This window comes from Bradyrhizobium sp. 172 (assembly GCF_023101065.1).
GTDB classification, from domain to species: domain Bacteria; phylum Pseudomonadota; class Alphaproteobacteria; order Rhizobiales; family Xanthobacteraceae; genus Bradyrhizobium; species Bradyrhizobium canariense_D.
The window spans coordinates 5,703,803-5,929,579 of record NZ_CP064701.1; the positions used below are offsets into that span (position 1 = coordinate 5,703,803).

The 225,777-nt window shown below is 63.3% G+C and carries 220 protein-coding genes, 2 tRNA genes, 4 pseudogenes and 1 riboswitch (2 of these 227 only partly in view); of the genes and pseudogenes, 110 read left to right on the top strand and 116 right to left on the bottom strand.

The window, feature by feature from the left end; translation table 11 throughout:
- Positions 1-344, top strand: the final stretch of a protein-coding gene (locus IVB07_RS27435; protein ID WP_018457161.1) for a sugar ABC transporter permease. It extends 595 nt beyond the left edge of the window; the window shows 344 of its 939 coding nt (coding positions 596-939); its start codon lies beyond the left edge, outside the window; the stop codon is at positions 342-344.
- Positions 341-1,165, top strand: coding sequence for a carbohydrate ABC transporter permease (locus IVB07_RS27440; RefSeq protein ID WP_018457162.1), 825 nt, complete (start codon positions 341-343; stop codon positions 1,163-1,165). Before IVB07_RS27435 ends, IVB07_RS27440 begins: the two co-directional genes overlap by 4 nt.
- On the opposite strand, the gene IVB07_RS27445 is transcribed toward IVB07_RS27440, so the two are convergent.
- The 3 genes from IVB07_RS27445 to IVB07_RS27455 all read right to left on the bottom strand — a co-directional run bounded on the left by IVB07_RS27445 (position 1,166) and on the right by IVB07_RS27455 (position 4,707).
- Positions 1,166-2,821 carry a xanthine/uracil/vitamin C permease gene (locus IVB07_RS27445; RefSeq protein ID WP_018457163.1) on the bottom strand — a complete coding sequence of 552 codons (1,656 nt, stop codon included), beginning with the start codon at positions 2,819-2,821 and terminating at the stop codon, positions 1,166-1,168.
- 10 nt (positions 2,822-2,831) lie between these two features.
- Complete coding sequence (locus tag IVB07_RS27450; RefSeq protein ID WP_018457164.1) at positions 2,832-3,533, bottom strand: isochorismatase family cysteine hydrolase; 702 nt, start codon at positions 3,531-3,533, stop codon at positions 2,832-2,834.
- A gap of 205 nt (positions 3,534-3,738) precedes the next feature.
- A complete protein-coding gene (locus tag IVB07_RS27455; protein WP_026233316.1) occupies positions 3,739-4,707 on the bottom strand; it encodes a hypothetical protein in 969 nt (322 codons plus the stop codon).
- A 176-nt stretch (positions 4,708-4,883) separates the two neighbouring features.
- On the opposite strand from IVB07_RS27455, the gene IVB07_RS27460 reads away from it, so the two are divergent.
- A complete protein-coding gene (locus IVB07_RS27460) occupies positions 4,884-8,360 on the top strand; it encodes an indolepyruvate ferredoxin oxidoreductase family protein (protein WP_247363501.1) in 3,477 nt (1,158 codons plus the stop codon).
- Positions 8,361-8,565: 205 nt separating this feature from the next.
- Here the strand turns inward: IVB07_RS27460 and IVB07_RS27465 are convergent, their stop codons facing one another.
- The 4 genes from IVB07_RS27465 to IVB07_RS27480 all read right to left on the bottom strand — a co-directional run bounded on the left by IVB07_RS27465 (position 8,566) and on the right by IVB07_RS27480 (position 13,516).
- Positions 8,566-10,290, bottom strand: coding sequence for an FAD-dependent oxidoreductase (locus IVB07_RS27465; RefSeq protein ID WP_018457167.1), 1,725 nt, complete (start codon positions 10,288-10,290; stop codon positions 8,566-8,568).
- Between the two features lie 59 nt (positions 10,291-10,349).
- Positions 10,350-11,369 (bottom strand): trypsin-like peptidase domain-containing protein, encoded by a 1,020-nt coding sequence (locus tag IVB07_RS27470; RefSeq protein ID WP_018457168.1) that lies wholly within the window; start codon positions 11,367-11,369, stop codon positions 10,350-10,352.
- A gap of 91 nt (positions 11,370-11,460) precedes the next feature.
- Entirely contained in the window at positions 11,461-11,910 is a 450-nt protein-coding gene (locus tag IVB07_RS27475) for a hypothetical protein (protein ID WP_018457169.1), read from the bottom strand.
- 7 nt (positions 11,911-11,917) lie between these two features.
- Positions 11,918-13,516, bottom strand: coding sequence for a GMC family oxidoreductase (locus IVB07_RS27480; RefSeq protein WP_247363502.1), 1,599 nt, complete (start codon positions 13,514-13,516; stop codon positions 11,918-11,920).
- A gap of 196 nt (positions 13,517-13,712) precedes the next feature.
- On the opposite strand from IVB07_RS27480, the gene IVB07_RS27485 reads away from it, so the two are divergent.
- Positions 13,713-14,501 (top strand): thermonuclease family protein, encoded by a 789-nt coding sequence (locus IVB07_RS27485; RefSeq protein ID WP_018457171.1) that lies wholly within the window; start codon positions 13,713-13,715, stop codon positions 14,499-14,501.
- A 219-nt stretch (positions 14,502-14,720) separates the two neighbouring features.
- Here IVB07_RS27485 and cyoD read toward each other — a convergent pair whose 3' ends face one another.
- From cyoD to IVB07_RS27505, 4 genes are read right to left on the bottom strand one after another with little or no spacing between them, the layout of a single operon-like run.
- Entirely contained in the window at positions 14,721-15,110 is a 390-nt protein-coding gene (gene cyoD / locus IVB07_RS27490) for a cytochrome o ubiquinol oxidase subunit IV (RefSeq protein WP_018457172.1), read from the bottom strand.
- Positions 15,107-15,748 carry a cytochrome (ubi)quinol oxidase subunit III gene (locus IVB07_RS27495; protein WP_247766768.1) on the bottom strand — a complete coding sequence of 214 codons (642 nt, stop codon included), beginning with the start codon at positions 15,746-15,748 and terminating at the stop codon, positions 15,107-15,109. Before IVB07_RS27495 ends, cyoD begins: the two co-directional genes overlap by 4 nt.
- The gene (gene cyoB, locus IVB07_RS27500; RefSeq protein WP_085362444.1) at positions 15,748-17,748 is read right to left on the bottom strand and encodes a cytochrome o ubiquinol oxidase subunit I; all 2,001 of its coding nucleotides are present in this window, start codon (positions 17,746-17,748) and stop codon (positions 15,748-15,750) included. Before cyoB ends, IVB07_RS27495 begins: the two co-directional genes overlap by 1 nt.
- Positions 17,738-18,571, bottom strand: a complete 834-nt coding sequence (locus IVB07_RS27505) for a ubiquinol oxidase polypeptide II (RefSeq protein ID WP_018457175.1) — start codon at positions 18,569-18,571, stop codon at positions 17,738-17,740. Before IVB07_RS27505 ends, cyoB begins: the two co-directional genes overlap by 11 nt.
- A gap of 231 nt (positions 18,572-18,802) precedes the next feature.
- Between IVB07_RS27505 and IVB07_RS27510 the strand changes: the two genes are divergently transcribed.
- From IVB07_RS27510 to IVB07_RS27520, 3 genes are read left to right on the top strand one after another with little or no spacing between them, the layout of a single operon-like run.
- Positions 18,803-19,615: an SDR family oxidoreductase gene (locus IVB07_RS27510; RefSeq protein WP_018457176.1), complete on the top strand. Its 813-nt coding sequence runs from the start codon at positions 18,803-18,805 to the stop codon at positions 19,613-19,615.
- A 14-nt stretch (positions 19,616-19,629) separates the two neighbouring features.
- A complete protein-coding gene (locus tag IVB07_RS27515; protein ID WP_018457177.1) occupies positions 19,630-20,184 on the top strand; it encodes a carboxymuconolactone decarboxylase family protein in 555 nt (184 codons plus the stop codon).
- Position 20,185: 1 nt separating this feature from the next.
- A complete protein-coding gene (locus IVB07_RS27520; protein WP_018457178.1) occupies positions 20,186-20,986 on the top strand; it encodes an SDR family NAD(P)-dependent oxidoreductase in 801 nt (266 codons plus the stop codon).
- A 168-nt stretch (positions 20,987-21,154) separates the two neighbouring features.
- Here IVB07_RS27520 and IVB07_RS27525 read toward each other — a convergent pair whose 3' ends face one another.
- Entirely contained in the window at positions 21,155-22,495 is a 1,341-nt protein-coding gene (locus IVB07_RS27525; protein ID WP_026233318.1) for a sorbosone dehydrogenase family protein, read from the bottom strand.
- A 235-nt stretch (positions 22,496-22,730) separates the two neighbouring features.
- Between IVB07_RS27525 and IVB07_RS27530 the strand changes: the two genes are divergently transcribed.
- Together IVB07_RS27530 and IVB07_RS27535 are read left to right on the top strand one after the other, a co-directional pair.
- Positions 22,731-23,921 (top strand): urate hydroxylase PuuD, encoded by a 1,191-nt coding sequence (locus tag IVB07_RS27530; RefSeq protein ID WP_026233319.1) that lies wholly within the window; start codon positions 22,731-22,733, stop codon positions 23,919-23,921.
- A 147-nt stretch (positions 23,922-24,068) separates the two neighbouring features.
- Positions 24,069-24,926, top strand: a complete 858-nt coding sequence (locus IVB07_RS27535) for a VOC family protein (protein WP_018457181.1) — start codon at positions 24,069-24,071, stop codon at positions 24,924-24,926.
- Between the two features lie 346 nt (positions 24,927-25,272).
- Here IVB07_RS27535 and IVB07_RS27540 read toward each other — a convergent pair whose 3' ends face one another.
- Positions 25,273-26,307 (bottom strand): L,D-transpeptidase family protein, encoded by a 1,035-nt coding sequence (locus tag IVB07_RS27540; protein WP_247766769.1) that lies wholly within the window; start codon positions 26,305-26,307, stop codon positions 25,273-25,275.
- A 183-nt stretch (positions 26,308-26,490) separates the two neighbouring features.
- Between IVB07_RS27540 and IVB07_RS27545 the strand changes: the two genes are divergently transcribed.
- Positions 26,491-27,447 (top strand): lytic transglycosylase domain-containing protein, encoded by a 957-nt coding sequence (locus tag IVB07_RS27545; RefSeq protein WP_018457183.1) that lies wholly within the window; start codon positions 26,491-26,493, stop codon positions 27,445-27,447.
- 49 nt (positions 27,448-27,496) lie between these two features.
- On the opposite strand, the gene IVB07_RS27550 is transcribed toward IVB07_RS27545, so the two are convergent.
- Entirely contained in the window at positions 27,497-28,621 is a 1,125-nt protein-coding gene (locus IVB07_RS27550) for a DUF1236 domain-containing protein (protein WP_018457184.1), read from the bottom strand.
- Positions 28,622-28,723: 102 nt separating this feature from the next.
- On the opposite strand from IVB07_RS27550, the gene IVB07_RS27555 reads away from it, so the two are divergent.
- A complete protein-coding gene (locus IVB07_RS27555) occupies positions 28,724-29,206 on the top strand; it encodes an NUDIX domain-containing protein (RefSeq protein ID WP_018457185.1) in 483 nt (160 codons plus the stop codon).
- On the opposite strand, the gene IVB07_RS27560 is transcribed toward IVB07_RS27555, so the two are convergent.
- On the bottom strand, positions 29,193-30,167 hold the full coding sequence (locus IVB07_RS27560) for a tripartite tricarboxylate transporter substrate binding protein (protein ID WP_026233321.1): 975 nt from the start codon (positions 30,165-30,167) through the stop codon (positions 29,193-29,195). The two genes, IVB07_RS27555 and IVB07_RS27560, sit on opposite strands and share 14 nt — an antisense overlap.
- Before the next feature lie 441 nt (positions 30,168-30,608).
- Here IVB07_RS27560 and IVB07_RS27565 point away from each other — a divergent pair, with 441 nt between their 5' ends.
- The 9 genes from IVB07_RS27565 to IVB07_RS40760 all read left to right on the top strand — a co-directional run bounded on the left by IVB07_RS27565 (position 30,609) and on the right by IVB07_RS40760 (position 35,918).
- The gene (locus IVB07_RS27565; protein ID WP_018457188.1) at positions 30,609-31,265 is read left to right on the top strand and encodes a hypothetical protein; all 657 of its coding nucleotides are present in this window, start codon (positions 30,609-30,611) and stop codon (positions 31,263-31,265) included.
- Positions 31,266-31,294: 29 nt separating this feature from the next.
- Complete coding sequence (locus tag IVB07_RS40585) at positions 31,295-31,543, top strand: HGGxSTG domain-containing protein (protein WP_276578209.1); 249 nt, start codon at positions 31,295-31,297, stop codon at positions 31,541-31,543.
- A 407-nt stretch (positions 31,544-31,950) separates the two neighbouring features.
- Positions 31,951-32,301 carry a hypothetical protein gene (locus tag IVB07_RS27570; protein ID WP_247363505.1) on the top strand — a complete coding sequence of 117 codons (351 nt, stop codon included), beginning with the start codon at positions 31,951-31,953 and terminating at the stop codon, positions 32,299-32,301.
- A 358-nt stretch (positions 32,302-32,659) separates the two neighbouring features.
- Entirely contained in the window at positions 32,660-33,757 is a 1,098-nt protein-coding gene (locus IVB07_RS27575; protein ID WP_346659442.1) for a dienelactone hydrolase family protein, read from the top strand.
- Positions 33,726-34,064 (top strand): invasion associated locus B family protein, encoded by a 339-nt coding sequence (locus IVB07_RS27580; protein WP_247766770.1) that lies wholly within the window; start codon positions 33,726-33,728, stop codon positions 34,062-34,064. Before IVB07_RS27575 ends, IVB07_RS27580 begins: the two co-directional genes overlap by 32 nt.
- A gap of 335 nt (positions 34,065-34,399) precedes the next feature.
- Entirely contained in the window at positions 34,400-34,744 is a 345-nt protein-coding gene (locus tag IVB07_RS40745; RefSeq protein WP_085362217.1) for a hypothetical protein, read from the top strand.
- Between the two features lie 103 nt (positions 34,745-34,847).
- On the top strand, positions 34,848-35,081 hold the full coding sequence (locus IVB07_RS40750) for a HAMP domain-containing protein (protein ID WP_026233323.1): 234 nt from the start codon (positions 34,848-34,850) through the stop codon (positions 35,079-35,081).
- 14 nt (positions 35,082-35,095) lie between these two features.
- Positions 35,096-35,296: an adenylate/guanylate cyclase domain-containing protein gene (locus IVB07_RS40755; protein ID WP_345946757.1), complete on the top strand. Its 201-nt coding sequence runs from the start codon at positions 35,096-35,098 to the stop codon at positions 35,294-35,296.
- Positions 35,297-35,492: 196 nt separating this feature from the next.
- Complete coding sequence (locus IVB07_RS40760) at positions 35,493-35,918, top strand: hypothetical protein (RefSeq protein ID WP_026233324.1); 426 nt, start codon at positions 35,493-35,495, stop codon at positions 35,916-35,918.
- A gap of 156 nt (positions 35,919-36,074) precedes the next feature.
- Here IVB07_RS40760 and IVB07_RS27590 read toward each other — a convergent pair whose 3' ends face one another.
- From IVB07_RS27590 to xylB, 8 genes are all read right to left on the bottom strand, one after another.
- Entirely contained in the window at positions 36,075-37,121 is a 1,047-nt protein-coding gene (locus IVB07_RS27590) for a PAS domain-containing sensor histidine kinase (protein ID WP_247363506.1), read from the bottom strand.
- Between the two features lie 387 nt (positions 37,122-37,508).
- Positions 37,509-38,456 carry a phosphatase PAP2 family protein gene (locus IVB07_RS27595; RefSeq protein WP_247363507.1) on the bottom strand — a complete coding sequence of 316 codons (948 nt, stop codon included), beginning with the start codon at positions 38,454-38,456 and terminating at the stop codon, positions 37,509-37,511.
- A 405-nt stretch (positions 38,457-38,861) separates the two neighbouring features.
- Complete coding sequence (locus IVB07_RS27600) at positions 38,862-39,434, bottom strand: hypothetical protein (protein ID WP_247766771.1); 573 nt, start codon at positions 39,432-39,434, stop codon at positions 38,862-38,864.
- Between the two features lie 290 nt (positions 39,435-39,724).
- Positions 39,725-40,240 carry a TadE/TadG family type IV pilus assembly protein gene (locus IVB07_RS27605; protein ID WP_247766772.1) on the bottom strand — a complete coding sequence of 172 codons (516 nt, stop codon included), beginning with the start codon at positions 40,238-40,240 and terminating at the stop codon, positions 39,725-39,727.
- Positions 40,241-40,487: 247 nt separating this feature from the next.
- A complete protein-coding gene (locus IVB07_RS27610; protein ID WP_018458273.1) occupies positions 40,488-41,435 on the bottom strand; it encodes an ABC transporter substrate-binding protein in 948 nt (315 codons plus the stop codon).
- 153 nt (positions 41,436-41,588) lie between these two features.
- Positions 41,589-42,644, bottom strand: a complete 1,056-nt coding sequence (locus IVB07_RS27615; RefSeq protein WP_018458272.1) for a ribose ABC transporter permease — start codon at positions 42,642-42,644, stop codon at positions 41,589-41,591.
- Positions 42,637-44,172, bottom strand: coding sequence for a sugar ABC transporter ATP-binding protein (locus tag IVB07_RS27620; RefSeq protein WP_018458271.1), 1,536 nt, complete (start codon positions 44,170-44,172; stop codon positions 42,637-42,639). The genes IVB07_RS27615 and IVB07_RS27620 overlap by 8 nt, the downstream gene beginning before the upstream one ends.
- Before the next feature lie 210 nt (positions 44,173-44,382).
- Positions 44,383-45,813, bottom strand: a complete 1,431-nt coding sequence (xylB, locus tag IVB07_RS27625) for a xylulokinase (RefSeq protein WP_247363508.1) — start codon at positions 45,811-45,813, stop codon at positions 44,383-44,385.
- Between the two features lie 143 nt (positions 45,814-45,956).
- On the opposite strand from xylB, the gene IVB07_RS27630 reads away from it, so the two are divergent.
- From IVB07_RS27630 to IVB07_RS27645, 4 genes are all read left to right on the top strand, one after another.
- Positions 45,957-47,210: an MFS transporter gene (locus IVB07_RS27630; protein ID WP_018458269.1), complete on the top strand. Its 1,254-nt coding sequence runs from the start codon at positions 45,957-45,959 to the stop codon at positions 47,208-47,210.
- A 24-nt stretch (positions 47,211-47,234) separates the two neighbouring features.
- The gene (locus IVB07_RS27635; protein WP_018458268.1) at positions 47,235-48,428 is read left to right on the top strand and encodes a M20/M25/M40 family metallo-hydrolase; all 1,194 of its coding nucleotides are present in this window, start codon (positions 47,235-47,237) and stop codon (positions 48,426-48,428) included.
- A 74-nt stretch (positions 48,429-48,502) separates the two neighbouring features.
- The gene (locus IVB07_RS27640) at positions 48,503-49,591 is read left to right on the top strand and encodes a mandelate racemase/muconate lactonizing enzyme family protein (protein WP_018458267.1); all 1,089 of its coding nucleotides are present in this window, start codon (positions 48,503-48,505) and stop codon (positions 49,589-49,591) included.
- Positions 49,592-49,696: 105 nt separating this feature from the next.
- Positions 49,697-50,845, top strand: coding sequence for an amidohydrolase (locus tag IVB07_RS27645; RefSeq protein ID WP_018458266.1), 1,149 nt, complete (start codon positions 49,697-49,699; stop codon positions 50,843-50,845).
- Between the two features lie 6 nt (positions 50,846-50,851).
- Here IVB07_RS27645 and IVB07_RS27650 read toward each other — a convergent pair whose 3' ends face one another.
- Entirely contained in the window at positions 50,852-51,163 is a 312-nt protein-coding gene (locus IVB07_RS27650; protein ID WP_018458265.1) for a hypothetical protein, read from the bottom strand.
- On the opposite strand from IVB07_RS27650, the gene IVB07_RS27655 reads away from it, so the two are divergent.
- Positions 51,162-51,947 (top strand): DUF72 domain-containing protein, encoded by a 786-nt coding sequence (locus IVB07_RS27655; protein ID WP_247766773.1) that lies wholly within the window; start codon positions 51,162-51,164, stop codon positions 51,945-51,947. The two genes, IVB07_RS27650 and IVB07_RS27655, sit on opposite strands and share 2 nt — an antisense overlap.
- Here IVB07_RS27655 and IVB07_RS27660 read toward each other — a convergent pair.
- Entirely contained in the window at positions 51,944-53,131 is a 1,188-nt protein-coding gene (locus IVB07_RS27660) for a CoA transferase (protein ID WP_018458263.1), read from the bottom strand. The genes IVB07_RS27655 and IVB07_RS27660 overlap by 4 nt on opposite strands.
- Before the next feature lie 166 nt (positions 53,132-53,297).
- Here IVB07_RS27660 and IVB07_RS27665 point away from each other — a divergent pair, with 166 nt between their 5' ends.
- Positions 53,298-54,185, top strand: a complete 888-nt coding sequence (locus IVB07_RS27665) for a hypothetical protein (RefSeq protein WP_247363509.1) — start codon at positions 53,298-53,300, stop codon at positions 54,183-54,185.
- A gap of 109 nt (positions 54,186-54,294) precedes the next feature.
- Here IVB07_RS27665 and IVB07_RS27670 read toward each other — a convergent pair whose 3' ends face one another.
- The 4 genes from IVB07_RS27670 to IVB07_RS27685 all read right to left on the bottom strand — a co-directional run bounded on the left by IVB07_RS27670 (position 54,295) and on the right by IVB07_RS27685 (position 59,394).
- Positions 54,295-55,641 carry a carbohydrate porin gene (locus tag IVB07_RS27670; RefSeq protein WP_026233545.1) on the bottom strand — a complete coding sequence of 449 codons (1,347 nt, stop codon included), beginning with the start codon at positions 55,639-55,641 and terminating at the stop codon, positions 54,295-54,297.
- A 137-nt stretch (positions 55,642-55,778) separates the two neighbouring features.
- On the bottom strand, positions 55,779-56,840 hold the full coding sequence (locus tag IVB07_RS27675) for an ABC transporter permease (protein ID WP_018458260.1): 1,062 nt from the start codon (positions 56,838-56,840) through the stop codon (positions 55,779-55,781).
- Complete coding sequence (locus IVB07_RS27680; protein ID WP_085352050.1) at positions 56,837-58,363, bottom strand: sugar ABC transporter ATP-binding protein; 1,527 nt, start codon at positions 58,361-58,363, stop codon at positions 56,837-56,839. Before IVB07_RS27680 ends, IVB07_RS27675 begins: the two co-directional genes overlap by 4 nt.
- Before the next feature lie 65 nt (positions 58,364-58,428).
- Positions 58,429-59,394: a sugar-binding protein gene (locus IVB07_RS27685; protein WP_085352214.1), complete on the bottom strand. Its 966-nt coding sequence runs from the start codon at positions 59,392-59,394 to the stop codon at positions 58,429-58,431.
- Positions 59,395-59,648: 254 nt separating this feature from the next.
- On the opposite strand from IVB07_RS27685, the gene IVB07_RS27690 reads away from it, so the two are divergent.
- Both IVB07_RS27690 and IVB07_RS27695 read left to right on the top strand, forming a co-directional pair.
- On the top strand, positions 59,649-60,911 hold the full coding sequence (locus IVB07_RS27690; RefSeq protein ID WP_026233544.1) for an ROK family protein: 1,263 nt from the start codon (positions 59,649-59,651) through the stop codon (positions 60,909-60,911).
- 598 nt (positions 60,912-61,509) lie between these two features.
- Entirely contained in the window at positions 61,510-62,280 is a 771-nt protein-coding gene (locus IVB07_RS27695; protein WP_026233543.1) for a hypothetical protein, read from the top strand.
- A gap of 37 nt (positions 62,281-62,317) precedes the next feature.
- On the opposite strand, the gene IVB07_RS27700 is transcribed toward IVB07_RS27695, so the two are convergent.
- Positions 62,318-62,584 carry a tetratricopeptide repeat protein gene (locus tag IVB07_RS27700; protein ID WP_247441146.1) on the bottom strand — a complete coding sequence of 89 codons (267 nt, stop codon included), beginning with the start codon at positions 62,582-62,584 and terminating at the stop codon, positions 62,318-62,320.
- Between the two features lie 927 nt (positions 62,585-63,511).
- Between IVB07_RS27700 and IVB07_RS27705 the strand changes: the two genes are divergently transcribed.
- The 5 genes from IVB07_RS27705 to terL all read left to right on the top strand — a co-directional run bounded on the left by IVB07_RS27705 (position 63,512) and on the right by terL (position 68,048).
- Positions 63,512-63,676: a hypothetical protein gene (locus tag IVB07_RS27705; protein ID WP_247363511.1), complete on the top strand. Its 165-nt coding sequence runs from the start codon at positions 63,512-63,514 to the stop codon at positions 63,674-63,676.
- Positions 63,677-63,807: 131 nt separating this feature from the next.
- Positions 63,808-64,797: a hypothetical protein gene (locus IVB07_RS27710; RefSeq protein WP_247363512.1), complete on the top strand. Its 990-nt coding sequence runs from the start codon at positions 63,808-63,810 to the stop codon at positions 64,795-64,797.
- A gap of 59 nt (positions 64,798-64,856) precedes the next feature.
- The gene (locus IVB07_RS27715; RefSeq protein WP_247363513.1) at positions 64,857-66,200 is read left to right on the top strand and encodes a DNA methyltransferase; all 1,344 of its coding nucleotides are present in this window, start codon (positions 64,857-64,859) and stop codon (positions 66,198-66,200) included.
- Positions 66,193-66,609: a DUF5681 domain-containing protein gene (locus tag IVB07_RS27720; RefSeq protein WP_247363514.1), complete on the top strand. Its 417-nt coding sequence runs from the start codon at positions 66,193-66,195 to the stop codon at positions 66,607-66,609. Before IVB07_RS27715 ends, IVB07_RS27720 begins: the two co-directional genes overlap by 8 nt.
- Positions 66,606-68,048, top strand: a complete 1,443-nt coding sequence (gene terL / locus IVB07_RS27725; RefSeq protein ID WP_247363515.1) for a phage terminase large subunit — start codon at positions 66,606-66,608, stop codon at positions 68,046-68,048. Before IVB07_RS27720 ends, terL begins: the two co-directional genes overlap by 4 nt.
- A 58-nt stretch (positions 68,049-68,106) precedes the next feature.
- On the opposite strand, the gene IVB07_RS27730 is transcribed toward terL, so the two are convergent.
- Positions 68,107-68,493, bottom strand: coding sequence for a hypothetical protein (locus IVB07_RS27730; RefSeq protein WP_247363516.1), 387 nt, complete (start codon positions 68,491-68,493; stop codon positions 68,107-68,109).
- Between the two features lie 245 nt (positions 68,494-68,738).
- Between IVB07_RS27730 and IVB07_RS27735 the strand changes: the two genes are divergently transcribed.
- Genes IVB07_RS27735 through IVB07_RS27745 form a run of 3 tightly spaced genes read left to right on the top strand, consistent with a single transcriptional unit; the run spans position 68,739 to position 71,297 of the window.
- Positions 68,739-69,599, top strand: a complete 861-nt coding sequence (locus tag IVB07_RS27735) for a YqaJ viral recombinase family protein (RefSeq protein ID WP_247363517.1) — start codon at positions 68,739-68,741, stop codon at positions 69,597-69,599.
- A complete protein-coding gene (locus tag IVB07_RS27740; protein ID WP_247363518.1) occupies positions 69,583-70,725 on the top strand; it encodes an ERF family protein in 1,143 nt (380 codons plus the stop codon). Before IVB07_RS27735 ends, IVB07_RS27740 begins: the two co-directional genes overlap by 17 nt.
- Positions 70,722-71,297, top strand: coding sequence for a hypothetical protein (locus IVB07_RS27745; RefSeq protein WP_247363519.1), 576 nt, complete (start codon positions 70,722-70,724; stop codon positions 71,295-71,297). Before IVB07_RS27740 ends, IVB07_RS27745 begins: the two co-directional genes overlap by 4 nt.
- 487 nt (positions 71,298-71,784) lie before the next feature.
- Here the strand turns inward: IVB07_RS27745 and IVB07_RS27750 are convergent, their stop codons facing one another.
- The 17 genes from IVB07_RS27750 to IVB07_RS27830 form a co-directional block, all read right to left on the bottom strand.
- Complete coding sequence (locus IVB07_RS27750; protein WP_247363520.1) at positions 71,785-72,234, bottom strand: tetratricopeptide repeat protein; 450 nt, start codon at positions 72,232-72,234, stop codon at positions 71,785-71,787.
- 168 nt (positions 72,235-72,402) lie between these two features.
- Positions 72,403-72,801 (bottom strand): hypothetical protein, encoded by a 399-nt coding sequence (locus tag IVB07_RS27755; RefSeq protein ID WP_247363521.1) that lies wholly within the window; start codon positions 72,799-72,801, stop codon positions 72,403-72,405.
- Positions 72,802-72,812: 11 nt separating this feature from the next.
- Entirely contained in the window at positions 72,813-74,468 is a 1,656-nt protein-coding gene (locus IVB07_RS27760; RefSeq protein WP_247363522.1) for a type II and III secretion system protein family protein, read from the bottom strand.
- A gap of 429 nt (positions 74,469-74,897) precedes the next feature.
- Complete coding sequence (locus IVB07_RS27765; protein ID WP_346658301.1) at positions 74,898-75,317, bottom strand: TadE family protein; 420 nt, start codon at positions 75,315-75,317, stop codon at positions 74,898-74,900.
- The gene (locus tag IVB07_RS27770) at positions 75,314-76,651 is read right to left on the bottom strand and encodes a TadE/TadG family type IV pilus assembly protein (protein WP_247363524.1); all 1,338 of its coding nucleotides are present in this window, start codon (positions 76,649-76,651) and stop codon (positions 75,314-75,316) included. The genes IVB07_RS27765 and IVB07_RS27770 overlap by 4 nt, the downstream gene beginning before the upstream one ends.
- Positions 76,652-76,660: 9 nt before the next feature.
- The gene (locus tag IVB07_RS27775; RefSeq protein ID WP_247363525.1) at positions 76,661-77,107 is read right to left on the bottom strand and encodes a hypothetical protein; all 447 of its coding nucleotides are present in this window, start codon (positions 77,105-77,107) and stop codon (positions 76,661-76,663) included.
- A 51-nt stretch (positions 77,108-77,158) separates the two neighbouring features.
- Entirely contained in the window at positions 77,159-77,806 is a 648-nt protein-coding gene (locus IVB07_RS27780) for a methyltransferase (protein WP_247363526.1), read from the bottom strand.
- Positions 77,807-77,808: 2 nt separating this feature from the next.
- A complete protein-coding gene (locus tag IVB07_RS27785; protein WP_018458247.1) occupies positions 77,809-78,717 on the bottom strand; it encodes a type II secretion system F family protein in 909 nt (302 codons plus the stop codon).
- Positions 78,714-79,646 carry a type II secretion system F family protein gene (locus tag IVB07_RS27790; RefSeq protein ID WP_018458246.1) on the bottom strand — a complete coding sequence of 311 codons (933 nt, stop codon included), beginning with the start codon at positions 79,644-79,646 and terminating at the stop codon, positions 78,714-78,716. The genes IVB07_RS27785 and IVB07_RS27790 overlap by 4 nt, the downstream gene beginning before the upstream one ends.
- On the bottom strand, positions 79,643-81,067 hold the full coding sequence (locus IVB07_RS27795; protein ID WP_026233540.1) for a CpaF family protein: 1,425 nt from the start codon (positions 81,065-81,067) through the stop codon (positions 79,643-79,645). Before IVB07_RS27795 ends, IVB07_RS27790 begins: the two co-directional genes overlap by 4 nt.
- Entirely contained in the window at positions 81,064-82,269 is a 1,206-nt protein-coding gene (locus IVB07_RS27800) for a pilus assembly protein CpaE (protein ID WP_247363527.1), read from the bottom strand. Before IVB07_RS27800 ends, IVB07_RS27795 begins: the two co-directional genes overlap by 4 nt.
- Positions 82,269-83,234 (bottom strand): Flp pilus assembly protein CpaB, encoded by a 966-nt coding sequence (cpaB, locus tag IVB07_RS27805; RefSeq protein ID WP_018458242.1) that lies wholly within the window; start codon positions 83,232-83,234, stop codon positions 82,269-82,271. Before cpaB ends, IVB07_RS27800 begins: the two co-directional genes overlap by 1 nt.
- Position 83,235: 1 nt before the next feature.
- Positions 83,236-83,742 carry an A24 family peptidase gene (locus IVB07_RS27810; RefSeq protein ID WP_247363528.1) on the bottom strand — a complete coding sequence of 169 codons (507 nt, stop codon included), beginning with the start codon at positions 83,740-83,742 and terminating at the stop codon, positions 83,236-83,238.
- 102 nt (positions 83,743-83,844) lie between these two features.
- Positions 83,845-84,060 (bottom strand): hypothetical protein, encoded by a 216-nt coding sequence (locus IVB07_RS27815; RefSeq protein ID WP_247363529.1) that lies wholly within the window; start codon positions 84,058-84,060, stop codon positions 83,845-83,847.
- Between the two features lie 552 nt (positions 84,061-84,612).
- Entirely contained in the window at positions 84,613-85,983 is a 1,371-nt protein-coding gene (locus IVB07_RS27820) for an HlyD family type I secretion periplasmic adaptor subunit (protein WP_247363530.1), read from the bottom strand.
- 9 nt (positions 85,984-85,992) lie between these two features.
- Positions 85,993-87,666 carry a type I secretion system permease/ATPase gene (locus tag IVB07_RS27825; protein WP_247766774.1) on the bottom strand — a complete coding sequence of 558 codons (1,674 nt, stop codon included), beginning with the start codon at positions 87,664-87,666 and terminating at the stop codon, positions 85,993-85,995.
- Between the two features lie 133 nt (positions 87,667-87,799).
- On the bottom strand, positions 87,800-103,501 hold the full coding sequence (locus tag IVB07_RS27830) for a VCBS domain-containing protein (protein ID WP_247766775.1): 15,702 nt from the start codon (positions 103,499-103,501) through the stop codon (positions 87,800-87,802).
- A 91-nt stretch (positions 103,502-103,592) separates the two neighbouring features.
- Between IVB07_RS27830 and IVB07_RS27835 the strand changes: the two genes are divergently transcribed.
- Positions 103,593-103,910 carry a hypothetical protein gene (locus IVB07_RS27835; protein WP_247363533.1) on the top strand — a complete coding sequence of 106 codons (318 nt, stop codon included), beginning with the start codon at positions 103,593-103,595 and terminating at the stop codon, positions 103,908-103,910.
- 1,884 nt (positions 103,911-105,794) lie between these two features.
- Here the strand turns inward: IVB07_RS27835 and IVB07_RS27840 are convergent.
- Positions 105,795-106,472 carry a hypothetical protein gene (locus IVB07_RS27840; RefSeq protein WP_247363534.1) on the bottom strand — a complete coding sequence of 226 codons (678 nt, stop codon included), beginning with the start codon at positions 106,470-106,472 and terminating at the stop codon, positions 105,795-105,797.
- A gap of 419 nt (positions 106,473-106,891) precedes the next feature.
- Here IVB07_RS27840 and IVB07_RS27845 point away from each other — a divergent pair, with 419 nt between their 5' ends.
- Together IVB07_RS27845 and IVB07_RS27850 are read left to right on the top strand one after the other, a co-directional pair.
- The gene (locus IVB07_RS27845; RefSeq protein WP_247363535.1) at positions 106,892-107,236 is read left to right on the top strand and encodes an H-NS histone family protein; all 345 of its coding nucleotides are present in this window, start codon (positions 106,892-106,894) and stop codon (positions 107,234-107,236) included.
- Between the two features lie 968 nt (positions 107,237-108,204).
- Complete coding sequence (locus IVB07_RS27850; RefSeq protein WP_247363536.1) at positions 108,205-108,441, top strand: hypothetical protein; 237 nt, start codon at positions 108,205-108,207, stop codon at positions 108,439-108,441.
- Positions 108,442-108,839: 398 nt separating this feature from the next.
- Here the strand turns inward: IVB07_RS27850 and IVB07_RS27855 are convergent, their stop codons facing one another.
- Positions 108,840-109,166 (bottom strand): hypothetical protein, encoded by a 327-nt coding sequence (locus IVB07_RS27855; RefSeq protein ID WP_247363537.1) that lies wholly within the window; start codon positions 109,164-109,166, stop codon positions 108,840-108,842.
- On the opposite strand from IVB07_RS27855, the gene IVB07_RS27860 reads away from it, so the two are divergent.
- The gene (locus IVB07_RS27860; RefSeq protein ID WP_247363538.1) at positions 109,159-109,491 is read left to right on the top strand and encodes a hypothetical protein; all 333 of its coding nucleotides are present in this window, start codon (positions 109,159-109,161) and stop codon (positions 109,489-109,491) included. The two genes, IVB07_RS27855 and IVB07_RS27860, sit on opposite strands and share 8 nt — an antisense overlap.
- A 256-nt stretch (positions 109,492-109,747) precedes the next feature.
- On the top strand, positions 109,748-109,924 hold the full coding sequence (locus IVB07_RS27865) for a hypothetical protein (RefSeq protein WP_247363539.1): 177 nt from the start codon (positions 109,748-109,750) through the stop codon (positions 109,922-109,924).
- 754 nt (positions 109,925-110,678) lie between these two features.
- On the opposite strand, the gene IVB07_RS27870 is transcribed toward IVB07_RS27865, so the two are convergent.
- Positions 110,679-110,864, bottom strand: coding sequence for a hypothetical protein (locus IVB07_RS27870; protein ID WP_247363540.1), 186 nt, complete (start codon positions 110,862-110,864; stop codon positions 110,679-110,681).
- 23 nt (positions 110,865-110,887) lie between these two features.
- Here IVB07_RS27870 and IVB07_RS27875 point away from each other — a divergent pair, with 23 nt between their 5' ends.
- A complete protein-coding gene (locus IVB07_RS27875) occupies positions 110,888-111,799 on the top strand; it encodes a hypothetical protein (RefSeq protein WP_247363541.1) in 912 nt (303 codons plus the stop codon).
- A gap of 246 nt (positions 111,800-112,045) precedes the next feature.
- On the opposite strand, the gene IVB07_RS27880 is transcribed toward IVB07_RS27875, so the two are convergent.
- Together IVB07_RS27880 and IVB07_RS27885 are read right to left on the bottom strand one after the other, a co-directional pair.
- Positions 112,046-112,267, bottom strand: coding sequence for a hypothetical protein (locus IVB07_RS27880; RefSeq protein WP_247363542.1), 222 nt, complete (start codon positions 112,265-112,267; stop codon positions 112,046-112,048).
- A gap of 2 nt (positions 112,268-112,269) precedes the next feature.
- Positions 112,270-112,632, bottom strand: coding sequence for a hypothetical protein (locus IVB07_RS27885; RefSeq protein WP_247363543.1), 363 nt, complete (start codon positions 112,630-112,632; stop codon positions 112,270-112,272).
- A 1,034-nt stretch (positions 112,633-113,666) separates the two neighbouring features.
- Here IVB07_RS27885 and IVB07_RS40765 point away from each other — a divergent pair.
- Together IVB07_RS40765 and IVB07_RS40470 are read left to right on the top strand one after the other, a co-directional pair.
- Complete coding sequence (locus tag IVB07_RS40765) at positions 113,667-113,996, top strand: hypothetical protein (RefSeq protein WP_346658302.1); 330 nt, start codon at positions 113,667-113,669, stop codon at positions 113,994-113,996.
- Between the two features lie 425 nt (positions 113,997-114,421).
- Positions 114,422-114,556, top strand: a complete 135-nt coding sequence (locus tag IVB07_RS40470; protein WP_256465105.1) for a hypothetical protein — start codon at positions 114,422-114,424, stop codon at positions 114,554-114,556.
- A gap of 30 nt (positions 114,557-114,586) precedes the next feature.
- Here IVB07_RS40470 and IVB07_RS27900 read toward each other — a convergent pair whose 3' ends face one another.
- Both IVB07_RS27900 and IVB07_RS27905 read right to left on the bottom strand, forming a co-directional pair.
- On the bottom strand, positions 114,587-114,781 hold the full coding sequence (locus IVB07_RS27900; protein ID WP_247363545.1) for a hypothetical protein: 195 nt from the start codon (positions 114,779-114,781) through the stop codon (positions 114,587-114,589).
- A gap of 93 nt (positions 114,782-114,874) precedes the next feature.
- Positions 114,875-115,213, bottom strand: coding sequence for a hypothetical protein (locus IVB07_RS27905; protein ID WP_247363546.1), 339 nt, complete (start codon positions 115,211-115,213; stop codon positions 114,875-114,877).
- A gap of 1,011 nt (positions 115,214-116,224) precedes the next feature.
- Here IVB07_RS27905 and IVB07_RS27910 point away from each other — a divergent pair.
- Positions 116,225-116,398 carry a hypothetical protein gene (locus IVB07_RS27910; protein WP_162847274.1) on the top strand — a complete coding sequence of 58 codons (174 nt, stop codon included), beginning with the start codon at positions 116,225-116,227 and terminating at the stop codon, positions 116,396-116,398.
- Between the two features lie 239 nt (positions 116,399-116,637).
- Here the strand turns inward: IVB07_RS27910 and IVB07_RS27915 are convergent, their stop codons facing one another.
- Positions 116,638-116,820, bottom strand: coding sequence for a hypothetical protein (locus IVB07_RS27915; protein ID WP_247363548.1), 183 nt, complete (start codon positions 116,818-116,820; stop codon positions 116,638-116,640).
- Between the two features lie 259 nt (positions 116,821-117,079).
- Entirely contained in the window at positions 117,080-117,424 is a 345-nt protein-coding gene (locus IVB07_RS27920) for a hypothetical protein (protein ID WP_157642962.1), read from the bottom strand.
- A 1,713-nt stretch (positions 117,425-119,137) separates the two neighbouring features.
- Between IVB07_RS27920 and IVB07_RS40770 the strand changes: the two genes are divergently transcribed.
- Positions 119,138-119,479, top strand: a complete 342-nt coding sequence (locus IVB07_RS40770) for a cyclic nucleotide-binding domain-containing protein (protein ID WP_338014020.1) — start codon at positions 119,138-119,140, stop codon at positions 119,477-119,479.
- Here IVB07_RS40770 and IVB07_RS27930 read toward each other — a convergent pair.
- From IVB07_RS27930 to IVB07_RS27940, 3 genes and pseudogenes are all read right to left on the bottom strand, one after another.
- Positions 119,427-119,903: a 2Fe-2S iron-sulfur cluster binding domain-containing protein gene (locus IVB07_RS27930; protein WP_083926417.1), complete on the bottom strand. Its 477-nt coding sequence runs from the start codon at positions 119,901-119,903 to the stop codon at positions 119,427-119,429. The genes IVB07_RS40770 and IVB07_RS27930 overlap by 53 nt on opposite strands.
- A gap of 75 nt (positions 119,904-119,978) precedes the next feature.
- A pseudogene (locus IVB07_RS27935) lies at positions 119,979-120,258 on the bottom strand (aldehyde dehydrogenase family protein); the annotation flags it as partial.
- Between the two features lie 274 nt (positions 120,259-120,532).
- Positions 120,533-120,607, bottom strand: a tRNA-Gln gene (locus IVB07_RS27940).
- A 253-nt stretch (positions 120,608-120,860) separates the two neighbouring features.
- Here IVB07_RS27940 and IVB07_RS27945 point away from each other — a divergent pair.
- Entirely contained in the window at positions 120,861-122,639 is a 1,779-nt protein-coding gene (locus tag IVB07_RS27945) for an acyl-CoA dehydrogenase (RefSeq protein ID WP_018456266.1), read from the top strand.
- A gap of 91 nt (positions 122,640-122,730) precedes the next feature.
- Here the strand turns inward: IVB07_RS27945 and IVB07_RS27950 are convergent, their stop codons facing one another.
- On the bottom strand, positions 122,731-123,972 hold the full coding sequence (locus IVB07_RS27950; protein WP_085352688.1) for an MFS transporter: 1,242 nt from the start codon (positions 123,970-123,972) through the stop codon (positions 122,731-122,733).
- 245 nt (positions 123,973-124,217) lie between these two features.
- On the opposite strand from IVB07_RS27950, the gene IVB07_RS27955 reads away from it, so the two are divergent.
- The 9 genes from IVB07_RS27955 to IVB07_RS27995 all read left to right on the top strand — a co-directional run bounded on the left by IVB07_RS27955 (position 124,218) and on the right by IVB07_RS27995 (position 133,339).
- Positions 124,218-124,976, top strand: coding sequence for an enoyl-CoA hydratase-related protein (locus IVB07_RS27955; protein ID WP_018456264.1), 759 nt, complete (start codon positions 124,218-124,220; stop codon positions 124,974-124,976).
- A 200-nt stretch (positions 124,977-125,176) separates the two neighbouring features.
- Complete coding sequence (locus IVB07_RS27960; RefSeq protein ID WP_018456263.1) at positions 125,177-126,835, top strand: bifunctional metallophosphatase/5'-nucleotidase; 1,659 nt, start codon at positions 125,177-125,179, stop codon at positions 126,833-126,835.
- A gap of 133 nt (positions 126,836-126,968) precedes the next feature.
- Positions 126,969-127,898, top strand: coding sequence for a histone deacetylase family protein (locus IVB07_RS27965; RefSeq protein ID WP_018456262.1), 930 nt, complete (start codon positions 126,969-126,971; stop codon positions 127,896-127,898).
- A gap of 73 nt (positions 127,899-127,971) precedes the next feature.
- Positions 127,972-128,223: an exodeoxyribonuclease VII small subunit gene (locus IVB07_RS27970; protein ID WP_007594646.1), complete on the top strand. Its 252-nt coding sequence runs from the start codon at positions 127,972-127,974 to the stop codon at positions 128,221-128,223.
- A gap of 222 nt (positions 128,224-128,445) precedes the next feature.
- A complete protein-coding gene (locus IVB07_RS27975; RefSeq protein WP_085361378.1) occupies positions 128,446-128,646 on the top strand; it encodes a hypothetical protein in 201 nt (66 codons plus the stop codon).
- Positions 128,647-128,821: 175 nt separating this feature from the next.
- Entirely contained in the window at positions 128,822-130,750 is a 1,929-nt protein-coding gene (dxs, locus tag IVB07_RS27980; RefSeq protein WP_026233122.1) for a 1-deoxy-D-xylulose-5-phosphate synthase, read from the top strand.
- 33 nt (positions 130,751-130,783) lie between these two features.
- Positions 130,784-131,338, top strand: coding sequence for a nucleoside 2-deoxyribosyltransferase (locus tag IVB07_RS27985; protein WP_018456259.1), 555 nt, complete (start codon positions 130,784-130,786; stop codon positions 131,336-131,338).
- 26 nt (positions 131,339-131,364) lie between these two features.
- Positions 131,365-132,099, top strand: a complete 735-nt coding sequence (locus tag IVB07_RS27990; protein WP_026233121.1) for a TlyA family RNA methyltransferase — start codon at positions 131,365-131,367, stop codon at positions 132,097-132,099.
- Positions 132,092-133,339, top strand: a complete 1,248-nt coding sequence (locus tag IVB07_RS27995; RefSeq protein WP_018456257.1) for a methyltransferase — start codon at positions 132,092-132,094, stop codon at positions 133,337-133,339. Before IVB07_RS27990 ends, IVB07_RS27995 begins: the two co-directional genes overlap by 8 nt.
- Here IVB07_RS27995 and IVB07_RS28000 read toward each other — a convergent pair whose 3' ends face one another.
- Positions 133,340-133,939, bottom strand: a complete 600-nt coding sequence (locus tag IVB07_RS28000) for a hypothetical protein (RefSeq protein WP_018456256.1) — start codon at positions 133,937-133,939, stop codon at positions 133,340-133,342.
- Positions 133,940-134,106: 167 nt separating this feature from the next.
- Between IVB07_RS28000 and IVB07_RS28005 the strand changes: the two genes are divergently transcribed.
- From IVB07_RS28005 to IVB07_RS28015, 3 genes are all read left to right on the top strand, one after another.
- Positions 134,107-135,165 (top strand): class I SAM-dependent methyltransferase, encoded by a 1,059-nt coding sequence (locus IVB07_RS28005; RefSeq protein ID WP_018456255.1) that lies wholly within the window; start codon positions 134,107-134,109, stop codon positions 135,163-135,165.
- 268 nt (positions 135,166-135,433) lie between these two features.
- Positions 135,434-135,811 carry a hypothetical protein gene (locus IVB07_RS28010; RefSeq protein WP_018456254.1) on the top strand — a complete coding sequence of 126 codons (378 nt, stop codon included), beginning with the start codon at positions 135,434-135,436 and terminating at the stop codon, positions 135,809-135,811.
- Entirely contained in the window at positions 135,787-135,951 is a 165-nt protein-coding gene (locus IVB07_RS28015) for a hypothetical protein (RefSeq protein WP_018456253.1), read from the top strand. The genes IVB07_RS28010 and IVB07_RS28015 overlap by 25 nt, the downstream gene beginning before the upstream one ends.
- Positions 135,952-135,955: 4 nt before the next feature.
- Here IVB07_RS28015 and IVB07_RS28020 read toward each other — a convergent pair whose 3' ends face one another.
- Together IVB07_RS28020 and IVB07_RS28025 are read right to left on the bottom strand one after the other, a co-directional pair.
- Complete coding sequence (locus IVB07_RS28020) at positions 135,956-136,588, bottom strand: hypothetical protein (protein WP_018456252.1); 633 nt, start codon at positions 136,586-136,588, stop codon at positions 135,956-135,958.
- Positions 136,589-136,763: 175 nt separating this feature from the next.
- Positions 136,764-137,648, bottom strand: coding sequence for a DUF1194 domain-containing protein (locus IVB07_RS28025; RefSeq protein ID WP_018456251.1), 885 nt, complete (start codon positions 137,646-137,648; stop codon positions 136,764-136,766).
- Positions 137,649-137,934: 286 nt separating this feature from the next.
- Positions 137,935-138,012: riboswitch (Fluoride riboswitch) on the top strand.
- 126 nt (positions 138,013-138,138) lie between these two features.
- Between IVB07_RS28025 and IVB07_RS28030 the strand changes: the two genes are divergently transcribed.
- From IVB07_RS28030 to IVB07_RS28065, 8 genes are all read left to right on the top strand, one after another.
- The gene (locus IVB07_RS28030; RefSeq protein WP_051112995.1) at positions 138,139-139,347 is read left to right on the top strand and encodes an MFS transporter; all 1,209 of its coding nucleotides are present in this window, start codon (positions 138,139-138,141) and stop codon (positions 139,345-139,347) included.
- Positions 139,348-139,354: 7 nt separating this feature from the next.
- Positions 139,355-139,753 carry a fluoride efflux transporter CrcB gene (gene crcB / locus IVB07_RS28035; RefSeq protein ID WP_162847276.1) on the top strand — a complete coding sequence of 133 codons (399 nt, stop codon included), beginning with the start codon at positions 139,355-139,357 and terminating at the stop codon, positions 139,751-139,753.
- 6 nt (positions 139,754-139,759) lie between these two features.
- Positions 139,760-140,188, top strand: a complete 429-nt coding sequence (gene crcB, locus IVB07_RS28040) for a fluoride efflux transporter CrcB (RefSeq protein ID WP_018456248.1) — start codon at positions 139,760-139,762, stop codon at positions 140,186-140,188.
- A 2-nt stretch (positions 140,189-140,190) separates the two neighbouring features.
- On the top strand, positions 140,191-140,532 hold the full coding sequence (locus IVB07_RS28045) for a DUF190 domain-containing protein (RefSeq protein WP_085384121.1): 342 nt from the start codon (positions 140,191-140,193) through the stop codon (positions 140,530-140,532).
- 43 nt (positions 140,533-140,575) lie between these two features.
- On the top strand, positions 140,576-140,881 hold the full coding sequence (clpS, locus tag IVB07_RS28050; RefSeq protein ID WP_007594672.1) for an ATP-dependent Clp protease adapter ClpS: 306 nt from the start codon (positions 140,576-140,578) through the stop codon (positions 140,879-140,881).
- A 178-nt stretch (positions 140,882-141,059) separates the two neighbouring features.
- On the top strand, positions 141,060-141,254 hold the full coding sequence (locus IVB07_RS28055) for a hypothetical protein (protein ID WP_157642961.1): 195 nt from the start codon (positions 141,060-141,062) through the stop codon (positions 141,252-141,254).
- A gap of 178 nt (positions 141,255-141,432) precedes the next feature.
- A complete protein-coding gene (locus IVB07_RS28060; RefSeq protein ID WP_026233118.1) occupies positions 141,433-141,684 on the top strand; it encodes a hypothetical protein in 252 nt (83 codons plus the stop codon).
- A gap of 61 nt (positions 141,685-141,745) precedes the next feature.
- Positions 141,746-142,915, top strand: coding sequence for an HWE histidine kinase domain-containing protein (locus tag IVB07_RS28065; protein WP_026233117.1), 1,170 nt, complete (start codon positions 141,746-141,748; stop codon positions 142,913-142,915).
- Positions 142,916-142,959: 44 nt separating this feature from the next.
- Here the strand turns inward: IVB07_RS28065 and IVB07_RS28070 are convergent.
- The 4 genes and pseudogenes from IVB07_RS28070 to fabI form a co-directional block, all read right to left on the bottom strand.
- Positions 142,960-144,149: pseudogene (locus tag IVB07_RS28070) on the bottom strand (adenylate/guanylate cyclase domain-containing protein).
- 80 nt (positions 144,150-144,229) lie between these two features.
- Positions 144,230-145,318 (bottom strand): chorismate synthase, encoded by a 1,089-nt coding sequence (gene aroC, locus IVB07_RS28075; protein WP_018456243.1) that lies wholly within the window; start codon positions 145,316-145,318, stop codon positions 144,230-144,232.
- Positions 145,319-145,483: 165 nt separating this feature from the next.
- Entirely contained in the window at positions 145,484-146,083 is a 600-nt protein-coding gene (locus IVB07_RS28080) for a histidine phosphatase family protein (protein WP_018456242.1), read from the bottom strand.
- 14 nt (positions 146,084-146,097) lie between these two features.
- Positions 146,098-146,913 (bottom strand): enoyl-ACP reductase FabI, encoded by an 816-nt coding sequence (gene fabI, locus IVB07_RS28085; protein ID WP_026233116.1) that lies wholly within the window; start codon positions 146,911-146,913, stop codon positions 146,098-146,100.
- Positions 146,914-147,085: 172 nt separating this feature from the next.
- On the opposite strand from fabI, the gene IVB07_RS28090 reads away from it, so the two are divergent.
- Together IVB07_RS28090 and IVB07_RS28095 are read left to right on the top strand one after the other, a co-directional pair.
- Positions 147,086-147,574 (top strand): sigma-70 family RNA polymerase sigma factor, encoded by a 489-nt coding sequence (locus IVB07_RS28090; RefSeq protein ID WP_007594679.1) that lies wholly within the window; start codon positions 147,086-147,088, stop codon positions 147,572-147,574.
- A 106-nt stretch (positions 147,575-147,680) separates the two neighbouring features.
- A complete protein-coding gene (locus tag IVB07_RS28095; protein WP_085352549.1) occupies positions 147,681-148,451 on the top strand; it encodes an anti-sigma factor in 771 nt (256 codons plus the stop codon).
- 328 nt (positions 148,452-148,779) lie between these two features.
- Here IVB07_RS28095 and IVB07_RS28100 read toward each other — a convergent pair whose 3' ends face one another.
- Complete coding sequence (locus tag IVB07_RS28100; RefSeq protein ID WP_018456238.1) at positions 148,780-149,745, bottom strand: J domain-containing protein; 966 nt, start codon at positions 149,743-149,745, stop codon at positions 148,780-148,782.
- Positions 149,746-149,854: 109 nt separating this feature from the next.
- Positions 149,855-150,262 (bottom strand): RT0821/Lpp0805 family surface protein, encoded by a 408-nt coding sequence (locus tag IVB07_RS28105; RefSeq protein WP_018456237.1) that lies wholly within the window; start codon positions 150,260-150,262, stop codon positions 149,855-149,857.
- Between the two features lie 113 nt (positions 150,263-150,375).
- Between IVB07_RS28105 and pdxH the strand changes: the two genes are divergently transcribed.
- Positions 150,376-151,017, top strand: a complete 642-nt coding sequence (gene pdxH / locus IVB07_RS28110; RefSeq protein ID WP_018456236.1) for a pyridoxamine 5'-phosphate oxidase — start codon at positions 150,376-150,378, stop codon at positions 151,015-151,017.
- 97 nt (positions 151,018-151,114) lie between these two features.
- A complete protein-coding gene (locus IVB07_RS28115) occupies positions 151,115-151,867 on the top strand; it encodes an SDR family oxidoreductase (RefSeq protein WP_026233115.1) in 753 nt (250 codons plus the stop codon).
- A 206-nt stretch (positions 151,868-152,073) separates the two neighbouring features.
- On the opposite strand, the gene IVB07_RS28120 is transcribed toward IVB07_RS28115, so the two are convergent.
- Together IVB07_RS28120 and IVB07_RS28125 are read right to left on the bottom strand one after the other, a co-directional pair.
- Entirely contained in the window at positions 152,074-152,292 is a 219-nt protein-coding gene (locus IVB07_RS28120; protein WP_026233114.1) for a hypothetical protein, read from the bottom strand.
- Between the two features lie 186 nt (positions 152,293-152,478).
- On the bottom strand, positions 152,479-153,456 hold the full coding sequence (locus IVB07_RS28125; protein WP_018456234.1) for a magnesium transporter CorA family protein: 978 nt from the start codon (positions 153,454-153,456) through the stop codon (positions 152,479-152,481).
- 334 nt (positions 153,457-153,790) lie between these two features.
- Here IVB07_RS28125 and IVB07_RS28130 point away from each other — a divergent pair, with 334 nt between their 5' ends.
- The gene (locus tag IVB07_RS28130) at positions 153,791-154,477 is read left to right on the top strand and encodes a L,D-transpeptidase (protein ID WP_018456233.1); all 687 of its coding nucleotides are present in this window, start codon (positions 153,791-153,793) and stop codon (positions 154,475-154,477) included.
- A gap of 37 nt (positions 154,478-154,514) precedes the next feature.
- On the opposite strand, the gene IVB07_RS28135 is transcribed toward IVB07_RS28130, so the two are convergent.
- Entirely contained in the window at positions 154,515-155,651 is a 1,137-nt protein-coding gene (locus IVB07_RS28135; RefSeq protein ID WP_247363551.1) for an extensin family protein, read from the bottom strand.
- Between the two features lie 65 nt (positions 155,652-155,716).
- Between IVB07_RS28135 and IVB07_RS28140 the strand changes: the two genes are divergently transcribed.
- Positions 155,717-157,345 (top strand): fatty-acid--CoA ligase, encoded by a 1,629-nt coding sequence (locus IVB07_RS28140; RefSeq protein WP_018456231.1) that lies wholly within the window; start codon positions 155,717-155,719, stop codon positions 157,343-157,345.
- 242 nt (positions 157,346-157,587) lie between these two features.
- Complete coding sequence (locus IVB07_RS28145; RefSeq protein WP_018456230.1) at positions 157,588-158,442, top strand: DUF1499 domain-containing protein; 855 nt, start codon at positions 157,588-157,590, stop codon at positions 158,440-158,442.
- 7 nt (positions 158,443-158,449) lie between these two features.
- Here the strand turns inward: IVB07_RS28145 and IVB07_RS28150 are convergent, their stop codons facing one another.
- From IVB07_RS28150 to IVB07_RS28165, 4 genes are all read right to left on the bottom strand, one after another.
- On the bottom strand, positions 158,450-159,373 hold the full coding sequence (locus IVB07_RS28150; RefSeq protein ID WP_085352554.1) for an MBL fold metallo-hydrolase: 924 nt from the start codon (positions 159,371-159,373) through the stop codon (positions 158,450-158,452).
- 149 nt (positions 159,374-159,522) lie between these two features.
- Positions 159,523-160,737 (bottom strand): acyl-CoA dehydrogenase, encoded by a 1,215-nt coding sequence (locus tag IVB07_RS28155; protein ID WP_007594720.1) that lies wholly within the window; start codon positions 160,735-160,737, stop codon positions 159,523-159,525.
- 160 nt (positions 160,738-160,897) lie between these two features.
- Positions 160,898-161,974 carry a 3,4-dihydroxy-2-butanone-4-phosphate synthase gene (gene ribB / locus IVB07_RS28160; protein WP_018456228.1) on the bottom strand — a complete coding sequence of 359 codons (1,077 nt, stop codon included), beginning with the start codon at positions 161,972-161,974 and terminating at the stop codon, positions 160,898-160,900.
- Positions 161,975-162,127: 153 nt separating this feature from the next.
- Positions 162,128-163,855, bottom strand: a complete 1,728-nt coding sequence (locus IVB07_RS28165; protein WP_018456227.1) for a cation:proton antiporter — start codon at positions 163,853-163,855, stop codon at positions 162,128-162,130.
- A 67-nt stretch (positions 163,856-163,922) separates the two neighbouring features.
- Between IVB07_RS28165 and IVB07_RS28170 the strand changes: the two genes are divergently transcribed.
- Positions 163,923-164,450, top strand: a complete 528-nt coding sequence (locus IVB07_RS28170) for a DUF3124 domain-containing protein (RefSeq protein WP_026233112.1) — start codon at positions 163,923-163,925, stop codon at positions 164,448-164,450.
- A gap of 91 nt (positions 164,451-164,541) precedes the next feature.
- Positions 164,542-165,774, top strand: coding sequence for a PLP-dependent aminotransferase family protein (locus IVB07_RS28175; protein ID WP_018456225.1), 1,233 nt, complete (start codon positions 164,542-164,544; stop codon positions 165,772-165,774).
- Positions 165,775-165,778: 4 nt separating this feature from the next.
- Here IVB07_RS28175 and IVB07_RS28180 read toward each other — a convergent pair whose 3' ends face one another.
- Positions 165,779-166,051: a helix-turn-helix domain-containing protein gene (locus IVB07_RS28180; protein WP_018456224.1), complete on the bottom strand. Its 273-nt coding sequence runs from the start codon at positions 166,049-166,051 to the stop codon at positions 165,779-165,781.
- A 169-nt stretch (positions 166,052-166,220) separates the two neighbouring features.
- On the opposite strand from IVB07_RS28180, the gene IVB07_RS28185 reads away from it, so the two are divergent.
- Positions 166,221-166,661 (top strand): hypothetical protein, encoded by a 441-nt coding sequence (locus IVB07_RS28185; protein ID WP_240543189.1) that lies wholly within the window; start codon positions 166,221-166,223, stop codon positions 166,659-166,661.
- A gap of 96 nt (positions 166,662-166,757) precedes the next feature.
- A complete protein-coding gene (locus IVB07_RS28190) occupies positions 166,758-166,985 on the top strand; it encodes a hypothetical protein (RefSeq protein WP_026233110.1) in 228 nt (75 codons plus the stop codon).
- 235 nt (positions 166,986-167,220) lie between these two features.
- Here the strand turns inward: IVB07_RS28190 and IVB07_RS28195 are convergent.
- The 7 genes and pseudogenes from IVB07_RS28195 to IVB07_RS28225 all read right to left on the bottom strand — a co-directional run bounded on the left by IVB07_RS28195 (position 167,221) and on the right by IVB07_RS28225 (position 173,428).
- Positions 167,221-168,037 (bottom strand): annotated as a pseudogene (locus tag IVB07_RS28195) (aldo/keto reductase).
- A gap of 227 nt (positions 168,038-168,264) precedes the next feature.
- Entirely contained in the window at positions 168,265-168,684 is a 420-nt protein-coding gene (locus IVB07_RS28200; protein ID WP_026233109.1) for a hypothetical protein, read from the bottom strand.
- 107 nt (positions 168,685-168,791) lie between these two features.
- Positions 168,792-169,793 (bottom strand): nitronate monooxygenase family protein, encoded by a 1,002-nt coding sequence (locus IVB07_RS28205; RefSeq protein ID WP_018456217.1) that lies wholly within the window; start codon positions 169,791-169,793, stop codon positions 168,792-168,794.
- 107 nt (positions 169,794-169,900) lie between these two features.
- Positions 169,901-171,520 carry a DHA2 family efflux MFS transporter permease subunit gene (locus IVB07_RS28210; protein ID WP_018456216.1) on the bottom strand — a complete coding sequence of 540 codons (1,620 nt, stop codon included), beginning with the start codon at positions 171,518-171,520 and terminating at the stop codon, positions 169,901-169,903.
- Positions 171,517-172,671 (bottom strand): HlyD family secretion protein, encoded by a 1,155-nt coding sequence (locus IVB07_RS28215; protein ID WP_026233108.1) that lies wholly within the window; start codon positions 172,669-172,671, stop codon positions 171,517-171,519. The genes IVB07_RS28210 and IVB07_RS28215 overlap by 4 nt, the downstream gene beginning before the upstream one ends.
- A 199-nt stretch (positions 172,672-172,870) precedes the next feature.
- Complete coding sequence (locus IVB07_RS28220; protein WP_247363555.1) at positions 172,871-173,029, bottom strand: hypothetical protein; 159 nt, start codon at positions 173,027-173,029, stop codon at positions 172,871-172,873.
- 24 nt (positions 173,030-173,053) lie between these two features.
- Complete coding sequence (locus IVB07_RS28225) at positions 173,054-173,428, bottom strand: PRC-barrel domain-containing protein (RefSeq protein ID WP_007594753.1); 375 nt, start codon at positions 173,426-173,428, stop codon at positions 173,054-173,056.
- Between the two features lie 157 nt (positions 173,429-173,585).
- Between IVB07_RS28225 and IVB07_RS28230 the strand changes: the two genes are divergently transcribed.
- The 7 genes and pseudogenes from IVB07_RS28230 (at position 173,586) to IVB07_RS28260 (ending at position 178,086) form a co-directional block, all read left to right on the top strand.
- Entirely contained in the window at positions 173,586-175,373 is a 1,788-nt protein-coding gene (locus IVB07_RS28230) for a thiamine pyrophosphate-requiring protein (protein ID WP_018456213.1), read from the top strand.
- A gap of 8 nt (positions 175,374-175,381) precedes the next feature.
- On the top strand, positions 175,382-175,609 hold the full coding sequence (locus IVB07_RS28235) for a hypothetical protein (protein ID WP_018456212.1): 228 nt from the start codon (positions 175,382-175,384) through the stop codon (positions 175,607-175,609).
- Positions 175,610-175,696: 87 nt separating this feature from the next.
- On the top strand, positions 175,697-176,248 hold the full coding sequence (locus IVB07_RS28240) for a DUF4142 domain-containing protein (protein ID WP_026233107.1): 552 nt from the start codon (positions 175,697-175,699) through the stop codon (positions 176,246-176,248).
- Between the two features lie 188 nt (positions 176,249-176,436).
- Positions 176,437-176,535, top strand: a pseudogene (locus IVB07_RS28245) (NAD(P)-dependent oxidoreductase); the annotation flags it as partial.
- A gap of 134 nt (positions 176,536-176,669) precedes the next feature.
- Positions 176,670-177,254, top strand: coding sequence for a phosphatase PAP2 family protein (locus tag IVB07_RS28250; protein WP_018456209.1), 585 nt, complete (start codon positions 176,670-176,672; stop codon positions 177,252-177,254).
- Positions 177,251-177,598: a DUF3147 family protein gene (locus IVB07_RS28255; RefSeq protein ID WP_018456208.1), complete on the top strand. Its 348-nt coding sequence runs from the start codon at positions 177,251-177,253 to the stop codon at positions 177,596-177,598. The genes IVB07_RS28250 and IVB07_RS28255 overlap by 4 nt, the downstream gene beginning before the upstream one ends.
- A complete protein-coding gene (locus IVB07_RS28260; RefSeq protein WP_018456207.1) occupies positions 177,598-178,086 on the top strand; it encodes a DUF3147 family protein in 489 nt (162 codons plus the stop codon). The genes IVB07_RS28255 and IVB07_RS28260 overlap by 1 nt, the downstream gene beginning before the upstream one ends.
- Here IVB07_RS28260 and IVB07_RS28265 read toward each other — a convergent pair.
- The gene (locus IVB07_RS28265; RefSeq protein ID WP_162847273.1) at positions 178,083-178,250 is read right to left on the bottom strand and encodes a hypothetical protein; all 168 of its coding nucleotides are present in this window, start codon (positions 178,248-178,250) and stop codon (positions 178,083-178,085) included. The genes IVB07_RS28260 and IVB07_RS28265 overlap by 4 nt on opposite strands.
- 176 nt (positions 178,251-178,426) lie before the next feature.
- Between IVB07_RS28265 and IVB07_RS28270 the strand changes: the two genes are divergently transcribed.
- Positions 178,427-178,675 (top strand): hypothetical protein, encoded by a 249-nt coding sequence (locus tag IVB07_RS28270; protein ID WP_018456205.1) that lies wholly within the window; start codon positions 178,427-178,429, stop codon positions 178,673-178,675.
- A gap of 137 nt (positions 178,676-178,812) precedes the next feature.
- Here IVB07_RS28270 and IVB07_RS28275 read toward each other — a convergent pair whose 3' ends face one another.
- Together IVB07_RS28275 and IVB07_RS28280 are read right to left on the bottom strand one after the other, a co-directional pair.
- Positions 178,813-179,019, bottom strand: coding sequence for a hypothetical protein (locus IVB07_RS28275; protein ID WP_007594775.1), 207 nt, complete (start codon positions 179,017-179,019; stop codon positions 178,813-178,815).
- 315 nt (positions 179,020-179,334) lie between these two features.
- Positions 179,335-179,529, bottom strand: coding sequence for a hypothetical protein (locus tag IVB07_RS28280; protein WP_026233106.1), 195 nt, complete (start codon positions 179,527-179,529; stop codon positions 179,335-179,337).
- Positions 179,530-179,625: 96 nt separating this feature from the next.
- Here IVB07_RS28280 and IVB07_RS28285 point away from each other — a divergent pair, with 96 nt between their 5' ends.
- Entirely contained in the window at positions 179,626-180,138 is a 513-nt protein-coding gene (locus IVB07_RS28285; protein WP_247363557.1) for a DUF4142 domain-containing protein, read from the top strand.
- 4 nt (positions 180,139-180,142) lie between these two features.
- Here IVB07_RS28285 and IVB07_RS28290 read toward each other — a convergent pair whose 3' ends face one another.
- Positions 180,143-180,439 carry a hypothetical protein gene (locus tag IVB07_RS28290; RefSeq protein ID WP_026233105.1) on the bottom strand — a complete coding sequence of 99 codons (297 nt, stop codon included), beginning with the start codon at positions 180,437-180,439 and terminating at the stop codon, positions 180,143-180,145.
- Between the two features lie 270 nt (positions 180,440-180,709).
- Here IVB07_RS28290 and IVB07_RS28295 point away from each other — a divergent pair, with 270 nt between their 5' ends.
- Both IVB07_RS28295 and IVB07_RS28300 read left to right on the top strand, forming a co-directional pair.
- Positions 180,710-186,997 carry a HAMP domain-containing protein gene (locus IVB07_RS28295; protein ID WP_247363566.1) on the top strand — a complete coding sequence of 2,096 codons (6,288 nt, stop codon included), beginning with the start codon at positions 180,710-180,712 and terminating at the stop codon, positions 186,995-186,997.
- A 13-nt stretch (positions 186,998-187,010) separates the two neighbouring features.
- On the top strand, positions 187,011-188,501 hold the full coding sequence (locus IVB07_RS28300; protein ID WP_018456201.1) for an HWE histidine kinase domain-containing protein: 1,491 nt from the start codon (positions 187,011-187,013) through the stop codon (positions 188,499-188,501).
- Here the strand turns inward: IVB07_RS28300 and IVB07_RS28305 are convergent.
- Positions 188,498-188,719, bottom strand: a complete 222-nt coding sequence (locus IVB07_RS28305; RefSeq protein WP_018456200.1) for a hypothetical protein — start codon at positions 188,717-188,719, stop codon at positions 188,498-188,500. The two genes, IVB07_RS28300 and IVB07_RS28305, sit on opposite strands and share 4 nt — an antisense overlap.
- Before the next feature lie 138 nt (positions 188,720-188,857).
- On the opposite strand from IVB07_RS28305, the gene IVB07_RS28310 reads away from it, so the two are divergent.
- Both IVB07_RS28310 and IVB07_RS28315 read left to right on the top strand, forming a co-directional pair.
- Entirely contained in the window at positions 188,858-189,115 is a 258-nt protein-coding gene (locus IVB07_RS28310; RefSeq protein WP_018456199.1) for a hypothetical protein, read from the top strand.
- 94 nt (positions 189,116-189,209) lie between these two features.
- Complete coding sequence (locus tag IVB07_RS28315) at positions 189,210-189,458, top strand: hypothetical protein (RefSeq protein WP_018456198.1); 249 nt, start codon at positions 189,210-189,212, stop codon at positions 189,456-189,458.
- Between the two features lie 130 nt (positions 189,459-189,588).
- Here IVB07_RS28315 and IVB07_RS28320 read toward each other — a convergent pair whose 3' ends face one another.
- Together IVB07_RS28320 and IVB07_RS28325 are read right to left on the bottom strand one after the other, a co-directional pair.
- Positions 189,589-189,801, bottom strand: a complete 213-nt coding sequence (locus IVB07_RS28320; RefSeq protein WP_018456197.1) for a hypothetical protein — start codon at positions 189,799-189,801, stop codon at positions 189,589-189,591.
- Positions 189,802-189,816: 15 nt separating this feature from the next.
- Entirely contained in the window at positions 189,817-190,038 is a 222-nt protein-coding gene (locus IVB07_RS28325; protein ID WP_018456196.1) for a hypothetical protein, read from the bottom strand.
- A 115-nt stretch (positions 190,039-190,153) separates the two neighbouring features.
- On the opposite strand from IVB07_RS28325, the gene IVB07_RS28330 reads away from it, so the two are divergent.
- Positions 190,154-190,348 (top strand): DUF3072 domain-containing protein, encoded by a 195-nt coding sequence (locus tag IVB07_RS28330; RefSeq protein ID WP_018456195.1) that lies wholly within the window; start codon positions 190,154-190,156, stop codon positions 190,346-190,348.
- A gap of 85 nt (positions 190,349-190,433) precedes the next feature.
- The gene (locus IVB07_RS28335) at positions 190,434-190,751 is read left to right on the top strand and encodes a DUF6496 domain-containing protein (protein ID WP_018456194.1); all 318 of its coding nucleotides are present in this window, start codon (positions 190,434-190,436) and stop codon (positions 190,749-190,751) included.
- Positions 190,752-190,757: 6 nt separating this feature from the next.
- On the opposite strand, the gene IVB07_RS28340 is transcribed toward IVB07_RS28335, so the two are convergent.
- Both IVB07_RS28340 and IVB07_RS28345 read right to left on the bottom strand, forming a co-directional pair.
- Positions 190,758-191,132, bottom strand: a complete 375-nt coding sequence (locus tag IVB07_RS28340; RefSeq protein ID WP_026233103.1) for a hypothetical protein — start codon at positions 191,130-191,132, stop codon at positions 190,758-190,760.
- Between the two features lie 267 nt (positions 191,133-191,399).
- Positions 191,400-192,938, bottom strand: coding sequence for a Do family serine endopeptidase (locus tag IVB07_RS28345; protein ID WP_018456192.1), 1,539 nt, complete (start codon positions 192,936-192,938; stop codon positions 191,400-191,402).
- A gap of 209 nt (positions 192,939-193,147) precedes the next feature.
- Between IVB07_RS28345 and IVB07_RS28350 the strand changes: the two genes are divergently transcribed.
- Positions 193,148-193,984 (top strand): universal stress protein, encoded by an 837-nt coding sequence (locus IVB07_RS28350; RefSeq protein ID WP_018456191.1) that lies wholly within the window; start codon positions 193,148-193,150, stop codon positions 193,982-193,984.
- A 114-nt stretch (positions 193,985-194,098) separates the two neighbouring features.
- Here the strand turns inward: IVB07_RS28350 and IVB07_RS28355 are convergent, their stop codons facing one another.
- From IVB07_RS28355 to IVB07_RS28395, 9 genes are all read right to left on the bottom strand, one after another.
- A complete protein-coding gene (locus IVB07_RS28355) occupies positions 194,099-194,311 on the bottom strand; it encodes a hypothetical protein (protein WP_018456190.1) in 213 nt (70 codons plus the stop codon).
- 280 nt (positions 194,312-194,591) lie between these two features.
- On the bottom strand, positions 194,592-195,329 hold the full coding sequence (gene rpe / locus IVB07_RS28360; protein ID WP_018456189.1) for a ribulose-phosphate 3-epimerase: 738 nt from the start codon (positions 195,327-195,329) through the stop codon (positions 194,592-194,594).
- Entirely contained in the window at positions 195,326-196,261 is a 936-nt protein-coding gene (gene cbbX, locus IVB07_RS28365; RefSeq protein WP_018456188.1) for a CbbX protein, read from the bottom strand. Before cbbX ends, rpe begins: the two co-directional genes overlap by 4 nt.
- A 98-nt stretch (positions 196,262-196,359) precedes the next feature.
- Positions 196,360-196,767 carry a ribulose bisphosphate carboxylase small subunit gene (locus IVB07_RS28370; RefSeq protein ID WP_018456187.1) on the bottom strand — a complete coding sequence of 136 codons (408 nt, stop codon included), beginning with the start codon at positions 196,765-196,767 and terminating at the stop codon, positions 196,360-196,362.
- 11 nt (positions 196,768-196,778) lie between these two features.
- Entirely contained in the window at positions 196,779-198,239 is a 1,461-nt protein-coding gene (locus tag IVB07_RS28375) for a form I ribulose bisphosphate carboxylase large subunit (RefSeq protein WP_085352576.1), read from the bottom strand.
- A 31-nt stretch (positions 198,240-198,270) separates the two neighbouring features.
- Positions 198,271-199,356, bottom strand: coding sequence for a class II fructose-bisphosphate aldolase (fba, locus tag IVB07_RS28380; protein ID WP_018456185.1), 1,086 nt, complete (start codon positions 199,354-199,356; stop codon positions 198,271-198,273).
- A 14-nt stretch (positions 199,357-199,370) separates the two neighbouring features.
- Positions 199,371-201,392 (bottom strand): transketolase, encoded by a 2,022-nt coding sequence (gene tkt, locus IVB07_RS28385; RefSeq protein ID WP_247766776.1) that lies wholly within the window; start codon positions 201,390-201,392, stop codon positions 199,371-199,373.
- A 16-nt stretch (positions 201,393-201,408) separates the two neighbouring features.
- The gene (locus IVB07_RS28390) at positions 201,409-202,284 is read right to left on the bottom strand and encodes a phosphoribulokinase (protein ID WP_018456183.1); all 876 of its coding nucleotides are present in this window, start codon (positions 202,282-202,284) and stop codon (positions 201,409-201,411) included.
- Positions 202,285-202,297: 13 nt separating this feature from the next.
- The gene (locus tag IVB07_RS28395; protein ID WP_018456182.1) at positions 202,298-203,335 is read right to left on the bottom strand and encodes a class 1 fructose-bisphosphatase; all 1,038 of its coding nucleotides are present in this window, start codon (positions 203,333-203,335) and stop codon (positions 202,298-202,300) included.
- Between the two features lie 121 nt (positions 203,336-203,456).
- Here IVB07_RS28395 and IVB07_RS28400 point away from each other — a divergent pair, with 121 nt between their 5' ends.
- A complete protein-coding gene (locus tag IVB07_RS28400; RefSeq protein WP_018456181.1) occupies positions 203,457-204,428 on the top strand; it encodes a LysR family transcriptional regulator in 972 nt (323 codons plus the stop codon).
- A gap of 250 nt (positions 204,429-204,678) precedes the next feature.
- Here IVB07_RS28400 and IVB07_RS28405 read toward each other — a convergent pair whose 3' ends face one another.
- The 6 genes from IVB07_RS28405 to IVB07_RS28430 all read right to left on the bottom strand — a co-directional run bounded on the left by IVB07_RS28405 (position 204,679) and on the right by IVB07_RS28430 (position 210,115).
- Entirely contained in the window at positions 204,679-204,894 is a 216-nt protein-coding gene (locus IVB07_RS28405; RefSeq protein ID WP_247766777.1) for a hypothetical protein, read from the bottom strand.
- A 138-nt stretch (positions 204,895-205,032) separates the two neighbouring features.
- A complete protein-coding gene (locus tag IVB07_RS28410; protein ID WP_247363568.1) occupies positions 205,033-205,443 on the bottom strand; it encodes a DUF4118 domain-containing protein in 411 nt (136 codons plus the stop codon).
- Between the two features lie 136 nt (positions 205,444-205,579).
- Positions 205,580-206,773 (bottom strand): MFS transporter, encoded by a 1,194-nt coding sequence (locus IVB07_RS28415; protein WP_018456177.1) that lies wholly within the window; start codon positions 206,771-206,773, stop codon positions 205,580-205,582.
- Between the two features lie 52 nt (positions 206,774-206,825).
- Positions 206,826-207,380, bottom strand: coding sequence for a TetR/AcrR family transcriptional regulator (locus IVB07_RS28420; RefSeq protein ID WP_018456176.1), 555 nt, complete (start codon positions 207,378-207,380; stop codon positions 206,826-206,828).
- A gap of 1,107 nt (positions 207,381-208,487) precedes the next feature.
- Complete coding sequence (locus tag IVB07_RS28425; protein ID WP_026233664.1) at positions 208,488-209,447, bottom strand: N-carbamoyl-D-amino-acid hydrolase; 960 nt, start codon at positions 209,445-209,447, stop codon at positions 208,488-208,490.
- Between the two features lie 233 nt (positions 209,448-209,680).
- Positions 209,681-210,115 (bottom strand): hypothetical protein, encoded by a 435-nt coding sequence (locus IVB07_RS28430; protein WP_247766778.1) that lies wholly within the window; start codon positions 210,113-210,115, stop codon positions 209,681-209,683.
- 177 nt (positions 210,116-210,292) lie between these two features.
- Here IVB07_RS28430 and IVB07_RS28435 point away from each other — a divergent pair, with 177 nt between their 5' ends.
- From IVB07_RS28435 to IVB07_RS28445, 3 genes are all read left to right on the top strand, one after another.
- Complete coding sequence (locus IVB07_RS28435) at positions 210,293-210,553, top strand: hypothetical protein (protein WP_018458811.1); 261 nt, start codon at positions 210,293-210,295, stop codon at positions 210,551-210,553.
- A gap of 161 nt (positions 210,554-210,714) precedes the next feature.
- Complete coding sequence (locus IVB07_RS28440) at positions 210,715-210,939, top strand: hypothetical protein (protein ID WP_026233665.1); 225 nt, start codon at positions 210,715-210,717, stop codon at positions 210,937-210,939.
- A gap of 220 nt (positions 210,940-211,159) precedes the next feature.
- Entirely contained in the window at positions 211,160-211,486 is a 327-nt protein-coding gene (locus IVB07_RS28445) for a hypothetical protein (RefSeq protein ID WP_085352582.1), read from the top strand.
- A 198-nt stretch (positions 211,487-211,684) separates the two neighbouring features.
- Here the strand turns inward: IVB07_RS28445 and IVB07_RS28450 are convergent.
- A tRNA-Pro gene (locus tag IVB07_RS28450) sits at positions 211,685-211,761 on the bottom strand.
- A gap of 68 nt (positions 211,762-211,829) precedes the next feature.
- On the opposite strand from IVB07_RS28450, the gene IVB07_RS28455 reads away from it, so the two are divergent.
- The 6 genes from IVB07_RS28455 to IVB07_RS28480 all read left to right on the top strand — a co-directional run bounded on the left by IVB07_RS28455 (position 211,830) and on the right by IVB07_RS28480 (position 217,739).
- Positions 211,830-212,819 carry an L-threonylcarbamoyladenylate synthase gene (locus tag IVB07_RS28455; RefSeq protein ID WP_247766779.1) on the top strand — a complete coding sequence of 330 codons (990 nt, stop codon included), beginning with the start codon at positions 211,830-211,832 and terminating at the stop codon, positions 212,817-212,819.
- 22 nt (positions 212,820-212,841) lie between these two features.
- Positions 212,842-214,269: an FAD-binding oxidoreductase gene (locus IVB07_RS28460; protein ID WP_018458814.1), complete on the top strand. Its 1,428-nt coding sequence runs from the start codon at positions 212,842-212,844 to the stop codon at positions 214,267-214,269.
- Positions 214,266-214,709 (top strand): GNAT family acetyltransferase, encoded by a 444-nt coding sequence (locus IVB07_RS28465; RefSeq protein WP_018458815.1) that lies wholly within the window; start codon positions 214,266-214,268, stop codon positions 214,707-214,709. The genes IVB07_RS28460 and IVB07_RS28465 overlap by 4 nt, the downstream gene beginning before the upstream one ends.
- A gap of 9 nt (positions 214,710-214,718) precedes the next feature.
- Complete coding sequence (locus IVB07_RS28470; protein WP_018458816.1) at positions 214,719-215,300, top strand: NUDIX domain-containing protein; 582 nt, start codon at positions 214,719-214,721, stop codon at positions 215,298-215,300.
- 279 nt (positions 215,301-215,579) lie between these two features.
- The gene (locus IVB07_RS28475; RefSeq protein WP_018458817.1) at positions 215,580-216,509 is read left to right on the top strand and encodes a glycine reductase; all 930 of its coding nucleotides are present in this window, start codon (positions 215,580-215,582) and stop codon (positions 216,507-216,509) included.
- 36 nt (positions 216,510-216,545) lie between these two features.
- Positions 216,546-217,739 carry a CoA transferase gene (locus tag IVB07_RS28480; RefSeq protein ID WP_018458818.1) on the top strand — a complete coding sequence of 398 codons (1,194 nt, stop codon included), beginning with the start codon at positions 216,546-216,548 and terminating at the stop codon, positions 217,737-217,739.
- Between the two features lie 12 nt (positions 217,740-217,751).
- Here the strand turns inward: IVB07_RS28480 and IVB07_RS28485 are convergent, their stop codons facing one another.
- The gene (locus IVB07_RS28485; protein WP_026233667.1) at positions 217,752-218,507 is read right to left on the bottom strand and encodes an SOS response-associated peptidase; all 756 of its coding nucleotides are present in this window, start codon (positions 218,505-218,507) and stop codon (positions 217,752-217,754) included.
- A gap of 63 nt (positions 218,508-218,570) precedes the next feature.
- Here IVB07_RS28485 and IVB07_RS28490 point away from each other — a divergent pair, with 63 nt between their 5' ends.
- From IVB07_RS28490 to IVB07_RS28505, 4 genes are all read left to right on the top strand, one after another.
- A complete protein-coding gene (locus tag IVB07_RS28490; RefSeq protein WP_085352590.1) occupies positions 218,571-219,071 on the top strand; it encodes a hypothetical protein in 501 nt (166 codons plus the stop codon).
- An 18-nt stretch (positions 219,072-219,089) separates the two neighbouring features.
- Positions 219,090-219,524: an NUDIX hydrolase gene (locus IVB07_RS28495; protein WP_018458821.1), complete on the top strand. Its 435-nt coding sequence runs from the start codon at positions 219,090-219,092 to the stop codon at positions 219,522-219,524.
- Between the two features lie 47 nt (positions 219,525-219,571).
- On the top strand, positions 219,572-219,949 hold the full coding sequence (locus IVB07_RS28500; RefSeq protein ID WP_007607220.1) for a TIGR02301 family protein: 378 nt from the start codon (positions 219,572-219,574) through the stop codon (positions 219,947-219,949).
- Between the two features lie 142 nt (positions 219,950-220,091).
- Positions 220,092-220,358 carry a hypothetical protein gene (locus IVB07_RS28505; RefSeq protein WP_007594892.1) on the top strand — a complete coding sequence of 89 codons (267 nt, stop codon included), beginning with the start codon at positions 220,092-220,094 and terminating at the stop codon, positions 220,356-220,358.
- Between the two features lie 92 nt (positions 220,359-220,450).
- Here IVB07_RS28505 and IVB07_RS28510 read toward each other — a convergent pair whose 3' ends face one another.
- The 5 genes from IVB07_RS28510 to IVB07_RS28530 form a co-directional block, all read right to left on the bottom strand.
- A complete protein-coding gene (locus tag IVB07_RS28510) occupies positions 220,451-220,768 on the bottom strand; it encodes a cupredoxin domain-containing protein (protein ID WP_018458822.1) in 318 nt (105 codons plus the stop codon).
- Between the two features lie 10 nt (positions 220,769-220,778).
- Complete coding sequence (locus tag IVB07_RS28515) at positions 220,779-221,312, bottom strand: DUF4142 domain-containing protein (RefSeq protein WP_018458823.1); 534 nt, start codon at positions 221,310-221,312, stop codon at positions 220,779-220,781.
- A 90-nt stretch (positions 221,313-221,402) separates the two neighbouring features.
- Positions 221,403-222,107: an RNA polymerase sigma factor gene (locus IVB07_RS28520; protein ID WP_026233669.1), complete on the bottom strand. Its 705-nt coding sequence runs from the start codon at positions 222,105-222,107 to the stop codon at positions 221,403-221,405.
- Positions 222,108-222,211: 104 nt separating this feature from the next.
- On the bottom strand, positions 222,212-223,081 hold the full coding sequence (locus IVB07_RS28525) for a sulfurtransferase (RefSeq protein WP_018458825.1): 870 nt from the start codon (positions 223,079-223,081) through the stop codon (positions 222,212-222,214).
- Positions 223,082-224,419, bottom strand: a complete 1,338-nt coding sequence (locus IVB07_RS28530) for a dihydroorotase (protein ID WP_018458826.1) — start codon at positions 224,417-224,419, stop codon at positions 223,082-223,084.
- Between the two features lie 101 nt (positions 224,420-224,520).
- Between IVB07_RS28530 and IVB07_RS28535 the strand changes: the two genes are divergently transcribed.
- Both IVB07_RS28535 and IVB07_RS28540 read left to right on the top strand, forming a co-directional pair.
- Positions 224,521-225,402, top strand: coding sequence for a folate-binding protein YgfZ (locus IVB07_RS28535; protein WP_018458827.1), 882 nt, complete (start codon positions 224,521-224,523; stop codon positions 225,400-225,402).
- Positions 225,399-225,777: the 5' portion of a DNA-3-methyladenine glycosylase I gene (locus tag IVB07_RS28540; RefSeq protein WP_085361347.1), read on the top strand. The gene runs 248 nt beyond the window's last position; only the first 379 of its 627 coding nucleotides appear in the window; the start codon lies at positions 225,399-225,401; its stop codon lies off the right edge, out of view. Before IVB07_RS28535 ends, IVB07_RS28540 begins: the two co-directional genes overlap by 4 nt.

Here is a 225,777-nt window from a genome sequence, read left to right on the forward strand (position 1 = left end):
CCGAGCCTTACGAAAGTGCACAGATCGACGGCGCCAGCATCTGGCAGGTGTTCCGCTTCATCACCCTGCCGCTGATCATGCCGTTCCTGTTCATCGCCGGCATGATCCGCATGATCGATGCCGTGAAGAGCTTCGACATCATTTTCGCGATCACGCAGGGCGGTCCGGGATCGGCGTCGGAGACGATCAACATCTATCTCTACAGCGTCGCCTTCTCCTATTACGACCTCGGCTACGGCTCGGCGATCGCGGTCGTGTTCTTCCTGCTGATCGTTCTGCTCGCGGCGGTGATGCTTTATGCGCGCCAGCGCATGCTGTGGACCGAGATCGCGAGCGGCACATGACGCCAAGGCAAATCATCGGCAAGATCGGCCTGTGGTTCTCGGTGTTCGTCATCGTATCGCCGGCGATCCTGTTCTTTCTCTGGATGCTGTCGCTGTCGCTCAAATTCGAGATCGACAACGCCGCCTACCCGCCGGTGTTCTTTCCCGAGCATGTCGCCTGGAAAAACTATGCCGACGTGCTCGCCTCCAACCGCTTTCTGACCTATTTCATCAACAGCCTGATCGTCACCGGCAGTGCGACGCTGCTTGCCCTGCTCGTCGGCGTTCCCGCCGGCTACGGCATCGCACGCATGGCCGCGCATAAATCCGCGATCGTGATCCTGATCGCCCGCATCACGCCGGGCCTGTCCTATCTGATCCCGCTGTTTCTCATGTTCCAGTGGCTGGGACTGCTCGGCACGCTGGTGCCGCAGATCATCATCCACCTCGTGGTCACGGTGCCGATCGTGATCTGGATTATGATCGGCTATTTCGAGACGACGCCAATGGAGCTGGAAGAAGCAGCCCTCATCGACGGCGCCACGCGCTGGCAGGTCTTCCGCCATGTCGCGCTGCCGATCGCCAAGCCTGGCATCGCGGTCGCTTTCATTCTCGCCGTGATCTTCTCCTGGAACAACTTTGTCTTTGGCATCGTGCTGGCCGGACGCGAGACCCGCACCCTTCCGGTCGCCGTCTACAACATGATCTCGTTCGACCAGTTGAGCTGGGGACCGCTCGCGGCCGCCGCGCTGATCGTCACGCTCCCGGTGCTGCTGCTCACGGTGTTCGCCCAGCGACAGATCGTCGCCGGGCTCACCGCTGGTGCCGTCAAGGGCGGGTAGCTACTCCGCCGGTGCCGCGTGCATGTCCGCGTGCGGCATGTAAGGCTCGCTCGCGCCGAGCCTGCTGGCCGCGAACAGACCGGCGGCCATCACGGCATAGGCGAACGCGACCGCGGGCGTGACGCCAAATCCGCCGCCGATGCCGACGGCTTCGCCGTGCATGAAGCCGAAGTAGGTCAGGACTGCACCAACCAGCGCGAATGCCGAGGCTTTCTCGAAGTCGCGCTCGATGATGAAGACGCCGATCGCACCCAGGATCAGGCCGCCGAGGATGGAGCCGCCGCCCATCACTTCGAGTCCGTGATAGAACACGCCCTGCTGAGGCAGTGCTGCGATCGCCGCAGCCTTGACCGCGTCGGCCTTGTCGGCGGCCATTCCGCCGACGGTCGCAGCCGCGTTCATGGTCGAGCCCAGCATGGTGTCGATCTGGAGCTTGGCCCAGGCGGCCAGATGCGGCGTCAGCGCCAGCACGATCGCGGGCGCGTGCTTGACCGGCGTGGTCTGGAACGCCTGCGCGCCGATCAGCATGCCGATATAGAGCAAGATTGGCGAGATCGCGACGACCGGGACCAGCGCCAGCAGCACCGAGATGATGCCGAACCAGGCCAGCACCACCACCATGATGCCGGTCGCAGCCGAGTAACCGATGCGGCCGCCCATCGCCTTCCAGCCGGGATGGCCGATATAGACGGCGTTGATGAAGGGATTGCCCATCAGGCAGCCAATCAGGCTGACGATTCCGTCGGCGGTGAGCACGCGCGTGGTCGGATATTCGTCGCCGGCGGCCTCCGCGCTCTCGACATTGTCCATGGCCTCGACGAGATCATAGATGCCGAACGGAATGGCGGTAACCAGAATGATTCCGAGGAATTCGAAACCGGAGAAGACGTAGCCTACCGCCGGGATCGGCACCGAGAAGCCGAAATTGGCAAAGGCATCACCGACGCCTTTGACGCTCAGTCCACCGAGACCGAGGCCGAACAGGTTCGAACCCCATGCGATGACCATGCCCACCGCGATCGCGACGAGACCGGCGGGAATGCCGCGCCAATATTTCACGCCACCGAACCAGCTCACCAGAATGATGGCGAAGCAGACCAGGCCGATCTGCGGCGTCATGTACATTTCGAGCGCCGGCCGCATCGAGATGAAGGTGACGGATACGCCGGCGAGCGTACCGAGCAGCGCCGCGCGCGGTGTGATTTTTCGAATGAACGGCGCGATGAAGCCGCCGATCATCAGGATGAAGCTCTGGAAGAACACCCAGACCAGGCCCGCCGACCAGCCCTTGAGCGGATCGCCGGTCTTGATCGTGATCGGCAGCATGATCACGAAGGTGACGATGAACATGTGCGGTACGCTGACGCCTGACGGTAACGCACAGACGTCGTTGCGGCCGGTCGTCTGTGCCAGACGATAAGCGAGGAACGCGTAGTAGAAGGTGGAAAGGCACATCATCAGCCCGAGTGCGGGAAGGATGCGGCCGAACACCAGTGAGTCGGGCATCTTCAACACGAAGCGCAACAGGCCTGTGAGCACCAGCATGTTGACGAGGATGTTGGTGCCGAAGCCGAAAAACGCGTTCCAGTCGCCCGGTGTCCATAGTGCTGGCTTGAACTCGGAGGTGCCGGCCGTCCCTGTCGTGCCTGTGCTCATCGTGATGCCCCTACGCTGATGTGGAAATCTTCATCGCCTCCAGAACCGCGGCTGAGCTTGCAACCCAGCCGAAGATGCCGCCCTGGGCCTTGATCATCTTCAAGCCCATCTCGTGAAATTCGGGGAAGTAGGATGCGCAGCCGTCCGAGATAACGATGCAGCGATAGCCGCGGTCATTGGCCTCGCGCACGGTGGTGTTGACGCACACCTCGGTGGTGACGCCGCACACCAGCAGATTCTCGATGCCGTATTTCTCCAGCACGTCGGTGAGCTCGGTGGCGTAGAACGCGCCCTTGCCGGGCTTGTCGATCACGATCTCGCTGTCGAGCGGATAGAGCTCCGGGATGATGTCGTGGCCCGCCTCGCCGCGAATGAGAATGCGGCCCATAGGACCGGGGTCCCCGATGCGAAGCGATGGCGCGCCGCGCTCGACTTTCGCCGGCGGCGCGTCGGAGAGATCGGGCAGATGGCCCTCGCGCGTGTGGATCACCAGCATGCCGGTCTCCCGCGCCGCCTTCAGCACCGCACCGATCGGCTTCACCGCGCGCGCGAGCTGGCTGACGTCGTTGCCGAGCGTCTCGCCGAAGCCGCCGGGCTCCATGAAGTCGCGCTGCATGTCGATGATGAGGAGCGCGGTAGCCGACCAGTCGAGCTTGACCGGCTCCGGTTCGGCGATGATGACACCCAATGTCGGCTTGGTTGAGTTCAACATGACTCAAGGCCCCCGCGAGAACTCTCGTTGCCCGGAGTTCTGCAAGCGCCGTGCCATTGTGTACAATGGCAATCGGGCGGACAGCGCGGGAAAATTTCCTGCGCCGTCAGAATGTTATGAGGAAAGCCGGGGTCTGCTTATTCGCTGTGCGGCGGCTTTTGCGACGTGCATTTGCCCAAAGGATGAGCGACAACGAAGCTCGCTTCTACCGGGCAGTATCTCCGTACAGCCGTCGATATTCTTCCTCATACGGCGCGTAAGAATCCTTCAGCGTCGCCATGTTCAGCAGCATGGTCGCCACCACCGAATTCGTCTTGTCGAACACGCGCGTCTTCACCCAGGCGCTCTCGGTGCGTCGGCTGCCGGAGAGCGCGACGACCTCGCGCTCGACTTCGTAGTCCTCGTCCACAAACAGCGGGCCCTTCACCAGCCTGATCTCCTGGTCGGCGAACAGGCCGACGGCCGGGCCCTTGGCCGGGAGAGGATCGTCCTTGGAGCGGTACTGGAACAGCACGCTCAGCATCTCCATCGGGATGATCGCCCTGCCCCACGGATTCGCAGAAGGATTGCCGGCGCCTGAATAATACGGCGAGGTCTCGGTGATGACGGCGAGCTTCTGCCGCAGCGAGAACGGATAAAGCTCGCCCATGATCTGGTCGAACGCCATCCGCACCGCCTGGCGCCGGCTCGTCTGCGCCACCTTCACGTCGCGCAGGATCACGGGATCAGTGAGCGGGTTGAGTTCGCCAAGACGCGCCTCCAGCGCGGTTGCGGCCTGCGGTTCTCCGACCGAGGCCGTGCCACGCAGCACCTCGGTGCCGTCACGTTTGACCATCTGGATCTGGCACTGGCTGGTGCCGGGCAGCGGCTTCGACAGGATCGCCTGCACCTCCTCGCCTTCGTAACAGACGCTGCGGTAATGCGCGGAGAGACAGCCGCTCTCGAACCAGACCTGTCCCCACAAACGCGCGCCGAGCGGAGCAAACTGGCTGAAATGGGTCGGGCCCTCGATGGTGCCGCCCTTGAAGCCGAGCTTCTGCGCGGTGGCGTCGTCGTGGATCGAGGCGTGCGCGTCGTAGGTTTGGGATTGCAGCATCTGACGCGGCTGACGCCACGGCCCGATCAGAGCGCCGTCGGTCTCCGTGATCTCGGTATCGAACACTTGTGCCGTCATGGTGTCCTCCGCAAGCAAGCCATGACTAGCAGGAGCGCCACGGATGCGGCCAGCGATATTGACTTCGCCTGTGCATGCCCTTGACTGTCACAATTCGCGTCGCGCAGCCGCTCCTCCCTCCCGCAGCGCAAACCCCAAGTCGAATAAGAGCCGACCAAGAGACGAGGACTTCCGAAATGACGCTGATGCAGGTCGAGCTGGACGACAAATACCGGCTCGAATCGAAGCGGATCTTCCTGTCCGGCACGCAGGCGCTGGTCCGGTTGCCCATGTTGCAGCGCGAACGCGATCGACTTCAGGGCCTCAACACCGGCGGCTTCATCTCGGGCTATCGGGGCTCCCCGCTCGGCATGTACGACCACGCGCTGTGGCGCGCGAAGTCATACCTCCAGCAGCACGACATTGCCTTCGTCCCCGGCCTTAATGAGGACCTAGCGGCGACCGCCGTCTGGGGCAGCCAGCAGGTCGGCCTGTTTCCCGGCGCCAAGGTCGATGGCGTGTTCGGCATCTGGTACGGCAAGGGGCCCGGCGTCGATCGCTCGGTTGACGCGCTCAAGCATGCGAATGCCGCCGGCACCTCGCTGAATGGCGGCGTACTCGCGCTTGCCGGCGACGACCATGGCTGCCAATCCTCGACACTGGCACACCAGAGCGAGCAGGTCTTCGCAGCGGCGCTGATCCCCGTGATCAACCCGGCGACGCTGCAGGATTATCTCGACCTCGGCCTTTACGGTTTTGCGCTGTCGCGCTTCTCCGGCTGCTGGGTCGGCTTCAAGGCGATCAGCGAAACCGTGGAGAGTTCGGCGTCGATCTACAGTGATCCCGAACGCATCCAGATTAAGCTCCCCGACGATTTCGAGATGCCGCCCGGCGGCCTCAACATCCGCTGGCCCGATCCGCCGCTGGACGCAGAGAGGCGCCTGTTCGGCCCGAAGATGGCGGCGGTGCAGGCCTTTGCGCGCGCCAACCAGCTCGACCGCATCGTGCTCGACTCCAGGCCGGCACGGCTCGGCATCGTCGCGACCGGTAAGGCTTATCTTGATCTGCGGCAGGCGCTGGCCGATCTGGGCATTTCCGACAAGGACGCGGAGGACCTTGGCCTGCGCATCTACAAGGTCGCGATGACCTGGCCGCTGGAAGAAAGCGGGGCCAAGCGCTTCGCCGAAGGGCTTCAGGACGTGCTGGTGGTCGAGGAGAAGCGCGGTTTCATCGAAGACCAGCTGATGCGCATCCTCTACAATATCGATGCGTCCAGGCGCCCAACCGTTACCGGGAAGCGCGACGAACGCGGCGCGCCGCTATTGCCGAGCGAGGGCGAGCTGACGCCGACCATCGTTGCATCCGCACTGGTGGCGCGGCTGCGCAAGCTCGGCCACCACAGCCCAGTGCTGGAGCAGCGCCTCGCCCGGCTCGAGGCCTTCGACACTCCTGTTCCGGCCTCCGGGCAAATCAAGCTCGCGCGCACGCCGTTCTTCTGCTCGGGTTGCCCGCACAACACCTCCACGCGCGTGCCCGAGGGAAGCCGAGCCATGGCCGGCATCGGTTGCCACGGCATGGCTCTGAGCATGCCGACGCGCCGCACCGATCTGATCTCGCATATGGGCGCCGAGGGCGTGAACTGGATAGGACAAGCGCCCTTCACGACCGAGCAGCACATTTTCCAGAATCTCGGCGACGGCACCTACACCCATTCCGGGCTGCTCGCCCTTCGCGCGGCATCGGCCGCCGGCATCAGCATCACCTACAAGATCCTCTACAACGACGCCGTCGCGATGACCGGCGGCCAGCCGGCCGAGGGCGGCTTCAACGTCGCCCAGATCGCGCATCAGGTCTGGGCCGAGGGCGTCAAGCGGCTCGCGATCGTCTCGGACGATCCGACCAAATACCCTGACACCAACTACTTCCCGCAAGGCGCGACCGTCCATCATCGCCGCGAGCTCGACGCCGTGCAGCGCGAGCTGCGCGACATCCAGGGTCTTACGGTCGTGATCTACGACCAGACCTGCGCCGCGGAAAAGCGCCGCCGCCGCAAGCGCGGGCTCTATCCGGATCCCGCCAAGCGCGCTTTCATCAACGAGCTCGTCTGCGAAGGTTGCGGCGATTGCTCGCAAGCGTCGAACTGCGTCTCGGTGCAGCCGCTGGAGACCGAGTTCGGCCGCAAGCGCCAGATCGACCAGTCGAACTGCAACAAGGACTTCTCCTGCGTCGAGGGTTTTTGCCCGAGCTTCGTCACCGTGCACGGCGGCACGCTCAAGCGGATCAAGACCTCGGCGGTGGATTCAGGCCAGTTGTTTGCCGACCTGCCGCTGCCACCCGCGCGTGAGCTGGACGCATCCTACAACATCCTTGTCACCGGCATCGGCGGCACCGGCGTCATCACCATCGGCGCGCTGCTCGGCATGGCCGCCCATGTCGACGGCCGCGGCTGCTCGGCGCTGGACTTCACCGGCCTGTCGCAGAAGAACGGCGCGGTGATGAGCCATGTGCGCATCGCCGCGAAGCCGGAAGACATCTCCGCGGTCCGGATCACGACGGGCGGCGCCGACGTCATCCTCGGCTGCGACATGATCGTCTCGGCCGGTCCCTCCGCGCTCAGTCGCGCCGAGCGCGGAACGACGAAAGCGTATATCAACGCCGACCTGCAGCCGACCGCGAGCTTCGTGCAAAACCCCGACCTCGATTTCGAGATGGGGACGATGCAGACCGTGCTGCGCGACGCCGTCGGCGACAAGAACCTCGACATCATCGATGCCACCGGCATTGCCTCGGCACTGATGGGCGATTCGATCGCGACAAATCCCTTCATGCTCGGCTTCGCCTTCCAGAAGGGCGCAATCCCGCTGTCGCTGGAAGCGCTGCTTCGCGCCATCGAGATCAACGGCGCCGCGATCGAAATGAACAAGCTCGCCTTCACCTGGGGACGCCTCGCCGCCCACGACATGTCGCGGGTGCGGAGCGTGCTGCAATTCAGGAGCCGAACCTCCGCGCCGACAAAGTCGCTCGACGACATCATCGCAACGCGCGCGGAGTTTTTGACCGGCTATCAGGACAGGGCCTACGCCGATCGCTACCTCGCCGCCGTCGCCAAGGTGCGCAAGGCGGAAGCAGCAACCTCGCCTGCTAGCACGGAGCTGACCGAGGCTGTCGCGAAAAACCTGTTCAAGCTGATGTCCTATAAGGACGAATACGAAGTCGCGCGGCTTTACACCGATGGCAGCTTCTCCAAGAAAGTCTCGGAGAAATTCGACGGCGACTTCAAGCTGAAGTTCTATCTGGCCCCGCCGATCTTCGCGCAGCGCGACAAGACGACGGGACACCTCCAGAAGAAGGAATTCGGCGGCTGGATGATTCACGCCTTCCGCCTCCTCGCCGGGCTGAAGTTCCTGCGTGGCGGCGCGTTCGACCCGTTCGGCCGCACCGAGGAGCGCCGCACCGAGCGGAAGCTGGTCGCGGATTATTTCGACATGATCGATCAGCGCATCGCCGGGCTGAAAGCGGAGCAGATCCCGCTGCTGACGAGGCTCGCGCGGCTGCCGGAGACGATCCGCGGCTTCGGGCATGTCAAGGAAGCCAACATCAAACTGGCGGCGGCGGAGAAGGCGCGGCTGGAAGCAGAACTGGAGAACAGCCGCTTTGCTGCGGCTGCGGAGTAGCGGAAGACTGGCGCTACATTCTCGGTGTCATCGCCCGCAAAGGCGGGCGATCCAGTACTCCGAGGCGGTTGTGATTAGTCCGATGGGCTGCGGCGTACTGGATGCCCCGCCTGCCGCCTACGCTAAAGCTTCGGCGCGCCCAGACTTCGACCTCGGCGAAGCCTTGGCGTAGCCGGGTCGCGGGGCATGACAGCGGTGGAAATGGCTAGACCAACGCTGTGGCCGCACTCGCCCCGGCCACACTCCCCTCCGCCAGATGCCTTCCTGCGATGTACCCGAACGTCAGTGCCGGTCCCAACGCGATCCCCGGCCCGGGACAATTGCCGTTCATGATCGAGCCCATGTCGTTGCCGCAGGCGTAGAGGCCCGCAACCGGCGTGCCGTCCTCGCGCAATACGCGCGCCTGGGCATCCACCTTCATGCCGATCGCCGTGCCGAGATCGGCCGGATAAATCCGCATCGCAAAGAACGGCGCGTAGAGGATGGGCGCGACGCAAGGGTTCGGCTTGTGGCTGATATCACCAAGGTGTCGCTGAGAGATGGTGCTGCCGCGACCGAACTCGGGATCGCGGCCGTCCTTCGCATCGGAATTGTAGTTTGCGATCGTCGCCGCGAGTATCGACGGCTTGATGCCGATCTTCGCTGCGACCTGCGCGATATCAGCGGCCTCGACCAACTCGCCGCTCGCCACATAGCGTCTGATATTGCGGGTGAACGGCTTGATGCGGCCTAGGCCGTAACTCCACAGGAACGGACCGTCGCAGATCAGATAGAACGGCCGGTCCGATTCGCCGTCACCGTCACGCAGCATCGCGAGCACGAACTCGTGGTAGGACAGCGCCTCGTTGGCGAAGCGCCGGCCGGCCGCATTGACCGCGATCACGCCGGGCTTGGCGCGGTCGGTCGCTGTATGCGGGAAAACACCACGGCTTCCATCGGCACGCCGGAACAGCGAGGCCGGCACCCAATAGGCCGGGCTCGTCGCATCCGTGTTGAGCGCTGCGCCGGTTACAGTCGCGAGGCGGAGCCCGTCACCCGTGGCGGACGGGTGGGTCGCCGAGATGAATCCGGCAGCGGGTGGGAAGAAGCGCTTGCGCAAGGTTGCGTCGTGCGAAAAGCCGCCGGTCGCCAGCACCACACCGCGCCGCGCGGCGATCAGGCGATCGCGCGAGCCATGACGGATAATTACCCCGCCGACCCGCTCGCCCTGCGTGGACAGGCCTTCGACGTCCGCACTGAAGAGGATCTCGACCTGCCGGGCCAGCAGCGAGGCATACAGCCGTGCGGCGAGTGCGTTGCCAAGCTGCAGCGTCGTGCCGCGCGGGCCGCGCAGCCGCTGCCACGCATGCTCCGAAACCAGCCGCGCCGCGCGAAGAGTCGAGCGCAGCGATCTTCCGGCCCGGTGCAAATGCGGGATGTCGAGGCGGTTGACCATCATCCCGCCGAACAGCGTGAACTCCGGCACCGGCGCGCGCAGCCGCGCGAATGCGGCCCCCAGCCGCGTGCCGTCGAAGACGACCGGCTCGAGCACGCGCCCGCCCGGCGTCGCGCCCAATCGCTCCGGATAATAGTCCGGACACGCTTCCACCGGCTGGAGCCGCACTTGCGTGTTGGCTTCGAGATAGGTGACCGCCTCCGGTCCGCGCGCGAGGAAAGCGGCGCGGAGGCCCGCATTGGCGGGCTCCGGCACTGTGCTCGACAAATATTGCACGGCGTCCGTTACGCTATCGGAGAGCCCCGCCTCTTCCATCTTGGCATTGGCGGGAATCCAGACCGTGCCATCGGACCACGCGGTGGTGCCGCCGACGAAAGCGGTCTTCTCGATCACCAACACGCGCAGGCCTTCGGCGGCGGCGACGGCCGCGGCCGTCATGCCACCGGCACCGGCGCCGACGACGATGACATCGTAGGTCTCATGCGCCGGCATCATGCGGCGGGGTTCCCGAAGCGAGGCATGACACCGTCATACCCCGCTTAGGCGCCCACACGCTAGCGGGCCGGCTTGCGCTCGACCGGGTCGATATCGATCGCCCGCAGACGGCCGAGCCGCAGGACGTCCATGGCGAGCCGCCGGCCGATCCGGTCGCGGTCGAGCACACGGATCAGATCGTCGACGCCGTTGATCTCGACGCCGTCGAGGCCGATGACGACATCGCCGGACAACAGGCCCGCCTTCGCCGCCGGCCCGTCCGGCTCGATCTGCGCCAGCAGCGCGCCCATCTTGTTCTCGACACCCGCCAGCAACGCGTGCCGCCGCGGGATCGGCGCGGTCTGGCCGGCCACGCCGATATAGGCGCGACGGACATAGCCGTGGCGGATGATCTCCGACAGCACGAATTGCGCGGTGTTGCTGGCGACCGCGAAGCAGATGCCTTGCGCGCCGTTAATGATGGCGGTGTTGATGCCGATCACCTCGGCATTCGACGATACCAGCGGGCCACCGGAATTGCCGGGGTTGAGCGCAGCGTCGGTCTGGATCACGTCCTCGATGGTGCGGCCACTGACCGAGCGGATCGAACGCCCGAGCGCCGAGACCACGCCGGCGGTGACGGTCGATTCAAAGCCGAGCGGATTGCCGATCGCGATCACGAGCTGGCCCCGCCGCAAGGTCTTGGAGTTGCCGAGCGCCGCATAGGGCAAGTCCCGCACGCCATTGGCGCGAAGCAGCGCAAGGTCAGTGTCGGGATCGACGCCGAGCACCCGGGCGTCGCCGACATGGCCCTCGACGTCGCGCAGCCGGATCTCCTTCGACGAGCCGACCACGTGGCTATTGGTGAGAACGAGCCCGTCCGGCGAGATCACGATGCCCGAGCCGAGCCCGCCGCGCTCGCGGCCGTTCGGCACCTTTGGCCCGGTCTCGACGCGCACGACGGCGGGACCAACGCGGTCGGTCACGTCGATCACGGCATTGGAATAGGCGTCCAGCAGGGCCCGGTCGTTGCCCGGGACAGCCGCTGTCGCTCGCGATGACGATCCGTCATCGGCAATGTCTGAAGTAAAATCCAGCATGGCAACAGTCCTTGAGGCTCACACAGATGGTGGCCTGCTCCGTGAGGCGCAAGGGATCCGTCCGGCGCGCAAGGCTGGACTGCCCAGGTGGCTAGGGCGCCCGTCGCAGCGTGCCGGCCCTTGCCTTGACCGGGTCGAGCAGCGACCAGTCGCCATCCGGCAGCACATGGCCCTTGGGAAAAGGTGCGCGCGGCTCGATCCCGAGCGAGCCCAGCACACGGTCGTCGCGGTAGTAGCATTGCAGCACCACACGGACGAGCGTCGCGGCAGCCGGGCCGCCATGCCTGCGAAACTCCTGCGCCACCGCATCGCGCCTGGCAGCATCGAGCTCGGCCAACGGTTGGCCAGCAAGCCGCGCCAGATGGTCGAGCGCCGCCACCACCAGTTTGCTGTCCCGTCCCAACGTCGCCAGCATGTCAGCCTGGATCGCGGGATCGTCGGCGCCGGGCACCTTGTACTCTTCGCTGGCGGGAACGATCATCGCGGCGATGGCTCGGAGGTCGTCGCGCTGGGCGCGTGTCAGTTGGTTGTCTGCGGACATGATGGCCTCAGTCGAAGAGATTGGCGAGGCGCTGCTTCATCTGGTCGGCGATGTAGAGCGCGAGGGCCTGGATGGTGGACGTTGGATTGACCCCGCCCGAGGTAACGAAGATGCTGCCGTCGACGATGAAGAGGTTTTTGACGTCGTGCGCGCGGCCCCATTCGTTGACTACGGAGCGGTCGGGGTCGGTGCCCATGCGTGCCGTGCCGAGCAGGTGCCAGCCGCCCCAGGAGATCGGCGAGTTGACGCAGATGTCGCTCGCCCCAGCGGTTTCGAGAATCTCCCGGCCCCGCGCCAGCGCATGCTCCATCATCTTCCGGCTGTTCTCGCTGATCGTGTAATTGATCTTCGGCGCGGGAATGCCGTGACCGTCCTTCAAGACCGGATCGAGCGTGACCTGGTTATGCTCCTCCGGCAGGTCCTCGCAGATCGCGGAAAACCCGATCCGGTGGCCGTTGAGCTTGCGGAAGACGCGGTGATGATCGGCGCCCCACGGCAGAATGCCCTTCTGCTCGCTGACGACAGCCTCGAACACCGGCCCCGCGCCGCGCACGAACTGAACGCCATAGCCGCGCACGAAGCCGCGCGACAGGTCCGTGTCATACCATTCCTTGCTCCACAGGCAGGTCGGCGGCGCGCGGTTGCTATCGGTCGGCTCCTTCACATAGCCGTAGATCTGCGCATAGGGATGGAACATCAGGTTCTTGCCGACGAGTCCGGACGAATTGGCAAGCCCGTTCGGAAAGCGGTTCGATGCCGAATTCAGCAGCAGCCGCGGCGTGCCGACTCCGTTGCAGGCGACGATAACGACATGCGCCGGCTGAAACTGCTCGACGCCGTCCTTGTCGTAATAGACCACGCCGGTGGCCATGCCGCTCTCGTCGGTGGTAATCTCGCGCACACGGCAGTGCGTACGCAGCTCGACACCGGCGCGGACCGCATGCGGCCAATAGGTGATGTCGGTCGAGGATTTGGCGCCTTGCGCGCAGGCCGGCGTGCAATGGCCGAGATTGATGCAGCGCGCGCGGCCCTCGTAGTCCATGGTCGCGACCGTCGTATCCGACGGCCACCAGTGCCAGCCAAGCTTGTTCATGGTCTTGCCGATGATCGCACCCGACAATCCCATCGGCTGTGGCGGCATCGGCGGATGCGTCAGCGGCGAGAGCGGGTCGCCCGACAGGCCAGACGTGCCCATCATCCGGTCGTTCTCTTCGAAGAACGGGGTCAGCGCGTCGTAATCGATCGGCCAGTCGTCGGCGACGCCGTCGAGCGTCCTCACCTTGAAATCGGAGGGATGCAGCCGCGGCCAGTGCGCGGTGTACATCACCGTCGAGCCACCGACCGCATTGTAGTTGACGACCTTGATCGGCGAATTGTCGTCGTTGATCGGATAGTCCTCGGGCCGGCCGCGGACGTTGGGGCTTGACGACCACTCGCCGTAGAATTTGGCCTCCCAGTCCCGGCCCGTGCTGGGATATTCCGCCGGGTTCATCCAGCCGCCCTGCTCCAGGCAGAGAATATGCATCTTGGTCTCGGCCAGCGACCATGCCACCGCCGCGCCTGAAGCGCCGGCGCCGATGATCAGGACGTCCACAGGGTCATTCATCACAAATTTTTCCTCCCTTCGCCGCTTCCCGGGCGATTCGGCCTCGGCTCCGCGAGGCCGGCGAACGATAGGATCAGAGCTGCGGCCGAGTAAAGCCACGAGGCCGGAATGTCGCACTTCGCGGGGCGCAGACCATTGGTATCGCCACATCCGGATGCTAGGAACAAGGCGCACGAGCCATCGATAGCGAGACCTTATGTCCTTCCGAAAATCCTTTGCCAACGCCCGCGCTTTTGCGTTCGTTTGCTTTCTCGCCCTGTCCGGATTTCTGGGCACCACCGGCCCCGGCTCCGCGTTGACGGCCACCGCGACGGTCCGCGACGGCAACGCCGTTCAGCTCGGCGACGTCACCTACCGCCTCGAGGGCATCGACGCACCCGAGCTGGATCAGGTCTGCATCGACGATCACGCCGATCCCTGGACCTGCGGGATCGAGGCCCGCGACCAGCTCGCCAAGCTGATTGGCAAGCGATCGGTGCGTTGCGACGATGTCGGACCGGAAAAGAGTTTTGGCAAGCGGCACCGCGCGATCTGCACGGCCGAAGGCGACAAGACCAGCTTGAACGAGCAGCTCGTCAAGCTGGGCTATGCCATCGCCCGCGAGCCGGTCAAGGCGAACGTCAAGTCGGCCGCGGCCGATGCGAAATCAACCTCGGCCGGAATTTGGAAGGGCTGCTTTGTTGCACCGCAAGAATTCCGCACCGGCAAGAAGGACGGCGCGCTCCTGGGCGCCGCCTGCCGCGCCGACCGCGACAAGGAGATTCGCGCGGTGTTGTTTCCCGAGGATCTGACGATGCCGCCGAGCTGTGGCATCAAGGGCAAGCTTGCGGTGCGCGCGCGCGTGACCGGCAATATCGGCATCTACCATTTACGGGGCTGCCCGAGCTACCCCGCGACCACCAAGCCGGACCGCTGGTTCTGCTCGGAGGACGACGCCCAGGCTGCGGGCTTCCGCAAGGCCTACAATTGCCGGCGGCCAAAATAGCGAAGCTCATCACGCAGCCGTGAGCGGCAGCCGAAGACAGTATTCATCCGGAATTGAACTCTATCGGGAGTTGCTGCATTTGTAAGCGTACGCGAGCGCTTTGCGCGAGCGTTTCTTTAGCGGCAATCCGGCTCCGGCCCGATTGCTTTGCTCGGGCGTTTCCTCCCTAGACTTGGGCCGCTTGTCACAACAAGCGGCTCTTCTTTTTTGCACAATGCGCTAGCGGCGCATCGGCATGATCTGATCCATGGCCGGCATGTTCGCGTTCAGATGCGCCATGATCCAGACGGTGCCACCGACCACCAGGAACACCACCAGCAGCCCGAAGGCGAGCGCCAGCACGTTGTTGGTATTATCGGGGCCGGTGGTGATGTGCAGGAAGAACACGAGATGCACGCCCATTTGCGCGATCGCCAGCACGATCAGCGCGACGGGAATCGAAGGCTGCCAGACCAGATCCGTGCCCGCGATGAAGAACGACGTCGCCGTCAGCAGCAACGCGAGAACAAGACCGACCACGTAGCCGAGGATGCGCGTCCCGACACTGTGTTGCTCCTCATCGCCCGGCGCAAGATCATGGCCGGCCGGCATATGCGTCTGATCGCTCATACGCCACTCCCAAGCAAATAGACGACGGAGAAAACTCCGACCCAGACAATGTCGAGCGCGTGCCAGAACAGCGCAAAGCACATCATCCGGCGCAGCACGTCGGCACGAAAACCCTTTGCGAAGACCTGGGCCATCATGGTGAGCAGCCACAATATGCCGGCGGAGACGTGGAGGCCATGGCAGCCGACGAGGGAGAAGAACGAGGTCAGGAAAGCGCTGCGCGATGGGCCATAGCTGCGGGCAACGAGATCAGCGAATTCGCGAAACTCAATGACCAGAAAGATGAGGCCGAGCAAACACGTCACGGCCATCCCGAGATAGAACCACAGCCGGTTGCGCACATCGGCCGCGATGCTCGCCATGCCACACGTGAAGCTTGACAGCAGCAGGCAGACCGTCTCGATCGCGACGTTTCGCGGCTCGAATATCTCCGAACCCTTCGGGCCGCCGGCGGTCTGGTCGGCCAGCACCGCGTAGGCCGCAAAGAAGCAGGAGAACATCACGATGTCGGAGAGCAGGAAGATCCAGAAGCCATAGGCGGTCACGATGCGCTTCGGCGCCGGCCCGGGATGCTCGATAACGAGGCCGATGTGATGGGGATCGGCGTGCGCTCGGCCGGCGGTCGCGGTCATTGACATCAGACTGTCCCCGCCATGCTGACGAGGCTGCGCCGCTCCTCGAGGTTGACGCGGTCTATCGCCGCGACCTCCTCGGCCGGAATGACGTATTCGTCATGGTCGCGCCAGGCGAACACGACGAATGTCGCGAACGCTCCGATACCGCCCAAAATCACCATCCACCAGATGTGCCAGATCAGCGCAAAGCCCATGACGGTGGCGAAGAACGCGCAGACGAACCCGGTCGGCGAGTTCCTGGGCATCTCGATGTCATGATACTCGGGCGCATCATGATCGAGCGATTGCTGCTTGGCATGAGCCTTCATGTCCCAATAGGCATCCTCGCCGCGCACATCGGGATTGAAAGCGAAGTTGAAAACGGGTGGCGGCGACGACGTCGCCCATTCCAGCGAGCGGCCGTCCCAGGGATCGCCAGTGCGGTCGCGCAGGGCCTCGCGGTTGCGGATGCTGACCACGAGCTGCACGATCTGGCAGATCACGCCGATCGTCAGCACGGCCATGCCGACCGCTGCAACCAGCATCCATGGCCGCCACGCCGCGACGTCATAGTGCTGCATGCGCCGCGTCATGCCCAGCATGCCGGCGACGTAGAGCGGGATGAAGGTGACGTAGAAGCCGAGGAAAGTGAACCAGAATGCGAGCTTGCCCCAGCGGTCGTTGAGGCGAAAGCCGAACGCCTTCGGGAACCAGTACTCGAAGCCGGCGAAGGCGCCGAACAGCACGCCGCCGATGATGACGTTGTGGAAGTGCGCGACCAGAAACATGCTGTTGTGGAGAATGAAATCGGCCGGCGGCACCGCGACCAGCACGCCCGTCAATCCGCCGATGATGAAGGTGACCATGAAGCCTATCGACCACAGCATCGGCGTCTCGAAGCGGATGCGTCCGCCATACATCGTGAACAGCCAGTTGTAGATCTTCACTCCCGTCGGTATCGCGATGATCATGCTGGCAATGCCGAAGATAGCGTTGACGTCGGGACCCGCTCCCATCGTGAAGAAGTGATGCAGCCAGACCATGAAGGAGATGACGCAGATCGCCATGGTCGCCAGCACCATCGAGCGATAGCCAAACAGCGCCTTGCCGGAGAAGGTCGAGACCACCTCGGAGAAGATGCCGAAGGCCGGCAGAACTAGGATGTAGACCTCGGGATGCCCCCAGGCCCAGATCAGGTTCATGAACATCATGACATTGCCGCCGGCCTCATTGGTAAAGAAGTGGAAGCCGAGATAGCGGTCGAGCAGCAGCATCGCGAGGGTGGCGGTCAAGATCGGGAAAGCCGCGACGATCAGGAGGTTCGAGGCCAGTGTGGTCCAGCAGAACATCGGCATGCGCAGATAGTTCATGCCTTTGGTGCGCAGCTTTAGCACCGTCGTCACGAGATTGATGCCGGCCACCAACGTGCCGACGCCGGAGATCTGCAGCGACCATGCGTAATAATCGACGCCGACGCCCGGCGAGTAGGACAGTTCCGACAGCGGCGGAAAGGCGAGCCAGCCGGTGCGGGCGAACTCGCCGATCACAAGCGAGAGATTGACCAGCAGCGCACCGGTCGCGGTCAGCCAGAAGCCGACCGAATTGAGCGTCGGGAAAGCGACATCTCGTACGCCAAGCTGGAGCGGCACGATGAGATTCATCAGTCCGATCACGAACGGCATCGCCACGAAAAAGATCATGATGGTGCCGTGCGCGGAGAATATCTGGTTGTAGTGCTCCGGCGGCAGATAGCCTTGCGACTGGTAGGCGACCGCCTGCTGAATCCGCATCATGATGGCGTCGCTGCCGCCGCGCAGCAGCATCACCGAGGCCAGCAGGATGTACATCACGCCGATCCGCTTGTGGTCGACGCTGGTGATCCACTCGTGCCAGAGATAGGGCAGATGCCCCTTCACCACGACCCAGGCCAGCACGCCGAGAATCCCGACCAACACCACGGCGCCTGCGATCAGCGGTATCGGCTGATCGAACGGAATGGCCGACCAATCGAGCTTACCGAGCATCATGGCCTCCACTGTGCGACCGGCCTGCTTCGGATGCGAGCTCCGGCCCCGGTCCCGGCGGAATGTGCTGGGTCGCGATCAGGTCGAACAGTCGGGGATCGTCGAGCCTGTAGCTTGGCCTGCCCTTTTCGACGCCCTGCTGCATCAGCTTCTTGTAGCTGTCCTCATTGAGGACAGCATCGCTCTTCGCCGTGGTCGCGACCCAGTCCGGAAAGGCGAGCGGCGAGACCACGTTGACGTCGAACATCATGTCCGGAAATCCGTCGCCGGAAAAATGCGCCGACAGTCCCTGCAGCTTGCCTTCGTTGTCGGCGCGTAGGTTCAGCTTCGTCACCATGCCGTTCATGGTGTAGATCATGCTGCCGAGCTGCGGGATGAAGAAGGTGTTCATCACGCTCGAGGACGTCAGCTGGAAATTCAGCTCGGCGCCTGCCGGCACCGTCAGCGTATTGACGGTGGCGATGCGCTGGTCCGGATAGATGAAGAGCCATTTCCAATCGAGCGAGACGGCCTGGATGCGAACCGGGCTGCCGGTGCCGGGCACGGGTGCCGCGGGATCGAGCTGGTGCGAGCCGATCCAGGCGACGCCGCCGAGCAGGATCACGGTGAGCGCGGGGATCGCCCACACCACCATCTCGACGCGCCCGGAATAGACGAAGTCGGGCTGAAACTTTGCTTTGGGATTCGAGGCGCGAAACCAGAACGCAAAGGCCAAAATCGCGAAAATGGTCGGCACCACGATCGCGAGCATGATGAAGACGGAATCGACCAGGATGGTGCTGTTGGCCGCAGCCACAGGCCCTTGTGGATCGAGCAGATTCATCGGCAGGCCAATGACGGTTGGAAAGCCCCGGGGCAGAGCCTAGCGCGGGAAAGGCTCCGCAACAAACGCGATTGCGTGAGATCGGTTCCTAACGGCGCGGTCGATCGTTCGCCCTTCTCGCGCGGCGGCATGCAATTCCATGCGATGTCAATGACATGAAAGCGGGAGCCGGCCCTTCTCGCCGCTCCGCGCGATTGCTAGACTGCACGAAAATATTTGGGATGAAACGACATGCAGGGGCCCGAGGACGATCCCGGTCTCGCCGGCAAGGTGGCGCTGGTCAGCGGCGGGGGTGCTGCGGGCGACGGCATAGGCAACGGCCGCGCCGCCGCACTTCTACTGGCTCGCGCCAGCGCCAAAGTGCTGGTGGCCGATCGCGACCTCAAGCTCGCCGAACGCACCGTGGAGATGATCGCAGCCGAAGGTGGCACGGCCGCGGCGCATGGCGGTGACGTCACCAGCGAGAGCGATTGCAAGACACTGGTCGAAGCCGCGCTCGACCGCTGGGGCCGGCTCGATTTCCTCGACAACAATGTCGGCATCGGGAGCCGCGGCAGCGTGGTCGACGAAGCGCCCGAGCAATATCGCCGCGTCATGCAGGTCAATGTCGAAAGCATGTTCCTGCTCTCCAAGCACGCGATCCCTGCGATGATCCGGACCGCGCAGGGCGGTGCGATCGTCAACATCTCCTCGATCTCGGCGCTGCGGCCACGCGGGCTCACGAGCTATACGACCTCGAAGGCCGCCATCATCGGTCTCACCCGCGCGATGGCGGTCGATCACGGCCGCGACAACATCCGCGTCAACTGCATCTGTCCCGGGCCGATGTACACGCCGATGGTCTATGCCCGCGGCATGAGTGAGCAGGCCCGCGCCCAGCGGGAAAAGGCATCCTTGCTGAAAACGGAAGGCACCGGCTGGGACGTCGGCCATGCCGTCAAATTCCTGCTCAGCAATTTTGCGCGCTACATCACCGGCCAGGTGCTGGTGGTCGACGGCGGCGTGACGCTACAAGCCGCCGAACGTGAATCACAAGAACACTGAAAGGAACATCAGGGATGGCTCGCCTGCCCTATCTCGAGGCCGACCAGGTCGCGCCCGAATATCGCGACATGCTCAAGCGCAACACCAATCTGCACAAGCTGCTGATCAATTCGCCGGATATGGCGCGCGCCTTCAACGGCATCGGCGGCTACATCCGCTTCAAGAGCAAGCTCGACCCGCGCCTGCGGGAGCTTGCAATCCTCCAGGTCGGCTGGATGGAGAAGTCGGAATACGAGTTCACTCATCACGTGAAGATCGGCAGAGAGTTCGGCGTCACCGATGATGACATCGCCGGCCTGATGGCTGAGACCGAGGGCAAGCCCTCGACGCTCGAGCCACAGGCCAAGGCGATCCTGAAAGGTGCCCGCGAGATGGTACGCGAACTCGCGATCTCGGATGTGACCTTTGCCGAGATCAAGCAGCATCTCTCGGACGAACATATGGTCGACCTCGTGCTGACCATCGCCTTCTATTGCGGCGTGGTGCGCGTGCTCGCCACCATGAAGATCGACAACGAGCCATATTACAAAGAGGTACTCCAGCAGTACCCGATTCCGGGAGTGAACTAACATGCGCTTGAAGGACAAGGTTGCGGTCGTTGTGGGCGCCGGGCAGAGCCCGGGCGAAGGCATGGGCAACGGCCGCGCCACGGCGCTGACCTTCGCGCGCGAGGGCGCCAAGGTGTTGTGCGTCGATCATCATCTGGAATCAGCCGAGGAAACCGCCGCCATGATCGCCGCGCAGCATGGCACGGCAGCGGCGTTCAGGGCCGACGTCACAAAGTCTGCCGACATCAAGGCAATGGTCGCGGAGGCACAGGCGCGCTGGGGCCGGATCGACGTGCTGCACAACAATGTGGGCGTCAGCCTGTCCGGCGGCGACGCCGAGCTGCTGCAAATCACCGAGGAGGCGTTCGACCGCGTCGTCGCGATCAATCTGAAGAGCTGCATTCTGGCGGCGAAAGAGGTGATCCCGATCATGCGCGCGCAAGGAAGCGGCGTGATCATCAACATCTCCTCGATGGCGGCGATCACCACCTACCCTTACGTCGCCTACAAGGCGACGAAATCGGCGATGATCGCCTTCACCGAACAGCTCGCCTACCAGAATGCGGAATACGGCATCCGCGCCAACGTCATCCTGCCGGGCCTGATGAACACGCCGATGGCCGTCGACACCCGGGCCCGCGAATGGCACAAGACCCGCGCCGAAGTCGAAGCCGAGCGCGACAGCAAGGTGCCGCTGCGCAAGAAGATGGGCACGGGGTGGGACGTCGCGAATGCCGCGCTGTTCCTGGCCTCGGACGAGGCGAATTTCATCACCGGTGTGACGTTGCCGGTGGATGGCGGAGCGAGTGTGAGACGGGGGTAGACATCCTAAGCACGCTGCTCTTCCTTCTCCCCTTGCGGGAGAAGGTGGCGCGAGGCGCCGGATGAGGGGTTTCTCTCCGCACACGCAGAGGAGTTCGCCGATAGAACCTCACTCGTCCCGCCGCTGCGCGGCGAGCCACCCTCTCCCGCAAGGGGCGAGGGTACACCTTCATCGCGGCACGCTTGTCACCCGCCAGATCGTCCCGTTGCCGTCCTCCGACACCAGCAGCGATCCGTCCTTCGCCACGGCAACACCGACGGGCCGCCCCCACACCTCGGTGTCGCTCACCACGAATCCCGTGACGAAATCCTCATACTCGCCGGTCGGCTTGCCGTCCTTCATCCGGATGCGGATCACCTTGTAGCCGGTGCGCTTCGACCGGTTCCACGAGCCGTGCTCGGCCGCGAAAGCATCGCCCTGATACTCTGACGGAAACTGCGTGCCCTGATAGAAGGTCATGCCCAGCGAGGCCGAGTGCGGCTGCACCAGCACATCGGGCACCGTCACCTTGCCCTTGAGGTCCGGCCGCGCTCCGGCGTGACGCGGGTCTTCGTTGCCGCCGATATAGAACCACGGCCAGCCGTAGAACGCGCCTTCCTTCACGCTGGTGACGTAGTCAGGCACGAGATCGTCGCCGAGCCCGTCGCGTTCGTTGGTCGAGCACCAGGGCAGCCCGGTCTGCGGCTGGATCGCAAGTCCGACGCAGTTGCGGATGCCGCTGGCGTAGATCTTCCGCTCCTTGCCCTCGGGGGTGAAGGCGAGCACGGTGGCGCGTTCGGTCTCGCTGGCCCAGGCCGCACCGAGCGGTTGCGCTTTCGACCAGGCTTCCACGCCACCCGGCGGCGTGCCCATGCCCTCGGCGACGTTGCTGAGCGAGCCGACCGACACCAGCATGCGCTTGCTGTCGGGCGTGAAGACGACGTCGCGGGTGGAATGACCGCCGTCATGCGGCAGGCTCGCGACAATCGTCTCCGCCTTGCCACCCGCCTTGAGATCGCCGGCCTGATAGGGAAAGCGGACGACGCTGTCGGTGTTGGCGACGTAGACCCATTGCGGATTGTCGCCGTTCGGGAAGAAGGCGATGCCGAACGGCTGCCTCATTCCGGCAGCGAACACCTCGTTGGTCGCGGCCTTGCCGCCATCGCCGGCGCGCAACACGCGGATGTTGCCCGCGCGCGTCTCGGCGACGAAGACATCGCCGTTCGGCGCCACGCGCACGATGCGCGGGGCGCGCAGGCCCTCTGCGAACAGCTCGATCTTGAAGCCGGCCGGGACCTGAAGCGCCCCCTCCGGCGGGCGCGGCACCACGCGCGACGAACTCGCAACCGACCGCGTGGCGCCGGGCCTGACCAGATCCTGCGGCCGGATCAACCTGACCGTGCCGGGCTTGTCGGCCTGCCAATCGCCGTAGGCGTCCTTGCCTTGCAGCACCGCCTCAGCCTGTGCGCAGGTCGCGACCGCGGCCAGCCATCCCGCGGACATCGCCGCGAATGAAATCCTGTTCTTCAAATCGTTTCCTCCCGGCCTTCACGTATTGCGCTTCAACGCCGATCGACGCGCAAACGTTCTGCGACAGGTCAAATGCCTGCCGAATCCCACGTCAGCTCATGCCCGCACGATGTGCAACAGCCGCAGCCCATCGTACTGGAAAATACGGCTGATCGGTGCGACACATTGTAAGGGCGGGACCGCCGGTTGCGGTCATCAAGGCTGCGGCATTGGGGTCGCACCTGTTGGGGTGATCATGTGGGGATCCATCATATCGGAATGGGCGAGCCTGCTGCTCCGCTGGCTACACGTGGTCGCCGCGATCGCCTGGATCGGCAGTTCCTTCTATTTCATCGCCCTCGACCTCAGCCTTAGGCCCAGGCGCGATCTGCCGGACGGCGTGCAAGGCGAGGCCTGGCAGGTCCATGGCGGCGGCTTCTACCGGATCATGAAATATCTGGTCGCGCCCGCCCAGATGCCGGACGAGCTGACGTGGTTCAAATGGGAGGCCTACACCACTTGGCTGTCCGGCTTCGCGCTGATGGTGGTGGTGTATTATCTCGAGGCCGATTTGTTCCTGGTCGACAAGTCGATCCTCGATCTCACGCCATTCCAGGCCGGCCTGTTCAGCCTCTGCAGCCTCGCGCTGGCGTGGCTGCTCTATGAAGGCGCCTGCCGTACCGGGCTGGCGCAGCGCGAGCTGCCCTTCGCGATCGGCGGCTATCTGTTCCTGGTCGCGTTGACCTATGCTTTCACCCACGTGCTGAGCGGGCGCGGTGCCTTCAACCAGATCGGGGCGATCATCGGCACCATCATGGTTGCCAACGTCTTCGCGCTGATCATCCCGAACCAGAAGAAGATCGTAGCCGCCCTTCTCGCAGGGCAGGCGCCCGATCCGAAGCTCGGCAAGACCAGCAAGGAGCGCTCGGTCCACAACAACTATCTGACGCTGCCTGTCGTCGTGCTGATGATCAGCAACCACTATCCCCTGCTCTATGCCACCCGCTTCAACTGGATCATCGTCGCAATCATCCTGGCGCTCGGCCCCGTGATCCGCCATTTCTTCAACGAGCGGCACGCCGGGCGCAAATCGCCGTGGTGGGTGTGGGGCGTCGCAGCGGTCGGCGTGATCGCGATCCTGTTCCTCTCGGCGGCCGGCCCGCGCGAGGTCAAGACAAGCGCGCTGTCAGCGCAGCCGACGCTTGCCAATGTCGAGGAGATCGTGATGTCCCGCTGCAGCATGTGCCATGCCGCCGAACCGGTCTGGGCCGGCATCGTCACCGCGCCGAAGGGCATATTGCTGGACGCGCCCGAGCACATCCATCGCAACATCCGCCTGATCGGCCGCGTCGCCGCCTGGTCCAATGCAATGCCGCCGGGCAACATCACCGAAATGACCAGCGAGGAGCGCGCCATCCTCGCCGCCTATATCGAGCAGGCGCGCTGACGCCATCAAGTGTCAGATATCGCGCTTCACGGAATGAAATTTCCGCATGTCCCACCGATTTGAAAATGACTTGACCGCCTATCCGGCGTAGACAGGATTTGCGGCCGCCGACGGCGGTCCAGTCAGTTTGCACTCGGGGAAAGAACAGTGGCCCTCAAGAACGTCATCGGTATCGACCACGCCGTGGTCATGGTGCAGGACCTCGACAAAGCCGCCGAAAACTACCGGCAGCTCGGCTTCACCATCTCGCCGCGCGGCACCCACAGCGCACATATGGGCACCGGCAACTACACGATCATGTTCGACCCGGATTATATGGAGCTGCTCGGCGTGCTCGCGGCGACCGAGCACAACGCGCCGGCGCGTGCCTTCCTCGACCAGCGCGGCGAAGGCATCGAGCGCATCGCCTTCACAGCGGTCGATTCCACCGCCGGCGCGGAGGAAATCCGCGCGCGTGGCCTGGAGCCGATCGGCCCGACCGATTTCGAACGGCCCGTGACGCTGCCTGATGGCACGATCTCGGCGGCGAAATTCCGCACCTTCATGTGGCCGACCGCAGAAGCGCCCGGCGGCGTGCGCATTTTTGCCTGCCAGCACAAGACGCCAGAGACGGTGTGGATTCCCGAGCTGATGAAGCACGCCAATGCGGCCAAGCGGATCAAGCAGACATTGATCGCGACGCCCGAGCCCGCGAAGGAAGCCGCGGATCTGGGACAGCTGATCGACCGCGAGCCGAAGGCTGAAGCCGACGGCGCAGTGACCGTGCCCTCCGGTGGCGATCGTGCCGATTTCGTTTACTTGACGCTGGAGCAGCTCGGCAAACGTTATCCCGGCGTGCCGCTCGCGGGTCTTTCCGAACGCGGTGGCGCTGCCCTGGTGCTTGTCAGCGGCGATCTCGCTGCCACCGACAAGGCGCTTGGTTCGGCAGCCGTGCGCAGCGGACCTGCGATCTGCGTGCCGCCGGCCAAGGCGAACGGCACCCTGCTCGCCTTTGTTGCCGGCTGATTTGAACTAATTCTTCAACGAGCGTCTACAGGGCGGCCCCAGGCTTCGGGGCTACCCGCGCCTTCAGGGCCAAGCGCATGTTCAAAGAGAAATCGCCGATCGCCTATGACGCGCCGGCCGAACTGAAGAAGTGACCGTCGCTGAAGGGCCAGAGGCAAAAGGATCGAGGTCCGCCCTATCCCGTCTACAACGGCACGCTCGCCGACTGCGTCCGCGAGCTCATGGGCAAGCCATCAAGGGCATCTCGCTCTACGATATCATGACGAGGGCAAGCAGCGTTCGACCAGACCGTGCTGTCGCCCGGTGATGCCGCCGAAATCGCGATGCGCAAGGACTTTCCCAAAGACTAGTTCGAGGCGCGCCTACCGCCGGACTTCCGCCGCTGCTCGGACGAGGAGTCCGTCGGCGCATCCAGAAAGACCACCGGTGTGCCGCGCTTGACGTGCTCGCCCAGCGCGCGCACGTCCCAATTGGTCAACCTGACGCAGCCATGCGACGCGGACTTGCTGACCCTGTCGGGCTCCGCCGTTCCGTGGATGCCGTACCCCTGTGCGGACAAGCCGATCCAGTATGCTCCCACCGGATTGTTCGGGCCCGGCTGAACATCGAACGGCTGTTTCGATTTGACGCTTCTGAACTTGTAGTCAGGGTTGTAGTGATAAACCGGATTCTCGTGGGTGCTGGTGACCTTGAGCGTACCGCTCGGCGTCGGACGATCCGGACTTCCGATTGACGCGGGATAGAACGCGATCAGGGTGGCGCCCTGGTCGAATGCTTTCAGCGTCCCGTTCCTTTTGTCGACGTCGAGCCGCGCGATGTTCGGAAGCTCTCGCCGCGCCGGAACGTTTGCAACGACGATGGTCGCTCCCACCTTGTCGAAGGCCTTGTCCGGGTTGAGCGCCTTGAGCAGATCGGCGCTCATGTGGAATTTCTCGGGAAGCCCTTCGAGCGGGCTGGTGTAGCTCAGCGCCTTCAGCGGCTTCATGTCATCAAGCTTGCCGGGCAGCTCCTTCAGAAACGGGCCCTTCACATCCGCGTCCGTGATCTTGTATTCGACGAGGACGGCGCCTTCGCTCGCGGCGTTCAACTTGTCCCAAAGCTCGGGCGCGATCGTTTTATCCGATGCAACGCCGTTCTGCTCGGCGAATGCTTTCAGTGCCTTCTGCGCGTTCTCTCCGAGCTTGCCGTCGATCTCCCCGGGCGAGAACCGCGCACGGTCGAGCAGAATCTGAAGCTTCACGATCGCGGCGTTGAGCTTGTCGCTAGCAGGTTGCTTTGCGGGACGCGCAGCATCGTTTACCGCTGCCGCATCGAGATTGCCCGCAAGCGCCGAAGAGATCGCCGCCAGCGAAATCACCGCGCCAAGCATCCACCGCATCATCTCGCTCGTCCCCATTCGCCAACGCCCCCGCAAATTCGCGGAGCAAAGAGTTTCCGGCGGGAACACCGTAGTAACACCGTGGGAACCGACGAGACCGCAGCTTTGCCGCAATCGCTCGGTTAATAACTCCTTATCGCCGGCGCATCGCTGGCCGTTCACCCACAGTTCGAGGTTGCTCCAGCAATGCGATTTGTCGTCGCGGCGTGCGCCGCGTTCATGATTCTGATGTGCGACTTCGATCCGTCGGCGTCCCGCCAACCATCAGCTTTCGATCACGCCGTTCTTCAAAACACTCAGGCCTCGTCACTTGTTCCGGTGGTCGAGCTGTTCCTTGCAAGCGTGCAGGCCCTCGAGCTCGCCAATGCGCGTGCGGCCTATGAGGAGACCCCCGAGCCGCCGGATACGGTCGAACCCGTCGCGCAGGCGCCGGTTTCGCCGACGGAACGCTTCTGCCACGCGCTTCGCGGAGCTGCCGAAGCCAGCGGCATTCCCGTGCCGTTCTTCGCGCGTTTGATCTGGCAGGAGAGCCGCTTCAAGTCCAACGAGGTCAGCCAGGCCGGCGCGCAGGGCGTCGCGCAGTTCATGCCGGAAACGGCAGCGGAGGTCGGGCTAGATGATCCGTTCGATGCGATGAAGGCGCTGCCGGCATCGGCCAAGTTCCTGCGCAAGCTGCGCGACGATTTCGGCAATCTCGGCCTTGCCGCAGCCGCCTACAACGCAGGTCCCGGCCGAATCCAGAAATGGCTCGCCAAAGAGAGCGAGCTGCCGCGTGAGACACGCGACTATGTCCGCATCATCACCGGCACCAGGGCCGAGGACTGGACCGAACGCGCGGAAGCCCTCGCGATCCGGATCGACCTGCCGCGCGAAGCACCCTGCGAGGGCATCGGCAGCCTGTCCAAGACGAAGGACGTCGCCTGGGTTCCGGTGAACCTGACGCCCTCGGTCGCCACCATCATTCGCAAGGCCGAGCAACTGGCGGCGCGATTGACCGCCAGCCACGCACGCAAGCGGCTCGCGTCTCTGATCCGGAAGAACACCCACGGCAAGGCACGCAGCATGATCGCCGCGCGTGCGGCGGGAAAGAGCGCGAAGGCCCGCGCCATCCGTTTTGCAGCGCGCGAACGATCTTCGGGCTGATGCGCAAATCCGGAAGCCGCTCTATGGAGCGGCTTCCAGTGGCCGCGAACTAGTCGATCTCCTCGATGATGCGGCGTTCGCGGGGCTCGACGACATAGGTCCGCGTATCGCGGTGGATGTAGCGGTACTCGCGGAGGTCGGGCGCGTCCCGATAGACGGTGCTCGGGAATTCCTCGACCTCGACACTCTCGGGAACGCGGTCACCAACATGGATTTCGGACCGCGCGGTGCTGCCGGTGGTCTGTCGTTCGCTCCGTCCCTCGGTGCGGGTCTTCGCATGCTTGCGGATCACTTCGCGATCGCGATCCGAAAACTTGCTGGCGCTGCGCTCACGCGTGGTCGTCGTTGTCGCGGTGGATTGTCCCGAGTACGGCAGCACGGTTACGATCTTGTATGTCGCCGGATCGACCACGACGATTTCATCCTTCACCAGCGCAAAGCTGTAGCCGCGATATTGCGGCACGATCTCGACCACATCGGGTGGCAGCGTCGATAGCTGGACATCGCGCGGCACCACCGTGCCGACGTTGAGCGAGAAATTGACGCTGGTCAGCGGCCGCACGTTGAGATGCGAGATGGACGCGCTGATCTTGGTCTCCTGCTGCTTGTTGAGGTTGACGTCAGTGCGGGCGGCGGCCTGTGAATTGGCACCGGTCCGCTGGTCTTGCGCCTGATTGCTGCTCGGCGTGTTTGGCGATTGCTGGGCCTGGTTGGTACCAGATGAACCAGGCGCCTGCTGCGCCTGATTGGTATTGTTCGACGGAGGGTTGGAGCGATCCTGCGTCTGGTTCGAGTTCGCCGCCGGCGGATTGGCGCTCTGCTGCGAGGCGGGCTGGTTACCGGCCGCGTTGGAGTTTGCCGTACCACTGGGCGGCCGCGAGGACGTGTCCGCGCTGTTGGTGGCGTTGGTCCCGGAGCCGGAATTGGCCGATCCGGAAGACGGAGTGGTCGCCTGGGTATTCTGTGTCGACGCTCCGGGCGTTGATGATTGCTGCGGCTGCGATCGCGACTGCTGTGTTTGTGCCGCGCCAGACGGCGACGTGTTGGACGGAGCTGCGGAATTGGACTGGGATTGCGGCGTTTGCTCAGACTTGGTGTTGCTGCTTGGCGATTGCGCAAAGGCGGCGTTCGCCAGCACCAGCCCTAAGGCGGTCGTTGCCAACAGGCGGATCATGGTTCACTCCCTTGTTCGGTCAAAGCGTTAGCTATTAACCTGCGCTAAAAGCGTCTGTTCCACTTTTTCCCGGCCGAATGCGCCGCCTGAACGGAACCTGCGATGCCATCGAAAAGCGCCGGGATCATTGCCTATCGCAAACGTGGGGAGCTCGAGGTTCTGCTCGTTCATCCCGGAGGACCGTTCTGGCGCAACAAGGACCTCGGGGCATGGTCGATTCCGAAGGGCGAGTACGCAGACGAAGACGCAGAAACCGCCGCGCGACGGGAGTTTGCCGAGGAGCTTGGGCTTGAGCTGTCCACGCCGCTGACTTCGATTGGCCAGGTCAGGCAGCGCGGCGGCAAGATCGTCACCGCGTTCGCGGCCGAGTTCGACGTCGATTTGCGCAGCATTCGCAGCAACACATTCGAGATGGAATGGCCGCCACGCAGCGGCAAACGTCAGACCTTCCCGGAGGTCGATCGTGCCGAATGGTTCACGCTCGCAGCAGCGCACGAGAAGATCAACGCAGGACAGCGCCCGCTGCTCGAGCGGCTGGCTCAGGTGGCCGGCAGCACGCCAAGCAGACGCCCTACTCCGCCTTGATGTTCGCCGCCGCCACCACTTCGGCGAGTTCCTTGATCTCCTTCGCGATCTTGGCGGCGTAGTCGGCCGAACTCAGCACGCTGACGACGCCCTGCGTCTCCAGCCGCTCCCGTAACAGCGGATCGTTGGCTGCGGCGACGATCTCCCGGTGCAGCATCTCGAGCGTCGGCGCGGGGGTTGCCTTCGGCATGAAGAAGCCGACCCAGAACGAGATGTCGAAGCCGGGATAGCCGGCTTCCGCGACGGTCGGCACATCAGGCAACGCCGGCAGCCGCTCGGCGGAGGACACCGCGAGCGCGCGCAGCTTGCCGGCCTTCACCAGCGGCACGGCGGATAAGGGATCGAACACTGCCAGGACCTCCTGCGCGAGGATACCGACCTCGGACGCAGCACCACCGCGATAGGGCACGTGGATCATCTTGACGCCGGCCCTCTCGCTGAGCAGCTCCATGGCGAGATGGGCAAGGTTGCCGTTGCCGCCCGAGCCGTAGGCAAGCGCGCCGGGCGCAGCCTTTGCCGCGGCGACGAGATCGGCGACGGTGTTGATGTTGGCCGTCTTGGAATTCTCCGGATTGACCACCAGCACGAGCGGCGCCGACACGACGGTGGTGAGCGGCGCGAAGTCCTTTTCCGGGTCGTAGCGGATATCCTTGAACAGCGTCTTGTTGAGCGTGATGGTGGAGGAGTTGCAGGCCAGCATCGTGTAGCCGTCGCCTTCCGCACGCGCGACGCCTTCGGCCGCGATCATGCCGTTGGCGCCGGCGCGGTTCTCGACCACGAAAGCTTGTCCGAGCTTGTTGCTCAGCCGATCGGCGACGATGCGCGCGACGACGTCGACCGGGCCGCCCGCGCTGAAGCCGACCATGATCTTGACCGGCCGCACCGGATATTTTTGCGCGAAGGCCTCCGTCGTCACGCACAATCCGGCGACGATCGCCAGCAGGCGAAGCGTTCGTTGCATTCGTTCTCTCCCCAGAAGTTCTCGCCGCTTTTGCAGGTCGCGGCGCATTCGCGGATCATGATGAGCGGCCGCGCCGGATTTCGCAATCGCGTTTGCAGGCCGGCATTCCGTCGCGCGGCAGGTCGGAGCCGGTTCGAAACAAAAAACGCAAAAACAACCGCATGCACAGTAGCCGACGCTTGCGAGATCAAGGACTTGCACGAACGAGGATTTGCACGAACGAGGATTGCGCGCTTCGCAATCTTCGTTTGACACGTCGGGCAAAACACCGGCAGAATGCCATCATCGCAACAATCGTCAGCGTCCACGCCGCCCGACCACGGGGCGTCGCGCGGCGATTGCGCGTAAGCCCTTCATCAACATCCCGAAAACCCCACAGGCGCGCAAGCCGAGCGATCGATGTCGCGCGCAATGAGCCCGCGCGGGCAAAGGACACAGCACATGACGACATCTGCCAAACGCCACGGCACGCTGCCGGTTGCGGCAAACGATCGCAGCGGCCCCGACGCGAGCCCGCGGATCAAGCTCTACAAGCGGGGAATTGCGATCCTCCACGCGGACCCGCAAGCCGGCGAACGGCTGCTGGCCGAGGCGCTCGGCGCCGCTGACCGCGACGCGCTGCATGGTCTCCTCAAGCAATTGGTGAAGGCCAGCGTGACCGGACGCAAGCCCGATGAAGCCAATCTCGCCTTCATGATCTCGCTGGTGAAGAGCATCGCGCCGAAGGACTCGATCGAGGCGATGCTCGCAGTGCAAATGGCGTCCGTTCACGCGGCCACGATGCGCTCTGCCTGCCGCCTCGCCCTCACCGACGACGTTCCGCAGCAAGAGAGCCTCACCCGCGTGCTGACCCGGCTGGCCCGCACCTTCGCGAGCCAGATCGAGGCACTCAGCCGCCACCGCAACAACGGCGAGCGTGCGATCACGGTCCGGAACTTGTCGGTGCAGGATGGCGGCAGGGCGATCGTGGGCAACGTGACCCAGCACGCGAGCATGATCGTCGCGGAGCCGCACGCTGCGACAGTCGCAGGACTGGTCCCGCCGCGTGAGGCCGGCGCATGCGAACAGGCCGAATCCAGGCAAGGCAGCAATGCATGAGCGGCGACCAAATTCGCAAGACGCGTGCGATGTGGACGAGCCCGCGCTGTGGCGCCGAAACGCGAAACGGCACCACCTGCCGCGCGCCTGCAGTGCACGGCAAGTCTCGCTGCCGCATGCACGGCGGCGCACGGAGATCAGGCGCGCCGAAGGGAAATCAGAATGCGCGGACGCATGGCGAATTCACGGGTGATGCGGCCGCTGAACGAGCGCAGGATCGGGCCGTGCTGAATGATACGTTGAAGCTCCTTGCGGAGCTGTCGCGAGTTGCCGAATAGGCCATAAAGGCGATGCACCGTAGATCGCAATCGTCGTTGACGAACGCGGTTGTGGAGACCCGCAACAGATGCCCTGCAGACTCATGCACCGTGGGTCATTTCCTTAAGTCTGTGAGGGCTTTGGTCGGCTACGCCGTCATGAGCGGACAAGCTCGGCGCCAGCTGAGAGGTCGGCTAAGGGCAGGCTAGGCCAAAGAAGCAGCTGCACTGACCTTTAGTTGAAGCGTTGTCGTATTTGAACCTTCGCTCGAATTTCCGGACTCACCTCAGTGGGGATGGGAATGAACTGTCCCATCACAGCATCGAGCGATCGTCAGCGGCAGTTGCAACGGATTTAGTTTCCGGGTTGCCAGCCTAAGCCGCACCAAGCCAGCGGATCGGCCGGCGAATATCGCGGAGGCAAACAGATGTTTCCAGCGAAACTTGCGGCATCGTTGCTGGGTTCAGCGTTGCTACTGACGCCGGTCCTTGCACGCGACGATGGCCGATACGACCACTCTCCGCTGAAGTCTTGGTTTGAAAACTTGCAGAGCGAATTTGGAAAGTGCTGTACTGATGCCGACGGATACATAGTGTCCGATGCCGATTGGGAGTCCAGTCGGGGCCGTTACCGCGTCCTCATCGACGGCGAATGGGTGCTCGTACCTGACGGTGCGGTTGTCACAGAACCAAACCGCTTCGGCCGTACAATGGTCTGGAGGCATTACATAGACGGCCATCCGCGCGTCCGATGCTTCATGCCCGGATTCATGACTTGACCTCACTTTCAAGGTGCTCCGCTTCGGGTCATTCGCACCGATTTGCCCGCGTATTCTCGATGTCCGCTATGGCCCTAGCTGCCGGCGTGCCGGATATTTCGCCTTCAGGCCCACAAGCAGACCAACGACGATAGCGGCGGCGGGGTTAAAGCTCGAAACAGGCCCTAAGGCCGTCAAAAAGCCAGGAGCCGCATGAAAGGCCGTGCACGCTCATCCGGGTTTCCGACGACGCTTTCTTTGCTAGGCCACTAAGCCGCACGACGTCGGGAACTTGCGGTTGGTCGCTTTGATCCAAATCAACGGATTCCTGCCTCCGAGACCTAGCGTCAGACCCAGACCAGATCGTCGGAGAAAGAAGATGCTGAAGCACTTGCTGGCCATTCTTCTTTTGCTGGCTTTCCCCTCGGCAGTCCATTTCCCAGCCGCGGCAGATGACCGAACTGCGGGACAAGTAATCCAAGAGGAAATTTGGGCGCTGCCGTTTCCACTGCCGGTGCTTGCCTTCCTGGTACGGCCGGTCGGAGATGGTCCGTTTCCGCTAGTGGTTATGAACCATGGAATTTCGCTGGAAGCCAACCAGCGGACGATGTTTCCGGCGATCGAGTATCGTGACGCGGCACGTTGGTTTGCACGTCGCGGTTATGTGGTCATCTCGCCCGTCAGGTACGGGGCCAGCAGTCTCGATGATAAAGATCAGGGTCTCTACGGAGCCGTCTTTGCCCACGTCGGTAGCTGCGACAACCCAAACTTCCGTGGTCCCGGGCTCGCCATCGCCACTCTGAACGAGTGGGTCATCGACTACATGAGCAAGAAGAAGATGATCCAGCCGGGTAAGGTCATCGTCGTTGGCCAGTCGGGCGGCGGATGGGGCTCGATTGCTCTTGGGAGCCTAAACCCGTCATCAGTTCAGGCCATCATTACCTTTGCAGCGGGACGCGGAGGCCGAGTTGACGGCAAACCCAACAACAATTGTGCTCCCGACAAGCTCGTTGCCGCCACCAGCGAATTCGGCCGCACCGCACGCGTACCGATGCTTTGGATCTACGCGGAAAACGACAGCTACTTCGGTCCGGAATTGACGATGAGGATGCATCAGGCCTTTGTCGAAGCGGGCGGAAATGCCGATTATCGTATGCTCCCGTCCTTTGGGACCGACGGGCACTTCATGATCGATTTCGCCGACGCGGTGCCGATCTGGTCGCCCTTGGTATCGCAATTTCTGGAGAAGCATTCAGCGACCGCTCCGCCGCTTGGGCAGCCAGTCAACGGCCCTTCTGCCCAGCGGGAGCCTCCGTCGAAGCCGCCACGATTGCGGCTGCCTGAGAACATCCATTTCTCAACCTGGAAAAAGCTTTGTTTCGCCTCATCCGATCGAACCAACATATGCCGATACGTCAACCGCCACGGACGATCTCGATCAGATCGTGGCCCGTGTCGATCTGATCGAACGAGCTGACGGTCCCGCTCGCCTGCAGCTGTTCGTTCCGCAAGGGGCAAATCTGCAGCAGGGAGTCAAGGTGACGGTAGATCAAGGCAGTCCTGTCCAGGTTCCTTTCACCTGGTGTCTCACCAACATCTGCATCGCAGCACGTGGAATTGAACCAACGGTGGCGGCTCAAATGGAAGCCGGCCAACAGCTCAAACTCGAACTCACAGACCTTTACTCCTCTTCGGTGACGATAAAGTTGCCGCTGAGCCAGTTCGGGGCTGTTCACCAAGACCCGCCTGCCGAAACTTTCGATTTCAGCCTGACTGAAGAATGAATGGAGTTGGACCGCCTGACGGGGCTGACCGAAAGGAAGCTCGACTGTGAGTACGTCGGATATGCCTCTACGGAGCACGAGACAACGGATCCTCGCTCTTAACGGACTGAAAAAATTCTCCGGATCGACGATCAAGCAGTCAATCCGGCAGCGAATTGTAGCAATCGCTGTCGGACTGATCATCCTCATGCTCGTGACGTCGGTCCTATCGATCGCGATGGTCAGGCGAGTCGGCTACCTGCTTGATGAGCTCTCTGCACGTTACGCACCTATCAACGCCCCGTCTGACACGGATCAATACTCTATCGCTCGAACGAGGCCTCGGGCTCCGCCGCATGGTGATCGCGAAGATGCAGGAGCCGCCCGATGTGCTCGGATATAGAGCCCGCTTGGAGCTCTACAACGAGAAGGGAGCCGAGGTCGAAAGCGAAGCGCAAGCCGCGCGGACACTGATCAATTCGATCATTGAAGACACAAGTACACCATCGGACAACGCAGCCCTGGCGCGCATCGACAACCGGATTGAAAATCTGGACGATACTCGCCGCCAGCTGAAGCAGGAGACCAGAGAGCTACTTTCACACCTTGAGGCGAGAGACTTTCCAGCGGCGAGACGCAGCCTTGCGCGAGCAGACGCTGTTCGCGACGACTGGATGAGAAGGTCAGTGCTATTCGATTGAGTATGCTGACCGTCAGCGAGGGGGCTATCGCAAAAGTGAGGTCGGAACAGACCCGGGTGGCGCTGACCTCGGCCATCGTGACGCTGCTTGCCGCGATCGTCGATTGATCTTCGCCAATCTGGTCAGCGGCGGCATCATTCGCTCTGTCCGACTATTGCTTGAAGGTGCCCGCGCGGTGGAAGCGGGTCAGCTCGATCAATCAATCGATGTAAGGGCGACTGACGAAATCGGACAACTGGCTGCCGCCTTCAATCGAATGATTGTGCAATTGCGCAACAACCAACGCATCAAGGAAACATTCGGAAAATACATCGATCCGCGCGTCGTTGAAGGCTGATCGATCACCCAAATTTGACGGCCCCCGAAGGCCAGCGCCGGGTGATGACTGTGTTGTTCTGCGACTTGAAGGGCTTCACCAGCCTTAGCGAAGGCATGACCCCGCAAGGTCTCGTCAAGGTCATGAACCACTACCTTTCGGTCATGTCCGAACCAATCCGGAACAACCGAGGGATCATCGACAAGTATATCGGCGACAGCATCATGGCTTATTGAGCCCCACCTTTCGTCGATGAGGCCGATCATGCCCGACTTGCATGCCTCGCCTCCCTGGAAATGATCGAACGTATCGGAAAATTGCGCGAGGAGATTCCTGAGCTACTTGGCGTTCGCGCAACTCCAATGAAGCAATGCGATCTAAGGATCGGGATCGCGACCGGCGAGGCGCTGGTCGGCAGCATCGGCCGACGTGATGATGAGCTACACCGTCATGGGCGATGTGGTGAACCTCGCCTCGCGGCTGGAAGGCGCGAACAAGGTGTACGGCACCCGCAATCTCGTTTCCGAAAGAACTATTGCTGCCGTGGGCACTTCACTTGAGGCGCGGGAGATCGATCGCATTGTGGTGGCGGGTCAAACTCGTTTCGAGGCCGTTTCTGAAATCCTCGGAAGCCGAGCTGATGTCACGCCACAACAACTGGTCTTGCGGGACAAGTATCTGGAAGGGCTCTCGAACTATCGCAACCGGCGATGGGATGATGCGCTTGCTGCGTTCAATGCGTCGCTTGAAGCGATGCCCGACGACGGGCCTGCAAGGGCCCTAATCGAGCGCATCGGAAGCTTCAAAGCAGAACCGCCTCCGAACGACTGGGACGGGTCGTGGCACATCGAAAAATGAGCGCCGGGCTGATACGGCGGACGTCTCCAATGGGTCACAAGCGGTCCTCCACCGGCTGCGCGCGGCAGGTCAGCTACGGGACAGGACCCGACATGCGGGCCCGTGAGGGGCTCCTCGTCCTCGCGGCAGTCAACATGGGTCGGGTAAAAGCTCCCACTATTGTGGTGACATTTCCAGATTTTCGAGCGGAGCCGTGAGGCGGCAAGTGAGTCCGGTCGATTCATAGGACACCGCAACCGACCCTCTGAAGTCGTATTCCAGCGCCCCCGAAATGAGTTGCGAACCGAAGCCTTTATCGGTGGGCTCCGACACAGATGGACCGCCGAATTCTTGCCAGACGAAGACGAATTTTTGATCACCCGCCTGATCTTCGGTTGACCACACGATGGACACCCGGCCGCCTGTCACGCTCAGAGCGCCATACTTTACTGCATTGGTGGCGAGCTCGTGAACCGCTAAGGAAAGGGCGAGAGCCTGTTGCGATCTGAGAACAAGCGGAGGACCGGACGTCGTAATCCGGCCTTCGCCTGTTCTGTAAGGGCTCAGGGCCGTGTTGACGACATCTCGAAGTGGGGCAGCAGCCCAATTCGCCGCAGTCAGCAAGGCGTGTGCTCGTCCGAACGCGGCAAGTCGTGCCTTATACTTTTCAAGATCGGCGCGGCTCGATACGTCACGAAATGTTTGGCTGGCAACAGCACCAAGCACAGCAAAGGTGTTCTTGAACCGGTGCTTTAGCTCTTCGTTGATAAGCCTCAGGGCTTCCCTTGCCATGTGCTCGGAGGTGACGTCTTTACAGACAACGAGTACGCCGCCGACTTTATCTTCAAGGTCAATTGGACCGAAGCTGTACGTCCACCAGACATCCTCGCGCCGACCGTGGCGGGTTACAGGCACCAATTGATCCTCATGCCACGTCGCCCCCTTACCTGCCATGACGTATTCAATCTGGGGACCAATGATGTCCCATATTTCATCCCAGCATTCACGGCCGCCCGCGCCCAAGGCGCTCGGATGCCGCTCGGGACCCATCGTTTCGCGATACGCATCGTTATAGAACTGGATGAGGTCCGGTCCCCACCAAATGAACATCGGGTGGCGTGAGGTAAGAACGAGCCGCACCGTGACCCGAAGACTTTGCGGCCACGCTTCCGGCGAGCCGAGCGATGTTTTTGACCAGTCAAACGCTCTTGTGAGAGCGCCCATCTCGCCGCCCCCCGACAAGAAAAGGCTACCTGTGTCCCCGCCCATGCGCGCAACTCCTGACACGTTGCCCAAGCGTAAAGCCAAAATTCTCGGCAATGCAATGTCGATGGTTGGTCAAAGCGGTCCACGCCGGGCGCTGCGATAGATCAGTTTCGGGCCAGATGGGGGTGCCACTACACCGGGCGCGCCGGCGACATCGACCAGACCCTGGCGATGTCCGTTCCGGGTCAGTTTGCCCGCGTGTTCTCGATGTCGGCTGGCCCCCGCTCCGGTGTACCGCAGGCGATGGCGACCTTCGCCTTCGGGCCACAAGCGAACTTCAATCTGTTTGTCGTTTGATGACCTCTGCCAAGACAAATCGCTCTGTCGCTTGCAGAGCGTGGATGACTATCCGGCCGCGTGCGATGGCGAGGTGTTCCATCGCGCAAACAAAACGCCCCAGCGAAGCTGTCGAAGGCAAGCGAGGCAGAGAACGATGCCCGCACCGGCGATGATATCGATGAAATAGTGGCCGCCTACAGTAGGTGTTGCAGCAAGCATCAGCAAGTTCAAGACAAGGTATAGTGGGAAAAGCATCTTCACGCCTCGGCTGGCGTATATAAGTATTGTGGCCAGCGCAGCGTGGAACGAAGGAAATGTGATCAGACCATTCACGTGCGTCAACGAAATGCGTGTCATCTCGCCGCTTCGGAGTGCGTTGAAATCGATCAAATGATACGCGTCGACGCGTTCGACGACGCCAAAGTAGACCCATGCGCTCGCTGCCGGCAGTCTCCATGAGATCGGAAGAATCACGAGGAGCGATGTTACGAACAGCCAAACAAACTCTCGCATCCTTTCAAATCGCCCGCACGCACTCAGCCACACCAACAAGATGGCGACCTGCAGCATACAGCTGTGATACGCGACTGCGAGGACCGCTTTGATAATTGGTCTGACCTCAACCCACTCAAAGAAAGCCAGCCAATTCAGTCTCAGCAGGGTGTCGACGCCGGCCAGCTGGGAATCGACCAACGGAAACTTTGCCGTGATGGTTAGATAACTCAGGATCGCGCCCACGACCGTAAAGGCAATGATCTGAGCCAAAGCCGTGGCAAGCTCAGCGATACGCCGATCCGGCCTCAACCTCGTGTAAACAAAGGAGAGAAGAGCAGCAGCACAGAACGGAATCGCTTGCGTCGGATCGATAGCCATCGTCATCCCAGCGGCGCGAAGCCATATGAGGTCAACGGCTGCAACAATCGCAATTGCGATCCACAAGCGCAGAATTTCGCTGAACCGATAAGCATTGAGGACGGCAAAGACAAAGCCTTCATTTCGCATCACTCTGTCCATCTATCGCATCGTTTGGGATCCCTGACCCCTTCTGGAGCATCAATATCTGGTGCTCATCTAATGATTGTTTAATTTGGCTTATACAAATTCAGCGTGTTGGACTCGATGGGTTCCGCGCTGCTCATCAAATCTGACTACGCGTGTTCGCATTCATCGGCTGACCGTAGGCTCCGAGGGAGCTCACGTCCGCTTCGGGTCAAACTGCGACTCCGCTTTGCATGAGCGACGGTCCGGTCTAGCTCGCGAACGGACGTCACGATCGCTCGCGCGAAGGTCAGCCGCCGAGCCAACATATGACGCGCGTTGGCGCTCACGTGAGGATGCGATTTCGCCCTTGGCGGGCTCTGCCTGCTGTTTCAGCCTTTGCTTCCCCGGGCCAATATCAAGCAAAATGGATATGTGGGGCTACTTCGAAACGCGCAGCTTGGAAATGGATGTGCCGATCTGGGTGAAGGCGGCGTCGATTTCGCTGGGGTTGCTCAGCATGAAGAAGTTTGCCGAGCCGCTCGCACATTTGGGAAGCACGGGCGACACCCCGGTGCCGTCGTCGAGCTGGACCGTGTAGATGGTCGTGTTCTTGGCCTTGACGGCGGTGCACAGAGCCTCCATTCGCGTGTCGATCTTGCCGCGTTCAGTCGAGGACGAGGTCATGGACCCGTCGCCGTTCCACCGATTGACCGTGTTCTGGCCGTCGGTGAACAGGATGATCACGTGCTGGTACACGTTGTTGACGTCCTCGGCCGGCGCGTTCAGCGGCGCTTGCTGCAGCAGCGACAGCCAGCCCCAGTGCAGCCCGATGGTCTGATTGGTGCCGCCGTTCGCCGACATCGCGTCGATGGTGCTCTTGACGGTGCTGGCTGTGCTGGTCAGCGCCAGCAATTTGGCCAGGCAGTACGGGTCTTGGTCGGCGACAAATTGCGTTGTCAGCGCCGATGGCAATGCGTCGGAGACGTCGTAGCTCTGATCGCGGTCGGTCACACAGCCGTTCCAGTTCGAAGTTGAAGGCGAGCCTACGGAATGGCTCCAGGTGTAGCCATGCCCCTTGCACATCGCCATCGTGTACCAGGAGCTCCGTCCGCTGCTGCAATAGGAGTTGCTGGAGGAATCCTCCGACCTGGGGTCCCATAGATCCCAGCGCAGCCACGTGGCCGAGACCTTGTCGATGCCGACGTTGACGGCGCTCGCGAACGGAATCACGGAGAACATGACATCGCCCGGGGTCTTCGCCAGCGCCCCGAGCTTGTCGACAAGGTTCTTGGATGCGGTCTTCAGGTTGCTGATCTTGGTGCCCCCATGGAACCGGTGTTGTCGAGCACCAGCGCGATGCGCAGCAGGTTGTTCCCCCAGGTCGAGGTCGAGCCGACGCTGAAGTCGAGGGTTGGAAAGCCGGCAATCTGCATGAACTGGCTCTTGATTTCGCCCGACGCCGCCATCGTCACCGTCGATCCCTTGCCGCTATTGTTGGCGGTGTAGGTGGCGGACGCCTTGACGTTCTGGCTGCCGGTCTGGGTATAGAGTGCGGCGAAGTAAGCGGCGCCAGCGGTCGGAACCTGGTCAGCCGTGATCTTCCCATCGGACAGGTTCTTGGCGACCATCAGCGCGGCCGAATCGAGCGCACCCTGCATCGCGGTGCGGGCGTGGGCGGCGCGGCTGTAGTCGATCGCAGCGCCGACGAATGACAAGACCGGCAACAAGGCGATGGCGAAGATGACGGCGATATTGCCGCGCTCGTCCCGGGCTAGGCGACCCAACGTGGTGGCGGCGGAAGAAGGGCTCAAGGTCATCGGGAATCCTCTGCAACCTCCAATAGGCAGTGGACTCTAAAGTATACGTTAAGTTACGCGCGAAAATGCTGGCAAACCGCCTTCCGCATGCGCGGCGCCGCCAAGGAGACCCGGACCTCCTGCGGGTTCCGCAGGCCGCTTTGGTGATATGCGAACGGGGCCATCCTGCAGGGATCGCTGCCACATCTTCCGCTGGTGCCACGCGAGCCGACCAGCGCCGCATCCGGCGCCGGCCGCCTCTCGCCCGCTACTGCGACCGATCCGAGGTCCAGCCTTTGTACTCGCCGACATTGTCGCGCGTCACGAGTTTCGACGGCAGCAGCTCAACCGTGGACGCCGGCTTCTGGCCGTTGAGAATGCTGACGCCGACCTGCACGGCGCGGCGGGCCATGAAGAACGGGTCCTGCGAGGCGGAGGCCTGAATCTGCGTCGCCTGCGGGTCCTTGAGGGCCGCTTCGATGTCGGGGGCGCCGTCGACCGCGGTGATGACGATGCCGGTGCGCTGCTGCTGGCGCGCGGCGAGGTCGGTGCCGATCGCCTGCGGGTCGTTGATGGCGAAGATGGCGTCGATCTTGGCGAAGCGGGTCAGATAGCCCTGCGCCACCGTGAGGCCGCCTTCGCGCGAGCCCTTGCCGTCCTGGTCGCTGGACAGGACCTTGATGCCGGGATTCTTGCCGAGCACGTTCTTGCAGCCGACCACGCGATCGATCACCGCGGAGACCTGCGGGCCGTTCTCGATGATCACGTCGCCCTTGCCTCCCAGCTTGTCGACGATGTACTGGCAGGAGATCTCGCCGGCCTGGACGTTGTTGGTGGTCACCGTGGCGTCGGCGCCTTCGGCCGCGGTGTCGACGGCAACGACGACGATGCCGGCGGCCTGCGCCTTCTTGATCGCTGGTCCGATCGCCTTGGGATCGCCAGGGTTGAGCAGGATCAGGTCGACGCCGGCGGCGATGAAATTGTCGATCTGGGTGACCTGCTTGCCGAGATCATATTCGAAGCCCACCGTCGTGATCTTCACGTTGGGGTTGGTCTTCTTGGCCTCGAACTCGGCGCCCTTCGACAACGCGACGAAGAACGGATTGCCGAGCGAGCCCAGCGAAATGCCGATCGACTTAAGCTCCTTGGCGTAGGACGGCGCGGAGCTCAGGACGAGCGCCATCGCGGCGCCGGCAAGCGAGATCGACTTCAACATTGGCTTCCTCCCTGGTCTGTTTGAAGCTCCGGCGCGGCGACCAGTTGCCGTGACGGAATGAACATGACGGCGCGGTGCCGGCTGCATTTTCATGCTCCTTGTTTGAGCATGATCCTTTCGAAAAACCGCTTCGCACTTTTTTGGATCATGCTCTCAAGTCCGAGCCGAGCCCTGCAGCCGATAGCGGTCCAGCGCCACCGCGCCGATGATGACCAGACCCTTGATCACATATTGCCAGACGTCGGACACGCCGATCAGGATCAGGCCGTTCGACAGCACGGCAATGATCAGCGCGCCGACCAGCGTTCCCCAGATCGAGCCGATGCCGCCGACAAAGGAGGTGCCGCCCAGGATCACGGCGGTGATGGCGTCGAGTTCGTAGGACTGGCCGAGCTGCAGGCCATTGGCGGCGTAGAGGCGCGCTGCCTGCATCGCGCCGCCGAGGCCCGCGAGCAGGCCGGACACGCCATAGACGAAAATCAACACGGCCCAGACCTTGATGCCGGCGAGCCGCGCCGCGCTCTCATTGCCGCCGACCGCGTAGATGTGCACCCCGAGCACGGTGCGCTTGAGCACCAGCCACGACACCAGGATGACCAGCAACGCGATCACCCAGAGCCAGGGAATCGACAATACGCCGGGAATGAGGGTCAGAGCACCGTTGCCGATGAAGGCATAGGGGATCGACGGATTGAACACCGTGGTGTCGGCGCCGAGCAGGCGCGCCGCGCCGCGCACGGCGGTCAACGATCCCAGCGTGACGATGAAGGGCGGCAGGCGCAACAGCGCGATCAAGCCGCCGTTGAGAATGCCGAAGACGGTGCCGGTGAGCACCGCGGCCGGCAACCACAGCGCCCCGAGATCTGGAAATTTGGAGATGATCAGCCCGGCCATCGCCGCCGCCGCCAAGATGGAGCCGACCGACAGGTCGATGCCGCCGGTGAGGATGACGAAGGTCATGCCTGCGGCCAGCACGGTATTGACCGCGGACTGCTGCACCACGATGCCGATGTTCTGGCCGGTGAAGAAGCGGCCGTCCGACAGCACGTGAAAGCCGATGCACAAGAGCAGCAGCACCGGCAGCATGCCGACCGCGCGAATGATCATCCGCGTCCGCTGCCGCTTCGTCTCCTGCGCGGCGGCAAGACCGGGCGCGACGGGGACGGCTTTGGCGGGGGCGGTGTTGGCGGAAGCGCCGTTCTCAGGCATCGAGCTGCTCCGTTCCGGTGGCGAGGGCCATGATCTCCTCCTGATTGAGCGGCGATGTCGCGTCGCGCCGGATCTGCCCGGCGATATGTCCTGCACGCATCACGATGACGCGGTCGCAGATGCCGATGATCTCGGGCAGGTCGGACGAGATGACGAGAACCGCGGTGCCCGACTTCGCGAGATTGTCGATGATCGAATAGATCTCGGACTTGGCGCCGACGTCGACGCCGCGCGTCGGCTCGTCGAGGATCAGGATTTTCGGGCCGATCGCGAGCAGCCGCGACAGCAGCACTTTCTGCTGGTTGCCGCCCGAGAGCCCGCCAGCGGGAACACCGACATTCGCAGCGCGGATGCCGAGCCCCGCGAACGCGCGCTTGGCGCGGTCGCGGGCCTTGTCGCGATCGAGGATGCCGCCGAATTTCGCGTCGCGGCCGAGCACCGCGAGATTGATGTTGTCGAGACAGGACATGTCGAGGAACAGGCCGAGCGCCTTCCTGTCCTCGGTGAGATAGGCGATGCCGGCGTCCAGCGCCTCGCCGGGCGTGCGGATGGAGACCTCGCGCCCGTCGATCTCGACATGGCCGGAGATCATGGGCGCGGCGCCGATGATGAGGTGCGCAAGCTCGGTGCGGCCGGCGCCGACCAGGCCCGCGAGGCCGACCACCTCGCCCGCATGCACCGCCAGCGAACATCCCTTGACGCGCCTGCCGTCGGCGATGTCGACGGCCGCAAGCACGGGAGCTCCCGACCGCGCGTTGGGATCGTTCCTGGGATCATGCTCCTTCTTGTAGAAGGACGAGACGTCGCGTCCCACCATCATCCGGACGATGGTGTCGGCACGGATGTCTGCCTTGTCGAGCGAGCCGACCAGCGTGCCGTCGCGCAGCACCGTGACGCGGTCGCCGAGCGCATAGACCTCGTCCATGCGATGCGAGATGTAGATGATGGCGAGACCTTCGGCGCGCAGCTGGCGGATCAGCGCGAACAGCCTTTCGCTCTCACCGGCCGACAACGCGGTGGTCGGCTCGTCCATGATCAGGATCCTGGAGCGGGCGTGCAGCGCGCGCGCGATCTCGACCAGTTGGCGCTGGCCCATCGAAAGATTGGCGACCTGCGTCTGCGGCGTGAAATCCGCGCCGAGCCGCGCCAGGATCGGACCGACGCCGGCCTGCATCGCCTCGCGCGCCAGCAAGCCGCCGCGGGAGACCTCGCGACCGAGATAGATATTCTCCGCAACGCTCAGGTTGGGGGCGAGCGAGAGTTCCTGATAGATGATCGCGATGCCGGCTGCGCGGCCGCCGAGCGGACCGCTGATCTGCACGGGCTGGCCGTCGATGCGGATTTCGCTGCCCGGGTCCGGCCGGTAGGCGCCCGACAGGATCTTCATCAGGGTGGATTTGCCGGCGCCGTTCTCGCCCATCAAAGCGTGGATTTCGCCCGCGTAGACGGTGAGGTCGACGTCGCGCAGCGCCTTGATGCTGAAGAACGATTTAGAGACCCGGCGCATCTCGAGGATGGGCTCGCTCATCACACCTCCCCGATGCGCCGACGGCGGCATCGCAATCTCACCCGCGTCTCGTTGGTCCCTGGCGCGCGCGCAAGCATTAAACAAAAGGTTGTGGCGCAGGGCAATACCTCCGGCATACCGACCAACGGTCCGGCGCTGCTTTTATCTTTTGCAGACGGAACCGATCCCGCGCGTGATGCCTTTTCTTCGCCACATCATCGCGTATCGCGATCAGCGCCGCGGCCGGTACAGGCGGCGCCATTGCGGCAGCCGCTCGGCATAGGCCTGCGCAAGCGCGCCGTCGGGCTCGAAGGTCTCGACGCGCTGTGGCGCGGTGCAGACGGCGTCGATCGCCTCACCGGTGACGGCGAGGCGGCCAAGCCGCGCCGCACCGAACGCCGCGCCCGTCTCGCCGTCGGCAAAGCGATGCACCGGCACGTTCAGGACATTGGCCAGCACCGAAAGCCAGAACCGCGACCGTGAGCCGCCGCCGATGACATCCGCCTCCGCGATCACCAATCCGGTCTCGGCCAGCACGTCCCGGCAATCCGCAAGCGCGAAGGCGACGCCTTCGAGCACGGCTTGCACGATCGCGTCACGATCGGTGGCGTGACTGATCCCATCGAGCATGCCGCGCACGTCGGGGTCATCGTGCGGGGTGCGTTCGCCGGAGAGGTACGGCAGGAAGCTGACCGGCGACGGCGCCCGCGGGCGCAACCCGAGCGGCGCCAGCAGCTCAGTCTCAGGGATCCCCAACAGCCGCGCGATCCAGGCCAGGCACGATGCCGCCGAGAGGATCGCGCCGGCTTGAATCCACCTGTCGGGGACGGCGTGACAGAACGTGTGCACGACCCGCTCCGGATTGGCCGCGATCGTCTCGGTCGGCACCAGCAATGCGCCGGAGGTTCCGAGCGAAATGAAGGCTGCCCCGGGATTGATGGCGCCGATGCCGATGGCTCCCGCCGGATTGTCGCCGGCCCCGCCCGCGATCATCGGCCAGCGCTGCGCCAACTCGCTCCGCAGCCGTGCAGCCGGCGCGCAGCCCTCGACCAGACGGGGCATCTGCCGGCGCGATAGCGCGGTCGCGGCGAGTCCTTCATCCGACCAATCGCGGCTGCTAACATCGAGCCACAGCGAACCCGAGGCGTCCGAGACATCCTCGATCGCCTCGCCGGTCAGCACCAGGCGCAGATAGGCCTTTGGTTGCAGCACGAGTTTTGTCGCCGCGAAGATCTCCGGTTCGTGCCTGGCGACCCACAGCAATTTTGGCGCGGTGAATCCCGGCATCGCCTTGTTGCCTGTCGTGGTCCGCAAGGCGGGCCAGCGCCGCTCCAGCTCGGCGCATTCCGCAAAGGACCGTCCGTCATTCCAGAGAATGCAGGGCCGCAACGGCCTGTGGCTGGCGTCGAGCAGCGTCGCGCCGTGCATCTGGCCGGACAGGCCGATGCCCTCGACCTCGGCCAGCTCGCGCGCGTGATCCGCCTTCAGCGCGTCCAGCGTCGCGAACGTCGCCTCGATCCACTGTGCCGGGTCCTGCTCGCAATGGCCGGGACGCGGCGAGGAGACCGTCAGTGACCGGCTGCGGCTCGCCACCACGCGCTGCGCGTCGTCGACCAGAACGATTTTGACGGCGGAGGTGCCGAGGTCGATGCCGAGATACATGATGTCACTAGCCTTGCACGTTTAGGATCTTGCGCGTCCGTTGCCTTGTGCATCCACGACATTGCGGCCATGGCGGTCCCGATGTTGGCATGCACCCGTCAATCATGTAACCCCACCCGAAACCTTGCCGGGACGCAACGCCCATGACCACCGCCGCCACCCACGACGCGGGAGCCACCCGCGCGCTGATCTTTGCGCTGCTTGCGCTGGCCTGCGGGCACATGCTCTCGACCTTGCTGCGCACCATTCCGGCGGTCAGCCTCGACCTGATGGCGGCGGATTTCGGCATCGAACCGCAGGCGCTGGCGAGCCTCACCTCGGTCTACCCGTTCGCGTTTGCGGCCGCGCAGATCCCGGTCGGTGCGGCGATGGACCGCTTTGGCGTGCGGCCGGTGTCGCTGAGCCTGCTCGCGGGAACCGTGGTCGGCGCCATCGCGTCGGGGTTCGCAACGGGACCCGAAAGCTTCGCCATCGGGCAGGTGCTGCTGGGCATTGCCACCTCCGGCATGCTGATGTGCCCGATGACGTTGGCGGCCAAGCAATTGTCGGCCGCGCGCTTTGGGCTGTGGTCGGGCGCGATCCTCTCGATCGGCAATATCGGCATGCTGTTGTCGTCGAGTCCGCTCGCCTTCGTGGTCGACACTTACGGCTGGCGCGCCGGGTTCTGGATCTCGGCGCTCGGCGGCGTCGCCGTGGCGCTCGCGGTGTTCCTGCTGGTGCCGAGCCAGCCGGCCGAGCACAAGGACGAGTCCTCGCCGCTGTCGCAGATGATCGAGGTGCTCAGGCTCGGACTGTCGCGGCCCTTGCGCGGCCTGATCGCGCTGGCCCTGGTGTCGCTTGCGACCTCGCTGGTGCTGCGCGGCCTGTGGGGCGGACCGTGGCTGATGCAGGTCAAGGGATTGTCGCGGGTCGAGGCCGGCAACCAGCTCGGCGCGTTCACGCTGGCCATGATCGCAGGTCCGCTTGTCATCGGCATGATCGACCGCAGGCTGGGACGCCGCCGCGCGCTGGTGGCGGGAACGCACCTCGTCGGGGCATTGCTGCTGGCGCTGATGGCGTTAGGGGCCCCGCGCTATGCCATTTCCGTGTTGTCTGGTGTTGCGGTGATGCCGCCGCAATACGACCTCGTGCTGTTCGTGCTCATCGGGCTTGCCACTTCCGCACAGCCGCTGCTGTTCGGCATGTCGCGGCAGCTGGTCGACGCCCAAGTTGCGGGCAAGGCGCTCGCGGCGATCAACCTCGCCTTCTTCCTCGGCGCGGCGCTGATGCAATCGATCACCGGTGCGGTGGCGGCGTTTGCAGGGTTGCCGGCGGTGCTGCTTTTCATGGCAGCCATGCTTGGCATCGGCGCGCTGATCTTTTTGGTCTATACCTCGCCAAGACCGACGATAGAGTAGAGCCCTGCATCAAGGGGACATCTCATGCCTGTCGACACCAAAGCCGCCACCGACCGCCTCTTGCGCTTTCTCGCCGTCGAGGGCGTCACCGGACAGGAGGCCGCGATCGGGCGTGAGCTCACGGCTGCGCTGAAGGAGAGCGGCGTGCCGGCGAAAGCGATCCGGCTCGACGACGCCAATACCCGCATTCCGGTGCCGACCGAGACCGGCAACCTCATCGTCGACCTGCCCGGCCGCGGCGCGCTGCACAACCAGCCGCGCATCATGTTCATGACCCACATGGATACCGTGCCGCTATGCGCCGGCGCCAAGCCGAAAAAGTCGGGTCGCAAGATCGTCAATGATGCGAAGACCGCGCTCGGCGGCGACAATCGCTGCGGCTGCGGCGTGCTGGTGACGCTGGCGGCCGAGCTCGAAAAGCAGCAACTCGATCATCCGCCGATCACGCTGCTGTTCTGCGTGCGCGAGGAGAGCGGGCTCTATGGCGCGCGCCACGTCAAGCTGGACGAGTTCGGCTCGCCGGTGATGGCCTTCAACTATGACGGCGGCTCGGCCTCCAACGTCGTCATCGGCGCCGTGGGTGCCGACCGCTGGACCGTGGAAATCTTCGGCCGCGCCTCGCATGCCGGCGTCGCGCCGGAGCGCGGCATCTCCTCGACCATGATCCTCGCGCTTGCGCTCGCCGACGTGAAGGCCGGCGGCTGGTTCGGCAAGGTGGTCAAGCGCAAGCAGCAAGGCACCAGCAATGTCGGCCCCGTCACCGGCGGCGAGGGAAGGCCCGCGGGCGACGCCACCAACGTCGTCACCGACTACGTGCATGTGCGCGGCGAAAGCCGCAGCCACGACGGAAAGTTCTTCAAGGAGATCACGAAAGCCTACAAGGCCGCGTTCGAGAAGGCGGCCAAGAAAGTCACCAACGCGCAAGGCAAGTCCGGCAAGGTCAAGTTCAAGGCCGAGACCGACTATTTCCCGTTCCGCATGAAGGACAACCTTCCCGTCGTCAGACGCGCGGTGGAGGCCGTGTCCGCCGTCGGCGGCACCCCGAACGTGCGCACCGCCAATGGCGGCCTCGATGCCAACTGGATGGTCCGCCACGGCGTTCCGACCGTGACCTTCGGCGCCGGCCAGAACGAGGTGCACACGATCGACGAGTGGATCAATCTCGACGAATACGACCGCGCCTGCGCGCTGGCCGTGCAGCTCGCGACGATGCGGTGAGCTGCCTTGCATGGCGCGCGCTTGCCGGGCGGTGCGCGTCGGCCTAGCCTGCAAAGAAAACGCAGGGAGGCCGCATGCCGCGCATTTCGACCATCGAGACCGGATTCTACCGGATCCCCCTTCCCGTCACGCTGTCGGACTCGATGCATGGCGACATGGCGGCGTTCGAGCTGATCACCTGCCGCATCCGGGATGCCGATGGCGCCGAGGGCGTCGGCTACACTTACACGGTCGGACGCAATGGCGGCGCCGTCGCCGACATCCTCAAGCGCGAGATCCCGCCGCTCGTCGAAGGCCGCGAGGCCGATGATACCGAGGCGATCTGGCACCAGGTCTGGTGGGCACTGCATTATGGCGGGCGCGGCGGGCCGGCGGTGCTGGCGCTCTCGGCACTCGACATCGCGCTGTGGGATTTGAAGGCGCGGCGCGCGCAATTGCCGCTGTATCGATTGCTCGGCGGGTTCGACGCGCGCGTGCCGTGTTATGCGGGCGGCATCGATCTCGATCTCTCCGTCGAGGCACTGCTCGCGCAGACTGACGGCAATCTCAGCAAGGGCTTTCGCGCCATCAAGATGAAGGCCGGCCGCCCCGATCTCAAATCGGATGTGGCGCGGGTCGCGGCGATGCGACAGCATCTCGGTGACGGCTTTCCGTTGATGGTGGATGCCAACATGAAATGGACGGTCGAGGAAGCGATCCGCGCCGCCCGCGCGTTCCAACCGTATGACCTCACCTGGCTCGAGGAGCCGATCATTCCCGACGACGTCGCGGGCCACACTCGCATCATGCAGGCCGGCGGCGTGCCGATCGCGGCGGGCGAGAATTTGCGTTCGCTTTGGGAGTTCAAGAACTACATCGTCGCGGGCGCGGTGTCCTATCCCGAGCCTGACGTCACCAATTGCGGCGGCGTCTCCGCCTTCATGAAGATCGCGCGGCTGTCGGAGGCGTTCAACCTGCCCGTCACCAGCCATGGCGCGCATGACGTCACCGTGCACCTGCTCGCGGCCTGCCCGAACCGGTCGTATCTGGAGGCGCACGGTTTTGGGCTCGACAAATTTATCGAGCATCCACTGGTGCTGCAGGACGGGCTTGCGCTCGCGCCGGACCGTATCGGCCACGGCATCAGCTTCGATTGGGACGGGCTGGCGAAGCTGTCGGCGTAGACGGGAGCGCGTTGCTGCACGCGAGGCATTCGCTGAGGCTTGATGCAAGCTGCGGTTATTCGGCTATGGTGTCGACGCCGACACACAAGCCGAGAGATTCCCGCCTTGACCCCCGAGCTGCACCAGAAACTGACCGCGTGGCGCCGGCATTTGCATGCGCATCCCGAACTGTCCCTCCAGGAGAAAGTCACCGCGGCCTTCGTGCAGGACAAGCTCACCGAGCTCGGCATTTCCTTCGAGGCCAACATCGGCGGTCACGGCATCGTCGCGACCCTGACGCGCGGCCACGCCCAGGGCCGCGTCGGCCTGCGGGCCGACATGGATGCGCTGCCGATCACCGAAGATACGGGGCTAGCTTACGCTTCGCAAAACCCCGGTGTGATGCATGCCTGCGGCCATGACGGGCATACCGCTTCGCTGCTCGGCGCGGCCGCGCTGCTCGCCGCCGACACCAGCTGGAGCGGGACGGTCGATTTCATCTTCCAGCCGGCCGAGGAAGGTTATGGCGGCTCGCGCGCGATGGTCGCGGCCGGGCTGTTCGACCGCTTTCCGATGCAACGGGTGTTCGGCTTTCACAACTGGCCGGGGCTCGCCGCCGGCACCATCGCGGTCCATGACGGCGTCGTCATGGCCTCCGGCGGGCGCATCACCATCACCATCGATGGCCATGCCGGTCACGCCGGCATGCCGCATCTGACGCGCGATCCGGTGATGGCGGCCGGCCATTTGATCGTGGCGCTGCAATCGATCGTCTCGCGCAGCGTCGATCCGCTCGACACCGCCGTGCTCTCGCTCTGCACGCTCGAAGGCGGCACGGCACGCAACCAAATCGCCGGACGCGTCTCGATCGGCGGCACGCTGCGCTACCATCGCGATGCGGTGAAGGACACCGTTTTGGCGCGGATCGAACAGATCTGCGCCGGGATTGCCACGAGCTTCGGCGTCAAGGTCACGCCCGAGATCGTCATTGGCGTCGGCGTGGTCATCAACACGCCGGCAGAAGCGGATCTCGCGCGCCTCGCGGCGGACACGGTACGGGCCGAGTTGCGGCGCGACCTCGCGCCCAGCATGGCCGGCGAGGATTTTGCCCACTATCTCTCGCGGCGTCCGGGCGCCTTCGTCTGGATCGGCAATGGCGAATTGCGGGATGGCGCCGAGCTGCACGGCCCGCGCTATGATTTCAACGACGCGATCCTACCGGTGGCATCGAGCTGGATGGCGGAACTCGCCAAGGCGGCGCTGGCCTCGAACTAGGCCCGCTCACGAGATCTCGCGCGGCAACTTCCAGCCGGGCTTCGGCTCGAACGTCTCCTCGACCTGCGCGACGTGATAGCCGGCGGGCAGAAGGCGGCCGCCCTCCTCGTCCGCGACCGGTACGTCGGTTACCAGCCCCTCGATCAAGGCGGCTTCCCACACCTCCTTCTCCGTCGGAAAGGGATCGCCGATCTGCTTGTTGCCTTCGAACAGCGCGTACATCGGTTCCGGTCCTGCGTTGATCAAGCTCACGAGCAACGTATCGGCCGCACGGACGTTCCCATCCGGCAAATCGCAATGGATGGACACGTCGAACATGGCGCGCGTTCTGATCGGAACTTCCGGCTGGCATTACGCCTCCTGGCGAGGCCCGTTCTTTCCCAAGGGCGTGACGCTGAAGCAGCAGCTGAGCTACTACGCCGGACAGTTCGACACCACCGAGCTGAACGGGGTGTTCTACCGCACCCCGACGCCGGAGGCCGTCGAGGGTTGGCGGGAGCAGACCGGCCGCGATTTCGTCTTTGCCTGGAAGGCCTCGAAATTCATCACGCACTGGAAGCGCCTGTCGGATCGCTCGGTGAACAGCCTCGAACTGCTGGAGGATCGCATCTCACGGCTCGGCGGCAAGGCCGGCCCGATCCTGTTCCAGCTCCCGCCGCAATTCGAGGCCGACGCGGACCGCCTCGCCGGCTTCTTCAAGCTGTTGTCGCGGAAGCGGCGTTACAGTTTCGAATTCCGTCATCCGAGCTGGTATCAGCCGCGCATCTTGCGGATGCTGGCCGACGAGAACATCTCGCTGTGCCTGTCCGATCATCACGACGCGCCCGCGCCATGGAAGCGCACGGCGGATTTCGTCTATGTGCGCGGGCACGGGCCCAGCGGGCGCTATCACGGGCACTATACGAAACCCACGCTGGCGCAATGGGCGCGGCGCATCAAATCCTGGAAGCGGCAGGGCTGCGACGTCTACGTCTATTTCGACAACGACCAGAAGAGCGCGGCGGCGGCCGATGCACAGGCGTTGAAGCAATTGCTCAACGTGCGGCAAAGCGCGGCGATCACGACGGCAAGCCGCCGTGCAGGTGCCGTTGTTCACCGCTAGACGATGCCGCCTTGCCGGAGCGCCGCGATCGCGGCCTTGTCGTAGCCGAGCTCGGTCAGGATAAGATCGGTATGCTCGCCGAGCGTGGGCGGGCGCATCGCGATTTCGCCGGGCGTTTCCGACAGGCGGACGGCGGCGCGTGCCACCGGTGCGGGCTTCGGCAGACCTGGATAGTCGACGTCCTGCATGAATCCGGCGGCGCGGACGTGCGGATGATCCAGCGCCTGCTGCGGGCTCAGCACGGGGCCGGTCGGAATCATGGCCTTGCCCAGGGTGTCGACGGCTTCCTGCGTGGTGCGCTCGGCGCACCAGCGCGCCATGCGCTCGCTGATGACAGGGCCATTGTTGCCGCGGCTGATGTCGTCGGCAAAGCGCGGATCGTTCAGCCAGACCTCCTCCTCGCCCATCAGTTTCGCCCAGCGCTTGAACAGCGGATGCCCCGTGACCTGGCACAGCACCCAGCCGTCCCTGGTGCGGTAGATGTCGGCAGGCGCCGCGGTCTGGCCGAGATTGCCTGTCGGCACGCGATTGACGTTGATGACGGCCTGCTCGATCAGCGTCGCGTTGGTGAAGGACAAGGCGGTTGCGAGCAACGCGCCCTCGACGATCTGCCCGCGCCCGGATTTGCCGCGCTCGATCAGTGCGGCGAGCGTGCCGAACGCGCAATGTAGCGCGGTCCCGAAATCGACCCAGTTGACCGCGGCCCGGTAGGGTGGATCGCCGGCGCCCGTCATGTACACCGAGCCCGACATGACCTGGCCGACACCATCGAAGCCGACACGGTCGGACCATGGCCCCGGCCCGCCAAACGCGGTGGCCGTCGTCAGGATGATGTCCGGCTTGATCGCCTTGAGCGAATCGTAGTCGAGCTTCATCGCGCCCAAGGTCTGCGGCGGCAAATTGGCGACGACCACGTCCGCGGTCGCAATCAGGCGGCGCATCACCTCCTGTCCTTCCGGCTTCATCGGATCGAGCGTGAGGCACTTCTTGTTGCGGTTGACTTGAAGAAACAGCGCGCCTTCGCCAGTTTCGCCGACCGGCGCCACGAAACGATCCTCGCTGCCGTCGCGCTTCTCCACGCGAATGACCTCGGCGCCGAATTCGGCCAGCAAGGTCGCGCAATAGGGCCCCGCGATATAGCGCCCGAAATCAAGAACGCGGACGCCCGCCAGAACCCCTCCCATCGATCTCTTTCCTTTGTGCTTTTTGTCAGCTTACAGGGATTGGCATTTGCGGCAAGGTGGCAATGGACGCCATGCCCCACCCTCGAGATGTGATCGGCGAATCATTTCGACTGGCGGAAATTGTGCTCTAGTATGGACCTGTCCCTCCCCCATCAGAGCCCCGTCCATGCCGCAACAATTCGATCGATCCAAAGAAGATCTCGGCAACGCGATCCATTTCGAGCACGTCAACATCCAGGTCCCGGACCAGCGCCTCGCCACGCTGTTCTATGTCGCAGGTCTCGGGCTCACCCGGGATCCGTATCTGATGGTGTCCGACACCAACATGTGGATCAACGCCGGACGGAGCCAGCTTCATTTGCCGAGCGGCCGGCCGCAGGTGCTGCGCGGTCATGTCGGACTCGTCATCGCGGGCCGCGAGGCGCTGCTGGCGCGATTGGCGTCGGTCGCCAAAAAGCTCGAGGGCACCGCGTTCGCCTTCGCCGAGCATAACGACCATGTCGAGGCGATTTGTCCGTGGGGCAACCGCCTGCGCTGCTACGAGCCCGACGCCGCGCGCTTCGGCCGTGTCGCGCTCGGCGTTCCCTATGTCGAGTTCGACGTGCCGGTGGGATCGGCCGCTCGCATCTGCGCCTTCTACCCCGAGATCATGGGCATGCCATCCGAGTTACGGAACGGCGACGGTACGGTTGCCGCCGTGAAGACCGGCCGCGACCAGCATCTGTTGTTTCGCGAGACCGATCGGCCGCAAGGCGACTATGACGGCCACCATGTGCAGATGTACATCACCGATTTTTCCGGCCCTTACCGCAAGCTGCTGGCGCGCGATTTGATCTCGCGCGAGGACAATCAGTACCAGTACCGCTTCTGCGACATCGTCGATCTCGACAGCGGCAAGCCGCTGTTCACGGTCGAGCACGAGGTGCGCAGCGCCACCCACCCGATGTTCATGCGGCCGATGGTCAATCGCAATCCGGCGATCAACAACCGCAATTACGCGTTCGGTCACGATCAGGCGTCTTGGGCGATGGGACCGGATCAATACGAGGGATAGGTGATAACCAAGTCCCGGGCGGCTCCGCTGAGTGGAGCCGCCACACGTTGCGTGCGCTCCGGTGGGACGGGCATGCCCCACCTTTCGCATCAGACGGGTGAGCGTCCCGTCAGAAGTGGACCTCGGTGCGCATGCCAAGAACCACGGCGTTGTCGGTCTTCACGCCCGCCGCGTTATAGCCGCGCCCACCGGGATTGATGACATACTGAGCGTCGAACTTGAGGTTCAGCCAGCCGGTCGCCTGCCATCCGTACCAGACTTCAAGCGGCACTTCGTTGCCGCCGGCGTTCGGACTGAGGGCAGCCGTGTTCACGTGCGTCGTGCCGACCGCGAAGCCGACTTCGTCCTGGGGACGCCAGGAGAACGTTCCGGTATGCCTGAAGCCCAGGGCGATCTGGTAATCCTGGTACGAGGTCCGGTGATCGGCAACGGTCGTATTGAGGAAGGTGTACCAACCTACCGCACCGGGACCGTCAACGGTCAATCGTTGCAGGATCGATTCGTAGACACCGTAGCGGCCGCGTTGATCGCTGATATTTTGATCGGGCACACCACCGACGCCCGGGATGGTGCCGATAACACCCGGAAGGCCGCCATCAATGGACGAGGCGCTGTCGTACCAGCCGCCGAGTCTCCAGGTCCCGGTCAAGGGGCCCTTCGGCGTCCAGACCAACTCCACCGGCACCATCACGCCACTGGCGGGGTTCGAGGCGGGAATGCCGGGCAAGAAGTAGACGCCCGGGTCTGACGTCGTCAGGTAACCCGGATTGGCATCGTAGACACCGACCGACACCGTGAATTCCGGCGCGATCTTGTAGTGGACGACACCGGCCCACTGGCTCACCGGCCAATTGTAGATGTAGCCGCCCTGGATGTTGCCGGGCTGACCGCCGCAGAAGGTCAGGTTGATGAACTCGCACAGGCCGAAGAAGAAGTCGGAGCCGACCGGAAGACGGCCGCCCTTGAGTTCAAGGCTGTCATCGAAAAGCTTCTGCGAGTAATAGAGCTGCGTCAGGCGCAGAATATTGCCGCGGCCGAACACTTCGTTGGTCAGCTGCAGGGCGGGAATGTCCGCTTCGGTATTCAGATTCTTGCCGAAGCGGTCGACCAGCGTGAGACCGACGGTGCCGCCGGGAATGCCGGCGAGTTTTCCCATGTCCAGCTTCGCGCCGAACCACAACTGGCCGGCGTTGGCCGCGGTATTCCTGCTTCCGCCGGAGACATTGCCGACCGATTCGTTACCGAGCGTCAGGCCGACATCGATGCCCTGCTCCTTCAGCCTGGTCCTGCCGAGATCGCCGAACAGATACGGTCTCGTCCAGAAATCGTCAGCCGCATAAGGAACAGGCGCAGCTTTCGTCGAAAAGTCGGCCGCATACACTCCACCGCAAAACAGCGATGAGAAAGCAATCCCCACACCGCACACCCCTGCGGTGTTCATAAACCTGCGCAACATTTTACTCGTCCTCCCGCCGTCTCAGGCTTTACTTGTTTCGCCTCACGCCCCTGCCCAAAGCCCTCGAGCCTGGAACGCGCTCCCTCCCCCAGCGGCCGCCGACCAGGCAGCCTTGTGTCAACTGGAGCGTGGATCTGTCATGCCCGATCAACCGTTCTCGCCGGCAATGCATCCGCGGCGCGCGGTGACGTGCCCTGGACTTGCTCCGCCAATGTCGATTTCGGCGCAGTGCGGGCGACGCCGGCCAGTGCCAGCTTGCGCCGCCGTCGCGCCTGCAATTGCTGATCCGCCAACACGCCGATCAGAATGACCGTCCCCATCACCGCGAAGTTCAGCGAATTCGGGATGCCCAGGATATTCACCAGGTTCTGCAGCACCTGCAGCAGCGCCGTGCCCAGCACGATACCGAGAATGGACCCCTCGCCGCCGCGCAGGCTGCACCCGCCCAGCACGGCGGCAGCAATCGCGTAGAGCTCGTAGAAATTTCCGAAGGAGCTCGGCGACACCGAGTTCGTGTAGAACACGAACAAGACCGTCGAAACTCCGGCGAGTCCGCCGCTGATGATATAGGCGGTTGCGATCACGATATTGGTGTTGATGCCCGAGAAGCGTGCCGCCTCCTCGTTCTTGCCGACGGCATAAAGCCAGCGCCCGTAGACCGAGCGGTGCAGCAGCACGCCAAGGATCAGCGCAAGGATGATCAGGAGGATGAAGGTGTTCGGGATTCCCGCCAAATGGCCCGAGGCGATGTTGCTCAGTGTCGCCGCCTCGTCGCCGTAACCGAAGCCGCGGGTCGAATCGCTCGTGTAATAGCGGGCGGCGCCGCGATAGATCAGCAACCCACACAGCGTCACGATGAAGGGCTGCATCTTCAGGCGGGTGATCAGGAACCCCTGGATGCCGCCGAGCACCAGCCCGCCCAGCAGCACGGCCAGCAGTGCCAGGGGCCACGGCACCTGGTAGGTCGTCAGAAGATCCACGAACACGACGCCGAGCAGCGCAAACATCGAGCCGAGCGACAGGTCGATGCCGCCGGTGATGATCACGAGTCCCTCGCCGAGCGCGAACACACCGAAGAGGCCGATCAGATTGGCCATGTTCAAGAGGTTCACCAGCGACAGGAAGGCGGGATTGATCGCGCCGGTGATGGCGGCGATCACCACCAGCAGCAATGCCAGACCGAGCTCTTTCCTGATCATGGCGCGGCCGCTTCCGCGGTTTCCAGCGCCTGGCCCATGGCTAGCCGCAACACGTTGTATTCGCTGAACTGCTCCCGCTCGAGCACGCCGCTGACGCCGCCTTCATGCATGACCGCCACGCGGTCGGAGACGCCGATGACCTCCTCCATGTCCGAGGAGATCATCACGATCGCGACGCCCTGGTCGGCAAGCTCGCGCATCAACGCGTAGATCTCGCCCTTGGCGCCGACGTCGATGCCGCGGGTCGGCTCGTCGAAGAACATCACGCGCGGCTGCATGGACAGCCATTTGCCGAGCACGACCTTCTGCTGGTTGCCGCCGGAGAGCGTCACGGCCTCCATATCGATGCTTGGCGCCTTGATGGAGAGGCGCCTGACCTGCTCTTTAGCGACCTTGCGCTCGGCCGCGCCGCTGACCAGCCACATCCGCGCGTGATCCAATAGGCTCGCCAGCGTCATGTTCTCGCGGATCGGCAGCTCCAGCACGAGCCCGGATTTCTTGCGGTCCTCCGGCACCAGATAGATGCCTTGGCTGATCGCGTCGCGCGGCGATGCGACAGCGACCGGTGCGTTGTCGATCCTGATCTCGCCGCCCAGCAGCGGGTCAATGCCGAAGGCGGCGCGGGCAAGAGAAGTGCGGCCAGCGCCCACGAGCCCCGCCAGTCCCAGGATCTCGCCATGCCGCACGGAAAGATCAACCTGCCGGTCGGGAAAGGCCGATGTCACGGCGCCGACGATATCGCAGCCGCCCGGCCGCGGCGCCTGTTTCGGCGGGGTATGCAGCGCTTTGAGGTCGCGACCGATCATCAACCGGATCAGCGCGGCATGGCTTAGCTCGTTCCGCGCCAGCTCTCCCACGGTGCGACCGTCACGCAGCACCACGACGCGGTCAGCGCAGGTCATGATCTCTCCGAGCCGGTGAGAGATATAGATCACCGAAATGCCGTGCGCCTTCAGATCGGCAATCACCTCCAGCAGCCGTTCGGTCTCCGAGATCGTCAGGCTGGAGGTCGGCTCGTCCATGATGATCACGCGGGCGTCGATCGAGAGCGCCTTGGCGATCTCCACCATTTGCCGCTCGGCGATGGAGAGGTCTTCGACCAGCGTATCCGGCGCAAAATCGGCACCCAGCCGCTCCAGCAGCGGGGTCACCCGAGCACGCATCTCGGCATTGTCCACCAGCTTCAGCGGCCCGCCCATCAGCTTCTCGCGCCCGATGAACACGTTGGCTGCGACGTCGAGATTCTCGAACAAGTTCAGCTCCTGGTGCACGAAGGCGATGCCGGCCCGCGTCGCCTCGGTCACCGTGGTTCGGGCATACTCGCTGGTGCCGATGCGGATCACGCCTTCGCTCGGCGCGATCACGCCACCCAGCACGCGCATCAGCGTCGATTTGCCGGCGCCGTTCTCGCCGATCAAACCCAACACTTCGCCGCGATAGACGCGCAGATTGACGTCGTCGAGCGCCCTGACCCCGGGATAGGTCTTGCTGATCCCGCTGAGCTCCAGCAGTGTCTCTGCCATGTCTCCGCTTTCCTCCCGCCCAAAGCCCGGCCACCGCGGCGGCCGGGCCGTGAAGCACGCTGAAGTCACTTCTTCAGCAGCTCCTTCAGATGAGCGGTAAACTCCGCAACGTTGGACTTGCTGACCACCTGGGTCGGCACGATCAGCTTGCTGTCGGCCGGAATCCAGGACTTGTCGCCGTTCAGCGTCTTGATGATGTTGATGGCGGAGAGATACCCGAACTCGTACGGCTGCTGCACGACAGTGGACTCGATCGTCCCGTCGGATATTCCCCGCAGCGTGCGCTGATCTTCGTCGAAGCCGACTATTTTCACCTTGCCGGCCTTGCCAGCCGCCTTGACTGCGTCATAGATCAGCGGAGTCTCGTAGCTCCAGAGGCCGGACAAAAGCGCGATGTCGGGATATTTGACCAGCACGTTCTCCATGTTCGCCTTGGCCTTGGCGAAGTCCACCTGGTCGGTGAACACGTCGACCAGCTCGACCTTGGTGCCGGCGATCGCGTCCTTGATACCCTGCACCCGCTCGCGGGCGTTGTCCGCGTCCATCGTGCCGACGAACAGCGCGATCTTGCCGCCGTTCGGCAACGCCTTCTTGATCTCCTCGCCTGCCTGGCGCCCGGCCGCGACGTTGTCGGTGCCGATATAGGCGAGACGCTTGCTCTGCGGCGCGTCGCTATCCGTCGTGATCAACACGGTCTTGGCCGCAACCTTGTTGAGCTCTTCGGTTGCGTGCGGCGCATCGTCGACCGAGATGGAGATGCCGGCGACGCCGCGCACCAGCAGGTCATCCAGCTCGCGCCGCTGGCCCGCCGCCGTCGCTTCGTTCGTGACGATCAACTGGATGTCGTATTCCGGGTGCTCCTTCTGAGCCTTTTCGAGCCCCCGGCCGGCGATCGTCCAGAAATCGGCCGCGGCATTGGTGACCAGCGCGATGGTCTTTTTCTGCTGGGCCTGCGCCGCCCCCGTGGCGATGGCCAGCGCAGCTGCGGTCGCAAACAGCGACACCATTAGTTTTTTCAGCGATTCGTTCATGTACACCTCCCTTGGGTCACCCCGTTCAGGGGTTTCACAGCGCTTATGCGCTATCTTTTATTTACGTCGCGAACAAATGTCGCAGGGCAAACCAGCCGGATCAGGATGTACTTGCCCCTTCTTCAAGTCTAAATAGTACAGACGGTACGATAATAGTAAATATGGCTGCTGAAAACCGAATCCGATTGTGCTTTTCCGGTCACACACGCATCCCATCCCTCAATTAAATTTACCTGATGAATTAAAGAGGCAGCATGGTTGACCAAATTGAGCCGTCCAGACGCGTGTCAAACACCGCCCGTGAATCCAACCGCGGCCGTCTCGTCGATGTCTTGCGACGCCAAGGGCCGCTGCCGCGCGTGGCGCTCGCCCGGAGTACAGGGCTGAGCTTCCCGGCCGTTTCCGGCCTGACGTCGCGGCTGATCGCAGAAGAGTTGCTCTGTGAGAGCGAGACGGCGGCAACGCCGTGGTCCGAGGACGGCGAGGAAGAAGATGCGGACGGGCTGAATGGCCGCCGCCGCGGCCGGCCGGCCGTGCTGCTGACCCTGAATCCGGAGTTCGGGCGCATCGCCGCGGTCTCCGTGCGCATGAACCTGATCGAGACGCTGATCGCGGATTTCCGGGGCTCCGGCGTCGCGCAGTCGCGACTTGCACTGTCGACGCGCGCGCTCGATGCAGGCGCGCTGCGCGATCTCGTGATTGCGCAGATCAATGCGCTGCTCGATGCGACGGCGACGCCGCGCCATCGGCTGTTGGGAATCGGGATTGCGCTGCAAGGCATCGTGAACGTCGACACCGGCACGACACTGTGGAGTCCCGCGCTGTCGATCACCGAAGTCGATCTGGCGACGCCGATACGTCAGGCGTTCGGCGTCGATGTCGTCATGGCGAACGACGCTGTCGCGGTCGCGCTCGCCCTCACGGCCGCCGAACCGGCATTGGCGCAAGGCCTCTCGGCCACGATCATGGTCGGTCACGGCATCGGGATGGGCGTCGTTGCCGATGGTGAAGCACGTTGGGGCGCCGGCAGCGAGATCGGCCATGTCAAGCTGGCGCCGGACGGGCCGCAATGCCGCTGCGGCCAGCGCGGCTGTATCGAGGCTTATCTTGCCGATTACGCGCTCTACCGCGACGCCCGCACCTTTCTCGATCTGCCGCCGGCGGACTCGCAGCAGCCATCGGAGGGACAGATGGCCCTGTTGCGCGAGCGCGCGCTGGGCGGCGATCCACGTCTCGAGCACCTATTCCTGCAGGCGGGTCGCGCGCTCGCCGAGGCGGTCGCAGCAACGATATCCGTGCTGCGGCCGCACCATGTCATCCTGGCGGGTCCAGGCCTGATGGCATTCGACATGATGCGCCACGCCTATGAGGAGCGGCTTGAGCAGGCGGTGTTGCCATGGCTGCTCAGGTCCACGGCGATCCATCTGCGTCCAAGCGAATCGGCGGTCATTGTCGAGGGCATGGTGCGACGGACGCTGCGGGTCGTGGACCAAAACCATATGGAAGCGACCGAGTAAGCGCCGAGAGCTAAGCGCTGGCTGGGGCGGGAGGGATCGAACCTCCGAATGGCGGAATCAAAACCTGCCCGATTATATAGTGATTTCAAGGCGCATTTGGAAAAAATGGTCGAAACACGCTCCAGTAATTTCAGTAGGTTGGCTAGTGTTTCCAAATGAAAAGGGGGCAGCTAGCGATCGATCGAGCAACGCAGCTGCCCTTCAGATTCGCTTAGTCATGGCGCGCGCTATCACGCATGCAAGCGCCTTGGCGTAAGCGTCTGAAGAACCCGATAAAGCGGCTCATTGAGAGACAGCCACAGCGGTAGAACAACCAATAACGTACCGGTCGCACCCTGGGCTTAACCAGCTGAAATTGGGCATTCGTCGCACGACATGGTGCCTCATTGCACTGTCTATGGTCCGCGTGGTCGGAACGTGCATTCGCGGGGCGAACCTTGGCATCTGTTGGTGCCCTATCTCCTGAAGCTATCCTCAGAACGGTTCACGGCGCGGCCTGGCGCCTTTTTCGTTCCGATTGATCCAATCTTCGGGTACCCTATTCTATCCGCGTCGGCGGAACTGCTGAAGTTGATAGATGGCTCCACGGAGAATGGAGATGGGCCGGCTCGATAAGCAGATGGATCCCTTCCACCCTGCCGCTCATCTGACTACGGAGGATCGCGTCCCCGAGGATCTAGAGCTTGAGCAAGTCGACACGGCGTCGTTAGTTGATCCGGCCCGAGAGGAAGCCGCCTCGTCGCCCGCGCATTTTGGGTCAGGCCGGTCGGCGGCAAGCGTAACGGGCTCTACCGACTGGATGCACCGAGCACGCCGCATCTGGCGGAGCCATCTCCAGCGCGAACAACTCCCCCGGACGGCCGGACGGTCGATGGGAAACTTTGAGCGGTGGTTGATCGCATTGCTGAGCGTCGGCTTTGTCGTGGGCTGCGTTTGCGCGATCATTGTCTTCATGCAGGCCAACGCGCGCAAATTGGAGATCGCAGCACTGCAACGTGACATCATCGCGCTCAAGCTACGCGTAGCCAGGCTCGATCAGATCGCAAGCACCAATGAGATACGTGAAAAAGCAAGCAGTGAAACATCCAAGCCGCCGTCGGAGACCCGTCCTGACCAGGCTCCGCTCATCCTATCACGTGAAGAGATTCAGCTTATCCGAGACTATATCAAGCCTGCACCAGTTGCAGGCTCCGCGACTGCGACGATCAAGGTCGGCGAACCCGTCGTGGGAGACACCGTTCCGTTTCCCTCTCCGATCACGGAGAAGGTGCGGAAACTGCTCGGCGCACGATTTACCGTTCGCAATGGCGTTGTTGTCATCGTCCGCAGCGGCAGCCGTCACGCTGATGCTGTGATTGGGCCAAATTGACGAGAACTGGCCGTGATCGCAGTATCCGGTCGATTGCTTATGGCTGGTTGTTTGGTGGTCTTTCAATGAACCGCCGGCTGCCATTGAGAAGCTCGAGGTTGTTGGCGATGACCGGATTACCTGGGTCGAGTGAATAGGCCTTCTCGAATTTCCGTCGCGCTGCATTCAGATTGCCGCGCAGCATGTACGAATATCCCTGGTCATTCAGAATCTGAACGGTTTCGCCTCCCAGCCGGATCGCTTGCGCATAGGCCTGATCGGCCAGGTCGAAACGACGGATCCGGTTCATAACTCGCAGCAGCACAGTCCAAAGGCTCCGCCCGGGTCGCTTCCCTGCGAACAGGGAATTTTACAGGGAAAACGATGACGTGGCGGGCTATTTAGCCAAGGGAATCTACGAAAACTCTCCGCGACTCCAAGCTGTTGCGGCACCGGACGCTCGAATCCATAACAGGGAAATTTTCTGATGTGATCAGGGAATGGGCACCCGCCTGAACAGGGAAACTGTACCCGAGTAACCGTCCATCTCTTCACATACTTTTTCTGTGGTTTGTAAACACGATCTGTTCTCGCGCTCGATTTGCAGATGAGGAGAGCGAGATGGTGGGCGAGAACGGAGCATGGACCAGAGCGACGCTTTCTGGCGGGCGCATCACCCATTGTGAGGCGGAGCGCATCCCACTCAAGGCCGCCTGGGCTGAGGCATCCCTGTTCGGCGCTCGACGCTGCATAGAACTAACCATACGGTCGATGGCAGCGCTTCAGCAAGCAGCAACGTCAAGTAAGCCGCACTAACGGACGTGTTTTTCGCGGTAAGCGGCGGGTTCGTCGAAGCCCGTGGCGATCAAACGCGCCGCCGTCCCTCCTGAAGCGCGTGATGGCGCTGCAGTTGGGCCTCGCCGCCTGCGATCAATTCGCCCGTGTGCTGGTCGCCATCTCGATCCGCTGACGGTCTTCATGGCGGGCCCTTATTGCACGCGCTGGCGTAGGGAAGCCCACGAGCCAGTCGACTTCCGTCGATGGCAACGACACGTATCATTGAGCTAGGACAGGTTCGAGATGCGCCACCCCGTGCAGGTTCGCAGCTAGCGACCCGGCAGGAGGCCAACGCAGCTTTCGGCTTGGCTCGACTCGCATCCCACTCCCCTTCCTCGACCTACGGGCATAACTCATGATGGCACCCGTAAATTTCCCAGTGTCGCCCGCCTCGGACCGGCGGGAAGATAAGACCATGAAAATCTCGAAGCCAAAGGAATGGAGCGAGCTCGAACGCAGGAGGCTTTCGGCGATGATCCGCCGGCGGTACGGCGCGGCGGAAATCGCCGCAGCTCTTCGCCGGCATGTCGGCTCAGTCAAGCGGATGGCGCGTGCAATGGGGTTACTTTTGAAAAAATGACGTCGAGGTAATTTCTTGAGTTTATTGCAAGAGACAAGAGAGGGAGGATCCAAGCGCCCTCCCGAGAGCGGCCGTTCGCTGCCGTGCACCACCGTGTTTGTCCGGACTTGCCTAAGCATGGTTGCCGCCGAATGTTCTATTTTAACCTAAGAACTTCACCCTTGATGCGGGCGACCTTAATGCGTGGGCATGCTGATGCACAATGGGGCTGGTCCGGACTGGTCCGACTGGCCGGCTACGGACAAATGTATGATCCCGACGCGGGACCGGGCGGCGCCCCTGTAAGTTTTCTGCTTAGCAACGACCAATTCAACGATTTGATGAGGGCTTTCCCTGGCCCTTCCCGCGACGGCCATGAGGTCGATATTCGCAAAGAGCTGGATGGGCTTCGCGAACTCATTCTGAAGGAAGACAAGCGCCTAGCTCAGCAACCAAGCCGAGCCCAGATTCACGCGGCGCTGGACCAATTCGCGTGCCTCGTATGCGAGTTTCTCAACTGCGCGCAGAAAGTTGACTTCGATTGGGGCGCTCAGAATCCGCCGATCGAACCCGCGGGTCCCCTGAGCCTCGCCTATTCCTTTCCAAGCCGATTGCGGGCGCTTGCAGGCAGCGCCAGGCAGGCAGGCAACGCTGAGCTTATCATGTTGGCCGATGCGGCCGACCGCCTCGCGCAATACCTTACCCTGCTGAACGAGCCCGCACAGCATAGGATCTTTCAGGATAAGACCTTTCGGGACTTCCCCAACCCGTGCCATTACGAAGTGCGGGAATTCGCTGACGCCATGCGGATCGCCCACCAACTCAAGCGTGCGACCCGAAGCGCGCTCGAAACCAGCAAAAAATGCGGCGGACCGCTCCCGCGGCCGATGCTGCTGTACGCCGTAATTTCCCTCGGCGAGCTAATCGAGCGCTACGGCGGCAGATTCACCCACAATCCCTATTTGGGCTTAGAGTATAAGGGCACCCCCCAGACGGCCGCCGGACAGTTTGTGCTGAATTTTTTGCGAACCTGCGTTCGGTCCATCACCGCACCAAGTGTCTGCAGCCTGATGGCCGCCGCCATCGAACGGCGAAATCGCACCCGCGATCGCAAATCGGGGATCAGGTCCACGTCCTTCTAAGTGCATTCTGCCGGCCTTCCGCCAATATGCCGACAGGCATATCGCACACGGAGGCTCTCTTGGAGAACTACACCCAACCAACCAATGGCGATGCACTTCGCCACGATTTGAAAGCCGTTCCCGTTCGGATCGGCGACCTCAAGCCGCCGCCCGGCAACCAAACCCGTCGCCACCCCAAGCGACAAATCGATACGCTGGCGACAAGCTTGGGGGAGTACGGTCAAGTTCTTCCCATTCTCGTTGACGCGATGCTACGGGTGATAGCGGGATGGGCGGTCGTTGCAGCGGCCGCGCAGATCGGTCTGGATCATGTCCTCGCCGTCACCATTACCGATCTGAGCGAGGCTCAGCTGCGAATGCTGAGGCTTATGCTCAACCGCGTAACTGAAGAGGCCAGTTGGGACGTCGAGGCTCTGCGTCTCGAATTGAGTGAGCTCCTGACCATCGACCCACAGATCGACCTGCAACTAACCGGATTTTCGATGGGAGAACTCGACGTGGCGGCGTCCGATTCAGAAGATTGGGAGGACGACTTGCCCGCACCCGATGCCGAGCCACCAATCACCAAGCCCGGCGATCTCTGGGCAGTCGGCGAGCATCGCATACTCTGCGCCGATGCAAGAAATGACGAAAGTTACCGTCGGCTCCTGGACGATGAGTTGGCAGACATGGCGTTCGCGGATGCGCCGTACAACCAGAGAATCGATGGCCACGTATCTGGCAAGGGGAGAATCACCCATGCCGAGTTTGCGATGGCATCCGGCGAGATGTCGACAACTGAATTCGAGGCGTTCTTAGCGACGAGCTTTGCCCATCTCGCCAGCTTCACCAGGGATGGCGCCATTCATTTCCTTTGCATGGATTGGCGCGGGATCGGACCGCTGCTGGCTGCCGCCAGTCCCATATACACGGAAATGAAGAACGTGTGCGTTTGGGCCAAGACAAACGCCGGCATGGGATCGCTGTATCGGTCGGCGCATGAACTCGTCTTCGTGTTCAAGAAGGGGCGCGCGCCACACGTCAATAACGTGCAGTTGGGCCGGAACGGTCGAAATCGCTCGAACGTGTGGAGCTATCCCAGCCAAAACACCTGGTCAAACTCATCCAAAGGAAAGCTGTCGTTGCACCCGACCGTCAAGCCAGTCGCGCTTGTGGCCGATGCAATCCGCGATTGCACCAACGAGCACGACATCGTGCTCGATCCATTCGGCGGCGCCGGCACGACACTGATCGCCGCCGAACGGACACGGCGCCGGGCACGGCTGATCGAAATCGACCCCAGCTACGTCGATGTCACGATCCGCCGCTGGCAGCATCTGACCGGCAAGGCGGCAGTGCACGCCGAGACCGGCGTGCCGTTCGGCCAAACCAGCCCGGCGAAGCTGGAGCGCGCCAATGGCTAAAAAATCGGACAAGGGCTTTGGCTATGGCAAACCGCCCCTGCACACCAGGTTCAAGCCGGGGCAATCCGGCAACCCGCGTGGTCGGCCGAAAGGCAGCCTGAATTTTACCACCGACCTGAAAACCGTCCTATTGGCCCCGGTCGCGCTCAACGACGGCGGCAGATCACGACGCGTCACCACGCAAAAGGCGGCATTGCTTCGCTTGCGGGAAAAAGCGCTCAAAGGCGACGTCAGGGCGCTCGACAGATTCCTCTCCCTCGCGATGGCGATGAGTGTCGGCTCCGCGCAAGAGACCGCGACCAGCCTGCCGCCCGAAGATCAGGCCATCCTCGAGGCATATCGCCGAGACGTCTTGGCCAACGCCGATGCGACGACTGCAAGCCAACGCGACGAGGAGGACGCCACATGATGCTGCCGGTGGTGGCGGCATTGCTGCGAACGGATGTGCGGTACTTCATCCATCGGGCCTTCGCGACCGTCTTTCCCGGCAGCGACTACCTGGCGAACTGGCATATCGATGCCATTGCCCATCAGCTCATGCGCGTTTACGACGGCGATTGCCCTCGGCTCCTCATCAACCAGCCGCCGCGGTCGCTCAAATCGCTGTCGGTTTCGGTCGCGTTCGTCGCCTGGTGGCTGGGCCACGACCCCAGCCGCCGCATTATCGTGGTCAGCTACGCCAGCGAGCTGTCCGCCGAGCTGCACCGCCAGTTCAGAATGGTGATCGAGTCGGGCTGGTATCAGGAGCTGTTTCCGGCCATGCACCCGGCCAAGGACACCGGCACTGAACTCGTGACCACGGCGGGCGGCAGCCGCTACGCAACCACGGTCGGGGGCACGCTAACCGGTCGAGGCGCGGACCTCATCATCATCGACGATCCGCTCAAGGCGGAGGAGGCGATGTCGGAGTCCGCGCGCAACCGCGTCACGGACTGGTTCGGCGGCACCTTGGTCTCACGATTGAACGACAAGGAGGACGGCCGCATCGTCGTGGTGATGCAGCGCCTGCACGAAGATGATCTCGCCGGTCATCTGCTGCAAGCGGGCGGCTGGCATCACCTCGATCTGCCGGCCATTGCCATCGAAGATAGCGACATCGCCATCGGTCACGATCGCCTCTTCCGCCGTCGCACAGGCGACCTCTTGCACCCGCGGCGCGAAAGCAAGCCGGTGCTGGAGCGGATCAAGGCCGAAATCGGCAGCCTGCAATTCTCGGCGCAATACCAGCAACGGCCGGTGCCACTCGAGGGCAATTTGATCAAGCGCGCCTGGTTTCGCTGGTTCGATCAGTTGCCGCCGGCGGGGACATCCGACTATGTCGTGCAGAGCTGGGACACCGCCATGATGACCGGAAAGGCCAACGATTACTCGGTCTGCACCACCTGGCGCATGATCAAGAATGACTACTACCTTGTCGATCTCTACCGCGGCCGGCATCAATATCCCGACCTGCGGCGCGCCGTGGCCGCGCTGGCGACAAGATACAACGCGGACGCGGTTTTGGTCGAGGACGCCGGGCCCGGCATTGCGATGTTGCAGGACCTGCAACGCAATACGCCGACCGGCATGCCGCGCCCGATTGGCATCAAACCCGAAGGCAGCAAGGCGGACCGTATGGCGGCACAATCGTTCCGGATCGAGGCCGGACAGGTGCATCTGCCGGCAGAGGCGCCCTGGCTGGACGACTATCTGTTGGAGCTGTTGGCGTTTCCCCACGGCAAGCATGACGACCAGGTCGACAGCACCTCGCAATTCTTGAAATGGGCGGGCAATCACCCGATGTTCGATGACATCGAACTCAACATCATTTCGGTCGGCCGGGACGGTTATGGCTATGGTTTTCCATGACCGGTCCCCGGGCAGCTACAAGATCGAGAGTTTCTCCAGAACGAAGCCAATCGCAATTCTACACCCGCGGTGCCTTGAGCGAGCGAAGCGCGCGCTTTTGCGCGGCCAGCGCGCTACGCTCGTAGCGCTCAAGCGCCTCGAGCCGGCGCGCGACGTCTCCAACCGGGTCCCCACCGAGGGCGGCCAACAGCGCGTGGCGGACCAGTCGCACGCGCCATAGCTCGCACTTGGCATCCGCAACCGCGGCGGCCGCTTCGGGTCCAATCTCACAGCCGAGGCCCGCGCGAATTGCAGCTGCAAATGTCGGCGCATCCGGCTTGCAACTCGTGGCGAGTCCGTGGCGCAACGCGTTGCGGCTGGACCTCACCTTTCCCGGCATCGTTCTCGGTCCGGTGCTGCGCTTGGCGTTGGCGCGATTGGCTTCGATTTGTCGAATTGACGCCATCTGCGAGCTCCTCGACCGGGGCGGGTTGCAGCACCCGAAAGCTCGCTCCAAGGCTTTGAGACATCAAGCATTTTAGAACCCAACGAACCGCAAATTCGCTGCAGAAAGGACTGGCATTCCCGCGCCAAAGGAGCGTTAATAATGGCAACCGGGCCTTCGCCGTTGGCCCCGGTCTCTCTCCTCGCTGGTGCGGGGCTTTTGGTGGTGCGGCGCCAAGCCGCGTTTGCCAAACCAAGGAGAGACCGGTGATCCCGATTGCAACCGACGGCGCCGAGGCGCCACATCGCATCATCAAGTTCGACCCCGTTGACCGGCGCGCCTTTGTCGGCGGCTCGGATGCCCGCATCATTATGGGCAATGATCAGGACGACCTCACGCGACTGTGGCGGGAAAAACGCGGCGAGCTCGCGCCGCAAGATTTGTCGCAGAATCTGATCGTTCAGCTCGGCACCGTCACCGAAGACCTCAACCGCAGCTGGTACCAGCGCGCATCGGGTATGACCATTGCCGACATTCAGAAGCGGATTCGCCATCCCGTCCACCACTGGATGGCCGCGACGCTCGATGGCATTGTCGCAGAAACCGGCGCGGTGTTCGAAGCCAAGTTCATGCTGCCCTGGGCCTTTACTGAAGAGGCGGCGGCCGAGAAGCACATGGCGCAGCTGCAGCACAACATGTGGGTGGTCGCGGCGCGCGCGGCGGTGCTCTCGATCATCACCGGCGGCGGCAAATGGGTCGAGCTCACCCTCCACGCCGATCCGCTCTACCAGCACCTGCTGCTCACGGCAGAAAAGAAGTTCTGGCGCTGCGTGCAGAGCGGCGAGCCGCCGCTGCTGTTCGGGATCGAGACCCCACGTCCGCGGCTCGCCGCCGTCAAGGTCGTCGACATGACCGTCTCCAATCTGTGGGCCGCATGCGCGGCGACCTATCTGCGCACCCGCGAGGCCCATGCCGAGCACGAACTGGCCAAGACCGAGCTGAAGAAGTTGCTGCCTGAGGATGCCAAGGAAGCATTTGGCCACGGACTTCGCGCCAAACGCTCCAAAGCCGGCGCGATCAGCTTTGATCCGGTTGAGATGGAGCGCGTCCATGCACCAGGCCAGTGAGCATATCGGGACGATCGCAGCGGCCTTGGCCCGCGCCCAGGCCGAACTGACCAACCCGGAAAAGACCCTGACCGCGCACATCCGCTCGCCGTTCCTGCGCGATGACGACCGCACCTTTCGTTATGCCTCGCTGGCGAGCGGCCTCGACATCGTGCGCAAGACCTTGAGCCAGCAGGAGATCGCCGCCATTCAGAGCACCCGGGTCGAGGCCAGCACCGGTCACATCCATCTCACCACCCTGCTCGCCCATTCCTCCGGCGAGTGGATCTCCTCGGAGTGGCCGGTCTGCGCCGCACGGGACATCGAGGCGCCGCACCGGATGGGCGCGGCGCTCACCTACGCCCGACGCTATGCCCTGTTCGCGCTGGTCGGGATTGCCGGCGAGGATGATCTGGACGCCCCGGATGCGGCCGCTGGTCCCCCCGCACCACCTAACCTCAAGGCTTCGCCCGGCAAGGGCGCTCTCAACCGTGCCCCGGTGCTGCGGCCGGGCGAGTCCGCCGCACTCCGCGAGCAGCTATTGCGCCAGCTCGAAGCGCTGCCCGCCAGCACCGATCTGCTCAGCTGGGCCATGGCGAGCCTCCCGCTCAAGAACAGCCTGCAGGAGCCGGATGCCCGGCACGTCGAGGCAGCTTATCAAGCCAAGCTTGAGGACGCTGGCCGTGCTCAGGCCGAGCAGACGGCCGACATGAATGGCACGCCAAGCCTGCCGGCAGCGCCTGCTGCTGACGCCGAGACCGCGCTGCAGCCAGCGCTACCCGAGGCCGGGCTCGCCCATCCCAAGGAGCCGTCCCGCAAACGCAGCAAGACGCACCTGTTGTTTGTTAGGGGGCAGCCCTGCCTGGTGTGCCGGCAAACCCCGTGCGATGCCCATCATCTGAAATTCGCTCAAGCCCGGGCGCTCGGCCGCAAGGTCAGCGATGAGTTCACTGTCCCCCTGTGCCGCGCGCATCACCAGGAGCTGCATCAGCACGGCAATGAACGGGCGTGGTGGGCGAACCTGCAGATCGCGCCGCTGCCGGTGGCGCAGGAGTTGTGGGCGGCAAGCCCCCTCCACGCTCCCGCCAACGTCGCCGTCGGCGCCGCGTCGCTTGCGGCAAACCTGGATTCGGAGGCCGCCGGATGAACGGTCTGTTCCAAACCGCGCGCGAGCTCACCGTCACGACGCTGCCGGTCGAGTTTGAGTCCTTGGCGCCCCCGCCACTGCTGCTGCCGGGCGAACAGCTCGAACACTACCAGGCGCTCCAGCAGGCGATCTTTGCCGACCTCGCGCCGCGGTCCGCCATCGAATGGCTCCTCGCCATTGACGTCGCCGAACTGTCCTGGGATATCCAGCGCTACCGCATGTTGCGGCATAAATTGCTCGAGACCTATCGCCAAAAGGCGGTTGAGGCGGCGCTGCGGCGCATCGACATGGTCGGGATTGATCCCGAGTTCGAAGCGGAGGCCGAGACCTACACGCTACAAAATGCCCTGAGCTGGCGGTGTGATCCCGTCGCTGCGTCCGAGATCGAGGCGCGGCTTGCGGCCTATGGCTTCGACCAACGCGCCATCACCACCGAAGTCTACGTGCAGGCCCGCGAGGTCCTGGTCTTGTTCGAGGGGCTGCTCAACGCCGCACAAACCAAGCGCATGCTGCTCCTTCGCGAGATCAGGAATCAGCGCTTCAGAGCTGGACCGCTGCGCCGGCTGCGCTGAAACCACAGATCGCGATCGCGCTAGCAACAGCTTGACTAAATCGTTCGCATCGCTGCGCCGTATTATCCTGGCCTAACGAAAGGAAGCGGTTCGCCATCGTTCAAATTGCCGACAATCGGAGCGAGACCAACGAGAGAGCATGGTGCAGCCAAAGTTGAGACGGGGCCCATATGGCGATCGGAGGCCGGCAAGCAGTCATCAAGGCCTTCATTGCTGTCGACGCGTACCGTCTACTGGCAAATCGAACCGGGTGAGCGGCCTGCGCCCGGCGAGGGCCGAGAAGCGGCGTCTGGCTACAAATGCTAGCAGACGCGCAAACAGCGGGGCCGCGTCCGAAGTGCGCGAGCAATTTCGTCTCGGTTGGCCTCAGGCAGTGACTTGCGCCGTGGGTGCCCGGGACTTGCCCGCAGCCGACGTCAGCTGAGTGATCGTTCTACAGCCTCCTCATACTGACCGGAAACACACCGAAGTACTTTCCCCATGTTAGCTAAGGTTGGTTATTTGGTGGTCTTTCAATGAACCGCCGGCTGCCATTGAGAAGCTCGAGGTTATTGGCGATGACCGGATTACCTGGATCGAGCGAATAGGCCTTCTCGAACTTCCGTCGCGCCGCACCCAGATTGCCGCGCAGCATGTACGAATACCCCTGGTCATTCAAAATCTGAACGGTTTCGCCTCCCAGCCGGATCGCGTGGGCATAGGCCTGATCGGCCAGATCGAAGCGACGCAGCTTGTCGTAGCTCGCCGCGAGGCCAACCCAGGCCGTGACGTCCTTGGGTGATTTCTCGACGGCATCCTTGAAATAACGCTGTGAGAGTCCGTAGCTGCCGCGATTGTAATGCTCCAGCCCCAGCCGCACAGGCTCGTCCGACGGGTAGTACTTCACGTCGGTCGGCTCCTGCACCGGGTCCCCACCCGGTGGATCGACCGGAGCCACGATGGCAGCCTCCCTCGTGGTATAGTCACATGCTGCAAGGCCTGGCGCCAGCCAGCAACAGGTCAGCAGTAGAATGGCACGTCGCATAATCTTGTCCCCCGCCCGGCCCAGCGGACGCACTGCACCGCACTCAAATGTCCCGTCGCCCAACTCATTTACCAGAAGCCGTTACCTGCCCCCTGCCCCGCCGACTGGCACCGATATTCCCGACGATGCTCCCGCTCCCAATCCAGTTACGTTGACATTCTGGGTGACGGGCGGGCGCTGGCCCATTAGTTTCGTCGGATCACCGTTATCGGGAAGCTGATCCACCGGCTGTTGCTGGTTGCCGTAGCGCGTCACGGCCGAGCCCACACGTCGAGCGTCGTACGCGATCCGGCGATCACCCACATTTCGCGGCCATGGATGGATTGTATGGGTGACGGCGTTGACCTGCTTGGCATCGCCGGCGGTCATCGTGATGCTGTCGGAACGCTGAAAGTAGCGGTCCATCTCGTCATGACCGGCGACGCCGTAACATCCCCCGAGCAGGATGGGCGCGAACAGAACCAGATTTCTTATGGCCATCTCTCGCTTTCCTAGTTGAGGGTTTTCACGACCGTCTGATCGGCACTAGCGGCCGGGACGACGACGGGGGCCCGGACTTCAGGCGCGATGATGTGGCCATACGGTCCCTTCACCTCGCCTCCGGAATTGACGTAGTCATGGTACCGCTTGCGGACTTCCATCTGGCCGTTGAGGAAGAAATCGACGTCGTTGGCCGGCAGGCGGGAGTCGAGTGGCGAGGCCAGTTGCTGACCGGGTGCCGCCGGGGCGACCAGACGCGGGGTCACGATGATCACCAGATCGGTTTCTTCCTGCTGGTAAGATTTGCTGCTGAACAGGCTTCCAATCACCGGCACCGAGCCGATCCAAGGTAACTGCGAGACGTCCTGGCGATTGCGGGTCTGCAACAGGCCGGCGATGGCAAAGCTCTGGCCATCGCGCAACTCCACCGTGGTTCGCGCGTCGCGACGGGTCAGCGCAGGAACGGTCGTCCCCTGGATCGTCACCGCGTTGGCGAAATCAAGTTCGCTGACCGACGGCTCGACCCGAAGATTGATCACACCGCGCGAGAGCACCGTGGGGACGAAGGCGAGCTCAACACCGAACTTCTTGTAGTCAATCGTGATGGTGGGAAAGCCGTTTGTCGTCTGGGTCGGTATCGGTACCGGAAACTCACCGCCGGCAAGAAAGCGCGCGGCATCGCCGGACAGCGTGGTCAGATTTGGCTCCGCCAGCCGGCGTGCCAACCCCTTGGTTTCCAGTGCCGAGATCAACAGGTCCACCGAGCCGCCGCTGCTGGTCCTGATTATGCTGGTCAACAAGCTTCCGAACGGGGCCGGCGCGATGCCCCCTGCTGTACCGGCGAGCGTTCCCAGAGTTCCTAGTACCGGAAGGCTACCCGTCGGGGGAGCGCCGACATCCCCTCCCCCGGCACCGAGAGGACCGTTGGCGGTATTGATCCCACCAATCGGTGATCGACCGGCGGCGGTCACACGACCCAGCCCGGTGTTACCAACGTTCGTGCCGTTGGCATTGGCCGCATAAAGATTGACGCCGAGGTTGCGGCCGGCTTCTCGGTTGACCTCGAGGAAGCGCACCTCGAGCATCACCTGTTGCGGGGCCGCGACGCTCATCGCGTTGACGACGACACCCCCTTTCGCGACCGTGCTGGTGGCGATCGCCATGGCCCGCTCGGCCGTAACTGCGTCGGCCGCGACCCCGCTGAGCACCACCTGGCCCTCGGAAGCCGACACGCGGATACCTTGCCCGCCGGTGCTGGTCCGGATGTTCTGCTGCAGATTGCCGGTATCGATCACGACCTCGACGTCGAGAATCCCGATCTGCTTCATCGAACTGTCGAACAGGATGACGTTGGTAGTGCCGGTCTGCTTGCCCTGCACGTAGATGAGGTGATCGCTCAGCGACTTCACGTCGACGATGTCAGACGAGCCCGCCACGATCGTCGCAAAGGCCGTGTCGACTTTGAAGGTACGTGACTTGTTGAGGACGAGCTTGACCCGCTGGACGTCGTTCATCTCGCTGACGATGACGCCGCCGGATGAGCCCCGCCGGTCTGCAGCCGCCGCGCGGTCAGCGAACCCAGACGAGGCGAGCGCCGCGCCCAGACCCATCACGCCGAAGGCGAGAAGCCTCCCGACCTTGTTACCCGAAACGCCATCGCCACTCATCCGAGTCCCCCACTGCGATCCACGAAGATTCCCGCAAATCTACGTGCTCGACGTCCTCAACATTTCCCCTCTGCGCACCACGTCGCAGAGCTTACAATCTGTCCCACTACAATTCGTTACTTCGTGCTTCCAAGATCATCCTCCCTCATGGAGGCAGCTTGCAAGACGAGATACTTACCGCACCGCCGCAAGCAGAAAGAAAACCTTTCAATGTTGCCAGCGCGCATCATTCTCACTGGTTGCCAGGAACTGTCCCGCCGCACAACCTCTTGTTGGCGCGCGCTCCGGTCGTCGCTTTGCGAAGGAGTGTCGGTGGCACGCTTGGCGATTCGCTTGGCGGAGTAATTCCGCACCTGCGCATTTCGCCCGCACGCCGCGGCCACGAGGCACCGTCGAGCCAAACATGTCAGGCTTGCTGCCATATTTGCGCTAGAAGGGAATCTCGTTGGAGGCGCTCGGCGCATTGAGCGCTGTGCCCCATATGGGCATCAGCATCGTAAACTTTGCTTGGGAAGCTGTAACACTCAAGCGGTTGCTGTTGGCCCCCACGGTCAGCGTTGGCGTCAGACCTCCGAAAAACAGGAAGGGAGCCGCGTTCTTCTTGGCGGCGGTGGACAGGGGATCCCCGGTGCAGCCGGCCGGCGACTGCGGCGGGCTTTGAAGCAAGGCAGGCGTATAGCAGCTGATCATGACCGCACGGGCGCCAGCACTCGCAAGCGTCCGCAAGGATTGCATCGTGATGGCATAGCGCCCAAGATCGAAGATGACGAACATCAATGTGAAAAGCGTCACGAACACCACGATGAATTCAAAGGGCGCGATACCGCGATTGTCGAGCTTTCTCATCATTGCACCAAAGCGACAACTTGGGTGTAAATGATGGTGGCCGGCGCACAGCCTTGCGTGCTGAGGTAGCCGCCACCGCTCATGTCGATCGTTTTGGCGATCACTTGCGAACAGGTCGTATTCGCACTTGAAGTCGTACCGGCCCAGCTAACGTCGACCTTGGGAAAGTAGATAGCCCCGCCCAGGCTAACCTGGCCGCCACCGTTTATGGTGACCTTGTTGCTGGTCTTGCTCGGGGCCTGATCATCAATCAGGACGCCATTTAGATCAGAGGAGAAGGTGTTAGTGGCAGGTGCGGAGAGATCAGCCGTTCCCCCGTTGATGGTGAGCTGCGAGTCTCCGAGCAAGACGAGGGTTACGCCTGCGCCTTTCAGTTGTCCGCCGGTCATCTTTATATTTGCTTTGTAGAAGAAATATGTTCCCGGATCCAAAACGTACTTGTCGCCGTTCTGCACCGTGAAATTGCCGTAAGCTCCAGTCCCGGCGCTATTGGGCGCGCAATGCTTCCACCCATCCGCCTGAAGGGTGCAGGGCATACTTGTATTGCCCGTCCTGCTGTTAAACGATGCGGTGTCCAGTTTGCTGAGCGGATTGCTAGCGTACGTCATGAAATAGTTGTGCGGCACGCTGACATTGCTGCAGCTGCCCGTGGGGGTGCAGCCACTTACACCATAAACTGCCCATCCCGAGCCGGTGAACGTTGGAGTGCTGGCGAGTTTAACACTGGTATCCGACATCAGCGCGCAGCCGGTTCCGTTGTTGCTGAGGTTACCAGCAAGCTTGAGCGCGCCTGAGTCAGGTCCAAGCGCCAGGACGCAGGCCTTTGTCGGCTGCTGAACCATGGCAATCGCTTGGGCGGGGATGTTGACGGTTGTCAAACCCAGCACTGCCGCCAAGTACGCCGGTTGTTGCTGGCTGACCCTGGCGCGAACGGCATTGCCGGTGCCTGCAGGTGGCGTTGTGAACGCGCCCGCATTGTAATCGCCGATATCGATCTGCACGGCCCGCGAGGTTCTGGTCGGTAGGCTCGTCGGACAGTTTCTCCCCGGATAGCCGGTAGCGTCATTGGGACTGTAGTTGCAAAACCCGTTCTGTGCCGCGAATTCCTTGCCGCGATAATCCACTGTCTGGGTTTCGCAGGCCGCGCCCGCCATCGTACATGAAAGCCGCAATGCGCCCGAATAGGCCGCCGAGTCGGCGGCGTTCTGCGCGTGCTGGCGGGTGACGTACCACGATCCGGCCTCGGCCCCGATCGCGACTACTCCGATGAGCGGCACGAGAGCGATGACTGTTGCTAATGCGGCGGAACCTCGTTGGGAACGGAGCAGATCACGCATGGAAACACCCTACTGGAAGCGTTCTGAGTGACGCAGCGTGTACGTGCAGGTGGTCGGACACAGCAGCGAACCCACAAAAGGCGGGCGTGCCCCAAGCGGGGCCAAAGTGATGGTTGTCGAAAATGTAATGTACTTTGGAGAAGCAAGATTGCTCGGCGAACAGGTGGCCCCTGCGTCGCCGCACAAAACCTGAAGGTTGCTGATCGCATGACCTGCGACTGTGGTCTGTAGCCCTGTCTTCCAGCTCACCGTGCCGTCAGGGGCGAGCGGATTAGCGTACTGCACATACTGCCCGAAGGAGCGCAATGCGCTCCATGCGGAGATAAACTGGAAGCCCGCAGCAGCCAGGTCGGCGAGCGGCACAAGCAGGAACGACGCCAAGAAAATGTAGACGATCATGGCCTCAAGCCCGACGGCGCCGCGTTGATCCACGATCAAAGACTTCTTGTGGCTCATGAGTTGACCTCCTCCGATACTCACCCATCCGGTCGTTGACTGGAACAGCACTCACCAAACGTAAGGGACCACTCTCCAGCGCGATGCTTCGTAACCGGAATATTCCGGGCAGTTGCGACGAAGCAGGTCCTCTTCGTAATAAATGCGGCAAACCTGAACGCCGATATGCAAGACGAGCAAGGCCGCTGTCAGCGGCGTCGGGCTTCTCAGCACCACGCCTAACACGGCGATTTCTTCCGCAAGATAGAGCGGGTGCTTGATCCATCGATACGGGCCCGTTTGCACCACGTTGCGCGCCTGTGGCACCAGACTGAACGACCTGCCAAGATGTCGGATGGTGACCAGCATCATGATCATGCCAATCAACACGCACGCGGTGGACGCCAGGTTTGGCAACACCTTGTCGGTTTCGCCGAAGAAGGCGATCGTCCACGGCATATAGGTGCCGACGAACGCCGCGATCCTTGGGAGACGGCCGTTCGCTTGCGCCTTCGCCGGAGGCCGCGTGATGATCAACAGCGCCAGGAGCACGTAGAAGACAGCGAGGCAAACACTCGACAGGAGCGACGGCCAGGGATCATGAGCCGATGATCCGATCTTGATGGCGACCCCAAGCGCCAGCAACATGAACCACATGCCGCCGAACAGTTGCATTGTCCGATCGTAAGAGGACGTTTTCGACAGGGCAATCGTGCTCATGGCTACTTACCGAAGCTGGCGAACGAACGCACGAGGTGCAGAATGGGACTTCCTCCCAAAATGACGAACATGGCTGGCAGCAGGAACAACACCATCGGAATGGTCAGCTTGGCGCCCAACTTGTGTGCTCTTTCCTCAAGCTTGGTAATACGTTCGCGCCGGAGGTCGACAGCGACACTCCGCAGAGCCTGGCCCACCGGCGTTCCGTATTGCAGGCTTTGGGCGACCATGAGTCCGAACCGGCGGAGCCCATCCGACGTAGATCCCAGTTTATCGAATGCGTCGCTGCGCCTTGGCAGGATTCGGAGATCATCAAGAAGGCCGCTCATGACCCGGGCTATAGCAGGATTGGTCTCATGCATTTCTTGCGCTACGCGTGCCAGCCCGCTTTCCAGGCCCATTCCCGATTCGCTGCACACAACCAGCAAATCGATCATATCCGGCGTGCCCAGTCGAATGGCGGCATCAAACCGCCGCTTCAGCACCGCCAGTATCAATCGCGGCGCTAAAATCCCGATCGCCACGCCAATAAGTGTGAAGACCAGCACATCCAGCAGTGCCTTCCCGAAAAGCTGAGCGACACACCCGGCGATGATCGGGCAGAGGGCCATGCTGACCGCTTTGACACCGATCCAGGTCGGCAAGGCTCGATGATGATTAAAACCTGATGATTGAAGGATGGTTCGTAGCTGATCCAGATTTTCCTCAGCATAGAAGCGACGATACCGCATGCCGAGTGACGAAAACCAACCGGTCACATCCTGGAAGGGGGCAGACTGGCCAGCAACGCCCATCACAGCGTTCGACACCCGGGCGTCCAATGTACGAACGTGTATTTCGCGGATAATCAACATGCAGGACGCAGTCCCAGCCACGACTGCGAGGGCCACCAGACTGAGACCAGAGGTCATAGTGCTGTTTCCCTTCTGACCATCCAACTTATCACCAGGGCTCCAACAAGCACCGAAACGACTGCGTAGACCAGCAGCTTGTTTCCGACCGGATCGGTGAACAACAGATCGACGGTTTGCGGATTGGCTGCGTATAGGACCCCACCTGCAATCAATGGCGAGACCGTCAGCGCTCGTGAGGAAAAGATCACCTCTCCCGCCAGTGCCTTGGCGCGAGCAGCCAGCGCAACACGTTGCCTGACAGTGTCTCCCAGGTTCTGCAAGGTCTCGGCCAGGCTGCCACCGGACTTCATCTGAACGGCAAGTGTCACCGCAAAGATCGCATACTCCGCCACCTGAGTTCGCCGATAGACAGCCTGGACAGCTTCCTCTGGAGGTCTACCCAGATTCACTTCGCTGCATACGATGGCAAACTGCCCAGCCGTTGGCTGCGGCATATCGCGCGCGAGGGCACGAAATGCCTCGTGCACAGGCAGGCCTGATCGCACGGTACTTGTCACCAGCTGGATCGCGTCAGGCAGCTGTCGAAAAAGCTGAAGAGCGAACCGACGTTTCTGCCATCCAAACAGGCCTCGTATCACAATAATGGCCGTGATTGCGGCGACGATGGACACGTAGACCAGGGAATATCCCAGCTGGCTGTTCGCATAAAGGATCGCTGCTGCTCCGAATGCACCGGCGAGCAGCACATAGGCCGGATGCAACACGTAGGGTATATCGGGATTGTAATTGGACAGCCGATTGAGAAACTGAGCCTGGGACCCGGTCTCCAAGCGGCGAATGGATGGTAGGTTAGCCGGATGCGACGTTGGCAGAGCAATCGCCAACTGGCGATTGATGCGTCTTTCCCGAGCGTCGAGCCACAACGAGATGGCTGCTGCACACATCGCGAGGGCCAGAACAGTGACGATCACGGACTCCAGCATCATACTTGCCTCATGGCCTCGGCCCAAGCACCATCTAGCCCGAAATAGACAAGACGGCTTTTGAACTTCGGAGTTGCAAGGTTGGACTTATAGCTGCCCGATATCCGCCCGTTCACATCCTCCTCTTGATACTCGAAGGCTGCGATGTCATTGGTGGTGATCACCTCCCCTTCAAGGCCGATCACCTCGCTGATCTGAATGATGCGGCGCTGTCCGTCCCGCATGCGTTCGACCTGCACAATGAGATCCAGCGCAGCGACGATCTGACTTCGAATGGCGCGCGACGGTAGATTGACCTGTCCCATCTGCACCATGTTTTCGATGCGGGTCAGGGCATCCCGGGTACTGTTCGCGTGTACCGTGGAGATCGAACCATCATGGCCGGTGTTCATCGCCTGCAGCATGTCGAATGCTTCGGCACTGCGCACCTCGCCAACGACGATCCGGTCGGGACGCATGCGCAGGGCATTCACCAGCAAATCGCGCTGTGTCACCTGCCCTGTGCCCTCGAGGCTGGGGGGCCGGGTCTCCAGGCTGATCACGTGCGGCTGCTGAAGCTGCAACTCCGCCGCGTCCTCGATCGTGACAATGCGTTCGGTGTGATCGATGAACTGGCTCATAGCGTTCAGGAGCGTCGTCTTGCCGGATCCGGTACCGCCGGAGACCAGAACATTGAGCCGCGAGCGGGCGGCGATCTCCAGCAAACGTCCGATCGCCGCGGTCATTGAGCCGTTTTCAATCAATCCGGCTATGTCCAAACGGCGGCTTGGAAATTTTCGGATGGAAATGCACGGACTATGGATCGCCAGCGGCGGGAGGATGATGTTGACCCGGCTGCCATCCAGCAGGCGACAATCGACCATCGGACTGGACTCGTCGACGCGCCGGCCAACCTGCGCGGCAATCTTCTGAGCGACGGAAGCAATGTGACCATTGTCCCGGAATCGCACCGCAACTCGTTCCAGCTTGCCGTTTCGCTCCACGTAGACATTACTCGGACCGTTCACCATGATATCGTTGATCGATTGGTCCAGCAGTAGCGGACGGAGCGGCCCGTAGCCCGTCATGTCGTCGGCAATTTCGTCTGCGAGCTGCAGCTGCTCACGGCCCGACAGCTCGAGCCGTTCCTGGTTGGCAATTTGATGGATGATCTCCTCAATCTGCCGCCGGAGAACTTCCCGCGAGACAGTTGCGGCCACCGATGGCTCGATCTGCTCAATTACCCGTTCGCGCAGCGAAGGCGGGATTATGGGTTGGTCGATCGGCGGTTCGTCGCGCCTTGGCGCGGGCGACGGCACGCTCGGTGCGGATACAGCCGTGCTGAGCGGCGGCAAAGGCAAGGCCATCGCAGATGCAGGGAGGCTTGTCGCCAATGAAGATATGTGAGCTGGTGTGTCGTCTTCACGCCTACCAAATTTTTTCATCGCAGATGTGCTGTGAGCACCCTCCTCCACCAGCCACTCCGCTCAGCAGCGACACCGCTGATCTCCCGTACGATCGGTGCCAGGTGGCGCCGCAATTTTCTGACGTGCTTCAGAGCTGGAATGCCCAGATTGAGCGCCTCGGTCATGCCCTTGCCGAGATCGGGAATGACGATGTCGGGCTCTGCACCCAACGCCTTGACGACCGCCGCCCTCGGCAGGCCCCCGGGACGACCGGCCCGGTTGAGCAAGGTAAAGACCCGGTCCTTGCCCGCGATGTTGATCACGGCGGCGCGTAGCGCATGGGCATTGCGAAGTCCGGTCACCTCGGATTCGAGCAGCACCATCACATGACGGGAAAGTTTAATCACGGGATAGATCGACGGCGGAAACGGGACGGGTACATCCACGACGATGTAGTTGAACCGTTGACGCAGCAGACCCAGCACGTGTCGTATGCCAGCTTCCGTAATTTCGAGCTGCGCATCGAGGTCCTCGTCGGCCGAGACCAAGCAAACCCTTTCGTTGACTTCGATTGCCGCGCGCTCGAGGAAGAGTGTGTCCGCCCGCATCGGATTTTCCAGAGCGATGCGCAGCCCCGGCCCGGGACGAACACCCAGCATCACGGCGGCCTCGCCGCCCTGCAAATGAAGATCAAGCAGCGCCACCTTGGCCCTGGTTGTCTCGGCGAGTTGCAGCGCCAGATTGATCGCGATGCTCGTGGCGCCGGCGCCGCCCTGCGCCCCGCAGATCGAGACCACGTGCCCGCCACGATCGATGTGGTTGGCTGCCACGTCGCCGAGCAGCTTGGGGCGCAGCTTGTCCAGCACCATATCGCGCGTGAGCGGCCGCGGCAGATACTCCGTCAAGCCGAGCTCCAGGAGCTCACGGTAGAAAGTAATCTCCCTGTTATCGCCGATCACGGCTACTCGGACATCGGGTGGACAGACGCCGGACAGCCTTTCCAGTTCAGTAAAAGGATCATCGATGCCACTGATGTCTGCCACCAGCGCAAACAGGTCGGTGTCGGTTTCAAGCATCCGTATGGCATTGCGGATCGTGCCGCGCCTGATCGAGAGGTTGGCGCCTTCGAGCCCCTTGCGCAACGCCGCAGCGCTGAGCTCATCATTTACGAAACCGACGATGCGGTTACGCGTGACGATTGAGGTCGATTCTTCAGGCGGAGTGGCTATGGCAATGTTCATCAGCGTTTCTCCGACAACCTGTTATCGTAACCCACCGCCGTTGCAGTCGGGCCTACGGCATCCGATGCACCGTCGCAGCTGACGAGAGCGTCTTCCACTTGCTTTCTGACCGTGTATTGCTTGACCTCACCGCCTGAATGAACGACCACTGCCGTTCTCTGTGCAGAAATTGCATACTGGCGGGCAAGTTCAGGCGACACATCACAGCTCGACATCGCGCCGGTGTCTGCCTTGTCCCACTGATCGACTGCTGCGCGTACGGCCAAGGAGAGCGTCCCGAGCTGCTTTGCGACGGTGACTTTCTTGACCTGGACCTGCGTAAGCTCCAGTGAAACAGTCTGCGTTTGCTTACCTGCCATCCCGCTAATGGGTCGCGCGCCCTGCACGATCTCCTGATCAATCGCGATGACTCGAACATTGCGCAGAACGGTTTCGCTGAGGGCGCGACGCGCGGTATCGACTTTCTCGAAGACCTGGGTCAACACGACGTCCACGTGATCGCCCGGCCTGATGAGGCCCGAGACACCGGCCTCCTCGTCAACCTTGATGCTGATGGCACGGCTGTCTGGCGCCAGGATACTGGCGAGGAAACCGCGGTCCCGCGGACGCAAGATATCCTGCAATGTAATGAGACTGCCCGCTTCGACGAAGTTGCGGATGAGTGAACCCGGAAGTCCGGACTTGGACTCGGGGGTTTCAAGGATAGCTCCCTGGGGAACGCGCTCCGGCGGCACCGCGCGCACGGCGAAATCCTCTTCGCGGGCCAACGTCCCCCTCGGCAACGGCCGTACCGCGATAAAGTATCCGGCCGTCGCCGGCGCCGCCGGCGCGAGGGTCGTCGCTGTCACCTGTACCGGGACCGGAGGCGTGGCCTTCGGCAGGTTCATGCTATAGGCAATCAGTCCGAACGCTGTGGTTGCAAGCAAAAGCACCACGATGATCGACAGACGCAGCGCGGATGACATTTCACGATCCTTTGCTCAGAATGGTCCAGATACCGCCACATGCGATAGCAACTCCGTAAGGCAGCGGGGCGTGTCGCAAATGGCGCCAACGCTCGATCGCGTAGATCCGCCGTACGAGCGACGATCCGGCGGGTGCCAACCTGGGATATGGCAGGTGGCGCATCATCAGATGCCCCAAGGCAAGAACGCCGCCGGCCAGCACGGTGACCGTTAGCAACTGCATCACGCCGCTCGGGGGGAGACCAACCGCCAGGGCAACCAACAGCTTGACATCGCCGCCACCAATTCCTCCGCGCGCGTATAGGACAAAAAGGAGCAGGAAGAGGATCGCGGCTGCGATCAGCGACACAGCGACGTGTATCGAGCTGGGCAATTGACCGGCGATCCCAAGGAGCGCCAGCGCGAGACAAATTTCGTTTGGGATCGAACGCGTCGCGACGTCTATCGTTGCGACATGGAGCAACAACAGGATTTCCAGGATCGAGACTGTGGGAGCAATCCAACTCATGAAATGCACGTTTCAAAAAGTGGAAGGCAAATTAGCTGGAGCACTCCAGCGGGAGGGGGGCAGCAGCTTGGATTGCCCCCCTCTGGCGCCAAAATGGCCGTATCAACCAGCGATCGCGGTGGTGAAAGCGGTGGTGATTGCGGTAATCCCGGTCGTTAACGCCGCCCCGATCTGCCCACCAGCTCCACCACCGAACACAGCACCCACTGCGCCAACGATACAAACCGCGACGATGATGTACTCGAATGACACCACGCCATCCTGGTCCATTCGCAGACGCTTCAAGACTTCCTTGGTCTCGATGTAATATTGCAACATTAGAAGAATCCCTTCTTTCAAGATGAATTTGCAGACACCTCGGCAACTTCCAGCGGCTGCGGATTTATGTCCGGCCGCCAGCGATAAACTATCTATTAAATGTTTATTAGCGTCAACATTTAATATATAATGTCTTTTGAATTAACCGCCGCAAAACGAGCCGTCGTGACAATCCAAAGATCGATAAAACGTCGTAATACAAAGATGATAGCCGGCCAACAATCGGAATCCTGGGCAGAGCGCCGGCTGAGAGTCATTAAAGAATCACCGGATTATTACGGGTGATCAGCGGTATAATTTGATTATTCGGAAATTCTATATTAATGCAAAGCCGATGCGCGCCGTCTGTAAGCTGTTGATATCGCCCGTGCGGTAAGCGCTATGGATGCCTTGATGGCCTCGTGCCTCTCACACCGCACCTCCTCGACCTCTGGCTTTTGCAGCGATTTGCGTCGTCAAGCGAACTTGGCCTCCGGGATGAGGCCATTTGATCCCTTGTCGTCCGGCTCGCCGTCGCTACTGGATTGCCTCGTCCATCGGTTACTTGACCGGTTACTTCTGCCGGAACGACTGATTGAATGACATTGCAAGCGGCCCGACGATGTAATCAAACGCGGTTCGCTGGACGGTCGGGATCATAACGGTCGCCGGCATGCCAGGGTACAGGCGAATGTTCGGCATGTCCGCCAATTCACTCTGATCAATCCGGACAAAGGCCGTGTAGTACGGCGCATTTGTCTTGGGATCGGTGAGGCGGTCAGCCGAAACCTGAATGACGTCGCCGTGAATGATCGGGACGATCCGCTGCTTGTAGGCGGTGAGATGGACTTCGGCGCGCATATTGGGATGTACGTCGCTGATGTCCTCCACCGCAACCTGGGCTTCGATGGTGAGTGCGTCCTCGGCCGGTACGATGTCGAGGATCTTGTCGCCGCGCTGGATGACGCTGCCGACGGCGAACACGGTCAATCCCACGACCCGGCCGGTATAGGGCGCCCGAATTTCCATGCGACCCAGGACCGACTTTGCACTCAACGCCTTCGGAATGACCTCAAGCAATCTGGCCTGCGTGTCACGCAAGTCCTTGGTGACATCTGTCATCCGATCATTGTCGAGTTGGGCGATCTGCTGCTCTTGCTCGGCGATGGCCTGTCGGGCCTTCGCGATACTAGCTTTTGTATCGGCGATCTGGCCTTCCAAACCGTACGCCGTCCGCTCCAGCTGGAGAATTCGCGGACGCGCAATCAGGCCCCGTTCGACCAACGGCGCAAGATCCTTTGCCTCGTTGCGGACCGAGTTGATCTGATCGGTGAAGGCCTTGACCTGCGCCTCCGCGCCCACAATCTGCGAGCCAAGCTGGTTGATCTTCTCGCGAATGACGCTTCGTTGCCCGTCAAGCGATGCTCGCCGACTGTCGAACTGATTAAGCTGACCGGTCCAAACGCTCTTAAAGTAGCGGTCATCAGAGCGCGCCCTCAAATCGGCCGGCATGGTCAGCTCGGATCCATGATCGAGCTCCGTCAGGAGCCGTACTTCCGTCGCACGAAGCACGGCATATTGTTGTGTGAGCACCTCATACTCGGCACGGACCTGCGTATCGTCCAGAACGATCAGGAGATCGCCTGTCAGCACCCGCTCCCCTTCCCGGACATGCAATTCCCTGACAATCCCGCCATCGAGGTGTTGGACGCTCTTGCGGTTGCCGTCGACCTTGATGATAGCATTTGCAACCACGGCGCCGTTGAGTGGTGCCGTCAGGGCCCAGGTGCCGAAACCGCCGAAAAAGATGGCGATGATCAGCCATCCCGCGAGTGCTACGCGACGAATCGAGTCGCTCGGTGCACCGCTCCTGAGTTGATCAATCGTCAAGCTCGGCGCCAGTGCGCCTGGTTTCGACCGGCTTGTAAACTCCATCAGCGCCATGACCATATCCTAACCCGTCGTCTCGCGGACCGTGTGGATCGGAACGGGCCTCGTCAGACGGGCCAGGATCTCGGCGCGCGGTCCGAACATCTCGACGACGCCTTCACGAAGCACCAGGATCTTGTCAGCCACGCCGATGGTGGCCGGCCGATGGGAGATAATCACCACCGTCGTGCCGCGCTTCTTGAGTTGAAGAATGCAATCGGCGAGCGCGGCGTCTCCTTCGGCGTCGAGATTGGAGCTCGGCTCGTCGAGCACGAGAAGGCTCGGATTGGCGAAGATGGCGCGGGCAAGACCAATACGCTGACGATAACCGCCCGAGAGTATGGCGCCGCCTTCTCCCACCTGCGTATCATAGCCATCCGGCAGGCGCAGGATCATCTCGTGCACGTCCGCCATCCGCGCCGCCAGAATCACCTCCCTGTCTTCGCCCTCCTGGAATCGGCTGATGTTGACGGCAACAGTGTCAGCAAACAGCTCAATATCCTGGGGGAGATAACCGATATGCTGGCCGAGTGACGTCTTGATCCAGCTCGAGACGTCCGCCCCGTCCAGTCGCACCGCGCCAGCAGATGGCGCAAGCACACCGACCAGATGACGCGAAAGCGTGGATTTACCGGCGCCCGAAGGACCAATGATGCCCAGTACTTCGCCCGGCTCGATTGCGAACGATACCGCGCGCAGGATGGGCTTCGAACCAAACGGCGGCACATAGGAGAGCCCCTCGACCGAGACTCGGCCCTGCGGGCGCGGCAGCGTCAAACCGACCTCCCGTTGGGGATCGGCTTTCAAGAGCTCGCGGATGCGCAGGAATGCTCCACGAGCAGATACAAGATTGCGCCAGGATCCGACGATCTGCTCTACCGGCTGCAGGGCTCTTCCGAGCAGAATGCTCGCGGCGAACATGGCGCCGACGGTTGCAAGTCGCTCGATCACGAGATAGGCGCCGAGGCCAAGTATCATTGACTGCATGGCAAGCCGCAGAAAACGGATGATGCTCTGCATGGTGGCGGCGCGATCGCTCGCAGAGACCTGCCGTTCAAGCATGCGGGTGCGATCACGGGCCCAACGCCTCAGCAGCCCTTCGGTCATGCCCATCGCCCGCACCACTTCGGTATTGCGCAGGCTCATCTCGGTAAAGCTGTAGCTCCGGGAAGCCGCCTCGCCGGCCTCCGTCAACGGCAGCTTGACCCGCCACTCGTTAAACAGGGCCATAAGAATCAGCAGGATGGAGCAGCCCAATGCGAACGCCCCCAGGAACGGGTGCAGCACAAAAATCACGGCAATGTAGATCGGCGCCCAGGGCAGATCGAAGATCGCATGGATCCCCATGCCGGTGACGAACTGGCGGAAGGTGTCGAAATCGCGCAGCAGCTGGCTGCGCGCGCCGCCGGCGCCAGCGGAGCGATGAATGATCGCCGTCATCACGCGCGCCGCGATCGTCTGGTCGAGGCGAATGCTGGCGCGGGTCAGCACGCGGGCGCGTACGGCATCCAGCCCTGCCAGCGCCAGAAACGCCATCAACAGCGCGATCGTGAGCATCAGCAGCGTGATCTCGCTGGCGCTTGAGATCACCCGGTCATAGACCTGCAGCATGTAGAGCGGTCCGGCCAGGTAAAGCAGATTGATCGCCAAGCTGAAGATCGCGGCAGTGACGAAATAGCCCCGGCAGCTTTGCAGCAAACGCCGGAGTTCGTCGGGTCTTTTGAACGGAGTACTCACACAGATCAGCGGAAAATCCGCCCCTCTTCAAAATCACACCGTAATCCAAAGTCGGGGCCGCAACATTCGCCCCGAACCATTTCCCCGCAGCGCATCAGGCCAGATGGTCGTGGTAGCTGATGAGCGTTCCCGTGTTCTTGTCTGCCTCGGTTTGGAAGCCCGCGGGGTCGTACTGGCCCAACAGGTTAATATTGGCGGTATGGACTCCGTCGGTCACCGACAGGGTTCCTCCAGCACCAGCCTGATTTGCGACATAGCTCGCGGTCGTGCCGGCCCCGAATGCCACATCGAGGAGATCCAGGTGGTCATCGCCGTTAAATCCGGACACGACCCCGCTAAAGTCGAAGGAGTCATGGAGCACGATTGTCCCGGTCGCTTGGGCATCAAGCGCTACATTCGCAGATGAGGCCGCTCCGAATTCGAGTGTGGCCGAACCGCTAATCTGAGCCGTTCCGTTACCGCTGACATTGCCATCGATTGTGACGTTGCCGCCATTGGCCCACAACACGCCGGTGTTGATGAGGTCGCTGTGGACCTCCAGTCCACCGGTTCCGGTTGCCTCGAGCGTGCCGGGGTTGGTGACGGCGTTAGATCCGGTATCGATGTCGAGTGCATTGGTGCCGGTGGCGATGATCGTGCCTTCATTGACCAGCACCATCACCCCATCCCCGAGGTGGCCGGCACCGGAGATCGTGTTGTCCACGTTCGTCAGCGTGACGTCGGAGACCGTTCCGGTGATCACGTTCTCGCTATCGTCGGACAGGATGACCTGCCCGTGGCCCTGGAGCGTGATGCCGTGCTCGATGAGTTCGAGATCGGTCTCGCTTCCGGTCGAGTTCAACTCGATCGTGCCGATGTTGTCGATGGTGCCGGAGAGCGGCAGGATCGCGCCATCACTGATCACCATGTGCCCGGCGTTTTCAGTCACCGGCGTTTGATCGAAGATGAAGTCGCTTGCCGTGAGCGACGAGGCATCGACCCCATTCAGCGTGATCGACTGACCATCGGCGAGCGTGATCATCGCGTTACCGTTGGCGTCATTGACCATATGCGACTGGATGTCGCCAAAGCCGGTGAGGTCGGCATAGCCGATCAGATCGATCTGATCCGAGGCGGCGTCGAAGCTATAGATCACGTCATGACCGATCGGCTGCGAGAACACGAACATGTCGTGGCCACTGGAGCCGGTCAGGTTGTCGTCGCCCGAGAGCGCAAAGATTGGGGAGCCCTGCGCATAGACTTCAACGTTGTCGGTAAAAAATGCGCGTCCGGCACTACCGCCCACGTTAGTCCAAGTCTCCGTCAAATGCAGTGCCGTAGCACCAACATATCCGCTCGGAGCAGTGACATTTAGCGAGCTGAGATCATTGGTTTGCACGGTCCACGCGCCGTCACCATTGTCGATGCCTTCACTCAAGGTCCAACCAGCGGGAACGCCGGCGATGCTCACGGTGATGGATCCGACGAATTCCGTAGGATTCGTCAAACCGAGATTGATGGCCTCGCCAGCAATGCCTGCCGGAGCGACGTGCGTAGGAATCAAGGAGCTTAAGCTCGTGCCGCCACTGGTCAAAGTTACATTTTGGAGGTCTACAAGAAGGTAATCGCTCGAACTTACTGGAGTGCCAGTCGACAGTTGCTCGTAAATGTAGGTGTGGGCCGTGCCACCAATGGTCGCTATGAACGCCACCGTTGTGCCAGTGGTGCCAATGTCGTTGCGGTTCAGATAATCCACGACGGCGGCAACATTCGCGGTCGATGTCAAACTCAACGCCGTCGCATATGTGCCTGTATCATCGAAAGTGATAATTCCATTTGTAATAGCATGCGAACTGACTTTGTTACCGCCGATCGTCAGGGCCGAGTCGGTGCCGTTGACGCCAGTCGTATTGCTTGCTGCCGCCGGCGTCCCCTGCAAATTCAAGATGTCAGATGCCGTCGCGAAGTCGGTAATAACGTCATAGCCAGAAATTGTACCGACATCTCCGGAGCCCCCAACGATGCCGAGAGATTGTGTGCTGTTGATGATGAACGTGTCGATACCGCCTCCACCGGTCATCGTGTCAGCGCCGGCGCCTCCAGTAATGCTGTCAGCACCCGAGCCACCGACGAGCGTGTCATTTCCGGAGCCGCCAATCAGCGTGTCATTCTGTGCTGAACCGGTGATGGCCGCCGCTGCGCCGGTGTTGGTGACCGTGAAGCCGTTGGCACCGGTCGCTGCGCTCAAGTCAACCGCAAAGCCGTTGCTGCTCAGGTTGGCCGTACCAGCGTTGCTGGTCGAAGACGTTGCGGTAAATGCTGCTGATACCGTGGCGTTGGTCGTTGCGCCTGCGCTTACAACGAGTACATCACTACCCGAAAGATCCGTGACGGTGTCCGTGCCGGAATTGACGTTGAACGTGTCGTTGCCGCCGCCGCCAGTAAGGGTGTCGTTGCCCGGACCTCCGGTGATTGTGTCGTCGCCGGAGCCAGTGTTGATAATGTCGTCGTTGTCTCCGCCGATGACAACAAAAGCTCCTGAAGTGACAGTGCTTGCTTGCAGATTGAGCTTCCCATTACCGCCGATTCCGGAACCGTCGACAGTCAATGTCCCATTGTTTTGGAAACCCGAAAGGAATGTGATGTTGTTGGTATGGTTTCCACTGTTGCTGTCGACAATTTTGAAGACTTCAAAGTTTGTGAGAACAATGTTTCCGGCACCAAATGTGGCGAGAGGGGAGCCACCGGTGAGGATAAGCGTGTCCGTGCCGGTCCCACCGGTTATGCTATCTGTACCGTTCAAGGTCGCATTTGTTCCATTTAGGGTGTTCGTGCCGCTGGCGTAGAAGATGACGTCGGTCGGACTAGTCGTCAGTGTACCTGGGTTGTTGCTCTCGACGTTGATGGTCACGGCGTCGGTGTCAGTCAGATTCCCACCTGTCCCTGTATTGCCGTGATCGTTGGTGAGTACCGTCAACGTGTCGCTGCCGACGAAATTGGCCACACCTTTGTAGACGACGTTGTTGGCCGCTGCCAATGTCGTGTTGATCTGTGCCACCGTTCCGGTCAGCGTCACCGATCCGGTGCCGCTGCCCGATACCAGCGCCCCTCCGGCTGACGCTATCGTCAACGTGCCGTGTAGAACCGACAGGTTCGTCGTGATATTTACCGCGCCGCCGGCATCCACATCGCTGATCGACATTCCGGTGATGGAAAGGTTGGCGTCGTGCAGCACTTCTTGCGTACCGGGAACTGTGTTCACCGGCGCGTCGTTAACCGCCGTGATGTTGATGTTGATGCTGTCGGTGTCGGTCAGCGTGCCGCCAGTGCCGGTGAAGCCCTGATCACTGGTAGTCATGGTGAGGGACACCGCGCCGTTGGCATTGGCCACCGGCACGTAGGTCGGCTGGTTGGCGACGGTTGCCAGGTAGGTGTTGATGTTGGCCACGGTCCCAGTCAGTACAATACTGCCAGTCCCGGAACCCGTCACGGTAACGCTTCCCGCAGTGGCGGCCGTGATCGTGCCGCTGGCGACCGCCAGCGTGACGCTGATGTTGTTTGCACCTGAATCGATATCCGTGACAGATAGGCCGCTCAGCTTGACCGAGGTATCCTCGTTCGTGGTGTAGCTGGCCGGCAGGGTGTTCGTGGGTCCATCGTTCACTGCCGTGATGTTGATATTGATGCTGTCGGTGTCGGTCAGCGTGCCGCCCGTGCCGGTGAAGCCCTGATCACTGGTCGTCATGGTGAGGGATATCGCACCATTGGCATTGGCCACCGGCACGTAGGTCGGCTGGTTGGCGACGGTTGCTAGGTAGGTATTGATGTTGGCCACGGTCCCAGTCAGTACAATGCTGCCAGTCCCGGAGCCGGTCACGGTGACGCTTCCCGCAGTGGCGGCCGTGATCGTGCCGCTGGCGACCGCCAGCGTGACCGTGATGTTGTTTGCACCTGAATCGATATCCGTGACAGACAGGCCACTCAGCTTGACCGAGGTATCCTCGTTCGAGGTGTAGCTGGCCGGCATGGTGTTCGTAGGTCCGTCATTCACCGCCGTCACCGACACCGTCGAGGTAACGACGTTGCTGGCGTGGTTTGCCGCCTGCCCGTCATCAACCTGATAGCTGATGGTACGGATAGCGCCCGACGGGTTGTCGCTCGAGTTGAAGTACGTCACCGAATCCAGCGCGGTCTGGTAGTTCGCGACGCTGGAAGAACCGGTCAGGGTCAGCATGCCGGTCGCCGCATTGAACGATCCGGCGATGCCGTTCTGGTTGGTAAAGCCCAGCACATCCTGGCCGTTGACGTAATTGCCGGTGATCTGCACAGTCGCCGAGGCCAGATTGGCGCTGTCGACGTCGGACACGGTAATGGCGCCGTCGATCGCGGTGGCGGCCTGGTTCTCCGTGTAGTTCAGCGTATGACCAGCGACAACCACTGGCGCGTCGTTGACCGGCGTCACATTGATCGTATCGGTCACGGCCACGCTGTTGGCGGCCCCGTCATTGGTGATGATGGTGACAGTGCGGGCCAGGCCCGACGGGTTATCACTGGTGTTGAAGTAGGTCACCGAGTCCAGCGCGGTCTGGTAGTTCGCGACGCTGGATGACCCGGTCAAAGTGAGCGTGCCGGTCGCCGCGTTGAACGACCCGGTGATGCCGTTCTGGTTGGTAAAGCCCAGCACATCCTGGCCGTTGACGTAATTGCCGGTGATCTGCACCGTCGCCGAGGCCAGATTGGCATTGTCGACGTCGGACACCGTCAGCGCCGGGTCGATCGCGGTGGCGGCCTGGTTTTCGGTGTAGTTCAGCGTATGACCAGCGACGATCACCGGCGCGTCGTTGGTGCCCGTGATCGTGATCACAACGTCCTGGGTCGCGGTCGCGCCCTTGTCGTCCGTCACGGTAACCGTGAAGGTTTCAGTGTGGCTCTCGCCCGCCGCCAGATCCTGGTGGGTGGCGTTGTCCAGCGTGTAGGTCCAGACACCCGTCGCGGCGTTGACCGCAAAGCTGCCATACGTCCCCGTCGCGCCGCCGCTGTAGGCCGCCGTCGCGCCATGGTCGACGTCGCTCGACGTCACCTGACCCGTCGCCGTCAGCGTCGTGTCTTCCTGAACCGAGCCGGCCTGCGCCGAGCTCGTGATCACCGGCGCGTCGTTGGTGCCCGTGATCGTGATCACAACGTCCTGGGTCGCGGTCGCGCCCTTGTCGTCCGTCACGGTAACCGTGAAGGTTTCAGTGTGGCTCTCGCCCGCCGCCAGATCCTGGTGGGTGGCGTTGTCCAGCGTGTAGGTCCAGACACCCGTCGCGGCGTTGACCGCAAAGCTGCCATACGTCCCCGTCGCGCCGCCGCTGTAGGCCGCCGTCGCGCCATGGTCGACGTCGCTCGACGTCACCTGACCCGTCGCCGTCAGCGTCGTGTCTTCCTGAACCGAGCCGGCCTGCGCCGAGCTCGTGATCACCGGCGCGTCGTTGGTGCCCGTGATCGTGATCACAACGTCCTGGGTCGCGGTCGCGCCCTTGTCGTCCGTCACGGTAACCGTGAAGGTTTCAGTGTGGCTCTCGCCCGCCGCCAGATCCTGGTGGGTGGCGTTGTCCAGCGTGTAGGTCCAGACACCCGTCGCGGCGTTGACCGCAAAGCTGCCATACGTCCCCGTCGCGCCGCCGCTGTAGGCCGCCGTCGCGCCATGGTCGACGTCGCTCGACGTCACCTGACCCGTCGCCGTCAGCGTCGTGTCTTCCTGAACCGAGCCGGCCTGCGCCGAGCTCGTGATCACCGGCGCGTCGTTGGTGCCCGTGATCGTGATCACAACGTCCTGGGTCGCGGTCGCGCCCTTGTCGTCCGTCACGGTAACCGTGAAGGTTTCAGTGTGGCTCTCGCCCGCCGCCAGATCCTGGTGGGTGGCGTTGTCCAGCGTGTAGGTCCAGACACCCGTCGCGGCGTTGACCGCAAAGCTGCCATACGTCCCCGTCGCGCCGCCGCTGTAGGCCGCCGTCGCGCCATGGTCGACGTCGCTCGACGTCACCTGACCCGTCGCCGTCAGCGTCGTGTCTTCCTGAACCGAGCCGGCCTGCGCCGAGCTCGTGATCACCGGCGCGTCGTTGGTGCCCGTGATCGTGATCACAACGTCCTGGGTCGCGGTCGCGCCCTTGTCGTCCGTCACGGTAACCGTGAAGGTTTCAGTGTGGCTCTCGCCCGCCGCCAGATCCTGGTGGGTGGCGTTGTCCAGCGTGTAGGTCCAGACACCCGTCGCGGCGTTGACCGCAAAGCTGCCATACGTCCCCGTCGCGCCGCCGCTGTAGGCCGCCGTCGCGCCATGGTCGACGTCGCTCGACGTCACCTGACCCGTCGCCGTCAGCGTCGTGTCTTCCTGAACCGAGCCGGCCTGCGCCGAGCTCGTGATCACCGGCGCGTCGTTGGTGCCCGTGATCGTGATCACAACGTCCTGGGTCGCGGTCGCGCCCTTGTCGTCCGTCACGGTAACCGTGAAGGTTTCAGTGTGGCTCTCGCCCGCCGCCAGATCCTGGTGGGTGGCGTTGTCCAGCGTGTAGGTCCAGACACCCGTCGCGGCGTTGACCGCAAAGCTGCCATACGTCCCCGTCGCGCCGCCGCTGTAGGCCGCCGTCGCGCCATGGTCGACGTCGCTCGACGTCACCTGACCCGTCGCCGTCAGCGTCGTGTCTTCCTGAACCGAGCCGGCCTGCGCCGAGCTCGTGATCACCGGCGCGTCGTTGGTGCCCGTGATCGTGATCACAACGTCCTGGGTCGCGGTCGCGCCCTTGTCGTCCGTCACGGTAACCGTGAAGGTTTCAGTGTGGCTCTCGCCCGCCGCCAGATCCTGGTGGGTGGCGTTGTCCAGCGTGTAGGTCCAGACACCCGTCGCGGCGTTGACCGCAAAGCTGCCATACGTCCCCGTCGCGCCGCCGCTGTAGGCCGCCGTCGCGCCATGGTCGACGTCGCTCGACGTCACCTGACCCGTCGCCGTCAGCGTCGTGTCTTCCTGAACCGAGCCGGCCTGCGCCGAGCTCGTGATCACCGGCGCGTCGTTGGTGCCCGTGATCGTGATCACAACGTCCTGGGTCGCGGTCGCGCCCTTGTCGTCCGTCACGGTAACCGTGAAGGTTTCAGTGTGGCTCTCGCCCGCCGCCAGATCCTGGTGGGTGGCGTTGTCCAGCGTGTAGGTCCAGACACCCGTCGCGGCGTTGACCGCAAAGCTGCCATACGTCCCCGTCGCGCCGCCGCTGTAGGCCGCCGTCGCGCCATGGTCGACGTCGCTCGACGTCACCTGACCCGTCGCCGTCAGCGTCGTGTCTTCCTGAACCGAGCCGGCCTGCGCCGAGCTCGTGATCACCGGCGCGTCGTTGGTGCCCGTGATCGTGATCACAACGTCCTGGGTCGCGGTCGCGCCCTTGTCGTCCGTCACGGTAACCGTGAAGGTTTCAGTGTGGCTCTCGCCCGCCGCCAGATCCTGGTGGGTGGCGTTGTCCAGCGTGTAGGTCCAGACACCCGTCGCGGCGTTGACCGCAAAGCTGCCATACGTCCCCGTCGCGCCGCCGCTGTAGGCCGCCGTCGCGCCATGGTCGACGTCGCTCGACGTCACCTGACCCGTCGCCGTCAGCGTCGTGTCTTCCTGAACCGAGCCGGCCTGCGCCGAGCTCGTGATCACCGGCGCGTCGTTGGTGCCCGTGATCGTGATCACAACGTCCTGGGTCGCGGTCGCGCCCTTGTCGTCCGTCACGGTAACCGTGAAGGTTTCAGTGTGGCTCTCGCCCGCCGCCAGATCCTGGTGGGTGGCGTTGTCCAGCGTGTAGGTCCAGACACCCGTCGCGGCGTTGACCGCAAAGCTGCCATACGTCCCCGTCGCGCCGCCGCTGTAGGCCGCCGTCGCGCCATGGTCGACGTCGCTCGACGTCACCTGACCCGTCGCCGTCAGCGTCGTGTCTTCCTGAACCGAGCCGGCCTGCGCCGAGCTCGTGATCACCGGCGCGTCGTTGGTGCCCGTGATCGTGATCACAACGTCCTGGGTCGCGGTCGCGCCCTTGTCGTCCGTCACGGTAACCGTGAAGGTTTCAGTGTGGCTCTCGCCCGCCGCCAGATCCTGGTGGGTGGCGTTGTCCAGCGTGTAGGTCCAGACACCCGTCGCGGCGTTGACCGCAAAGCTGCCATACGTCCCCGTCGCGCCGCCGCTGTAGGCCGCCGTCGCGCCATGGTCGACGTCGCTCGACGTCACCTGACCCGTCGCCGTCAGCGTCGTGTCTTCCTGAACCGAGCCGGCCTGCGCCGAGCTCGTGATCACCGGCGCGTCGTTGGTGCCCGTGATCGTGATCACAACGTCCTGGGTCGCGGTCGCGCCCTTGTCGTCCGTCACGGTAACCGTGAAGGTTTCAGTGTGGCTCTCGCCCGCCGCCAGATCCTGGTGGGTGGCGTTGTCCAGCGTGTAGGTCCAGACACCCGTCGCGGCGTTGACCGCAAAGCTGCCATACGTCCCCGTCGCGCCGCCGCTGTAGGCCGCCGTCGCGCCATGGTCGACGTCGCTCGACGTCACCTGACCCGTCGCCGTCAGCGTCGTGTCTTCCTGAACCGAGCCGGCCTGCGCCGAGCTCGTGATCACCGGCGCGTCGTTGGTGCCCGTGATCGTGATCACAACGTCCTGGGTCGCGGTCGCGCCCTTGTCGTCCGTCACGGTAACCGTGAAGGTTTCAGTGTGGCTCTCGCCCGCCGCCAGATCCTGGTGGGTGGCGTTGTCCAGCGTGTAGGTCCAGACACCCGTCGCGGCGTTGACCGCAAAGCTGCCATACGTCCCCGTCGCGCCGCCGCTGTAGGCCGCCGTCGCGCCATGGTCGACGTCGCTCGACGTCACCTGACCCGTCGCCGTCAGCGTCGTGTCTTCCTGAACCGAGCCGGCCTGCGCCGAGCTCGTGATCACCGGCGCGTCGTTGGTGCCCGTGATCGTGATCACAACGTCCTGGGTCGCGGTCGCGCCCTTGTCGTCCGTCACGGTAACCGTGAAGGTTTCAGTGTGGCTCTCGCCCGCCGCCAGATCCTGGTGGGTGGCGTTGTCCAGCGTGTAGGTCCAGACACCCGTCGCGGCGTTGACCGCAAAGCTGCCATACGTCCCCGTCGCGCCGCCGCTGTAGGCCGCCGTCGCGCCATGGTCGACGTCGCTCGACGTCACCTGACCCGTCGCCGTCAGCGTCGTGTCTTCCTGAACCGAGCCGGCCTGCGCCGAGCTCGTGATCACCGGCGCGTCGTTGGTGCCCGTGATCGTGATCACAACGTCCTGGGTCGCGGTCGCGCCCTTGTCGTCCGTCACGGTAACCGTGAAGGTTTCAGTGTGGCTCTCGCCCGCCGCCAGATCCTGGTGGGTGGCGTTGTCCAGCGTGTAGGTCCAGACACCCGTCGCGGCGTTGACCGCAAAGCTGCCATACGTCCCCGTCGCGCCGCCGCTGTAGGCCGCCGTCGCGCCATGGTCGACGTCGCTCGACGTCACCTGACCCGTCGCCGTCAGCGTCGTGTCTTCCTGAACCGAGCCGGCCTGCGCCGAGCTCGTGATCACCGGCGCGTCGTTGGTGCCCGTGATCGTGATCACAACGTCCTGGGTCGCGGTCGCGCCCTTGTCGTCCGTCACGGTAACCGTGAAGGTTTCAGTGTGGCTCTCGCCCGCCGCCAGATCCTGGTGGGTGGCGTTGTCCAGCGTGTAGGTCCAGACACCCGTCGCGGCGTTGACCGCAAAGCTGCCATACGTCCCCGTCGCGCCGCCGCTGTAGGCCGCCGTCGCGCCATGGTCGACGTCGCTCGACGTCACCTGACCCGTCGCCGTCAGCGTCGTGTCTTCCTGAACCGAGCCGGCCTGCGCCGAGCTCGTGATCACCGGCGCGTCGTTGGTGCCCGTGATCGTGATCACAACGTCCTGGGTCGCGGTCGCGCCCTTGTCGTCCGTCACGGTAACCGTGAAGGTTTCAGTGTGGCTCTCGCCCGCCGCCAGATCCTGGTGGGTGGCGTTGTCCAGCGTGTAGGTCCAGACACCCGTCGCGGCGTTGACCGCAAAGCTGCCATACGTCCCCGTCGCGCCGCCGCTGTAGGCCGCCGTCGCGCCATGGTCGACGTCGCTCGACGTCACCTGACCCGTCGCCGTCAGCGTCGTGTCTTCCTGAACCGAGCCGGCCTGCGCCGAGCTCGTGATCACCGGCGCGTCGTTGGTGCCCGTGATCGTGATCACAACGTCCTGGGTCGCGGTCGCGCCCTTGTCGTCCGTCACGGTAACCGTGAAGGTTTCAGTGTGGCTCTCGCCCGCCGCCAGATCCTGGTGGGTGGCGTTGTCCAGCGTGTAGGTCCAGACACCCGTCGCGGCGTTGACCGCAAAGCTGCCATACGTCCCCGTCGCGCCGCCGCTGTAGGCCGCCGTCGCGCCATGGTCGACGTCGCTCGACGTCACCTGACCCGTCGCCGTCAGCGTCGTGTCTTCCTGAACCGAGCCGGCCTGCGCCGAGCTCGTGATCACCGGCGCGTCGTTGGTGCCCGTGATCGTGATCACAACGTCCTGGGTCGCGGTCGCGCCCTTGTCGTCCGTCACGGTAACCGTGAAGGTTTCAGTGTGGCTCTCGCCCGCCGCCAGATCCTGGTGGGTGGCGTTGTCCAGCGTGTAGGTCCAGACACCCGTCGCGGCGTTGACCGCAAAGCTGCCATACGTCCCCGTCGCGCCGCCGCTGTAGGCCGCCGTCGCGCCATGGTCGACGTCGCTCGACGTCACCTGACCCGTCGCCGTCAGCGTCGTGTCTTCCTGAACCGAGCCGGCCTGCGCCGAGCTCGTGATCACCGGCGCGTCGTTGGTGCCCGTGATCGTGATCACAACGTCCTGGGTCGCGGTCGCGCCCTTGTCGTCCGTCACGGTAACCGTGAAGGTTTCAGTGTGGCTCTCGCCCGCCGCCAGATCCTGGTGGGTGGCGTTGTCCAGCGTGTAGGTCCAGACACCCGTCGCGGCGTTGACCGCAAAGCTGCCATACGTCCCCGTCGCGCCGCCGCTGTAGGCCGCCGTCGCGCCATGGTCGACGTCGCTCGACGTCACCTGACCCGTCGCCGTCAGCGTCGTGTCTTCCTGAACCGAGCCGGCCTGCGCCGAGCTCGTGATCACCGGCGCGTCGTTGGTGCCCGTGATCGTGATCACAACGTCCTGGGTCGCGGTCGCGCCCTTGTCGTCCGTCACGGTAACCGTGAAGGTTTCAGTGTGGCTCTCGCCCGCCGCCAGATCCTGGTGGGTGGCGTTGTCCAGCGTGTAGGTCCAGACACCCGTCGCGGCGTTGACCGCAAAGCTGCCATACGTCCCCGTCGCGCCGCCGCTGTAGGCCGCCGTCGCGCCATGGTCGACGTCGCTCGACGTCACCTGACCCGTCGCCGTCAGCGTCGTGTCTTCCTGAACCGAGCCGGCCTGCGCCGAGCTCGTGATCACCGGCGCGTCGTTGGTGCCCGTGATCGTGATCACAACGTCCTGGGTCGCGGTCGCGCCCTTGTCGTCCGTCACGGTAACCGTGAAGGTTTCAGTGTGGCTCTCGCCCGCCGCCAGATCCTGGTGGGTGGCGTTGTCCAGCGTGTAGGTCCAGACACCCGTCGCGGCGTTGACCGCAAAGCTGCCATACGTCCCCGTCGCGCCGCCGCTGTAGGCCGCCGTCGCGCCATGGTCGACGTCGCTCGACGTCACCTGACCCGTCGCCGTCAGCGTCGTGTCTTCCTGAACCGAGCCGGCCTGCGCCGAGCTCGTGATCACCGGCGCGTCGTTGGTGCCCGTGATCGTGATCACAACGTCCTGGGTCGCGGTCGCGCCCTTGTCGTCCGTCACGGTAACCGTGAAGGTTTCAGTGTGGCTCTCGCCCGCCGCCAGATCCTGGTGGGTGGCGTTGTCCAGCGTGTAGGTCCAGACACCCGTCGCGGCGTTGACCGCAAAGCTGCCATACGTCCCCGTCGCGCCGCCGCTGTAGGCCGCCGTCGCGCCATGGTCGACGTCGCTCGACGTCACCTGACCCGTCGCCGTCAGCGTCGTGTCTTCCTGAACCGAGCCGGCCTGCGCCGAGCTCGTGATCACCGGCGCGTCGTTGGTGCCCGTGATCGTGATCACAACGTCCTGGGTCGCGGTCGCGCCCTTGTCGTCCGTCACGGTAACCGTGAAGGTTTCAGTGTGGCTCTCGCCCGCCGCCAGATCCTGGTGGGTGGCGTTGTCCAGCGTGTAGGTCCAGACACCCGTCGCGGCGTTGACCGCAAAGCTGCCATACGTCCCCGTCGCGCCGCCGCTGTAGGCCGCCGTCGCGCCATGGTCGACGTCGCTCGACGTCACCTGACCCGTCGCCGTCAGCGTCGTGTCTTCCTGAACCGAGCCGGCCTGCGCCGAGCTCGTGATCACCGGCGCGTCGTTGGTGCCCGTGATCGTGATCACAACGTCCTGGGTCGCGGTCGCGCCCTTGTCGTCCGTCACGGTAACCGTGAAGGTTTCAGTGTGGCTCTCGCCCGCCGCCAGATCCTGGTGGGTGGCGTTGTCCAGCGTGTAGGTCCAGACACCCGTCGCGGCGTTGACCGCAAAGCTGCCATACGTCCCCGTCGCGCCGCCGCTGTAGGCCGCCGTCGCGCCATGGTCGACGTCGCTCGACGTCACCTGACCCGTCGCCGTCAGCGTCGTGTCTTCCTGAACCGAGCCGGCCTGCGCCGAGCTCGTGATCACCGGCGCGTCGTTGGTGCCCGTGATCGTGATCACAACGTCCTGGGTCGCGGTCGCGCCCTTGTCGTCCGTCACGGTAACCGTGAAGGTTTCAGTGTGGCTCTCGCCCGCCGCCAGATCCTGGTGGGTGGCGTTGTCCAGCGTGTAGGTCCAGACACCCGTCGCGGCGTTGACCGCAAAGCTGCCATACGTCCCCGTCGCGCCGCCGCTGTAGGCCGCCGTCGCGCCATGGTCGACGTCGCTCGACGTCACCTGACCCGTCGCCGTCAGCGTCGTGTCTTCCTGAACCGAGCCGGCCTGCGCCGAGCTCGTGATCACCGGCGCGTCGTTGGTGCCCGTGATCGTGATCACAACGTCCTGGGTCGCGGTCGCGCCCTTGTCGTCCGTCACGGTAACCGTGAAGGTTTCAGTGTGGCTCTCGCCCGCCGCCAGATCCTGGTGGGTGGCGTTGTCCAGCGTGTAGGTCCAGACACCCGTCGCGGCGTTGACCGCAAAGCTGCCATACGTCCCCGTCGCGCCGCCGCTGTAGGCCGCCGTCGCGCCATGGTCGACGTCGCTCGACGTCACCTGACCCGTCGCCGTCAGCGTCGTGTCTTCCTGAACCGAGCCGGCCTGCGCCGAGCTCGTGATCACCGGCGCGTCGTTGGTGCCCGTGATCGTGATCACAACGTCCTGGGTCGCGGTCGCGCCCTTGTCGTCCGTCACGGTAACCGTGAAGGTTTCAGTGTGGCTCTCGCCCGCCGCCAGATCCTGGTGGGTGGCGTTGTCCAGCGTGTAGGTCCAGACACCCGTCGCGGCGTTGACCGCAAAGCTGCCATACGTCCCCGTCGCGCCGCCGCTGTAGGCCGCCGTCGCGCCATGGTCGACGTCGCTCGACGTCACCTGACCCGTCGCCGTCAGCGTCGTGTCTTCCTGAACCGAGCCGGCCTGCGCCGAGCTCGTGATCACCGGCGCGTCGTTGGTGCCCGTGATCGTGATCACAACGTCCTGGGTCGCGGTCGCGCCCTTGTCGTCCGTCACGGTAACCGTGAAGGTTTCAGTGTGGCTCTCGCCCGCCGCCAGATCCTGGTGGGTGGCGTTGTCCAGCGTGTAGGTCCAGACACCCGTCGCGGCGTTGACCGCAAAGCTGCCATACGTCCCCGTCGCGCCGCCGCTGTAGGCCGCCGTCGCGCCATGGTCGACGTCGCTCGACGTCACCTGACCCGTCGCCGTCAGCGTCGTGTCTTCCTGAACCGAGCCGGCCTGCGCCGAGCTCGTGATCACCGGCGCGTCGTTGGTGCCCGTGATCGTGATCACAACGTCCTGGGTCGCGGTCGCGCCCTTGTCGTCCGTCACGGTAACCGTGAAGGTTTCAGTGTGGCTCTCGCCCGCCGCCAGATCCTGGTGGGTGGCGTTGTCCAGCGTGTAGGTCCAGACACCCGTCGCGGCGTTGACCGCAAAGCTGCCATACGTCCCCGTCGCGCCGCCGCTGTAGGCCGCCGTCGCGCCATGGTCGACGTCGCTCGACGTCACCTGACCCGTCGCCGTCAGCGTCGTGTCTTCCTGAACCGAGCCGGCCTGCGCCGAGCTCGTGATCACCGGCGCGTCGTTGGTGCCCGTGATCGTGATCACAACGTCCTGGGTCGCGGTCGCGCCCTTGTCGTCCGTCACGGTAACCGTGAAGGTTTCAGTGTGGCTCTCGCCCGCCGCCAGATCCTGGTGGGTGGCGTTGTCCAGCGTGTAGGTCCAGACACCCGTCGCGGCGTTGACCGCAAAGCTGCCATACGTCCCCGTCGCGCCGCCGCTGTAGGCCGCCGTCGCGCCATGGTCGACGTCGCTCGACGTCACCTGACCCGTCGCCGTCAGCGTCGTGTCTTCCTGAACCGAGCCGGCCTGCGCCGAGCTCGTGATCACCGGCGCGTCGTTGGTGCCCGTGATCGTGACGGTGACGATCTTGTCGACCGTCGAGGTGCCGTCAAACAGATGGACCGCGAAGGTCTCGGTCTTGGTCTGGCCCTGCGCCAGATATTGGACCGCGCTGTCGGCAACCGAGTAGTTCCAGGTGATCACCCCGCCGGTGCCGGTGCTGTGCGAGTCGTCGGTGGTGACCGACGCCGTCAGCATCCCGAGCGCCCCGGCCGACGGAGTCACACTGGTGACGCTGTGGGTGTCGGAAAGGTCGACGTCGCTGAACGACAGCATACCGCTCGCGGTCTCGCTGGTCGGATGGGCGTCCTCAGTCACCGCGCCGCTGGCGCTATTGCCGGCGCCAACCGTGATCACCGCATTGTCGTTGGTGCCGGTGGTGGTCACCGTCACCGTCTGGGTAGCCGTCGAGCCGTGGCCGTCGTTGACGGTCACCACGAAGCTCTCGGTGACGCTCTGACCTGCGGCTAGATACTGGGCGGCCGAATTGTTAAGCGCATAGTGCCACTGCACCGAGCCGTTGGCGGCATTGGGCGCCTCGCCGACCGGGTCGAGCGAGAAAGTGCCGAGCGCAGTGGTGTTGGAAGCGGCCGCCGCGAACGTGGCCGAATGGGTGTCGCTGAGATCGGCGTCGTTGAAGCTGATGGTGCCGGCCGCGCTCTGCGAATCCGAGGGATACGGCGTGATGTTCGCGTCTTCTACCACCGAGCCGCTCTGCGGACTCGATGTGATAGAGACGGAGTCGTTTGCGCCATTGAACTGGAGCGTCACCGTCGCCCAACTGAGCGTGCCGTTGCCCAGCTGGATCGCGTAGGTGAACGTATCAGTCAGCGTTTGCCCGGCCGCCAGCGCCTGAAGCTGAGTGTTGATGTCGCCCTTATCGTAATGAACGGTGCCGTCCGACTCGATCCAGATGCGCGCACCGAGCGCGCTGCGGTCACCGGTACCGACCATTCCGGCAGCGTCACTGCTGTACGCCAGATCTTTGACCAGCAAATCCGCAGGGGCGTAGTTCTTGGTGGACGCAGAGGTGCTCGTTCCGTCGTCCAGGGAGAACAGCGTCTTGGCCGCGCCCCCAAGATCATTTGCCAGCACGTTCAAGATGAGAATGTTGCTCGCGTCTTCCGCAAATGAGAAAATGTCCGTGTTGGCTTGCGGAGTATTGCCGAACGAAACCGTGCTGCCGCCGCCCGTTGCCTGCGTCGCCATAGCTTAAATCCTCTGGGTGATGCGCCGTCCGCATTCACGGACCGGCACAAATTGCACAATGGCGCGGGGATGATCGGCCGTTGCCTTGCCTATGCTGAAGAACGATGCCGAGCTGCTCAGCATGCCTATCGTCCTGCTCAGCGCTTCGTGCCGCTCAAGCCTGTTTAGGGCTAGAGCCGCTCCGAGCTTGCGAGCGAATGTCGTGTGCACGGTCGCGCGCCTGACAGCTGCCATGTTTGCAAACCGCAAACTTGGCTGGATCGAAAAATCGAAAATTGACGGAGAAGAATTCGAAATTTCCCGAGCCCGAGTGAACATTGCTAAAAAATGCGTGCACGTCATTCGCAACCTCGCCTGCCAATGCAGAGCAGAGAGCGTCGCCGCAAAATCAATTCGTGCAAATTGGTAGCGCTCGCTCGAACGGCGATAGGTCCGCCCACCGCAGCTCCATCAACTGCTGCCAAGTTACGCGAAAGATCTAGCGGTATCCCCCCTTGCCCATCGTGGCTGGTGCTTGGCCGCCACGTTTGGCAATTATTGATTTTGCAATATTCGCCACTTCAGAAGCGACCACCGTAGCCAAGAAGCGTCACGATCATCCACTCCCCGTTTAAATCAAACCTATTTTAAATTAAAGCGCCCGTCTATTTATTTATTATACGCCGCATTTAATGATTAATGCATCAAAATCAAGAAGAAGGAGGCCCTTGCGCCACTCCTTGCGAGGCGACCCCGGAATTTTACGGCATTTACCCACATGCACTCGGTCCGCGACATGGTCATTGCTTCGCGTAGATCGACAGTCGCAGGGAGCCAACTGGAGCCAAACTCAGCCTATCTGCGAAGACGAGGCATGAAAGCAACAGCCTCGCAATGCGTCGCGCGTGATTATTAACTTACGCACCCGACGCGATCCAGGTCCGCCCGCCGTGACGTGGCGAACTTGGCTTTCAATGTGATGCTGGTCATCGTCATGGGGGGCAGTAGCCATCCTTGTCGCCGGGGCCCACGTTCCAGAGTGTGAGACCATCGCGGGACTCAAGGGTGGTGCGCTCCAAGAGCGAAGCGCGTAGCCAGACCGCTGACGCAACCCAACTGCAGGGTTATTGGCTCGGTAGCCGGGGCACGTGCCTTGGCGGGCGGAGAGAAGAGTCCTCGGTTGGGATTTCTGACATTGCGATGCTCGCGCATGAAGCTTCGCATCTCGTGCTGCCGTCCCGCGCAGTTTCTCGTTCGCTTTACCGCGCAGCGGGGGCCGGCGAGCAAGCATTCGAAATCCATGTGAAGCTTAAACCGAAAGCAGTTCCCGGTCGGCTTACAAATGGAACCAAATTGACCGCCATTAAATGAGAAATTTGATTATGTCATATAATCATGATGACTCCATCGCAAAAACGAAAAATATGTTGGGGGAAAACATGGGAGGTCGAAATGGAAGCTGCCCGCCGCCTGCGTGCAATGGCGCTGCTGTGCCGACAGACCGCCGCACTCCAACCTGAGAGAAGCTGGAAACTGCTTGCAGAGGCAGAGTACTGGGAGCATCTGGCGGCTGCGGCTTCAGCTCATTGAGCTTCGGTCGAGTGTTCTTTCTTTCGCTTTCGTCGACTTCTTATTTCAAATCATTTTCTGAGGCATGTGATGTCGAGTACGCGTCAGATTTTTTCTAGTGCTGTTCTGAACGAACGGCACCGGGCGCTTCTGGAGGAGCTTAGAGAGGTGGAGAAGCTTCGAAGTAAGCTCCGACATGTAGAAGCAAGAACAAGAAGACGGCGTACCAAAGCGAGCGGCAGAGCAAGAGCCGTTTAGAGACCGCCGGGACCGCAGTAGCGAGCCTCGGTGACGACGTCGCTGCGACATGTCGGCAACCAGCCAGGCCGGGGTGCCTCACAATGCTCGAACTAACTCGGCGGCGAGACCGGCCGTCTATTCAGGATCGCGCGTTAGCTCCGACCTTCATTCGACGTTGCACTTCGGAACACAGCAACGAGTCGATCGCCTTGCCAAAGCTCAACGTCGTGCTCGTCATGCATTTGCTCGGCTCGGCGTCTCGCCGTCTGCTCATCAATGCAGTCGAGCTTTGCAGCGCAGATCACTTGCCGGCTGCCGTCCACCACGAACACCTTGTACCGCATAATGCAGTCCGATCCCAAAGGCGACGGTCATCGTACTCGAATGTCCGTCTAAGGCGGTGCCAAACTAGGTGTGGCGCACGGAATCTTTGTACGTGTGGCAGTTCGGCTATACCAGCTTGTGGAATCCATTGATTGCGCGGCGACTGTACCTCGCATCTAAGCTAACGTAATCTCCACGCATGCCGAAGCGTGCGGCTCGAGCTTAAGAGCGAGAGGCCACCAAGCGTCATCAGCAGTACACCGAACCAGGCCGTCCAGCTGCGCGCTTCGCCGTGCGCCTCTGCAGTGCGCGCGCCCAGCGGCATATCTTGAGGTGCGTCGGCGAGAAGCTGCCCAACGTCGACTTGGCCCGGTGCGGAGTGTTCGGAGGTGATCTGGTTGGGAAGATCGACAATGGGGGCCGCCGACCCCGTGCCGAGATTGGAAGCGGCATCAGCTACCTTCATTTCGGGTACAGGCGGCTGAGATTGCTCGGGCGGTGCGGAGCGCAGCACCTCCGCGCGCGCATCAACGACCGCGCTCCACCTCGTCCCGTTCTCGTCCAAACTGGCGCTGCGGTCTTTGGCCATGCGAGCCCGAATGGGCTTCTTCACCGTCGCGACGCCCTCGGCCAGGAACCAGCATTTGCGGCGACCGTCCATTCGGTAGACCCAATGCTGTCCACCAGTGGTCGAGGTACCGGGACGCGGCACGCATTCCGCTTGCGGCGGAGAGATTACCGTGGGTTGGGGCGTGGCAGTATTGAAGAAGTCGGCAAGAGGGTTGGAAGACGCAGGCGCCGCCGATAAACCTCCGACAAGCACCACACTGGCGAAGTATAATCGCAAATGACCGGACATCGAAAACTCCCGGGTGCGCCCCACCCCCGCTCGAACCTTAGCGGCGACAACGGCTCCCATGCGGCTTAAATCGGGCGGCGCGATGAATTAATTAATTGTACTCTTGGCTGCCTGATTAATATGCCGGTCACGAGGCAGCGCGATTCATCGAGCCGTCCGCGCCGCCGTCCGGTCGATCGCCATCTTTGCGCTCGTCCCCGAGCACTGGCCGAGGGTGAGTTTGTGGAGGTCACGAGACGTGGCTACCCCGCGCGGCGATTTAAATACTCCGCCACGATATTACCACTGTCGCGCCTTTCTCCCTGCTACCTCTCGTATTAAATGTGGATTGCACGATCAATATTTCACTGAGGGCTTGTCTGCTCCCGGATTCCCGACTTGTCTGCCTGGGCCTTCTGCCCAAGATTAGGGATGGAGCCATGAACACCGCGCATTTCAATTCGCTCTCCGTTGACGAGCTCTGGATATTTCACCAAGAGGTCGCCGCCAAACTCACTCAGAAAATGTTGATGCAAAAAGCACGTTTGGAGGAACGGCTCCACAGGATTGGACTGGCTAACGAGGCCACGCGGTTTAATCGCAAGCGCCGTCCATACCCGCCCGTTCGTCCTAAATATCGCAATCCGAGGAACCCAGCGGAGACATGGTCGGGTCGCGGCAGGCTGCCTAGATGGCTGCGACCGCAGCTTCGAGGCGGCCGAAATTTGGACGATTTCCTGATCGGCTTCAGCCCAAAAGCGGCAGACCAATTGAGCGCCGATTGAGGCATTTCGGGATGGGAATGCTGGCGCCGACTGCTGCCCTTGGGCTCTGAGCTTTTCACATCATCGTTCAAACGCGGGTCATGACCATGCTTGGAGGCATGGCCATAGCGAGCGCACTTGCAATCTGATGGTCTCGCTGAATCGCTCGGGGGCGCAGTGAAGACATCGACGAGAATCTCAAGCGCGCGATGGCCCGCATCTAGTCGTGGTGCCCTCTGAAGTGCCGCCTAACCGCATTCCACGCTCGAAGGACTGGACGGAGGAGGACGACGAAAACAACTCTGATTGCAACCGGCGTCATCCCGCGCTGCAGGAGTGGTGGGTCGTGATCGTCCGAACGACCAGCCGTTGTGTTGATCGTCACCGGAGATGGAGTTCCTGCTCGCCTAGTAGGTGCCGGTCTGCGCGAGGGCAGGACAACTACAACGAACAGAACGTTCACCAGTAGCCATATTCCCACAATGAGAAGGGCAGCACGCACGAGGGACGACCATCGTTGGAATCTAGAATCTGCCGAGGTTACTCCTGCCTCATACCCGGCACGCAACCGGCAACACTGCGTTCGCGGACGGAGCCGCTTCAGCGCAGCCGGCACATTTTCGCATCTCCCCAAGGCCGTTGGGCCCCGAGCGCTTTGCGAGCGTCCAGGATCAATCGCAGCCTAGTCCGGCGCAACAGTCGCGTCTGTGCGCTTTCGAACATTCATGCCCCTTCAGGTATGCTAGTTCTATGCATCATCCGGCGAGAGCCGGACAGGGATGGCTCATCAGCCAAGACGGCCGTCCTCAGCCCGCAATCCCGAGGGGCTGGGTCATTGAGCGTGGCCAAATATCGCAGCACGATGAGCGGCAAATTTGGCGGTCCGCATAGAACCAGTATCGAGTTTCGGCAGTTGACTCCGGGTGGATCCGAACCAGCAAACTGATTTGTTCGGGCCAAGGATAAGTTTAAAAGCTAAGCCGGCACACATGAAGGACCTCCGACGACGTTTGGAAAAGGTCCGCGCTGACGCCAGAGAGTTTATGCTGATGAGTCAGCAGGCGACGGACATAGAAAAGCGCGAGCTGTTTAAGCGCTTGGCGGATGAACTCGCCTTCGAGGCTCTCGAGCTTCAGCTAATCGTCAAGAAAAATGAGCGAGCTAATCCGTGCGACCAGCACGAGGTCGTGGAGTTTAAGCCGACCTCTCAGCGAACGCGTGGCTGATGCGGAAGAGGTCAAGCCGGCTAGATCGGCGTGCACAACGGAACTTTGCGCACGGATCCAGACATCGCGCTGTTCGTCGCTTGTCTCCGCTGTCGGCCTGAAGCGATTGTAGCAGGTCGTGTACGACTGAAGCTTGCCCAGCAAGGCGGGCACATCGATCGCAAGCCGAAGAGGACGATGGAGGACACGACGGTCATACTCGTCGGTATTAGCGACAACGCCCCCTGCGTAACCCGTCGACGACCAGCGTCGGGGGTCCGAGTCAGGAGAGCGCTACCTACGTTTCCCCCGACACTTTTCTGCGGAATTCTTGGTGTCCGTGGCCTAACCCCGCGTTGGCGGATGGGGGCTTCCTTCTCCCCTTGTGGGAGAATGGGGTCATATCTAACCCATTGAGATCACGCTGAAAACGCTAGCTTGTGTCCGTCCAGCGTCCCTTCCAGCCGGTTCCGCGCTGATGAGGACGAATCGTCTATCATTGGCAGATCAGGCGCAAGCGGTGACCGATGGCGGAAGAACACCTGTACTTCAGCAGAGAGAAGCAGCCGCACGCCATTGAGCCGGGAGCGTTCGTGCTCGACCTTTACCGGCTGCTTTGCATTCACGGCATCTCCCGAGTTGGCGAGCCACGGCCTCAACTCGCCCGCCATCGCAATGATGCAGGGAGGTTTTTTCAAGTCCGAAGTCACGCGGATTTTGATCTCGTGCGCCACTGGCTTGCGCATCCGTTTCGATCAACATCCGCAAGGATCAACAAACCAGCAGAAAGATTGCGGGAAGCTTTTTCCAAACTGGGCGACCGATCCATGGAAGGTCGAGGTGCTCAGCCTGCGAGAGGCCTGCAACAAGATCATTCATGCAACCGACATCCGATTTGATGTCGTGATCCCCGAGGCGGCCATGAACCCGGATGAGGAAGGCCTTTACTACCAACCGCACCTCTACCTGTATGGCAGCAAGCAGCATAACGACTGGCGCGCCGAGTTATCGTTGATCGACTTCGCTCGATGGGGAGCGGTGGCTTTCAGGTGGCTTGCGACTGATCGGTGATCCCGCGCTGGGTGAGAGATTGTTGCCAAGCCGCAGCACCTACAGGAAGTGCCACAAAATATGATCAGCTTCTCGCTCGAGTGCCTTCAGGCAGCCAGTCATTGTGATCGGCCCATGGGCCTTGAAGTTTGCGCGTAACGCGCAGGGTCGCGCCTGCAACAGATACGAAGCAAAGCTCTATCGATCCGTCGGCGCGCACCGCCGACGAATGCTGTGCCCTGTGATTTGGGTCTCCCCGTGGGGCTTTCTGATAATCATGGCCGCCGCCGAGCCGACCACGGAGTACATGAGCGAGGAAGAATATTTGGAAGTTTGCGAGGAGTGGGACTATTTGCCGGGTGAAGACAGCTGCCCTTTTGAGCCGAAGCCGTCCGATTGGGGATGGTACGAAGGCAGACGCGTGGCGCTCGACTACTCGACGCCAGCGTGGTGAAAAGCGTTTGCGCCGCCCTGCGCGGTGGGGCTACATGCGTTCGATTGATCGGACTGCTATATCGCGCGCCGCGCCGCCATAGCGCCCCTACGGCTTCTGCCGTACTAGGCGGCCTCACGTCGTCTGCGCGGGCACGGTCGCCGACCTCAAGGACAGGTTCGACGAGATCAACCAGCTCATCAGCGAGCGACAAGGCTGGGTGACGTCGGTCCGAGGTGACGCCGAGGTTCGGTTCGAGTGCTTGCCGGGGGCAATGCTGCCGGATGAGCTGCGGGAGGCCGGCCACGAGCTCAGCGAGATCGGGTAAGGAGAGCGCATCCTGCCGGCCGGCATCGTCGAGCGCTTCAGCGTCGGCCGTGACGGCCGGCGCGAGCCGGTGACGGAAGGATCAACGCGGCCGGTGCAGCTCGTGAAGTACGCGGGGATTACGCAGGTAGAAGGTTTCTGCCTGAGAATGAATGCGCGCAATCCCGCCATCAACGCGGCGCCGGGCAGAAAAACCGCTGAACACTACTAACCTATTGAATGGGCGTCTGTTTGCGAGTCTGCAACCGTCCACGTTGACGATCCTGCCCCACGTTTTCAAAACTGCGCACCGATTTTTCTGCAATGTCAGTGGCTTGAGGCCATAGCGACCGAGTACCCCGATCATCAGCGGTTTTTTCCCAAGAGCGTGCATGACAACTCACGTCATCTAAACTTCTGATTTTAAATCACTTTCCGATAGGATGCCGGTCGCCCTTGTCGCCGGTCGTCAAGGTAGAGCCAATGCCTGCACATCCCGCTCGGCGACCGAGTCGGGGAAAACAGGAGAACCAACTTGGCTCATCCCCAGCGACTCGAAATAAGGTTTTTCGGTACCGCCGTATCTGCGCAAGGAGTTGTCGGCATCATCGGTGCGGTTGCGCTGGTTGCCCTGATTGTAGCGATGTATATCCACAACTAGGAGCCTCGAAGCACCCAATGGGCTACACGCTAAAAAAAATCATCGCGCTGTATCGAACTGATACGCACTCTCCCTTTCAAAAACTCGGATACCAAGCTCGCGTCAAACAGGATCGCCTGATGGAGCGCATCAGCGAGAAACACGGGCACCTTCAGCTCCGAGGCGTTAAGTCGAAAACGCTGACGGCTTGGTACAAGGATTGGTCTTCCGGCGGCAGGATCGCTGCGGGGCACGCACTGATCGCCCGGCTCCGCACGCTTTTCAGGTTCGGGTTCATTGTTTTAGAGGACGACGACTGTTTACGTTTGCTGGAAATCCTGCGCGAAAGCCGTTTTCGCACCCAGGGACCCCGCCTCGTACAATTGACGTCCGATCATGTGAAGGCGATCCGAGCCGAGGCTCGGGCGCATTTTGGGTGGTACTCCATCGCTCTTGCTCAGGCGCTGCAGTTTGAGCTGAGGCTCAGCCAGAAGGATGTGATCGGGGAATGGGTGCCAATCGCGGAGCCCGACGAGTCTGACGTGATCTGGCATGGGAAGAAGTGGGTCAGAGGCCTGTGCTGGTCGCACATCGATAAGAACCTGGTTTTGCGCCACACCACTGGATCGGCAGGTAAGCGCATGGAAGCTGATCTAAGAACGGCTCCAATGATCCTCGATGAGCTGGGCGGCCAAGATGAGGTAATCCGCCTGGTCAATGAACGAGTTGGTCCAATTGTCATAAACGACGTGACAGGGCTGCCGTGGTCGACAGCGGAGTATCGACGAAAGTGGCGACTGGTAGCTCGGAAGGCCGGTGTCCCTGATATTGTGAAAAATAGAGACAGTGTGCAGGCCGCAACTCTCGTCGGCGGCCCGGACCAAGCCCGCGTTTTGCGCCACATCACTCTTACCGACATCAACCGCCATTTACGATCTCGCCGTCGATGATTGAGCATCGGCCTTCGGCCGAGAACTCGGCGGCCTATCTCTTCCGGAAGAACCGGGCCAAGTCCGCCGGTAGGCCGAAGCTGAACCGAAAGCCGGCAGGTGGTCGAGGTCGGTCGGCTTCCGAGGAAGCATTGCAGCGGGGGCAAGGGTCCCCGGCTGCGCCGCAGCCGCAGGCGTGTGGCCCATCCCAAGGGCGGTCTGGGTGGGCTTCGCATACCCAGCCGGTGTCTTCGCAGGCGGCGCAGTTCATGGATCAACCTTCGGAGCATCCGATCTTGGCCTCGGATGCACCCGTGCATCGACCAGGACCTCGGTGATGGCGTCCCGCAGGCTGTCGCGGTCAAGGATGCGGATCAGCCGATCGATGGTGGTCGCCGCGTCGTGCTCTTTCGTCAGGTAGTCCGCAACCGCCATCATGGCGAGGTCGTAGCTCTGCTCGATCTGCTCGGCGGGGTTCAGGCGCACCATGCTCAAGCGGCTCCATGCAGGGGCAGCGCCAATTGGATACCGAACGGACGGGTCGCGTTTTCCTCGATGAACGCCTGCAAGGCCGGCGTGATCTCGACGCAATGGTCGCCGGTTCGCTCGGCAAGCTCATCGGCGACCTCGCTGGTGGCATCCCAAGACCAGCCCTCAATGGCGTTGAAAGCGACGATCCTGACCGGATAGGCATACTGGCCAGACAGCAGGTCGCGGATGATCGTCTCGACGTCGGTGTCCTGCTCGTCGGTCTCGCCCCAGGAGCAGCCAGCGCGCGCGCCGAAGTCCTCCAGCACCAGGTAAACATCCCGGTCGAGCCGATCCAGCGGCACGATCGACGGCGCATGACGCATGACGCAACTCCTACTCAGGGAGCAATTGCGCTGCTGGCGGATCGTTCCGGCCCGTTGGCCGTGCGCCTTGGCTGGTCGGGGGCCAGCCAGGCCGTCACAGTGAGGCAAAGAAAACGGCCCTTGCCGTTAGCTCGGTGCTCTCAATCCAGGTGAGCTAATCCATTGCTGGAGCTGGAGGGCGGTTTCGCTTATGCGCGCCGCTTTCAGGAGAGTTTCGCGCTTCGCTCCGGGCGGGGCCGCCTCGGCGCGGCGGCGGGCTTCCTCCGCCAATTGAGCAAGTCGCGTTGTCAGGGGAATGGTTTGTTTTTTTCTGGTTGGCATAGGGTGGCTCCGCGTAGGGCGGGAGCACGAGCAGCTCTCAGTCACCGATAGATGCCGTGATGGGCCGGTGATCGAATGACTAGGCGCTTGTTCAGTCAGAATAGATACTGAATTCCGCACCAAAGCTGGGGGTGCGCGCGTACCATAGGCTTTCCTCATGAAAACGCCGCCCGCTTGAAATGAAGCGCAGGCGGCGGCGTTCCAGCCCCGAGAGGGATCAGCAAGATCCCGGACATTCGTTGGTCTGAGCCGGCTACATAAAGGTTCACTCCACTGGCAGGAGGCGGAGTCCCAGCCTGCACGGGGGAACGACAGGCCGGAGAACGCGCCGGGTCCCTGTCAACCCCTGTAGTTGCGGAGGTGTGGGCGACGGCCCATGGCGGCTACACCCCGGCCGGGCTCCCTCGCACGATGGTGCGCGCGCACTGTCTGAACGAGCCTGTCAGGTGGGTCCGCGTGACGGATTAAAGCGGGCGTGTTGCGCCCCGCCTGTCTTGTTAGCGCGTCTAACTAAGCGCCTAGGCGCGGACTCGCGAATATGCGATGATCACGGCATTGGAAGCGTCTCGGAGGATATTCGATGCGCATCGCATTGCCGTATCTGGGAATTGCTCTCTGCGCGTGCCTGACAGTCTGGCTGTCTTCCGCCCTGATCTACTGACCACCGAGCAGGCCCTCGCCAGGCACCAGCAGCCGCACATAGGTCCGCTTTCGTGAAGATCGAGCCAGCCCTTCTCGATCGCGTATCGGAGGCCAGCGCCGAACTGGCTGCCGCTGCCACCCAGCGTGAACATGAACGTCGCGTTGATCTTCTCGATGTGGATGCAGCCGTCCTGGACCGGCTCGATGCTGGCGGCGAGCTGGCGGGCAGCGGCTTCCGGATCGGCGAACAGGCGATTGGCTGCAAACTTCACGCTGCCACCTTGCCATTCGCCAAGTCTGCAAGATGCTTCCAAGCCAAAGCGACCCGCAACCACTTCGACCGCTCGGCGGGACAGGTCGCGGCGATCGCCTTCTGCATCGCGGCGATGGCTTCTGCTTGATGGTCGAGGTCTCCAATCATCAGAGCGATCATTCGCTCGAATCATTAAGGCCGGCGAAAAATCTACAGCCCGGAAAACTACCGGCTTACGCCTCCGTGGAGCCTGCATCCATGCCCAGGTCCTGTGCTCGCCCAGTCCGGCGCCATGCGCTCGCCTCGGTGCTTGGCTATCATAGGTTAAAGCGCGACTCAGCCGAGGATAAATTGGCAACGGGCTGGGGACGCTGGAGCGATGGCACAGTCACGCTATCCGTTAATCCGAAGGTGGCCGCCGGAGGAGCATCAACAACTGCTGGCGATGGCGGCGGCTGGGTGCCGACCCGACGAGATCGCTCACGCACTCGGCAGGACAGAACCGGCCGTGCGAGGCCGCGCTAATTTGCACAACATTCCCTTGCGAGTGGTGACGCAAAAGCGGAAGAGCCCATGATCAAGGGCGTGGCCATAGCTGCTCTTGTACTGGCGGCCGCCAGTCTCGCAGACCAACAACTGTCCCAAGGACGCTATACTGACCAGGCCTTGGCTATGCTGCGCGAGATCGAGCATTCATTCCGGCGATAGGCTTCACGAAGGCGCCCGCTGAGTGTCGGCTCAGTCTTCGCGGCTGAAAGTCGCCACCTTTCGGTCGCCGTCCCATAGCTCCACGTCGTGACCGTCAACCAACTGCTTGGCCGTTTCTTCGGCCGCCCCGATGTCCGCGCAAACCAAATCAACTCGCATCTGGATATGTCCGTCCTCATCAAGGAAATAAGCGCTGTAAATCGGCGCGAAATTCTTCCCCGTCAATGTCGGCCCCCCGAGCGAGCAGACGGCGCGCATAGGCGGTGAGCGCAATATCCCGACGGCGGCACAACTCTGCATTTGCATCGTCTAAAATTTTCATTTTGAAGCGCGCTTCACAGCCAATTTCCAAATATTTCCGCCTTCACCCGGCCGAACGCCGGTGTTTTCCACGTTGGTATTCCAGACTGAACCCGCATGCGTGACGAAGGACCCCGGCGGATATGTCCGCGATGCATCCCAAATGCCCAGGTAGCGCAGCGTCGGGCGCGACTCGAGTGCCTTGATCCGGTCTTTCAGCGGCGTGATCGCTGCCAGCACGAAATCGCCGATAACCGGTGCCAGCGATTTGACGAGGCCGTCGATCTCGGCTCGCCGCTGTGGCGAAACCTTCGCTTCGATCGCACGGCGCTCTTCGGGAGTTGGGACGTTCGTCATTTACACGTGCTTGATCACGGGTGCTTTCCGATGGCGTCGCTCATACGCAAGCGACCGCCGAGCTTGCTCGCGGACCAACGCGCGACACGCGCGCATGTTGTCAGGATTTATCGCGATGCCAGAGCAGTTCGCGGATTTGCTTGGTTATTCGATAGATTGCAACCAGATCATCGGCTTCCGAGTAGCCGTCTCGGACAGCGCCCCTTCCTTCTCTGACTTCCGTTCCGAGCCGACAATCTCGATGGCCTCCGTAGTCGCAATTGGGCCAACGGCGACTTCAACCCGCGAATATCACCCAAGTGCCGCACCATGAAAACACCGAAGCCAAAACAATGGACCGAACGCGAGGTCCAGCAATTGTCGAAGCTGGCACGGACGGGCGCTGGCGTATCGAAGATTGCAGCCGAGCTGGGCCGTCACGCAGGATCAGTGAGGCGAATGGCGCGAACGATAGGGGTATTGTTGAAGAAGTAGCCGTCGAGGAAGCTCGCGCATGCCCCGCCCGAAGGAGCGCAGCACGGCTGACCTACAGGCCGGAACCACGACTAATGTCCCGCACAAGCCTGAGCGCGGCGCCAGTATTTCGACCATAGAAGAGCGTCTGATCGAGCTGCGAAAGAATGGTCAGCCCAAATAGCGTGATGGCAATGCCTCTAAACATTGTCGTGGACCGGGTTGAACGGTGCAGTGCAAGTTCAAACGGCCCCGGCCGCAGGTTGGGAGGAACAGCCGGGGCCGGTATTCCCATTCCATGTGCCGCAATCGGCGGTAATCGGCACGCACCTAGCAGGCCAGATAAAAGCTAACGAATTGTTTCGTAAGTCCCGAATTCGGAGCGAAGCGCTGCTTTGGTGTTGCAACGGCAACGTGCTTCGCAACCAACATAGCGCGAGCGCCGCCCGTACTTGTACGGAGGTTGAACCAAACTTCTTGCCGTTGCGTGTCGTCCATATTCAACGTCTACTTCAGATTGATTTTGTGACGATCCGATTTTTCAGACGAGGCCGGTCCATGAGCGTCAAAGCCATGATGGCGACTATCCTCAAGAACCAACTGACATCGCGCGGAGTGCATTCGCTGACGCATTCGGACTGCGCGGAGATCGTGGAGCACTTGATCGAAAAGCTCACTGAGCTTGAGCTTAGTTTAGCGCGAGAAGTAGCCAACAACCAGAAACTGCAGTAGCACGAAGCATGATGAGCAATCGAGACTGACAGCGGCGTGATTGCTGATCCGTTCCGCTGCCCGATGGCCGCAGTCTGAACACGCTGCACGTCGCCACGACCGACGACGCTCTCGGCGCGCGAGCATGATGCGCCGGAATGGTGCCCCTAACGACATTGATGCTGTTTGTGGCACTATCGGCCATGTGCTTACAAGGCAGAGGCCCCGGAGTGCCTGAGGCGGACCTCTTCCCTCATCAATTAATCGTCGTCCCGGTCGTGAGGATGGTGTTCGAGGTTTTGCTCATGGTGATGGTGCTCTGCCCCACCTCCGTTCACACCTTTTGCCCCAGACGCAGCGATGGCGTTTGACGTGAGTGAGGTCGATAGAAGCAAGGTCATGGCGGGCGGCGTTACGGCCGCAAATCTACCGCAGGTCCTCAAAAATTCACGTCGATCGTCATCTTCTGTCGAGGCATGACATCCACGTCACGAACGTCTTCGGACCGACAGAGGCACCACATTATTTTCAGTTATCCGAATTTAATTCGTTAAATGTATTTAATCGATCATGCAATGCAACGAAGGCAGCTTAATATTCGGGGTTGGGTGAATCCGAACGTGTACCTCCTCAGCGGCGGTGGCGCTCTTGAGTATGTCCAGAGCAGTGATCCGTCGGGAACGGATGGGAGTATCGTCCTAATTAAATGGACAGCTTCTTGATGTTGTTGTAATTTTCTCGGGTTTCAGCTTCGGAACTGATGTTTTGGAGCAACTCATGCCGGAGTATCGAGCCTACATTCTTGGATCGGACGGCCACATACAGCTTCGCCTTGAACTTGATTGCGTCGACGAACCAACGGCGAGCGAACGAGCCAAGCAGCTCGTTAACGGCCAAGTCGTCGAGCTTTGGGAAGGCGCGCGCAAAATCGCGACATATAGGCCAGAAGAGTAAGGTCGCCGACTCTGGCGCGCTGGACCAACCCACATTTCGATTGCCGCGACGAGGATCTTGCTCATAGGGGCATAAGCGCACACTGCGCGTCATTCGTGGTCGCCGTTGCTTCGGGGGCAATCGTCTCCCGGCGCGAGTAATCATTCGCCTCTGTGCGTGCTTGAGGCTCTGTTCTTTCATTTGCACAAGCGACGTTGCATTCTTGGAAATGGGACGACAGCTCAAGCTCAGCCAAGTGCTCCCAGTATTCTGCTTCCGCGAGGAGCTTCCATTTATTCACGCCATTGTACGCTGCTTGTTGACGACACAGCGAACCCATCGCGCGTAAGCGTCGCACCTTCTCCACTGCGGACCCCCTTCGGCTTGTTTTTGACAAACCTGTTATTTCTGAGTGTCAGAGTTAAAGTCTCGCAGATTGAAATGACAAGCCCGGTGTTTGACTGGTTTTATGACAGCGCAATAGTCTGACTTTTGCCGCTAGCGTGCATCCGGTTGAAACATTGACTAGATCGATAAACCCCGCTCTTCCGACTGCCCGCAATCCCCCTCGCGGAGGCGCTTAGGAAGGTGGCGGCTCCAGTCCGATGACTGGAGCCTTTTGTCCGCCATCCATCAAAGCAGGTGAGCAGTCCCAGCGCTGAGTGCAATGTCGAGTGTCAGCGCCAGAGCGTCGTCCGCCTGTGCTCTGCGCAGGCATGCAATAAGGTTCGCACCAGCAGCAGTGAACTTTTGAGCGATCCTTCTTCGATTATGGTTAGCTTTTCATCACTCCGACGTTTGATCCTTACTTTGTCTCGCCGCATTGGACCACGAACCTGCTCGACGACCGATGCCAATTGATCAACACAACCCCCGCTATTGCGCGAGCCTCGGAGGGCTATCAGTTACTGCAACTTGGACACTAAGAGCCCGACACACGCAACGAGCGTTGCCGTACTCAGGGTCAAGAGCTGCTCGGTGTGGGCTTGCAGATAGCGGTTAGCAACCAGCTGATTCAGTTGGTTTCGAAGCCCCTCAGATCGAATTTGCTGGAATGCCAGTTCGCAGAGCGCTCACACCATCTAATGGGACGTAAGCTCTGACAGATTACGACAGGCGCAAGCAGGAGCCTTTAAACGTTTATGGACGTGGATCGATCTGGAAGATGATCGACATGGACCGGACCGAGCGCTTCTTTGCCGGAATGACTGTCGTGGTCACGATCTGCCTCTGCGCCGCGTTTACGATGTGGATGCTCGTTTGAGCCGCCACTCATGCTGCCAACGGAGGCGCCCTATTTCGGTGGCTGCCATCTTGGCAAGGTCAGCCACTCGGTTACTGAGACGTGATTTCGTTCTGCCGGACCTTCCTAAGCAGACTGTCTCGTTTGTGTCCTGGCGGAAATGACCGGACTTCATCACGTAGCTGTTGAGCTTCTAGGTCAAGCCGAGCCCCACACTTCCGAGATCGCCGCGGCGTTTGCCGCGTCCCGGGAACCGGACCCTATGGTATTACCCATGCGCATTTCGCAATTGTGCAGCGGCGCGCTGGGACCTAACTCCTCAATCACCCTGAGAGACAACAATTCGCCTCCGAGCGCGTGTGGTTGGAGTTTTTGAGATTGAGAGCTTCCGCAGCTGAATTGGACTTCGGGGCGCGAGGCGTAGGCGGATTCAAACAAAGTTCGAGTTGGCCGCCCCATGACGCTCGAAATGCGATGCGGCGATCGTTAGAGGAGGCCGCAGTGACGCTTCCCGCCGAAATTGGTAACCGACTCTGGCAGCACTACCGGCGGCGGACCTCGATCTGCTGGCGCCCGAGCTAGAGATGGTAGCGCTCGATCGGGATGCGGTCGTCTCGCAGGCGGGTGACCAGACCGAGCACGTCCTCTTTCCTCATAGTGGCGCCATTTCTGTGATGATCGACATGGCCAACGGACAGACGGTCGCCAGCGCCGCAATAGGGCGCGAGGGAGCAGTAGGCACTGTTTCCGTGCTGGGGCTGTCCCCTTCGGCCGTTACCGCCGCCGTTCGTGCCGCGGGCATCGCCTCGCGAATCCCCGCATCGGACAAGGCGCACGTTTTGTCATTAGACGTTGGCAGTCGGTTGGGCCTATTTAGAGGTCCAAGGTCAGCTTTTTCGACTTTGCACCCGAATAGCAAATCATGATCGTCTTGTTTGTCTCTTGTTCCTGCTTGCTCAGAAACTGCTCGCGGTGATCCGGCATGCCTTCGATCACGCGTGTCTCGCAGGTTCCGCAGCCACCTTCCACAAGCGAAATTCCTGAATCGATCAGTGCATCCAGGAATCGACTTCCCGGGCTCAACGGCAACCGTACGATATCGAAACATAACGGCCGTGCCCATCTTCCAACCCAAGATCGCGCGAACCATCGGTTTGCTTCAGCGACGCGGAGCCATCTATCCACGGCCGCACGGGTTTCTCGCGACAGATTGATTTCGAAATGGCCTGGAGAAATATGAGATACCGCTCCACATGTCGGGCGAACTGAACTCACGGGCCAACTCAGCCAGCCGTCAAAGCCCCGACCTTGAGCCAGAAGGTGTTCTGCGGATTCCGACGCGTGTGCCATCACGGCCGGAAACACTTTTGCATTGGCGGACGCTGGTCGTGACGAGCGCCAAGACCCGATGCGACGAGAGCAACTTCATGAGTAGAATCCGAGAACGGCCTTTGTCTCGAGATATTCTTCAAAACCCCTCTAGGCCGTACTCCCGGCCGTTGCCGGAACGCTTGTATCCACCGAAAGGTGCGTTCGGGTCCCAGTCAGGATAGTTCACATGGACCTGACCAGACCGGATCTCTCCGGCTACGGCCCGCACCGTTTCCATATCCGTGCCCTGCACGTGGGCGCCGAGGCCGTAGACAGTGTCGTTGGCGATCTCGATCGCCTCCTCCACTGTGTTGTAGGAAATGATGGACAGCACGGCGAATTCCGCACCAATGCATTATTTCGACTGCTTGTCCGATTGTTCGCTGTAGTACCCTATCCTACGATGAGGGCGTAACAGACCACCCCAAGTAGCCTCGGCGGTATATACTGAGATGAAAGCCACGGAGATAGGCCACTATGGTCGATGTAATGCACGACGCCGTTTAGTTTGATTCGGGAACGAGCATCAGAAGCTCCATTTCCAAACGCGTTCAAAAAATTCGGCGGCATCAGAGCTGCTTACATAACGAACTCAGCAGCTTAAGCGCTGGCTGGGGCGGGAGGGATCGAACCTCCGAATGGCGGAATCAAAATCCGCTGCCTTACCACTTGGCTACGCCCCATCAGGCCCTCGGGAAACGGCGGCGACAGGAGCGTCCGCGGATTCCCTCGAGTGGTGCCGGTCTATAGGGAGAGGCGCGGCATTTCAACCGCCCGGAGGGGCAAAATACCACAGGCGCCGGTGGCGCCGCGCCATGCCTTACAGGAGCGCTACGCCAGCCCGTTGCCGACGGGCGTTCCGCCACCCTCCTGACAGTTGAGACCTCCCCCGTTTCATGGGAATACGGCGCCAAGAACTGTCCACGGGAGTGAGCCATGACCTACCGCGCGCCGATCTCTGACATGCTGCTGTCGCTCAACCACGGCGCCGGCCTGAAAGCTGCCATGGAGGCCGGCCATTACGGCGATTTCGACGGCGATATCGTGAGCGCCGTGCTGGAGGAAGCCGGCAAGTTCGCAACCGACGTGCTGGCGCCGCTCAACAAAGTCGGCGACGAGCACGGCATCAAGCTCAGCGACGGCAAGGTCACGACCGCGCCGGGCTGGCCGGATGCCTACAAGCGCTGGACCGAGGGCGGCTGGAACGCGGTCTCCGGCCCCGAGGATTTCGGCGGCCAGGGCCTGCCGCTCGCGATCAACGCCGCCTGCAGCGAGATCTGGAGCGCCGCCAACGTCGCCTTCGGCCTCTGCCCGCTGCTGACGGCGTCGGCGATGGAGGCGCTGGACGCGCATGGCAGCGACGAGCTGAAGAAAATCTATCTCGAGAAGCTCGTCTCCGGCGAATGGACCGGCACGATGCAGCTGACCGAGCCGCAGGCCGGCTCCGATGTCGGCGCGTTGCGCACCCGCGCCGAGAAGCAGGCCGACGGCACCTATCGCATCAAGGGGACGAAGATCTTCATCACCTACGGCGAGCACGACATGACCGACAACATCGTGCATTTCGTGCTGGCGCGCCTGCCGGACGCGCCCGCAGGGACCAAGGGGATATCGCTGTTCCTCGTGCCGAAATTCATGGTCAACGAAGACGGCTCGCTGGGTGCGCGCAACGACATCTTTGCCTCCGGCGTCGAGCACAAGCTCGGCATGCATGCCTCCCCCACCTGCACCATGACCATGGGCGATCATGGCGGCGCGATCGGCTTCCTGGTCGGCGAAGAGAACCAGGGCATGCGCTGCATGTTCACGATGATGAACCAGGCCCGCCTCGGCGTCGGCCTCGAAGGCGTCGGTGTTGCCGACCGTGCCTATCAGCAGGCATTGTCGTACGCACAAGAGCGCAAGCAGGGCCGCGCCCTCGGCAACAAGGGTGACGGTTCCGATGCGATCTTCGTGCATCCCGACGTCAAGCGCATGCTGATGCGGATGCGGGCGCAGACCGCTGCGGCGCGCACCATCTGCTATGCGACCGCGGTGGCGATCGACGTCTCGACGCGTGCCAGGGATCCGAAGGTCCGCGCCGACGCTGCCGCGCGTGCGGCATTGCTGACGCCGATGGCCAAGGGCTATTCGACCGACATCGGCAACGAGGTCGCCTATCTCGGCGTGCAGGTGCATGGCGGCATGGGCTTCATCGAGGAGACCGGCGCGGCGCAGCACTATCGCGATGCCCGCATCACCGCGATCTACGAGGGCACCAACGGCATCCAGGCCATCGACCTCGTCACGCGAAAGCTCGCGGCCAACGGCGGCGCGTCGGTGTGGGCGCTGCTCGACGAACTCTCCGCAATCGTGAAGCAGGTCGAAGCCTCCAACGATCCCGCCTTCGGCACCACGGGCGTGAAATTGCGTGAGGCACTGGAGTCGCTGACGCGCACCAGCAAATGGCTGCTGGAGCGGCTTCCTTCCGCGCCGAACGAGGCGCTGGCCGGCGCGACGCCGTATCTGCAACAGTTCGGCGCCACGCTCGGCGGCTGCATGCTGGCGTCTGAAGCGCTCGCCGCGAAATCCGACGGCATCGCGGACGCCGGGCGCTACGTCTCGCTGGCGCGCTTCTTCGCCGAGAACATCGCCGTGCAGGCCGGCGCGCTCGAGCGCACCGTGACGGAGAGTGCGGAGTCGGTCGCGGCAGCGGATGCGGTGCTGTTGGGGTAGCTGGGACGCGTAGCCCGGATGGAGCGCAGCGCAATCCGGGGCCATCATTGCTGGTGACACGAATTCCGGATTGCGCTGCGCTCCATCCGGGCTACGAAGCCGCAAGCTTCGTACGTCGCCCCGGCCGCCATAGTACGACGCTCGCCGCCACCACGTCGAGCACCACGCACATCGCAAACGCGCTCGTGTAGTCGCCGGTTACGCTGCGCACGAGACCGACGATGCCGGGGCCGAAGGCGCTGACGATGCCGCTGATCGAGGTGCCCAGCCCCATCGCAGCGGCGAAGGCGCTCGCGCCGATCTCCCGCTGGATGATCAAGGGCGGAAACGTGATCATGTTGCCGATCGAGAAACCGTAGACGGCGCAGCACACGAGCAGCACGGTCGGATTCGTGCTTTGCAGAAGCACGAACAGCGCCGCCGCCTGGCTCGTCATCGATGCCGCGCAGGCGAGCCGCGGATCGAGCCGGTCCACGAACAGGCCGAGCGAGAGGCGCCCGACCACCGCCATCGCCGCCATGACGGTGACGGCAAGGCCCGCACTGGCGCGGCCGATCAGCGGTTCGAGGAACGTCACCTGATGGATGATGAATCCCATCTGCGCCAGCAGCGCGACCGCGATCGGCAGCACCATGGTCCAGAACGCCGCGTTGGCGAGCAGCGTCTTGCGTGAGTGAACCGAAGGCAAGGCAGTGCCGCCAGTGGATGAATTCCCACCCGACGTCGGCGGCATTTCGGTTCGCCACCCGGTGAAGATGACCACCACCGGCAGCACCAGCACCACCATCGCCAGCGTGGCCGCCAGCATCGCGGAACGAAAGCCGATGCTGCCGCTCAGCGACAGCAGCAGCGGCACGAGCACGATGCCCCCGCAGGTCGCGCCGTTGTAGGCGAGGCTGAGCGCGAGCCCGCGGCGCCGTTCGAACCAGGAGTTCAGCACGGTCGCGATCACCACCGTGCCCATGCCGGTCCAGCCGACCGACATCAGCGCATAAGCGAGATAGAGCTGCCACGGCGTCTGCAGCAGCGCCAGCAGCACCGTCGAAGCGCCGAGCGCCGACAGGCCGCACAGGATCAGCGACCGCAGCCCGATGCGGGCGAGCAGATCGTCGGTGAAGATGACGAGGACGGCAGTCAGGAGAAAGGAGAAGGTGCTGGCCGCGGAGACCAGCGTGCCCGGCCAGCCATGGGCGCGCTGCAGTTCCGCGAGATAGACGCCCTGACCGTACAGGCCGAAGCCGAACATGAAGAAAGCCATCAGGAAGCAGGCCAGCACGACGCGCCAGCCGCGATAGTGCAGCGAGGATTCGTCAACACGAGTGGCGGCAATCATCAATCGGGCAATCGGCCAAATGGAACGGCGCGAGGCGATCGTGCACCACAACCAGTGGTTTTTCAATCGAAAATGGCGGTTGATCATTGCAACGCGGAACACGGCGGCGAGCGTGATGCGCCCGTCTCGGGCGAATTCGGTCTCCAAAAGGTCGCGCTAGCGCATTGGCACGCCTGCAAGATGATGTAGGCTGACGTTTCGCGAGTCTAGCAATGTCAGTATCGCGGCGACCGCAGGGGCCCCTCATGCCGAATGGCAATATCGTCGTCAGCGAAGAGCGCGGAACGCGCGTGATCACCCTGCGCCGCCCGAGCAAGAAGAACGCGATCACGCAGGACATGTATCGGGAGATGAGCCGCGCGATCGACACCGCGCAGAACAATCCCGACATCCGCTGCATGATCATCACCGGGGGCTCCGGCGTGTTCACCGCCGGCGACGACATCGACGATTTCATGCACGCCGACACGTCGCGCCCCGAGACGCTGTCCGACGGCGCCAAGTTTCTCTATTCGCTAGCTCTCAACGCCAAGCCGGTGATCGCGGCCGTGGACGGCGCGTCGATCGGCATGGGCACCGTGATGCTGTTCCATTGCGACTATGTGCTGGCCTCGAACGCGGCGACCTTCTCCGCGCCCTACATCCATCTCGGGCTCGTGCCGGTCGGCGCGTCCAGCCTCTTGATGCCGAACACGATGGGCTACCAGCGCGCCTTCGCCATGCTGGTGATGGGACGGACTTTTACGGCCGCGGAAGCGCATGCCGCCGGCTTCGTCAACACCGTGGTCTCGCCGGGTCATACCGAGGTCGAGGCACGCAAGGTGGCGCGCGACATCTGCCGGCTTCCCGCCGAAGCGGTCGCGATCTCGCGCAAACTGCTCCGCGTCGCATCCGAGGAGCTCACCCGCCGCATCGATCAGGAGGCCCATCTGTTCGGCGAGCGGCTGAAGTCGGAAGAAGCCACCGCCGCGTTCAACGCGTTTATGAACAGGAAGAAGCGGTAGGCTGTCTTCCCTCTCCCATGGCGGGAGAGCCTGGCTCGCCGCAAAGCGGCGAGACGGGTGACGGGTTCTATCCGCGAGTCGAACTCACATTTGAATTTGCGGAGACCCCCCCTCATCCGGCGCTTCGCGACACCTTCTCGAGACGGGGAGAAGGAAGAAAGCTTCGTGAAATCTTCGTGCGGAACGACTAGTCTGGTTTCATGCAACATGTTCTCCGGCTGACCGTCTTCTCGCTCGCGCTCGCCGCCCTGCCCGCGTCCGCCCAAACCGCCGCACCCGTCGAGCTGCGCATCCTGGCGATCAACGATTTCCACGGCAATCTGCGCCCGCCGCCGGGCGGCATCCGGATCAGCGATCCCGAGGACAAGGCCAGGAAGGTGATGGTGGCGGCCGGCGGTGCCGAATACATGGCGACGCTGGTGAAGCAGCTGCGCGAGGGCCACAAGAACACGATCTTCGTCGCCGCCGGCGACCTGATCGGCGCGAGCCCGTTCCTGTCGGCGATGTTCCACGACGAACCTTCGATCGAGTCGCTCTCGATGATGGGGCTCGCGATCAGCTCGGTCGGCAATCACGAATTCGACGAAGGCAAGACCGAGCTCCTGCGGATGCAGAACGGGGGCTGTCATCCCGTCGACGGCTGTCAGGGGCCGCATTCCTTTACGGGCGCCAGATTCCGCTATCTAGCGGCGTCCACCATCGAGACGGCGACGGGCAAGAGCGTGCTGCCGCCTTACGAGATCAGGGAATTCGAAGGCATCCCCATCGCCTTCATCGGGCTGACCTTGAAGGACACCGCGGGCATCGTCTCGCCATCGGGCATCACCGGCCTCGAATTCCGCGACGAAGCCGAAACGGTGAACGCGCTGGTGCCGCAGCTGAAAGCGGGTGGGGTCGAGGCGATCGTAGTGCTGATCCACCAGGGCGGCGAGCCGGCCGGCGACTACAATGAATGCCCTGCTATCACGGGGCCGATCGTCGACATCGTGAAAAAAATCGATCGCGCCGTCGACCTCGTCGTCAGTGGCCACACCCATCGTGCTTATGTCTGCGATATTGACGGGCGGCTCGTCACCAGCGGCGACAAATACGGTACTCTGGTCACCGCGATCGACCTCAAGCTCGATCCGGCAACGCGCGACATCGTCAGCGCTAGGGCCGAGAACGTCCTCGTCGCCAATGCCTCGCTGCCTAGGGATCCCGAGCAGACCGCATTGATCGACGCTTACGACAGGCTTTCGGCGCCGATCGCCAATCGCCCGGCTGGATCGGTGACGCAGACGCTGTCACGCGTGCCGAACGAGGCCGGCGAAAGCCCGCTCGGTGACGTCATTGCGGACGCGCAGCTGGCCGCGACCAGGGACGCCAAGGACGGCAGCGCCGTCATCGCGCTCACCAATCCCGGCGGCATCCGCACCGACATCGTGCCAAAGGAGAACGGCGCGATCACCTTCGGCGACGTTTTCGCCAGCCAGCCGTTCCGCAACCGGCTCGTCACCATGACGCTCACGGGCAGCCAGCTCAAGGACATGCTGGAGCAGCAATGGCTCGATCCGAAGCGGCCGCGGATTCTCCAGGTCTCGAACGGGTTCAGTTACGCCTGGGATGCGGCGAAGCCATACGGCGAGCGCGTGATCAACGAGAAGATGACGCTCAATGGCAGGCTGATCGAAGCCGGAAGCGGCTACCGCGTCACCCTCAACGATTACCTCGCAGTCGGGGGCGACGGGTTTACGGTCGCCAAACAAGGCACGGGGCCGCAATATGGCGGCTACGACGCTGACGCGCTGTTCGCGTTCTTCCGGGCGCACGGACCGATCGGACCGCTGCCGCTGAGCCGCATCCTGCGCGTGAATTGATCCGGATCAAACAGGCCGCTCCGGGACACCCTTTGCCATTCCCGGGGGAACGCATAGATTGGGTTTTGCATTTGCGTTTTGGCGCCGGATGCGCCAAGCGACGTCGAGAGCCCGCATCCCATGAGGCCGACTGATGAGTACGCTTCTCCTCTCCCACAAGGCCTGCCTCGACCACGTCACGCCGCCGGGACACCCTGAAAGGCCGGACCGCCTGCGCGCGGTGGAGGAAGCGCTGTCGCATGAGCGCTTCCAGTTCCTGGTGCGCGACCAGGCGCCGGAGGGCGATCTCGACCTCGTCACGCTCTGCCACAACGAGCACTACGTCACGGAGCTGCGCCACATCGCGCCGACCAGCGGACAGGTCTATATCGATGGCGACACCTCGATGTCGCCTGGCACGTGGGAAGCGGTGATGCGCGGCGTCGGCGGCGCGGTCGCGGCGACCGAAGCGGTGATGGCGGGCGAGCATCGCAACGCCTTCGTCGCGGTGCGCCCGCCCGGCCACCACGCCGAGATCGGCAAGCCGATGGGTTTCTGCTTCTTCGACAACGTCGCCATCGCCGCGCGCCACGCGCAGCGTAAATACGGCATCAAGCGCGCGGCCATCGTCGATTTCGACGTGCATCACGGCAACGGCACGCAGGATATTTTCTGGTCGGACCCGACCGTGATGTACTGCTCGACGCACCAGATGCCGCTGTTTCCGGGCACCGGTGCCAAGAGCGAGCGCGGCGACCACGACACCATCGTCAACGCACCGCTCGCCTCCGAGGACGGCGGGCCGGAATTCCGCATCGCGTTCGAGAATCTGATCCTGCCGCAGCTCGAAAAATTCAGCCCGGAGCTGCTCGTCATCTCTGCCGGCTTCGACGCGCATTATCGCGATCCGCTGGCGTCGCTGAATTTGCGCGCGGAGGATTATGCCTGGGTGACGCGTAAGTTGATGGACCTCGCTGACAAGACCGCCGGAGGGCGCGTTGTTTCTGTGCTCGAGGGCGGCTACGACCTGCAAGGACTGAAAGAATCTGTTACGGCGCATGTCGGCGCCCTGATGGGCGCCTGACACACCCGCCACATTGCGCCCGCAAAACTTTGCTTTCTCCGACGTGAAGCGAATCGGGCAATCGGAAACTTATATGGCCGAAAATACCCAAATCGACATCTCCAGGCTGACCTTCGAACGCGCCATCGAGGAGCTCGAAACGATCGTGAAACGGCTCGAGGACGGCAAGGTGCCGCTCGAGGAATCCGTGACGATCTACGAGCGCGGCGAGGCCCTGAAGCGCCGCTGCGAGGAGTTGCTGCGCCAGGCCGAGGCGCGCGTCGACAAGATCACCACCGATGCCAGCGGCCAGGCGACCGGCACCGCGCCGCTCGACGTCCAGTAAGGGCCGCCTTCAAAGCCGCCTATCTCACGCAGCGCGCACCGGCAATTTTTCATGATCGCACGCCGCCGTCGGCGTTGCTGCTGCTTGATTCCAGGGAACCGGCGCTCCGGAGATTATGGAACCTCCCTCAGAGCGCCCCTCGTCCTCCTGAATCCGGCCTAAAAATAGCTTCCCCACGCGAAAAACCTTGCCGAGGAACCGGGCTAGCTTGGAACCCTTCCGATGGCGCCAGGATTAACCACTCTGGCCCGCGGGTTGCAGGTGCATGCCCGTAATCGGGCCCAGCGGGTTGGCTTTGGCCCAAGCTTTGGTGTAAAGCTGCGCGGAGTGTGGCTTTTTGTAAGCCTTGCGTGGGCACTGATTACCGACGACAAGCGCTTCAAACTGCTGATGAATTGGCTGGGATGGACGAAGCCGATCTAAGTGACAGGGATCACAGAGACTGAACCGGAGAGCACTTAAGCTCACCTAAGCTTGAAGACGGGGCTTTGCCCCATGCAGGTGGCTCCGACGGTTTAAGGACTCGCGCTGCGCCGATATTGAGCAAACCCATCGCGCGCCGGAACGATCTTCCGGCGCTGACAAATTGGAAATCGCCGTGAACGCATATAGTAAAACGCCGCTTCTCGACACCATCCGGACGCCGGACGACCTGCGCAAACTCAAGGTCGAGCAGGTTCGCCAGGTCGCCGACGAGCTGCGTCAGGAGACCATCGATGCCGTCTCGGTGACCGGCGGTCACTTCGGCGCAGGCCTTGGTGTGGTCGAGCTCACCACTGCAATCCATTACGTCTTCGACACCCCGCGCGACCGGCTGATCTGGGACGTCGGCCACCAGGCCTATCCGCACAAGATCCTCACCGGCCGGCGCGATCGCATCCGCACGCTGCGCACCGGCGGCGGCCTGTCCGGCTTCACCAAGCGCAGCGAGAGCGATTACGATCCGTTCGGCGCCGCGCATTCCTCGACCTCGATCTCCGCCGGCCTCGGCATGGCGGTCGCGCGCGACCTCTCCGGCGGCAAGAACAACGTTATCGCCGTCATCGGTGACGGCGCGATGTCGGCGGGCATGGCCTATGAGGCCATGAACAATGCGGGGGCGATGAACTCGCGCCTGATCGTCATCCTCAACGACAACGACATGTCGATCGCGCCGCCGGTCGGCGCGATGAGCGCCTATCTGTCGCGGCTTTACTCGGGCAAGACCTATCGCACGCTGCGCGATGTGGCCAAGCAGATCAACCAGCGCCTGCCCAAGATCCTCGCCAACCGAGCCAACCGCGTCGAGGAATATTCCCGCGGCTTCATGATGGATGGCGGCACGCTGTTCGAGGAGCTCGGCTTCTATTACGTGGGCCCGATCGACGGCCACAACCTCGACCATCTCCTGCCGGTGCTGAAGAACGTGCGCGACATGGAGACCGGCCCGATCCTGCTCCACGTCGTGACGCAGAAGGGCAAGGGCTACGGCCCGGCGGAAGCCTCCGCCGACAAGTACCACGCGGTCGTCAAGTTCGACGTCGCGACCGGCACCCAGGCCAAGTCCAAGCCGAACGCGCCGGCCTATCAGAACGTATTCGGCCAGAGCCTCGTCAAGGAAGCGGAGAAGGACGACAAGATCGTCGCCATCACCGCGGCCATGCCTTCCGGCACCGGCGTCGACATCTTCAACAAGGCGTTCCCGGACCGCACCTTCGACGTCGGCATCGCCGAGCAGCACGCAGTGACGTTCGCCGCCGGTCTCGCCACCGAGGGCTACAAGCCGTTCTGCGCGATCTACTCGACGTTCCTGCAGCGCGGCTACGACCAGATCGTGCATGACGTCGCGATCCAGAGCCTGCCGGTTCGCTTCGCCATCGACCGCGCCGGCCTCGTCGGCGCCGACGGCGCCACCCATGCCGGTTCGTTCGACAACGCCTATCTCGGTTGTCTGCCGAACATGGTGATCATGGCCGCGTCCGATGAAGCCGAGCTGGTGCACATGGTTGCAACCCAGGTCGCGATCAATGATCGTCCGAGCTCGCTGCGCTATCCGCGCGGCGAAGGCCGAGGCATCGAGATGCCCGAAGTCGGCATTCCGCTCGAGATCGGCAAGGGCCGCATCGTCCGCCAGGGCAGCAAGATCGCCCTGCTCTCCTTCGGCACGCGCCTCGCCGAATGCGAGAAGGCCGCCGACGAGCTTGCAGCCCACGGCCTTTCGACCACGATCGCTGATGCGCGCTTCATGAAACCGCTGGACACCGAGCTCGTGCTCAAGCTCGCGCGCGACCACGAGATCCTGATCACGATCGAGGAAGGCTCGGTCGGCGGTTTCGGCTCGCATGTCGCGCAATATCTGACCGATCAGGGCGCGCTCGACAGCGGCCTGGTGCGGTTCCGCACCATGGTGCTGCCCGACGTGTTCCAGGACCACGACACCCCGGCGGCGATGTACGGTCGTGCCGGTCTCGACGCCAAGGGCATCGTCGCCAAGGTGTTCGAGGCGCTCGGCAAGGACGTCAAGGCCGAGACGGTCAAGCTCGCCTGATAGCGAGCTTCGACCTTCCGCGAAGCAGCTGTGATGAAAATCTATCTGGCAGGCCCCGACGTGTTCCTGCCAGATGCGGTCGAGATCGGCCGGCACAAAGTCGCGGTCTGTGCCGCGCACGGCGTCACCGGCCTCTATCCCCTCGACAACGAAATCGACCTCGCCGCGCCCGACGCCTCGCGGCAGATCTTTTGCGGCAACGAGGCGATGATGGACGCGGCCGATGCGATCATCGCCAACCTCACGCCGTTCCGCGGCGCCGGCGCCGATCCCGGCACCGTCTACGAGCTCGGCTACATGGCCGGCCGCCGCAAGTTCTGCCTCGCCTATTCCAATGACGGTGCCGCCTATGCCGACCGTGTCAGTCGCTTCATGGACGTGACGTCCGAAGACGGACGGCTGGTCGACGCGCAGGGGCTGACGGTCGAGGATTTTGGCCTCGTCGACAATCTCATGATGATCCACGCGCTGGAGCTGCATGGCTGCCCGCTGGTGACGCCGGCGCAGATGCCGATCGACGTCTGGCACGATCTGGCCGCGTTCGAGGCTTGCGTCCGGATGGCGGCCGCGCGATTGATCGCTACATAAGCGCCTCAGGCGTCTTCGGAGAGATGATGTCCCCTGCCCGCAAGCGCGCGGATGTTCTGCTGGTCGAGCGCGGCCTGTTCGAGAGCCGGGCGCGGGCGCGCGCGGCGATCGAGGCCGGGCTCGTCACCGCCGACGACAAGCAGGTCGCAAAGCCGTCGGAGACCATCGCCGAGGACGCCGTGATCCAGGCCGAGCCCGCGCACCCCTACGTCTCCCGCGGCGGCGTCAAGCTCGCCGGCGCGCTGGAGCGCTACCCGATCGAGATCGAGGACCATGTCTGCCTCGACGTCGGCGCCTCCACCGGCGGATTCACCGAGGTACTGCTGGCGAATGGCGCGAGCCTCGTCTTTGCCCTCGATGTCGGCACCAGCCAGTTGCATCCCTCGCTGCGCGGTCACGCCAAGATCGTGTCGATGGAAGAGACCGACATCCGCGCCTATGACGGCAAGCGCCTGCCGGCGCGGCCCGATGTCGTCGTGATCGACGTCAGCTTCATCTCGCTCAAGACGGTGCTGCCCATCGCGCTGTCGCTGGCCGCCGCGCCGATGAGCCTGCTGGCGCTGATCAAGCCGCAATTCGAGGCGGACCGGAAGCACAACAAGAAGGGCATCGTCCGCGACGCCGCCGTGCACCGCGAGATCTGCGACGACATCGCCGCCTTTGCTGCCTCGCTCGGCTGCACCGATATCGAGGTGTTCCCGTCGACGATCACCGGCGGCGACGGCAACATCGAATTCTTCCTGGGCGCGCGCCGTGGTTGAGCGCGTGACGATCGATCACGTCGGCCATCGCGGCGACGGCGTCTCGCTCGACGCTGGCGATGCCATCTATGTGCCCTACACGCTCGGCGGCGAGACCGTCGAAGTCGATCATGTCGTCGGTAATCATCCCGACCGCCGCAAGCTGCTGGTAGTGGACGTCGCCAGTCCCGAGCGCGTCGCGCCGTTCTGTCCGCATTTCGGCGTCTGCGGCGGCTGCGCGATCCAGCACTGGGCGACTGAACCGTATCACGCCTGGAAGCGCGGCATCGTGGTCGAGACCCTGGCCCAGGCCGGCATCGACTGCGAGGTGACGCCGCTGGTCGACGCTCACGGCGCGGGGCGCAGGCGCATCACGCTGCACGGCCGGTTCGGCACCCATGACATCCTCAAGGTCGGCTTTTCGGCTGCCAGCGCGCACGACGTCATCCCGATTGATCGCTGCCCGATCCTCGATCCCGGGCTCGAGGGTGCACTCGATGCCGGTTGGGCGCTCGCCGAGCTGCTGACGTCCAAAATGCCGGTGACGAAACCGCTGGACATCCAGGTCACCGCGACCGCCAACGGTCTCGATGTCGACGTGCGCGGCTCCGGCCCGCTGCCCACGTCGCTCGTGACGGCGCTGTCGCGCGTCGCCGAGCAGCACCGCCTGGCGCGGCTGACACGGCACGGCGAACTGGTGCTGCAACGCCTGCCACCGACCCTGCAGATGGGCCGCGCCGAGGTGACGCTGCCGCCGGGCTCATTCCTGCAGGCGACCGTCGCCGGCGAAGAGACGCTCGCGTCGCTGGTCGCCGAGCGCATCGGCAAGGCGAAGAACGTTCTCGATCTCTTCTGCGGCGTTGGTCCGTTCGCGTTGCGACTCGCCGAGAAGGCCCGCGTCACTGCCCATGACAACGACGCCGGCGCCATTACGGCGCTCGCAAAGGCCGCGCGCACGCCGGGTCTCAAGCCGATCAAGGCCGAGCCGCGCGATCTGTTTCGCCGTCCCCTGGTGGCACCGGAGCTGCGCGATTTCGACGCCATCGTGTTCGACCCGCCGCGCCAGGGCGCGCAGGCGCAGGCCTTGAAGCTCGCCGCGAGCAAGGTGCCTGTGGTGGTCGCGGTCTCCTGCAACGTCGCGACCTTTGCCCGCGACGCGCGGCTGCTGATCGATGGCGGGTACAAGATCGACGTAGTCGTGCCGGTGGATCAGTTCCGCCACACGCCGCATGTCGAGCTCGTTGCGAAGTTCACGCGCTAGTTAGCGTCGAAGGCCACTCAACGCCGGCGACTCGCCGGGCAGCATGTTCGATCTGAGATCGCTGTCCATGCGGCCCGAGTCCTGCTGGGTGAACCCGGCCCCAAACGACAGGCTGAGGTTGGAGGTCGGCTTGAACTCGACACCCGCAAATGCGCCGTAGCCGGGCGAGGCGCTGGAGGTGAGCGGCGCAAGCGAGCTGCCAATGCCGCCGCCGTATTTCAGGGTGTCGAACCCGGCAAAGAACGTGACGGGCATGCCGCCCGCGGTCTTGGTGTTGTAGCCGAACTGCGTGCTGTCGTAGGAGAGCGCGCTGAAATTGCCGCTCAGTCCGGCCGGGCTGAGGCCGCTCCAATTGAGATTGCCATGCTGGCTGCCGACAAAGAAGCCGTTCGAATTGCTGCGGCCGCTTGCGTCGCCGCCATTGAAGCTCGGGAAAATGCCGTAGCTATCGGCGCTCTGGCCGGCAACACCGCCGAATCCAAAAGGTCCGCCGGGGATCCAATATTGCAGGGGTGCGGCTTGCGCATGAGCCGGCGCTTCGCCGAGGCAGAGCAGGGCAAGAAAAACCGCGAGACCGCAAGAGGGTGTAAGCCTGAACATTCAAATAACCGTCGAAAAGCTTGCGAATTATACCCACCAGACATCATGAATGCCAGCATAGCGACACCATTCTTCCCTGAGTTCCGGGATCACGTTTTTCTGCCAATTTGAACTTCCCCCATGCCAGATTGACCCACCTAAGGGGGCGCGTCAGCACGGAGGCTGTCATGGAGGTCAATTCCGACAAGTTGAATGCCTTTATGGGCAAGATGGTCACCGAATTCGGGGCGGCGATGAATGCGTCGCTGGTCCTGCTCGGGGACAAGCTCGGTCTCTACCGTACCCTTGCCGCCAAGGGACCGATGAACTCGTCCGAGCTCGCAAGCGCCACCGGGACGGCGGAGCGCTACGTCCGCGAATGGCTCGCGAGTCAGGCGGCGTCCGGCTACATCGAATACGATTCCGCTTCGGCAAAATTCTCGATGCTACCGGAGCAGGCGATGGCGCTTGCCGATGAGGACAGTCCGGTGTTCCTCGGCGCGTTCGGCAATGTCATTGCCTCGGCGTTTCTCGACGAGCCGAAGATCTCGGACGCATTCAAATCCGGCAAGGGCGTCGGCTGGAACCGGCGCAGCGAGTGCCTGTTCTGCGGCACCGCCCGCTTCTTCCGGACCGGGTACATGCATCATCTGGTGCAGGAATGGTTGCCCGCGCTCGACGGCGTCGTGGACAAGCTGAAGCGCGGCGCCAAGGTCGCCGATGTCGGCTGCGGGCACGGCGTCTCGACACGGCTGATGGCGGAAGCCTTCCCGAACTCCCGCTTCTACGGCTTCGACTATCACGAGGGTTCGATCGAGGCCGCGCGAAAGGCGGCCACCGAAGCCGGATTGGGCGACCGGGTCAGCTTCGCTGTTCATTCCGCCAAGACCTATCCGGCCGAGGGCTATGATCTCGTCTGCTTCTTCGATTGCCTGCATGACATGGGCGATCCCGTCGGCGCCATCGGCCACGTGCGCGAGACCATGGCAAAGGACGGCACCTGCATGCTGGTCGAGCCGTTCGCAGGCGACCGCCTCGAGGACAATCTCAACCCGGTCGGGCGGGTCTATTATGCGGCGTCGACCATGATCTGCACGCCGGCCTCGCTCGACCAGGAGGTGGGCCTCGCACTGGGCGCGCAAGCGGGCGAGGCAAGGCTGCGCAAGGTCGCGCGAGAGGGCGGACTGACGCGCTTCCGCCGCGCCGCTGAAACGCCCTTCAATCTGATTCTGGAGGCGCGGATCTGATCTTCCGATTCCGGCGCGTGGCCGCGGCATATGCCATGCCGATGCTGCAGCCACGCCCGGCGCCGACACCCTCCCTCGCTCGCGCTGCAACGTAAGCTGGCGATCGGACAAGGCGACGCGAGTCCGTCATGACGGGAGGACGACGAAGCCGCTCTCCATGAATTTGCGATGGCGCTGAATGGGGGCCGTGGATCATCGGAGGTGCCTGGCTGTCCGTTGGCGGACAAAGGGTCGATCTGCTCTATCGCAACGCCGACGCTGTGTCGTCATGGAATCCTGTCGGGCCGGCATCATCACCATGGACTACCAGCCCGGCCATCCACACGGCTTCTGCTCGGCGATCTGGATGGGCGAGATCGCCTATTGCCAACCACTGCGCGATCCGCAAGACCTGATCAACCGGTTGAAATCGATCGCGCTGCCCTACCTGCAACCGTTGCGGGATGCCCTGATCCGGCGCTTCCAGTGGGAAATCCTCTTCGGCATCGAGAATGCGGAGCTTGCGGCCGCACGTAACGAGCAGACCCATATCGCCGGATGCGTCTACCGGTCGCTGGCCTGCGTTGCGCAGATCGTGTTCGCACTGAACGAGCGCTATCTCATCAACGAGAAGGGTGCGCTATGGAAGCAGCGCGGTTACCGCTGACAATTCCGCATCTGGACGAGCAGGCGACGGAGATCTGGCGACTGATCGGCAATGGCGCTTTGGCGACCGCCTGCGACGTCTTGCGTCAGATCGACCGGCAATTGAAGGCGCTGACGCGGTCCAGCGAGCAGCAGCCGTGATCTGCTACGCCGTCCTGTCCACCGAGGACGATGTATCCGACGGCGGATATTTGGTCACGGGCACCACGAAGGACTTGTTGCGGACCTGGTAGATGATCTTGCCATTCTGCCCGTCGTCGGTCGCAATCTGCGCCTGGCCGAACATGATGACGTTCTTGTAGACGGTGCCGGTGCCCTGACGGGTGACGCCATCTGTGGTGACGCTGACCTGCGCTTCGTTGCCGTTGACAGCGAGCACCCTGAAGCTCGCGCTCTTGCCATTGTCACTGGAATAGCCGCCCCAGCTTCCCATCAGGCGGCTGTCGGAGGCCGGCGGCGCCTGCTTCTCGAGAGTCGCGGTCTGCTTGCCCGCGCCTGCAGATGACAACAGCACCAGACTCTTGCCGTCCTTGGTGCCGACCGTGACCGTGCCGAAGGTGAGAAGCGAACCGGCGACCTCGCCAAAGCCGCGCTCGGTGCGCCCGTTATGGGTGTACTCGACTTGCGCCCGGGCCCCGCGGATGTTCACGACCTTGAAGCTGACGGGCTGGTTGTTGCCAGCCCAATTGCCCTTCCACTCACCGAGCAGGGAGCTCTGGTGATACACTCGCTCGAGAGCGGGAGAAATCTGGCTGGTGCTCGAGGTGACGATGGCCATTGGGTTGCTCGGCGGATGTGTCTGACAGGCCCGCTTCTTTCGCGCCCCGACAGCAACGTCAGAACCTTATCCGGAAACAAATGAAAGCAGCCGATTAGGGCCACGCAACGGTAAACGCATGGTTAAAATTCCATCGCCGGCAAATAGGGCAAAAGGTCTCGTCCGGTGGCCGCGCTCAGCGACCCCAGCGGTCCGACCAGATCTTCTCGCCGATCATGCAGTTCACACGCGGCTCCTTGTCCTTCTCCGCAACCCGCATCACGGGACGCTCCGGCATACGGCCCGCAACCTCCATCAAGAGCTTGGTGCGGATGGCTTCCTTGAACTTATCGCGGTCCTTGATCGTGATGACGAAGGAACCGGGGCCGCCGATGACGCAATCCTCATAGTAGAAATCGAGATTGTCGATATCCATAGTCGAGTAGGAGGGTTCCTTGACCATGATCGGCAGGCCGTTGATGACGATACCCTTCTCGATCGCTGCGTCGCGCGCAATCGTGACCGGAGTGCCATTGTTGTTGGGACCGTCGCCGGAAATGTCGATCACGCGGCGCAAGCCCCGATAGGGATCCTCGTCGAACAGCGGCATCGCGAAACTGATCGCGCCGGAGATCGAGGTGCGCGAGGCACGCCGGATCGGCGTCTTCAGGATTTCGGCGGCGACGGCATCGGCGGTCTCCGGTCCGTCGACCAGCCGCCACGGAATGATGATCTTCTGGTCGGTCGAAGCGGCCCACTCGAAATAGGTCACCGCGATCCGGCCGTTCGGGCCCAGCTTCAGCGCCTGCAGGAATTCCTTCGACTGGATCGCCTGCGCATAGCCTTCACGCTGGACCGCGAGCTCGTCCATGTCCATGGAGTAGGAGACGTCGACGGCGAGGATCAGTTCGACATCGACCGTCTGCGCGTCTCTGTCGGCTGCTTGCCGCTGCGGCTGATTTTTGAGTAGCGCCAGTCTGGGCGACTCAAACTTGGGTCCTGGTGCCGCGATGCCCGCGACGTCCCCTCCGGCGAACATGCCGGTCACCAGCACAGCCCCGATCGAGAACAGCAAGCGCATCGCAGCCTCCCGTCGTATGACCTGATGGTGACATGCAATCGCCTTGCCGCAAAGTCCGAAGATCGCTCGCGCTTCACATTCCGGTTAGGCATTTGCCAGTTAGGCATTTGCAGGCGGAATTGCGAAGCAGTACGCAAAGCGGCCGCGATGTTGCCGCGCTCGCGCCGCTGGACTGCGCGATCGCTGGCGCCGGCATGCCGTCATGTGCGGTCCGCTCCCGGACTGACGGGCCACTGGACAGCGCACCTCGCCCACTTGTCCGGCGCGATTTCCATGTTAGGCTGGCCGGACAGATGGGGATGGAGTCCCCCGACAACCGCCCGGCGGCCTGTGACCGTAGTGGGCTGATGACTCCTGCTTGAGGAGAGGCAATTTCTAGGCCTCTGCCTTCGGCGGGAGCATGGACAAACCCGCCGCCGGCGGGTTTTTTGTTGCCTGGATGAAGGCCGAGGAGAGGTCAAGCAGAGGCCGAGGAGAAGTCCTGGACGTGATGACGACAACACCGAATGCTGCGCGTGCGGGGCTGCCCAGGGGGATCTGGGTGCTCGGTTTCGTCTCGATGCTGATGGACGTCTCTTCCGAGATGATCCACGCGCTGCTGCCGGTCTATCTCGTCACCGTGCTCGGCGCCTCCACGCTCACCGTCGGCTTCATCGAGGGCATTGCCGAGGCGACCGCCTCGATCACGAAGATCTTCTCCGGCGCGTTGTCCGACTGGCTCGGTCGGCGCAAATTGCTCGCTGCGCTCGGCTACGGGCTGGCCGCGCTGACAAAACCGCTGTTCCCGCTTGCCCCCAGCGTCGAATGGCTGGTTGCCGCGCGCTTCATCGATCGCGTCGGCAAGGGCATTCGCGGCGCGCCGCGCGATGCGCTGATCGCCGATATAGCACCTATCGGTCTGCGCGGCGCGAGCTTCGGCCTGCGGCAGTCGCTCGACACCATCGGTGCGTTCGTCGGGCCGCTGATGGCGATCGGCCTGATGTGGTGGACGGCGGACAATTTTACGATGGTGTTCTGGGTGGCCGTGCTGCCGGGCTTCCTGTCGTTCGGACTGATCGCGTTCGCGGTGAGCGAGCCGGAGCCGGACCCCGGCCGGGAGCCGTCAAGGAATCCGCTGAATACCGCTGCGATGCGCCAGCTCGGGTCCGTGTACTGGCGCGTGGTCGCGGTTGGCGTCGTGTTCACGCTGGCACGTTTCAGCGAGGCCTTCCTGATCCTGCGTGCGCAGAATATCGGGCTCAATGCGATGTGGGTGCCGGCCGTGCTGGTGCTGATGAACATCGTCTATGCGTTGTCGGCCTATCCGGCCGGCGCGCTCTCGGACCGGATCAACCGCACCGGCCTGCTCGCGCTCGGCCTCGTCTTCCTCGCCGGCGCCGATCTCGCGCTCGCGCTGCTGCCAAACCTTGGCGGCCTCGCCCTCGGCGTCGTGCTGTGGGGACTGCATATGGGATTGACGCAAGGCCTGCTCTCGGCCCTCGTCGCCGACGCAGCGCCACCGAGCTTGCGCGGCACCGCGTTCGGCTATTTCAACCTGTTCACCGGCCTTGCCTTGCTGGCCGCAAGCGTGATCGCCGGCGCCTTGTGGGATGCCTATGGTCCGGCCGGCACGTTCCTGGCGGGGCTCGGCTTCGCGCTGGTCGCGCTCATGGGACTATTTGCCGTCGGCAACGGGCTGGCAACGGAGGAGAAACGATGACGGGGGGCTGTTCGCCGTGCTGAGCGGAGTGCTTGCGATTATGATCGGCAGCGTGCTGGGCGGCTGTGCGCGCTATTTCATCTCCGGCGCGATCGCGCGGCGGCTGGGCGAGACGTTTCCGTGGGGCACCGTGACCGTCAACGTCACCGGCGCCTTCCTGATCGGCATTTTTGGCGCATTGGCGACCCATCCCGGCTCGGTCTTCGCCGCGCCCGATCCATGGCTGTTCGCGGTCACCGGCTTTCTTGGCTGCTACACCACGGTGTCCTCGTTCAGCCTGCAAACGCTGACGCTGGCGCGCAACGGCGAGGCGATGCACGCGCTCGGGAATCTCGCGGTCTCGGTCGTGCTCTGCCTCGCGGCCGTCAGTTGCGGCTTCCTCCTCGCGGACACTCTGGGAGGCTAGAGGCAGATGAAGTCCCCCTCCTCTGCCGATCGCTGGCGCACCGCGACGCTCTATGCCTGGATTGCCGCCGGCAGCATGGTCGGCGGGCTAACGCGCTATCTGGTCGGGCTCGCGCTCGACACAGGCTCCGGCTTCCCGGTCGCGACGCTGTTCATCAACGCCACCGGCTCACTAATCATCGGCTTCTACGCGACGCTGACCGGGCCCGACGGCCGCCTGCTGGCGCGGCCCGAGCACCGGCAGTTCGTCATGACCGGGTTCTGCGGCGGCTACACGACCTTTTCAACCTTCAGCCTGGAGACCTTCCGCCTGTTCCACGGCGGCATGAAATATACGGCGCTCGCCTATATCGCGGCATCCGTCATCTGCTGGCTGGTGTCGGTATGGGCAGGCCATATGATAGCCAGCGGCACCAACCGCTTGCGAAGGAGCTGACCATGCAAATCCTTAATCAGGCAGTTTCGCTCCGGATCTTCCTTGGCGAGAACGACCAATTCGACGGCAAGCCGCTCTATGAAGCGATCGTGATGACGGCGCGCGAGCGGCATCTGGCCGGCGCCACCGTGCTGCGCGGCCCGATGGGCTTCGGCAAGTCCAGCCGGCTCCACACTTCCAAGATTCTGCGGCTCTCGGAAGACTTGCCGTTGCTGATCGAGATCGTCGACAGCGAGGACAACATCAATGCATTCCTGCCCATCCTGGATGGCATGATGTCGAGCGGCCTGATCACCTTGGAGAAGGTGCAGGTCCTGCAATATGGTGAGAAGGCCGCGCGCTGAGCGCGCCGGCAGGAACCCGAGCCCGCCATATCCGGGAGGCGGAATGAACGATACCGTTGCCAAACCGAAAACCAGGACGAAGACCAAGGTCGAGCGGCCGAAGCTGCATAAGGTCATCCTGATCAACGACGACTTTACGCCCCGCGAATTCGTCACGATGATCCTCAAGGCCGAGTTCCGCATGACCGAGGATCAGGCCTACAAGGTGATGATCACCGCCCACAAGCTCGGCGCCTGCGTGGTCGCGGTCTTCACCAAGGACGTCGCCGAGACCAAGGCTACCCGCGCAACGGATGCCGGCCGCACCAAGGGCTATCCCCTGCTGTTCACCACGGAGCCGGAGGAATAGTGCACCGGTCCGGCTTTGGTGCTTTTGCGCCCGCTTTCGATTTCGGCGCCGAATCTGCTCTGCCGAATAGTGTATCTATTGGCTGTCAACAGGCGCATGCTGAGCCATCACCGGCTCATCACGGCATCCATCGGTGACTGAGAGAGTCTTTGCGCTCCCGCCCAATGCGGAGCGTCCTATGCAAGACACCACCAAGCGCACCATCCCTCTGAGCAATCGCATTGCCCAATTGGCAGCCGAGGCTCGCCGTCGCGCAGAGATTGCCCCGCCCGGCGTTCAGCGGGAATCGCTGCTCAAGGCGGCGCGATTGAGTGAAACGGCCTCGCACATTCATGATTGGATAAGCCTGCCTGGCCCCAAAACCCCGAGGTAATGGCAAGCAAACCTTGTCGACCGCCTGTTCACGTCGAGCGACGATCCGGGCCAAGGGCGGCATCCGCCTTCAAATCGCACTTCAAATATAAGTTGTATGAAATGAACTATATTTCATCTTGGTTGTTATAACAGCGTCCCCAAACGAAACGGGGCGGTCAACAGCCAAAGCAGCCCAAATGATGAAATCTCTTGTCGCGTTCGCGATGTTCGCGCTCCTCGGAGTGTCCGTAATGGTGCTGCCCGGTTTTGCTCCGCAAGTAAAAGCGCGCGAAACCGTTGCTTTGGCGAAGGCGGACCGGCTGGCGAGCCTTCCGGTGGCGCGGAATTGCCTGGGCCAGGTCTGGCCGGACTTCGAAGCATCGTGTCTGCGCCGGGGTGAATCCGATGTCAGGGTTCATGAAGCTCGTTTGGTGACGGCTCGCCGCTAGACCAACCATCGCAAAGCGCCGGCCGAGCTTGTCGGATGATCCAGGAAAGTGTCGTGCACAGATGTCAACGCCCCCAACCTCCTTGCCGAACGTTCTCGTCGTCGAAGACGAGATGATCCTGCGCATGCGCGCGGTCGATATCGTAGAGGATGCAGGCTTCTGCCCTGTGGAGGCCGTCAACGCCGACGAAGCCATCTCGATCCTCGAGTCGCGGTCGGACATCTCGCTTCTGTTCAGCGACATCCAGATGCCCGGGACCATGGACGGCCTGAAGCTGGCCCACGCGGTGCACGATCGCTGGCCTGCCATCAAGATCGTACTGGTCTCCGGTCAGGTAAAGCCGTCTGAAACCGAAACGCCGGCGGACAGCCGCTTCTTTCGCAAGCCGCTCGCCGTCGACGAAATGATCTCGCAGTTGCAGACGATGATCGGAGCGGGCGCGCTAAAAATCCTTCCGACCACAACGACGGATCCCGGGGAAAACCTTGGGGTTGCTCGATCGCCACAGGAATCGGTTCTGGTGGCGGAGAACGACAATCTGCGCCTGTTGCTGGAACAGGCCGACACCGACGCCAAGGTCCTGCTCGCTCAAGCCGGCATCGAAGCCCACGAACGCGAGGCGGCCGACAAGTTGCAAAAGCTCATCCTCGGAGAGCTGCATCATCGCATCAAGAATACGCTTGCGACGGTGAGCGCAATCGCAGCCCAGAGCTTCCGGGCCGCAATCAATCTCGAGCAAGGCCAAAAAGCCATGGATGGCCGCTTGCTGGCGTTGGGGCGCGCCCACGACCTGTTGATACAGGTCAGCTGGTCCAATGCGAGCCTCACTCATACCCTGAGCGGCGCCACCGATCCCTATGACGGTCAGGGAGGTCGACGATTCCATTTCAATGGGCCGGATCTCCGGATCACATCCGGTGCCGTGATAGCGCTCGCGATGACGTTCAACGAGCTCTGCACCAACACGACGAAGTTCGGCGCACTGTCCAGTTCCTCCGGACATGTCGAGATCGCATGGACGGTGGACGAGATCGAGCAAAGGCTGCGCCTGAAGTGGAGCGAAAGCGGCGGCCCCGTGGTGGCGCCGCCGACACGACGGAGCTACGGCACCCGGATGATCGAGTCGCTCGGCCAGCAACTGAACGGACAGGTGCGGCTGGCCTACGAACCGTCCGGATTTGTCTATCAGCTGGATGTACCGCTGAAGTCGGTGATGGCGTCGAACGCCTGAATTCTGCTCACCAGGCTGACGGCGGCGGACATCCGAGGATGACCTCAGGCCATCACCACCGGCGTCTCCTCCGTCAGCCCGTACACGCGCTGCGCCTTGGAAAAGCCCGCGATCGGGAATTCGCCGAGCTCGTGCCAGTCGTGGCGGCAGACATTGGCGAAGCCTTCTGAGGCCACGACGGTCCGCCCCAGGCGACCCGTGATCTTCTCCAGCCGCGCAGCAAGATTGACCGCGGGGCCAATGCAGGTGAAGTCGAGGCGGTTGCCGCCGCCAATATTGCCGTAGAGGATGTTGCCGACGTGGAGCGCCACGCCGAAGCGGAAGCGCTCGACGACGTCGCCGACAGGATACGCGAGCGCCTCGACACTGGCGCGAGATTCGCGCGCTGCCTCCAGCACCCGCGTGCAGACATGCGCGGCATCGCCGACATATTCGTCGATCGGGAATACCGCGAGCAGGCCGTCGCCCATGAATTTCAGCACCTCGCCGCCATGGCCGCGGATCGCGGCAACCTGGCAGTCGAAATAATGGTTGAGGATCTCGACCACGGTCTCGGCCGGCAGCCGGTCGACAGTGCCGTGAAGCCGCGCAGATCGGAGAGCCAGATCGCAGCCTGCATGGTGTCGTTGTGGCCGCGGCGGATCTGACCGCCAAGGATGCGCGCGCCGGCACGATTGCCGACATAGGTGTCGAGCAGCATCTCGGCGGTGCGGCGCAGGCTGATGATCTCGGTGATGCGCGCGAGCGGCTTGACGATGGTGTGAATCGCCGCGATGTGTTCATCGGTGAAGCCGCCTGGATGGCGCGTTGTCCAGCTCGTCGCGTGGACCGAGCCGTCGAGAAACTGCATTGGCGTCGCGACGTAGTCGGTTACGCCTTCGGCACGCATATCGTCGAAAAAAGGGAAATGCTTGCTGCCGGGATCGTCCATGCGTCCCCGCACCTCAAGTCCCTGCTCGAACACGACCCGCAGCGGACTTCTGGCGAATTCCGGCGTCTCCAGGATCTCGAAATCGACCGTGCCGATCTCGACCTCCTCGCCTTCCCGCCAGATGAAGTTGCGACCGAAAATTTCGGGATGCAGCGTGCGGATGAAGATGCCGAACCGCCATAGCGGCAGACCGGCTGCAACCATCCGTTCGCAGGCTTCGGCCGTCATCTCGGCCGGGGCCTTCGACGACCAGGCGCCGTCGATCAGCCAGTTGGTGATACGTTGGAGCTCGGAGCTTTCCATGCGCGCATTTGCGGACGAAGTTGTGGGATCGTCAAGCTGCGCGGTGGACTAGTGGCGCGATACAAGCGCCCTGCGGAACGCTAGCGCCCGACCTGGCCGCGGTCGCGCAGGAAATGATCCGCCAACACGCAGGCCATCATGGCTTCGCCGACGGGGACGGCGCGGATGCCGACGCAGGGATCGTGGCGGCCCTTGGTCATGATCTCGGTGTCGGCGCCGTTGCGATCGACGGTGAGACGCGGCTGCAGGATCGACGAGGTCGGCTTGACGGCGAAACGCACCACCACCGGCTGCCCCGTGGAGATGCCGCCCAGCACGCCACCAGCGTGGTTGGACAGAAAACGCGTGCCGTCATTGCCCGTGCGCATCTCGTCGGCATTCTCTTCCCCGGTGAGTTCGGCCGCGCCGAAGCCGGCGCCGATCTCGACGCCCTTCACCGCATTGATGCTCATCATTGCGGCGGCGAGCTCGGCATCGAGCTTGGCGTAGATCGGGGCGCCAAGGCCAGCCGGCACACCTTCGGCGACGACCTCGATCACCGCGCCGATCGAGGAGCCGCTCTTGCGGATGCCGTCGAGATAGGTCTCGAAGAACGCGGCCTTGTCCTTGTCCGGACAGAAGAACGGGTTTTTCGCGATCTCGTCCCAGTCCCATTTCGCGCGGTCGATCTTGTGTGGCCCCATCTGCACCAGCGCGCCGCGCACCTTCACATCGGGCAGCACCTTTCGAGCGATCGCGCCGGCGGCGACGCGCGTCGCGGTCTCGCGCGCCGAGGAGCGGCCGCCGCCGCGATAGTCGCGCAGGCCGTACTTCGCTTCATAGGTAAAGTCAGCGTGGCCAGGCCGAAACTTGTCCTTGATCTCGGAATAGTCTTTTGAGCGCTGGTCGGTGTTCTCGATCAGGAGCCCGATCGGCGTGCCCGTCGTCACCTGCACGCCGGTCTCCGGATGCGCCATCACGCCGGAGAGGATCTTGACCTGGTCCGGCTCCTGACGCTGGGTCGTGAAGCGCGACTGGCCGGGTCGGCGGCGATCAAGATCACCCTGGATGTCGGCCTCGACGAGCGGGATCATGGGCGGGCAGCCGTCGACCACGCAGCCGATCGCCACCCCATGGCTCTCGCCGAAGGTCGTGACGCGGAACATGTGGCCGAAGGTGTTGAAGGACATCCGTATCTAGCTCGTAAGTCAGTGCTGACTTAACTCGCCCTGAAATTGGGGTCAAATGCCTACACGGTCGTCATGGCCGGGCTTGTCCCGCCATCCACGTTCTTGGCCCACAAGCGCAAAAGGGCGCCCCGGGCATGACGGCGCAGGACGCGCAAGCGAACCGGCTTAACTAAACTTCTCCAACCGCCCGTCGCGGAACACGTAGACGGCGCCCTGCTCGATATAAAGTTCGGCGGCGCTCGCCGGCGTCTCCAGGCCGAGTGAAACCATCAGGGCCCGGCAGGTCCCACCATGGGCGACCGCGACGGTGTCGGTCCGGAGTTGGTCGTACCAAGCGCGCACGCGGACCTGCACATCGGCGTAGGTCTCTCCGCCCGCGGGGCCCACCGTCCATTTGTCGGCGAGGCGCCGGGCGTAGATGTCGGGATCGGAGGCCTCGCTCTCGGCCAGCGTCAGTCCCTCCCAGGTGCCGTAGCCGATCTCACGCAGGCGATCGTCGAGCGTATAGCCCGCAGTCGGCAGTTCGAGCTTGCTCCGCGCCAGTTCCATGGTCTCTCGTGCGCGGCCAAGCGGACTCGACACGTAGGGTAATGCGGCCTTGTCGCGGCCCTCGCGCTTGAAGAGATCGGCGAGAATGCCGCCGGCCTGCACCGCCTGACCGCGACCGCGTGCGTTCAGCGGAATGTCCTTGATGCCCTGAAGCCTCCCGAGCGCATTCCACTCGGTCTCGCCGTGGCGAAGGTAATAAATCGTGGGCACAGGCATTGCTGGGTGAAAAGTTAGTCCTTCCCGCCGAACGAAATGTCCGGCGCTTCCGGGCGCTTCATGCCGAGCACGTGATAGCCGGAATCGACGTGGTGCACCTCGCCGGTGACGCCGCGCGAGAGGTCGGAGAGGAAATACAGAGCGCTGCCGCCGACGTCTTCCGTGGAGACGTTGCGCCGCAGCGGTGCGTTGGCCTCGTTCCACTTCAGGATATATCTGAAATCGCCGATACCGGACGCCGCGAGGGTCTTGATCGGCCCCGCGGAGATCGCGTTGACGCGGATATTCTTCTCACCGAGATCGACGGCGAGATAACGCACGCTCGCTTCGAGCGCCGCTTTCGCGACGCCCATGACGTTGTAATGCGGCATCCACTTCTCGGCGCCGTAATAGCTGAGCGTGATGAGCGAGCCACCGTCGGTCATCAGCTTCTCGGCGCGCTGCGCCACCGCCGTGAACGAATAGCAGGAGATCAGCAGGGATTTCGAAAAATTCTCCTGCGTGGTGTCGACGTAGCGGCCGTCGAGTTGCTCGCCATAGGCGATCGCATGCACCAGAAAGTCGATCTTGCCCCACTTCTCCTTCAGCACCGCGAAGGCCGCATCGATGGTCGCAGCATCGGTGACGTCGCAATGGCCGAGCACGAGCCCGCCGATCTCGGCGGCGAGCGGCTCGACGCGCTTCTTCAGCGCATCGCCCTGATAGGTGAAGGCAAGCTCCGCGCCGGCCGCGTGGCATGCCTTGGCAATGCCCCAGGCGATCGAGCGGTTGTTGGCAACGCCGAGGACCACGCCCCGCTTGCCCTGCATCAGACCTGAATTCTGCGCCATTTTGCTAACGTCCCGTCGAGCTCCCGGTGAGGTTTGGAGGTACACCAGCCCTCCGTTGCGGTACAGTCCTAATACGCGGCGTTAACGCTGTTTCAAGCGCCGGAATAGCCGTTCCGCTCGGGTGTTATGATCGTTGTGGCGCTCGCGCCGACATCAGGACGTCAAGACCGCAATGAGTGCGTTTCGCCAGAGTGTTGAAGCCATGATCCCGGCGTTGCGCCGCTACGCCCGCGCGCTCACGCGCGAGGCGGATGCGGCCGACGATCTGGTGCAGGATACGCTGGTGCGGGCGCTGCGTTCGGAGCGTCTGTTCCTCGGAGGCGACGTCAGGAGCTGGCTCTATACGATCCTGACCAACCTCAACAAGAACCGGCGGCGTTCGCTGGCACGACGGCCGCAATTCATGCAGCTGACGGAGAACAACCCGGATGCCAGCGGGACCGAAGCCGAAGGGCGCGATATCGAGAGGGCGCTGGCGACGCTCGTCGAGGAGCAACGCTCGGTGCTGCTCCTGGTGATGCTGGAGGGCATGAGCTACCGCGAGGTCGCCGACATCCAGGGCGTGCCGATCGGCACCGTGATGTCGCGCCTGGCACGCGCCCGCGCCCACGTCAAAGCCTCGCTGGAGGGCGAGCGCCCGGCGCTCAGGCGGGTGAAATGATGGCAGGATTGATGCATCGCGCCGGTCGTTTCTCCTGCATGGCGCGGGAAGCGGCGCAGTTGAACCACGAAGAACATTTTGGGCCGCAGAGCCAGAGACGATCGATATGAACGACCGCAAGATCCCAGTGACCGAGGACGAACTGCACGCCTATGTTGACGGCGAGCTGCCGGCCGAGCGCCGCGCCGATGTCGAGGCCTGGCTTGCCGCGCAGCCCGAGGATGGCGAGCGCGTGCAGTCCTGGCGCGCCATGGCCGAGATGCTGCACGCCCGCTACGATTCCGTCGCCCAGGAGCCGGTGCCGGCGCGGCTCGAGCTCGAACGGCTGGAGCGCCGCCCGCGGCACTGGCTCTATGGCGCCGCCGCGGCTGTGCTGGTGGCCTTCATGGCCGGCGGCACCGCCGGCTGGCTGGCGCACGGTGCCGCCAACGCGCCCTCGACTTTCCAGAGCTTTACGACCGACGCACTCGACGCCCACCGCCTCTATGTCGTCGAGGTTCGCCATCCCGTCGAGGTCGGCGGCAACGAGCGCGACCACCTCCAGGCCTGGCTGACCAGACGCTGCGGCTGGACCGTGTTTGCTCCGAACCTGGAGGCGAGTGGACTAAAGCTCGTCGGCGGCCGGCTCTTGCCGGGGCCGAACGGCCCGGCGTCGTTCCTGATGTATGAGGGCGCCTCGGGCGAGCGGTACACGATCTACACCGCCAAGACCGAGAATGGCGCGACGCAGATGCGGTATGCCAGAACGGACAAGGACGGGGCGCTGTTCTGGTCGGAGCGCGGCGTCGGCTACGTCGTCAGCGGTGGCGGCGACCGGGACCGGCTGACCAAAGTGGCGCAGGCGGTCTACGACCAAGCAGAGAAAAGCGGCACCTAGACAACCACGCAAACGCGGTGCCTCGATTCCGACATTGAAAATTTGGAATGAAGACATCGGCGCGTCTCATTATCGCACCGGATGATCACGCGAAAATGAGCAGCGTTCGATCCGCCGATCGACGCGGGCGGCCTCGATTGGGGTTTTTGGTACCGCGCTGGTCCCCCTCTCGAGGCCGCACCTTTTTATCGGCTGCCCCGCCGGACAGCCGACACGTCGAGCACGTGAGCCAAGAAGGGCTACCACGCCTCGGGCATATGATGAGCATCATCTCGATGCACGACGCTCTCAGTCTTTAGGAGAACCCCTCACACTTTCCGGATCACACTTAGCCAAGCCCGCTACGTGGATTGTAGGGGCGCTGCTCCCGCCACTTTTCCATCAATGCTTCAAGCTCGGCGTCGTTCCCGTCCGGTAGCATAATCCTGACGGTGACGAAGAGATCCCCGGTTCCACCAGTTTTTGGCAATCCTTTGCCCTTGAGGCGGAAGGTCCGGCCGCTGGAGGTGTTTTGCGGAACCGAAAGCTCCACGGCATTGCCGAGGGTGGGCACGCGGACCTTGCCGCCAAGCACCGCCTCGTAGAGCGTGACCGGCAGGTCGATCCTGAGATCGGCGCCCTCGATCTTGAAGAACGGATGCTGCGCGATGCCGATCGTGATCAGGAGATCGCCCGGCGGATGGCCCTGAGCGCTCTCGCCCTGCCCCCGCAACCGGATCTGCTGGCCTTCGGTCACGCCGGCCGGAATCTTGACGTTGAGCTCCTTGCCGTTCGGCAGCCGGACGCGCTTCTCGCCGCCCTTCACCGCCTCCTCCAGCGAGACGGTCATGGCGACATTGACGTCGAGATCGAGCCCGATCCCGCCGGTGTCGAATTCGAACTGGGCACCGCCGCCGGCCCCTGGGCGCGGACGCGGCCCTCCTCCGAACATGCTGTTGAGGATGTCCTCGAACGCGCCGCCGCCCGGACCAGGGCCCGCGCCGCCACCGCGGAACGTATAGCTCTCGAACCCGCCGGGACCCGCGCGCCCGCGCGGCCCACCGCCGCCGCCCGGAAAACCCTGGAAGCGCGGCTTGCCGTCGGCGTCGATCTCGCCGCGGTCGAATTGCTTGCGCTTGTCCTCGTCGCCGAGGATCTCATTGGCCGTATTGAGCTCAGCGAAGCGCTCGGCCGCCTTCGGGTCGTTCTTGTTGCTGTCGGGATGGTGCTTCTTGGCAAGCTTGCGATAGGCGCTCTTGATCGCGGCAGCGTTGGCGCTCCGCGGCACCCCCAAGACCTCATAGGGGTCGCGCATCCGTCACGTCTCCTTCAAGAAATCGAATTGTTCAAAGGGCTCCCCGCCCCAACTGAGCCTCATGTGGGGGGCGAGTGGTATTTTTGCAACTAGCCTGGTGAAGCGATTCCTAGCTCCGCCACGGCTTTAGCGTATGAATCTCCCAACTGCCACGGCTGCTTTGGCAGCCCGCGCCCTGGAGCCAGCTTTCGGTGCTGCCATTGACGTAGCTCGCCAGGAAGTCGCGGCACTTGCGGCCGTCCTCGGCGGCATAGGATTGCGCGATCGGCGTGACCGAACCGCGCGCCCCGGTTTCCGGATTCTCCCAATGCTGGCTGGAATCCTTATCGTTCTTGCTGAGCACGTCGGAGGCGGCGTTGCGGGCGAAGGCGAGATCGGTCTCTGTCGGTGCCGCCACCCTGGCCGGCATTGCGATCGAGCCGGTAAGGTCGCTGTCATCGGCCTTGGCGTAGGCACTCTTGTCGTTGCGGGAAAAGCTGCAACCGCCGGTGCCGAGTCCGATCAGAATGATCGTCATGACGAAGCCGAACGGCCGGATCGCCGATAGGCCAACGCGTCCCCATACCCTATATAGGGCGGTAGCAGACAACAACGCGTTTTGGACCGCAGGACGCAACTCGGACCCCAGACATGACCGACACGACCTCGATGAAACACCAGACACCCTTAACATCCGGTGATTTCACCGCCGCCGACGAGCCGTTTGCGCTGTTCGAGGCCTGGCTGAACGAAGCCATCAAGAGCGAGCCGAACGATCCGAACGCCATGGCGCTCGCGACCGTCGATCCCGACGGCCTGCCGGACGTGCGCATGGTGCTGATGAAGGGCTTCGATACCGATGGTTTCGTCTTCTACAGCCACATCGCCAGCCAGAAGGGCCGCGAACTCGCCGCAAATCCTAAGGCGGCGTTACTTTTTCACTGGAAGTCGCTGCGCCGTCAGGTCCGCATCCGCGGCAACGTGACGCCGGTGACCGAGGCCGAAGCCGACGCCTATTTCGCCACCCGTCCCAAGCAGGCGCAGATCGGCGCCTGGGCGAGCAAGCAGTCGCAGGAGCTCGAGAGCCGCTTCGCTTTCGAGCAGGCGATCGCCAAGGTCGCCGCCAAGCACATGATCGGCAAGGTGCCGCGTCCGCCGGGCTGGAGCGGCTGGCGTATAACACCGTCGCGTATCGAGTTCTGGCACGACCGCCCGTTCCGCCTGCACGACCGCATTGAATTTCGCCGTGACGCGGCCGGCCAGAAATGGTCCAAGACGCGAATGTATCCCTAGAATTTTGTTCGAGAATGATCCCTTCGGAAAACCGCTGCACAGTTTGCGCTAACGCGGCCCTCCGGGTCCGGATCATGCTCCAGCCTGAAAGATGTCCATGCCGCAGTCGTCCAATGCGCCGCGCCGTACGCTGCTCCTGACCGGGGCGAGCCGCGGCATCGGCCATGCCACCGTGATCCGTTTCTCCTCGGCCGGCTGGCGCGTGATCACCTGCTCGCGGCATCCGTTCCCGGAGGATTGTCCCTGGGACGCGGGCCCTGAGGACCATATCCAGGTCGACCTCGCCACCCCCGCAGATACCACGCGCGCGATCTCCGACATCCGCGACCGTCTCGAAGGCGGCATGCTGCATGCGCTGGTCAACAACGCCGCGATCTCGCCGAAGGGGGCCGGCGGCTCCAGGCTCGGCTCGATCGACACCGACCTCGACACCTGGACGCACGTGTTCAATGTCAACTTCTTCGCGCCGATCATGATGGCGCGCGGGCTGATCGAGGAATTGAAGGCGGCCAAGGGCTCTGTCGTGAACGTCACCTCGATCGCGGGCTCGCGCGTGCATCCCTTCGCGGGCGCGGCCTACGCCACCTCGAAGGCCGCGCTGGCGTCCCTGACGCGCGAAATGGCCTCCGACTTCGGCCGCGTCGGCGTGCGCGTCAACGCGATCGCGCCGGGCGAGATCGACACCTCGATCCTGTCGCCGGGCACCGAGAAGATCGTCGACCAGCAGATCCCGATGCACCGGCTCGGCACACCGGACGAGGTCGCCAAGATCATCTACGTGCTGTGCACGGACACCAGTTCTTACGTCAACGGCGCCGAGATCCACATCAACGGCGGCCAGCACGTGTAGGCTACCGCGTCATTGCAAGCGCAAGCGAAGCAATCCAGACTGCCTCGGTGAGGACAGTCTGGATTGCCTCGTCGCTTCAGTGCAAAATTGCTTCGCAATTTTGTCGCGAGCTCCTCGCAATGATGATGTTGGAAATTACGCCGGAGAAGCAAGGCGATCCAGACAACGCCGCCGCAAGACCTGGATCGCCCTTAGCTTTCCGTTCCTCAATCGAGTCGAATCCGACGTGACCTCTCGCGTGGCTGCGGAGCGGCCGTGCTGATTGCAGTCGAGCAATCGTCGTCGTTCTCGCCGTCGAGCAGCGGAGCACCACAGTGCCGGCACATGCGCGCCGACATCGACGACGCCTTGCCGCTCGTCGCGACGTGGCGATAGCTCGCCAGATCGATGACGTTGGGGGGCGTCGTTATGTGTTTTTCAACCATGGCTGTTCCTCGCGGCTTACCTGCTCCTTATCGCAGACAAGTTTCGCGCAAACGTTCAGCCCACCGCTCAAATTTTACCGGAGGAATTGGGGCGGCGAGCACACATCGCCGTGCGGCCGCAATCCCGCTCTATTCTGCGACACCAGACACTGTGTCTCTGCGTCCGGCGTAAGGTCTCGGTCACTATTACAGCCACTTCTTCCACTTGAAGATCCAGTACGGAACGATCGCCGCAATCAGCATCAGCACCAGCGCGAACGGATAACCGTGCACCCATTCGAGTTCCGGCATCGACTTGAAGTTCATGCCGTAGATCGAGGCGATCAGCGTCGGCGGCATCAGGACAACCGCCATGACCGAAAACAGCTTGATGATGTTGTTCTGCTCGAGATTGACGACGCCGAGCATGGCGTCGAGCACAAAGGTGATCTTGCTGGAGAGATAGGAGGCATGATCGGTCAGCGAGACGACGTCACGCTGCATGGTCTTGAGCTGCTCGCGCATGTCCTTCGACCATTTCACGCCCTCCACCACCGCGGAAAGGAAGGCGACGACGCGGCCGATCGAGACCAGGCTCTCGCGAACCTTGGAGGTCAGATCGCCCTTGCGGCCGATCGAGATCAGGATTTGCGAATATTGCTTGGCGTGACCGTGGCGCTCGCTCTCCGGCTCGAAAATGTCATGGGAGACCTGATCGATCTCGGCGCCGCAGCGCTCCAGGATGTCGGCGCAGCGGTCGATCACGGCATCGAGCAGCTCCATCAGCACCATCTCGCCGGTGATGGCCGGTGTGCAGGAACGGGCCAGCTTGGCCTCGACCAGCGCAAAGGGCTTGGGCTGGTCATAGCGCACCGTTACCAGGCGGTGGTCGCCCAGAATGAACGTGACCGCCGTGGTCCTCGGCATATCGGTATCGGATTGGCACATCAGCGTCGCGGTCATGTAGCGCGCGCCGTTCTCCATATAGAGGCGGCTCGAGATCTCGATCTCCTGCATGTCCTCCCGGGTCGGGATTGCGATCCCCGAGAGCTTCTCGACGGCTTTGTCCTCGGCCGCGGTGGGGTTGACCAGGTCGATCCAGACCGCATGCTCCGGGACTGCTGCGAGATCCTCGATGACGGCCTTCTTGAGGGAGGACTCGAAGGGAACGAACACAGAAAACATGCACAACTCCAGCAGGGGCCTGCGACAGACTGACAGCGCTTAGCGCGATTCTGACAAGTTGATGATGACAAGCACATTAACGAGCGTTTGCATTTGTGGCGACGGCATGGCCCAACTGTGGCACGGAATCGACACATACGACCGTTTTGCCCAAAAACCGGCTCTGGCCCGCAAAACTTGCGGCAGAAAAGCCACAGGTAAGGTCTTGCAGCGCGGGAGAAGCGTCGTGAGGCTGGAATTGTGGCAGATTTCAACGATAATGGGGCCAACGGAATCGTGGAATTGGGCTTACTCAAGCTCCACGAAGCTTGTTGTTGTCGATTGGAACCAAATCATGTCGTCGCTGAAAGTTACGCTGGGTATTTTGGCCGCTGGCCTGATGCTGTCGGGCTGCATGCAGGCCACGCATTTTGAAGCGACCGACACCAAGGCCTTCAAGCCGAAGGACAAGGAACTCCTTGCCAAGGTTCGGTACGAGAACACCCCGGTCGCAGAGCCGTTCCGCCGCGCCATCGTTGAGTACCACCGCAAGGAATCGCCGGGCTCGATCGTGGTCGATTCCGACAACCATTACCTCTACTACGTTCTGGATGGCGGCAAGGCGATCCGCTACGGCATCACCGTCGGTGAAGAAGCCATGGCTTGGTCGGGCATCGCCAAGGTGGGCAGCAAGACCGAGTGGCCGGCCTGGCACCCCACCCCCGGCGAAATTTCGCGCCTGGGCGTGCCCACCTTCGTCGCCCCCGGTCCGGACAATCCAATGGGCTCCCGCGCGATGTATCTCTACTCGGGCGGCAAGGACACATTGTTCCGCATTCACGGCACCAACCAGCCGGAATATATCGGCGCGTCGATCTCGTCGGGCTGCATCCGCCTGACCAACGAGGACGCGATCGACCTCTATGATCGCGTCAAGGTCGGCACCCTCGTTGTGGTGCTCGAGCCCAAGCATGGCGACTCGCCCTACAATTCACGGCTTGCGCTCGGCGGCAGCCAAACTGGCCAGGCGGGCAGCTACTGATCAGGTACCTGATCTCTGACATTCAAAAGCGCCGGTCTCACCGGCGCTTTTTTGTTGCCGGCTTGTGCGGCCGGGCTTTGTGGCCGTCGGCCGCCGGCTTGTCCGCAGAGGCAGCCGATGTCTCCGCCGCCTCGTCGTCAATTCCTTGCTTCGTCTCGGGCTTGGCCTCGGGCTTCGCTTCGGGTTTGGCCGCGACCTCACGCGGCGGCGCCTCCTCGGGCCGTTCCGCCGGCAGCAGCGGGGCAACCTGCGGCAGCGGATCCCAGACGTTCCACTGGCAGATCCGGTAGTCGTTGCGCCGCTGCGCGAGATCGAGATGGATATGGTCCTCGTGGTACCAATCCGAGCCGGGGCCGAGCACGGTCGAAAAGCGCGAGCAGACCGAATGCAGCACGCGCTCGCGCACCTCGCGCGGCATGGTGCGGTCGGTCAGGCCGATCGACTGCCCGTTAGCGAGCTTGATGGCGCGCACATCGATCGCATTGGCCTTGCCGTGCTCGGACAGCATGGCGCCGACGACGCGGTTGCGGCCGCGACACTCGAAGCTGTCGAAATTGTCGAGATCGCTGATGGTCGAGCCGAGGCTCGCGGCCAGCGGCACCACGTCCTTGCGCACCCAATCGGCGATTGCGGATGCCATGGTGCAGCGGAGGATCGCCGCCGGCTTGACCGCCACCTTGCGCTTGTCCGGCAGCACGATGGCCTCGAGCCGCACCAGATCCTCGCCGCCACAGGCGCCGGGGCCGCGGATATCCGGGATCGAAGGCGCGATCGCGATCTCCTCGGTCAGCGCGAGGCGGCACGCCGAGGCCTGCTTCTCGGGCGGCGGCGCCGCCTCGGCGGGCTTGGTGGCGCCTGGTTTGTCCGCGGAAGGCTTTTCCGCGGAAGGCTTGCCGCCGGTCTCCGCAGGAGCCTCGTCCGATGCCTTAGCCGACCCCTTGGGGGCCTCCTCGGGGCGAGGTTTTGGGAGCGGGATCCTGCCAGAGATATTGGCAGAATGAACCGTGGCGCGCGGCCGTGGTGCAGCAATACCAAAGATGTCCAGCGGGGACCCATATTTGCGCGCCTCTGCCCGATCCGCGAGCCCGAGCGCGACGGTAACCATTGCCGCGCCGACGGACATATAGCCGCGACAAGACCATTTGCGGCGAAAGGCGGGCAGGCTAAAACTCATGACAATTCTTTGGCCCAACGCTGAGAGCGACAATCCGCCCAGCGGCTTCTCGGAGGAACGACGGAATGCTTGGTTTGATGCAAGACTGGCCCCTGCTCTGCCACAGGATCATCGAACACGCCGCCAAGATTCATGGCAAGCAGGAGGTCGTGACGCGCTCGGTCGAGGGACCGATCCATCGCACCACCTATGCCGATATCCACAAGCGCGCGCTCAAGGTCTCGCAGATGCTGGAGCGCGACGGCATCAAGCTCGGCGACCGTGTCGCAACGATCGCCTGGAACACCTGGCGCCATCTTGAGGTCTGGTACGGCATCATGGGGATCGGCGCCATCTGCCATACCGTCAATCCCCGCCTTTTCCCCGAGCAGATCGCCTGGATCATCAACCATGCGCAGGACCGCATCGTGATGACCGACATCACGTTCGTTCCGGTCCTGGAGAAGATCGCCGACAAGCTGACAAGCGTGGAACGCTACGTCGTGCTCACCGACAAGGCGCACATGCCGCAGACGACGCTGAAGAACGTGGTCGCCTACGAGGACTGGATCGCGGAGGCCGACGGCAAGTTTAAATGGAAGGACTTTGACGAGAACACGGCGGCCGCGATGTGCTACACATCGGGCACCACCGGCGATCCCAAAGGCGTGCTGTATTCGCATCGCTCCAACGTGCTGCACGCGATGATGGCCAACAATGTCGACGCGCTCGGTACCAGCGCCTCCGAGACCATGCTCCCCGTGGTGCCGCTCTTCCACGCCAACAGCTGGGGCATCGCCTTCTCCGCACCCTCGCAGGGCACCAAGCTCGTGATGCCGGGCGCCAAGCTCGACGGCGCCTCGGTCTATGAGCTGCTCTCGACCGAGAGGGTGACGCATACCGCCGGCGTGCCCACGGTTTGGCTGATGCTGCTCCAGCACATGACCGCCAACAATCTGAAGCTGCCGGACCTGAAGATGGTGATCTGCGGCGGCTCGGCGATGCCGCGCTCGATGATCAAGGCCTTCCTCGACATGGGCTCGAACGTCCGCCACGCCTGGGGCATGACCGAGATGAGCCCGATCGGCAGCGTCGCGGCGCTGAAGCCGCCGTTCCAGAATGCGATCGGCGAGGCGCGGCTCGACGTGCTCCAGATGCAGGGCTACGCGCCCTTCGCCGTCGAGATGAAGATCACCGACGATGCGGGCAAGGAGCTGCCGTGGGATGGCACGACCTTCGGCCGCCTCAAGGTCGCCGGCCCGGCCGTCGCCAAGGCCTATTACCGGGTCGACACTGATATTCTCGACGAGGACGGCTTCTTCGACACCGGAGACGTCGCGACCATCGACGAAGCCGGCTACATGCGGATCACCGACCGCTCCAAGGACGTGATCAAGTCCGGCGGCGAGTGGATCTCCTCGATCGAGCTGGAAAACCTCGCCGTCGGCCATCCCGCCGTGGCGGAAGCCGCCGTGATCGGCGTGTTCCATCCCAAATGGGACGAGCGTCCGCTGCTGATCGTGCAGCTCAAGCAGGGCCAGCAGGCCAGCCGCGAGGACATCCTGAAGTTCATGGATGGCAAGATCGCCAAATGGTGGATGCCCGACGACGTTGCCTTTGTCGACGGCATACCCCACACGGCGACGGGCAAGATCCTGAAGACCGCGCTGCGCGATCAGTTTAGGGAATACCGCTTCCCGAACGCGGCGGCGTAGGCCATCTCGGACGTCGTGCCCGGGCTTCGTCCCGCCTGCGGGGTCAAAGCCCCTTCGGCGCGGCGACGGCCCGGACATCCGCGTCCTCATGGCAAAAAGACGTGAATGGCCGGTCAAGCCCGGCCATGACGATGCAGCCTTCTGCGGAACTCTTGAATTTGCCCGCCGGCCGTGGTCTCAACGGCCCATCGTCGTGCCAGATCGGCCGGCACCGTCCCCAAGATCCCGGCAGAGCTGACCCGATGGCCCGCAGGTTTTCCGCTCCCTACCAGTCGGAGCCCGTGTCCAGCCTCGCGAGCTGGGCGCGCAATCTGGCCGTGTTCGCCCTGGTAGCGGTGGTGGTCTCGATCATCATCGTCCGGTTCGGCTTCCTGGAGATGAAGCCGGCGCTCGCGACCTTCTTCGGCGGGCTCGGGATTGCCGCGCTCTCGATCCTGTTCGGGCTCGCCGGCTTCGCCGCGATCTGGCAGAACGGCTCGCGCGGCATGGCGCGCATCCTGCTTGCGTTCCTGATCGACGGCGCGATCCTCGCCTATCCCGCTTATCTCGGCCTGCAATACCGCAAGCTGCCGGCGATCCACGACATCACCACCGACCCGATCGACCCGCCGCGCTTCGACGCGCTGGCCCGCCTGCGCACCGGCGATGGTGCCAATACCGCTGTGTATGCCGGCCTCTATTCGGCCGAGCAGCAGCGTCAATTCTATCCCGATATCGAGCCGATCGAGCTCGAGATTTCAGTCGACCGCGCCTATGCGATCGCGCTTCAGCTGGTCAACAAGCGCAAATGGTTGATCATCGACGAGCGCGCGCCGCAGCCCCCGCGCCGCATCGGCCGCATCGAGGCGGTGGCGCGCTCACCGATCATGGGTTTCCGCGAGGACATCGCCATCCGGGTCGTGCCCGACGGCGAGGATTCCCGCGTCGATATCCGCTCCGCCTCGCGCTATTTCGAGAGCGACCTCGGCAGCAACGCCGCACGCGTGAAGAAATTCATCGACGATCTCAACACCGCCGCCGATGCCGACGCACTCAAACCGGTGAAGAAGACGCCGGTGGCGCCGCCGAAGGCGCCGGCAAAGACGGTGAAGAAGTGACGGAAGGCTAAGCGTTCGCCATCCGATAGGTCCCGCCGATCACGGGATCGCCGTCCGTCGCCACCACGCCGCGGGCGACCAGGTCTTCCAGATGCGCCAGCACGGAATAGCCCGCCGCGGTGGTGAGCCTCGGATCGATGCCGATATAGATCGCCCGGACCATGGTCGGGATGTCGGTCTCGCCCTTCGCAAGGCGGTGCAGGATGGAGGCCTCGCGCGCCTTGCGGTGACGGATCAGGAAGCGCACGAAGCGCGGGCCTTCTGGAATTTCGGGGCCGTGACCGGAGAAATACACATCCTCCTCGCGCGCGGCGAGACGATCCAGCGATTCCATGTAGTCGATCATCGAGCCGTCGGGCGGGGCCACAATCGAGGTCGACCATCCCATCACGTGATCGCCGACGAAGTTGAATTTTCGCTCGGGCCAGGCAAAAGCGAGGTGGTTGGCGGTATGGCCGGGTGTCGCCACGGCCTCGAGCCGCCAGCCATCTCCTTCGACCACGTCGCCATGGCCGATCCTGATATCGGGCGCGAAGTCGCGGTCGGCGCCGGATTCCGGGTTGTGCTTCTCGCTCTCGAAGCGCGGGCGCGAGGCGCGGTGCGGGCCTTCGGCGTAAACTGGCGCGCCGGTCGACCGCTTGATCCGCGCGGTGTTCGGCGAATGGTCGCGGTGGGTGTGGGTGACGAAGATATGGCTCACCGTCTCGCCGCTGACGGCATCGAGCAGCGCCGCCGCATGCGCCTCGTCGTCCGGACCGGGATCGATGATCGCGACGTTGCCCCGGCCCACGATGTAGCTGACCGTGCCGGTGAAAGTGAACGGACTCGGATTGTTACAGAGCACGCGCCGCACGCCGGGGCGGACTTCCTCGACGATGCCGGGCTTCAGCGGAAAGTCGCGGTTGAACGGGACGTCGTCGTTGTCGGACATGGCTTGCTCGTACCTTGCTGACTTCGTCATGCCCGGCCTCGTGCCGGGCATCCACGTTCTTCGCGTGGTCTAAGACGTGGATGGCCGGGACAAGCCCGGCCATGACGCGATTGGAGAGTTCAGTCGCATTCCACACTGGGGCGGTTTGCTCAGAAAAACGCCTGAATGCCCGTGATCGCGCGGCCCAGGATCAGGGCGTGGACGTCGTGGGTGCCCTCGTAGGTGTTGACGGTCTCGAGGTTATGGACGTGGCGCATCACGTGATACTCGATCGAGATGCCGTTGCCGCCGTGCATGTCGCGCGCGACGCGGGCGATGTCGAGCGCCTTGCCGCAATTGTTGCGCTTCATGATCGAGATCATCTCGGGAGCGAACTTGCCCTCGTCCATCAGGCGACCGACGCGCAGCGAGCCCTGAAGGCCCAGCGCGATCTCGGTCTGCATGTCCGCGAGCTTCTTCTGCACGAGCTGGGTCGCGGCGAGCGGCTTGCCGAACTGCTTGCGGTCGAGCGTATACTGGCGGGCGCGGTGCATGCAGTCCTCGGCCGCGCCGAGCACACCCCAGGAAATGCCGTAGCGGGCGCGGTTGAGGCAGCCGAACGGGCCTTTCAGGCCGGAGACGTTGGGCAGCAGCGCGTCTTCCGGAACCACGACACCGTCCATCACGACCTCGCCGGTGATGGAGGCGCGAAGCGACAGCTTGCCGCCGATCTTCGGTGCCGACAGGCCCTTCATGCCCTTCTCCAGCACGAAGCCGCGGATCTGGTTGTCGTGCGCGGCCGACTTGGCCCAGACCACGAACACGTCGGCGATCGGCGCGTTCGAGATCCACATCTTGCTGCCGGTCAGGCGATAGCCGTCCGACACCTTCTCGGCGCGCGTTTTCATGCCGGCCGGATCGGAGCCGGCATCAGGCTCGGTCAGCCCGAAGCAGCCGACCCACTCGCCGCTGGCGAGCTTCGGCAGGTACTTCTTGCGCTGGTTCTCGTCGCCATAGGCGTAGATCGGATACATCACCAGCGAGGACTGCACCGAGTTCATCGAGCGGTAGCCGGAATCGACCCGCTCGATCTCGCGCGCGACCAGACCATAGGCGACATAGCCTGCATTGGCACAGCCATATTCCTCCGGCAACGTGATGCCGATCAGGCCGAGTTCGCCCATCTCGTTGAAGATCTCGCGATCCGTCTTCTCTTCGAGATAGGCCTTGGCGACGCGCGGCAGCAGCTTGTCCTGGGCGTAGGCGCGCGCGGTGTCGCGCACCATGCGCTCGTCTTCGGTGAGCTGCTCGTCGAGCAGGAACGGATCGTCCCACTGGAAAGAAGCCGAAGCCGGCTTGTCCTTGGCCTGAGGGCGCGCGGTCATGAAACGTCCTTTCGTCTGGTTCCGTCAAAATTTGCCCGACAAAGTAAAGCGCCGCGGCAACAAGTGCAATTGCGTTGCAGATGTACGGGTCTGCGTGATTCCCGGGGACCCGCGAGGCGCGCCTCGGGGGATGCGCTTCGCGCACCCCTGGATAACAGCGCTAGCTTTCGAGTAGCTCGTTGGCGACGATCTCGATGCCGAAGCCCGAAAGGCCCTTGTAGTCGTGCACCGAGGAGGTGAGATGCCGGATCGAGGTGACGCCGAGATCGCGCAGGATCTGTGCACCGACGCCGACTTCGCGCCACTGGCGGTTGCGGTCGGCCTCGGTCGCGCTCTCATCGGGCAGCGGCGCCACAGGGACACCGGCCGCACCGTCGCGCAGATAGACCAGAACGCCACGGCCCGATTTCTTGAAGTGCTCGAGCACCGCCGCCATGCGCTTGTGGCCGGTGAAGATGTCCTTGACGATGTTCGGCTTGTGAAAGCGTGTCAGGACGTTCTTGCCGTCGCCGACGCCGTTGTAGACGAAGGCGACATGGGCGATGGAATCGAACGGCGAGCGGTAGGCATAGCCCTGCAGCGGCCCGATCGGGCTCTCGGTGACGAAGGTCGAGACCCGCTCGATCAGTTTCTCGCGCACCTGGCGGTAGGCGATCATGTCGGCGATGGTGACGTGCTTGAGCTTGTGCTGGGCGGCGAAGCGGGCGACCTGCTCGCCCTTCATCACGCTGCCGTCGTCGTTCATCAACTCGCTGATGACGCCGACCGGCGGCAGGCCGGAGAGCTTGCACAGGTCGACCGCGGCCTCGGTATGGCCGGAGCGCAGCAGCACGCCGCCGTCCTTGGCGATCAGCGGGAAGATGTGACCGGGACGGGCGAAGTCGTTGGCGCCGGCATTGGGATTGGACAGCGCGCGGCAGCACGAGGCGCGCTCCTCGGCCGAGATGCCGGTGCCGCCGTCGGGCTTGTAGTCGATCGAGACCGTGAATGCGGTGGTGTGCGCTGAGTCGTTGTGGGCCACCATCGGATCGAGCCGCAGGCGGCGCGCATCTTCGCTGGTGATCGGGGCGCAAACGATGCCGGAGGTGTGGCGGATGATGAACGCCATCTTCTCGGCGGTGCAGAACGAGGCGGCGACGATCAGATCGCCCTCGCCCTCGCGGTCTTCGTCGTCGGTGACGACCACGAGCTCACCCCGGGCAAAGGCCTGCAAGACTTCCTGGACGTTATCCGGCATTTCCCAATCTCTATCGGTTATGGCCCGGAGGCTTAGCCGGACTTGAGCCGGGGCGCTAGTGTCCCCGGCGCAACCGCATATGCCGGACCGCAGCCCTGCCCGACGGGCGGCTCGCGTCGGGCCTAAGCCCGGTGAGAAGCCGGCCGGGAGCGGTCAGGGCAGCACTTCGCGCCGCTCGCCGAGCCGCTGATCGAGCTCGGCCCGCTTGTCGGCCAACAGGCCGGCCTGGGCGGCCTCGATCACCGTGAACAGCTCATGGGCGTCGCTGAGCCGGGTCACGGTGACATAGCTGGCGCCAGCCGCGTAGAGTTCGTCTACATCCGACAACAGATCGGCCGTGGCAATGATCATGGCGGTCGGGTTGAGGGTGCGGACGTGGCGGACCAGCTTCTCGTTGCTGGCACCCTTCAGAAGCGCATCCGGGACGCTGAGGATGATCATCTCGGATTTGCCGACGCCGGCATGGAGCAGCGTGTCGGCGCTGCTGATATCGCCGTAGATCACGTGCAGGCCGCGCGACAGCAGCGTCTGGTACACATTGGGATTGAAGTCGATCACGGTGATCTGCTCGAGCAGCACCGGTGCCTGCCGCTCGATCTCGGCCAGCAGCGCGCTCGCCGCACGGAAAAAGCCGAGGATGACGATGCGGCGCGCCTCGCCATGGCCCTCGTGTCCTTCCTCGCCGTGGCCATTGCCGTGGTCGAGATCGCGCAGGCCGATCCGCTTCAGGGGACCGATCGCCCAGCGGGTGATCTCGTCGCTGCGGGTCATCACGAATGTCGAGAGCACCGCCAGCACCACGAAGGCGAAGGAGGCCGCGTTCGCCGTCTGGGCTGCGATGTGGTGGTCGGCGACGCCGGTCTGGATCACCACCAGCGAGAACTCGGAGATCTGCGCGAGATTCAGGGCCGGCAACAGGCTGGCTCGCAGGCCCTGCCTCATCAGATAGAGCGGGACGAAGGTGGTCACGAGGCGGCTCACCACCGTGAACGCCGCGATCATCAGGGCAAGTCCGATCACGGAGAGGCCGGGCACGGGAATGGTCATGCCGAGCGCGACGAAGAACAGCGTGATGAAGAAATCGCGAAGCGTGGTGACCTTGGCCGTGACATCGAGCGCATAGGGAAAGGTCGAGAGCGAGACGCCGGCGATCAGGGCGCCCATCTCGCGCGACAGCGACAGCCGCTCGGCGGTCTCGGCGACCAGGAAGCACCAGGCGAGCGCGCCGAGCAGGATCAACTCGGGGCGGCGGGCGATCTGGTGAAACAGGCGCGGCAGCACGTAGCGGCTCACCAGCAGTGCCGCGGCGACCAGCACTGCGACCCGCCCGATCGAGAGCAGGATCACGCTGATTTCCAGATTGGCAAGGCTCGGCTGCACCGCCAGAAACAGGATGGCGAAGATGTCCTGGAGCACCAGCACGCCGAGGGTGATGCGGCCGGGCAGCGTGTCGAGCTCGCGCTTCTCGTAGAGCACCTTGACGATGATGACGGTGCTCGACAGCGCGCAGGCGACACAGAGGTAAACCGCATCGAACTGTCCGCCCCCGAGCGACAGGCCGATGCCGACGAAGAACAGCACCCCGAGCAGGCAGCCGCCGAGGAGCTGGCCGCCCGCCGCGAACAGGATGACCTTTCCCGCCCGCACGATCTTCTTCAGGTCGATCTCCAGGCCGATCATGAACAGCATGAAGATCAGGCCAAGCTCGGAGATGACGCTGATCGATTCCTGCGACTTGACCCAGCCGGCGCCAAATGGACCAATGCAGAAGCCGGCGATAAGATAGGCCAGGATCAGCGGTTGCCTGGAGAAGTGGGCAAGCAGGCCCAGCATCCAGGCAAACAGGATACAGAGAGTGATGTCGCGAATGAGCTCGTGCATGCCAGATTGGTCCGTTTTGCCGCACCCTAGTGATCGAGTGCGTTGCGGCAAGCGAGCAATTCGTCACATGCGGATGGGGCTCGCCATTGCACTGCTGCTATGCCCCCTCGCCTGCTCCGTGCCCGCAGCCGCTCAATCCAAGGTGAATATCGAACAAAACTTTGCAGATTCCCTCACCGCACTGCCGAAAGAAGAACTCGCCGTCGCCGGCGGGTTCTACGTGCCCGCCTATTCCAGTGTCGCGATGAGCCAGGGCAAGCTGCGCGTCGACTTCTCGGTGACCCTGAGCGTGCACAACGCCTCCGAGACGCAAGCACTGGTTGTCAAACGCATCGCCTATTTCGACACCGCAGGCAAGCAGGTCGAGAGCTATCTGAAGGCGCCCGTCGCGTTGAAGCCCCTCGCCACCGTCTCAATCTTCATTCCGACCGACGACGTACGCGGCGGGACCGGAGCCAATTTCCTGGTCGATTGGGCCGCAGCAAGCGAGATCGCCGAGCCTGCTGTCGAGGCCTTGATGGTTGGCGGCGTCGCCAATGCGCATTACGCTTTCATCAGCCAGGGCCGTCCGACCCGGACGGCCGGCAAGAACTAAGGCCGTCTGTCCGCCGGATGCGGGCAAAAGAAATAGGCATGGCCGACGCAACGCCGGCCGGCTCAAAAAGAAAACAACGAGGAACGCTCCCATGACGTCCAGCTTCGATTTTGCGCCCCTGTTTCCCGCAGGGCTGCCGGCCCCCTCTGCGCGCTGGACGGGCCTCGCCAAATACAGTTTTGTCGGCGGCAACAACGACTCCGAGCAGGTGCCGCTCGATGATCTGATCGAGGCGGCCAATCTGGCTCTGCAACGCGAAGGCCGCTCGCTCGCCACTTACGGGCTGGCACATGGTCCCCAGGGCTATCTGCCCTTGCGCGAATTCCTGGTGGCAAAACTCAAGCGCGATGCCGGCATCAACTGCACGGTCGACGATCTCCTGATCGTGTCCGGCTCGCTGCAGGCGCTCGACCTCGTCAACGCCACGCTGCTGACGCGCGGCGACACCGTGATCTTCGAGCAGGATAGCTATCAGGGCTCGCTGACCCGCCTGGCACGGCTCGGAGTCAACGTGATTGGCATTCCCCTCGACAACGACGGCATGCGCATGGACGTGCTGGCCACGACGCTGGCCGACCTCAAGGGCCGCGGCATCCGTCCGAAATACATCTACACCATTCCGACCGTGCAGAACCCGACCGGCAGCATCATGCCGGAGGGCCGCCGCACCGAGCTGTTGCGGCTGTCGGCAGACTACGGCGTGCCTGTTTTCGAGGACGATTGCTATGCCGATCTGGTCTGGTCGGGACAGCGGCCGCCGGCGATCCATGCGATGAGCCCGAACGGCGGCGTGATCCATATCGGCTCGTTCTCCAAGTCGATCGCGCCGGCGCTGCGCGTGGGCTTCATCGTCGCGCCCTGGGATGTGATGTCGCGGATGCTGGCGCTGAAGACGGACGCCGGCTCAGGCGCGCTGGAGCAGATGGTGCTCGCTGCCTATTGCAAGCCGCATTTTTCGACCCACGTGCCGGCACTGACGAAGGCGCTACGGACCAAGCTTGATACGCTGATGGAGGCCGTCAACGAGCAGTTCGGGACGGCCGCCGAGTTCGAGGAGCCCAAGGGCGGGATCTTCCTGTGGGTGAAGCTGCCCGATCAGGTGGATACGCTGAAGCTGTATCAGGCCGCGCTTGCCGCCGGCGTATCGATCAATCCGGGGCCGGAATGGTCGACTGACAAAAACCACTCCAGATCGCGACTGCGGCTGTGCTTTGCGAGCCCCTCGCATCAGCAGATCCGCGAGGGCGTGGCCGTGCTGGCCGAGGTCTGCCGCAAGGAGTTCGGCGTGCCGGCCCGCAGTGCCAATGTGGAGAATCGAGCTTGAGCCTTCAGACGATCTGGGGCTGGCTGCCGTGGATCGCGGAGGCCAGCCGCAGCAGCAGCACAATCGAGACGTTGCCCTTTCCGGCCTCGATCTGGGCGATGTAGCGCTCGGATATCCCGGAGCGGCGGGCGAGCTCCCGCCGCGACAGGACGCAGCGCATGCGCGAGGACTTCAAGCGGTCGCCCAGCTCGGCCAGAAACGCGCTCTCGGAATAAGGCGGCACGGCGCAGCTCCCCGGCAGCACCTCGCCTGCGAAATCCCTGACTTGATTCAGCATCGGTTTATCCAATTTCCCTTCGGGAGCGCCATCCTACCGGGGAAACGGGCTGCCTCATTGACGCGGATCAAATTCGCGCGCGAATGGCGGTCAGCGTGGACGATGGCGCGCGGGATGCTACACTTCGGAATTCTTTGCAGGTGGGGCCTTTCAGGACATGAGACGTTGTTTGTGCCGCTCTATCGCGGCAGCAGTGCTGTGGGTTGCGTTCACGCCCGCGGCCGGTGCCGAGTCGCTTGCGGCGACCGTCGAGCAATGGGGCCTGCTCGGCTCATGGGCGGTCGATTGCGCCGGCCGGCCCGACCGCGAGAAGGGCGCGCTCTTGACTTACGAGATCCGGAAGGACGGAAGGGTGATGTACCGGCGCAATTTCGGCGAGGCCAAGGACGAAAACGAAGTGGTATCGGCGATGGTCAACGCCGACGGCCTGCTCAATGTGATGGTGTACTTCCCCTTGCTGCAGCAGACGCGCGAGTTCGGTCTGCTACTCTCGAAGCAAGGCAGCTTGCGCGCAATCTACAATCGCAGTGAGCGCGGCGAGTACACGATCAGGGACGGCAAATACGTCGCGACCGGCGCGCCAACACCTTCACAACAGCGCTGCGATTAACCCACCTGAACAGGCGTTCAGAAATCTCCTGCGATTCCTCCGGAACGTTCCCGCGAATGCGCCGTTTAGATTTGCATTCCATTGGAGGAGGACATCATGAAGAAGATTGGTTATGTGCTTGCCGCTGTCGGCGCGCTCGCGGTTGCAATGCCGACGCTCGCCAGCGCGGAGACGGTAGTGATCAAGCGCGGTGGTCATCATCACGGCATGTATGGCGCCCGCGCCGAATACGGCATGCATCGCGATCACGGCTGGCATCGCGGCTGGCGCCATCGCGACCGCGTCGTCGTGATCAAGCGTGGTCACCGTCATCATTGGGACTAATGCGCAACGCAATATGGAAATGGCCCTTCACGGGGCCATTTTCTTTGCGTGCCTTCTTCCTTCTCCCCTTGTGGGAGAAGGTGGCGCGAAGCGCCGGATGAGGGGTATCCCTCGGCGAATTCAAACTGACAAATGTGCGCGCGGAGAGAGACCCCGCACCCGTCTCGCCGCTGCGCGGCGAGCCACCCTCTCCCACAAGGGGAGAGGGTCCGGCGGTGCGGCCCAGCGTCGACTCTCAGTCCCATGCCGGTGCGAAGCCGGGATTGACGCAGCGCCTGTCCTTCGGCAGCGCGGCGATCTTGTTGCGGTCGGCATCGTCGAGCGTGATCTTCAGCGCGTCGAGATTGGCCTGCTGGCTCTCTCGGCGCGAGGCTTTCGGGATCGCGGCCACACCGTCCTGGTCCAGCAGCCATTTCAGCGCGACCTGCGCCGCATGCATTATGCTTGGCGCCGATCTCGGCCAGCACCTCATCTGACGCGATGCGTCCCTGCGCCAGCGGGCAATAGGCGACCAGCGGGATCGACTTGGCGTTGAGATAGGCCAGCACCTTCGATTGATCGAGCAGGGCGTGGTATTCGATCTGATTGCATGCGATCGGCGCCTTGATGTCCTCGACCGCGATCTTCAGCAGCGCCGTGGTGAAGTTGGCGACCCCGATCGCCCGCGTCCGCCCCTCCTGCTTCAGCGTCATCAAGGTCTCGAACACAGCACCCCAGTTCGCCGCCTTGGACGGCCAGTGCACGAGATAGAGGTCGACATGGTCAAGCCTGAGCTTGGTCAGGCTGGCGTCGAAAGAGCGGCGGATGGCGTCGGGGCTGAGGTTCTCGTGCCAGACTTTCGTCGTGACGTGCAGCTCGCCCCGCGGCAGCCGGGCCGCGGCGAGCGCCGCGCCGATCGGTTCTTCGTTGCCGTACATCTCGGCGGTATCGATATGGCGATAGCCGATCGACAGTGCGCTCTCGACCGCCGCGCGGCAGGTATCGCCCTGCATGCGGAAGGTCCCGAGGCCGAGCTTGGGCATGCTGATGCCCTGTGTCTTGAGATTATCCATGAACAAGTTCCTGACATCGTTCGGCCCGCCGGAGGCCAGCAGCGATGCTGCGTGAGCAGACTCTTCGGGGATGGAAAAGAGGTGGCGGGAGCGGACAGCATAGTGCGGCAGACGCACGGCGGCCAATCAAGATCGGGTTAGGTGCTTCCTCACCGTCCCCCGGCTTACGGTTTCTTGACCGCGGGCCTACGGTTTTGCAACGTGCCGGATGACGGCTCGGAGCTGACCTAGTGCTTCCAGTTGCAGATGCCGCCGCTGCGGCACGGCCAGGTCTGGATCCGGGTGTCCATCGCCTGCGCGTCGAGCGGATTGCCGTGGCGATGCGCGAGCTTGGTGCGTGCCGCGCCGCGTGGCTGCGCGGGCTTGACGTGCGCGACCTTCGGCTCCGACACGCGCACGCGTTCGGCGGCGACCTTCTTCGGCACGTCGACCGGCTCGGCGCGCGCCTGCGCCTCGTTGCCACCGCGCGCCTCCAGCGCGACAGGCGCGAACCGGGTTTCGGGCCCGAGCCGCTTGGGCGACAACACCGCCTTCGAAAGATCGAGGCCGAGATAGTCGTCGGGCTTGTAGTCGTCAGCGCGCGCGACGCCGCCCCATGCGAGCACGAGGGCAACGGCCATTGCAAAAGGAGCGCTCTTCAGAATCACGGACGCCTCCTGAAATTGATTGTTAAGAGGTAATTTACCTCTATTTAGGAGGCGTCGCGCGCAATTCCAGCGGTCAGCTGCCGCCGTGGTTAAGAAGTTTGGCGGTGTCAGGCGACCTTTCGCGGTGCACCCGTCTCTTCAAGAAACCCCATTAGACGGGTACGGATGATGGTTTCCGCCTCAGCCATGATCCTGTCGACGAGTTCCTTGCAGGTGGGGATGTCGTGGATGAGGCCTGCGACCATTCCGCAGCTCCAGGCGCCGGCGTCCATCTGCCCGTCCAGCATGATCCTGGGATAGACGCCCGCGACCTGGTCGTGGATGTCGTCGATCTTCAGCTTGTCGCCCTTCTCGCGTTCAATCTCGAGCAGGCGGTCGACATTGGCGTTCTTCAGCACGCGCTCGGTGTTGCGCAGGCTCCGCATGATGAGGCGGGTGTCGCGTTCGGTCGCCGCGACCAGCGCGTTCTTGACGTTCTGATGCACCGGGGCTTCCTTGGTCGCGATGAAGCGCGTGCCCATGTTCATGCCGGCCGCCCCCAGCGACAGCGCCGCGACGAGGCTGCGGCCGTCCGCCATGCCGCCGGATGCGACGAACGGAATCTTCAATTCCTCCGCCGCGCGCGGCAGCAGAATCATGTTGGGAATGTCGTCCTCGCCGGGATGGCCGCCGCACTCAAAGCCGTCGACGCTGACCGCGTCGCATCCGATGCGCTCGGCTTTCAAGGAGTGGCGCACCGAGGTGCATTTGTGGATGACCGTGATCCCGGCGGCCTTCAGCGCCGGCATGTAGGCTTCCGGGCTGCGGCCGGCGGTCTCCACGGACTTGATGCCGCCTTCGACGATGGCGGCGATGTATTCCGGATAAGGCGGCGCGGCGAAGGTCGGCAGGAAAGTGAGGTTCACGCCGAACGGCTTGTCGGTCATATCGCGGCAGCGTGCGATCTCTTTTGCCAGCAGCTCCGGCGTCTTCTGCGTGAGACCGGTGATGATGCCGAGTCCGCCGGCATTGGAGACGGCAGCCGCCAGCTCGGCAAAGCCGACGAAATGCATGCCGCCCTGGATGATGGGGTGCTCGATGCCGAACAGTTCGGTGATCGCGGTCTTCACTTAAATTACCTCCCGGGCTTTTGCTTGACGTTCGCGCCAGTCTAGCCGGACTTTTGCGCCGCGGTCATCCTTTCTCTCTCGCCATTTCTCTCAGAACGGCCGTAGGCTCAATGCCCCCGCGCGGGAGCGCCCAGCTTGATCGGGCGCAGCGCCGCGGCGGTCGGGATCATCAGCACCGCGATGATCGCGAGCGTCCAGAACACGTCGATATAAGCGAGCAAATCGACCTGCTGCTGCAAGGTGCGCCCAACCCAGGCGACCGCCTGCGAGGCTGCATCACTCGCGTTCGAGCCCTGAGCCTGGAAGAAGCGGGTCATCATCTCGATGGTCTGCTGATAGCCGAGGTCCGATGGCGCGGCGTGCTCGATCAGGCGGCTCTGGTGGAATTGCTGGCGCTGCGCCAGAATTGTCTGCGCCAGCGCGACGCCCATGGAGCCGCCGATATTGCGGGCGACGTTGATCAGCGCCGACGCCTGGTTGGTCTTGTCGGGCGGCACACCGTCATAGGACGCGGTCGTGACCGGCAGGAACAGGAAAGGAAGACCGAGCGCGAGGAAGATCCGCGACATCGCGGCATAGCCGTAGGTGATATCGCCGGTAAGGCCCGTGAGATGCCACATCGAGAAGGCGACGATGGCGGCACCGAACATGATGAGATATTTCGGCTGCACGCTGCTGACGAGGCGGCCGACCACTGGCATCAGCACCAGGGTCGCGACGCCGCCGGGCGACAAAGCGAGACCGGCCAGCATGGCGGTGTAGTTCAAATCGCTCTGGAGCAGTTGCGGCAAAAGCTGTGTCGTCGAGATCAGCACCGCGCCGGTCGCAAGCATGACCAGGAAGCAGGCGGCGAACTGGCGACGGCCCAGCAGGCGGAGATCGACGATGGGATCCTCCCGCGTCAGCTCCCACGGGATCAGCGCAAGCAGTGACATGGCCGAAAGTACCGCGAAGAACACGATCATGTTCGAGCCGAACCAGTCGTTGCGCTGGCCCTCGTCCAGCACGTATTCGAGCGAGCCGAGCCCGATCGCGACCAGCAGGAAGCCGACATAGTCGACGCGCAGGCCCTTGCTCAGCAGCTTCTCCCTCTCCTCCTCCGCGCCCGAGGGCTCCTTGACCAGCGTGCCGACCAGGAACAGCGACAGCAATCCCATGGGGACGTTGATCAGAAACACCCAGTGCCAGGTGTAGGTGTCGGTGATCCAGCCGCCGAGCGTCGGACCGACCACGGGCGCGACCACGACCGCGACGCCATAGATCGCGAACGCCTGGCCGCGCTTGTGCGGCGGGAAGGAGTCGGCGAGGATCGCCTGCTCGCTGGTCGCCATGCCGCCGCCACCAAGGCCCTGAAGGATTCGGAACAGCACCAGCGCCTGCAGATTCCAGGCGAAGCCGCACAAAAGCGAGGAGACCGTGAAGATCGCAACGCACATCATGTAGAAGCGCTTGCGGCCGATCACGGTCGACAGCCAGCCCGAGATCGACAGCACGATGGCGTTGGCGACGAGATAGCTGGTGATGACGTAGGTGCTCTCGTCGATGCCGACGGCAAGCCCACCGGCGATGTGGCGCAAGGCAACGTTGGCAATGGTGGTGTCGAGCACCTCCATGAAGGTCGCGATCGAGACGACGAACGCGATGAGATAGGGATTATGACCGCCCGCCGCCGAGCGCTCCGGCGACCAGCCGCCCGCGGATGCACTGCCCTGCGCCGTGTCGGTCATCGCACCCTGGTCCAGGGCACGACCGACATGCCGGGACCAACGGGCAGATCGGCCGGCCAGCTGTCGACCACGATCTTCACCGGCACGCGCTGCACCACCTTGACGTAATTTCCGGTGGCGTTCTCCGCCGGCAACAGGCTGAACGCGGTGCCGGAGCCCGGCTGCACGGAGTCGACATGGCCGGTGAGCTTGCGCGCGGGATAGGCATCGATGCGGATCTCGACCGGCTGACCCGGCCGCATGTCGTTGAGCTGCGTCTCCTTGTAGTTGGCGACGATCCAGACCTCGTCAGGCACGAACATCATCAGGCTCTGTCCGGCTGTCACGAAAGTGCCCTTGGCGCCGCTGAGCTTGACGACGCGGCCGGACTGCGCCGCAACCACGCTGGTATATTGCAGGTTCAGCTTGGCCTGATCGAGCTGCGCCTGCGACTGCTGGAGCTGCGCCCGGGCGCCCTCGAGCTGCGCCTGCAGCGTCTTGATGCCGACCTGCGCGGCCGTCACAGCGGTCTTCGCGCGTTCCGTGTTGGCCTGCTGCGCCTGAAGATCGGAGCGGGTCTGCTGCTGGCGCTGCACGGTGCCGGCGCCCTTCTCGACCAGATCCTGGGCGCGCGCGAATTCTTCCTGCGAGAACTGAAGCTGGGCCTGGGCCTGTTCGAGCTGCGCCTCCGCCTGCTTGATCTGCTCCTGCTGGGAGACGATCTGCGCCTCGACATTGGCGATGTTCGCCCTGGCGACCGCGACCTGCGCATTGGCCTGATCGATGGCGATGCGATAGTCGCGCTCGTCGATCTTGGCGAGAAGGTCCCCGGCTTTGACATGCTGGTTGTCCGTCACGGGTATGTCGGTCACGTAGCCGCCAACCTTGGAGGCCACGGAAAAGCTGCGCGCGGCGACGAAGGCATCGTCGGTGGATTCATAGTGGCGCACCTGGAGCCAATAGAGCACTCCGCCGATAAGGGCCGCGAGCAAGACGATGGTGCCAACGCTTGCCAGCAACCAATGCTCGCGAATCCGCTCTCGCAGCGACGGCGCCTTGGCCGGCTTCGAGTCCGTGGCGTCACGGGCCTGATCAGGAGATATCTTCGGAGCTTCCTTCGCCCTCTGCGGCTGCTCCGCGGACGGTCCACGCTCCCGTGTTTGAGCATCCACGGTGAACACCTTTCTCGGGGATCAAACTGGCGGCAGAGCCGCCAAGGCCGGCACACGCGCCGCGAGCCCAACTGCAACTCCTGATCATGGTTCCGCTTGTTGCGAGCACCATCGCGTTCGTGAACGCCTGCCCAAAAAGCGAGCGCGGCACAGTGCATGCCGCGCTCGCCTCGATATCTCATGGGAAGCGCACCCGGTCTCAGTGCGTCTTCGTCGCGTGCCATTTCTCGAGATCGGGTTTCACCTCGTCCGATTCCTGCTCCTTTTCCGGAGTGCCCTTCCAGGGCTTGTCCGTCTGCTTGTGCGAACCCCAGTCGCTCTGCTGCCGGGGATCGTCGTTAGGCCATTCCTTGCTCATCGAGCTTCCTTTCGTTGGAAACGCTTACGCGAAGGGGACACCGTAATAGGAGTTGATCCCGCGAACCGCGGCGTCATCACCCCAGTTCCAATCACTCCGTTCGCCGTATTTGGGCGCGCCTTCCAGTTCCTTGGTGGTGATGCCGGTGACGTAACCGCCGAGCTCCGTGTCGTATTTCAGCGACTGCCACGGCAGCGGATAGTGGTCGTTGCCGAGGCCCAGAAATCCGCCGAAGCCGAGCACGGCGTAGGACACCTTGCCGCTGATCTTGTCGATCATCACGCGTTCGATCGAGCCGATTTTGTTGCGATCGGCACCGTAGACCGATGTTCCCTCGACCTTGTCGCTGCCGATCAACCGACCCATCTCGTTTTGGTCCAGTTCACCCTGATTCAACATCTCAATTCTCCACTCAGCCAGTTGTGGAGACAACCCGAAGAGGTGCGCGATCGTTCCGGCATGTTCCGTCAGACTTGAGGAACATCGCCGGAAACGGGTGGTTCTCTCAACTTCAAATCCCGGAAACCAAATACCGGAAAACGAAGGGCCGCCCTTGATGTCCCAGACCGTCTCCGACTTCATCGTTCAACGTCTGCATCAATGGGGCGTGCGCCACCTCTTTGGCTATCCTGGCGATGGCATCAACGGCGTGTTCGGAGCCCTTCAGCGTGCTGAGGGCAAGATCGGCTTTGTTCAGACCCGGCATGAGGAGATGGCCGCTTTCATGGCGAGCGCCTATGCGAAGTTCTCTGGCCAACTCGGGGTCTGTATCGCAACTTCGGGCCCCGGCGCCTCGCATCTGATCACCGGGCTCTACGATGCCCTGCTGGATCACCAGCCCGTGCTCGCGATCGTCGGCCAGCAGGCACGCAATGCGCTGGGCGGGCAATATCAGCAGGAACTCGATCTCGTCTCGATGTTCAAGGATGTGGCTGGCGCCTACGTCATGCAGGCCTCCTCGCCGGCGCAGATCCGGCATCTGATCGATCGATCGATCCGGATCGCGCTGGCCCGGCGGACGCCAACGGTGATCATCCTGCCCAACGATATCCAGGAGGAGCCCTACGAGGACCCGCCGCGCGCTCACGGCACTCTGCACTCCGGCATTGGCTATAGCGCTCCAAGCATCAAGCCTCGTGACGCTGACCTCGACCGTGCCGCCGAGGTGCTCAATGCCGGCAAGAAGGTCGCGATGCTCATCGGCGCCGGCGCGCTCCACGCCACCGAGGAGGTGATCGCGGTCGCCGACCGCTTGTCCGCCGGCTGCGCCAAGGCGCTGCTCGGCAAGGCGGCGCTCCCCGACGATCTGCCGTGGGTCACCGGCTCGATCGGCCTGCTCGGCACCGAACCCAGCTACAACATGATGATGGAATGCGACACACTGCTGATGGTCGGCTCCGCCTTTCCCTATGCCGAATTCCTGCCGAAGGAAGGCGCGGCGCGCGGCGTGCAGATCGACATCGACGCCAGCATGATGTCGATCCGCTTTCCCATGGAGGTCGGCCTCGTCGGCGATGCCGCCGAGACGCTGCGCGCCCTGCTGCCGCGACTGAAACCCAAGAGCGATGGCGCCTGGCGCCAGGGTATCCAGGACGACGTCGCGAAATGGTGGAAGACGCTCGATGATCGGGCACATCAGCCCGCAGCACCGGTCAATCCGCAGCTCGTCGCCTGGGAGCTGTCTCCGCGCCTGCCCGACCGCGCCATCGTCACCAGCGATTCCGGCTCCTGCGCCAACTGGTTCGCGCGCGACCTGAAGATGCGCCGCGGCATGACGGCCTCGCTCTCAGGCGGGCTCGCCTCGATGGGTGCCGCGGTGCCCTATGCGCTCGCCGCGAAATACGCCCATTCCGACCGCCCGGTGATCGCACTCGTCGGCGACGGCGCGATGCAGATGAACAACATGGCCGAGCTGATCACCGCCGCCAAGTATTGGCGCGACTGGAAGGATCCGCGCTTCATCGTCTGCGTCTTCAACAATGAAGACCTCAACCAGGTGACCTGGGAGCAGCGCGTCATCAACGGCGATCCGAAATTCGAGGCATCGCAGCGCATACCAAACGTGTCCTATTCGCGCTTTGCCGAACTGATCGGCCTCTCCGGCATCTATGTCGACAGCCCGCGGCTGCTGGGCTCGGCCTGGGAGCAGGCGCTGGCGAGCGAGATGCCGGTGGTGCTGGAGGTGAAGACCGATCCCGAAGTGCCGCCGCTGCCGCCGCACATCACCTTGCAGCAGGCCAAGAACTTCTCGCTTGCGCTGCTGAAGGGCGATCCCAACGAGAGCGGAGTGATCAAGGGGGCGGCGCGGCAGGTGCTGGAAAAGATCCTACCTGGAAACGAATGAGGTGAAGCATGAGCGATTTCCGCGATATCCAGCACGGCGTCAACGATCCCGTGGATGGCCTCGACGTGAAGCGGCAGATCAACGACAACCGGACGCCGCATGAACGGGCACAACGCCATGCAGACGTGCGTGCCGAGGCCACTGCCACGCCGAGCGAGCCATTTCTGCCCGAACGGCTTCGGCGCAAGCCTACCGATCCAATCAACCCGCGGAGCGGGCGGAGACCGACGGATTAGCCGTTAGGAACTCCGGCCGCTGCAGTGTGTTGGTGGGCGCAACGTCGCGCGGCGAGAGGCTGCGCGCCCATTCGGAGGGATCGGACCATGAAACGAATGATTATCGCAGCTGCTTGCGTGCTGCTCGCAGGCCCCGCACTCGCCCAGTCGCTCGGCGAGAAAACCGGCGTCAACTCGGCGCTCGGCGTCGCGCCCGCCACCGCCGACTTCGTCAAGGAAGTCGCCATCAGCGATATGTTCGAGCTCGAGTCGAGCAAGCTTGCCGAGCAGAAAGGCAACGCGCAGGAGAAGACCTTTGCGCAACAGATGGTGACCGACCACACCAAGACCAGCAGCGAACTTAAGGGCCTTGTCAGCGGCGGCAAGGTGCAGGCGACGCTGCCGACAGCACTCGACAGCTCGCATCAGAGCAAACTCGACAAGCTCAAGAGCGCGAATGGCAAGGACTTCAGTTCGGATTACAATTCGTACCAGGTCAGCGCCCATGAGGACGCGGTCTCGCTGTTCGAGCGTTACGCCAAGGGCGGCGACAATTCCGACCTGAAGGATTGGGCCGGCAAGACGCTGCCGGCGCTCAAGCACCATCTCGACATGGCCAAGGAGCTCGGCAAGGCGCCGAGCGTCGGTCAGACCAAGTAAACATCTTACGAGGACGCCGGCCCTACCGGCGTCCTCTCGTTTTGCAACGATGCCTGTCTCCGCGCAGTGAGATCGAAGATCGCGGAGATCGTCATGACACATCACGACAAGACTTCAGTATCCCGCCGGCACGTCGTCCAAGCGGCGAGCGCAACGCTCGCTGCTGCTTCGCTGGCCTCTTCGACAGCGGAGGCATGACGCCGCTCGGCCGTTCCGGCCAGCCCGCCGAACTGGCCTCGATTTATGTGCAGCGTGCCGCGGCCGACGCGAGCAATGCGACCGGCTAGGTGTATGGGTCCGCTGGTGGATCGGGACAGCCGTAGTCGGCGCGGCAGACTTATGCCACGAGGCAGAGCCCAGGAACCTTCTTTGTCTCCGGGCTTTACAAAACTGTCATGAAGGACATCACGCTTGCAGACCGATGGCATTAGTAGAGGTTAAACCTAGCCGGATCGACACCGCGATCGCGGATACGATCGCTGATCACACCAATTCAGGCATCGAGCACACGGCGCAGACATTGACCTGGGCTGCCGACGAGCACGTGCTGCTCGCGCTGGCCGCGGCAGGGTGGCTCTACACTCATATTTGGCAGCCCCAACAGCGCCCCGTTGCAAATCACGTTCTGGCCGTGTCGCTGGCGACTGCCGTCCTCCCGCATGTCCTGAAATCCATATTCGATCAGACCAGGCCAGACCGGCTGACCATACGCGGACACCGACATGGAGTACCCATCTCAGGACAGGCGCGCGACGCCTTCCCGTCCGGTCACGCGGTCCATATGGGCGCACTTGCCTCGGCGGCGGGCCTGCTGCCAAAAACGCCGCGTCGGTTGGTGCGTGCGATTGCGGTCGCACTTTCGCTGACACGGATTGCGGTACTCGCGCATTGGGCAAGCGACGTCGTCGCAGGCTTTGCGCTGGGCGCGGCCGTAGAGAGACTCTTGCGGCCATGGACACTGACGCAATCGTTGCGCAAGCAGCTCACTTGGCGGAAACGGCCATGACCGAATATGTCGTGCGCTTCATCGCCGGTGGCATCATCGTCTCCGCTTTTGCGATCTTGGGCGATATGCTCAAACCCAAAAGCTTTGCGGGGTTGCTCGGCGCAGCACCGTCAGTTGCACTGGCGACGCTCGGCATCGCCGTCGTCCAGCACGGCCCGCAATACGCCGCGGCAGAAAGCTGGACGATGATCTATGGCGCGGTCGCGCTCGGCTGCTACAGCGTCGTCGTCTGCCATCTGCTGATCAGATACTGTGTGTCCGCGCTGCCGGCGACCGTCCTTGCTGGTATCGTGTGGCTTGCGGTCGCCTTCGGCCTGCTCGCCGGCTTTGGAGGTGCGGCCTGATGCCGGTCAAGCTGTCGCTCTCCGCGCTGAAGCAGACGCGCTGGTACGAATACGGCATTCGTTTCCTGCTCGGTGGCCTGGCGACCGTGCTCACGGGGGTTCTGGGAGCGCGCTTCGGTGTTTCCGTCGGCGGACTTTTCCTTGCGCTTCCCGCCATCTTCTGCGCGAGCGCAACGCTGGTCGAAAGCCATGAACGCCGCACCAAGGAGAAGGCCGGCCTCAGCGGCACGCGCCGCGGACAAGAGGCCGCCGGGCTCGACGCGGCTGGTGCCGCCTGGGGAAGCATCGGTCTCCTGGCATTCGCCGCCGTCTTTCATGTTACCGTGGCCGCAAGCGTTCCGGGCGCTTTCGCCGCCGCGTTGATAGCTTGGGCCGTGGTTTCGGTATTGGCCTGGGGGCTCAGGCGCAAGCTGCGCATCGTCTCCCGCAAACCGCACCGGTCAGCCCATTCGCCATCAGCAAAGGGTTCTCCCCTTACGAAGCGTTAGCCCGCCTTGGCATGCATTGACGGCTGCAATCTCGGCGGTTGAAGGCCCGGGCTGTTGGCCCAGCGCTCGACCTGCTCGATGACCTTCTGGTGGCTGGGGCGCACCGGCCTGGGTGCTTCGCTCTCTTCGACATGTGTGCGGGGCAATCTGACTTCGTTCGTCATGACGTCTCTCCCATTTGCCGGGAGCATACACCTGTCAAAGGATCCTTGCATCACATAAATTATTGATTTCATTATATTTTCTGGCTAACTTGGCGTCATAGCCGCATCTTGTGGAACCGCGGCCGAATGAGTTCGTTGAGTAAACTACTCAACTTGCTCATTTTGGGTGATTGATCATGAACGACCTTCGCGCCGAGCGGCTCCAGGTCATGCTGTCACCGGAAGAACTGGCCGCGGTGGACGACTTCCGGTTCAAACATCGCATGCCGACGCGAGCCGCGGCCGTGCGCGAGCTCCTGAAGCTCGGACTGGCCACCGCCGCAGTCGATGCAGGGGCGAATGTCAAATCGAGCAGGTTCGGAGTTTTCGGGCGCGGCCCGGACGGCCATACGCAACCGCATCCCGAGCGCGGCTCCGAGGATTAGTCCAGCCTGATGCTCAAGCAAACGGCCCCGGCACGGGGTGCCAGGGCCGTCCTTGGAGATTACTTCCGGATCACCGGGGGCATGACAACCGGAAGCAATCCCTCGACTCTTCGCGTGCGAATTCGTTCCTGAAGGAATTAGCCGCTCGGCGCGTCGCCGGAATCATCGGGCGCCATGCCGGAACCGGGCGTCTTGCTGTTGTCGTTCAGCTTGGGATCGCGCGTGGCCTCACGAGAGGGCGAGCCCTTTGGCTCCGACTTGTGCACGGTCTGCGCACGCTGCTTGTCCCGCGGCTGCTGTTCACCGCGCTGATCTCTGATGATGCCTTGGTCGGAATGGGCCATGATAGCTCTCGCCTCTTTGCTGTCTCGAAGCGCTTACGCGCCGGAGCGTCGAAGGTTCCGACCCGCGAGATCAGACTGCTAACTGTGCGCTGAGTGCACCGGGGTCGATGCATTTTCGTGATGCACCTGCCGCACTGTCGTCACGGTGGCGAACGCGACCGACACGCCAAAGGCGAGGATGAGCGAAAGAAGAGCCAGACGTGGAGCCATTGCAAAAACCTCCTGAAATAGGAAATCAACGCGATCGACTGTTACGAATGATCCTGCTTGTTGTCCGTGCGCAGTCTCACACGCAGATCCACGAACACGACAGAATTACGCATCCTGCTTTTGAGGCCTGCGCGTTGGAACGGGCGGCACCTCGCCGTCGAGCCAATCCTGCTCGTCGGCAAGTGCCGTCCACGCATTCGCCATGCGCAGAAAACGATTGTGTGCCGGCTGTGCTTCGGCCCTCTCGGCGAGCTGGAGGCAGTTGTCGGCGTTATCCCTGAAGATCTCGGACTGTTTCATCAACATGAATTGGGGACGGAACCGACGCGTCGCAACCGCCCTTACCGGATCGTAACATCTGCGGAACTTTCGACCGCCGTCCGCCATTGGACGTCCATGCGGATTCTTCTCGCGATGGTTTTGGCGTTCATCAGCACTGCACCGCTTGCCGACAGCACCGGAGAGCGACGGCCGACCGGCAGCACGCCGACCGCAACCGAGACCATCAGCGACCTCTACACTTTCAGCCGCTTTCAGCAGGGCTTGCTGGAGAGCACCGACCTGAAGGGCAATGCCGAGGTCAAGAACCTCGCCGCCCTGCGCGCCGAAGAAGCAGCCCGGCGCGACAAGGCCCTGAAACAGATTCAGGAGACGATCGGCACCGAACCGCGCGTCGCCAAGACGACCTCGGCGAGCGCGAGCCGGGTCGAGCCCGAAACTTCGGACGGACCGACTTTCGTCAGAAGCTTCTATGCCGCGCAGATTCCCGAGTATGAATCGGTGATCGACCTGCTCGAGCGCTATCTGAAGGCGCCCGACAATGCCGCGCTTGCAACATTCGCGCGCGAGCAGCTCCCACTGTTGCGCTCACAGGTCAAAGAAGCCGAGCGCACCATGGCAGACAAGTAGCCGTTTATTTATTGTTCGGACGACTTTGCTGGCTCTCCGGCCGCACGGTGCGGTCGCTCTCCGGCATCCGGTCCCGGCCGGCATCCCCATTGTCATCCTTGCCGCCCGAAGTCGAGGTGCCGCTACCGCTGGGATTGGACCGGGTCGACGCACCCGTAGTTGGTGTGTCCGCGCGTGGGGTGGCGGAGCTTGCGGCGGGGTCGCCGGTCACCGCACCACGGCCGCTGGGCGCGCCGCCTTGTGCGAACGCCGATCCAGCCAACAACATCACGGTCCCGATCACGGCAAATCCTGCTTTCATGTGCGCTCTCCCTGTATTCGAGGCTAACAGCAGGACCAGCGGTCAGTTCCGGAACGCCCGAACGGGCCCCCAAGGTGTCTTCCCTCGGCAGAAATCAGGAACCCAATGGAACCATTCCGAGGTATCGCTATTATGTTAATCGGGCTGAGCAAAGCAGGTTCCACGTCCTGGCGCCGTAACGTTGGCGCTTGATTTCGAATTTGGCTGACGCTCTATTTTGATAATCCGCGTCTTGCCTGGGAATCGGCTGACGCCTGCGGGGGACAAATTATGAGCGACCTCGATCCCGGATCTGCATCACGTTCCGGTCGTCGCGTTCCAAAGCCAAAAACCAACGGCATGTCGGAGCCCGATTCCCGGGCAGAATTGCTGCTCGCCCTGCAGGCCATGCGCAACGGCGATTTCTCCGTGCGCATGAGCGGCGACTATCTCGGCATCGACGGCAAGCTCGCCGACACTTTCAACGACATCATCGCCGCCAATCAGCGCATGGCGCAGCAGCTCGAACTGGTCGGCCAGGTGGTGGGCCGCGAGGGCAAGACCCGCCAGCGCGTGAAGTTTGGGCTGGCCTCCGGCTCCTGGGCCGACATGGAAGGCTCGGTCAATACGCTGATCGACGATTTGCTGTGGCCGACGCGCGAGGTGACGCGCGCGGTCGCAGCCGTGGCGCAGGGCGACCTGCTCCAGACCGTCAAGCTCGACGTCGATGGACGCCCCCTGCGCGGCGAATTCCTGCAGTCGGCGACCATCGTCAACACCATGATCAAGCAGCTCGGCGTGTTCACCTCCGAGGTGACGCGCGTGGCGCGCGAGGTCGGCACCGAAGGCAAGCTCGGCGGCCAGGCCCAGGTGCCTGAGGTGACCGGCGTCTGGAAGGATCTGACCGAGAGCGTCAACTCGATGGCGAACAACCTGACCAACCAGGTTCGCAACATCGCCGAGGTGACGATCGCAGTTGCGAACGGCGACCTCTCGAAGAAGATCACGGTCGACGTCCGCGGCGAGATCCTTCAGCTCAAGGAAGCCATCAACACGATGGTGGACCAGCTCCGCTCCTTTGCGTCGGAAGTGACGCGCGTGGCGCGCGAGGTCGGCACCGACGGCAAGCTTGGCGGCCAAGCCATCGTGCCAGGCGTCGCCGGCACCTGGAAGGATCTCACCGACAGCGTCAACGCGATGTGCGGCAATCTCACCGCACAGGTGCGCAACATCGCCAACGTCACCACCGCCGTGGCCCGCGGCGACCTGTCGCGCAAGATCACGGTGGACGTGCGCGGCGAAATCCTGGAGCTGAAGGACACCATCAACACCATGGTGGACCAGCTCAACTCGTTCGCCTCGGAAGTGACGCGCGTCGCGCGCGAGGTCGGCACCGAAGGCAAGCTCGGCGGCCAGGCCCAGGTGCCGGGCGTCGCCGGTACCTGGAAGGACCTCACCGACAACGTCAACTTCATGGCGTCGAACCTCACCGCGCAGGTCCGCAACATCGCCGACGTTGCCACCGCCATCGCGAGCGGCGACCTCTCCAAGAAGATCACGGTGAACGTCTCGGGCGAAATCCTTCAGTTGAAGGAAACGCTCAACACGATGGTCGACCAGCTCAACGCCTTCGCCGGCGAAGTCACGCGCGTCGCGCGCGAGGTCGGCACCGAGGGCCGGCTCGGCGGCCAGGCCAACGTGCTCGGCGTCGCCGGCACCTGGAAGGACTTGACCGAGAGCGTCAACTCGATGGCCTCGAACCTCACCGCGCAGGTCCGTAACATCGCCGAGGTGACGACCGCGGTCGCGGGCGGCGATTTGTCGAAAAAGATCACCGTCGATGTCCGCGGCGAGATCCTCGAGCTGAAAGACACCATCAACACCATGGTGGACCAGCTCAACGCCTTTGCCGGCGAAGTCACGCGCGTTGCCCGCGAGGTCGGCACCGAAGGCAAACTCGGCGGCCAGGCCCAGGTGCGCGGCGTCGCCGGCACCTGGAAGGATCTCACCGACAGCGTCAACTCGATGGCCTCGAACCTGACCGGCCAGGTCCGCAACATCGCCGAAGTCGCGACCGCGGTGGCCAAGGGCGATTTGTCGAAGAAGATTACCGTCAACGTGTCAGGCGAAATCCTTCAGCTGAAGGAAACGCTCAACACCATGGTGGACCAGCTCAACGCCTTCGCCGGCGAAGTCACGCGCGTCGCGCGCGAAGTCGGCACCGAAGGCAAGCTCGGCGGCCAGGCCGAAGTCCCCGGCGTCGCCGGCACCTGGAAGGACCTCACCGACAGCGTCAACTCGATGGCGGGCAACCTCACCGCCCAGGTCCGCAACATCGCCGAAGTTGCGACCGCGATCGCCGGCGGCGACTTGTCGCGCAAGATCACCGTGGACGTGCGCGGCGAGATCCTTCAGCTCAAGGACACGCTGAACACGATGGTCGACCAGCTCAACCGCTTCGCGGGCGAGGTGACGCGCGTGGCGCGCGAGGTCGGCACTGAAGGTCGGCTCGGCGGCCAGGCCAACGTGCCCGGCGTCGCCGGCACCTGGAAAGACCTCACCGACAGCGTCAACTCGATGGCGGGCAACCTCACCGCCCAGGTCCGCAATATCGCCGAAGTCACCACTGCCGTGGCGCGCGGCGACCTCTCGCGCAAGATCACCGTCGACGTCCGTGGCGAGATTTTGGAGCTGAAGAATACCATCAACACCATGGTGGACCAGCTCAACGGCTTTGCCGGTGAAGTGACGCGCGTCGCGCGCGAAGTCGGCACCGAAGGCAAGCTCGGCGGCCAGGCCGAGGTGCCCGGCGTTGCCGGCACCTGGAAGGATCTCACCGACAACGTCAACTTCATGGCCTCGAACCTCACGGCGCAGGTCCGCAACATCGCCGAGGTCGCGACCGCGATCGCCGGCGGCGACCTGTCGAAGAAGATCACGGTGGACGTGCGCGGCGAAATTCTGCTGCTCAAGGACACCTTGAACACCATGGTCGAGCAGCTCCGCTCCTTCGCCGCCGAAGTGACGCGCGTCGCGCGCGAGGTCGGCACCGAGGGCCGGCTCGGCGGCCAGGCCGTCGTGCCCGGCGTCGGCGGCACCTGGAAGGACCTCACCGACAACGTCAACCTGCTGGCCGCGAACCTCACCACCCAGGTCCGCAACATCGCCGAAGTCACCACCGCCGTCGCGCGCGGCGACCTGTCGCGCAAGATCACCGTCGACGTGAAGGGCGAAATTCTCGAGCTCAAGAACACCATCAACACCATGGTGGACCAGCTCAATGCCTTCGCCGGCGAAGTGACGCGCGTTGCCCGCGAGGTCGGCACCGAAGGCGAACTCGGCGGCCAGGCCCAGGTGCCCGGCGTCGCCGGCACCTGGAAGGATCTCACCGACACGGTCAACTTCATGGCGGCGAACCTGACCGAGCAGGTCCGCGGCATCGTCAAGGTGGTGACCGCGGTCGCCAACGGCGATCTCAAGCAGAACCTCACCGTGAAATCGAAAGGCGAGGTCGCGGCGCTCGCCGACACCATCAACAACATGACCGAGACGCTCGCGACTTTCGCCGACCAGGTGACGTCGGTGGCGCGCGAGGTCGGCGTCGAGGGCAGGCTCGGTGGTCAGGCCGACGTGCCTGGCGCCGCGGGCACCTGGAAGGACCTCACCGGCAACGTCAATTTGCTGGCAGCCAACCTCACCTCGCAGGTGCGCGCGATTGCGGAAGTGGCGACCGCCGTGACCAAGGGCGACCTGACGCGGTCGATCCAGGTCGACGCCCGCGGCGAGGTCGCAGAGCTGAAAGACAACATCAACACGATGATCACGAACCTCCGTCTCACGACGGACGTGAACACCGAGCAGGATTGGCTGAAGACCAATCTGGCGAAATTCACCAACATGCTTCAGGGCCAGCGCGACCTCACCACCGTCGGTCGCCTGCTGCTGACCGAATTGTCGCCGCTGGTGAATGCGCATACCGGCGTGATCTACCAGGTCGAGAATGAAGAGAATCCGCGGCTCCTGCTGCTTGCCTCCTATGCCGGCGACGGCGTCTATCCGTATCCGCGCGTGCTGCCATTCGGCGACGGCCTGATCGGCCAATGCGCGCTCGACCGGCGCCCGCGCGTGATTGCGGACATTCCGGCCGACGTGGTGCCGATCAATTCGGCGCTGCTTCGCGTCGCGCCGAAGAACCTCGTGGTGCTGCCGGTGCTGTTCGAAGGCCAGGTCAAGGCGGTCATCGAGCTCGCCTCGCTCACCTCCTTCACCACCTCGCAGATGACCTTCCTGGAGCAGCTTACGGACTCGATCGGCATTGTGCTCAACTCGATCGAGGCGACGATGCAGACCGAGGGCCTGCTCAAGCAGTCGCAGCAGCTCGCCGGCGAGCTCCAGACCCAGCAGCGCGAATTGCAGCAGACCAACGACCAGCTCGAACAGAAGGCGCAGCAGCTCGCCGAGCGCAACGTCGAAGTCGAGCGCAAGAACCAGGAGATCGAGCAGGCCCGGCGCGCACTGGAGGAAAAGGCGACCGAGCTCGCACTGACCTCGAAGTACAAGTCCGAATTCCTGGCCAATATGAGCCACGAGCTGCGCACGCCGCTGAACTCGATCCTGATCCTCGGCCAGCAGCTCACCGACAATCCGGACGGCAATCTTACCGGCAAGCAGGTCGAATTCGCCCGCACCATCCATGGCGCCGGCACCGACCTGCTCAATCTCATCAGCGACATTCTCGATCTTTCCAAGATCGAGTCCGGTACGGTGACGGTCGACGCCGAGGAAATCCTGACCGCGAATCTGCTCGAGACGGTCGGGCGGCCGTTCCGTCACGAGGCGGAGAACCGCAATTTGTCGTTCAAGATCGACGTCGATCCGAATCTTGCGCGCAGCCTCGTCACCGATTCCAAGCGCCTGCAGCAGGTTTTGAAGAACCTGCTCTCCAACGCCTTCAAGTTCACCGCCGAGGGCGAAGTGCGCCTGAAGGTCGCCGCCGCGGTCGGCGGCTGGGGCACGGATCATCCCGTGCTGAACTCGGCGCCGGCCGTGATCGCATTCGAAGTGTCCGATACCGGCATCGGCATTCCGCTGGAGAAGCAGAAGCTGATCTTCGAGGCGTTCCAGCAAGCGGATGCCGGCACCAGTCGCAAATATGGCGGTACCGGCCTCGGCCTTGCGATCAGCCGCGAACTCGCAAGCCTGCTCGGCGGCGAGATCCACCTGCGCAGCTTGCCGGGCAAGGGCTCGTGCTTCACGCTTTACCTGCCGCTGAAATATTCCGGCCCGACGCTCGCGCCCCGCGCAACGCCCCAACAGAGCCAGCCGCCGGCGCTGCAGCCCGCGACAGCCGAACCGCAGCGCGTGATCGAGCAGCTTCCCGACGACCGGCTCAACCTCGAACCCGGCGATAGCATCCTCCTGATCGTCGAGGACGACCCGCACTACGCGCGCGTGTTGGTCGACCTCGCCCGCGACAAGGGATTCAAGGTGCTGGTCGCGGCCCGCGGCGCGGAGGCGCTGGAGCTTGCAAAGCAGTACCAGCCGAGGGCTGTCTCGCTCGACGTATTCCTGCCGGATATGCTCGGCTGGACCGTGTTGAGCCAGCTCAAGCACAATCCGCTGACCCGCCACATCCCCGTGCAGATCATCACGCTCGACGAGGACCGCCAGCATGCGCTGGCGCGCGGCGCCTTCTCCTTCGTCAACAAGCCGACGACGACCGAGGGTGTCTCGGCCGCGCTGACCCAGATCAAGGAATATGCGCGACCGCGGCGCAAGCGGCTGCTCATTGTCGAGGACAACGAGGCCGAGCAGCTCTCGATCCGCGAGCTCCTGCATCACGACGACATCGAGATCGTGACGACCGGCACCGGTGCCGACGCGCTCTCGATGCTGCGTGAGAACCCCTGTGATTGCGTCGTGCTCGACCTGCGCCTGCCCGACATGACCGGCTTCGAGGTGCTGGACCAGATCCGCAATGACGAGGCGCTCTCGAACGTTCCGGTGGTCGTCTTCACCGGCCGCGAGCTGTCGGCCGAGGAAGATGCGGAGCTCCACACCATGGCGCGGAGCATCGTGGTCAAGGGCGTGGAATCGCCGGAGCGCCTGCTCGACGAGACCGCGCTGTTCCTGCACCGCGTGATCACGGAGTTGCCGATCGAGAAGCAGCGCATGCTCGAGAAGCTGAACAGTTCCGACGAAGACCTGATCGGCAAGACCGCCCTGCTCGTCGACGACGACGCCCGCAACATCTTTGCGCTGTCGAGCGTGCTGGAGCGGCGCGGCATGAAGGTGCTGACGGCCACGACTGGCAACGAGGCGGTGGCCCTGGTCGAATCCAACCCGGAGATCGCCATCGTGCTGATGGACATCATGATGCCGCAGATGGATGGCTATCAGACCATCGGCGTCATTCGTGAAAACCCCACCTTCGCCCGTCTTCCGATCATCGCGTTGACGGCCAAGGCCATGAAGGGCGACCGCGAGAAATGCCTCGAGGCCGGCGCGTCCGACTATCTCGCCAAACCCGTCAACACCGATCAATTGCTGCTTGCAATCCGCATGTGGCTGCACCGCTGAGTTGGATGCCCGTATGGACCACGAAAAGGTCAACATCCTCCTCGTCGACGACCAGCCGGCCAAGCTGCTCGCCTATGAGGTGATCCTGAAGGATCTCGGCCAGAACCTCGTGATCGCCTCGTCCGGTCGCGAGGCTCTGGAGGTGCTGCTCAAGACCGAGATCGCGGTGATCCTGGTCGACGTCTGCATGCCCGAGCTCGACGGCTTCGAGCTCGCCGCGATGATCCGCGAGCACCCGCGCTTCCAGAAGACCGCGATGATCTTCATCTCGGCCATTCAAGTCAGCGACATCGACCGCCTGCGCGGCTACGAGATGGGCGCCGTCGACTACGTCCCGGTGCCGGTCGTGCCGGAGGTGCTGCGCGCCAAGGTCAAGGTGTTTGCAGAGCTCTATCGCAAGACGCGCGAGCTCGAACGGCTGAATCAGGACCTCGAGGACCGCGTGCGTGCACGCACCGCCGAGCTTGAGAATTCCACAGCAAAGCTGCGCGAGAGCGAAGAGCGGCGCAGCATGGCGATCGCCGCCGGCAAGATGGGCTCCTGGGACTGGGACTGGATCACCGGCGACTGGATGTGGGACGAGGGACAATACCGCATCTTTGGTGTTGGCCCGGAGAGCTTCGAGGTGAATCCGGCCAACGTTCAGGCGCTGTTGCATCCGGATGACGTCGATCAGTTGCGCAAGGCGATCGCCGAATTCAACAAGGGCACGCGCTCCTATGAAACGGAGTTCCGCATCGTGCGGCCCGACGGCGATGTGCGCTGGTGTGTCGGCACGGCCGCCGCCACGGTTGACGATAGCGGTCGGGTCATGCGCGTCAGCGGCGTGACGGTGGACATCACCGAACGCAAGCGCGCCGAGGAACGGCAGACTCTCCTGGCGCGGGAAGTCGATCATCGCGCCAAGAATGCGCTGGCGCTGGCGCAATCGATCGTGCGCCTCACCCGCGCCGACGAGGTCAAAGCCTATGTCAGCGCCGTCGAGGGACGCATCAATGCACTGGCGCGCGTGCACACGATCCTGTCGCTATCGAGCTGGCAGGGCGCCGAACTCTCGAAGCTGATCGACGAGGAGCTTGCGCCCTATTCCCTCGGCGGCCAGATCAAATTGGCGGGGTCGGAAGTTCAGTTGCTGCCGGCAACCGCCCAGACGCTGGCGCTGGCGCTGCATGAGCTTTTCACCAACTCGGCGAAATATGGCGCGCTCTCGACGCGGAAGGGACGGCTCGCAATCGGCTGGCAGGTCGAGGACGAGCTGCTCACGCTGACCTGGGAGGAATCCGGCGGCCCGCTCGTCATGACGCCGAAATCCCGCGGCTTTGGTACGCGGAGCCTGCTTGCGAGCGTCGAGTCCCAGCTCGGCGGGCAGGCGCGATTCGATTGGCGCGCCGAGGGTCTGCTGTGCCGGCTCGAGGTGCCGTTGGTCCGCAAGACTGCCGCGACGACCGCGCCCGGCAACTTCGAAGCCGCCAGCTCCGCCGAATTGCAGCGCGCTTCCGGCTAACCGGAGGCCGCACTCTTCCTGCGCTGCGTCGTTTGCGGCTCGCGCGCGACCCGTCCTTCGAGCCAGGCTTCTGTTTGGGCGAGATCGCGCAGAGCCTTGGCATAGCGGCACGCCGCGCTTCGCTCCGCGCCGCGGGGCAGCTTGCGCGCTTTGCGGAGGATGTCCGCAGCGGCATTACGATAAGCCAGAGAGCGATAGAGAAAGACCACCTTACCCATATCGAATGTTCCCGTGTTGCGCGGTCATTCTCGCCCACCCGGCATGAACGTCGGATGAAGCGGACGATGACAATTCCTTCATGCGGGTGGAACCGGCGCGTGTCGCAGGCGTTGCATGCGAGATTGGGATAGAGTTCCATGCGCGCGAAGAAGTCGTCTGACCTGATCTCTCCCAGCGGGCTCGTCAAGCTGATGACGCACGCGATGATGGGCGCAGCCTTAGGACTCGCTTTCAGCCTCTTGCTCGTGCTGTCCAATCCCGGCGTCGCCAATTTGCTGAGTCACGGCGGAAGGCAGGCCGTTGTCGTTTTCGCCCTCACCTTGGTGACGACGTTCGCGATCGGCGCGACACTGACCGGCGTCGTTTTCATCCTGGCCGAGGACAAGCAATCTTGAACTATGCGTGCTTTACCGGAATTCTTTGTTCGGAACTCCTGCGACGAATGGCAGTTGGCTGCCTGCGTCAATTCAACTCAGGGAGTTCCCGCAGATGAAGACCACCAAGCTCGCTCTTGCCGTGATGTTGGCAACCGGCCTCGCCGCTGCACCGTTCGCCGTGCAGGCCAAGTCGCACAAGGCAAAACACGGATCATCGATGTCATCGTCGCAGACCACCACGGGCGCCAACACCAAGTCCTCCAAGGGTGCTGATCCCTCCGGTCAGGGCGGCTCCGGCCCCGGCTCCGACCAGGGCGGCACCATGACGAACAACAAAGCCGGCATGAGCAACACCAAGTAGGCGTTCGTCGAAAACACGAAGGCCCCGCGATCGCGGGGCCTCTTGCTTTGGTATTCGAACAGACTTCTCTCGGGCCGCTTCGTCAACATGCGGTATCGACGAGCCCCGCACCTCGCGTTGCGCGTAGGCTTCAGCTACGATGGCTGCCCAGGATGTCAGGATGAACGCCTGCAGGATCTGACTTCACCAGATGGTCGAGTCGTGCGCGCTTGCGCGCGATCAAGAGCTGGGCCGCGGCGTCGTCGAGCCCCTCGCGTTGCAGCTGCCGGATGGCAGAGCCCAGTTCGAGAATCTCGGCGCGCAGCTTTAGAATCCGGTATGCATCCGGATCTTCCTCCACCATGCGCTCCCAAGGCTCTCAGCGGCGCGCGATCACGCGCAGAGGACTACCTGATGTCTTCGCGGAACGAAGGCGCATCCTATCGCGGACATTCGGCAGGACATCGCCGCCACCTGCAGCCTTCCATTCGCCGATCAGCAGATTGATTTTCCGGCGCAGATCCATCTGCGCCAGGGCCTTCTCCGTGCAGTCCCGATCGCGCTCGACAAGCTCGCGTACGGCCGCCTCGACATCGGCCATTTCCAGCCTCAAGGCGCTGATTTTACGTCGAATTTCATTAATTTTGTTGTCCATGACTTGTTAGAACAAAATAAGAACATATAGTCAAGTCACGATTTCAGAAGGGAGAAGCGACATGCAGGTTCAAGGTAAATACGATGCCAAGTCTTTCCTCACCGAGCAGATGACGCGGGCGCAGGGCCTCCGGCTGAAACGGCTGAGCGAAGAGGCGTATCAGCCCGCGCAATACGCGCGGGATCTGTCCTCCAGCGAGGCAGCACGGCGCATTCAGGTGCTGGAAGCGGAGATCGAGCTGGCGGATTCGTTCTAGGCTAGGTCGCCCATCCGGAACGTTGCTTGCGCTTTCGGAACCATGCCTGTCCCGGATTGTTTTCCCAGGCCAAGGGAGAACATGCATGGCACGCAAGGCAAAGAAGCGCCGCTACTCGCGCAGCTCCGGCAGCGATGTCGAAGGCGAGATGAAGCGCTACAAGAAGGGGACCGCGAAAAGCGGACCGGGCGGTCGAGGCGGACGCGTGAAGAGCCGCAAGCAGGCAATCGCGATCGGCCTGTCGAAAGCGCGCAAGAAGGGCAAGAAGGTCCCGAAGAAGGCCGCGAAACGAAAGACGTCCAAGAAGACGTCAAAGAAGACATCTCGGAAAACATCCAAGAAGACTTCGAGAAAGAGTTCGAAGAAGACGTCGAAGCGCAAATCCTCCAAACGGTCGCGCTGACCTCAGTCAGATCATGCTGCCCGGCATGAAGCAGCGGATCGAAACGCCGAACGCGGTCTTCACCGGCCACACCATGGTGCGGCCGGCCCGGTTCGGCTCGGTGATCACGGCTTCGTCCGGTACCTCGACCCACTCGCCGTCGAGCCGCACGCGGTAATGTCCATTGTGCGAGTCCCAATCGGGATCGGCGACCGCAAACCCATCCGCATCCGAGCAGCACGGACCGAGATGGCTGCGCAGGCCGTCGAACCACGGCTTGAGAGGTGAGTCCGCGTAGCGGCCGTCGTCGCGCCCGAGAGCGTTTCCACCCCATAGCACGAGTGGCGCTACCAACGGCGCCACAAGCAGCGCACTTCTCAGCGAGAGCTTCAATCGATCCATGTCGGCACCGATCAAATACGAATTGCCGGCCGGCTCAGCGGCGGCAAGTTCGAAGTTCCACGCTTGCAATCGTCGGCGGCTTCATTGCCGCCGAGTCCGTACGAGATCCGCAATTGTGATGAGCGAACACGGCTTTTTCGGACGAAACCGGGTCATCCTCCCTGCCGTTAACGAGAATGTTATCGGCGATGTGCGGAAATCCTGAAGGCGAACGGGAAAGGCGGCCCGAAGGCCGCCTTTTTGGAGTTGCGCCGATCGACGTTCGCCTTATGCGAGCGGCACCGCCACGAACCGGGTCGTCTGCGCGCTTCTGACCTGCAGCAGCACGCTGCGCTTGCCGGACGATTTCGCTTGCGCCAGCTCCGAACGGACATCGCCGATATTGGCGACGGCCTTGCCGCCCACGTTGAGGATGACGTCGCCGGTCTGGATGCCGCGTTGCGCGGCCGGGCCTTGCGGATCGACTTCAGTGACGACGACGCCCTTCTGGCCGGCGCCCTGCACGTCGCCGGCCGGAGCCAGGCTGAGCCCGAGACGCGGCGGCATGCCGGCATCTGGCTGAGACTTGCCCTCGTCGGCTCTAGCCTGCCGCTCGTTCGGCAACTCGCCAAGCGCCAGTGTCACCGTCTTGCTGTCGCCTTTGTGGACGACATCGAGCTTCACGGACGTGCCCGGCGCCAGGGTGGCGATGGTGCGGGCGAGATCGCGGGAATCCTTGATCGCGGTGCCATTGACGGCGGTGATGACGTCGCCCGCCTCGATGCCCGCCTTCGCCGCCGGGCTGCCGTCCTGCGGATTGTCAACGATCGCACCGCGCGCCTCCTTGAGGCCGAGACTGTCGGCGATATCCGACGTCACCGGCTGCACCTGCACGCCGAGCCAGCCGCGTGTGACCGCGCCCTTGTCCTTCAACTGTGCGACGACGAGCTTTGCGGTCGAAGCCGGAATGTCGAAGCCGATGCCGACCGAGCCGCCGGAGGGCGAGAAGATCGCGGTGTTCACGCCGATCACGTTGCCGTTCATGTCGAAGGCCGGCCCGCCGGAATTGCCCTTGTTGATCGGCGCGTCGATCTGGATGAAGTCGTCATAGGGACCATTACCGATGTCGCGGCCGCTGGCCGAGACGATGCCGGCGGTCACGGTGCCGCCGAGGCCGAAGGGATTGCCGACCGCGACCACCCAGTCGCCGATACGCGGCTTCTGGTCGGAGAATTTGACGAACGGAAAATCCTTCTTGCCCTCGACCTTGATCAGCGCGAGATCCGTCTTCGGATCGGTGCCGACCACTTTCGCGCTGTAGATGGTGCCGTCGTCCATCGTCACTTGCACCGATTCGGCGTGATCGACGACGTGGTTGTTGGTCACGGCATAGCCGTCGGCGGAGATGAAGAAGCCGGAGCCCTCACCCGTGATCATCTGGCGGCGCTGGCGCGGCATGCCCTCCATGCCACCCGGGCCGCGGAAGCCGAATTGCCGCGAGAACTGGTCGAACGGCGTCGCCTCGTCCGAATCCATCCGGTTCTGTTGCAGCATCGCGCTCTTATCATTGTCCTGGTCGATCCTGACCCGCACCGAAATGACGGCGGGTTTGACCTTGCTGACGAGGTCGCCGAAGCCCGGCGGTGTCGCGGCGGTCTCCGCGGCCTGGGCGGGCGCAATGAAGGAGGTCGCGCTGAACGGCGAAGAGCCGGGAGCAGTCGCCAGCACGGCCACGCCAAGCGCGGCCACGGTGCCGAGCAGCGCGAGCCGGCGCGGCCTCAGGACCTTGCGGGACGTTGTGGTGTCGGAATTGACGTGATCGCTCATGTCGATATGTCCATGTTGGGTAAGTCGCCTTGCACCCAACATGGTGGTCGCCACCTTACAGCGTCCCGTCCACGCGATTAAATCTTGGCAAAGTAGCCGGGCCGGCGATACGGCCAAAGGTCAAGGCTGCACGTTTGATGCAGCTCAACGCGGGCCATGCGCACCGTGGAAGACTGCGGCCACCGGATGATGTCCATCGGAGGCACGTCATGTACAAAGACATTCTCGTCCACATCCCCACCGAGCGGCCGATCCGCCCGGTGATCGACGGCTCGATCTCGCTCGCAGCGGGCCTCAACGCCCATCTCGATGCAGTCGCGGTTGGCTATGTGGCAACCAGTGCGGCCTATATCATGGAGGGCGGCGCTGCGGTGGCGGCGGTGTTCGAGATGGAGCGCGAGAGTGCAGTGGAGCGGGCCGAGGCGGCGCTCGCGGTATTCAAGAGCAAAGCGATGAACGCCGGCATTTCCTACACATGCCACCCACTCGGGGCGATGCCGGGGGATGCGGTCGGCTTGCTCGGCGAGATGGCGCGGCTGCACGATCTCAGCATCGTGCTCCAGCCGGATCCGGCGCAAGGCTCACTCGACAACGATGTGCCCGGCGAGATCCTGTTCCAGGCGGGTGGCCCGGTGCTTTTCCTGCCCTACACCTTCCATGGAGCGTTCAAGGCGAAACGGATCGGCATCTGCTGGGATGGCAGCCGCCTCGCCGCGCGCGCTATGCGCGACGCCGCACCATTCCTGGCCCGCGCCGAGGAGATCGTGATCATTGCGATCAACGAAACAGATATGGTTCCCGAGGAAGTCTCGACGCGCAATCTGGCAAGGCATCTCGGCCGGCGCGGACTGTCGACCCGCACGGTCAACCTGTCGGCCCCGCGCTCTGACATTCAGCCGACCATGCTGTCGCTGGCAGCCGATGAGAACCTGGATGTTCTGATCATGGGCGGCTACGGCCATTCGCGTTTGCAGGAGCGGTTCCTCGGCGGCGTCACCCGCGCCATGCTGGAAGCCATGACCGTCCCGACGCTGATGTCGCATTAATCGAGGGCTTATCCAGGTCGGGCCGGTCACAAGCCTTGTCGTTCGGGCTGACAACCGCGTCTTGAGCGGTGCCGGCGTCGGCAAGTTCAGGTCATATTCGAACAAGTTGGACCGTCACGCCGCGGCGGGTCTCTCCCACGCCGTGGCCTCGACGCCGTCCTCGTCTTGTTGCGCATTGCACGCGTCGAAATGCGCCTTGAGTTCGACTTCGGCGAGGTGTTCGAAATGTTCGGCCTGGCCGAGCAGTTCCCAGCTCTGGAGCGGCCGGTAGGCGGCCTGCTGACGACAGAGGGACGCTAGCGCGCGGTAGCGACGTACGTTGTCCATGAGACCCTCCCTCGCATTCACAGAGCTTATTGCCCTTATTTGCGTCAGGGCGATGGCGGTTGTGCAAAAGATTTGCTGCGCCCGCCGCGCGCTTGACTCGCTTGTTTCTAGGCAAACGCGTATCGAGGCGAAAGTTCCAATCAGCGCGGACTCAACCGCTTCGGACCTTACCGCAGGCCAAGGCTAGGGTTGTGGGTCATCCTCGTATATCTGCAGTGCAAAGGGGCACGCCCTGGCACACCCCATTACGGTGCCGGCTCGCCCGCCTGTATCCGGCAGTCTACCGGATGAGCGCGGGCTCACCGGCACGCATTGTCTGCGCCGAACTATGTTGCAGCATCGGAACCCTGCCGGCTTCCGCAGCGGCGCGGATGGCCGCGATGTTGCCGGCATAGTCCGCGCTGCTCTTGCCGCGAAACACGGCGGAGCCCGCTACAAGCGTATCGGCGCCCGCAGCGGCCACGGCGGCGGCATTGTCGCGCGTGATGCCACCGTCAACCTCGAGTCGGATCGGCCGGTCGCCTATCATGCTTCGAATACGCCCGATCTTCTCGAGTTGGGATTCGAGGAAGGACTGGCCGCCAAAGCCCGGATTGACCGTCATCACCAGGACGAGGTCGAGGCGATCGAGCACATATTCGATCGTGCTTTCGGGAGTCGCGGGACACAGGCTGACGCCGGCTTTCTTGCCGAGCGCGCGGATGGCCTGGAGCGAGCGATCGAGGTGCGGACCGGCTTCGGCATGCACCGTGATGACATCCGCGCCGGCCTTCGCGAACGCTTCGAGATAGGGATCGGCGGGCGCGATCATGAGATGCACGTCGAACATTTTCTTCGTCAGCGGCCGGATCGCCCTGATGACGTCCGCGCCATAACTGATGTTCGGGACGAAATGCCCGTCCATGACGTCGCAGTGAATCCAGTCGGCACCCGCCGCATCGATCGCCACGATCTCCTCGCCGAGGCGGGCGAAATTCGCAGCCAGGATTGACGGCGCGATGAGGATTTCTCTCGTCATGGCTTCGCACTCCCCTGCGCGTCCGCACCGCCGCTGAAGACGCGGCTCGCCAGGACGTCCATGGGATCGATCGTTTCGAGGTCGGCGATATCGAGCATGCGGTCGAGATCGGACACCAGCCGATCGGCCTGCCGCAGGCGGATGCGGTCGACGGCGTTGCGGATCGAGCGCGCATTGGAGAAGAACGGCTGGGTCCGACGTAGCGCGATGTATTTCTCGAACGCCTCGCGCGCCGCCGCCGAGAGGCGATAACCCCGTTCCTTCAGCATCAGCTCGGCGATGACGAGCAGCTCGGCTTCCGCATAGTCCGGAAAGTCGATGTGATGCGCGATCCGCGAACGGAAGCCGGGATTAGAGGCAAAGAAGCTCGTCATCCGCTCGCCATAGCCGGCAAGGATCACGACGAGGTCCTCGCGCTGGTTTTCCATCACCTGGAGCAGGATCTCGATCGCCTCCTGGCCGTAGTCGCGCTCGTTGTCGGGACGGTGCAGATAATAGGCCTCGTCGATGAACAGCACGCCGCCCATCGCCTTCTTCAGGATCTCCTTGGTCTTCGGCGCGGTGTGGCCGATATACTGGCCGACCAAATCGTCGCGCGTCACCGAGATCACCTGCCCGCGCCGCACGAAACCGAGGCCGTGCAGGATCTTTGCCATGCGCAGCGCGACCGTCGTCTTGCCGGTGCCGGGATTGCCGGTAAACGACATATGCAGCGTCGGTGGCGACGAAGCCAATCCCGCACGCTGCCGGATACGTTCGATCAGCAAGAGCGACGCGATCTGGCGCACGCGGCTCTTCACCGGCTTCAATCCGATCAGCTCCTGCTCGAGCTGCTGCAGCGTGCCCGTGATTCCAGCCTCTTCGGCCTCCTTGCGGAGATCGAAACTGGTCTCGCCGGGCTCAGTGGTCATGGCGTGGGGAACATCCAGCATCGGCACCTCGAAGAAAAGGGCTTCGCCGCGGGGGAGCGGCGAAGCAGTGGTCCGCCAAGGAAACGGAGCAGGGAGTGCTCCGCGCGGAGGAGAATGACTTAGGTTGGTGCGTGCGCGAGCTGCCGGCGCACGGTGGTGTAGCGGATCGCGCGTCCGCTCACCTCCTGCCGCACCAGCTCGAACTCGGCTTCCTGCGGCGGGCGGTTGACGATGAACGAGATCCGCACCGATTCCCAGCCATGGCTGGAGTCGAAGCCGCTGAGGCGGATGTATCGGTCGCCATACACTCTGCGGCATTCGGCGAGCTCCATCATCACGCCGGCGGCGTCCTGGAGATCGAACATCGGCAGGCCCCACATCTCCCAATAGGTGTTGCGGGGATGCGGATCGTCGGTGAACTCGATGTTCACCGCCCAGCCGTTGGTCAGGCAATACTGCACCTGCTTGGTGATCTGGTCGTCGGTCAGATCGGGCAGGAATGAGAAGCAGCCTTGGGTCAGCTTCATGTCAAATCTCCTCAAACGGTTTCGAGCGCGGTCGGCACGAAGTCCGGCGTGTCGGTGGATTCATAATTGAAGGAGACGTCCTTCCAAACCTCAAGTGCAGCTTTCAGCGGCGTACAGGTCTCGGCCGCCCTGGCCAGGATCTCCGGTCCTTCGTGGACGTAGTCGCGGCCCTCGTTGCGGGCGAGGATCATCGCTTCCAGCGCCACACGGTTGGCGATCGCGCCGGCCGCGATGCCCATGGGATGGCCGATGGTGCCGCCGCCGAACTGGAGCACGACGTCCTCGCCGAGCAGGTCGAGCAGCTGGTGCATCTGGCCGGCATGGATGCCGCCGGAGGCGACCGGCATCATCTTGTTCAGGCTCGCCCATGACTGGTCGAAGAACAGGCCGTGTTCGAGCTTGGCCGGGTTGAAGTCTTCGCGACAGACATCGTAATAGCCGCGCGTGGTGTTGGGATCGCCTTCGAGCTTGCCGACCACGGTGCCGGCATGGATGTGATCGACGCCGGCGAGCCGCATCCACTTGGCGATGACGCGGAACGACACCCCATGGCTTTTCTGCCGCGTGTAGGTCGAGTGACCGGCGCGATGCAGATGCAGGATCATGTCGTTGCGGCGCGCCCATTTCGCCATCGACTGGATTGCGGTGTAGCCGATCACGAGATCGATCATGACGATGCAGGACCCGAGCTCCTTCGCGAACTCGGCGCGCTCGTACATATCCTCCATGGTTCCCGCGGTGATATTCAGGTAGGTCCCCTTGGCCTCACCGGAGGCCGCCTGCGCCCGGTTCACCGCCTCCATGCAATAAAGGAAGCGGTCGCGCCAGTGCATGAACGGCTGCGAGTTGATGTTCTCGTCATCCTTGGTGAAGTCGAGCCCGCCCTTCAGCGCCTCGTAGACCACGCGACCGTAATTGCGGCCCGAGAGGCCGAGCTTAGGCTTGACGGTCGCGCCGAGCAGCGGCCTGCCGAACTTGTCGAGCCGCTCGCGCTCGACCACGATGCCGGTGGCCGGTCCCTGGAACGTCTTCACATACGCGACCGGGAAACGCATGTCCTCCAGCCGCAGCGCCTTCAGTGGCTTGAAGCCAAATACGTTGCCGATGATCGAGGCCGAGAGGTTGGCGATCGAGCCCGGCTCGAACAGGTCGAGGTCATAGGCGATGTAGGCGAAGTACGAGCCCGGCGTGCCCGGCACCGGATCGACGCGGTAGCATTTCGCGCGATACTTCTCGGCGGCGGTCAACCGATCGGTCCACACCACCGTCCAGGTCGCGGTCGAGGATTCGCCGGCGACTGCGGCTGACGCCTCGATCGGATCGACGCCCTCTTGCGGCGTGACGCGGAACAGCGCGATGACGTCGGTGTCCTTGGGCACGTAGTCGGGCTCCCAATAGCCCATGCGCTTGTATTCCATCACGCCCGATCGATATCTTTCCTTGCCGCGGACGGTTCCTGCATGTGCATTCATGGCTCTCTCCTGCTCTTCTCTCTCTGAATGATTAGGCCGCGACGGGCTCGCGGGCGTCGACGCGCGGATCGAGATCGCCGGCGCGGTAGCGCCGCGCCATCTCGCTCAAGGGAACGACCTTGATACCGCTGGCGTGGCCTGCGGTGCCGAACTGCTCGAAGCGCTCGCGGCAGAGCTCGCGCATCGCATCCATGGCGGGCTTGAGAAATTTGCGCGGATCGAACTCGGAGCGCGTTTGCGCGGCCACTTTCCGGAACACCGCGGTCATTGCCAGCCGGCAGTCGGTGTCGATATTGACCTTGCGCACGCCGCTCGTGATGCCGCGGACGATCTCCTCGACCGGCACGCCCCAGGTCTGCGGCATCTCGCCGCCAAACTGGTTGAACATGTCCTGGAGGGGCTGCGGCACAGAGGAAGAGCCGTGCATCACGAGATGCGTGTTCGGCAGCCGGCGATGAATCTCCTCGACCACCCGCATCGCCAGAATGTCGCCGTCCGGCTTGCGGCTGAACTTGTAGGCGCCGTGCGAGGTGCCCATCGCGATCGCGAGCGCATCGACTTTGGTGGCGCGGACGAAGTCGACCGCCTGGTCGGGATCCGTGAGCAACTGATCATGGCTGACCGTGCCTTCGACGCCGTGACCGTCCTCCTGCTCGCCGCCCCCATGCTCGAGCGAGCCGAGCACGCCGAGCTCGCCTTCGACGGAGGCACCGACCCAATGCGCGAGATCGACGACGCGGCGGGTGATCGCAACGTTGTAGTCGTAGTCGGCCGCGGTCTTGGCGTCGGCCTTGAGCGAGCCGTCCATCATCACCGAGGTGAAGCCATGGGCGATCGCGGACGCGCAGGTCGCCTCGTCATTGCCATGGTCCTGGTGCAGGCAGAGCGGGATGTCTGGATAGGTCCGCTCCAGCGCATCGATCATGTGCGAGAGCATGAGGTCGCCGGCATAGCTGCGCGCGCCGCGCGAAGCCTGGATGATGACGGGCGCGTCGACCTCGGCCGCCGCCTGCATGATCGCGATGCCCTGCTCCATGTTGTTGATGTTGAACGCCGGCACCGCGTAGCCGTGACTGGCGGCGTGGTCGAGCAGCTGACGAAGAGTGATACGGGCCACGACAAATCCTCCTGTTATTGCTTGCCGGCGCGGGCCATCGCCCGCCGGGCGGCTTCCGCAACGCCTTGCGGCGTGATGCCGAATTCGCGGTAGAGCACCGGGGCCGGCGCCGAAGCGCCGAAGCCGCGCATGCCGACGAATTCGCCCTCGGTGCCGATCCAGCGGTGCCAATCGCCGACGACTGCCGCCTCGATGCCAACCCGCGGCGCGGTGCCGAGCACAGCGGCGCGGTAATCCTCCGGCTGCTCCTCGAACAACGCGAAGCAGGGCGCGGAGACCACGGCCGCACGGACGTGCTCGGTAGCGAGCAGGCGGGCCGCCTCCAGCGCAATAGACACTTCCGAACCCGTTGCGATGAGCGTCACGTCGCGGCCACCGTCCGGCGAAACGATCAGATAGGCGCCGCGTGCGACGCGGTTCCTCCCGCGGACATCGCTGCGGAAGGTCGGCAGCGCCTGACGGGACAGGCACAGCACGGAGGGACGATTTTCAGCTTGGAGCGCGCAGTCCCATGCTTCCAGCGTCTCAACCGCGTCGGCCGGCCGGAAAACAAGCAGGTTCGGAATGACGCGGAGCGCTGCGAGATGCTCGACCGGTTGGTGCGTGGGGCCGTCCTCACCGAGGCCAATGGAGTCATGGGTCATCACATGAATGACGCGGATCCGCATCAAGGCCGCAAGGCGGATCGCCGGCCGGCTGTAATCGGAGAACGCGAGGAAGGTGCCGCCATAGGGAATGAAGCCCCCGTACAGCGCGAGGCCGTTCATCGCGGCCGCCATGCCATGCTCGCGGATGCCGTAATGGATGTAATCGCCGGCGAACGCGTCGCGCTTGACCGGGGTCTGCGCCTTGGCATGCGTCAGGTTCGAATGCGTGAGATCCGCCGAGCCGCCGACAAATCCGGGAATCGTCTCGGCGATGCCGTCGAGCACCTGTTGCGACGCCTGCCGCGTCGCGAGCTTCGGACGCTCGGTGGCAAAGCGCTCGCGCAATTTCGCCGAGGCCTGGGCATAGGCGTTCGGCAGGGCAACCGCCTTGCCCTCGATAAACAGGTCGCGCTGCTCGGGCGTCGCGCATTCATAGCGATCGAGCCAGGCGAGACGCTCGACCTGCCCGCGCTGCCCGATCATCCGCCATGCTTTCAGGATCGTGACAGGCACCACGAAGGGCTGATAGTCCCAGCCGAGCGTTCGCCGCGCCGCGGCCGTCTGCTCCGTGCCGAGCGGCGCGCCATGCGCCTTCTCGGTGCCCTGACGATCCGGCGCGCCGAAGCCGATGATGGTGCGGCAGGCGATCAGCGACGGTCTTGTGCTCTCACGCTCCTCGGCAATCGCCTGCGCAACTGCTTCGGGATCGTGCCCGTCAACACCGCGCACCGACCAGCCGGAGGCAGCGAAGCGCGCGAGCTGGTCATCGGAGGTCGCAAGCGAGGTCGGGCCGTCAATGGATATGCCGTTGTCGTCGAACAGCACGATCAGGCGGCCCAGCCCGAGATGCCCGGCGAGCGAGATCGCTTCCTGGCTGATGCCTTCCATCAGACAGCCGTCGCCGGCGATGACGTACGTGAAATGATCGACGAGGCCGTCGCCATGTTGCGCATTGGCCATGCGCTCGGCGAGTGCCATGCCGACCGCGGTCGCAATCCCCTGCCCCAGCGGACCGGTCGTCGTCTCGACGCCCGGCGTATGGCCGTATTCCGGATGGCCCGGCGTCTTCGAGCCCCATTGCCGGAACGCCTTGATGTCATCGAGCCTGACGTCGCCGCCGGTGAGATGGAGCAATGCATAGAGCAGCATCGAGCCATGGCCCGCCGACAGCACGAAGCGATCGCGATCCGGCCAATGGGGGTGAGCCGAGTCGAACTTCAGGAAGCGCGAGAACAGCACGGTGGCGACATCGGCCATGCCCATGGGCAGTCCGGGGTGGCCGGACTGCGAAGTCTCGATGGCGTCGACCGCGAGGAAGCGGACGGCGTTGGCGAGATCGCCATGCGATACCGCCGTGAGGTCAGCGTCGGCGTGGACGGAGATGTTCATCGGATCCTCCCCTCGTTCACTTCAGGTTTCGCTTACGCTCGATCAGCTGCATGATCAGCGGCGTCAGGATCAGCTGCATCGCAAGATCGAGTTTCGCGCCGGGACACACGATCGAATTGGCACGCGACATCCAGCTTTGCGGCAGCATCGAGAGCAGATAGGGGAAGTCGATGCCGCGCGGGTTCTTGAAGCGGATCACGACCATCGACTCGTCCGGCGTCGGGATCCAGCGCGCGATGAACGGATTGGAGGTGTCCACCGTCGGCACACGCTGGAAGTTGATGTCGGTCTCGGAAAATTGCGGGCAGATGTAGTGGATGTAATCGGGCATCCGCCGCAGAACGGTGTCGGTAACGGCCTCGGTCGAATAGCCTCGCGCACTGCGGTCGCGGTGCAGCTTCTGGATCCATTCGAGATTGATAACGGGCACGACGCCGATCTTGAGGTCGGCATAACGCGCGACGTTGACCTTGTCGGTAACGACAGCACCGTGCAGGCCCTCGTAGAACAGAAGGTCGGAGCTCTCCGGCAGCCGTTTCCATTCGGTGAAGGTGCCGGGTGCGGCGCCATGCAGCGCGGATTCCTCGGCGTCGTGGACGTAGTGCCGCGTCGTCGCCGTGCCGGTCTCGCCATAGTCGCGGAACGCCCGCTCCAGCTCCTCGAACAGATTGGTCTCGGGGCTGAAATGGCTGAAATGCCTGTTGCCGCGATCGGCCTCCTTCGCCATCTGCGTGCGCATTTCCGCGCGATCGTAGCGATGGAAGGCGTCGCCTTCGATGTAGGCGGCGTTGACCCTCTCGCGGAAGAAGATCTGCTCAAAGGTCTTCTTGACCGACGTGGTGCCGGCGCCGGAAGAGCCGGTGATGGAGATGATCGGATGCTTCCTGGACATCGGGGCGCCTCGCTCAGAGCCGGAAGAAGCCGCGCCGCGCGAACAGCGGTGCGGAGACGCTGGCGACCAGCAAGGGATCGCAATGCAGTTCCTCGACGCGCTGCACCTCGTTGTTCGAACCCATGATCAGCGGCACGCGTTGATGCAGGCTCTGCGCCGAGAGTTCGAGGATACGCTCGCGCCCGGTCGAAGCCGAGCCGCCGGCCTGCTCGACGATGTAAGCCATCGGATGCGCCTCGTAGACGAGGCGCAGGCGGCCGTCGCCATAGCCAGGCCGTGCATCGGAGGGATAGAGGAACACGCCGCCGCGGGTAAGGATGCGATAGGCCTCGGCCACCAGCGAGCCGACCCAGCGCATGTTGAAATTGTGGTTGGCCTGCCCTTCCACACCGGCGAGGCATTCGTCGACGAAGGCGCGCACCGGCTGTTCCCAATGCCGGCGGTTCGAGGCGTTGATCGCGAACTCCTCGCAGGTCTCGGAGATTTGCACGGCGCTACGCGCGAGACGGAAGCAACCGGACCCGCGGTCAAGCGTGAAGATGTCGACGCCCTCGCCGAGCGTCAGCACCAGCGAGGTCTGCGGGCCGTAGGTGACGAATCCCGCCGCGAGCTGCGCCGAGCCGCGCTGATGGAAGGCGAGCGCGAGATCGTCGGGCGCGGGCAGGATCGAGAAGATCGTGCCCACGGTCATGTTGATGTCGATATTGGAGGAGCCGTCGAGCGGATCGATCGCGACGCAGATCTTCGCCGCGCGGTCACCGATCTGCGGTTCACGCATCTCCTCCGACGCCAGTGCCGCGATCGGCAGCTTGCCGAGACAGCGGCGCAGGATCGCATCCGCCTGCACGTCGAGATCGCGCTGCACGTCACCGTCGCTGTTGCGGCCGGTGGTCAGGCCCGACGCATCCGCAAGGTCTCCCGTGGCGATAAGATCGGCGATCTCGATCGCGGCCGCCGCGATGGCATCGACCGCGGCCGCTACGGCCAGCGCATGCGGCGCCGTCTCGGAATACCGCTGAAGGTGGTCGTCCAGCCTGAGTTGCCCGGTCATCTGCGTCCATCCCTTTGCAGGCGCCGCATCCAGTTCCCTCCTCGCTGGGAGGTCGGTGCGGTCAGTGCCAACAACGACGAGATTGACAGAGGCGGCTTAATAAGGAAAATTTCTATTCATAATGAGCGCTAAAGAATTATCTTATAATGTCCATTCGGCGGCACAGCTCCGGCATCTCACGATCCGGCAGCTTCGCTCGCTTGCGGCGCTCTCGGCAAAAGGCAGCGTCACGGCAGCCTCGACCCAGCTCGGCCTGACGCAGCCGGCCGTGACCCAGCAATTGCGCCAGCTGCAGGATCTCGCCGGACTGCCGCTGCTGCAGCGGACCGGCGACGGCATGCTGCTGACGGAAGCCGGCAAGGAGGTGCTGGCGCTCGCCGAGCGCGTCGAGGCCGCAATCGCGGACTGCCAGGGTTCGCTCGACCTGCTTGCGGGGCGAACCGGCGGCACGGTGCATCTCGGCGCGGTCTCGACCGCGAAATATTTCGTGCCGCACGCGATCGCGGCATTCTCGAAGCGGTATCCGAAGATCGAGATCAAGCTCACGGTCGGCAATCGCGAGGAGATCCGCGGGGCCATGCACGGCTACGACCTCGACTTCGCGGTGATGGGTCGGCCACCGGCCGATGTCAGCGTCGACGTCCGGCAGCTCGGGCGCAATCCGCACATCATCGTCGCGCGCAAGGGGCACTGGCTGGAGAAGGATTCCGGCCTCAACCTCACCGACCTCGTGCACGAGACCTTCCTCACCCGCGAGCCCGGCTCGGGGACGCGGACACTGATGGAAGGCATGTTCCAGAGGTCGGATCTTGAGCCGATCATCGGCATGGAGATGAGCAGCAACGAGACCATCAAGCAGGCGGTCATCGCCGGGCTCGGTATCGCCTTCATCTCGGCCCACACCGTGGCGCACGAGCTCACCGAGGGCCGGCTGATCGTGCTCGACGTCGCGGGCCTGCCGATCGTGCGGCAATGGTACGTGATCCGCCGCAGCGACAAGGTGCTGTTGCCGCCGGCGCAGGCGATGTTCGATTTCTTGGGATCGGAGGGGTCGAACTATCTTCCCGACGTGCCCGAATTCGGCGCGCGATAGCCCGTCGAAATTCAGCCCATCAGCTTCATCGCGACCGTAGCCGCGAGAATGACGATGATCTGGAGCAGGCGCTCGGTCGTGAAGATGCGGTTGAACGTGGTCATCGCTTGCCCCGGCCGAATTGGGATGTCTCGGTCGGGACGTTGCTAGCACAGACGGGCGACGAGATAACTCCGTAATCGCCCCGTGTTTTCCGTGCACGACCCGACGACCGGCCCTTCGGCGGGCCTGCGCAAGGCCGCGCCGATGGTTAACGATCAGGCCGCGCGTGTAGGGGCGTAGTCCATCCGCGCGGCGAATAGGCTTCCAGCTCCAGCAGCGCCCGCGCTTCCCAATCCTTCGCCTGCTCGAGCAGCGACCAGCTCTGGTCCGGGCGGAATGCAGCGGTCTGGCGATAGAGCGATGCGATACCGCGGTAGCGGCGCACGTTCTCCAAGATGGCGTGACCGGTGATTTGGCCGTTCATGTCCGAAAACTCCCTCGTCATTCCCGAGGGAGAAATTGCGGCCAAATCTTTTTCGAAAAGTTAGCGCCGCACAGCAAGCGTGCGAATGGTTTCCGGACTGTTGCCCGCGCGCAACGTGCGCGGCCGCACAAGGCCGATCTATTGCGAATTCGTCGCCGCGCTCTCGCCCCGCGGCTTCAACCCACCGCGGCTGATGATCTCGCGGCAGAGATCGGCAAGGCCGATCACCAGCACGGCGAGCAGGCAGAACAGCTTGATGGAATCGGCATGCGCGCTGGTCAGCGAATTGAACTCGAACAAGGGCGGCATGAATGCCCACCATACCAGCGGAATGGTGAGTAGTGCGGCGAACGCCGCCGCCGGTGCGCCCGCAATAATGCCGAGCACGAACAGGCTGGGCAGGAACGCCGCGAAATAGAGTTTTGCGCCGAGCGCGACACAGCCGCCCTGGAGCGCAGCCGACATTGCGACAACGATGAATCCAAGCAGAAACGCCTGCCACGACCATGGTCGTACCCGCGGTACGCCAACCAGCCCCGCACGCCTCATCAGCCTCCCCCTGCCGCCCGTTAACCAGGCTCGCTTGCGACCAAAGTACTACAGCGGCAGGGAAACTGCGAGGTGGAAATTGCCGACCCGGCGGCCTTGGTAAACGGGCCGGATCGCTAATTGGAGCAACCAGCCCCTACTCGGTGGCCGCATAGACCAGGCCTGCGACGGGCAGCGCGAGGCCAAAGGCCGATGCGAGCGTCCAGCCGCCTTGTGCAAACGCCCACGCGCCGACCGCCGAGCCCGCCGCGCCCGCGGTGAAGAAGGTCGCCATGTAGAGACCGTTCAGGCGGCTGCGGTGCTCATGCCCCAGCGCGAAGATCGCGCGGAAGCCGAGCACGACGTTGCCCTGCACGCCGATGTCGATCGCGATCGCAGCCACGACCAGGCAGGCGAGGTTCAGCACCGATCCGGGCGCGCCGACATGCGTAATCAGGAATCCTACGGCCGCGAGTAGCAGCGCGACCAGCGTGGCCATGCGGCTATGGCCGCGATCGGCAAGCCGTCCCGCGATCGGGGCTGCGAACACGCCGGCGACACCGGCAAGCGCGAACAGCGCGATGCCGCGCTGGGTGAAGCCGAATTCGCTCGCGAGCAGCAGCGGCGTCACGGTCCAGAACAGGCTGAAGGCGCCGAACAGGCTGGCCTGGTACAGCGCGCGGCGGCGCAGCAGCGGCGTGGTCCGCACCAGATGGAGCATCGACAGCAGCAACTCGCCGTAATGCATCCGCGCGACCGGCCTGCGCTTCGGCAGCGTCATCCAGAGTACCGCTGCGAGCACGATCATCAACGCGGCCGAGCAGAAGAACACTGCATGCCACGACAGCATCGCCGTGACGAAACTCGACACCGGCCGCGCCAGCATGATGCCGAGCATCAGGCCGGTCGAGACGTTGCCGACGACGCGGCCGCGAATGGCTGCCGGCGCAAGATGCGCCGCATAGGGAATGATGATCTGCACCGCGACCGAGCCGAGTCCGATGAACAACGCGGCGATCAGGAAGGGCAGCGCGTGGGACGCGAACCCCGCGGCGAGCAGGGCTGCCGCGCCGAGCGTGATGACGGAGCAAATCAGGGTACGGTTCTCGACGAGGTCGCCGAGCGGGACGATGAAGAGAAGCCCCACGCCGTAGCCGATCTGCGTCATGGTGACGATCAGTCCCGCCGCTTCATGCGACAGGCCGAGCGCGGCGCTGATCGGGGCGATCAGCGGCTGGGCGTAATAGATGTTGGCGGCGACCATGCCACAGGCCGCGGCAAGCACGAAGGTCAGTCGCTGCGACACCGCATCCGGATCCGGCGCGGTCTCGATCGTGGCATTCATCGTCATTCACAGGCTCTCCAGATATCGGAAACGGTCGTTTCCTAATATGACAAAAAATTCAGGCGAGCAGCTTCATCGCGACGGCGACCAGGCGCTTGCCGTCGAGCGAAAGGCCCGCCTTGCCGACCACGCGCAGGCCTTGCGTGATGCAGATCATCAGGCGCGCGGTGTCGGCGGCGGCGACATGGCGGGGAATCGAGCCGTCGGCCTGCCCCTCGCGAATGAGGCCGGCGATGAAGCCTTCGTTGGTCTCGAGCCGCGCGCTGACGAGGGCGGCGACCACCGGATCGACCGCGGACAATTCGACCGCGCTGCCGACCACGAGGCAGCCGCGCCGCCCCTCGCTGCCCTGGGAGTGCTCTACATACGACAGCAGCATGTTGCGCAGCCGCTCGCGGCCATTGTCGCCTTTTGCCGCCGCGCTGCGCGTCTGCTCCTGGCGCAGCGCGGCGTAGCGCTCGAAGGCGGCGAGAAACACCGCATGCTTGTCGCGAAACGCCTTGTAGACGCTGCCGGTCGCCAGCCGCATCGCCGCGGTGAGATCGCCGATCGAGGTGGCATGATAACCGCGCTCGGAAAACACGCGGACGGCCCTGTCGAGCGCGGTGTCCATGTCGAACTCCCGGGGACGGCCAGGCGGACGGCCAATGGGCGGGGATTTGCGGGCCGCTTTTTGCATTGCAGGATAATAGGGAATGTTTGTTTCCAAACAAAGACACTTGGTTGTGATTGGGGCGGTAGGGCCACTAACTCCGGCGTCGCCCCTGGCCAAGGCCAGGACCCATTATCCCAGGGAAGGGGTTGGGCGGACATTCGTTCGGTGGGATTGATATCGCCTTAAATCGATAGACCTCGCGGTATGGGTCCTGGCCTTCGCCACGACGACATTTGAGGTTGTTATGCCTGACTGCCGGGCATCGCCACGGCGCAGGCCACATCGCGGTCCTGCGCACATTTCAACTTGCAGACATGCCTTCTCATCCTCGCGGCTGATTCCGCCCGAGCTTTGCTTGATCGCTCCACCCTCTTGTCCAAGAGGGCGCAGGGAAGGCCGGGTGCCGGCTGGCACCCGCGGTCCGCTGCGCGAAAAGCACACGCAGGAAAACCGCACAGCAGCATACAGGTGTAGCCAATCACTCGGCCTTCCCTGCGCGATGGTTGGACGGCTTATGCCGTGCTCTCCCGGGAGCCGAGTTCTCTTTGGCCTCCCTCGTCCTCGCAGAAGTCACCGGCACCCGCGCCGGTTGACGCAGATGCCGCATCCGCAAGAGCTTGACCGTAGCAACGACGGCCAGGACCACACGGTTTTGCCGTACGCACGGCTCGCCATTTCGCCGCAGTTTTCCCAGCCCTGTCGACGGAGCCGGAAACTTACAGACGAGACGAAGCCTAGCAGCGCCGCTCGTCGGCACGCAGCCTTGGGCTCACGGAGAGCAATCCGCCCTGCCCTTAGCCTCTCGCACCCGAACGCTGCCGCGTCCACCGCAAGCCCGGCTCGCGAACATGACGACCACAAGATCGCCCCTCAAGGATGAGCCGGGATGGGCGACACATACGCCCTTTCCGAATTTCGGTAAAGCGGAATATTTTTGTGAGAGCGGATTGACACGGGGGCGACACAGCAAGGTCCCGTAGCCCGGATGAGCGAAGCGACATCCGGGGTCTTGCCACAAGCGACAGCGGTCCCGGGTGTCGCTGCGCTCACCCGGGCTACGAGAGCTCACCGCTTCGTTCGCACCGGCGTTCCGTCGGCCATGAGTGTCACTCCCTTCCGTTCGACAATCATCCCGTAGGCGTGCGGCTGACGGTGAACGTCGAAATTGAAAGTGGTGCGCTTGTAAGAATTGCAGAGATCGAGATCGCAACGGGCGAGCGCGATCTCGTCCCCCTTGGTCGTGCATCGCGAGATGATCTCGCCGGAGGGCGCGATGACGCAGCTTCCGCCGATGTGGTCGACGCCCTCCTCGACACCCGCTTTGGCGACGCCGACCACGAAGGTGCCGTTCTGGTAGGCGCCGGCCTGCATCACCAGATGATTGTGGAACAGCGAGAGATCGTCATGCTCGGGTGCGGGCGGATTGTGCACCGGCGTGTTGTAGCCGATCATCACCATCTCGACGCCCTGCAGGCCCATCACCCGGTAGGTCTCGCTCCAGCGGCGGTCATTGCAGATCGCCATCCCCATCACGCCGCCAAAGGCCTCGGTCACGCCAAAGCCATCGCCTGGATCGAAATAGCGCTTTTCCAGATGCTGGAATTCGCGCCACGGCTCATGCTCGGCATGCCCGGGCAGATGAACCTTGCGATATCTCGCGACGATGGCGCCGCTCTTCTCGACCAGGATCGAGGTATTGTAGCGCCTGACAATTCCGGCCTCGACCGTCAGCTCGGCATAGCCAAGATAAAATCCGATGCCGATCTCGCGCGCGAGATCGAACAGGCCTCTTGTCTCCGGCCCCGGCATCTCGCGCTCAAAGAAGCTGTCGATCTCAGCCTGATCCTCGAAATACCAGCGCGGAAAGAACGCGGTCAGCGCGAGCTCGGGATAGACGATCAGGTCGCAGCCGTTGGCCTTCGCCTGGCGCATCAAGGCCATCAGGCGCGCCACGACCGCGGTTCTCGTCTCGGTCCGCGCGACAGGGCCAAGCTGGCCGGCTGCGATCGTCACAAATCTCGTCACGAATCTTTCCCTCGTCCGCTTCCCGGGTCAGGTCGCGGCAGAGACTATCGCGCGATGCGCCGCGCGCACAGCCTCGCTGTCCGGCACGGTGCCCAACCGAGAGGCAGCCCGACCGTCACGTGGAAAGTACCGAGAACAGATAATCTCGCAAACCCCCGCTCGTGCTGCTCAGGCGATCGAGCATGGGCAGCTACACGCCTACCGGGGGGAAGATGCATCTCACGGAGCGCGACTTACCAACCCGCCGATGCAGGTTCGTTGAAGAACATCGTCTGATCGCGCGCCGCCATGCGCGAGGGCTGGCGTCGACGGTGCCTCTCCGCACTGCGCTTGTTCGAAACGGTCCGAGCTGCTTGCTTCGGCGTCGCATCAAGCTGCGCCACCATTGCAAAAGCTTGGCGGGGCCTCTCCTGCGTGGGCAGCGCGTCGGCGACGGCAGGCGCGGGAGTCGGCGGAACCGACTCGGCTTTGGACAGCGATATTTGCCGTACGCTGGTGTCGAGGACGATCTTCTCAGGCCAGGTTTGCGCGGAATGAACGCGCACAATCGACCGATCTGGCTCGGCCGGCGCGGCGGCGCTCACGGGGGCGGTCATGTACCGGTCGGCGAGGAAAAGGAGGGCGAGCAGAGCGCCGCCGGTGAAGACGAAATAGCGGATGAGCGGCATGGGTCCCTCGATCGCCTCGTTGTCGAGGCCCCTGCAGCAACGGGAAAGAGTGGCAATCGTTCCGGTGCGCTGTCGAGCAATCGCGGGAGACGCTCAGCCGCCCACTGGCATTCCGCTTGCTGCACGGGAGTCAAATCCCTCAGACCCGCAGTGGGTCTGTCTCATCGTGAGGCGATCATGCACCCGACGTCCCGTTTCGAAGCGACCATGCCGACACAGCTCCACGCATTGATCTCCGATCTGCGTTGGCGCTTGCAAATGATCGACGCCGACATTCTGGAGGAAGAACGGAAGGCCGGAATCTCCGATCCCCAAAACCTCGCCTACCCCATGCTAGCGCAGAACCTGCGGGCCCGGCGCGACAATATCCGGGTGAGCATCGCGATTCTCGAAAGCCGCCTCGAAAAGCGATCGACGGAGCGGCCGCGCGCGGCCTGATGCGGCGACGGCGATTGGCTCCCGTCGCACCCAGGTTAACGCGAAGGAACTCCCGTTGCCGATCTGCAACGGTTCCCGTCCGTCTGAAGCCGGACAAAAGAAACTCCCATTGCGGCCACGAACCCCTCTCACAACGCCGTGAGACGAGCAGGGGAACGACGATGCGTGCGCAAAGAGTCTGGGTGGTGAATGGGGCCGCCAGCGTCGAACAGTTGCAAACCAGATTGGACGATCTGAACAAGCGGCTCGGTCAACTCGAGACTCAGCACCCCGAGAGCTGGAAGGTCGAAGAGCTCAGATCGACTGCGCTCAGCCTGTCGCGCGAGATCGACGACATCCGCTGCGCCGAGGCGACGGCGGCGCTGAGCGAGCTCCTGCGGAAATAGCCGGCGTTCGCGATTCGCCCGTCGCGCAGGAACCAACGCCGCCTCCCCGCCATTGCCATGCCGAGCATGGAGCAAAATCATGACCAGGCACCTGACGCGGGCCGATCTCGCGCGCGGCGTGGCCGGCGCGGTATCCACGCTGGTCCTGTGCGCGACGATGGCATTCACCATCGCGCGCCACTTCGCTTTGTAAGGCATTTGGCGCTGTGAGGTATTTTCGATGACGTCCGACCCCGAGGAATCGGTCAGGCTGCAAGGCTACGGCGAGATGACCCTGCGTACGGCCGTCACGACGATGATGTTGCTTGCGCCGCGCGAGCGCGCGGATGCCGCCATCTTCCGCGTCCGCGACGGCGTCCGGCTTGCCTCAAGCGAGATTGCCGAACTCGCCTCCGAATGGGGTATCACGCCAACGCCGGAGATCAGGTCTCCGAACCTCGTCCCGGAGCAGCACTGGACCCACGTCGTTCGCGGCATGGTGCGTGAGGCGCCGCTGCCGGCGCTGATGATTGCGTTTATGGTCGGCGTGCTGGTGGCGAGGCGGTAGTCCTCTGACCTAGCTTGCAACGCCGAGTTATCGAAACAGGCAATGCCGAGCCATGCCACCGCGACAGACCGCCCTGTCCGGCCAAATCGGCCGTGGACCCGCCCTGAAAATCGTTGCAAGAAGACGCTCCCGGGCGCCGGCGGCTGGTCCGCCAAGCTTGGGAACGAGCCTCTAGAAAAACGTCGACTTTTGGAAGAATGGTCGGAGTGGCAGGATTCGAACCTGCGACCCCTGCGTCCCGAACGCAGTGCTCTACCGGGCTGAGCCACACTCCGACAAGAGGCCGGCTTATAGCGTCGGGTTTGGCGCACCGCAAGCGGCCGAGCTGAGGAATCTTATCCCTGTGAAAACGGGTCTTGAAACGCTGATTTTACCGGCCGGCGAGGCCGGCGCGGAAGCTGCCGCCCGGACATTGGCAGCCGGCGGGCTGGTCGCGTTCCCGACCGAGACGGTCTACGGGCTCGGGGCGGACGCCGGAAATGCCAGTGCCATCGCCCATCTTTACGCCGCCAAGGGGCGGCCGGCCTTCAATCCGCTGATCGCGCATGTCGCCGACCTCGCGGCCGCGCGCAGGATCGGACGATTCGACGCCTGCGCCTTGCGCCTTGCGGAGGCGTTCTGGCCGGGGCCGCTGACGCTGGTGGTGCCGAAGACGGAAAACTGCCCGGTGGCCGAGCTTGCCACCGCGGGCCTCGACACGGTCGCGATGCGCATTCCGGCCCATCCGGTGGCGCAGGCGATCCTGCGCGCCTTTGGCGGGGCGGTGGTGGCGCCGTCCGCCAACATCTCCGGCCACGTCTCGCCGACGCTGGCGGCCCATGTCGAGAGCGACCTTGCGGGGCGGATCGACCTGATCGTCGACGGCGGGCCTGTTACGGTCGGCGTCGAATCGACGATCGTCGGCTGTTTTGCGGCGCCGATGCTGCTGCGGCCCGGCGGGCTGTCTCGCGAGCGGATCGAGGCCGTGCTTGGTGCAGCGCTGGCGCGACTGCCCGCGGAGACCGACAGCGAAGACAGCCAGCCGCTGGCGCCGGGCATGCTGGCCTCGCATTACGCGCCACACGCCCATGTGCGGCTCAATGCGCTGGACGTCGCGCCGGGCGAAGCGCTGCTGGCGTTCGGCCCGGCGCGCCTGCCTGGTCTGGAGGCCGCCGTCGCCGTCATGAATTTGTCGCCCACCGGGGATCTCGATGAAGCCGCCGCCAATCTGTTCGGCTATCTTCGCGCCCTCGATGCTAGGGGGCCGCGGGCGATCGCCGTGATGGCGATCCCCGAAGAGGATCTGGGCGAAGCGATCAACGACCGCCTGCGCCGGGCGGCTGTGGCGCGATAAGAGCGAAGCAAGAGACAAGACAATGAACATTAATCATCCCGCCACCCCTCCGCTTGCGCCCGAGCTGATCGAACAATTCCGCAAGATCGTCGGCGAGAGGCACGCCATCACCGATGTAGCCGACATCGAGGCCTACGTCACCGAAGAGCGCAATCTATTCCACGGCCGCTCGCCGCTGGTGCTGCGCCCGGGCTCGACCGCGGAAGTCGCCGCAATCTGCAAGCTCGCCTCCGAGCACAAGATCGCGCTGGTGCCACAGGGCGGCAACACCGGGCTCGTCGGCGGCCAGACCCCGCACAATGGCGAGGTGGTGGTGTCGCTGCGCCGGCTCGACAAGATCCGCGAGATCGACACCGCCTCCAACACTATGACCTGCGAGGCCGGCGTCGTGCTGCAGATCGCGCAGCAGAAGGCCGCGGACGTGGACCGGCTGTTTCCGCTGTCGCTGGGGGCGGAGGGCAGCTGCACCATCGGCGGCAATCTCTCGACCAATGCCGGCGGCACGGCCGCGCTGGCCTATGGCGTCGCGCGCGAGATGGCGCTGGGGCTCGAGGTGGTGCTGGCGGACGGTCGCGTGCTCAACGTGCTGTCGAAGCTGAAGAAGGACAACACCGGCTACAATCTGCACAACCTGTTCATCGGCGCCGAAGGCACGCTCGGCATCATCACGGCGGCGACGCTGAAGCTGTTTCCGAAGCCGCGGTCGATCGAGACCGCCTTCGTCGGGCTGAAGTCGCCGGACGCCGCGCTGAAGCTGCTGGCGATCGCGCAAAGCGAGGCCGCCAATGCGCTGACGAGCTTCGAGCTGCTCTCGGAGATGGCGGTCGATTTCTCGATCCGCCACGGCATCGACGTGCGCGATCCGCTCGCGCAAAAGCATGCCTGGTACGTGCTGATGGAATTGTCGTCGCCCGGCGATGACGCCCGGACGCCGCTGGAAACGATCCTCGGCCGCGCCATGGAGGACGAGATCGTCGACGACGCGGTGATCGCGGCCAATCTCACCCAGCGCGCTGGCTTCTGGAAGCTGCGCGACGAAATGTCGTCAGCACAAAAGCCGGAGGGCGGCTCGATCAAGCACGACATCTCCGTGCCGGTGGCCACCGTGCCGGCCTTCATCGCCGAGGCCAATGAAGCCGTGGTGAAGCTGATTCCCGGCGCGCGGCCGGTGCCGTTCGGCCATCTCGGCGACGGCAATCTGCACTACAATGTCAGCCAGCCCATCGGCGCCAACACCGCGGACTATCTGGCGCGCTGGCACGAGATGAACGCGGTCGTGTTCGCCATCGTGCTGCGTATGGGCGGCTCGATCTCGGCGGAGCACGGCATCGGCGTGCTCAAGCGCGACGAGTTGCCCGACGTGAAGGACAAGACCGCAATTGAGTTGATGCGACAGCTCAAGGCGATGCTCGATCCGCTTGGAATCATGAACCCGGGAAAAGTGCTGTGAGTGCGCTCAAGATCGACGCGATCACCGAGGCCGAAGTCGAGCCCGTGGTCGCGCTGTGGCAGCGCTGCGGGCTGACGCGGCCGTGGAACGATCCGCATGCCGACATCGCGCTGGCGCGACGGCGCGACAATTCCACCATCCTGCTCGGCCGCGACAACGGCGCCATCGTCGCCACCGTCATGGTCGGCCATGACGGCCATCGCGGCTGGGTCTATTACGTCGCCGTCGATCCGGATAGCCGGAAGCGTGGCTACGGCCGCGTCATCATGGCCGCGGCCGAAGACTGGCTGCGCGCGGCTGGAATTTTGAAGCTCCAGCTGCTGGTCCGGCGCGGCAATGAGCAGGCCAATGCGTTCTACCAGTCGCTGGGTTTCGAGGAATCGACCTCGGTGATGTTCCAGAAGTGGATCGACGGCCGCACCACAACGCCAAGCAACTGAGATCGAAGCATGACCATATCCGACCGCGTTCGCATCAAGGACGTCCGCGTGCTCTCGGACGGCTGGACCCCCCTCAAGACCACCACGTTCGAGTACCGGCGCGCCAATGGCGAATGGCAGACGCAGCACCGCGAGACCTATGAGCGCGACAACGCCGCCGCCGTGCTGCCCTACAACCGAGCGCGGCGCACGGTGATCCTGGTGAAGCAATTCCGCTTGCCGGCCTTCATCCGCGGTTACGACGATCTCCTGATCGAAGCCGCCGCCGGGGTGCTCGACGACGCCTCGCCCGAGGTGCGCATCCGCGCCGAGGCCGAGGAGGAAACCGGCTATCGCCTGCACCGCGTCCACAAGGTGTTCGAAGCGTTTATGAGCCCCGGCGCCATCACCGAGAAGCTGCATTTCTTCGTCGCCGAGTACGAGCCGGAGATGCGAGTCAGCGACGGCGGCGGCCTCGAACACGAAGGCGAGGACATCGAGGTGCTGGAGCTCGGCATTGACGAGGCGCTGGCGATGATCGCGGACGGGCGTATCATCGACGCCAAGGCGATCATGCTGCTGCAGCATGTGGCGCTGCATGTGTTTCGGTAGGTTGTCTTCCTTCCTTCTCCCCTTGCAGGAGAAGGTGGCGCGAAGCGGCGGATGAGGGGTTTCTGTCCGCGCGCGCATCTCATGCAGTTGAGCACGCGGAGAGAGACCCCTCACCCGTCTCGCCGCTTCGCGGCGAGCCACCCTCGCCCGCAAGGGGAGAGGGGAAAAAGCGGACCTGGCTCTATCAGTGCAATTCTGACCTGCATTGCCTCGCCCCCCGTTGAGCTCACCCCCGACTATCTCTAGTCTGTCGCCAACAAGAACCAGGAGACGCGCCCCATGTCCGCTTCGCGCGACGACGAATTCGGCTTTGCGCCCGACTATGACGCCCCCGTTCCCTATATGCAGCGCACGCGGGACTATTACGCCGCGATTGGCTACACCACGGCGTATCGCTGGGCTCACTACACCGAGGCGCCGTTCCAGCCGCTAAAGAAGCCGTTGTCGCAATCAAGCGTCACCATCATCACGACCGCCGCGCCATACGACCCCGCCAAGGGCGACCAGGGACCGGGCGCGGCGTATAATGGCGGCGCGAAATTCTACCAGGTCTATGAGGGCGACACGGCGAAGCCCCACGACCTTCGCATCTCGCATATCGGCTACGACCGCAAGCACACCACGGCCACCGACAACGGCACCTGGTTTCCGCTGCCGCAGCTCTTGAAGGCAAGCACCGCCGGGCGCATCGGCGAGGTGGCCCCGCGCTTCTTCGGCGCGCCGACCAACCGCAGCCATCGCGTCACCCTCGACACCGACGCGCCGGAAATTCTGGCGCGCTGCCTTGCCGACAAGGTCGATGTCGCCGTGCTGGTGCCGAACTGTCCAGTCTGCCACCAGACCACGGCGCTGGTGGCTCGGCATCTCGAGGCGAACGGCATTCCGACCGTGATCATGGGCTGCGCCAAGGACATCATCGAGCACGCCGCCGTGCCGCGCTTCCTGTTCTCGGATTTCCCGCTCGGCAATTCCGCCGGCAAGCCGCACGACATCGCCTCGCAGGCGCAGACGCTCGAGCTGGCGCTCAGACTGCTGGAGACCGCGAGCGGCCCGCAGACCACGATGCAGTCGCCGCTGCGCTGGAGCGAGGACGCTTCCTGGAAGCTCGACTACAACAACGTCGCGCAGCTCTCAGCTGAAGAGCTGGAGCGCCGCCGTGCCGAATTTGACAAGCAGAAGGAGATCGCGCGCGGCAATCGCGCCGCCTGACGTCCTCCGACAACCAAAACAAACAGGGAGAGCGACGTGACGCGACCGTTCGAGGGCGTGAAGATCCTGGACTTCACGCAAGTGCTGGCCGGCCCCTATGCGAGCTACCAGCTCGCGCTACTGGGCGCCGACGTCGTCAAGGTCGAGCGGCGCGAGGGCGAGGACATGCGCCGCACGCCGCTGTCACGCGAATGGGCGGAGCGCGGGCTCGCGCCCGCGTTCCAGGCCATCAACGGCAACAAGCGCAGCCTGACGCTCGACCTGCAAAAGCCCGATGCGATCGCGATCGTGAAGAAGCTCGCCGCGCAAGTCGACGTCGTCATGGAGAATTTCCGCCCCGGCGTGATGGACAAGCTCGGCATCGGCTACGAGGCGCTGTCCGCGATCAATCCGAAGCTGATCTACTGCGCGGTGTCCGGCTTCGGCCAGACCGGTCCGGACCGGCTGCGCCCCGGCTATGACGGCAAGATGCAGGCGCTGTCCGGCATCATGGCGATCACGGGTCATCCCGAGACTGGGCCGACCCGCGCCGGCTTTGCGGTGTGCGACGTGCTGTCGGGCGCCACCGCTGCGTTCGGCGTGTCGAGCGCGCTTTACCAGCGCGACCGCACCGGCAAGGGCCAGCTCATCGACGTCTCCATGCTGGAGGCGACGATGGCGTTCCTGTCGGGGCAGATCGCGGACTGGTCGGTCGCGGGCCATCGCCAGCAGCTGTCGGGGAATCAGGCCGTCAGCCGCAGGACCACGGCGAATTTGTTTAGATGCGGCGACGGTCACATCCTGCTCGCCGTCAACAACGAGAAGCAATATCGCGCACTGATGTCTGCGCTCGGCCGCGAGGACACGCTCAGCGATCCGCGCTTTGCCGACTGGTTTGCGCGCAACGAGAACGAGCCGGCGCTGCGCGCCATCATCGAAGAGGCGCTCGCGGCAAGGCCTGCGCGCGAATGGGAGACCATTCTGGAAGACGCCGGCGCGCCCTGCGCCAGCATCTGGAAGGTCGAGGAAGTCATCGACCATCCGCAGATCAAGGCGCGCGGCGCGATCCAGGAACTCGATACGCCCTACGGCCGGCTTCGTTTCGCCGGCAGCGGATTCAAGCTCGCGCATGGCGGCGGCAGGCTCGACCGGATGGCGCCGGAGCTCGGCGCGGATACGGATGCGGTGCTGGGCGAGCTGGGATTTGACGCAGCGGAGATCGCAGCACTACGGGCGCGGGAGATCGTGTAAGGGCGAAGCCGCTTAAAACAACGACCCCTGCCCGTCATCAGCCGGCCCGGCCGCCGCTTTCCGCACCACCTTCTTCTTCGGCGCCTCCGCCTCCATGTCCTCCGCGCTGATCGGCAGGAGCAACTGGTCGTCGTCATTGGCGACGCGGTTGACGCGGGTGGAGACCGGGTGCCAGGCGAATTCGCCGATGCGCGGGGCGGTCATCAGCGGCAACACCGCATCGAGGTCATCGCTGCGGCTGTCGAGCCAGCGCTCGAAATCGCGCGGGCTGATGGTGACGGGCACGCGATCATGGAGCGTGGCGAGATCCTCGCTCGCCGCCGCCGTGACGATCGCGACCGTGTCGAGCTCCTCGCCGTTCGGCCCGACCCAGGTCTCGAACACCGCTGCAAAGCCGAGCGGCGCGCCGTCGGCGCGATGGATGAAGAACGGCTGCTTGCGCCCACCCTCCGCCTTCCATTCGTAATAGCCGTCGGCCGGAATCAGGCCGCGGCGCCGGCGAATCGCGTTCTTGAAAGCGGGCTTCTCCAGCACGGTCTCGGAACGGGCATTGATCAGGAGCGAAAATCCCTTGGGATCCTTGACCCAACCCGGCAGCAAACCCCAGCGCATCAGGCGAAAATGGCGCGCGCCGTTCTCGGCCAGCACGACCGGAATCGGTTGTGTCGGGGCCACATTGAACCGGGGCGGGAAGTTCGGCTGCTCAATGTAGCCGAACAGTTGCCGCAAAGCCGCGGGGGCCGAAGTTATGACGAAGCGTCCACACATCCTTGAGGGCCTATATAGGGTCCGTTCAGGTCCTTTTAACCCCGAACGTTAACACTGCGGCAGATGAGCTCAACGGTCTCCCAGCCGGCGCGAATGCATGGACAGACGGGGCCCGAGGCTGCAGCCTGGGCCGAGCGGCTGCGCGTGGCCAACATCAACCCGCGGACCGGGCTTGCCACCGACTATCTCAACCATTTCAATGAAGCCGTGATGCTGCTGGAAATGGTCCCCGACATGCCGGAATGCGCGGAAGATTTTCTGACCTGGTCGCCGCTGTCCTATGCCGAGCATTTCACCGCCTCGAACTTCAAGGCCCGGGATCTGGCGATCGAGGCCTATGAAAAGGCCGACCCGAACGTGCGCGCCCAGTTCGACCACCTCACCGACACCATGACCTCGATCCTGACGGCGGTCGGCTCGGCCATGCGCGAGGTCGAGAAGGACACGACCCGCGTTCGCCTCGCCGAGCAGGCCGCCCACTGGGTCAAGCCGCTGATCGCGGCCTGCGGCGGCATCATCAATGGCGGCGCGGAAGCCGACGTCGACAACATCATGGCGAACTGAGCCCGAGCAGGTGAAGTCATGGCTGCGATCGTTCAGCCCACCCGTCCCCAGATCGCGGTCAGTGCCGCGATTTTTCGTGACGGCAAGGTGCTTCTGACCCGTCGCGCACGCTCGCCGGCAAAGGGGTTCTATTCGCTGCCGGGCGGCCGGGTCGAGTTCGGCGAATCGCTGCACCAGGCGCTGGCGCGCGAGATCGACGAGGAGACCGGGCTAGATATCGAAATCATTGGCCTCGCGGGCTGGCGCGAAGTGCTGCCGGCCGCGGCCGGCGCCGGCCACTACCTGATCATGTCCTTTGCCGCCCGCTGGGTGGCCCGGGAGCCGGTTCTCAACGACGAGCTCGACGACTGCCGCTGGATCGCCCCAAAGGCCCTGGCGAGCCTTGGCGACCTCAAGCTGACCGGCGGGCTGGAAGAGGTCATCCAGTCCGCTCACCGGCTGATGGGCGCCTGACGGCCCCGCCTTGCGTCTATCGCCCCGAGGAGGCATACACCCGGCCGATGTCGACGCGATTTCTGGCCATTTTTGCCCTGATTCTCGCCTGCGCCTCGGTGCCCACGAGGGCTCAGGACGGGGCAGCGCCGTTTGACGGCGATTTGCAGCGACTGGCGGAGATCCTCGGCGGGCTGCACTATCTGCGCGGCATCTGCGGGTCCAACGAGGGCAACAAATGGCGCAGCGAGATGCAGGCGCTGATCGATGCCGAAACCCCCGCCGGCGAACGCCGCACCCGCATGATCGCCGGCTTCAACCGCGGCTATAACGGTTTTCAGCAGACCTACCGGAGCTGCACGCCGGCCGCGACGGTGGCGATCCGCCGCTATATCGAGGAAGGCGCCAAGATCTCGCGCGATCTCACGGCGCGTTACGCGAACTGAGACAGCGGCGGGAACCCTGTCATCGACTTTGTACACAGCCGTTAACCGTTCCTAAAGATGTGGCCTAGCGGGCGTTAACGTGCGTGCTACACCTCTCGCACAGCGCATCGCCGTGGATTGCGCCCCAGCCCCGACGAGTTTCATGAGCCATCCAGTGTCCTACGCTCCCGCACGCGCGCCGCTGCCCGATCACGAGCAGAAGCAGGCCGCACTGAGTTATCTCAACGAGGCCTGGGCCGAAGCGCGCCATGATGGCGTCGACGGCGACTGCCTGGCGCAGGCGAGCCTGTTTGCGGCCCTTGCCGAGCTCGTCGGCACCTATGGCGAGGACGCGGTGGCGAAGTTCGTCGAAGGCTTTCCCGGCCGCATCCGCAACGGCGAATTCTCGGTCGACATTTCCAGACAGTAAGTCTTTCTCCAGGCAGTAAGCCTTGCCGAAAATGACCCCGCCACGTAGGCGGGGCCAGCTTCCGCTACGGTCGGGAATACGCTCCGAGCCCGTTACGGCTCGATCTTGAGCGTCGCTTTCATGTTGGGATGAAAGCGACAGTAATAATCGATCGTGCCCGCCTTCTTCAGAACCAACGTCCCTGATTTTTTCGCCGGCAGGTTGACGTCGAAATCGCCGTTCCTGGCTGTCGCGGTGTGGACGAAGACGTCCTTGTTGATCCATTCAATGGTGTCGCCGACCTTGGCCGAAGCGTCTTTCGGCGACACTTCGAGATTCTCCATCGTGATCTCGATGGTCGCAGCGTGCGCCGGGACGGCCACCGCCACGAGCAGGACCGCTGTCGCGATCGCGGACAATCGTCCCAGCATCATCGCCTCCCTATTTCAGCTCCGCCGCGACGTGCTCGGCGTGCTGCTGATGGCCCTGGAAGATTTTCAGGCCGGTCTGCAGCAGGCTCTTCAGTTCGGCATTGCTGGCGGACGGAATGAGCTGGGTTTCCAGCGCGCCGTTGACCGTCTTGTGGTAGGCGACCTCGTTCGCGACATAGGCCTTGTCGAAGGCCGCACCGCTCAGCTTGTCCAGTTCGGCGAGCTTCTCGCTCGCCTGCTTTGACAGCGCTTTGCTGGTGTCGTTGTCTTCAGGCGTGACGTTCAGCTTCTTGACCAGCGCGAGCGCCTGCTTGTTGACGGCCTCGTGGTCGCGCAGCATGTCCTCGGCAAACGCCTTCACGTCCTTGATCTTGGCTTTCTTCTGCGCCTGCTTGGCTGCGTTGATGTCGATCACGCCCGCGGTGTAGGCGATGTGGGCGATCTGCGGATCGGTCAGCTTGTCGGCTGCTCTGGCGCCTTGCAGCAGCGCGGGGCTCGACAACAAAATTGCAGCGGCGATCGCCGTGGTCCAACGAACGAACATGGTTTGACACTCCTGTGGTGCCGGACGTTTTGCCGGCGCGTTGCTTCACAGGCGTTGGATGGAATTCTCGCGCAAACGTTCCCGAAAAATTCAGCCGCCGATGCCAAGCCGCTTCAGCACTGACACGGTCAGCCGCTCGCAGCGCCACCCGGCGAACGGGAACGCATCCATCACCACCGGACCGATCTCCTTTTCGACGTTCTCGCGCAGCATGGTCCGCGCACGGTGCAGCCGCGTCTTCACGGTCTCGGGCTTGACGCCGAGCAGCTCGGCGGTCTCCTCGATGTTCATCCCTTCCATGACGCGGGCGACGAAGACCATGCGGAAGACATCCGGTAATTCATCGATGGCGCGCTCGACGACGCGCTGGATTTCACGTTGGGCCATGGTCCTTTCCGGATCGCCTGGGGGAGAAGCGGGAAATTTGATGATCTGCGCCTCGAGCGTCGCTTCGGGCACCGAGCCGAGCTCGACCTGCGGCCTGGCGCTTCGCGCCCGGCCAAGTGCCTCGTTGATGGCGATGCGCGACAGCCACGTCGACAGTCCGGACTCGCCGCGGAATCCGTCGAGATGGGTGAAAGCGCGGACATAGGTTTCCTGAACGACATCCTCGGCTTCGCTGTCGCTGCGCAGAATTCCGCGCGCCAGACGATAGAGCCTGCGGTTGTTGGCCTGCATGATCTCGCGCAGCGCGGCCTCGTCATGGCCCCGCGCCCGCTCGACCAGTTCGGCTTCCAATGTCCTGATTTCTGAAGTCTTGGCGCCGGCGGACAGGCCGGCTGCGATCCGTGGCATGGCGGTCACCTGCTCGTTTGGCTTCATTCCGGACATTGGATGCCGCCCCAAGGGAAAGGTTCCCAACTTTCTGTCCCTCCCCTGGGGAGGGGCCAAGGAATGTCCTAATCCGTCTCGATCGGCAGCGCCGGATCCTTCGCCCACTCCCCCATCGAGGCATCGTACAGCGTCAGCTTGTCGTAGCCGAGTTGCGTCAGCAGCATCAGGTCGATCGTCGCCGAGATGCCGCCGCCGCAATACAGGATCACATTCTTGTCGCGGGTGACGCCTGCCGCGTCGAATTTGGCCTCGGCATCGGCGAGCGTCGTCAGCGTCTTGTCCGCATTGACGAGCGCTGCCGCTGATACGTTGACGCTGCCGGGAACGCGGCCGGGCCGCCCGTAGCGGCTCGGCTCGAGGCCGCGATGAAACTGGGGACCGAGCGCGTTGACGATAACAGTCGCGGGATCTCCGAGCCGTGCCTTGACCGCATTCTTGTCGACGAAGAAGCCTGCGCGCGGTGTGGCCTTGAAGGTCGTGGCCGGATAGCCCTTCGGGGCGCCTGTTAAGACCGGCCGTCCCTCGTCCTTCCATTTGTCGAGGCCACCGTCGAGCACCCGCGCCTCAACGCCGAGCGAGCGCAGCATCCACCAGAACCGCGTCGACCACATCATGGTGCCGATGCTGTAGAGCACGACGGATTTGGATGCATCGAGGCCGTGGCGGCCGAAGGCGGCCTCCAGCTGGGCCACATCAGGCATCATGAAGAATTGCTGCGCAGAGGCGTCGGAGAACTCGCCTTGCAGGTCGAGAAAATCGGCCCCCGGAATATGGCCGGCCTCGAACGTCTTATCGCCCGGCACGGCGCGATAGGGCACATCGCTGCCTGGCGGCACCGGCTCGTTGTAGGTCGTGCAGTCGTAGAGGCGCAGGTTGGGATCGCCGAGCTGGGCTGCAAGTTGCTCGGTGGTGATGAGGGGTGTCGGTTCGGTCATTCACTCCTCCCTCAGCGTCTCCAGAAACCGCACCGGCTCACCTTGCGCGGCCGTCACGAGCTCGCCCTGCCACATCACGCGGCGGCCGCGGATGAAGGTGCCTACGGGCCAGCCGGTGACGCGCAACCCGTCATAGGGGGTCCAGCCGGCCTTGGACGCGACCCATTTGTTGGTGATGGTCTCGCTGCGCTTGAGATCGACGACGGTGAAGTCGGCGTCATAGCCGGCGGCGATCCGCCCCTTGCAGGCCATGTTGTAGAGGCGCGCGGGGCCGGCGCTGGTGAGATCGACGAAACGCGCCAGCGACAGCCGACCCGCATTGACGTGGTCGAGCATGAGCGGCACCAGCGTCTGCACGCCGGTCATGCCGGAGGGCGAGGCCGGATAGGTCTTCTGTTTCTCTTCCAGCGTATGCGGGGCGTGGTCCGAGCCGAGCACGTCGATGATGCCCTGCTCGATGCCGCGCCAGATCCCGGCGCGGTGATCGGCGCCGCGCACCGGCGGGTTCATCTGGGCCAGCGTGCCGAGCCGCTCGTAGCATTCGGGCGCAACCAGCGTGAGATGATGCGGCGTCGCCTCGCAGGAGGCGACGTCCTTGTGGTCGCGCAAAAATTCGATCTCTTCCTTGGTCGAGATATGCAGCACGTGGATGCGCTTGCCGGTCTCGTGTGCGAGCTTCACCAGCCGCTGCGTCGCCATCAGCGCGGCGGTCTCGTCGCGCCACACCGGGTGCGAGCGCGTGTCGCCCTCGATACGCAGCGATTTGCGGTCGTTGAGGCGGTATTCGTCCTCGGCGTGGAACGCCGCGCGGCGCCGGATCACCTGGAAGATGCGGCGCAGGCTTTCGTCATCCTCCACCAAGAGCGCGCCGGTCGAGGAGCCGATGAACACCTTGACGCCGGCGCAGCCGGGCGCACGCTCCAGCACCGGCAGGTCCTGCACATTCTCGCGGGTGCCGCCGATGAAGAAGGCGAAGTCGCAATGCATGCGGTGATGGGCGCGCTTCACCTTGTCGGTGAAGGTGGCCTCCGTCACGGTCAACGGCGCGGTGTTTGGCATCTCGAACACGGCGGTGACGCCGCCCATTACGGCGCTGCGCGAGCCGGTCTCGAGGTCTTCCTTCTGCTCCAGCCCGGGCTCGCGGAAATGCACCTGCGTATCCATCACGCCGGGCAGGATGTGCAGGCCCTTGCAGTCGATCACTTCCGCGGCGGAAGCCTGCGACAGCGCGCCGATCTCGGCAATGCGACCGTTGACGACGCCGACATCGCGGGTCCCCTCGCCGTCCTGGTTGACGACAGTGCCGCCCTTGAGGATCACGTCGAAACGCTGGGTCATGGCTGAAGGCCTCTCTCGTCCCCAAGCGCGGGGCTTGAGGTCTTGTCGTTTTTGCCTTGCGGGCTTACGTTCCGGAGCAACATGTCGCAAGAGATTTTCGTATGAAATCAGCGTTTCTTCCGGACCGGGGCGTGATCAAGGTCGCGGGCGAGGATGCGCGCAACTTCCTCAATGGCCTCGTCACGACCGATGTCGACAAGCTGAAGCCGGGCCTGGGCCGATTCGGCGCGCTGCTGACGCCGCAGGGCAAGATCATCGTGGATTTCCTGATCACGGAAGCGCCTGCCGGCCATGGCGGCGGGTTCCTGATCGATTGCCCGAAGCCGCTTGCCGACGGCCTCGCCACCAAGCTGAAATTCTACAAGCTGCGCGCCAAGGTCACGGTGGAAAACCTGTCCGAGGATCTCGGCGTGCTCGCGGCCTGGGACGGCAAGCCTGCGGCCCAGCCCGACCTCGCCTTCGCCGATCCGCGCAATGAAGACCTCGGCTATCGCATCCTGATCCCTCAAGACCTCCAACAGAAGCTGTCCGATCTGATCGGCGCCGAACTCGTCGACGCCGCCGCATACGAGGCCCACCGCATCGCGCTCGGCGTGCCGCGAGGCGGGCTCGATTTCACCTACAGCGATGCGTTCCCGCACGAGACCAACATGGACCGCCTTTCCGGCGTCGATTTCGACAAGGGCTGCTATGTCGGCCAGGAGGTCGTCTCGCGCATGCAGCATCGGGGCACCGCGCGCACCCGCAGCGTGAAGGTGCTGCTCGAGGATTTCTCGCCTGAGCCCGGCGTCAGCGTCATGGCCGGCGATAAGCCGGTCGGCACGATGGGCTCGTCGGCGAAAGGAAAGGGTATCGCGCTGGTGCGCATCGACCGCGTCGCCGATGCGCTCGATGCGGGACAGGCGCTGACTGCCGGTGGGCTCGCTGTGAGGCTTGCGGAACCAGACGTCGTGCGCATTCCAACGAAGCAACCCATCGCATGAGCCGTGCCCCTCGCCTGCATCCCGACGGAAAGACGCGTTGCCCCTGGCCCGGCGAAGATCCGCTTTACGTCGCCTATCACGATACTGAATGGGGCGTGCCGGAATATGACGACCGCGCGCTCTATGAGAAGCTGATCCTCGACGGTTTCCAGGCCGGCTTGTCCTGGATCACGATCCTGCGCAAGCGCGACAATTTTCGCAAAGCCTTCGACGATTTCCAGCCGGAAAAGATCGCACGCTACAACGAGAAGAAGGTTCACGCGCTGATGAACGATGCCGGCATCGTGCGCAACAAGGCCAAGATCGACGGCGCGATATCAAGCGCGAAATCCTATCTCGCCATCATGGAGAAGGGCCCCGGCTTCTCGAAATTCC

Bases quoted from the DNA above. Each gene is read 5' to 3' on its own strand.
- IVB07_RS27985 (WP_018456259.1), top strand. From the start codon at position 130,784: ATGAAAATCTATCTGGCAGGCCCCGACGTGTTCCTGCCAGATGCGGTC.
- IVB07_RS28270 (WP_018456205.1), top strand. From the start codon at position 178,427: ATGAACGACCTTCGCGCCGAGCGGCTCCAGGTCATGCTGTCACCGGAA.
- IVB07_RS27695 (WP_026233543.1), top strand. From the start codon at position 61,510: ATGGGCCGGCTCGATAAGCAGATGGATCCCTTCCACCCTGCCGCTCAT.
- IVB07_RS28150 (WP_085352554.1), bottom strand. From the start codon at position 159,373: ATGTCCGACAACGACGACGTCCCGTTCAACCGCGACTTTCCGCTGAAG.
- IVB07_RS27730 (WP_247363516.1), bottom strand. From the start codon at position 68,493: ATGGCGTCAATTCGACAAATCGAAGCCAATCGCGCCAACGCCAAGCGC.
- IVB07_RS28345 (WP_018456192.1), bottom strand. From the start codon at position 192,938: ATGAGCGATCACGTCAATTCCGACACCACAACGTCCCGCAAGGTCCTG.
- IVB07_RS27575 (WP_346659442.1), top strand. From the start codon at position 32,660: ATGCTGAAGCACTTGCTGGCCATTCTTCTTTTGCTGGCTTTCCCCTCG.
- IVB07_RS28530 (WP_018458826.1), bottom strand. From the start codon at position 224,419: ATGACCCAGCGTTTCGACGTGATCCTCAAGGGCGGCACTGTCGTCAAC.
- IVB07_RS27960 (WP_018456263.1), top strand. From the start codon at position 125,177: ATGCAACATGTTCTCCGGCTGACCGTCTTCTCGCTCGCGCTCGCCGCC.
- IVB07_RS28020 (WP_018456252.1), bottom strand. From the start codon at position 136,588: ATGGCCATCGTCACCTCGAGCACCAGCCAGATTTCTCCCGCTCTCGAG.
- IVB07_RS27505 (WP_018457175.1), bottom strand. From the start codon at position 18,571: ATGAATCTGCTCGATCCACAAGGGCCTGTGGCTGCGGCCAACAGCACC.
- IVB07_RS28440 (WP_026233665.1), top strand. From the start codon at position 210,715: ATGCGTGCGCAAAGAGTCTGGGTGGTGAATGGGGCCGCCAGCGTCGAA.
- IVB07_RS27550 (WP_018457184.1), bottom strand. From the start codon at position 28,621: ATGATCCGCCTGTTGGCAACGACCGCCTTAGGGCTGGTGCTGGCGAAC.
- IVB07_RS27485 (WP_018457171.1), top strand. From the start codon at position 13,713: ATGTCCTTCCGAAAATCCTTTGCCAACGCCCGCGCTTTTGCGTTCGTT.
- IVB07_RS27510 (WP_018457176.1), top strand. From the start codon at position 18,803: ATGCAGGGGCCCGAGGACGATCCCGGTCTCGCCGGCAAGGTGGCGCTG.
- IVB07_RS40770 (WP_338014020.1), top strand. From the start codon at position 119,138: ATGGTAGCGCTCGATCGGGATGCGGTCGTCTCGCAGGCGGGTGACCAG.
- IVB07_RS28140 (WP_018456231.1), top strand. From the start codon at position 155,717: ATGCTTGGTTTGATGCAAGACTGGCCCCTGCTCTGCCACAGGATCATC.
- IVB07_RS27440 (WP_018457162.1), top strand. From the start codon at position 341: ATGACGCCAAGGCAAATCATCGGCAAGATCGGCCTGTGGTTCTCGGTG.
- IVB07_RS27610 (WP_018458273.1), bottom strand. From the start codon at position 41,435: ATGTTGAAGTCGATCTCGCTTGCCGGCGCCGCGATGGCGCTCGTCCTG.
- IVB07_RS27630 (WP_018458269.1), top strand. From the start codon at position 45,957: ATGACCACCGCCGCCACCCACGACGCGGGAGCCACCCGCGCGCTGATC.
- IVB07_RS28210 (WP_018456216.1), bottom strand. From the start codon at position 171,520: ATGACCGACACGGCGCAGGGCAGTGCATCCGCGGGCGGCTGGTCGCCG.
- IVB07_RS28105 (WP_018456237.1), bottom strand. From the start codon at position 150,262: ATGACGATCATTCTGATCGGACTCGGCACCGGCGGTTGCAGCTTTTCC.
- IVB07_RS27920 (WP_157642962.1), bottom strand. From the start codon at position 117,424: ATGACGCGCAGTGTGCGCTTATGCCCCTATGAGCAAGATCCTCGTCGC.
- IVB07_RS28510 (WP_018458822.1), bottom strand. From the start codon at position 220,768: ATGCTGGGACGATTGTCCGCGATCGCGACAGCGGTCCTGCTCGTGGCG.
- IVB07_RS28255 (WP_018456208.1), top strand. From the start codon at position 177,251: ATGACCGAATATGTCGTGCGCTTCATCGCCGGTGGCATCATCGTCTCC.
- IVB07_RS27745 (WP_247363519.1), top strand. From the start codon at position 70,722: ATGAACGGTCTGTTCCAAACCGCGCGCGAGCTCACCGTCACGACGCTG.
- IVB07_RS28475 (WP_018458817.1), top strand. From the start codon at position 215,580: ATGTCCGCTTCGCGCGACGACGAATTCGGCTTTGCGCCCGACTATGAC.
- IVB07_RS28165 (WP_018456227.1), bottom strand. From the start codon at position 163,855: ATGCACGAGCTCATTCGCGACATCACTCTCTGTATCCTGTTTGCCTGG.
- IVB07_RS28250 (WP_018456209.1), top strand. From the start codon at position 176,670: ATGGCATTAGTAGAGGTTAAACCTAGCCGGATCGACACCGCGATCGCG.
- IVB07_RS28095 (WP_085352549.1), top strand. From the start codon at position 147,681: ATGAACGACCGCAAGATCCCAGTGACCGAGGACGAACTGCACGCCTAT.
- IVB07_RS28220 (WP_247363555.1), bottom strand. From the start codon at position 173,029: ATGAGCAAGGAATGGCCTAACGACGATCCCCGGCAGCAGAGCGACTGG.
- IVB07_RS27975 (WP_085361378.1), top strand. From the start codon at position 128,446: ATGGCGCCAGGATTAACCACTCTGGCCCGCGGGTTGCAGGTGCATGCC.
- cpaB (WP_018458242.1), bottom strand. From the start codon at position 83,234: ATGTCATCCGCGCTGCGTCTGTCGATCATCGTGGTGCTTTTGCTTGCA.
- IVB07_RS28500 (WP_007607220.1), top strand. From the start codon at position 219,572: ATGTCGACGCGATTTCTGGCCATTTTTGCCCTGATTCTCGCCTGCGCC.
- IVB07_RS27855 (WP_247363537.1), bottom strand. From the start codon at position 109,166: ATGCGCAAGCCAGTGGCGCACGAGATCAAAATCCGCGTGACTTCGGAC.
- IVB07_RS27480 (WP_247363502.1), bottom strand. From the start codon at position 13,516: ATGAATGACCCTGTGGACGTCCTGATCATCGGCGCCGGCGCTTCAGGC.
- IVB07_RS27465 (WP_018457167.1), bottom strand. From the start codon at position 10,290: ATGATGCCGGCGCATGAGACCTACGATGTCATCGTCGTCGGCGCCGGT.
- IVB07_RS28015 (WP_018456253.1), top strand. From the start codon at position 135,787: ATGGAAGCAGCGCGGTTACCGCTGACAATTCCGCATCTGGACGAGCAG.
- IVB07_RS27520 (WP_018457178.1), top strand. From the start codon at position 20,186: ATGCGCTTGAAGGACAAGGTTGCGGTCGTTGTGGGCGCCGGGCAGAGC.
- aroC (WP_018456243.1), bottom strand. From the start codon at position 145,318: ATGTCCTTCAACACCTTCGGCCACATGTTCCGCGTCACGACCTTCGGC.
- IVB07_RS27675 (WP_018458260.1), bottom strand. From the start codon at position 56,840: ATGATCAGGAAAGAGCTCGGTCTGGCATTGCTGCTGGTGGTGATCGCC.
- IVB07_RS27720 (WP_247363514.1), top strand. From the start codon at position 66,193: ATGGCTAAAAAATCGGACAAGGGCTTTGGCTATGGCAAACCGCCCCTG.
- IVB07_RS28415 (WP_018456177.1), bottom strand. From the start codon at position 206,773: ATGACGATGAATGCCACGATCGAGACCGCGCCGGATCCGGATGCGGTG.
- IVB07_RS27475 (WP_018457169.1), bottom strand. From the start codon at position 11,910: ATGTCCGCAGACAACCAACTGACACGCGCCCAGCGCGACGACCTCCGA.
- IVB07_RS28470 (WP_018458816.1), top strand. From the start codon at position 214,719: ATGACCATATCCGACCGCGTTCGCATCAAGGACGTCCGCGTGCTCTCG.
- IVB07_RS28315 (WP_018456198.1), top strand. From the start codon at position 189,210: ATGAAGACCACCAAGCTCGCTCTTGCCGTGATGTTGGCAACCGGCCTC.
- IVB07_RS27965 (WP_018456262.1), top strand. From the start codon at position 126,969: ATGAGTACGCTTCTCCTCTCCCACAAGGCCTGCCTCGACCACGTCACG.
- IVB07_RS27770 (WP_247363524.1), bottom strand. From the start codon at position 76,651: ATGCGTGATCTGCTCCGTTCCCAACGAGGTTCCGCCGCATTAGCAACA.
- IVB07_RS28320 (WP_018456197.1), bottom strand. From the start codon at position 189,801: ATGGTGGAGGAAGATCCGGATGCATACCGGATTCTAAAGCTGCGCGCC.
- IVB07_RS28030 (WP_051112995.1), top strand. From the start codon at position 138,139: ATGACGACAACACCGAATGCTGCGCGTGCGGGGCTGCCCAGGGGGATC.
- IVB07_RS27605 (WP_247766772.1), bottom strand. From the start codon at position 40,240: ATGACCTTGAGCCCTTCTTCCGCCGCCACCACGTTGGGTCGCCTAGCC.
- IVB07_RS27705 (WP_247363511.1), top strand. From the start codon at position 63,512: ATGAAAATCTCGAAGCCAAAGGAATGGAGCGAGCTCGAACGCAGGAGG.
- IVB07_RS28535 (WP_018458827.1), top strand. From the start codon at position 224,521: ATGAAATCAGCGTTTCTTCCGGACCGGGGCGTGATCAAGGTCGCGGGC.
- IVB07_RS28400 (WP_018456181.1), top strand. From the start codon at position 203,457: ATGAGCGCTAAAGAATTATCTTATAATGTCCATTCGGCGGCACAGCTC.
- IVB07_RS27635 (WP_018458268.1), top strand. From the start codon at position 47,235: ATGCCTGTCGACACCAAAGCCGCCACCGACCGCCTCTTGCGCTTTCTC.
- IVB07_RS28265 (WP_162847273.1), bottom strand. From the start codon at position 178,250: ATGACGAACGAAGTCAGATTGCCCCGCACACATGTCGAAGAGAGCGAA.
- IVB07_RS28180 (WP_018456224.1), bottom strand. From the start codon at position 166,051: ATGCTGAATCAAGTCAGGGATTTCGCAGGCGAGGTGCTGCCGGGGAGC.
- IVB07_RS27765 (WP_346658301.1), bottom strand. From the start codon at position 75,317: ATGATGAGAAAGCTCGACAATCGCGGTATCGCGCCCTTTGAATTCATC.
- IVB07_RS27910 (WP_162847274.1), top strand. From the start codon at position 116,225: ATGAGCGTCAAAGCCATGATGGCGACTATCCTCAAGAACCAACTGACA.
- IVB07_RS27660 (WP_018458263.1), bottom strand. From the start codon at position 53,131: ATGGGAGGGGTTCTGGCGGGCGTCCGCGTTCTTGATTTCGGGCGCTAT.
- IVB07_RS27950 (WP_085352688.1), bottom strand. From the start codon at position 123,972: ATGATTGCCGCCACTCGTGTTGACGAATCCTCGCTGCACTATCGCGGC.
- IVB07_RS28285 (WP_247363557.1), top strand. From the start codon at position 179,626: ATGCGGATTCTTCTCGCGATGGTTTTGGCGTTCATCAGCACTGCACCG.
- IVB07_RS28055 (WP_157642961.1), top strand. From the start codon at position 141,060: ATGCAAGACACCACCAAGCGCACCATCCCTCTGAGCAATCGCATTGCC.
- IVB07_RS28335 (WP_018456194.1), top strand. From the start codon at position 190,434: ATGGCACGCAAGGCAAAGAAGCGCCGCTACTCGCGCAGCTCCGGCAGC.
- IVB07_RS40745 (WP_085362217.1), top strand. From the start codon at position 34,400: ATGGTGATCGCGAAGATGCAGGAGCCGCCCGATGTGCTCGGATATAGA.
- ribB (WP_018456228.1), bottom strand. From the start codon at position 161,974: ATGCCGGATAACGTCCAGGAAGTCTTGCAGGCCTTTGCCCGGGGTGAG.
- IVB07_RS28370 (WP_018456187.1), bottom strand. From the start codon at position 196,767: ATGAAGCTGACCCAAGGCTGCTTCTCATTCCTGCCCGATCTGACCGAC.
- IVB07_RS28145 (WP_018456230.1), top strand. From the start codon at position 157,588: ATGGCCCGCAGGTTTTCCGCTCCCTACCAGTCGGAGCCCGTGTCCAGC.
- clpS (WP_007594672.1), top strand. From the start codon at position 140,576: ATGAACGATACCGTTGCCAAACCGAAAACCAGGACGAAGACCAAGGTC.
- IVB07_RS27570 (WP_247363505.1), top strand. From the start codon at position 31,951: ATGTTTCCAGCGAAACTTGCGGCATCGTTGCTGGGTTCAGCGTTGCTA.
- IVB07_RS28295 (WP_247363566.1), top strand. From the start codon at position 180,710: ATGAGCGACCTCGATCCCGGATCTGCATCACGTTCCGGTCGTCGCGTT.
- IVB07_RS28485 (WP_026233667.1), bottom strand. From the start codon at position 218,507: ATGTGTGGACGCTTCGTCATAACTTCGGCCCCCGCGGCTTTGCGGCAA.
- IVB07_RS27785 (WP_018458247.1), bottom strand. From the start codon at position 78,717: ATGACCTCTGGTCTCAGTCTGGTGGCCCTCGCAGTCGTGGCTGGGACT.
- IVB07_RS28495 (WP_018458821.1), top strand. From the start codon at position 219,090: ATGGCTGCGATCGTTCAGCCCACCCGTCCCCAGATCGCGGTCAGTGCC.
- IVB07_RS27970 (WP_007594646.1), top strand. From the start codon at position 127,972: ATGGCCGAAAATACCCAAATCGACATCTCCAGGCTGACCTTCGAACGC.
- IVB07_RS27780 (WP_247363526.1), bottom strand. From the start codon at position 77,806: ATGAGCACGATTGCCCTGTCGAAAACGTCCTCTTACGATCGGACAATG.
- IVB07_RS28120 (WP_026233114.1), bottom strand. From the start codon at position 152,292: ATGGTTGAAAAACACATAACGACGCCCCCCAACGTCATCGATCTGGCG.
- IVB07_RS27545 (WP_018457183.1), top strand. From the start codon at position 26,491: ATGCGATTTGTCGTCGCGGCGTGCGCCGCGTTCATGATTCTGATGTGC.
- IVB07_RS27710 (WP_247363512.1), top strand. From the start codon at position 63,808: ATGTTCTATTTTAACCTAAGAACTTCACCCTTGATGCGGGCGACCTTA.
- IVB07_RS27905 (WP_247363546.1), bottom strand. From the start codon at position 115,213: ATGACGAACGTCCCAACTCCCGAAGAGCGCCGTGCGATCGAAGCGAAG.
- IVB07_RS28135 (WP_247363551.1), bottom strand. From the start codon at position 155,651: ATGAGTTTTAGCCTGCCCGCCTTTCGCCGCAAATGGTCTTGTCGCGGC.
- IVB07_RS28305 (WP_018456200.1), bottom strand. From the start codon at position 188,719: ATGGGTAAGGTGGTCTTTCTCTATCGCTCTCTGGCTTATCGTAATGCC.
- fabI (WP_026233116.1), bottom strand. From the start codon at position 146,913: ATGGCGCAGAATTCAGGTCTGATGCAGGGCAAGCGGGGCGTGGTCCTC.
- IVB07_RS28025 (WP_018456251.1), bottom strand. From the start codon at position 137,648: ATGCGCTTGCTGTTCTCGATCGGGGCTGTGCTGGTGACCGGCATGTTC.
- IVB07_RS27455 (WP_026233316.1), bottom strand. From the start codon at position 4,707: ATGACGGCACAAGTGTTCGATACCGAGATCACGGAGACCGACGGCGCT.
- IVB07_RS28355 (WP_018456190.1), bottom strand. From the start codon at position 194,311: ATGGACAACGTACGTCGCTACCGCGCGCTAGCGTCCCTCTGTCGTCAG.
- IVB07_RS27795 (WP_026233540.1), bottom strand. From the start codon at position 81,067: ATGAAAAAATTTGGTAGGCGTGAAGACGACACACCAGCTCACATATCT.
- IVB07_RS27515 (WP_018457177.1), top strand. From the start codon at position 19,630: ATGGCTCGCCTGCCCTATCTCGAGGCCGACCAGGTCGCGCCCGAATAT.
- IVB07_RS28300 (WP_018456201.1), top strand. From the start codon at position 187,011: ATGGACCACGAAAAGGTCAACATCCTCCTCGTCGACGACCAGCCGGCC.
- IVB07_RS28405 (WP_247766777.1), bottom strand. From the start codon at position 204,894: ATGAACGGCCAAATCACCGGTCACGCCATCTTGGAGAACGTGCGCCGC.
- IVB07_RS28125 (WP_018456234.1), bottom strand. From the start codon at position 153,456: ATGTTTTCTGTGTTCGTTCCCTTCGAGTCCTCCCTCAAGAAGGCCGTC.
- IVB07_RS28170 (WP_026233112.1), top strand. From the start codon at position 163,923: ATGCGGATGGGGCTCGCCATTGCACTGCTGCTATGCCCCCTCGCCTGC.
- IVB07_RS27955 (WP_018456264.1), top strand. From the start codon at position 124,218: ATGCCGAATGGCAATATCGTCGTCAGCGAAGAGCGCGGAACGCGCGTG.
- IVB07_RS28080 (WP_018456242.1), bottom strand. From the start codon at position 146,083: ATGCCTGTGCCCACGATTTATTACCTTCGCCACGGCGAGACCGAGTGG.
- xylB (WP_247363508.1), bottom strand. From the start codon at position 45,813: ATGTATCTCGGCATCGACCTCGGCACCTCCGCCGTCAAAATCGTTCTG.
- IVB07_RS27495 (WP_247766768.1), bottom strand. From the start codon at position 15,748: ATGTCAATGACCGCGACCGCCGGCCGAGCGCACGCCGATCCCCATCAC.
- IVB07_RS28045 (WP_085384121.1), top strand. From the start codon at position 140,191: ATGCAAATCCTTAATCAGGCAGTTTCGCTCCGGATCTTCCTTGGCGAG.
- cyoB (WP_085362444.1), bottom strand. From the start codon at position 17,748: ATGCTCGGTAAGCTCGATTGGTCGGCCATTCCGTTCGATCAGCCGATA.
- IVB07_RS27595 (WP_247363507.1), bottom strand. From the start codon at position 38,456: ATGGACAGAGTGATGCGAAATGAAGGCTTTGTCTTTGCCGTCCTCAAT.
- IVB07_RS28230 (WP_018456213.1), top strand. From the start codon at position 173,586: ATGTCCCAGACCGTCTCCGACTTCATCGTTCAACGTCTGCATCAATGG.
- IVB07_RS27690 (WP_026233544.1), top strand. From the start codon at position 59,649: ATGGTTGACCAAATTGAGCCGTCCAGACGCGTGTCAAACACCGCCCGT.
- IVB07_RS27640 (WP_018458267.1), top strand. From the start codon at position 48,503: ATGCCGCGCATTTCGACCATCGAGACCGGATTCTACCGGATCCCCCTT.
- IVB07_RS28115 (WP_026233115.1), top strand. From the start codon at position 151,115: ATGCCGCAGTCGTCCAATGCGCCGCGCCGTACGCTGCTCCTGACCGGG.
- IVB07_RS27800 (WP_247363527.1), bottom strand. From the start codon at position 82,269: ATGAACATTGCCATAGCCACTCCGCCTGAAGAATCGACCTCAATCGTC.
- IVB07_RS27865 (WP_247363539.1), top strand. From the start codon at position 109,748: ATGGCCGCCGCCGAGCCGACCACGGAGTACATGAGCGAGGAAGAATAT.
- cbbX (WP_018456188.1), bottom strand. From the start codon at position 196,261: ATGCTGGATGTTCCCCACGCCATGACCACTGAGCCCGGCGAGACCAGT.
- IVB07_RS28435 (WP_018458811.1), top strand. From the start codon at position 210,293: ATGCACCCGACGTCCCGTTTCGAAGCGACCATGCCGACACAGCTCCAC.
- terL (WP_247363515.1), top strand. From the start codon at position 66,606: ATGATGCTGCCGGTGGTGGCGGCATTGCTGCGAACGGATGTGCGGTAC.
- IVB07_RS28340 (WP_026233103.1), bottom strand. From the start codon at position 191,132: ATGGATCGATTGAAGCTCTCGCTGAGAAGTGCGCTGCTTGTGGCGCCG.
- IVB07_RS40585 (WP_276578209.1), top strand. From the start codon at position 31,295: ATGTGGACGAGCCCGCGCTGTGGCGCCGAAACGCGAAACGGCACCACC.
- IVB07_RS27650 (WP_018458265.1), bottom strand. From the start codon at position 51,163: ATGTTCGACGTGTCCATCCATTGCGATTTGCCGGATGGGAACGTCCGT.
- IVB07_RS28240 (WP_026233107.1), top strand. From the start codon at position 175,697: ATGAAACGAATGATTATCGCAGCTGCTTGCGTGCTGCTCGCAGGCCCC.
- IVB07_RS28175 (WP_018456225.1), top strand. From the start codon at position 164,542: ATGACGTCCAGCTTCGATTTTGCGCCCCTGTTTCCCGCAGGGCTGCCG.
- IVB07_RS27470 (WP_018457168.1), bottom strand. From the start codon at position 11,369: ATGCTGGATTTTACTTCAGACATTGCCGATGACGGATCGTCATCGCGA.
- rpe (WP_018456189.1), bottom strand. From the start codon at position 195,329: ATGACGAGAGAAATCCTCATCGCGCCGTCAATCCTGGCTGCGAATTTC.
- IVB07_RS28430 (WP_247766778.1), bottom strand. From the start codon at position 210,115: ATGCCGCTCATCCGCTATTTCGTCTTCACCGGCGGCGCTCTGCTCGCC.
- IVB07_RS27460 (WP_247363501.1), top strand. From the start codon at position 4,884: ATGACGCTGATGCAGGTCGAGCTGGACGACAAATACCGGCTCGAATCG.
- IVB07_RS28410 (WP_247363568.1), bottom strand. From the start codon at position 205,443: ATGAGGCGTGCGGGGCTGGTTGGCGTACCGCGGGTACGACCATGGTCG.
- IVB07_RS28520 (WP_026233669.1), bottom strand. From the start codon at position 222,107: ATGCCACGGATCGCAGCCGGCCTGTCCGCCGGCGCCAAGACTTCAGAA.
- IVB07_RS27590 (WP_247363506.1), bottom strand. From the start codon at position 37,121: ATGGGCGCTCTCACAAGAGCGTTTGACTGGTCAAAAACATCGCTCGGC.
- IVB07_RS28505 (WP_007594892.1), top strand. From the start codon at position 220,092: ATGAGCCATCCAGTGTCCTACGCTCCCGCACGCGCGCCGCTGCCCGAT.
- IVB07_RS27665 (WP_247363509.1), top strand. From the start codon at position 53,298: ATGCCGCAACAATTCGATCGATCCAAAGAAGATCTCGGCAACGCGATC.
- IVB07_RS27885 (WP_247363543.1), bottom strand. From the start codon at position 112,632: ATGCGTCATGCGCCGTCGATCGTGCCGCTGGATCGGCTCGACCGGGAT.
- IVB07_RS28420 (WP_018456176.1), bottom strand. From the start codon at position 207,380: ATGGACACCGCGCTCGACAGGGCCGTCCGCGTGTTTTCCGAGCGCGGT.
- IVB07_RS27815 (WP_247363529.1), bottom strand. From the start codon at position 84,060: ATGTTGCAATATTACATCGAGACCAAGGAAGTCTTGAAGCGTCTGCGA.
- IVB07_RS28065 (WP_026233117.1), top strand. From the start codon at position 141,746: ATGTCAACGCCCCCAACCTCCTTGCCGAACGTTCTCGTCGTCGAAGAC.
- IVB07_RS28490 (WP_085352590.1), top strand. From the start codon at position 218,571: ATGAGCTCAACGGTCTCCCAGCCGGCGCGAATGCATGGACAGACGGGG.
- IVB07_RS27835 (WP_247363533.1), top strand. From the start codon at position 103,593: ATGCTGAAGAACGATGCCGAGCTGCTCAGCATGCCTATCGTCCTGCTC.
- IVB07_RS27530 (WP_026233319.1), top strand. From the start codon at position 22,731: ATGTGGGGATCCATCATATCGGAATGGGCGAGCCTGCTGCTCCGCTGG.
- IVB07_RS28235 (WP_018456212.1), top strand. From the start codon at position 175,382: ATGAGCGATTTCCGCGATATCCAGCACGGCGTCAACGATCCCGTGGAT.
- IVB07_RS28290 (WP_026233105.1), bottom strand. From the start codon at position 180,439: ATGAAAGCAGGATTTGCCGTGATCGGGACCGTGATGTTGTTGGCTGGA.
- pdxH (WP_018456236.1), top strand. From the start codon at position 150,376: ATGACCGACACGACCTCGATGAAACACCAGACACCCTTAACATCCGGT.
- IVB07_RS27740 (WP_247363518.1), top strand. From the start codon at position 69,583: ATGCACCAGGCCAGTGAGCATATCGGGACGATCGCAGCGGCCTTGGCC.
- IVB07_RS27830 (WP_247766775.1), bottom strand. From the start codon at position 103,501: ATGGCGACGCAGGCAACGGGCGGCGGCAGCACGGTTTCGTTCGGCAAT.
- IVB07_RS27565 (WP_018457188.1), top strand. From the start codon at position 30,609: ATGACGACATCTGCCAAACGCCACGGCACGCTGCCGGTTGCGGCAAAC.
- IVB07_RS28130 (WP_018456233.1), top strand. From the start codon at position 153,791: ATGTCGTCGCTGAAAGTTACGCTGGGTATTTTGGCCGCTGGCCTGATG.
- IVB07_RS27810 (WP_247363528.1), bottom strand. From the start codon at position 83,742: ATGAGTTGGATTGCTCCCACAGTCTCGATCCTGGAAATCCTGTTGTTG.
- IVB07_RS27560 (WP_026233321.1), bottom strand. From the start codon at position 30,167: ATGCAACGAACGCTTCGCCTGCTGGCGATCGTCGCCGGATTGTGCGTG.
- IVB07_RS28325 (WP_018456196.1), bottom strand. From the start codon at position 190,038: ATGGCCGATGTCGAGGCGGCCGTACGCGAGCTTGTCGAGCGCGATCGG.
- IVB07_RS27540 (WP_247766769.1), bottom strand. From the start codon at position 26,307: ATGATGCGGTGGATGCTTGGCGCGGTGATTTCGCTGGCGGCGATCTCT.
- IVB07_RS28390 (WP_018456183.1), bottom strand. From the start codon at position 202,284: ATGTCCAGGAAGCATCCGATCATCTCCATCACCGGCTCTTCCGGCGCC.
- IVB07_RS27880 (WP_247363542.1), bottom strand. From the start codon at position 112,267: ATGGTGCGCCTGAACCCCGCCGAGCAGATCGAGCAGAGCTACGACCTC.
- IVB07_RS27670 (WP_026233545.1), bottom strand. From the start codon at position 55,641: ATGTTGCGCAGGTTTATGAACACCGCAGGGGTGTGCGGTGTGGGGATT.
- IVB07_RS27555 (WP_018457185.1), top strand. From the start codon at position 28,724: ATGCCATCGAAAAGCGCCGGGATCATTGCCTATCGCAAACGTGGGGAG.
- crcB (WP_018456248.1), top strand. From the start codon at position 139,760: ATGAAGTCCCCCTCCTCTGCCGATCGCTGGCGCACCGCGACGCTCTAT.
- IVB07_RS27755 (WP_247363521.1), bottom strand. From the start codon at position 72,801: ATGGCCATAAGAAATCTGGTTCTGTTCGCGCCCATCCTGCTCGGGGGA.
- IVB07_RS28275 (WP_007594775.1), bottom strand. From the start codon at position 179,019: ATGGCCCATTCCGACCAAGGCATCATCAGAGATCAGCGCGGTGAACAG.
- IVB07_RS28515 (WP_018458823.1), bottom strand. From the start codon at position 221,312: ATGTTCGTTCGTTGGACCACGGCGATCGCCGCTGCAATTTTGTTGTCG.
- IVB07_RS28225 (WP_007594753.1), bottom strand. From the start codon at position 173,428: ATGTTGAATCAGGGTGAACTGGACCAAAACGAGATGGGTCGGTTGATC.
- cyoD (WP_018457172.1), bottom strand. From the start codon at position 15,110: ATGAGCGATCAGACGCATATGCCGGCCGGCCATGATCTTGCGCCGGGC.
- IVB07_RS27775 (WP_247363525.1), bottom strand. From the start codon at position 77,107: ATGAGCCACAAGAAGTCTTTGATCGTGGATCAACGCGGCGCCGTCGGG.
- IVB07_RS40470 (WP_256465105.1), top strand. From the start codon at position 114,422: ATGATCAAGGGCGTGGCCATAGCTGCTCTTGTACTGGCGGCCGCCAGT.
- IVB07_RS28155 (WP_007594720.1), bottom strand. From the start codon at position 160,737: ATGACCGCGCGCCCTCAGGCCAAGGACAAGCCGGCTTCGGCTTCTTTC.
- IVB07_RS28310 (WP_018456199.1), top strand. From the start codon at position 188,858: ATGCGCGCGAAGAAGTCGTCTGACCTGATCTCTCCCAGCGGGCTCGTC.
- IVB07_RS28260 (WP_018456207.1), top strand. From the start codon at position 177,598: ATGCCGGTCAAGCTGTCGCTCTCCGCGCTGAAGCAGACGCGCTGGTAC.
- IVB07_RS27680 (WP_085352050.1), bottom strand. From the start codon at position 58,363: ATGGCAGAGACACTGCTGGAGCTCAGCGGGATCAGCAAGACCTATCCC.
- IVB07_RS27450 (WP_018457164.1), bottom strand. From the start codon at position 3,533: ATGTTGAACTCAACCAAGCCGACATTGGGTGTCATCATCGCCGAACCG.
- IVB07_RS27445 (WP_018457163.1), bottom strand. From the start codon at position 2,821: ATGAGCACAGGCACGACAGGGACGGCCGGCACCTCCGAGTTCAAGCCA.
- IVB07_RS28330 (WP_018456195.1), top strand. From the start codon at position 190,154: ATGCAGGTTCAAGGTAAATACGATGCCAAGTCTTTCCTCACCGAGCAG.
- IVB07_RS27615 (WP_018458272.1), bottom strand. From the start codon at position 42,644: ATGCCTGAGAACGGCGCTTCCGCCAACACCGCCCCCGCCAAAGCCGTC.
- tkt (WP_247766776.1), bottom strand. From the start codon at position 201,392: ATGAACATCTCCGTCCACGCCGACGCTGACCTCACGGCGGTATCGCAT.
- IVB07_RS27990 (WP_026233121.1), top strand. From the start codon at position 131,365: ATGTCCCCTGCCCGCAAGCGCGCGGATGTTCTGCTGGTCGAGCGCGGC.
- IVB07_RS27840 (WP_247363534.1), bottom strand. From the start codon at position 106,472: ATGTCCGGTCATTTGCGATTATACTTCGCCAGTGTGGTGCTTGTCGGA.
- IVB07_RS27620 (WP_018458271.1), bottom strand. From the start codon at position 44,172: ATGAGCGAGCCCATCCTCGAGATGCGCCGGGTCTCTAAATCGTTCTTC.
- IVB07_RS27790 (WP_018458246.1), bottom strand. From the start codon at position 79,646: ATGATGCTGGAGTCCGTGATCGTCACTGTTCTGGCCCTCGCGATGTGT.
- IVB07_RS28005 (WP_018456255.1), top strand. From the start codon at position 134,107: ATGGAGGTCAATTCCGACAAGTTGAATGCCTTTATGGGCAAGATGGTC.
- IVB07_RS40760 (WP_026233324.1), top strand. From the start codon at position 35,493: ATGATGAGCTACACCGTCATGGGCGATGTGGTGAACCTCGCCTCGCGG.
- IVB07_RS28375 (WP_085352576.1), bottom strand. From the start codon at position 198,239: ATGAATGCACATGCAGGAACCGTCCGCGGCAAGGAAAGATATCGATCG.
- IVB07_RS27930 (WP_083926417.1), bottom strand. From the start codon at position 119,903: ATGGCACACGCGTCGGAATCCGCAGAACACCTTCTGGCTCAAGGTCGG.
- IVB07_RS28395 (WP_018456182.1), bottom strand. From the start codon at position 203,335: ATGACCGGGCAACTCAGGCTGGACGACCACCTTCAGCGGTATTCCGAG.
- IVB07_RS28060 (WP_026233118.1), top strand. From the start codon at position 141,433: ATGATGAAATCTCTTGTCGCGTTCGCGATGTTCGCGCTCCTCGGAGTG.
- IVB07_RS27945 (WP_018456266.1), top strand. From the start codon at position 120,861: ATGACCTACCGCGCGCCGATCTCTGACATGCTGCTGTCGCTCAACCAC.
- IVB07_RS27685 (WP_085352214.1), bottom strand. From the start codon at position 59,394: ATGAACGAATCGCTGAAAAAACTAATGGTGTCGCTGTTTGCGACCGCA.
- IVB07_RS28280 (WP_026233106.1), bottom strand. From the start codon at position 179,529: ATGAAACAGTCCGAGATCTTCAGGGATAACGCCGACAACTGCCTCCAG.
- IVB07_RS28010 (WP_018456254.1), top strand. From the start codon at position 135,434: ATGGAATCCTGTCGGGCCGGCATCATCACCATGGACTACCAGCCCGGC.
- IVB07_RS27820 (WP_247363530.1), bottom strand. From the start codon at position 85,983: ATGGCGCTGATGGAGTTTACAAGCCGGTCGAAACCAGGCGCACTGGCG.
- IVB07_RS28190 (WP_026233110.1), top strand. From the start codon at position 166,758: ATGAAGAAGATTGGTTATGTGCTTGCCGCTGTCGGCGCGCTCGCGGTT.
- IVB07_RS28100 (WP_018456238.1), bottom strand. From the start codon at position 149,745: ATGCGCGACCCCTATGAGGTCTTGGGGGTGCCGCGGAGCGCCAACGCT.
- IVB07_RS27875 (WP_247363541.1), top strand. From the start codon at position 110,888: ATGGGCTACACGCTAAAAAAAATCATCGCGCTGTATCGAACTGATACG.
- IVB07_RS28090 (WP_007594679.1), top strand. From the start codon at position 147,086: ATGAGTGCGTTTCGCCAGAGTGTTGAAGCCATGATCCCGGCGTTGCGC.
- IVB07_RS27760 (WP_247363522.1), bottom strand. From the start codon at position 74,468: ATGAGTGGCGATGGCGTTTCGGGTAACAAGGTCGGGAGGCTTCTCGCC.
- IVB07_RS28000 (WP_018456256.1), bottom strand. From the start codon at position 133,939: ATGTTCAGGCTTACACCCTCTTGCGGTCTCGCGGTTTTTCTTGCCCTG.
- IVB07_RS28350 (WP_018456191.1), top strand. From the start codon at position 193,148: ATGTACAAAGACATTCTCGTCCACATCCCCACCGAGCGGCCGATCCGC.
- IVB07_RS28445 (WP_085352582.1), top strand. From the start codon at position 211,160: ATGACGTCCGACCCCGAGGAATCGGTCAGGCTGCAAGGCTACGGCGAG.
- IVB07_RS27655 (WP_247766773.1), top strand. From the start codon at position 51,162: ATGGCGCGCGTTCTGATCGGAACTTCCGGCTGGCATTACGCCTCCTGG.
- IVB07_RS28460 (WP_018458814.1), top strand. From the start codon at position 212,842: ATGAACATTAATCATCCCGCCACCCCTCCGCTTGCGCCCGAGCTGATC.
- IVB07_RS28525 (WP_018458825.1), bottom strand. From the start codon at position 223,081: ATGACCGAACCGACACCCCTCATCACCACCGAGCAACTTGCAGCCCAG.
- IVB07_RS27850 (WP_247363536.1), top strand. From the start codon at position 108,205: ATGAAGGACCTCCGACGACGTTTGGAAAAGGTCCGCGCTGACGCCAGA.
- IVB07_RS27845 (WP_247363535.1), top strand. From the start codon at position 106,892: ATGAACACCGCGCATTTCAATTCGCTCTCCGTTGACGAGCTCTGGATA.